Genomic DNA, 228,324 nt, shown 5'->3' with positions numbered 1-228,324 from the left:
GATCCCTCGAAGATGACGAGGTGGATAGGTCCGGGGTGGAAGCGTGGCGACACGTGCAGCTGACGGATACTAATCGATCGAGGACTTAACCTCAAGCATGAAAAGGCTTCGGAAGAAATCACGCGTTCAATGTCTGTTCTATCCGGTTTTGAGCGAACAAGCTCAAGGTCCAGTGATGATGGCGAAGAGGTCACACCCGTTCCCATCCCGAACACGGAAGTTAAGCTCTTCAGCGCCGATGGTAGTCGGGGGCTTCCCCCTGCAAGAGTAGGACATCGCTGGGCACAAGGCCGTCTCCAACCGGAGACGGTTTTTTTGTGTTTGTCTTATTCAATCAGGCTGCCGTCTTCGTTTGAATTGTCATCGATCTTGTCTTTCAGGCACAATAGAAGCAATGAAGAGAGGTGTTCACCTTGAAGATACTGGTCGTGGATGATGACAATAAAATCCGTTCCCTCGTGAAGATTCAGCTCGAGGGGGCCGGATATGAAGTGATCCAGGCATCAGAGGCCATGGAGGCACTTGCTCTCCTGGAAGAAGAAAACCCGGCCCTGGCCATTGTGGATGTCATGATGCCGGGGATGGATGGTTTTGCACTGACCGAAGAACTCAAGTCGTTCAGGGACATGCCGGTCCTGCTCCTGACGGCCAAAGGGGCGCTGGAAGATAAGGAACGGGGGTTCCGGGCGGGTTCCGATGATTATGTCGTCAAGCCGTTTGAACCGAAAGAGCTCTTGTTCCGCGTGGCCGCCATCCTGAGGCGGTATGGGAAGGAGGCGGGCTCGGTCATTTCGGTCGGGCCGCTTCAGATTGACAAAGGAAGCTATGAGGTCCATTGCGGGAAGCGAACGCTCCTGTTGCCGCTCAAAGAGTTTGAGCTTCTTGTGATTCTTGCCTCCCGTCCGAATGTCGTGTTTGAGCGTGAACTGCTGCTGGCACGCGTGTGGGGGCTGGAATATGAAGGGGATGACCGGACGTTGTCCGTCCATATCAAGAGGATCCGGGACAGGCTGGAGACACTGACGGATCAAGTGCGGATCGTGACGGTCCGCGGTGTCGGGTACAAGCTGGAGGAGATCAGTTGAAGTCACTGTACGGAAAATTCGTCTTCTCTTCCTTCCTTGTCCTTGTGGCCGGAATTCTGCTGTCCTATCTTGTGGTGAACACAATCTACCACCGGGACATGAAGGTGGACAATGATGAAAAGCACGTTCACATTGCCGAAGAAATGGTCTCCTTCATTGAGTCGACGGATGGACTCGACCTGGAACGGTATCTCCGGACACAGGCGGAAGCGGGATATATCTTATATGTATCCGATCAGGAAGACCGCGGTTCATTCTATGGAGGACCATTCAAGGAAAACTCACTGCCGGAAGGGACGGTCCGGTCGGTACTGGACGGACACGTTTATCATGGCATGCGCGACCTGCCGGCGGAGACGTTTTGGGCCGGGTACTTTGCCAACGACGTCGCCAACACGGTCGGCGTCCCATTCACTTACCATGACCGTCCTTATGCGCTGTTTATCCGTCCGGACATCGGACTTTTATTTAACGAATTGCATTGGTTGACGGCCATCATGTTCATCTTGATTGCAGCCATCGGCTTCATCGCTGTCCTCTATACCGCGAAGAAGCTGATCCGGCCGCTGACCGAGCTCACTGAAGCGACCAACCAGGTGGCCCAGGAGCGTTTCTCTTTCTTTCCGGATATCCGGAGGAATGATGAGATCGGACAGCTTTCAGACAGCTTCAGGAGGATGGTCCGGAAGCTTGAAGAGAACGACCGTGCCAGAAAGGCGTTCATCAGTGATGTATCGCATGATCTTCAGTCGCCGTTGCTGAACATCAAGGGCTATGCGGAGCTGCTCGGGAATCCGGAACTGCCGGAGGGGCAGAGGAGGGAGTATTCGGAGATTGTCCGTGACGAGGCGGTCAGGCTGTCGGATCTGGCCCGTCAGCTGCTCCTCCTGACATCGATTGACCAGATTACCGATCTGGCGGAATTCGAACCGCTCGACATCGCGGCCCAGCTTCGGGAAGTGATCCGGAAATACCGGTGGGCGTTCGAGGCAAAAGAGATTTACGTTTCGCTGGAACTTGATGAGGCGGTATATCCGGGAGACCGGGAGCTTCTGGAGAAAGTATGGGAAAACCTGTTGTCCAATGCGGTCAAATATACGCCGGACGGCGGGGAGGTCTCTGTGAGGCTCCGCACGGCTGCTGAGGCGCTCACCGTAACGGTGGAGGACAACGGGCCGGGTGTCGGGCCGGAAGACGCTCAACGGGTATTCGACAGGTTTTATAGGACTGATGAAGCCCGGACACGGGAAGGCGGTACAGGACTCGGCCTGTCGATCGTCAAGGAAGTGGTCATGCTGCACGGAGGGTCCGTAAAGGTGGATCAGGGCCAATCCGGCGGCGCCCGCTTCACCGTCTCGCTTCCCTGTCGCCATAACCAACCTGCAAAACGATGAAAGCCGGTGCGCGGTGCACCGGCTTTTTTGTGCTTTCCGGCAGGCAGGCCATGCTGTGGCCGTTTTGTCACGCAGAGTTCATCTTCCGTTCAACTTGGCCCTTTACGATAAGGTTAAACAACCAAACGGAGGGATCCTCATGCAAGATAAATGGAGTTTGCGCTTGATGCGCACAGCAGCTCTTTTCGGCCTTCTCGGCACAATCCTCGGGTCGCATATGGCCGGTTCCGGTTCGTATGCATTCCGCCCGGTACACGCTCATATTCTGCTTGTCGGGTGGCTGTCAATGTTCGCCTGGGGTGTTTTCTACAAATTGTATGCCGTTCGGTCCGCAAGGCTCGTTGCGATTCAGGGCTGGACCGGGATCATCGGGGCCATCGGTCTGACTGCCGGCATGTGGCTGCAGTTCCTTCAACCATTCAATGTGAATGAAACGTTCTCTCTGATTTTCTACATCGTCGGAGGCACCATCCTGCTTGTCAGCTTCGCCCTCTTTGCCATCGTCACGTTCATGACAGAGAAGAAGGCATCCCGAGGATGACAGGGAAACGCCGTTATGTCATCACACTGCTGATCTGGATCGTTGCAGCAGCCATTCTGTCCCTTGCCGCCCCCGGTTCCAAAGAGTTCGTGAAGCCAAATCAGAACTCAGGCATGCCTTCGGATGAACCTTCGATCGTGGCTGCCGGAAAAGTGAAAGAGTACTTCCCGGAAGGCGGCGGACTGCCGGCCATGGGCGTCATCCATGACGAAAAGGGGCTGTCAGACGAAGAAATCTCCAAGTTTGCCGAAGCCGTCGGCGCCATCGAAAATGTCCCGGAATTCAAAGACTTGAACGTATTGCCTGCGGAAGCGCTGATCGGGCAGAAAGATGCCTTCCTGTCCGAAGACGGCACGACATTCTTCGTCCCGGTCACGCTTCCTGAAAAAATGGAAGGCCACGATCTCGTGGTCTTGATGGACGACCTGAAAGAGAAGGTGAAATCAGGAGCGCCTGAAGGGCTGGAGATCAACTGGACGGGACCCGCCGGGATCGCGGCCGACGCAACCGAGTTGTTCTCCCGTGCCGACGTCGTGCTGCTTTTGTCCACGGTCGGCCTGATCCTCCTGCTGCTTCTCGTCATCTACCGTTCGCCGCTGCTCGCGTTCATTCCGCTCATCGGTGCCGGCATCGTATATGCCGTCGTCGACCGGCTGATCGGGATCGGGGCGAATGCAGGACTTTTCGCCACGGAAAGTCAGGCGCTCTCGATCATGATGATCCTGCTGTTTGCGGTGATCACCGACTACTCGCTCCTAATTTTCTCCCGCTTCCGCGAGGAACTGAAAGTGTATGAACATCCGGCTGAAGCAATGAAAGAAGCCATGAGGCATGTGAAAGAGCCGATCTTCTTCAGCGGAAGCACGATCTTCCTATCGGTGCTCACCTTGTTCGCTGCACTCTATGAACCTTATCGCAACTTTGCACCGGTATTCGCAATTGCGGTCCTCGTCATGCTGACTGCAGGTCTGACACTCCTGCCTTCTCTGTTCACAATCGCCGGAAGAAAGGCATTCTGGCCATCCATTCCCAACAAGGAAGAAAAGGCGAAGGCGGGCAGGCGGACAATCTGGTCCCGCATCGCGCAGGCTGTGGCGAAACGGCCTGCGGTCTTCCTGACAGTCGTCATGGCACTGCTCGTCCTGTCCGCCCTGAACGTGATGAACTACCGCGAATCATTCGACCTGGTGAAGTCGTTTCCGGATGATTTGTCGTCACGGCAGGGGTACGAGCAGCTCGCCGCCGGGTTTGGCGAAGGCGAGCTCGCACCCGGCACGGTCCTGGTCAGGTCAGACAATGACATCGACCCGGAGGCTGCGGTTCGCCTGTCCGGCCTGATCGGGGAGCTTCCGGGCATCGAACGGGCCGGCTTTCAGGGACAACCGGTGTCCGAAGACGGCCATGCCGCCCGCATCACCGTCACATTCAAAGGCAACCCATACGATCAGACAGCCCTTCAAGCGGCCAAGGAGCTCCGGGACAAAGGCGGTTCGCTCGCAGGGGAAGCAGGAATCCGGGCAACCGAATTTCATCTTGCAGGTGAGAGTGCACTCAATGCAGACTTGAAGGAGATCAATGACCGCGACACGGTCGTTGTCATGATATCGGTCGCCCTGCTGATTGCGATCATGCTCGGAGTTCAGACCCGTTCCATCATTGCGCCCGTCTACCTGATCGGAACCCTGATCCTGTCCTATGCAGCAACGCTCGGCCTGTCGGTGTTCCTGTTCGATAAACTGATCGGGCAGGATGCCCTCAGTTACCGGATTCCCCTCTATACATTCGTCTTCCTGGTGGCGCTCGGCGTAGACTATTCGATCATGCTGATTGCCCGCATCCGGGAGGAAAAGCGCAACCATGATCTGCATGATGCGGTCCGGTTCGGAATCGAGCGTACAGGCGGCGTCATCAGTTCCGCAGGCCTCATCCTGGCAGCCACTTTCCTCGTGCTGGCCACGATGCCGGTCAATGAATTGAAGCTGTTCGGCATGATGATGGCGCTCGGCATCATGATTGACACGTTCATCGTCCGTCCGCTGCTCATCCCGGCGATCATCCTGCTGCTCGGAAAGAAAAGCGGGATATGAGAAGGAAATTTAAAAAGGATGCCCGTAAATGCGGGCATCCTTTTTCACATTATTCGACGGTGATCTCTTTTGTCGGCATCGTGTGCTGCTGGCGTGCAGTGACATGTGAGGTCACTTTGTAGGTGCCGGGTTCGAACGCGTGGTTGATGGAGTAGGACTCTTCACCGTCAAACTCCGCTTCGATCATTTCACTTTCTCCTTTTTCATCTTTAATCTCAAATTCCACTTCATCCGCGTCATCGACCACTTGATCGTTCATCGTCACTTTCGCCCGGACAAGAACGTCTTCACCGGCGGCAGCCGTTTCAGGGAGCTCGAGCTGAACTTCCAGCGGATGGACGCCTTCCGTGGTGCCGCTTTGTGCATCCTTCGGCGAATCACCGTCTCCACAGGCTGCGAGTACACCGGCCAAAACGATTGAAAGGAAAATCAACGACCACTTTTTCATCAGTTTCCACTCTCCTTATCTGCAAATCATCCTGTTAACATCAAAACACACAATCAGCCTGACAGATGTGACGGTCTCTGGGCGATCCCGACATTTTTGTGAATGCCCATCACGCAGGCCTTCTCCGATGTTCCGCCCAGGCCGGGAGCAGCATCCCGGTCAGGACCACGATGATCCCGGCCAGCTGCAGAGCATGGAAAGGCTCGTGCAAAAGGAGGACCGAGACGGTGACGGCGACCGGGAGCTCTGTGGCACTCAGAATCGATGCCAGGCCCGACCCGACCTTCGGGATGGCAACGGAGAAAAGGGTGACCGGAACGATGATGCCGAATGTCCCGAGCAGGAGTCCATATTTCCAGAGACCCTCAGAAATTTGGCCGTTCCAAAGGATTTCAGGGGACTGGAAAACACAAACGACCAGCATGGCCGTGAGGGAAGTGATGAGCAGACGGGTTGTCGTGTCCATCCCGGGCACCGCTTTGCGGTTTGCAAACACAAACAGCGCAAACGACAGTGCCGCCCCGAGCCCCCATGCCCACCCTTGCCATGGTATTCCGGACAGGTCCGTTCCGATCAGTCCCGCAGCCAAGATGGTTCCGACGAACAGCAGGAGCAGCGAATACAGCTCCACCTTCTTCGGGAGACGTCTGGAGGCGATGCAGTCGATCAGCATGCCGATCCACGTGAACTGGAACAGCAGGACCACGGCAAGAGAAGCGGGCAGGTAGATGAGCGAGCGTCCATAGATGATACCGGTCAAACCGGTGAAGATGCCGGCGGGGATCAGACTCGTCCATCCGGTGAATGAGCGTCTCTTTCTCCAGGTCACGGCAAATAAAAGTATGGCAAGAAGAAAGCCGGTCATGTACTGGGCGGTCACCGCCTCCGAAGCGCTGAACCCGGCGTTCATTGCAAGCTTGATATTGGTCGACAAGATTCCGTAGCAGGCGGATGCAAATGCGACCATTGCGAGATAAATCCATTTGGGCATGTCATGCTCCTCCGTTCCAAGGGATAGTATAGCATGTCACGCCAGGATCGGCGGTTGCTGCAAAAAGAGGAAACCAAACGTCTTCCCGTAACGTAAAAGAACCATAAAGGAAAACGGAGGGACAACATGCAGATCGAAGAAATGTTTGCACAGGTGCCTTGGGGGCTGATCTGGCCGATTCTTCTCATCGAACTCATCCTGAAAATCGTGGCGTTCGTGGACCTGTCGAAAAGAAGGGCAACGAACGGCCCGGTCATTCTCTGGGTATTCATCATCCTGTTGATCAATACAATCGGACCCATTTTGTATTTCACCGTCGGGAGGCGAAATGAATGACCGTGCTTGAAGTCAGCAATCTGACAAAGCGGTTTGACGGGGTGGCGGCAGTGGAGGATATATCCTTCTCGCTCACCGAACACACGGCGACTGCGCTCATCGGGCCGAACGGTTCAGGAAAAACGACGACGATGTCGATGCTTGCCGGCCTGCTCAGGCCTACCTCGGGGAAGGTCCGCTTCGAAGGGACGGGCGGCGATCCGAGGGCGACGATCGGCTTTCTCCCTCAGTATCCGAGCTTTTTCCCTTGGATGACGGCCATCGAATATTTGGAGATGGCCGCCGGGCTGAGCGGCATGCCGCAACGGGATCTGCGGGCGGAATGCGAGAAGACATTGGGATTCGTCGGGCTCGCAAGCTCGGTCCGAAAGCGGATCGGAGGATTTTCCGGAGGCATGAAACAACGCCTCGGACTGGCGCAGGCCATTATTCACGGCCCTTCGCTCTTGCTTTTGGATGAACCGGTTTCCGCGCTGGATCCCGCGGGACGCCGGGAAGTGATGGATATGCTCAAAGAACTCGGGGAAACGACGACCATCCTGTACTCGACCCATATTTTGAACGATGCGGAAGAGATGACCGACCAGCTGCTGTTCCTCCGTAAAGGAAAACTGATCGAACACGGGGCACTCGAAGATGTCCGCCGGAAGTACGGCGGGAACGGCTTCCGGATCCGTTTCACAGATGAGGGGTCTGCCCTCCGGTTTGCAGAAGGATGCCCATGGACAGCGCAACGTGAGGATTCGGACGTCCGTATTCCGGCGGAAGCGGCTTCCATGGAGGCCATTCTTCAGTTTGCAGCCGGCCACGCGGGGGGAATCCGATCAATCGGGAAAGACACGGTCCGGCTTGAAGAAATCTTCCTGAAAGTGGTGGGGCAACCATGAGGCAGTTTTGGATTTTCGCGAGGAAAGAGTGGAAGGAGCAGCTGAGGGGATTCAAAATCATTTGGGTGCCGCTCGTTTTCATCTTCTTCGGGGCGCTTGAACCGCTGACTTATCACTTCATGCCCCAAATTCTGGACAGCGTCGGAAACTTGCCGGAAGGGGCGGAGTTCCAACTGCCAGACATGACCGGCACCGATGTCATCATGTCTCTGACAGGGCAATATCAGATGATCGGGACACTTGTCCTGGTCCTTGCGTTCATGGCGACGATGTCGGGAGAGCGGAAAAGCGGAACCGGCACGCTGCTCTATGTGCGGCCCATTTCCTATGCGTCCTATTTTTCCTCTAAGTGGTTCACCGCGGCCATCCTCGGCATCGTCTCGGTCTGGCTTGGTTACGGCATGTCGATGACTTACATCGTCCAGTTGTATGATGTTTATCCCGGAGCGGGGGAACTGATCAAGTTCCTGCTGTCCTACGGCGTGTGGGTCTTGTTTGTCATCACGCTTGCGGTGGCGGCCAGTGCCGTGCTTCCGACAGGCGGAGCGGCGGGTGCGGCGCTCGGGGTGCTGTTCATCGGACAGATCGTGGATGGCATGATCGGGGAATACTGGACCTGGACACCGTGGAGGCTGCCGGAATACAGCCTGCTTTACCTCAATGCGGGACCTGAATCCGGTGAATTTTGGGGTGCGCTTGCCGTGACGGTGCTTCTGATCGTTCTGCTGGCTGTTATCGGCACGGCGATGGCAGGACGGAACTCCTCCAGAGCGAAAGTGTGAAGACGGCACAGGCGGTGCAACAGCAGCTTTCTATGGCAGGGACTTAGCATGATCCCGTCATTTCCCGGGAAATAACGAGTCTGTCCGACAAGGTTCGCAGTGATTCCGATCGGGTATAGGCAGAAGAAATGATTCCGGCAAGAGCCAAAGCCCCAAAAAGGAGTGCCTGTATGTTCAAGCGGACGTTATATTGTTCTAATTGCAACCGGGAAATCCGAGACGGTGAAGAGATTTTTGCAAAGATGAAAGCGCCAAAACATATAATCATGGTGGAAATCAAAGCATATCTTAAAAAAGAGAGTGAGATTTTCTGTACAGATTGCATCAGTAAAATGATTTGATCGTTCCCGCGGTTTGTAGGTCATAAATGCAAAAAAAAGAGGGCAGCATAGGCTGCCCGGACTGCAGACAAAAAGAGGATTTCCCTCCAGGTCTGCAGTTTTTTGTTGTCTGACGAACAATTTCTCCGTTTATTTCTCTTCCTCGTTGTCCATCTCTTCCTGGTTGTTCATGTACTCGGCAGCGGGAAACTTCTGCTCGGTAGAGGAGTCATGCTTTGTCATGCGCGGACGCTCCTCTTCAAGCTGTTCCTGTTTCCGGTCCTCAATCGGGATGGCATCCACCGTCTGCATGTCTTCATGCATGTCATAGATGCTCTCTCCTTTTTGTCCTTTCATGTTTTCCGGATCGTCCTTTTTATCGGGGTTTACATTCAACTCGTTGTCCATGCCCCACTGCTCTTCCACTTTCTTCTTATCTCGTTCAACCATTTTATGGCACCTCTTTTCTTTGTTTGGCAGGGAAAGGCGTCTCCCAAGGGCGCTTTCCGCAAGTTTCTACCTTTAATATTGCCGTGTCGGAGGGAGTTCAAACCCCTGGTCAAGGCTGGTTTAAATCGCTCTATGTAATATTTGTAATAGTTTCATTGAACGCAATCCGGGTACATAAAAAAGTAGTTGCATCGCACTCACGAAAACAAAATTGGAGGGACAAAAATGGACAACAAAAAGTACATCGGCACATTCAGCACAGAAGCAGAAGTTCTCAGCCGGATCGACGAACTGAAGGCCCAGGGCTATAAAGAAGATGACCTTTATGTTGTGACAAACAATGCGGACAAGGTATCCATGCTCAGGGGCCGCACGGATGTGGAACTGCAGGGAGTCCATGAAAATCAGGGCTGGCTCGACAAGTTCATGAACTTCCTCGGCGGTGAAGAGCCGGTAAACAAAGCATTCACAGATATGGGCTTCACGGATGAGGAAGCGGCCAGATATTATGATGATGCGAGAAACGGCGGCATCCTGCTGTTTGCAGACCGTGATTACGGCAAGAGCTTCATGGACAACACCGCCGTCGGAACGGACAGGGTTGCCGGAGATGTCGATCACTATGATTCTGCGGCAGTGAACCAGGACGGGATGACCGTTGACGCACCTCCGCTCGGCGAAGGGCGCGGCGAATCGGTCGGCACCGGTCAGTATAAAGAAAGCGACGCGGCGACATTCCGGGACAACAATTATATGACCGGAACGGACCGGAACGACAATCTGAACAGCGATCTCCTCCACAATCACGACAACCTGTCGGACGAACAGCGCCTCCGGCTGCACGAAGAGAAGCTGAACGTTGATAAAGAACGCGTCCAATCCGGTGAAGTGGACATCGATAAGCACGTCGTCACGGATGAGCAGACGGTCGAAGTTCCGGTCAGCCGTGAAGAAGTGACGATCGAGCGACGTCCGGTCAATGACGAAATGGCGGACGGTGAAGTATTTGATGACGGCGAAAGCATCCATATTCCGGTCACCGAGGAACGTGTGGAAGTGACGAAGCGTCCGGTTGTCAGCGAAGAGATCGTGGTTAAGAAAGAAGAGGTTCAGGACACAGAAACGGTCAGCGAAACGGTCAGACGCGAAGAAGTGGACATCAGCGGAACAGATGATGAAGCGGGCTATGACAGCCGGCTCGGCCGTGCAGGAGGGGAAGCGGACCACCTGCATGATGCTGCCGCCGATTTCGATGACACGGAAGACCTGGAACTCCGCAATCGGGATCTCAATAACCGCGACCTCGACAACCGTGACCGGCTGTAACCAATCGATTATGCAATGACGCAGACCCATTTCCAAAGAGGAGGAATCGTAATGAGTGCACATGATAACGGAATGTCCGACAAGATGAAAAGCGCAGTAAACAAAGTCAAGGGTGAAGCAAAGGACCAGTGGGGCAACGCCACAGGCGATACTTCCAAGCAGGCAGAAGGGAAATTTGACAAGGCCAAAGGGGAAGTCCAAGAGCGGGTAGGCGATTTCAAGGACCACACGTCCGACAAGTAACTCCACTGGGAGCCAACTTGAACCATTGACCGGGGGAAGTGAATCTTCCCCCGGTCTTTTATTTGAAAAAAGGGTCTGAAGACCTATGAAAAATACGAAAAATGTTACGAAAAACAGTAGATAGAATTTTCTGAAAGCTATATAATAGAATTAAAAACGAAAGGGTGGAGAAGGTGATGAAACTAAAAAAGGGAAGGTTTGCAAAGTGGGAAGGAAGGGAATATGAACTGGCGTCCTACCAGCGGATGTATTATCTGGCCACGGAAGACCCCGATGCACAAAAAAATGGGTTCCGGCCACAGGGAGGGAAATCCGGAAAGTACATCCGGGAGGTGTCCCTGAAGGAATTGGAAAACGCATATGAGATTGTTCCATATGCAATTTATGAAAGCCACCGGTTCTTCCTTGAAGGCTTGACACCGGAGGGAAAGGCCGTCCTCATCACGAATGATCCGTTCGTCCAGAAAAAACTGCCCCTCAAACCGTATGGGCGACACGAATTCATTATGGAAATCCCGTGTGAGAACGTCCATATTGCAGAAGACCGGGTGCCGATTCTCGGATTCGGTGAGGAAGGAAGGTGAGCATGTGCCAAAAAATACTGATAAAAAAGTATGTTATCATTGTAACGAGGGTTCGCTTAAGGTGAACCCTTTTTGGATACGCGGATTAAAAGAGACATGAGAGAAGGCGGGGAAATTACATGCTTGTTTTTGAAAACGTTTCAAAAGTCTATCCGGGCGGTAAGCGCGCCGTCGATCATCTGGATCTGGAAATCGGAGAAGGAGAATTCATCTGTTTCATCGGACCGAGCGGATGCGGCAAGACGACGACGATGAAGATGATCAACCGGCTCGTCAAACCGACGGACGGCAAGATTTTATTGAACGGAAAGAACATCCTTGAACAAAATGTGGTGGAGCTGAGGCGGTCGATCGGCTACGTCATCCAGCAGATCGGCCTGTTCCCGCACATGACGATCCGGGACAACATTGCCCTCGTGCCGAGGCTGAAAGGCGTGCCGGCGGAAGAGCGAAACAAGCGGGCGGAGGAACTGCTCGAACTCGTCAACATGCCGAAAGAGTTTCTCGACAGATTTCCGCACGAGCTCAGCGGCGGTCAGCAACAGCGGATCGGCGTGCTGCGGGCACTTGCTTCAAATCCGCCCCTTATCCTGATGGACGAGCCGTTCGGGGCGCTTGACCCGATCACGCGCGATTCCCTCCAGGCGGAGTTCAAAAACCTCCAGCAGTCGCTCGGCAAGACCATCATCTTTGTCACGCACGACATGGATGAAGCGATCAAGCTTGCTGACCGGATCGTCATCATGAGGGCCGGACAAATCGTACAGGTCGGCTCGCCGGACGAAATCCTCCGGAACCCTGCGGACGACTTCGTGCGTGACTTCATCGGGAAGGACCGGCTGGCCGAAGCACAGCAGCACTTCCAGACGGTCGGCCAGATCATGAATCCGGATCCGGTATCGATCGGCCTCGGGGCCACGCTGTCCGAGGCGGTCCGGACCATGCGCAGACGCCGGGTCGACTCGCTGCTCGTCACGGATGACGCCGGAATCCTCCGGGGCAAGGTGACGATCGAGCAAATCGACCGCAACCGGGATCTGGATGCGGCCGTTGCCGACCTCATGGAGCGGGATATCCAAACGGTGCGGGCCGACACGCTACTCCGAGATGCGACGCGAAACATTCTCGTCCGCGGATCGAAATACGTGCCGGTCGTCGACGCGCGCAAGCGCCTGATCGGCATCATCACCCGGACGAACCTGGTGGATGTCCTGTATGACTCCATCTGGGGAGAAGAAGACGACGAAGAACAGGATGCAGTTGTCAATGAGGCGGCAGCCGCTCCTCAAACCGGGGAGGGGTCCTGATGGATGCCATCCGGTCATTTTTCTCCGAGTACGGAGGCCTGCTGCTGGAAAAGACGTGGGAGCACCTGTACATATCATTTGCAGCCCTGTTGCTCGGCGTGCTCGTGGCCGTGCCGCTCGGCATCCTGCTCGTCCGGATACCGAAGGTTGCGGGCTTCATCATGAGCATCGTCTCGATTGTCCAGACGTTCCCGAGTTTGGCGATTCTGGCGTTCTTCATCCCGCTGCTCGGCATCGGGAAAGTTCCGGCGATCGCCGCCCTGTTCCTGTATTCAATGCTGCCCATCCTGAGGAATACATATATCGGCGTGAAAAATGTGAACCGGAACCTGCTCGAGGCGGCGAGGGGAATGGGCATGACTTCGTTCCAGCGGACGGTCCGCGTCGAACTTCCGCTGGCCGTGCCGGTCATCATGGCGGGGATCCGGATGTCGGCCGTCTACCTGATCGGCTGGGCCACCCTCGCTTCCTTCATCGGCGGCGGCGGGCTCGGCGATTTCATCTTCGACGGGCTCAACCTCTTCCGGACGGATTTGGTGATCGGCGGTGCACTGCCGGTCACGCTTCTCGCCATCCTGCTCGACTGGGTGCTCGGACGCGTGGAATATCACGCCACTCCGAAGGGGATCCGGGGTCAGGGAGGTGCCGCATGATGAACCATTCCAGACAAACCCGCAATCGCCTGCTGCGCCCTCTATTATTCCTCATGATCGCCTCGGTTCTGCTTCTTCCGGGCTGCTCGCTTCCGGGACTCGGCGGGGGATCGGACGACACGATCAAGATCTCCACGCTGACCCACACGGAAACACAGGTGCTCGGCCATATGCTCCGTCATCTCATCGAGCATGAGACCGACCTGAAAGTCGAAATGATCGAGAACCTCGGTACGTCCATCATCCAGCACCAGGCCCTCACGAGCGGCCAGGTCGACATTACGGCCGCCCGCTATACCGGCACGGACATGGCATCGATCCTCGATACCGAGCCGATGAAGGATCCGGATGAGGCGATGGCGTTCGTGCAGAAGGAATTCGATGAACGCTTCGACCAGATCTGGTACGATTCGTACGGATTCCAGAACACGTACGCGTTCACCGTCACCGACGACCTGGCAAAGGAAAAAGGGCTAGAGACGGTTTCCGATCTCGGCAAGGTCGCGGACGAGCTGACGCTCGGCGTCGACAACAACTGGCTCAACCGCCAGGGGGACGGATATCCGGGCTTCGTCGAAACGTACGGATTCGAATTCGGGGAGGCGCTCCCGATGTCCATCGGGCTCGTCTACCAGGCGGTCAAGAGCGGAAAAATGGATGTCGTCCTCGCCTACAGCACGGACGGCCGCCTGAAGGCATTCAATCTCAAGACGCTGCAAGACGACAAGAGCTTCTTCCCGCCTTATGAGACGTCACCCGTGACGAGAAAAGACGTCATCAAAAAGCATCCGGAGCTCGACGGGCTGCTGAAGCGGCTCGCCGGCAAGATTGATGCGGATACGATGACGCGGCTGAACTATGAGGCGGACGTCAACAAGCGGGAACCGTCCATTGTGGCAAAAGAATTCTTGGAAGAACACAACTATTTCAGGGAGGAGTGAGCTGATGAACATGTTGCAGGAACTTTTGACGTATTATCAACAGAACGGTTCGTATGTCATGGAACAGTTTGTCCGCCATTTCCTCATGTCGGCATACGGTGTCCTGTTCGCCGCCATCGTCGGCATCCCGGTCGGCATCCTCATCGCGCGCTATGGACGGCTGAGCGGCTGGGTGCTGACGGCGGCGAACCTGATCCAGACCATTCCGGCGCTCGCGATGCTCGCGGTGCTCATGCTCGTGATGGGTCTCGGGGCCAACACCGTCGTCATGGGCCTGTTCCTTTATTCGCTGCTTCCGATCATCCGGAACACGTACACCGGCCTGAAGAGCGTTGATCTGCCGATCCTGGAAGCGGGCCGCGCCATGGGGATGACGAGGGCCCAGCGGCTGTTCATGGTGGAACTGCCGCTTTCGCTGTCCGTGATCATGGCCGGGTTGCGCACGGCGCTCATCATCGCCATCGGTGTCGCCACGATCGGTGCATTTATCGGGGGAGGGGGCCTTGGATCGATCATCATCCGGGGCACGAACATCACCGACGGGGGAGCGATCATTCTCGCCGGTGCCATTCCGACCGCATTGATGGCCGTTATTGCGGACATCCTGCTCGGCTGGGTTGAACGGGCCCTTTCCCCTGCGAACAAAAAGCGGGGCATCCCCGCAGCGGGCGAAACGACCGAAATTATCTGATCCCGTGAATGAACGGACTGATCCCCTTTGCCCGGACAGGCAGAGGGGATGTTTGTTTCCATTGAGGTAAAATGAACGAAAGAGAAAGGGGGGAGCCGGTGTGAAGAAGCTGCTCGTTCTATTGGCGATCGGGTTGGCTATTTCTGCATTCGTGTATTGGGACAACGGCCGTCTGACGGTATCCCGCTATACCGTCGCGGACGACCGGCTTCCGGAGGCATTCGACGGGCTCCGGATCGTCCAGCTGTCGGATGTCCACGACGCCGTATTCGGCCACGGCCAGGCCGATCTGGTCGAAGCGGTCAGGAAGGAGAGGCCGGATTATATCTTCATCACCGGAGATTTTGTGGACAGCAACCGGTATGACCTGGAACAGAGCATGGCGATGATCCCGGGGCTTACCGGGATCACGGACGTGTTCTACGTGACCGGCAATCACGAAGTGGCGACGAACGAAGTGGAAGCCATCACGGATGCGCTTTCCGGAGCGGGCGTACACGTCCTTCGAAACGAAGCCAAGGTGGTCGGCCGGGATGAAGGCAGGCTGGCCGTTGCGGGGATCGATGACCCGCTCATGGGCGTGGGGGAGGACGGGGAGGATTCCTATACGGAAGAAGCCCTCGCCGAAGCCGTTTCCGCGGTTCCCGGCGGGATGTATACCCTGCTGCTCGCCCACCGGCCGGAACAGTTTTCATCCTACGCCGGAGCGGGCATGCCGCTCGTCTTTTCAGGCCATGCGCACGGTGGCCAGGTGAGGCTGCCTTTCATCGGCGGCCTCGTCGCACCGGGCCAGGGCTGGTTCCCGGCGCTGACATCGGGCATCCACGAACGCCATGGCAGCCGGCTGGTCATCAGCCGGGGGCTCGGCAACAGCATCGTCCCGGTCCGGGTATTCAACCCGCCGGAAATCGTCACGGTCACGTTGCGGAAAGGGAAATGACCGTCACTTGCCGGCATTCACGAGTTCGATGAGCCGGTCGTCTCCTTTTCGGGGATTGCCCCGTCCGTCCGTATTGTTCGTGATGAAAAATACGGATGCTCCATCGGCATAAACATCGCGGATGCGCCCGTAGCCCCCGATCGAGCGGACGAGCTTTCCCGTGGCAGGGTCAAATACGAGGAGGGCCTCTCCGCGGAGGGCCCCGGCATAGAGCGCCCCGTCATGGTAGGCCAGCCCTGACGGCGCCCATGTCTCGTCCGGTCCGGAAGTCGCTATCGGTGTTTCGTACCCTTCCCGCTGCTCCGTCCCCTCGATGAGCGGCCAGCCGTAGTTGCGGCCCTCCACAATCCGGTTCAGCTCATCATGGGCATTCTGTCCGTGCTCGATTGCATACATCGTGCCGTCGTCCGACCAGGCGAGTCCCTGCGGGTTCCGGTGGCCAAGCGAGTGGATCCGGAACGTTCCGCCCGGCTCCATCCGGACAATCTTGCCGTTGGGCGAATCAGGATCCTGTGCAGTGTCCGGTGCCATCCGGTCCCCGATCGTGGCGAACAAAACACCTTCAGGCGAAAAGGCGAGCCGGCCTCCGTGATGCACGCGGCCGGAAGGGATCCGGTCGAGGTGGATCTCTGTTTCGGTCCATGCCTCATTATCCCTGCGGAGCGTGACGATCCGGCTGGCCGGACCGGACGCATCGTCGTACGTGTAAAAAGCGAATGCTTCCCCCGATTCGGGGAAATCCGTTTTCAGCACAAAGCCCATGAGGCCCGCTTCGGCTGCCCCGGACAGCGGAGCGGAGAGATTCACGGCCATCCGGCGGACTTCTCCCGCCGTGATTTCAGCAATCGTCCCTGCCCGTTCGGATACATAGAATGTGTCCCCGTGGCGGGCGATCGACCAGGGGGCCTGAAGGTCTGCGGCCAGGACGCGGATCTGCTCCCCGTCGTTGAGATCGGCACTTGCATCGACGGCGGGACCGTCCCGGGTCCCGGAGGAGTCCGGCTGTGCCGGGACGGTTTCCCGGCCGGCACTGTCCGGTTTTCCGGAGCAGGCGGCAAGGAAGAGCACAAGGACAGCAGCGGCGGCAAAGGATAGTCTCATGGGGGATCGTTCCTTTCTTCGTCTGTTTGCCGCCATTATACCCGAAGACCGGACGGTCAAATAGCCGATTTTTCCATGTTATAATGGACGGACCAAGAGATGGGAAGTGGATGGATGATGGAAAAGATTGAGGACAGGCCCTATACACTGAGGGATGCGGCCTTTTGGAGAATCATCGGCGCACTCGGCTTTGCTTCCCTGTTCGTCTTCTCGGCGATGTACACGACCCAGCCGCTCCTTCCCGTTTTCACAGAGGAATTCGGAATCGGCGTATCTGCGTCGAGTCTGTCGGTTTCGATGACCACGCTCGGACTCATCATCGGCCTGCTCGTCATCAGCTTCCTGTCCGACCGGCGCGGCCGGACCCTGTATATCAAGAGCTCCGTCGTGCTGGCTGTCATCCCGTTTTTCATCATGCCGTTCGTTCCTTCGTTCGGCCTGCTCGTCCTGCTCCGGTTCCTCCAGGGGATGGCCCTTGCCGGCGTCCCAGCCGCCGCGCTCGCCTTCATCAGCGAGGAGGTCGACCGGCGCAGCGCCAGTTTTGCCACCGCGCTCTATATCTCGACGAATGCGCTCGGCGGGATGACGGGCCGATTCATCACCGGGTGGGTGACCGAACATTACTCCTGGCAGACCGCCTTCATCGGCCTTGGGATTGCCGGGGCGGTCATCGCCGCCGCCGTGCTTTTCCTGCTTCCTGCGTCCAGGCGGTTCGTCCCGGCTTCGGGGACGGTGAAGGAGGACATGCAGGCATTCCTGTTCCACCTGCGGAATCCGCTCCTTCTTCTCCTGTTCGGACTCGGCGTCGTCCTCCAGCTCAGCTTCACCGGCGTCTGGACATTCCTGCCGTTCCATCTCGGCGGCGCTCCGTTCAACCTGTCGCTTGAAGCGATCTCCTATACATATCTGGCCTACGGAATCGGGGTCATCGGCTCTCCGCTCGCAGGCTGGCTCGCCGGAAGGTTCGGCCTGAGGCCCGTGCGGATCGCCGGGATCCTCATCATGTCCGCGGGCATCCTCATGACTCTCGGCGGTACGACCCCGGCGGTCGTGGCCGGCCTGTGCGTCGTATGCCTCGGCTTCTTCACCGCCCACTCGCTCACGAGCGCCACCGTCGCCCGGGATGCCCGGCATCATAAGGGCAGCGCTTCGAGCCTTTATCTGGTCTCCTACTACATCGGGGTCGCGTCCGGCAGCACACTCCTCTCGCCCCTCTGGTCAATCGGCGGCTGGACGCTGCTCATCGTCTTTGCGGCAGCCGTCCCGGTCATTTATCTGATCTTCTCGCTCGCGGCCAGGAAGAAAATCCGGGCGGGTATGAATGGATAGCAAGAGGCATTGACGGGCGGGTATGAATGGATAGCAAGAGGCATTGACGGGCGGGTATGAATGGATAGCAAGAGGCATTGAATAGATAGAATGTGACTCTGAATTGATAGAATGAGACTGTGAACAGACAGAAAGAAGTCGTGCTTCGTCGTTGAAAGCGGCCATGACTCGGTAAAAAGAAAACCATGCAAGCCGGATATCCGGTTTGCATGGCTTTTTTGCGTTATTTAAACAGTTCCGGGACGGTCGTGAGGTCGATGCCCCAGATGGCGGGCAGCAGGAACCAGATGGAGAGCGTGACAAGCACAATGCCGATCAGGTTCAGGGCGAATCCGGCTTTGGCCATGTCCGGTATCCGGAGGTAACCCGAACCGAAGACGACGGCGTTCGGCGGGGTGGCGACCGGCAGCATGAATGCGCAGGATGCGGCCACGCCGGCAGCGACCATGAGGGCGAACGGGTGCACGTCGAGCGCGATGGCGAGTGCCCCCATGATCGGGTACATCATCGCGGCGGTCGCCGTATTTGATGTAATCTCCGTCAGGAAGATGACGAGAGTCGCCACGATGAGGATGACGAGGATGACCGGTACGCCGCGCAGCGAAGTGAGCTGGCCGCCGATCCACTCGGACAGCCCGGAGCTGACGAAGCCGGCTGCGATGGCGAGGCCGCCGCCGAACAGCAGGAGGATGCCCCATGGAAGCTTCACCGCCGTCTCCCAGTCAAGAAGGCGGTCGCCTTTTATGTTGACAGCCGGGATGACGAACAGAAGGACTGCAAAAAACATCGCGATGACACCGTCACTGATCCCCGGCAGGAAATTCTGGAGGACAAACGAACGGGAAATCCAAGAAAGTGCAGCAAGGATGAATACCGCGAATACGAGTTTTTCCTCGGTGGATGCACGTCCAAGCCGTTCTTTTTCCTGGCGCACGAGATGCCGGCCGCCGGGCAGCTCCGTCACTTTCGTCGGGAATGCAATTTTTACGAGATAAATCCAGATGAGCAGGATGAAGATCCAAGCGAACGGCGTGCCGTACAGCATCCACTTTCCGAAGGAGATTTCGATGCCGTACATCTTTTCCATGGCCGCGGCGAGTGCCGTGTTCGGCGGGGTCCCGATCAGCGTCGCGATGCCGCCGACTGAAGCCGAATATGCAATCCCGAGCATCAGCGCCTTGCCGAATCCGAAGTTCTCCTTGTCCACCTCATGGGGCCCGCCCTTCAGGGCATCAGCCACCTGATAAGTGATGGCAAGTCCGATCGGCACCATCATCATGGCGGTCGCCGTGTTGGAGATCCACATGGACAAGAATCCGGTTGCGACCATGAATCCGAGGATGATTTTATTCATGTTCGTGCCGATCGCCGAGATGATGGTCAGGGCGATGCGCCGGTGCAGATTCCATTTTTCCATTGCGAGGGCGATCATGAATCCGCCCATGAACAGAAAGATGTTCTCATCGCCGTAGGCAGATGCGGTCGCTTTGACATCAAGGCCGCCGGCCAGCGGGAACAGCACGAGCGGCAGGAGGGAAGTGACCGGAATCGGCACAGCCTCCGTGATCCACCAGGCTGCAATCCAGACGGTGGATGCGAGGATGGCCCGCCCCTCGCCGGACAGACCTTCCGGGTGATAAAAGAGCATCAGCAGGAGAAACAGGAGCGGCCCTCCGATCAGCCCGATCAGCTGGGGTGTCGTATAACTCCGTTTGTTCCGATTGTTGTCCGGATCTTTGTCCGTGTATCCGAACGGGGCCCCCGAGCCGTCGGAATTCAGCTTAACTTGATTGGGCCGCAGGAAGAACGTGAACATCCGCTTGGCCTCATCGTGCCAGTCCCACATGCGGGCCCAGACATTTTGTACCATACCGAAAAACCCCCTTCTTTAACTGTTCTATCTTAACATTCAGTATACATAAAGGATCGTTCCAATTGGCAGAAATGCGACAAATACGGACAATATAGGGCTTCCTGATCAGTGGAAATACACCAAATCTATGGTTCATAAGTCTTGTTTCTTTCATTTAGTAGAATCGCACGGTTTGATGATCGGATGCATCGGGAATTGAAATGTGAGGAATATGGACGCGGAGCTTGCATTTCCGGTATGAAACGAAGGGAAGAATGGGCATGCTCCCCGTAGATTTCATATTCACAATACCTAAACTGCAAGGGAGGAAGACGGATGGCGGACGAGAAGAAAGACGTTTCCAGGCGCGACTTCCTGAAAACTGCCGGGGTGGCCACCGGAACTTTGGTGGGCGGCGGTGTGATCGGCGGTCTCATCGGCTATAACATGAAAGGCGGCGGGACCAAAACAGCCGGGGATTCGGCAAGCCGCAGCGGTGGCCGTAAGGACGAAGGGGCCGGATCACCGAACGGCCGGATGTTCTTTACAAATGATCACGATTTCAGTGTGTTGTCCGAAGCGACGGAGCGCATCTTCCCGAAAGATGACCTTGGGCCGGGGGCAAAGGATCTCGGTGTTCCTTATTTCATCGACCATCAGCTGGCCGGCGCCTACGGCAACAATGAAAAAGAGTACATGCAAGGCCCATTCCTCGCCGGACAGGCCACGCAGGGCTACCAGAGCCGGCTCAGAAGGAAAGAAATCTTCGTACAGGGCATCCGCAAGATGGACGACGAGGCGAAAAAACGCTTTGACAAATCCTTCTTGGATATTGAGGGAGACCAGATGGATGAAGTCATCACCGCATTCCAGAAAGACGAGGTCGAGATGGAAGGGGTGGCAGCCGGGTTCTTCTTCCGCCTGCTCAGATCTGCGACCCTTGAAGGGGCTTACTCCGACCCGATGTACGGCGGAAACCGCGGGATGGAAGGCTGGAAGATGAAAGGGTTCCCGGGCCATCAGATGTCGTACGCAGACAAGGTCGACAGCAAGGAATTCCAGAAGATCTCGCCGGAATCACTGGGCGGGCAACATTAAGGAGGGTGCGGCTGAATGGCAAAAACATTGGAGAAAGTCGACGTCGTGACTGTCGGCGTCGGCTGGACCGGCGGGATCATCGCCGCAGAATGCGCGAAAGCGGGACTTAAAGTGGTCGGCATCGAGCGGGGCCGGGAACGCGGCACCGCCGACTATCAGCGCGTCCATGACGAGTACCGGTATGCGGTACGATACGAACTGATGCAGGACCTGTCCAAGGAGACGGTCACGTTCCGCAACAAGCGGGACCAGCAGGCACTGCCGATGCGGACAATGGGTTCGTTCCTCCTCGGTGAAGGGCTCGGCGGGTCCGGCACCCACTGGAACGGACATACGTGGCGCTTCCTGCCGTATGACTTCGAGATCAAGTCGATGACAGACAAGAAATACGGAAAAGACAAGCTCGGGCCTGAATACCTACTGCGGGACTGGGGCGTTACATATGACGAGCTTGAGCCATACTACGACAAACTGGAATATTTGATGGGCATTTCCGGAGACGGGAAGAACCCGTTCCAGGGCAAGCGCTCCCGGGAGTATCCGACGGGGCCGATGAAGAAAACACCGATATTGGAACGGTACGAGAAAGCGACGAAAGATCTCGGTTACAATCCGTTCATGATGCCGTCCGCCAACTTGTCCGAAGCTTACACGAATCCGGACGGCAAGACGATCAACGCCTGCCAGTACTGCGGCTTCTGCGAACGGTTCGGATGTGAGTACGGAGCCAAGACGTCCCCGGAAATCACGGTCATCCCGACCGCCAAGGAAACGGGGAACTATGACATCAAGTTCCATTCCAATGTCGTGGAAGTGCTCCATGAAGGCGGCAAGGCGACCGGTGTCCGCTACATCAACTGGCTGTCCGGGGAAGAATACATCCAGCCTGCGGAAGTCGTGGTCCTGACGAGCTATGTCATGAACAATGCAAAGCTGCTCATGGTTTCGGGCATCGGGGAAATGTATGATCCCGATACCGGAAAAGGAACCCTCGGGAAAAACTACTGCTATCAGATCCTTCCGGGTGCGACCGGGTTCTTCGATGAACAATTCAATACGTTCATGGGCGCTGGATCGCTTGGCATGACGATCGACGACTTCAACGGAGACAACTTCGATCACTCGGATCTGGACTTCATCCACGGCGGCAGCCTGTCGATCACACAGACCGGCAGCCGTCCGATCGAAACGAATCCGGTCCCTCCGGACACACCGGCCTGGGGTGCGGAATTCAAGAAAGCGTCCATCGAGAACTATACCCGCTCGCTCAGCATCGGTGCACAGGGCTCCTCGATGCCGCATCGGGACAATTATCTGACGCTCGACAAGAAGTACAAAGATGCATATGGCGTGCCGCTCCTTCAGCTCACGTATAACTTCACCGACCAGGACCGGGCAATGCATAAGTACATCACCGAAAGAGCCGTCGAGATCATGGACAAGATGGGCGCCAAGCAGACAGTCGGCAGAAATCCGCTTACCGATTATGACATCGTCCCTTACCAGACGACCCACAACACCGGCGGCACGATCCTGGGTACGGATCCTTCGGACAGTGTCGTCAACAAGTGGCACCAGCACTGGGATGCAGAAAACCTGTTTGTGGTGGGTGCGGGGAACTTCTCTCATAATGGCGGCTACAACCCGACCGGAACCGTCGGCGCATTCGCCTACCGCTGCGCAGAAGGCATCATCAAGTACAGCAAAGAAGGCGGCTCACTCGTCTAAAGAAAAGCGGAGGGCGGCCGTCCAGGGGCGACAGGCATAAGGAAGGACGCAGAGTGAAGCCTGCCTCACGGCGCGGCGTGACTTATGACCCCGAGCCCCTGCCGCCCGCAGCCGGACAAAGAAAAGCGGAGCGGGCCGTTTTCGGGCTCCGCCAAATTTCATCCAAAAGGAGGCAATTCCCATGGGAGGCATTGCAAGCATCGGAGTACCGGGACTGATCATCATCCTGGTCATCGTCCTCATTCTCTTCGGGCCGAGAAAGTTGCCGGAAGTCGGTTCGGCCGTCGGAAAGACGCTTTCAGAATTCAAGAGATCAGCCAAAGACATCATGGATGACGATGAGGACAAAGTCCGTAAAGAGGAACTGGGCGAAAAGAAATAAGACTGCTCGCCGGCGGGCCGGCCGGAACGCCAATCGGCAGCCGGCCGGCCTTTTGCCGGCAGATTTGATGGATAGACAGGATGTGATTGGATGGACCCGTACGGCAATGATTACAAAACTGTCCTGAGTCCGCTTGACAAGAAGAAAGCGGAGGCGGCGAAATCCGCGTCCGAAACGGCTGGAGAGCGTGCCGGGAAAGAGGCCGAAGCGGCAGCGACAGCGGAAGTTCTTGCAGAAAATGCGCAGGATCATCGTGCAGGTGGCCCGCCTCCACCGGAAGATCCGCCTCCTGGCCAAAATGGGGCGGACGGAGAAGAGCCGGGCCTGCACGAAACCTATGTGACCCACCTCAATGATTTGAGAAAAGCGCTCATCAAGGCGGTCGTGGTCTTTCTGGGGTTCTTCATCGGGGTCTTCTCGACCATCAACCTATGGTTCCCCTATGTGACGAAAGGCCACCAGCTGGTCATTCTCGGACCGCTCGAAGTGGTGAAATTCTACATGACGATGTCCGGAGCGATTGCCATCGGATTATCGCTTCCGTTCCTCTGCCACTTCATCTGGCAGTTCGTGAAACCCGGCCTCAACGAGAATGAGGCGAAGTTCATCGGATTGTATTCGCCGGTGATGCTCGTCCTGTTCATTGCGGGCGTGGCGTTCGGCTACTTCGTCATCCACCCGCTCAGCTACGGTTTCCTCCTGGGGCTGGGTGCAGCCAACTTTGACGTGATGGTGTCCGCACAGGAATACATGCGGTTCCTGCTCATGACCACGATGCCGATCGGTCTTCTGTTCGAGCTGCCGATCGTAGCCCTGTTCCTCGGGTCGATCGGTCTGCTGACGTCCGATTCGATGAAGAACGTGCGAAAATGGTCGTATGTTTCGATCGCGATCATTTCCGCACTCATCACACCGCCCGACTTCATCAGCCAGCTTCTCGTCTTGATCCCGATGGCTGTGCTTTATGAAGCGAGCATCTGGCTTGTGAAGAAAGCGGAAAGAAAACAGGCAAGCGCCGTCGCACAATGATGGCGTCAATATATTATTCAGAAACGGCGGACTGCACAACGATGCTCTCCGCCGTTCGTTTCTGTTCGGCTGAGAGCATCAGAAAACCCCGAAGGAGGCACGCCTCCTTCGGGGTTTTGAATACCCGGATCAGTCAAAAATGCTTGTGAGCAATCCGCCTTTTTTGCCGGATTGATTGCTTTTGCCATTGTCCATCTGCGACTGGCGTTTGGGGGTGTTGCCCTGTGTGCCGGAGAAGTTGTCGAACTGCTTCTTCAGCTTGTCTCTGGAGTCTTTGTTCCTCATCAGATAGGCGGCGCCGAGCCCGACCGCTGCGAGCATCGCTTTGTTTCGGTTCATATCAACGTCCTCCTTTGATTTTGCATCTGTCCTCTGTATTCCCGGCTTCCAATGGACATAAACAGAGATGAAAAAAAGTCCATATTAAGACAAGTACAAAATATCAGACACAAATAGTTTGCATTCTAATAACATTCATAGTAGGATGAAGGACGCTGATATATTGTATATGTCGAAATCAGTCAAAAAAGGCTGAATATTCTACCGTTATCGGTAAGTTTTGAAAGAGAGGATCCTGGTAATCATGCAGGAGAAGTTACCCTTTTCTAGTTACTTGGTCATTGGTGTCATGCTGTTTGCCCTGTTCTTCGGTGCGGGCAATCTTATTTTTCCGGCGCAGCTCGGACAGCTGGCGGGAGACCAGCTTTGGCCGGCGCTCATCGGATTTCTTATCACGGGTGTCGGGCTGCCGTTCCTGAGCGTCCTGGCCATCGGATATTCCGGAAGCCGGAACCTCCAGGAACTGGCGAGCCGGATCCATCCGCTGTACGGACTTCTGTTCTCGGCGGTTCTTTATCTGACAATCGGCCCGTTCTTTGCCGCTCCGCGGACCGGTGCCGTGGCCTATGAAATCGGAATCATCCCGTTTGTCGGCCAGGATGCGGGTGCCCTCCCTCTGCTCCTGTTCACATTCGTATTCTTCGGCGTAACGCTCTGGCTTTCGCTCAATCCGGCAAAGATTGTGGACCGGGTGGGGAAATTTCTGGCTCCGGGGATCGTGGTCCTTCTGCTGATCCTGATCGGCTTCTCCGTGTTCAACCCGCTGGGCGGCATCGGAGAAGTGCAGGCGCCTTATGCAAACGGCTCGTTCGTCAAAGGATTCACGGAAGGTTACAACACCATGGACGCGATTGCCGCGCTCGTGTTCGCCATCATCGTGATCAGCGCAGTGAAAGGGATGGGCGTGACGTCGAGAAAAGGAATACTCAACGCCACATTCAAGTCCGGCCTGACCGCCATCGTGCTCCTCGGCGTGCTGTACATCGGAATCGCGTGGATCGGCGCAACAAGCGTGGAGAAGTTCGGACTGTTTAAAACGGGCGGTCCTGTGCTGAGCTCCGCCGCGGAGCATTACTTCGGCCCGTTCGGTACGATCCTGATGGCAGTGGTCATTACATTGGCATGCCTGACGACGGCGATCGGCCTCATGACGGCATGCGGCGAGTATTTCAGCCTGATCGTCCCGAAAATCGGCTACAAGGCATGGGTGACGATATTCACGGTCTTTTCATTCGTCGTTGCCAACTTCGGGCTTTCCAAGATCATCACTTATTCCATACCGGTCCTGATGTTCTTGTATCCGCTCGCCATCTCGCTGCTGCTTCTGACGTTCTCCTCCCGTCTGTTCCATCACTCACGGCTCGTATATGTTGCGGCAACCGCTGTGGCATTCGTGATCGGGCTCATCGATGGACTGAAGTCCCTTGCCGCTTCTCTTGAAACGGAATTTGGCTGGCTGAACCCGGTCATTCACCTGTTTGAAGAGTACCTGCCGCTTTATAGCGACGGTCTGGGATGGGTGGTTCCCGTCGTCGCCGTGATGCTCATCACGGGCATCATTTCCCGGCTCCTCGGGCTCTCGTCCGAACCGGCAAGCGTGGAAGCCTGAAGGGCCCCCATTGCAAATTGAACACGAAAAAGCCGGCGGAATGATGATTCCGTCGGCTTTTTCATGATGATTTTGCATTCCGGATCGCTTTCAGTTCGTCGATGGCCGATAGCCAGTTGGTCTTCATGATGTCGGCGGCTTTTTCTCCGTTTCCCGCTTTCATCGCCTCGATGATGGCCTCATGCTCCTGGACCGACTGTTCCCTGAGCACGATCGCATCATGGAAGAACTGCCGGCGGACATGTGCCTGAAGATTGTTCACGACCGACTGGATATAAGAGTTTCCGGCCGTGTCCACGATGATCTGGTGAAACTCCTCATCAATCCGGAGCGCCGTCTCGTCGTTGCCGGAGCGGACGGCCTCTGCAAAGCCTTCATTCGCCTCGGTCAGGAGATCGGCCGTTTCTTCGTCGAGCTTGGGCGTCGCGATTTCCGCTGACAGTGCCTGCAGGGCCGCAAGCGGCGGCAGCAGGTCATTGATGGCCTCGGGATCCACTTCGGTTACTTGGGTGGCTTTCCCGGGGTACATTTTGACGAACCCCTGGGTTTCCAGAAGCTGCAGGGATTCCCGGACGGGGGTCCGGCTGACGCCGAGGGCCTGGGCGATCTCCAGGTCGTTCAGTTTTTCTCCCGGCTGCAGCGTCCCGTCAATGATCCAGTGCTGCAGTTGGTTGAATGCAGCTTCCTTGGCGGTCAGCCGCACCGGTCTTGAATGATCCGAAGGAATCGGCATATCTTTTCTCCCCCCTGTCCCAGAAGAAATTGGGTCTCATGCACTGATTATACTTCAAATCCGACCCAAATGGTATGCAATATATTGCTTTGCTTGATTCAGTCGTGTTTATTCTGCCGGTTCCGGGGCCGGGTCGACCCACTTGGTTGCCCATGACTCAAGCTCCTGCAGCACAGGAAGCAGGGCCATTCCCTTTTCAGTCAGGCTATATTGGATGCGCACGGGGGAATCGCCGGAGACCGTCCGGCTGACGATGCCGTCCGTCTCAAGTTCCTTAAGACGTTCGGATAACAGACGGTTGCTGATCCCGATGGTTTCCGTGACCTCACAGAACCGGCTAGGCCCGTCGAGAAGGGAATAAATGATCAGTGCATTCCAGCGGCGGCTGAGCAGGGAGACCGCCTGTTCAAATCGGGGGCACAATTCCGTTCGATTCATGAAAATCACTCCTTGCGCACAGTTTAACACAGTCAAATCGTCAAAAGGTAGCAACTCGGTTACTTGACGTAACTTCATGTGACCGGTAAAGTGGTTACTAAACGTAACTATTAAATGCATAAAAGGAGGAGACGACATGTCTCAGTTTCATAAGCAGCCGGCGACCCATGTCGGGGCAGTCGAATTGAATGTTCTCGATCTGGCGGAAATGACCGGATTCTACACGGAAGTGATCGGCCTGCGGATCCTAGAAGAGCAGGGCCAGAGGGTGGAACTGACCGCGGACGGCCGGACGCCGCTCCTCGTGCTGAACGAGCGCGAAGGACTCCATCCAAAGCTTCCCCGCCGTGCCGGACTTTATCATTTTGCTCTCCTGCTGCCTTCCAGGGAAGACCTGGGGGCCGCCATCCGTCATCTCAGCGTGCATGGAATCGGACTCGGGGCCGCCGATCATCTCGTGAGCGAGGCGATTTATCTCAATGATCCGGAAGGAAACGGCATCGAGATCTACCGTGACCTGCCCCCGGAAGGCTGGATCTGGGAAGGGCCGGAGGTGCGGATGGCGACCGATCCGCTCGATGCGCAGGCAATCCTTGCGGCCGCGGATGCACAGGGCGTCAAATGGGCCGGTATACCGGAACAGACACTGATGGGCCATATTCACCTGCATGTCTCGGATCTGGAGGCGGCGCGGCAGTTTTACGGGGAAGGCCTCGGGTTTGAAGTGGTCAGCCGGTATCCCCAGGCCCTCTTCATGTCCACCGCCGGATACCATCACCATATCGGCCTGAATACTTGGAACGGAGCCGGTGCTCCGCCCCAAGGAAGCGACAGTGCGGGGCTTGCCGAGTTTTCGGTCGTCTATCCCGATGAAACATCCAAGCAGGAAGCCGCGGGCCGGCTTCGCGCCCTCGGTTTTGAGCCGGCGGAGCGTGAAGGGCGGATATCGGTCACAGACCCGTCCGGAAACCGCCTCTCCCTTGTGTGAACTTCTCTTTTTCTTTGAAACCATGGGTGCCCGCATCCGTATGAACAGTTATACTTGATGAAGATCAACTTGAACTGAAGCGGAAGGGGCGCCTATGACAAAGAAACTATGGTTCCAGGCGGGGGTCGGCATTCTGCTCGCCCTGCTCATTGTGCATTTCTTTATTGATATCAAAGGGATCTTCTCTCCGATCCTCATTATCCTGAAGACGATCTTCCTGCCGCTGCTCGTCGGCGGAGTGCTGTTCTACCTGACAGAGCCCGTCCAGCGGCTGCTGGAGAAATACCGGTTCCCGAGATGGGCGAGCATCCTCAGCTGTCTCATCCTGATCGTCGGGGTCTTTTGGGCCCTGTATGCGATGGTCGGTCCGATGATCAACAAGCAGGTGAACGCGTTCACCGACAACCTGCCGGAAATTACGGACAAAGTCGAGGAGTCGGTGAATTACGTGCTCGACCGCCGGGATGAATGGCCGGACTTCATCGAGAATGGCATCCAGTCCGCGAGGGACCGGGTGAATGAGATCGCGCTCGGTCTCGGAGGCGGGCTCGTCTCGTTCCTGACCGGGTTTTTCCAGACCATCTTCATGCTCGTACTCGCTCCGTTCTTCCTCGTCTATATGCTGAAGGACCACGAGCACTTCATACCATTCGTGTCGAAGTTCTTTTCAGGTGACAAGAAGACGTTCGTCGTCAAGACATTGCAGGACGTCAACCGCACGCTCAAGACGTATATCCAGGGTCAGATGTTTGTCAGCCTCTGCGTGGGGATCATGCTGCTCATCGGATATCTGATCATCGGACTGGAGTATGCGCTCATCCTCGCCATTTTCGGACTGTTCATGAACCTCGTTCCGTTCATCGGTCCGTGGGTGTCGGTCGTGCCGGCGCTCCTCATCGCGCTCATCCAGGATCCGAAGCTGCTCATCGGCGTCGGCATCGTCATGCTCCTCGCCCAGCAGATCGAGAGCAACCTGATCACACCGAACGTGATGGGCAAATCGCTCGACATCCACCCGCTCACGGTCATCACGGTGATCCTCGCTGCGGGCAATATTGCCGGGTTCGTCGGCATCCTGCTCGCCGTTCCGGCGTACGCGGTCGGCAAAGTGATCATCGGCAACCTGTACGAGCACCGCCGCCAGATCCGGCGGGCCGCCACGAGCGACGTGGCAAGCGAATAGACAAAGGGAAAACCGCAGACCCGTTCTGCGGTTTTCTTTCGTCTTCATTCGAAATAAAGCCTGCGGTGAAGCTTGCATCCCGGGTTGAAGGACGCCCCGCATCCCGGGCAGGAAGAATCCCCTTCAAGGTAACCGCGGACCGTCATCCGGCGGCCGCAGCTCCCGCAGAGGACCGCCTCCTCGCCGAACCGGTCCGACGGCCACACCGCATGATGGCCGCAGCCGGACTCCTCATGGCAGGCATGGCACGGAAACCATCTTCCGCAGCAGCAGAACCGGATGGCGATCCGGTCTTTTTCCCCGTGATAATGCACGCAGCGGGTCTCCCCGTCAATGACCGGCCCCTCAACTTCCACGCCATGGATCTGCATCTTCCGGCACTCCTTTCATATCCCGGGTTGACTCGGTTTCCTTCAGTATATATGATTTAATGTGTTAACTAAATATTATTTTATGTTTACTCTAAGGGGAATCGAAATATGGGAAATGAACGATTGAAGATGATGATTCTCGCAGCTCTGTTTGCTGCACTGATGGGGGTGGGGGCCCAGATCATCATTCCGGTGCCGCCGATTCCGTTCACCGCCCAGACACTGGTCCTGCCGCTCATGGCCATTATTCTCGGGAAACGGTACGGGACGCTTTCAGCCGCTTTGTACGTGGCGCTCGGCGCGGTCGGCATCCCGGTGTTCGCCGGCATGAAGGCGGGCCTCGGCATCATTCTCGGGCCGACGGGCGGGTTCATCCTCAGCTACATCCCGGCCGTATTCCTGATCGGGCTGATTTTTGAGAAGGGCGGCCGGCACACGGCTGCGGGAATCGCGGCTACCGTGACGGGTGCCCTGTTCATCCTGTTTGCCGGAACGGTCTGGTATAAATGGATGGGCAACCTGTCTTGGGCCGGCGCATTCACCGGCGCGATGATCCCGTTTATTGTCCCGGACATCCTGAAGGCGGTGTTCGCCGCGGTCTTGGGCGTGCTTATCCGGAAGCGGCTCGAATCAGCCCGGCTGCTGCATGCGGCATTGCGGTGATCATAGATACTCAAGGTCCCTCCCGTGCGGAGGGCTTTTTGTTATCGCGAACCTTTTCCGATTCAGGGGAAGGTCCGGCGGACCGGGTTTGGTAGAATGAAATCAACACATCAGAGAGAAGGGAATTCATCATGAAAAAGTGGATGATGCTCGTGTTGGTCGCCCTGCTTGCAGGCTGCGGTGCCACCGGGAAAACGGAAAATGAAAATGCAGCAAATAAGGAAGAGACGGCTGCGGCGGAAAAAGGGGAAGCGGCAGGCGGGGAAAAACAAAGTGCGGAAGGCGGAGCGGTAGAAGTCGACAAAGGACTGTTCAATGTGGAAGTGACGGTGCCGCCTTCGTTCTTTGAAGGCGAAGACGTCGGCGAGGCGGTTGAGCAGGTGAAGGCAGAAGGGAAAGCCGACGCAGTGAAAAATGCGGACGGCTCCGTGACGTTTAAAATGTCGAAGGCCCAGCACAAGGAAATGATGGCCGAGCTGCTGGAGGGTGTGGAACAGCTGACGGACGAGATGAAAGGCGACGGCTACCCGTCAATCCGGGATATCACCCATGACAAAAGATACACAAAGTTTGAGGTAACGGTCGACCGTGAGCAATTTGAAAACTCCTTTGACGGATTTGCGCTGCTCGGCGTCGGCTTTGCCGGCATGTATGTCCAGCTGTTCGACGGCGTGAATGCGGATGATCTCCGGACAACGGTCATCCTGAAGGACGAAGCGACGGGCGAGCAGTTTGATGAAATGCTTTTTCCGGATGTGCTGGATGAGATGGAATCGGAAACAGAAGGAGAATGAACACCGGAAACCGGCGGGGACGGAAGCTCCCGCCGGTTTTTTGTGCCTAATGCCTGCTGCTTTTGTCCATACTGACCGTCAAACCGGCTGTTCCGCAGAAGGAGGAGGGAAAATCCGTGACGGAATTTCCGCATATTACGACGAATATTTGGGACGTATTCCTGGCCGTTCCGCTCGTGCTGATCGGTACGCAGCTTCTCAAATACGCATTCCGTATCCCGCCGGCGGTTGTCCCGACGGTTGCCGTGGCCCTCGGGCTGCTGATTTCGGTGTTCATCAGCCATCCGAAAGACCTTCCGGCCGGTCTGTTCATGGGAACGCTCTACGGGGCGGCAGCCGTTTCGTTTTACGTATCGACCAAGCTGTCGATCCGCGCATATCGGGAAAGGTAGTGTGATTCCCTGAAAATCGGGAAAGAAGGAAAAGAGTGATTAAACGGGAGGGAATCGATATGGAGGACCATGGCAACATGGAGAGAAGTTCGTCCACTGAGCGCCTGCAGCCAATCACATCGGTGAACAGCGGCGACGGCATTCCGATGGGCGGGGACCTGTACAGCTTCACGATCCAGATCGTCAACGTCATCTTTTACGGAAAGCCGGGCCACGGCAATGAATGGGTGCTGATCGACGCGGGCATGCCGAAATCCGGAGACAAAATCATCGAGGAAGCGGAACGGCGGTTCGGTGAAAACAACCCGCCTCAGTCCATCATCCTGACGCACGCGCATTTTGACCATATTGGCGGCCTGATCGATGTGCTTGAAAAGTGGGACGTCCCGGTTTATGCCCATCTCCTTGAAATTCCGTACATCACCGGAAAGCGGGACTACCCGGATCCGGACATGACGGTGGAGGGCGGCATGATCGCCAAGATGTCCAAGCTGTTCCCGACCGAAGCGATCGACATCGGGGAACGGGCGCATGAGCTGCCGGCTGACGGAACGGTTCCCGGCATGCCGGGCTGGCGCTGGCTTCATACACCGGGGCACTCCGAGGGACATGTGTCGCTGTTCCGGGAATCGGACGGCGCCCTCATCGCCGGGGACGCGTTCGTCACGGTCAAGCAGGACGCCATGTACAAAGTGATGACCCAGGAACTCGAAGTCAGCGGCCCGCCGGTTTACCTGACACCGGACTGGGAATCGGCGGAGCAATCGGTGAAGGCACTCGCCATGCTGCAGCCGAAAGTTGCGCTCACCGGGCACGGCATCCCGGTGAGCGGGGAATATCTCCAGGAGCATCTGGGCCGTCTGGCCGCCAACTTCCGGGAACTGGCCATACCCGATCATGGAAAGTATGTTGACGGCAGCGACTCATAAGAGAACGGCCGGAATCCTGATTCAGGGTTCCGGTTTTTGCGTGGGTTCATGGGTTCAAAAGGCAGGGGGGTTGACGGATGGATACCCCGGGTGGTAAATTGGATATACCCAATGGGGTATAAAGACCGTGAAGGAGGAAGGAATCAATGTTTTTTCAATCATTTTTTGATGAGCATCTGGCACAATACGCTTATCTCGTAGGCTGTCAGCGCACCGGAGAAGCCATCGTGATCGACCCGCCACGGCACTCGGAGGCCATCATCTCCAAGGCGCAGAAGGAAGGGCTGAAGATTACGGCTGCCGCGGAAACCCATATCCATGCAGACTTCACATCGGGCGCACGCCAGCTGGCCCATGACCTTGGGGCAACCTTGTACCTGTCGGATGAGGGCGGCGACGATTGGCGCTACACGTACACCGATGCAGTCGATGCCGTCTTGCTGAAAGACGGAGACACATTCTCGATCGGGAATATTGAATTCGCTGTTCTCCATACACCGGGACATACCCCGGAAAGTATTTCGTACATCCTGACCGACAAGGGCGGGGGAGCCAATGAACCGATGGGGATCTTTACGGGTGACTTTGTGTTTGTCGGTGACGTGGGCCGGCCCGATCTTCTGGAGAAAGCGGCGGGAATCGCGGATACGGCAGAGCAGGGGGCCCGCCAGATGTTCCGTTCCGTAAAATCGTTCAAGGCATTGCCGGACCATCTGATCGTCTGGCCGGGCCATGGAGCCGGATCGGCATGCGGAAAATCGCTCGGTGCGGTGCCGCTTTCAACAGTCGGCTATGAAAAGCAGATGAACTGGGCAATGAAGGAAGATGACGAGGAAGCATTCGTCCGCCGTCTGCTCGACGGCCAGCCCGAAGCACCGTCCTATTTCGCCATGATGAAGAAAGTGAACAAGGAAGGCCCGGAACTTCTCGGCGGGGGTCCCGTTCCGCTGTTGGAAAGCCCGGAACGGTTCAACGAGCTCAGGGCGGATGAACAGACCGTTGTGCTGGATACCCGTCCTGCGCAAATAGCGGAAAAAGCCCTGGTCAAAGGCTCAATCAACATTCCATTCAATAAATCATTCACGAACTGGGCCGGGTGGCTGATCCGCTATGACGAACCACTTGTCCTGATTGCAGAAGAGGGCAAAGAAGATTCGGTCCGGAAAGCGCTGGAGTCGATTCATCTGGACCATATCAAAGCTTTTGTCCGGCCGGAGACTGCCCTTTCCGGAAGTGAAACAGACACATACGTCGCTCTTTCGCCCGATGATTTTGTTAGAGAAGGAAAAGAAGACGGCGTGTATGTCCTGGACGTCCGGAACGACTCGGAATGGGCTTCCGGCCGCATGCCCGGGGCCGCCCATCATTTCCTCGGACATCTCCGGACGGAACAACTGCCCGTAGACCGCAGACTGTTGGTCCATTGCCAGAGCGGAGCCCGTTCCGCTATTGCGGCGAGCATCCTGAAAGCGCGCGGGTTCAGTGATGTGGAACATCTGGCCGGCGGTTTCAATGCGTATGAACGTGCCGGCCATGCTATAGTGAAGTAAAACGGGGCCGGGTTTCCGGTCCGAAAAGGAGCGGGAACGATGGACTACGATCAAAAAGTGAAAAACCGCATGCGGCGCATCGAGGGCCAGGTCAAGGGCGTGCTGCAGATGATGGAAGAAGAGCGGGATTGCCGGGACGTGGTCATGCAGCTCCGGGCGGTCAAGAGCGCGCTTGACCGGACGATCGGTGTCGTCGTCAGCACCAATCTCGAGGCATGCGTACGGGAAAGCATCGAATCGGGCGAAGACACGAGCGCTCATGTCCAGGAAGCGATCGAGCTGCTCGTCAAATCGAATTAATCGGAAGGAAGCGGAGAAAATGGAATGGATCATCATCGCGGCCATTGTCCTGTTCTTCGCCTGGCGGCTCATGCCGGCGAAGGGCATCCGGACAGTGGACGCGGACGGATTGAAGGAGATGCTCGGAGACAAGGACAAGCAGTTCATTGACGTCCGGACCCCTGCTGAATACAAGGGCCGGCATATCAAGGAGTTCAAAAATATCCCGTTGAACACGCTGCAGGCGAAACAGGCTTCACTCGACAAGTCGAAAGAGGCGGTCGTCATCTGCCAGAGCGGGATGAGAAGCGCGCAGGCCGCACGCCTGCTGAAAAAAGCGGGATTTGATCGAGTGACGAACGTCCGGGGCGGCATGGGAGCCTGGAACGGATGAGCGGGTCCGAACTGACCCTGCCATTCATTCTCACCCTTTTCGCCATCGGCTTCGCGGGGTCGTTCATTTCGGGGATGGTCGGAATCGGCGGCTCGATCATCAAATATCCGATGCTGCTGTACATCCCGCCGATGCTCGGCTTTGCCGCGTTCACGGCCCATGAAGTGGCGGGGATCAGCGCGGTCCAGGTGATCTTTGCGACGATCGGCGGAGTCTGGGCTTACCGGGGAAGCGGTTATCTGAACAAGAAACTCATCGCCGCGATGGGACTTGCCGTCCTTGCCGGCAGTTTTGCCGGAGGGTTCGGCTCCTCCGGGATGAGCGAGCTGACCGTGAATGTCGTTTACGGAGTCCTGGCCGCGACTGCGGCCGTCATGATGTTCATCCCGAAAAAGGAAGTTCCGGATGCCCGGGAAGAGGATGTTCATTTTTCCGTCCCGCTGGCCGCCGTGCTTGCGTTCATCGTCGGCGTCGGGGCCGGGATTGTCGGAGCGGCAGGCTCGTTCCTGCTCGTCCCGATCATGCTGACGGTCCTCAATATTCCGACCCGCATGACGATTGCCACCTCACTCGCGGTCACGCTCATTTCTTCAATCGGCTCAACGGCAGGCAAGGTGTTCACGGGCCAGGTGCTTCTCTGGCCTTCGGTGATCATGATCGTGGCAAGCCTCATCGCGGCTCCCCTCGGCGCCAAGGCCGGACAGAAGATGAACACGAAGATATTGAAATGGCTGCTCGCCGTCCTGATTGCCGCCACGGCCGTTAATATTTGGCGCGATCTGTTTGTTCAGTTGTTCTGAGAGGAAGCTATATTTTTTTGGATGAATAAATACCCCTGCCCGTAAAGTGGGGATTAAGATTGAAATCGGAGGAATACCAACAATGAAAGTAGCCATCATCGCTGCAAACGGCGGTTTGTTTGACGCCTACAAAGTATTCAACATCGCGACGGCAGCCGCAGCAACAGACGGAGAAGTGGAGATCTTCTTCACTTTTGAAGGACTCAACCTCATCCACCGGCAGGGCATGAACGCCCTGCCGATGCCTGAAGGAAAAGAGCATTTTGCAGAAGGGTTCCAGAAAGCGAATGTGCCTTCCATCGGCGAACTGGTGGCCATGTCGCAGGAATTGGGCGTGAAGTTCATCGCATGCCAGATGACGATGGACGTCATGGGCCTCCAGAAAGAAGACTTTGTCGACGGAACGGAGGTCGGCGGTGCCGTCACCTTCCTCGGAAGCGCGAAGGATGCCGACATGACTCTGACATTCTGATATACAGCATGCCAAGGTTAAAATGGATTCAGCAGACGATCTGGAGGGAATAGATTTCATGTATAATGTGACGAGGACATTGGACGCTAAAGGGCTATCGTGCCCGATGCCGGTCGTCCGGACGAAAAAAGCGATGGAGGATCTGGCGCCGGGAGAGGTGCTGGAAGTGATCGTGACCGACCGCGGGTCCATCGCAGATCTTCCGATGTGGGCAAAAACAACGGGACAGGAATATTTGGAACTCATTGAGGAGAACGGAGTCCTCACACACTACATCAAAAAAGGGTCCGCCCCTGAAAAAGGAGAGACAACAGAAATGAAGACCATCACGAATGAAGAATACTTGGAAGTGGCCGGGCAAGACGGAGTCACGCTGATCGACGTACGCGAACCGGATGAGTTCGAAGCCGGACACGCACCGGGTGCCGTCAATATCCCGCTCGGCCAGATCGATGACCGCCTGGCGGAGATTCCCGAAACGGGCGATGTCTATGTGATCTGCCGTTCGGGCGGCCGGGCCGGCCGGGCATATGAGGCGCTGGAAGCAGCGGGCCGGGACAATGTCACCCGTGTCGCGCCGGGCATGGGCGACTGGGACGGACCGGTCGAATAAAAAGTGCAACAACGGGGCTGTCCTTTGATCAGGACAGCCCCGTTTCAGTGTTTACTTTTTCAGCGGGCAATACCCGCACTGCATGAGTCCCGGCACGTCCTTGGAATGGCAGCAGGTCGTCCGGACGGTCGTATTCAGGAGAGCGGACGGCTGCTGTCCGCGGAGGTAGCGGGCGAAGAGCGATTCCTTGGCAAGGCCATCCCATGTCCGGTCATCCTTCAGGAGATCAAGCACCGCCTGTGTTTCCTCCCGTTGGTAAGGATCGGACAGCAGGACATGGAAATGATAAAGCAGGAAGCCGAACATATTCTCCCAGTGAGTGAGCGACGAGGCCGAGGAAACCGTGCGCAGCGCGTCGGCCACGTCTTTGACGAATCTGCTCAGTATTTGCCGGACGGCTTCCGGCCGCTCCGCTTCGTCGACCGGCCGGAAAGCGCCGCCTGCAAGGAACTGGCTCACGGTCAGGTTGCCGTACTCCTCGACGGCACCGAACCGGAACGCCTCATCCGGCCCTTCCCACACTTCTTCATAGACGATCAGCATGTACAGCTGCATCGCCGTGAACATGCCGAGCCTGCGGGTGAAGAAGGAAGCCGCAATCGTCCGGTTTTCCGTCCGGCTGACGGCCTGCACGAGATCAAGTGCCGCCGCCGGCTCCTTTTTCAGCGATTCCAGTGTGAAAAGCGGATGGGCAGGCGCGCCGGTGTAGATGCTATAGCTATTCAGTTGCCGCTTCATATCAGGGGTCAGGTTCATCATGAGGCTATTATAGCGCATGCCCGTTATGCACCGGAAGGAACGCTGTGATATGTTAAGAGTAATACCGGATGATCGGAGTGTCGGACTGTGGAACGGTTAGCTGTGATGACCGCCGGAATGACCCATAGCGGCAAGACAACGTTTGCCAACAGGCTCGCAGAAGTGCTTCCTGGCTCGGTTGTCATCGATCAGGACATTCAGGCGCGATTTTTGAATACACATTACCCGATGCTGCTGCCGGAGCAGGGACCGAATGAGATCAAGCATGCCCTGACCCAATGCATCGTTGAGCATGCAGTGGACAAGACAAGCCTCCATCTGATTCTCTCGAACTCCAACCTCGGAACGGAGTCGCGGAGGAGATGGCTCGCTTATTACAAGGACCAAGGATTTGTGACCGTCCTCGTTTCCTTTGATCTCGAAGAGGACAGGCTGCGCCGGCGGATCCGTGAAAGCACAAGAAGCACGGATATTTTCCGGGTCAGTCTGTCGTACGACGGACTGCTGGACCGTCAGATGAAGAACTTTCCTGGAGTTCAGCCGGAGCCGGACGAAGCAGACCATGTCCTGACTATAAAAAGTGAAGAAGATGTTCAGCGTGTGATCAACCGCATTTTGGAGATCACAGACGGAAAGGGGAGACGCATATGAAGATCCTGGTGGACGCGGACGGCTGTCCGGTCGTAAACGAGACGATCCGCACGGCAGGCCGGCACGGTGTTCCGGTTCTCCTGCTTTGCGACACGGCGCATGAAATGTTCCGCGAAGGGGCGGAGACGATCATTGTGTCCAAAGGGGCCGATTCGGTCGACTTTTCGCTCGTGAACCGGGTCGGCAAGGGCGACATCGTCGTCACCCAGGACTACGGTCTGGCCGCAATGGTGCTCGCCAAAGGCGGACGGCCGATCGACCAGAACGGCCGACTTTATACGGATGACAATATTGAATCACTGCTCGGCAGCCGGTACATTTCCCGGAAGGTCCGGGAAGCAGGGGGCCGCATGAAAGGGCCGAAAAAGCGCAAGGCCGAAGCGAACGAGCGGTTTGAACGGAATCTGGAAGCGCTCATCACCGGGCGCAGGGAAAGGGAAGAGTTGTAATGCCATTTGTCTGGTTCATCCTTGCCGCTGCGGTGACGGTATTCGCCGCGATCAAGCTGTCGAATTATGCCGATGTGCTCAGTACGAAGACCGCGATGGGCGGACTGCTTGTCGGGACGCTCCTGCTTGCGGGCGCCACGTCCCTGCCTGAAGTGACGACGAGCGTTTCGGCCGTCCTGATCGGCAACCCGGACATCGCCATCGGGAACGTCGTCGGCTCGAATATGTTCAACCTGTTCATCTTCGCCTGCTTCGACCTGTTCTACCGCAGGCAGCACCTGTTCGAGAAAGCCGGGCGGAACCACCTGTACACGGCAGGGACGGGCCTCGTCCTCATGGCGGTCACGTATGTGTCGCTCTCGTTCCGGCCCGACTGGTCGCTGCTCGGCGTCGGCGTGGATTCCATTGTGCTCGTGGCGATCTACGCGATCGGCATGGTGATCGTCGGCCGGGTGTCCCGAAGGGTGCCGGAAGAACCGTCCGTCCCGGCAGCCGAACTGGCCGGGGACGTTTCCGGAGGGAATGAAGACGTGACCGTCAAGCGAGCAGTCATCGGATTCGCATTGGCGGCTGTCCTGATCATGGGTGCAGGGACGGTGCTGTCCATCATGGGCGACAAGATCGCCGTCATCACCGGGCTCGGCTCGAGCTTCGTCGGAAGCTTCCTGATCGCGGCGACGACGTCCCTCCCTGAAGCCGTCTCAGTCTACATTGCGCTCAAGATCCGGAACGTCAACCTGGCGCTCGGCGGGATTCTAGGCTCGAACATGTTCAACATGCTCATCATCTTCCTGGCCGACCTGTTCTACCGCGGCGGGCCCGTCCTGTCCGCAGGGGACCCGTCCCACCGCATCACGGCGCTCGTCGTCATGGCCCTGTCCGCCGTGATCCTGTTCGCCCTCGCACGCCGCCGGACGAAATCCGGCCTGTCGTATGTTGTCCCGTCCCTGCTCATCATCGCCGGCTACCTGGTCGCGTCCTACCTCATGTTCCAGGGATGAATGCCCGCAAGCCCGTCTCCCGTCCGGAGACGGGTTTTTTTGGCGGCGGGAGGGGCGGGTGGTTTGAAATAAAGAGTGGAGTTATGAAATAAGAGGCCGTGTTATGAAATAAGGAGCGTCGATATGAAATAAGGAACGGCGATATGAAATAAGGAACGGCGATATGAAATAAGGAGCGTCGATATGAAATAAGGAGCGTCGATATGAAATAAGGAACGGCGATATGAAGTAAGGAGCGGCGTTATGAAATAAGGAGCAGCGATATGAAATAAGGAGCGCCGATATGAAATAAGAGCCGCCGTTATAAAATAAGGAACCGCGATATGAAATAAGGTTCCACACCACGAAGTAAAGCCCCGCAAAATAAAGCCAAATCAAATAAACACTCAGCACACCGCGCCTACACGCAACACCGGGCGGGCTCATATCCTGAGCAAGAAGGGGTGAAGGCGCATGGCACCGATAAACAATCCGGTTGAAGTGGAAAGACAAGAATGGAAAAAGCGGCAGATGAAAGAACGGCTGAAGCAGCTCCTCACCGTCTCCTCCCCGATCTTCATGCTGCTCTTATGGGAGGTTCTGTCACGGACTGCGCTGATCGATCCGCGTTTCTTCCCGCCGCCGACCGCGATCATCACGACGTTCTGGGAACTGCTGGCGAGCGGTGAACTCATTCATCATATCGGCGTGTCGCTGTACCGGATCTTCGCAGGCTTCCTGCTCGGGGTCATCCCGGGCATCGTAATCGGCCTGCTCATGGGGCTTTATTCCCCGATCCGGCATTTCGTGCAGCCGATTGTCATGGCGCTCATGCCGATTCCGACACTGGCGCTTCTGCCGATCATCATCATCCTGTTCGGGATCGGGGATCTGTCGAAGGTGGTCACGATTGCGGGCAGCGTGTTCTTCCCGGTCGTGATTAACACCGCGGCGGGCGTGCTGAACATCGAGCCGATCCATATGGATGTGGCGAAGAACTACGGGGCGGATTCAAAGGACTACTTCTTGAAAATTGCTTTCCCGGGCGCATTGCCGGTCATGCTCGAGGGCATCCAGATGGGCCAGGCGATTGCCCTGCTCACCATCGTGGCTGCCGAGATGATGGGCTCCGTTTCGGGGATCGGGTTCCTGATCTGGACATCCTACAAAGCGTTCCTGCTGCAGAAGATGTACGTCGGGCTCATATTGATTTCATTCTTCGGGTATTTGTTCTCGCTGCTGCTGCGGGGGCTGCAGCGGAAGATTCTGAGATGGAGGTGAAGCCGTGGGGGAAGATGTGAAAATCCGGATCCGCAATCTCACGAAGGTGTTTTACAAGAAAGGCGAAAGCATCACGGCGCTCGACGGAGTGTCGCTCGACATTCTCGACGGGGAATTCGTCTGCATCGTCGGGCCGAGCGGGTGCGGGAAGACGACGCTGCTCCGCATCCTCGCCGAACTCGAGCATCCGAGCGCCGGCGAGTTCTCGATCAAGGCGGGGAAGGAGGACCGGCCGCTCCAGTCGATGGTGTTCCAGGAGCGGGGAGTCATCCCATGGCTCACCGTCCGCGACAACGTGGCGTTCGGTCTTCAGATGCGGAAGCTTCCGAAGAAGGTTGTCAAGGAACGGACCGATTACTATCTCAATAAAACCGGCCTTATGGCGTTCGCCGACCGGTATCCGAAAGAGCTGTCCGGAGGAATGAAGCAGCGCGTTTCGATTGCCCGGGCGTTTGCGAATGATCCCGAGATCCTGCTCATGGATGAACCGTTCGCCGCGCTCGATGAGCAGAACAAGTTCATCCTCCAGGAGGAGCTGCTGCAGATCTGGACCGAGACGAAAAAGACGGTGCTCTTCATCACGCACAGCATCGACGAGGCCCTTCTGCTGTCTGACCGGATCCTGCTCATGAGTGCGCAGCCGGGCCGGATTGCGGACGAGATCCGGGTAGGGACACCGCGGCCCCGCACGATGGAGGCGATCCGGGCCGATCCGGATGTGGCGGAGCAGTTCGTCCGGGTGCTGAAGCACCTGCAGGAGGAAGTCCAGCGGTCCCGGCAATAGTGCGTCCGTTCAATGACAGAAGGGGGATTTAAGTGAGGAAAGGGATTTGGAAGTACGCGTTCGTATTATTCGCCGCCATGCTCCTCATTCTCGGGGGCTGCGGGAAAAAGGAGCCGGCTGCACCCGCGAAGCCGACGGAAAAGCCGGCGGAGGAAGCGCCGTCCGGGGATCTCGCACCGCTCGATGAGCGCGTCACCGTCATGATTGCCGAGGACGGGGCGGCTTCCGGTGCCGGGTTTTATATTGCCAAGGAAAAAGGATATTTTGAGGACTACAACATCGATGTGAAATTCGCCCAGTTTGCGAACAGCGATGAGATGCTCCCGGCCCTCGCGGCGGGCGAGGTCGACATCGCGGGCGGCGTGTCCACGGCATCGTTTTTCAATGCGATCGCGCAGGGGATCGACGTCCGGATCATCGCCGACAAAGGCCACAACGTGCCGGGCAAGTCGTACTTCACGTTCGTCACGCCCGTGGACAGCGACATCAAGGACTACGCCGACATGAAGGGCAAGAAGATCGCCGTCTCGTCCCGCAACTCGATCGACAGCTACATCTTCGACATGATGCTCGAGCATGCGGGCCTCACCGAAGAAGATGTGGAGTTTGTGCTGATCGCCGACTTTGGCAGCATGCTCGGGGCGATTGACAGCGGATCGGTCGACGCCGCGCTGAACATCGAGCCGCTCATCACGCAGGGCGTCGAGAACGGCATGCACCAGCGGTTCCTCGATGCGACGGACTATGCGCCGGAATCCCAGATCGCCATGGTGCTCGGCTCTCCGCAGTTCATGACCCAGGAGAAGGAGATTTCGCTCCGCTTCATGCTTGCCTACCTGAAAGGGCTTCGTGACTACAACGATGCATTCTTCAAGGATGAGGGCAAGGACGAAGTGATCGACATCATGGTGAAGCACACGGCGCTGAAAGACCCGGGTCTTTGGGAGAAAGTGAACGTGACCGGCCTGAATCCGGACGGCAAGATGTTCGTCGACGACATCCAGAAACAGTTTGAACACTACAAGGCCGCCGGTGCGATTTCCGGTGACATTGACTTTGAGACGGCGATCGACACCTCCATCGCCGAAGAGGCCCTGAAGATTCTCGGACCGTACGATCCCGATTGAACAACCGGTTCATAATCTGAGTTTTCTTGAGCCGGTCCGGAAGATAGGGTATAATGGCATAAGAAAGATGGACTACGAAAAAGGACCGGATGCGCGAACATCCGGCCCGGCAGCCTGTGCCCGGACGGGACGTCAGGCGATAATATGCAGCGATTGGCCGTCCCATCCTTGGCCGAGGTGGGGACGGTCATTCTTTTTTGGAAATGACGACAATGAGCGTCACGACAAGCGTCAGAAACCCGACGATCGAGCCGGCCAATGAGATGGCAAGCCCTGCCGCTTCAGCAATTGTCATAGCATCACCCCCTTCCGGAGGATCTGCCCGTCCCGCACATGGCTGCCCTCTTATTATACCATAAATGCGAACGCTTGTTCTTTATTTAAGGATCAATCTGACTATTTTATAAGTGAAAACACCGCCCGCCCGCATTCATCGGTGGGCGGTGTTGCGTGGCCGACGGAAATCCAAGTGTGCAGGTGGCAAAAACCGGGAACAGGAAAGATAGTATGAAAGGGAGGGGAGGAATCCCGGATGAAGAGGCAAATTGCTTTTCCGATGATCGTGGCCGGTTCGCTCGTGCTCGCCGCATGCGGAAGCGGGGAGGCGGACAAAGAAACGGAAGCGGGTGCCGGCGCCGCCCAGGCGGATGAAGGGAATGCCGCTGGTAAAGGCGAACAACCGGCCGGGGACGCGGCGGGCGGCGGCGGGTCCGGTGAGGCCGTCAGCGCGGAAGCTGCCGATATCACCGGCCAAGAAGAGATGCAGCAGAAAATGGACGAGATCACCTACAGTGAATTCGAACTGGAAGTCGAATATGCCGAAGGCCAGGAGTACGAAGCGGAGATCGAACGCAAAAGCGACAACACGGTCAAGGCAAAAATCGAAGACTCCCTCGACGGTATGGAAAAGAAGGGCCTCGAGGCCTTCAACGAACTGTATCCGCTCGTTGAGCAAATGTCGATCACGTCAGGCACGCCAAAGGAAGAAGCCATCCGTGAAGTGCTCTCGGTTTTCAGCCTGCCCGACGACTATACGAAATTTGACCTGGAGCTGCGATTCAAGGATGACAGCACAGAGTTCGTGATTTCGGACCAAAAGTAAAAACAGGGGACATCCGCACGGCAGCGCCGGAGCGGATGTTTTCTGGTAAAGTGGAAATAAGATGATGCGAAAAAGAGTCTGAGAGGGGGACAGGGCATGACGTGGAAAGGGGCAGCGGCAGTTTGTGTGAACGGGGACGGACAGTTGCTGATGGTGCTCCAGGGAACGCCGGAGGAAGAGAAGAAGTGGGCGGTGCCGTGCGGAGGGTTGGAAAAAGGGGAGTCGTTCGAGGCGTGCTGTCTGAGAGAACTGAATGAAGAGACGGGCTTCGAAGGATCGGTTGTCCGTCCTTTATTCCACAAAAAGAATGAGGAAGTGGACGTCCGGTATTACGAAGTGATGCTGACGGGCGGCTGCATGACCATTGATGACCCCGACGGGCTGATCCATGAAGTTGCCTGGAAAGGTGCAGACGAGATGGCCGGTCTCATCCTCTCGTTTCCGGAAGACCGGGATCTCTTGGACTCGATCCTTTCCCTGATAAGCCGTCAACCCATATAAAAGGTCCGCCCTTGTCAGGGGCGGACCTTTTTTCTTCGATTCCATATCTCGTATACCAAGTAGACAAGGGCGATCACGTGCAGGAGGAGCATCGCGGAATAATAGGGGCTCCGGCTGCCCTCAAGCACATAGTCCGTGTAGCGTGCTGTATTAATCAACAGAACGACAAACAAGAGAATGGCGAGTTTCCGGTTCACGTTCATCACATCCTCTCTGCAGCGGCACCCTTCACGCGTCCACTGCCGCTTTCCGCTTCGCGAGCATCGTCTGGAAGCTGTGGAGCGACATGCCGGTGATGATGACGGCGATGCCGCCGAGTGCGACAGGGCCCGGGAGCGGGAGGGACAGGAGGATCATTTCGCCGGCGAGGGCGAAGACGATCTCGAGTGACTGGGTCGCTTCGACGGCGGCGAGCCGGCCCTGGTCATGGCGTGCCAGGTCGGTCGCCATGAAGAACAGCGTCGTCGCGATGACGCCGGACGAGACGGCGACGATGAATGACTGGACGACCTGGGTCCAGGACGGCCAGCCGACCGTGGCGACGGCGACCGCTGCCAGGACGATCCAGAACGGAAGCGAGGCGAGTGTCATGGCGAGCACACGCTGAAACGTGTCCAGCCGGCCGCCGAGCGCCTCCATCATTTTCCGGTTGCCGAGCGGGTAGGCGAACGCCGCCACGACGATCGGCAAGATTCCGAGAAGGATCGTCTTTCCGCCGACCGTTCCGGCATGCGGCAGCTGGATCAGCACGACGCCGAGCAGGATGATCAGCGAGATGCCGAGCGAAACGAGCGGAATCTGATGGCGCACCGTGCGTTCGACTCCACCCGTCTTCACGGCAAACGTGAACAGCGGGGCGAGCAGGACGCCGGCCACGATCGTCAGCTGCCAAGTGCCCGCGACGAGCCAGCCCGGACTGAACGCCGCCGCAAACGTCAGTGGCGCATAGAACAGCACGAAGGCGAAGAAGCTCCAGACGAGGAACGGGCCGGGGATGCGCTTCATTTCCGAAATCGAACCTTTCAGCCCCCGCCGTAGGGCGACGATGAGGAGCAGGAACGGCACCATGAAGAGAAATCGGAGCGACGCACTCCACATCCAGCTGCCGCCGTCCAGTTCCATCGACCGGTTCAGGACGAACGTCACGGCGAAGAACAGGGAGGCGAGGACGCCGAGTGCGATCTCTTTCATGGGAAAAGCCCTCCTTTACGCGCGTTCTTCGTACAGCTTCACCATTTCGATGATGACGTTTGTCGCCTTTTCCATGTCGTCGGCGGAGATGAACTCATACTTGCCGTGGTAGTTGTCGCCGCCCGTGAAGATGTTCGGCGTCGGCATGCCCATGTAGGACAGCTGGGAGCCGTCCGTCCCGCCGCGGACCGGGATGATGTTCGGTTGGATGCCGAGCTTGCCGAACGCATCGGACGCGATATCGACGATCTGCATGACCGGCTCGATCTTCTCGGCCATGTTGTAATACTGGTCGTTCAGGTCGAGTTCGACGGTGCCTTCGCCGTATTTCCCGTTCAGCTTGAGGGCCGTGTCTTCCAGCTTCTTTTTCTTCGCTTCGAACTTCTCGCGGTCATGGTCACGGATGATGTAGGACAGGGTCGTCTTCTCGACCGTGCCGTCCACGTACATGAGATGGATGAACCCTTCGTAGTCGTCCGTCTTCTGCGGAATTTCGTCTTGCGGCATCGCCGCCTGGAATTCATGCGCGATGAGGATGGCGTTTACCATCTTGTCTTTTGCGGAGCCCGGGTGGATGTTCGTCCCGTGGAAGGTTACCTTCGCTGCGGCCGCGTTGAAGCTTTCATACTGGAGTTCGCCGAGCGGGCCGCCGTCCATCGTGTAGGCGTATTCCGCGCCGAATGCCTCGACGTCGAACTTGTGCGGGCCGCGGCCGATTTCCTCATCCGGCGTGAAGGCGACGCGCAGCTTGCCGTGCTGGATCTCCGGATGCTCGATCAAATATTCCATCGCCGTCATGATTTCTGCGATGCCCGCCTTGTTGTCGGCGCCGAGGAGTGTGGTCCCGTCGGTCGTGACGAGCGTGTGGCCGACATAGTTTTTCAGCTGCGGGAACACGGACTCTTCCATCACGGTCTGTTCATTGAGCCGGATATCACCGCCTTCGTATGAGTCGATCCGCTGCGGATTCACGTTTTTGCCCGTGTAGTCGGTCGCCGTGTCCACGTGCGCGAGGAAGCCGATCACCGGAACCTCCTTGTCCGTGTTTGCCGGCAGCGTCCCGAACAGGTAGCCGTTATCATCGAGCGTGATGTCGGTCAGGCCGATTTCGTTCATTTCCTTTTCAAGGACGTGCAGGAGGTCCCATTGTCCATCGGTGGAAGGAGTCGTCGTGCTTTCTTCGTTGGACTGGGTATCGATTTTCGCATAGCGCACGAGGCGCTCGATCAGCTTCTCTTTCATTTCGGTTGTCCCCCTTGATGTTTTGGATAAATTCCGAATAGTACCATTCTAACAGAAGGGCGGAAGGGTGGGAATGGCGCGGAGCGCTCCGTGTAGACGAAACCCGCGGCTCATGTGAGGCGCGGGTCCGTTTTCTGACCGGGGGAAAATCCGATGCTGGAGGCGATCAAAAACTGGGCCGCATAATACGGGACCATGACGAACGCATCCCGGCCGGGGATCGGCACCGTGAACCGGTCGATCGCCAGGATGGAATCGGACAGGATGAACAGAAGGGCACCGGCGATTGCATACGGATTCGCCGTCCGGACGGCGGTCCAGCCCATCATCAGGATGACGATCATGTAGGCGATGACGGCCGCGCCGAGCAGGTTTCCGTCCAATAACAGAGGCAGGGCGACCACCGCAGCCATCACGATGCCGAAAACCAGCAGTGCCGCACCGGCTGACCAGGGCATCGGCCGGACGGACGCCTTCCGGAAAGCCGTGATGTAAAACAGATGGCCGATGAGGAAGGTCACGAGACCGGCGATGAACCAGTAGATGACGCCGTCGGCAACCGCGCAGATGAACAGTCCGGCCATGACAATCGGCTTGTAGCTGGCGGACATCCCGCGTGGGCGCAGTGCCGCATACCCGATGATCAGCACCATCGGGATCAGCTTCATGAAAATCTTCAGCCCGACCGGTTCGGGAGGAATGAAAAAGATATACACGACCCCGAATGCGGCAATGACTGCGGGGAGCAGAAAACGCATGGACAGAACCTCCTTGTGGACCTTATTCGGGTTTGTTTGCCAAGAGTCCTTCCGGAGTGCGGAGAAGTATCCGGTGTGCCCGGGTGCGTTCATTCAGCTCCCGTCACCGTCTTCAAAAAAGCGGCGACGGCTGTGCGTTCCGCCATGAGCGGGGCGTGGAGAAGGGAGAAGGTCCGCTTCTGGGCAGGCAGTCCGGGGTCGAGCCGGACCAAATGGCCGGCAGAGAGACCGTCTCGCGCGGCATGGACCGAGATGGCGGCGATGCCGAGGCCGGCTTTCACCGCCTGGAGGACGCCGCCGTTGGACCGGATGACGAGCCGCTTCGGCGACACGTGGCCGATGGACCGCAGGAGGTGATCGCTGTGCTCGCGCGTGCCGGATCCTTCCTCCCGGGTGATCCAGCGGGCATTCTGGAGGTCTTCCGGAGTAACGGTCTTCCGGGCGGCGAGCGGATGGCCGGCGCCGGCAATGATGATCAGCTCATCCTCCATGAACGGGACGGCAATCAGGCTGTCCTGCCGGATGGTGCCTTCGATGCAGCCGATGTCACAGCGAAATTCATGGACCATCGACTCGACCTCCACCGTGTTGGCGATCGTGATGTCGAGCTCGAGTTTCGGATGTGCCCGGAGCAACGGGGCGAGGAGGCGAGGGAGCACGTATTCGCCGATCGTGTTGCTCGCGGCGACCGACAGCGTGCCGGTCAGCTCGCCGCTCTGGCGGATCATGTCTTCCTTTGTTTCCTCGGCGAGCGTGATGAGCTGCTTTGCCCGGTCGTACAGAAGCCGTCCGGCCGGCGTGATGCGGAACTGCTTTTTCGTCCGGATGATGAGCTCCGTTCCGAATTCCTCTTCAAGCTGCTTGATGTGCAGGCTGACGGTCGGCTGGGCGAGGTTGAGCGATTCCCCTGCTTTCGTGAAATTCTTCAGTTCGACGACGGCGGCGTATGTATGAAGCTGTTCGAGCAGCATGGCCGGTCCCTCTTTCATCAGTTTTTATGATTGATTTTATCATGAAACTTCATTTTACTGATGGATCAATCCTTCCTATAATAAAACCATAAGTTCAGGAAGGGGTCTTATTCATGAAAAGCAAAGGGTTCTGGACGGGGATCGGCCTGACGCTGATCTTGGCGGTCATCGCCAAGCTGGCCGCCGGCCTTCCGTATATATCGCTGATCGGCCCGCTCGTCTTTGCCATCCTGCTCGGAATGCTGTGGAACACATTCCTGCCGGTCAAAGCCGGGTGGGAGCCGGGGACGACGTTCGCGTCGAAAAAACTGCTGCGGGCGGGGATCATCCTGCTCGGGATGCGCCTGAACCTGGCGGACATCGCGGCCGCCGGTTGGCCGGCATTCAGCCTCGCCGCCATCTCGGTCATCGTCGGGATTGCCGCCGTCTATGCGGCTGCAAAGGTCATGAAGTCCGACCCGGAAATCGGCTTCCTCACCGCGTGCGGCACGGGGATCTGCGGGGCCGCCGCCATCGTGGCGGTCTCATCCCAGAAGAAATCAAAACCCGAAGAGACGGCAGTCAGCGTCGCGATCATCGCCATCATGGGGACGGTGTTCACATTCGCCTATGCACTGCTGCACCCGGTGCTCGGCCTCGGCGAAAAGGCGTACGGCATGTTCGCCGGCGGCACGCTGCATGAAATTGCCCACGTCGTCGCGGCCGGTGACGCGGCGGGTGCCGTGTCACTCGACTATGCGCTCGTCGTGAAGCTCACGCGGGTCGTCCTGCTCGTCTTCGTCGCTTCGGCGGTCGGCTTCTGGGCCGCCCGGAAAGAACAGGCCGAAGGGGGCGCGAAGCTTAGCTGGAAGACGCTTCCGATTCCGTGGTTCATCTTCGGCTTCCTCGCCGTGAGTGCGCTCTACTCAACGGGAATCGTGCCGGAAGCAGTCGCCGCCAAACTCGTCGACCTCGCCTATCTGCTCATGGCGATGGCGATGGCCGGACTCGGACTCGGCGTGTCCTTCAGCGCCTTCCGCAAAGCCGGCATGAAGCCGTTCGTTGCCTGCCTCATCGGTTCGGTTGTCCTGGCAGTCGTCGTGTATGTCTACGTCGTTCTCGTTGCATGAAATGAATAAACCCTGCGGCCTTATGAGCTGCAGGGTTCTTTGCTGTGCCGGGCGGTCCCGCCGGAAGAACGGCTGAAGGGATCATCCATTGCAGACCATCAGGACGTTTCCATCCGGGTCCTGGATATTGAAATACGCGAACTCGCCAAACCGCTCGATCTCTCTTACCACCGGTATGCCTTTTCCGGTGATGAACCGGTGAGCTTCGTCAATGTCCCGGACATAGAAATTGAACAGCACATGACCGGAAGGCTTCAGTTCAAAGCCCGGATCAAACGTATGATCATCCAGGGTCAGGCCGGTCTCCGAAGTGACCGGGATATTATAGACAGGAGATTCGATCGCCTCTTCCGGAAAGGGAATCCCGAGCAGGTCGCTGTACCATCTGGCCGATTGCTTCAGATTGCTGACATGGATGAACACATTGTTGATCTTGCAGGCAATGGGTGAAGAGATGGAATTCATGTTGGTTCCCCCTGTAAGTTAAGATACCCATTGTTTCGGCATAGAAGAGAAAAAATCCTTGTGCATGGAGACCACGATAAAAGTCCATCAAGAGTCATCGGTGCCGTTCCAAGGAAGGCCGCTGAAAAGCTGTAAGTTAAGAAAGACGCCCTGCAGGTTAAGAAGGAGAGGCTGTAAGTTAAGAAGGATGCCCTGTAGGTTAAGAATGACCGATTGTAGGTTAAGAAAGGGCCGTCCGGAAAGTACTGAAACGCCCCGCGAGACATTCAATATCATCTTGTTGAATGGGGGGAACGAATCGGAGGTGGGGATTCACTGGCGAGAGGTAGGGATTCGAACACGATTGGTAGGGGTTCGCGGGTGAAAGGTAGGGATTCAAACACAAATGGTAGGGATTCAGAAGGGAAAGGTAGGATTCGCACGCACTTGGCAGCGACTCGCTGTCGCCGCTCTCGTTCCGCCAAAATGTTTTTAAGGGGACTCTCCGCATGCACGGCCAGGCAAACTTACGCAATAAAAAACAGCGCAGCACCGACGGATGGTCGGCGTGCGCTGTTTTTCTCTATCATTCCGTGACGGTATAATGCTTGTGCGAGACGACGGTCATCTCGGAGGCCGCGCCGATCCGCCGGGCGTCGGCTTTGGACAGCTTCACGATGACCGAGTTCTCGAGGATTTTGACGATCGTGCCAAAAACCTCATGATTGTTCCGGACGAACGAAATCAGCTCGCCCGTACTCCGGGCCGCGACAAATGCCGACGGTTCCTTCTGTTTAGCAGGAAAAGCCACTCTCATTCACCCCTTTGCAAAATAAAAAAGCCCGGGTCTTCATCCCTGGGCGTGTATGGAACGGCGAAGGTGCCGCTCCTCCGGACAGTTTGTCCGTCTCCATTATAGCACACTTTGATAATATTCGCTCATCGCGGTGCCAAGGAAATAGTTTCCGTCAAGTTGGACAGAGTGTCCAAAGGTTCGATCTAAAGGATAGACAGTTAGTCAGAAGAAATGAACCGGTTGTAAGAATAGTATGAAATCATGTCCTAGGGGAGTTGAACACGTTATCCGGACCCGGCGAAAGGTTGGGCGGTCTGTCCGTTTCCGAGGGCCTGCAAGTCTTGTATAATGGTAGAATATTCGGAATCAACTTACCGTCCGGAAATGGAAAGGAGCACAGAACATGACGAAGAAAGAAACGACCGACTGGCGGTACAAGGTCGCGAACCGGGAAGCGCTGATCGGCCTGGCGCTCGCGCTGGCCAATTTTATCTGGTGGTTCGGTTTCGCTTACGGGATGGGCTCGCGTCCCGTCGAGGAGTACAAATACATAATGGGCCTGCCCGACTGGTTTTTCATCAGCTGCGTGCTCGGGTTCCTGCTGATCACGGCGGCGGTCATCATCGTGGTCAAACTGTTCTTTGTGGAAGTGCCGTTTGAGGATGAGGAGGAGATGCAATGAACTGGGAAGTCATTATTCCGCTGATCGTGTTCCTCGTCATCATCTTCTTCATCGGCATCTGGTCCAGCCGCAAGGGGGCACAGGTCGAAGAGGGCGGATTCCTGAAGGACTATTTTCTCGGCGGACGGGAGCTCGGCGGCTTCGTGCTCGCGATGACGATGGTCGCCACGTACGGCAGTGCGTCCAGCTTCCTCGGAGGGCCGGGGACGGCGTACACGATGGGCTTCGGATGGGTGCTGCTCGCGATGACGCAGGTCGTGACGGGTTATTTCGTCCTCATGATCCTCGGGAAAAAGTTCGCGATCATGGCCCGCAAATACGATGCGCTCACGCTCGTCGATTTCCTGAAGGCCCGCTATAACAGCGCACCGGTCGTCATCCTGTCGGCCGCTGCGATCATCATCTTCCTGTTTTCCGCGATGGCGGCCCAGTGGATCGGCGGGGCACGCCTCGTCGAATCCCTCACCGGGATGAGCTACAACACGGCGCTGTTCATCTTTGCGGTTTCGGTCCTCGTGTATGTCACGATCGGCGGGTTCCGCGCGGTTGCAGTCACCGATGCCGTGCAGGGCGGCGTCATGGTCGTCGGGACGCTCGTCCTGCTCGTCGGCGTCATCGTGGCGGGCGGCGGCGTGCCGAACATCATGGGAGACCTGATCAATGAAAACCCGAATCTCGTCACACCGTTCGGCCCGGACGGCGGGCTGTCCAAGGCGTACGTGTCGTCCTTCTGGATCCTCGTCGGGGTCGGGGTCGTCGGGCTCCCGCAGATCGCGGTCCGTTCGATGTCATACAAAAACTCCCGCTCGATGCACCGCGCGCTCATCATCGGCACGGTCGTCACGGGGATCATCATGCTGAACATGCACCTGATCGGCGTGTTCGCACGGCCGATCCTGCCGGGCATCGACGTCGGCGACAAAGTCATTCCGCTCATCTCGATGGAAGTGCTGCCGGCTTGGCTTGCGGGCATCGTGCTCGCCGCTCCGATGGCCGCCATCATGTCGACGGTCGACTCGCTGCTCATCCTCGTCTCGTCGACCGTCGTGAAGGACGTCTATCTGAACTACATCAAGCCCGACGCGTCGATCAAGGCGATCAAGCGGGCGAGCTTCGGCGTCACGGCCGTGCTCGGCGTCATCGTCTACATCCTGGCGCTCAACCCGCCGGATCTGCTCATCTTCCTCAACCTGTTCGCATTCGGCGGACTCGAGGCGGCGTTCATCTGGCCGATCGTCCTCGGACTCTACTGGCGGCATGCCAACAAATTCGGTGCGATCGCCTCAATGGTCGTCGGGATCGGCAGCTATATCGCGATTCATTACTATAACGAAGCGAACGGCAACCTGTTCGGCGTGCATACGGTGACCGTGCCGGTCGTGCTGTCGCTCATCGCGTTTATTGTGTTCAGCCTGCTCATGAAGCAGAAAGCGTACGACTTTGAAGGAATCGGGAAAGGGGAGGTTGCATGAAGACGGACACACACAGCAAGTCGTATTTGAGGGACCGCGAGGCGGTCATCCGGCTCACACAGGAACTCGTCCGCATCGAGAGTGTCTACCGCGGGGAAGGCGTCCCCGGCGGCAATGAAGAAAAAGTCGCGCATTACGTGGCGGACAGGCTCCGCTCATACGGCATCGAGACGCATGTCGAAGAAGTCGTGCCGGGCCGGCCGAATGTGATCGGCATCGTCGACTCCGGCAAGCCGGGTCCCGTGCTCCTGTTTGAGGGGCATACGGATGTCGTCACGGAAGGGAACCGCGAAGCGTGGACCCATGATCCGTTCGGCGCGGAGATCATCGGCGGGCGCATGTACGGCCGGGGCACGAACGACACGAAGGGCAATCTGTCGTGCATGATCACGGCGGTTCATTCATTGCTCCAGGACGGGGAAGACTTCCGCGGCAAGATCATCCTGTGCATCCCGTGCGATGAGGAAGGCCTCATGATCGGCATCAAGGACTTTATCAAGAAAGGCTGGGCGGACGGCGTCGACGGGGCGATCATCTGCGAGCCGGAGGAGAACAACGTCTGCATCGCCCAGCGCGGCGCGATGCGTATCCAGGTGGATGTGTACGGCAAAATGGCGCACGGCGCGATCTCCTGGAGCGGCATCAACCCGAACTGGCGGATGGCCCGGCTCATCGTGGAACTGGAAAAGCTTGAGAAGGAAGAACAGGAACGGCTCGGCGAAGACCCGTACCTGAAATGGCCGTCGATCACGCCGACGATCCTGCAGGCGCCCGTCAAGGGGGACGCCCAGATCAACGTCATCCCGGACCACTGCCGGATGACGCTCGACATCCGGACCGTGCCGGCGCAGGACCACGGGGAGCTGCGGGGGAAAATCGACCGCATCATCGAAAAGCTGAAGGCGGACGATCCTGATTTTAACTGTGAACTCACGCTGCTCGATGACCGCCCGGCGACTGCGACGGACAAAGACGAACCCGTCGTACAGGCGATTTGCGAAGCCGTCCGGCATGTGACGGGGAAAGAGCCGATCTACAACGGCGTGCCCGGTGCGACGGACGGGACGTTCCTCCATGTGCACGGCGTCCCGATCGTCACGATCGGGGCCGGCGACCGGGACATCCCGCATCAGATCGACGAGTACGTCGATATCGAGGAACTCGCGGAGACGACCGCGATCTACCGGGACACGGCGCTCCGCTTCCTGAACGGGGAGGTCAGGAAAGATGGCTGACTACAAAATCGCGGTGATCGCGGGCGACGGCATCGGGCCCGAAGTGATGGAAGAGGCGCTCCGTGTGCTGAAGGCCGCAGAGGAATCAGAAGGATTTTCGCTGGAGATCGAGGAATTCCCTTGGAACTCGGAGTACTGGCTGGAGCACGGGCGGATGATGCCGGAAGACGGGCTGGAGCAGCTGCGTTCGTTCGATGCGATTCTGTTCGGGGCGATCGGGGATGCCCGCGTGCCGGATGACATCACGATCTGGGAGCTCATCATGCCGATCCGCAAGGGGTTCCATCAGTACGTGAACTTCCGGCCGGTCAAGTCGCTGCCGGGCATCCAGACGCCGCTCGCCAACGGGGACGGCATCGACTTCGTCATCTTCCGGGAGAACGCGGAAGGCGAATACTCCGACAGCGGCGGCCGGCTGTACGCCGGTCAGGAAGGCGAGATGGCCGTCCAGAACACGATCATGACACGCGCCGGCATCGAGCGCATCACAAGAGCCGCCTGCCGGTATGCAAAAGAGAACGGACGGAAGAAAATCACGAGTGCGACCAAGTCGAACGCCGTGATCCATGCCAATAAACTATGGGACGAGCATGTGCAGCGGATCACAGGCGAAGAGTTCGGCGATCTGGAATTCGAACAATACTATGTTGATGCGCTTGCCGCTTACTTCGTCCAGCGGCCGCAGTCGTTCGAAGTGGTCCTCGCCTCGAACCTGTTCGGCGACATCCTGTCGGACCTCGGCTCCGGCCTCGTCGGCGGGCTCGGCCTGTCGCCGTCCGGCAACATCAACCCCGAAAAGGACTACCCGTCGATGTTCGAGCCCGTCCACGGATCGGCGCCGGACATCGCGGGACAGGGCATCGCCAATCCGATTGCCCAAATATGGTCGGCGGCGCTCATGCTCGAGCACCTCGGCGAAAAGCGGGCCGCCGTCCGGATGGTGACCGCGATCGAGGAAGTGCTCGCGGAAGGCGAAGTCAGGACCCGCGACATTGGCGGGGAAGCGACGACCGGGGAGATGGGAGAAGCGATTCTCCATGCGTTCCAATCAAACTGAAAGGGTGAGCGAGATGAAGATGGCAGACAAAACGGTGATCGTCACAGGCGCAGGAGGCGGCATGGGCAAGGCGATTGTCCGGAAATTGCTCGGGGAAGGCGCGACGGTCGCCGGGATTGACCTGAAGGATGAAGCGATGGCGGAGCTGAAGCATGAACGCTTCCTGCCGTTTGCGGCCAGCATCCTGGACGAGAAGGTGATCGAGCGGGTCTTCAGCGAGATGCATGAGAAAACCGGCCGCATCGACGGCCTCGTCAACGCGGCCGGCATTGCCCAGTCCGCGACGCCGATCGATGACGTCTCGCTTGACGATTGGCACCGGCTCATCGACATTAATGCGACGAGCCTGTTCATCACCGCCAAGCAGGCGGCCCGCTACATGAAGCCTGCGGGCAAAGGCTCGATCATCACGATCGCATCGGTGTCAGCCACCCGTCCGCGTCCCGGCCTCCAGTCGTACATCGCGTCCAAAGGGGCGGCCGAAAGCTTCACCCGGGCACTGGCGATCGAGCTTGCGGAATCCGGGGTGCGGGCGAACACGATCCACCCGGGACCGGCGGATACCGGCATGCTGAGCCAGTTCACCGCTAAGGGGGCCGATTCCGAACAGGCCCGGAAAGAGATCTTCGAAAGCAGCGTGCCGCTCGGCCGGCTCATCCAGCCGGAAGACATCGCGGGCGGTGTCCTGTATCTGCTGTCGGATGACGCATCCATGGTGACCGGCACCACGCTGCATATTGACGGCGGCCGCGGACTCTAAAAGGGAGGACAAACGAATGGCGAAGTATGTGGAACTCGGCTATCCGATCTATGAGGGCATGCCCGTCTACCCGGGCCTTCCCGAAGTGAAGCTCGAAGGCCGGGAGCGGAAGGAAAAGGGAGACCATTGGAACGGAACCGTCCTGAGCATTTATTTGCACGCCGGCACCCATGTCGACGCGCCGTGGCACCATATGCCGAACGGCAAAGGAATCGACGAAGTGCCGATCGAGGACTTCATTTACAGCCATCCGCTTCTCATCGACTGTCCGAAGGACCCGAACGGCTTCATCGAAGTCGAGGACCTGGAGAAGTACGGCGAGGAGCTGCATGAAGCGGACATCCTGTTCCTCAACACCGGCTACTGGAAACACCGGGGAACGGACTTTGTAACGTATTCCAACGACTTCCCGGCACTCTCACCGAAAGCCGCGGCCTGGATCCGGACGAAGCTTCCAAACTGCAAGGCAGTCGCGATCGACACGCTGAGCATCGAAAACATCGGGGAAGGCATCAAAGACGGATTCTCCGTCCATCACGCCTTCCTCGACCACGAAAAATACAGCGAGCCGACGATGCTCATTTATGAAGACATCAACATGGAACCGATCATCGGCAAAAAGCTGAAATCGGCATTCGCAACCCCGCTCCGCATCAAGGGGCATGATGCCTCGGTCGTGAACATGGTGGTGGAGATCGGGGAGGACTGAGGACGAAGCGCCCCGCTCATGCGGGGTGCTTTTTTCGTAGGAGCAGATGGACCAATGTAGATGGACCAATAAGGATTAAAAGACAGCGAAGGGAGACGGGCATATATGAAACGAATCAACATGCTGATTGGCGGCCGTTGGGTCGGAGGAGAGGAAGACGAATGGCTTCCGGTGCATGATCCGTCCGACGGCACGCAGATCGCCGAAATCGTGAACGGGACCGACGCCCATGTGGATGAAGCAGTACGTGCGGCGGAGGCAGCGTTTGAAAGCGCAGAATGGCGCGCGTGGAAGCCGCATGAGCGGGGGAACCTGCTCATTGATCTGGCGCGCCATATCCGGGAGAACGCCGAATACTTCGCGGAGCTCGAATGCCGTGACGTCGGCAAGCCGCTGTCCCAGGCACGGGCAGATGCGGAAGCGGCAGCCCGTTATTTCGAGTTTTACGGCGGTGCGGCGGACAAGGTCATGGGCGACACGATCCCGATCGAGGACGGCCTCCTGAACGCCACGGTGCTCGAGCCGGCCGGCGTCACGGCCCATATCGTCCCGTGGAACTATCCGCTCCAGATTATTGCACGCAGTGTCGGAGCGGCCATTGCGACCGGCAATTCGGTCGTCGTGAAGAGTGCGGAAGACACGCCGATGACCGCCCACGCGCTGACGGAATGGTTCGCGGACAGCGGACTGCCGGCGGGGATCTTCAACCATGTGACGGGACTCGGTTCCGGAGCGGGCGCGGCGCTTTCCGCCCATCCGAACATCAACCACGTCACCTTCACCGGTTCCGTCCCGACCGGCATTGCCGTCATGCAGGCCGCTGCGAAAAACGTCGTGCCGGTCACACTCGAACTCGGCGGCAAGTCCCCGAACATCGTCTTTGCGGATGCGGATGAAGAGAAGGCGCTCGACGGTGTGGTCCGGGCCATCATCCAGAACGCCGGCCAGACATGCTCCGCCGGATCCCGGCTCCTCGTGGAAGAGCGCTATAAAGAGGAATTCCTCGGGAAGTTGAAAGAACGCTTTGACGCACTGGAAGTCGGACGCGGCATGGACGACAAAGACATCGGCCCGATCCTCAACAAGCGCCAGTTCGACGGCATCATGCGGCGGATCGACGAAGCGAAGAAGCAAGGCAAACTCATCGCCGGCGGAGAAGAAGTGAAAGTCGCCGGTGCGGACGGCGGCCACTACATCGCCCCGACGATCATCGACGGACTCGACCACAGCTGTGACGTTGCCCAGGAAGAAATCTTCGGTCCGGTGCTCTCGGTCTTTACATTCCGGACTCCGCAGGAAGCCATCGACCTAGCCAATTCGACCGACTACGGCCTCGTCGCCGGCGTCTGGACGAAAGACATCGACGTCGCCCACACCCTCGCCGCCCGCATCAAAGCCGGCCAGGTCTTCATCAACAACTACGGCGCCGGCGGCGGCATCCAGATGCCGTTTGGCGGATACAAGAAGAGCGGGATCGGGAGAGAGAAAGGGTTCATTGCACTTAGGAACTATGTGCAGGTGAAGAATATTGCGGTGAAGTTTGGGGTTGATAGGGTGAACTGGACATAAACCAATAATCTATTGATAAACGATATATTACCCAAAAAGGATCCGATCTCGGATCTTTTTTAGGTAGATTTAATCATTTTAAACTTCAACTTTTAACATCGTTTTTTTGTTTTTTAGAAGAAGGTTTGAGAAATAATCAAAGCATCAAAGTTTTTATCGAAGAGAAATCCCTTTTATAGTGTGCGAATATTAAAAAATTTTAGATTTATTATGTGATATAGGTCGAAGCAGTCTTGCAAAAGCACATACAGAGTGATGAGTCGCTACTCGTTACAAGAAGCAACAAAGCAGTATTGAAGTATGCCTTGATATTGGGTAGGCTAATGACATAGCTATTTCTGATGCAATACATATATTTTAAAGTAATATTTTGGGGTGAATAAATGATAAAGATAAAAAACCCATACAGCCGCCATAGATTAAGTTTGAAAGAAAAAATCAACAGTAAGTTTACTGATTTTATCGTCCCCTATATTAATAAGGTTCCTTTGGACGATAATTGGAAGAGAAAGTCAAAGTATATTCCTAAAGTATTAGAATCAGCAAGAATTAGTGTGAAAGGTTGGGAAAGAGAAAAAAACAGTACATCAGAGATCCCCGAGGACATAGATTTGGAATTACTATCGGTTTATGTAGCTGAATATATTCCGATTGAGAACGTGGATCAGCTAAACAAAGGACTAAAAAAACTTGTAAGAAAATATCCCTTACGCTTTCAACCTTCGCGAATTGAGTCGATAGATGAGTTTTGTAATGCGGTTAAAAAGAGTATACATGGAGGACGCTGGAGTAACTTTGGCTATATAGACTTGACCAAAGAAGAGAAGATTTCTGATTTTGTAAAAGACATACATATCCAAGGAACACATTTGTCTTCTTCCTCGATTGTTTTACAATTTGTTTTGAACCCTTCCGATAAGTTTATTTCTGAGTATAAAAAGTTAATCGAGAGAGATATAAAAGAGGGGCATTCTTTTAATCTTAGTTGGAAAAACTTATTCAAATTTTGGGGGGGAAGCAGTTTATCATACGATATAGTGAAAAATCAAATGGTGGAGGATTTAATTATCGAGCTAAAATGGAGGTCAATGAAAGAAATCAGTAAATTCTTCCCTCTCTATTTTACAAATAATAGACTTATTCCTCCGAGTATTGAAGTCTACAATTTGAATCAATCCTTTTGTAATATCAAAGATGTTAAGAATGGAAAAAGAAGCTCATTCTGGGATTCAATTGGAATGGGAAAGATTTTTAGTGATATTTCTGAAGATGGTTATTGGCAACTCTTTGCCGAAGGAAGGAAACCTTACCTTATTGACAATTCGGTAAAAATAACTTGTAACTCAGCATTACAGCATAAACCTTATTACCATTCACAAAAGCGTCAAATTATAGTTGCGTTGAAAGAATTTGCGGATTTGTTACTTCCGATCATGGTGATGAGAGAATATGCGATATATACCAGTACAAAAATAGCAATACAACAAAATGAAACTTTTTCATCAATCAAAAAAGAAAGACCCAAATATCAAAAGTTAATAAATATACGTTATGAATTAGAAAGAAACTTACAAATCCTAAAGAGATTCAAAAATGAGATTGATGAGAACTACTTTATTGAAGTTAAGTCTCAAATAAAAAGCCTAATTGGTTTTAAACCCTCGTTCCCTAGGTTTAAAAATGGTATTAGTACAACTGAAAGACTTGTAGATAACACTAATTATATAGTTAATAAAACATATGACTACTCCCAACACTTTGCAAAAATGATAGATGATACTGTTCAATTGCTTGAAATTAAAACAAATAACTCCCTACGAAGTAGATCTTTTTGGCTTTCGATCATTACTGTTATTTTGTCAATAGCAGCAACCATATTTGCGGGATTGTCATTGTTTTATCAGTTAAACAATGACAATCAGAGAAAAATAATTAATATTTTTGGACCAATTACAGACCTTTTTCAATACTTCTACAGATGAGGCAGAGAGGGGACAATCTGTAAAAATCCCTTGCGAGATTGTAGTAATATACTTTCTTGTATGGCCAAGTTATACATCCATAATACGGTGAATGGGAGTATTTAATTGACGTATAAATTATAGGCCGTAACACAATGGTAAACCCTGCATTATCAACAGATTAGGGAGTATGGGTGTTTATTAGAACACTAGTAAAAATTTGATTCTTTCTTAGTAAAAATAAAAAGAAAAATTCAATAAGCTGATTCACTTGGATATAGAAAATCTCAGACGAGAACTATCAACAGAATGAGGACACTCCAAATCCGGACATTTAAAAAATTCCGGTTTGGGTTTTTTTTGGTCCGGTTCTCTACGTTATACTAAACGGGTGCTGCAAGAACTGGGTTTAGGTGTTTCGGACAGCGCGTTTCAGTAATTTACAAAGCAGTTTGAGGAGAATTTCAGAATGAAAAAGAAAATCAACTACGTAATCTTACTTTTAACCCTCACCCTAATGGCTGGTTGTACAGAGGTTGAAGATGCAGCCATTGCAGATGAAACAAAATCACAGACAGAAACTAATGTTAGTACCAATGCAAACAGTAATACTGACCAAAAACAAGTTGAAGAGACAGATCCGAAAGAAGCCTCTGCAGATACCAATAAAGACGAAGAAGTTGCTGTTACGGCTGCCGAAGAAGCGCCAGCGGAAGAAATACCAGATAAAACAAATGAGGAACAGTTCTCGGGATACAAACGGATTGAAGTGGATGGCGGTGATTTGTCTGGACATCGTGAGCCTAAAGTCGCCGTCGACATTGGATTTGGAGATCGCGAGTATTGGGCGTTTACGAACGAACACGGGCAGCTAGTGCGGGTGATTGCCGACGAAATTATTCTGCAGGATGACAGATACAGACGGTAATGGCCAGGTCACCATTAAAGAAGCAAAAGCAGCTGGTTTCAGCATGCCGATAACGAGTGACCATTGGTTATACGCTTATATGCGGGATAATGACGGAGACGGAATGGTTGGAGAGTAAGCCCTCGAAGATTGAGCAAAACCTGGATTAACGATTTCTCCCCTCTGCACCGTCCATTTGGCTGCGGGGGGATTTTTCTCTTATTCTGCCAGCGGGCATAACTCGGAGATGAAAAGGGTACTGGCCGACGAGATCAAGAATGGTGACCGGGATTTTGCCATTTCGCATAATTACCCTGGATGCAACCCATTTTAAAGTTATAATTAACTAAGTCATAAACAAAAAGGACGGATGGGTATGAAATATAATAAATCAATTATGCTCAAGCTGATCAATGAACATCGGGAGTTGCATGATGAATTAAAAAGGCTGAAAGCTGAAATGGGTTTGGAGAAAAACTTTGCAGTCAAGGCAATGTATCATTCATTTGTTGCAGAGGACGGTCAATACATGAAAGAATACCAAGAATTAGACAGATCACGTTAAATCGTAGCACTAGAAAAACCGCACTTGGACTAGTTATGGTGAACCTTGTCATAAGTTAGTGATGGTTTACTCTAGGTGTTTTATAGAAATTAGATATATTAAACACTCAATTATATTAGTTAATATTAAGAAAATAACGTGATTAATTGGGAGTAGATGAAGAAATGAGTAGAAGCATAAGTGCTAATGTTGAAAGAAGAATATATGCCGAATCTATGGGGAGATGTATGAACCCAGAATGTAAAGTTGAATTATTCAAAGAGAATGGAGACATAATGGAAAAGGCTCATATTATTCCCTATTATGATACCAAAGACAACTCATTTGAAAATTTAATAATTTTATGTCCAAACTGTCATACAAATTTCGATAAAAATAATGCATTCAATATAGATGAAGTTAATGAATGGAAGGTAAGGCGTAAGGCTGAGTTCGATAGTTTTTTCAGCGAAAAGTTTAATTCATTTGAAGAATTGAGGGAATCAGTAGTGCCCTTGTTGTTGGATAATAAGTATATCTTCGAAAACTACTATCTTGAAGACACAAGAGATTTGTGGGATATTTTTGAAGGGAAGATTTTGTCGAATAATAGAATGTTGAAAATTATTTTGGTCAAGAACTTTAATTTGATTCAAAGCAATTCAAGTGATGACTTTTCGAATCAGGCAGTGGTAAAAAAGTTTATACTTCACATTGACGAGTTCGAAGCTACACGAGTCAATAAAGAAAAAACAAGGCGTGTACTATTTCCAAAAGAAATAAACTCTTTATTCGGAATAGAACCTTTAGAAGGGCGTTTTCTTCCATCTGTGGAGTCTGTGGAGAGTCTTATAGAGGTATTTGAAAATAATAAACAATTAGAAGATATTGTTTTAGGTGTTGATCATCCATATATACAAGTTAAAAAAAATGGTGTTTCTGAAAGGATTTATCTTAATGATACTCCTAGGTTAAGACAAATTTATAATGATAACAATTGCTTTAGAAAAGTCAATGTTCGATTTGAAAGCTTAAATTACGCTTTAAAAGTTATAAAGTCGAGAGGATTAAAATTTGATTTTGAGGACTTCAATAATTTAAAAGAAGTCAATGTAAATGGAGTGAAGATAGTTTTTGTTTATGAATATTGCTTAAGCAAAGTTAAACTATCACAGTTAACTCCTAAAGAAAAATGTGTAATTTTAAACTTGCATAATTGGAATGGTGAGAGTTGTATTTCAACAGAAGCGTACGAGTTAGCAAGAGAAATGAAAGTTAAGTTACTGACCATGGACAGATTTTATGGATATATTAACAGTATTAAATAGCAAAGATATTATTGTCAAAAAAATCACACACCATATAGAACTGTTTAACACGTTTAAAAAAGTGTACTTGTTTGGTTCAATAGTTAGTAAGAAAAGAAATCCAAATGATGTAGACTTATTATTAATATACGAAGAGTTTTCTAGTGAGCTTTTAAAAGATTTGGATATGATAAGAACTGTTTTTAATCAATTATATGGATTGTCATTTGATTTAAATGTGCTAAGTGAAGCCGAAGAAAAAGAATCAAATTTTCTAGGTAGATTAAACTCAAATTATTTAAGGATAAAATAGATTTTTAGTTGGTATACAGTTACTGGTGGTGATTAACTACCAATACTCGTAAATTTAAAACCGCACTTAGCAACACCATGGTGAACCGTCCTATTAATAAAGGCAAGTTTTGGAAGGGTATAAAAAGCCAGATAAGACATTTAATAAATCTTGCCTGGCTTACTTACCTATTTTGTATTAATGGATTACATAGAAAAACTACCGAAAGTGCCCCAATTCTCCTGTTTGGAAAATTGGGGATAAGCGGATGTAAAGCTGACGATGATATTCGCTTGATCGAGGTTAGGGTATTTGTTGAATAGAAATCTGTCACCATATCGAATAGCTTTTAGTGCAAGGGGTAACTCACGTCTAAACACTTCATTCCGTTTTGCGGATACATGTTGATCGAATTCTCCCTGGCCTATATATACGTATACGCAGAAAAGGTAGCAGTCCCCATTCATCAGCCACTCACCTAAAACTTCATCTCTCATCTTCGTATTCACTCGGTCCCAAGCATACTCGGTTCCAATCGTCAAAAAAAGATCCCCGGTCTCATCTGAGTGAGTCAGTGTGTAACGTCTTGGAATGACAGGCTGCATGGGAGTCATGCCGTCCCGATATTGAACAAACAGCTTTTCTGGGTTGAATTGTTCAAGCATTCAACTCCATTCGTTTTTTATCAATATGCAGATGCAGACCTAGGTAGTAACGAAGTTAGGGGAAATAAAAAACAGGCCCCATACAGGGCCTGTTTTAGAGACGATTTTGGATTAAGCTTTTTGAACGTTGGCAGCTTGAGCGCCACGTGGACCTTGCTCAACGTCGAATGTTACGTGCTGACCTTCGTCCAACGATTTGAAACCGTCGCTTTGGATTGCGGAGAAGTGTACGAATACGTCGTCTCCACCTTCACGTTCGATAAAGCCAAAACCTTTTTCTGCGTTGAACCATTTAACTGTACCTTGTTCCATTTTTGTTGCCTCCCAGTGCGTTGTGCACATTATATTACTATTGTTGCTCAAAGTATTAGCAAGATGAAAAGTGGATATTCATACGATCCTTTACACCGAACAAAAATAATTACTTTTATCATAGCAGGTGAAGGGAAATATTGCAAGCTAAATTAAAATTTACACCCTAAAGGTGCATCTTCACACCATTTATTCGGCTTTCATTAATCGTCGAGCTGTTGAAGTAAAGGCCGTTGATTTGATTGTCCCTTGTCAGAAGGCCTTCCTTCTCAAAGCTGAGCTTCTTGTGTAGAGCGATGGCGAGGGTATTGTCTTCGCGGGCGCCAGGGTGATCGTAGGAATCTCCATAAATCCCTTGTGCCTCATTTGTCTATCACCATCAAAAAGCTCCCCTGCAAACTGGCTAGGGGAGCTTCTTCTTTATTCACTTATCACTCCGGCGACCGCTGCACGCCCACCGGCGTCTTTCCATATCCGACGGCAGCTTTCTTCCGGTAGAACAGGAAGTAAATGCCCACGACACCGATCGCGACGATGCTTGTCAGGATGACCTGGATGCGGGTCGACGGGATGAAGAACATGGCGAGGTAGATGCCGGCGACGACGGCGATCGTGGCGTAGGTCAGGTACGGGAAGAGCCACATCTTCACCGCGAGTTGTTTGTTTTCGGCTTCCAGCCGGCGGCGCATCCTCAGCTGGGAGACGCAGATGATCAGGTAGACGAGCAGCGCCACTGCGCCGGATGAGTTGATCAGGAACAGGAACACTTTATCCGGCGAGATGAAGTCCAGGATGACGGCGAAGTAGGCGAAGACGGTGCTGAACAGGATGGCCCGTGCCGGGACGCCGTTTTTGCTGAGCTTCAGGAAGGCTTTCGGTGCGTCGCCTTTTTGCGCCATGCCGAACAGCATGCGCGAGTTGGCGTAGAGCGCCGAGTTCAGGCAGCTGAGGACCGCCGTCAGGACGACGAAGTTCATGATCTGTGCGGCAGCCGGGATGCCGATGTGGTCGAGCACGGCGACGAACGGGCTGACGAGGATGTTCGCCGAGTTCCACGGCAGGAGCGTGACGACGATCGCGATCGATCCGATGTAGAAGATCAGGATGCGCCAGACGACGCTGTTGGTCGCGGTGCGTACGGCCTTGACCGGGTTTTCCGATTCGCCCGCTGCGATGGCGACGATTTCCGTGCCCATGAACGAGAAGATGACGACGGTGATGCCGAGCATGATGGCGCCGAATCCGGACGGCATGAAGCCGCCTTCTCCGATCAGGTTCACCGTGCCCGGGGCCGATACGCCCGGATACCAGCCGAACAGGACGGCGACGCCGAGTACGAGGAACAGGGTGATCGCGACCACTTTGATCAGCGAGAACCAGTATTCGAATTCACCGAACGACTTGACCGAGAACAGATTCGTCGCGGTGAGGGCGACCGTCAGGATGAGGCTCATGAGCCAGATCGGGAAGTCAGGGAGCCAGTACTGGATGATGGCCGCACCCGCGAGCGCTTCGATCGCGATGACGACGACCCAGAAGAACCAGTACAGCCAGCCGATGGCGAATCCGGCCCACGGGCCGATCGCTTCACTGGCGTATGTGGAGAACGAGCCGCTCGTCGGGTTCGCAGCCGACATTTCGCCGAGCATCCGCATGACGAGGACGACGATGAGGCCGGCAAATGCATAGGACAGGATGGCTCCCGGACCGGCGGAGTTGATGACGGCCCCGCTTCCGATGAAGAGGCCGGCCCCGATCACCCCGGCGATGGAGATCATCGCGATATGGCGGGTTTTGAGGTCCCGCTTCATGCCCGTGTCGCTTAATTCGGGACCCGGGACTTGCTGTTCTGTTTGCTGAGGCATTCAGATTCCCCTCCCAGCGCTTGGTAAGCGCTTTCTTTTTATTCGAAGAAATGAAACTATTCTTGTCTATCATAAAGATTCACGCGGCGGGAAGGAATGGACAGGACGTCAAACGTTGCGCCCGATTCCCGGACGGAATGTAAAAATGGAAATTCCGTCTCGGTTTATCAATTAGTGTACATCCACCGGCCGGGCTGTACAACCTGGCCATGGAATCAAAAAACCCGGTTCCAGACTCTGAGGTCGGAAACCGGGTTCTTTGAATGGATGAATTTATTTGAACAGGTTGATCGTCGTGATGATGATCGGGGCGCCGAACACATCGATCAGGAATGCGCCGACGATCGGAACGATGAGAAATGCCTGGCGGGAAGGGCCGAATTTGCCGACTACCGCGGACATGTTCGCCATCGCGTTCGGTGTTGCGCCGAGTCCGTGGCCGAGGAAGCCCGAGACCATGACGGCTGCGTCATAGTTCCGGCCCATGAGGCGGAACAGGACGAATACGGCGAACAGGACGATGAAGATCACCTGCACGAGCACGATGCCGAACAGCGGCAGGGCAAGTCCCGCCACTTCCCAGAGCTTGATGCTCATAAGCGCCATCGACAGGAAGATGGACAGCGACACGTCGCCGATCAGGTTGATTTCTTTCATATTGATCGTGCCCGGCAGGAACCGGTCCATCAGGTTCCGGACGATGAGTGCGACGAACATCGCACCGATGTAGGCCGGGAGGACGAATCCGGTCAGGTTGGTGAACAGATCGCCGAGATACGTGCCGGCTGCCATGGACAGGGTGATCAGGGCGACCTGGATCATGAACGACCGCTCGCTCACCGGGCGCTCGTCCTTCTCGACATACTGGGCCATTTCATCGGAAGACGGCTTCAGGTCGTGCTTGGTGATCAAATACTTGGCCACCGGGCCGCCGGTGAGGCTGCCGAAGATGAGGCCGAGCGTCGCCGCTGCGAGCCCGATGGTGACGGCCGAGTCGATGCCGAGTGCTTCAACGGTCTGGCCGTATGCCGCCGCGCCGCCGTGGCCGCCTTCCATCGATACGGCCCCGGCCATGACGCCGAGGAGGGGATGGATCCCGAACAGTTTCGAGAGCGAGACACCGATCACGTTCTGGACGAGCGCGAGAAAGCCGCAGACGAGCCAGTAGATCACGAGGAGCTTCCCGCCCAGCTTGATGAGCTTGAAGCTGGCGCCGAGTCCGACCGTCGTGAAGAACGCGATCATGAAGAGGCTTTGCAGGGAGGTGTCGAGCGAAACCTCGACAACGCCGGTTTCTTTGAGTATAAGTGCGACAATCGCAAAGAGCAGTCCGCCGACAACAGGTGCAGGGATGCAGAACCGATTGAGGATCCCGATCCGGTTGACCATTGCCGTTCCGATGAGGAACAGGGCGACGGACAGGAACAGTGTGGTGATCTGGTTGATTTCTATCATAAGTGTCCGCCTTTCTTGAAGGCCATAATGGCTTCATTCATCATATATGCCGCAAGTTTTGCGGTCCGGTTGTCTTCATCGAGTTCCGGATTCGTTTCGCAGAGGCTGAAACTGCCGGTTTTCGGATGAGCGCAAATCATTTTGACGAGTGACTTCACCGTTTTCGGATCGAGCCCGAAGACGGACGGGGCACTGACGCCCGGTGCATCGGCCGCCTGGAGGACGTCCATGCAGAGGGTCAGGAGCACAACGTCGCAGCCGGCCATGAATTGATCGAGCGGCCGGCGGCATGCTTCGGGAGTCGTCTCTTCCTCGAGCATGTAGGTGACACCGAGCTCGTCCGCCCTTGTAAACAGTTCGGTCGTATTGCCGTATTCCTGGATGCCGCAGACGAAGTACCGGGCGTTCGGGTCACTGTCCAGGATCTGCTTGAACATCGTGCCCGAGGAAGGCTGATCGCTGTATTCTCTCAGGTCAAAGTGTGCATCAATATTCACAAGGCCGATCACGGCGTCGGGGCCGGCTTGCTTCCGGACGCCGAGGTAATGGCCGTACAGGGTCTCGTGTCCTCCGCCGGCGATCACACAGCGGGAGCCGGCACTTAGAAGATCCGACACGCGGTCTCCGAGTTCCTGCTGGGCGTCTTCCAGCGCGGTGCCTTCACAGGCGACCGTGCCCATGTCGAACAGGTCGGTTGTGTCGGCCCGCCAAGGCAGTCCGGCCAGTTGTCTGCGGATTTCAGCCGGGCCTTTTCGGGCGCCGGTCCGGCCCTTGTTCCTTCTCACGCCTTCATCGCATTCGAATCCGATCAGCGTGATTGGAGCCGCTTTCATGGATGTTAATTGTTCAACGGTTGAGGGACGGATGACCTGATGATAACGGAAGCTCTCCGGATTCGTATTGCTGTCGATCCGACCGGACCATAGACTGAAATCGCTTTCTTTAAACAAGACAACCATCCTTCCGCGTAAATCGATATTTTTAGTATAAAGCCGGAGACTTATAATTCCCAATACCGATTTATCATAATACAATAGCTTCAGGCTATAAGTAGGAGGAAACCTGATGGATTTAAGGCAGATGGAGTACTTTGTCACCGTCGTCCAGCACCGGAACTTCTCCAAGGCGGCCGCGGCCCTGCATATTTCACAGCCGTCCCTGAGCAAGGCGATCCGAAATATGGAAGCAGAGCTCGGCACCCGGCTTCTCGAGCGCACCACCCGGGATTTCCGTCTGACCGACGCGGGGACGCTGCTGTTCAACCGTGCCCTTCCGGTTCTCCGGCAGATGGACGTCATCATGAAGGAGATGGGCGAAAGCATCAGCGGCAGCCGTACGGAGATCCTCGTCGGCGTCATCGAATCCGCGCATAAATGGTTCACCGAGGTGATGGCGGCGCATAAGGAAGTCTATCCGCACAATACGTTTACTGTGGTGGACACGCTCTATGACAAGACGGTCATGGAGGCGCTTCTTCAATATGATGTCCATGCGGTCGTCACCAATCAGGAGATCAAAAACGACCAGATCGAAGCGATCCCGCTCTATGAAGAGTCGTTCCTGGCGGTGTACCTGCAAGGACATGAGATCGGCCGGCTGGAGACGGTGCGGCTGGAGGACATCTGCCGGTTCCCGCTCGTCCTCGGAATGCCGTCGTTCAAGACGCGGCAGCAGATCATGGATGCATTCAAGGATGCGGGGCAAACGCCGAAGGTGGAATATCAGATCGAGCGGTTCGAAATGGTGAAGAAAGTCGTGGAAAACGGACTCGGTGTCGCGCTCCTGCCGGAGAAGTACGTGTCCGGCAACCTTCCGGAAGAGCTGGCGGGCCGGAAAGTGGACGACCCCCGGCTGACGCGGACCGTTTATTTCTGCTTTGTCAAAGCGCGGTATTTTCCGGCACCGGTCAAAAGCTTTTTCGAACGGATCGTGGACAAGTTTGAATGAGGATAAAGAAAAGGCGCCTTCCGGCGGTTCTGCCGGAGGACGCCTTTTTATTGTATTACTTCATTCTTACTCACTCATCGCAAGCGGTTCTGCGGTCCCGCGTGCCAGCATCCGGTGCGCCTGCACGGCGACTTCCAGTGCAATGCGGTTGCCGGGTTCCATGAAGTTGGAGCCGAGCAGCGCTTCGAGCTTCTCCAGCCGATGGTAGAGCGTCTGGCGCACGATGAACAGCCGTTCCGCGGCCTCTTTTTTGACACCGCCGCATTCCAGATAGACGACCAGCGTCTCGAGCAGCGCGCTGTCGTTGCGCCGGTCATGTTCGATGAGACGGCCAAGGTAATCGTCCACGTACCGCTCAAGTTCGCCGCTCCGCTTCAGCAACAGCAGCAGCCGGTGGATGCCGAGCTTCTCGAAGAACGGGGAGGCGGCGACCCCCTGGCTCCGGAGGGAGATCACGTCTTCCGCTTCGCCGAACGCCTGCTTGACGTCGGGGATTTCCTGATACACCTTGCTGATGCCGAACAGGCAGTCGGGGAACTGGTTTTCCGGGATGTCGCCGATCTCCCGGATGACCTGTCCGAACCGGTTTTCGGCATTTTTCTGTTCTTCCCCGGAGATGAAGAATGCCAGGACGGCCATCTCGTTTTTCCCCGACGTGATCGACGGGAAAAAGCCGTTTCGCTGGAACAGGCTCCGGATGACCATCGCCCGCTGGACGAGCTCTTCCTCAAGAAGATCTTCGGAGTCAAACACGGAATCGGGGTTGAACCGGATGGCCATCACCCGGTAGTACATATTCCGGCCCTGCGCGGGCAGGACGGACTGGACGGTTTCCGGATCGGTCCCGCGGCCCGTGATGAGGCTCCGGACGACTTTGTCCTCGAGGTTCTGCTTGCGCTCTTCGACGGTCCGGTTCCGCAGCAGGATCTGGGAGATGGAAAGGCCCGCGCGGTCAAGGATGAGGAAGTAGAAGTCGTCATGGACCGGTTCCTCGATCGACATGCAGAGGCGGCCCCACACCTGGCCGAGCCCCCGGACGGGGACGGTCGCGAACAGCCCGTTTTCCGTCTCGAGGTAGCGGACGGTGTCGGTCAGGGTGCTGTCCTGCACGAGCTGCTGGCGGATGGCGGCTTCCGTCTCTTTGACATGCGACGGATAAAAGTAGTGGGCGGGCCGGTCCGTGACGAACAGGACGTCGCGCCGGAAATACTGGTGCACTTCCTGCAGGATCTTCAGGATGCCGTTTGACGTGAGCGACAGTTCGATGAAGCGCCCGGACAGCCGGTCGAGTTCGGAGATCATCTGATGGTGCCGGTTGATGATCGCCGTATGGAGATCCTGCGTGATGTCGACGAAGCGGATCACTTCTTCGAAGACAATGACCGGGAAGTCGAGTTCGTCGGCAAGCGCGATCACTTCCGGGGCGATCTTATTTTTGGGTTCCGGCAGTTCGATGCAGAGTGCGGAGACGCCGAGTTCATTCAGCTTCCGGATGTAGGCGATCTGCGTCCCGACGTCCAGGGTCATGCTGATGCCGGTCGTCAGGATGAGCTCGCCGCCGTTGATGAGCGACTCGAAGTCACGGACCTCCAGAATGTGCGACCAGCGCACGAGCCGGCCGGTGCCGCCTTTTCCCGCCACCAGTTTCGCTTTCTGGAACGAATCCCGGGCCAGCACATCCCGGACCGTCAGTTCGATCTCTTTCATGTTCGGATTCTCCCCTTCGTCCAATGGATTCATCGGATCATTTGACACAATGTAAAATGACAAACATTCTGAGAGTTTGTAAAGTTGATTATGAAGTGAACGGGAATCCCCGTCAAGACGGTCATTTACAGCTGAAGGAGGAATTTTAAGTGGAAACAACAACGGTAAAAGCGAAAACGCTTTCAAATTTCATCGGTGGACAATGGGTCAAGTCGGCAACGGATCGCTATGAAGACGTGCCGAACCCGGCAACAGGCGAAATCATGGCGCAAGTGCCGGTTTCGACGAGGGAAGATCTCGACCAGGCGGTCTCCGTTGCGAAAGACGCATTCAAGAAGTGGAAGAAGACACCGGTGCCCCAGCGTGCACGGATCATGTTCAAGTACCAGCAGCTCCTCGTCGATCATTGGGATGAGCTCGCGAAGCTGATCACGGTCGAGAACGGCAAGAGCCTCACCGAAGCGCACGGCGAAGTGCTCCGCGGCATCGAGTGCGTCGAGTTCGCGGCAGGCGCGCCTTCCCTCATGATGGGCCAGCAGCTTCCGGACATCGCCACGAACATCGAGTCGGGCATGTACCGCTACCCGATCGGGGTCATCGGCGGCATCACGCCGTTCAACTTCCCGATGATGGTGCCGGCATGGATGTTCCCGCTCGCCATCGTGGCAGGGAACACGTTCGTCATGAAGCCTTCGGAGCGGACGCCGCTTCTCGCCAACCGGCTCGCGGAACTTCTGAAGGAAGCGGGTCTTCCGGACGGGGTCTTCAACATCGTCCACGGTGCCCATGATGTCGTGAACGGCCTGCTCGAGCATCCGGACGTCCCGGCGATCTCGTTCGTCGGCTCGCAGCCGGTCGCCGAGTATGTGTACAAGACAGGCACGTCGCACGGCAAGCGGGTGCAGGCGCTGGCCGGCGCGAAGAACCACTCGATCGTCATGCCGGATGCGGACCTCGACAACGCGGTGAAGAACATCACCGGAGCGGCATTCGGTTCCGCCGGCGAGCGCTGCATGGCCGCTGCGGTCGTCGTCGCGGTCGGTGATGTCGCGGATGAGCTCGTCGACCGCCTGAAGCAGGCGGCCGACGACATCACGATCGGCAACGGCCTCGAGGAAGGCATCTTCCTCGGCCCGGTCATCCGCCCGGCACACAAGGACCGCACGATCGGCTACATCGAGAGCGGCGTCGAAGAAGGCGCGAAGCTCGTCCGAGACGGCCGCGAAGACGAATCCGGCTCCGAAGGCGGCTACTTCGTCGGACCGACGATCTTTGATGAAGTCACGCAGGAAATGAAGATCTGGAAAGACGAGATCTTCGCACCGGTCCTCTCGATCGTACGGGTGGAGACGCTCACGGAAGCGATCGAGTTCGCCAACGCGTCTGACTTTGCGAACGGGGCCTGCCTGTACACGGACAGCGCATCCGCAATCCGCGAATTCCGCGACGACATCGACGCCGGCATGCTCGGCGTGAACCTCGGCGTCCCGGCCCCGATGGCCTTCTTCCCGTTCTCGGGCTACAAGAAGTCCTTCTACGGCGACCTCCATGCCAACGGGAAAGACGGCATCGAGTTCTATACACGCAAGAAAATGCTCACGCAACGGCATTGATCAGAAAAGCGGAGGACGGCTGAACAGGGGCGACAGGCATAAGGAAGGACGCAGAGTGAAGCCTGCTTCACGCCGCGGCGTGACTTATGACCCCGAGCCCCTGCCGCCCGGAGCTGGACAGGAAAAGCGGGAGGCGGCTGAACAGGGGCCAGTAGACCGATTCGGCACCTGAGCCGACCAATTCGGCCGCTGAGCAGACCGATACCACGCTCGAGTAGACCGACTCGGCCTCCGGGCAGACCGATTCATCGCTTTAATAGACCGAATCGCTTCTCTAAGAGACCGATTCCGCATGTCGCGGCCCGTGCCTCCGCGCCGCATTGATTCACATTCCACCCATCTGAAAGGGGATAGCAGGATGACCACCGTAAAACAGGAACAGCTGTCGCTCGTCGAGAAGGACCGCCAGAACGTCTGGCACCACATTTCTCCGTATGTTGAAAAGTCGCCGCCGATGATCTGGGCGAAGGGCGAGGGGGCTTGGGTGACGGACCATGAGGGGAACCGTTACCTCGACGGCATGTCCGGCCTCTGGTGCGTGAACGTCGGCTACGGCCGCGAGGAGCTCGCGAAAGCGGCTTACGACCAGATGAAGGAACTGTGCTACGTGCCGATGACGCAGGGCCACGAGCCGGCGATCGAGCTCGCAGCCAAGCTCAATGAATGGCTTGATGACGATTACCAGATCTTCTATTCCAACTCCGGTTCCGATGCGAACGAAGTCGCGTTCAAGATCGCCCGCCAGTACCACCAGCAGAACGGCGAGGCGTCCCGCTACAAGTTCATCAGCCGGTACCGGGCGTACCACGGCGGTTCGATGGGTGCACTGGCGGCCACGGGCCAGGCGCTCCGGAAGTACAAATACGAGCCGCTTTCCCCGGGCTTCCTCCACACGGCGCCGCCGGACAATTACCGCCGTCCGAAAGGCATGAGCGTGGAAGACTACAACATCATGTGTGCCGAAGAGATCGAGCAGAAGATCATCTGGGAGCAGAAAGAGACGATTGCGGGCGTCATCATGGAGCCGCTCATCACGGGCGGGGGCATCCTCATCCCGGATCCGGTCTACGTCCAGAAGGTCCAGGAGATCTGCAACAAGCACGGCGTCCTGCTCATCATCGATGAAGTCATCTGCGGATTCGGCCGCACGGGCCGGAAGTTCGGCCACCAGAACTTCGGCATCAAGCCGGACATCGTCACGATGGCGAAGGGGCTCACGAGTGCCTACCTGCCGCTGTCGGTGACGGCGGTGCGCAAGGACATCTATGAGAAGTTCAAGGACAGCGCGGAAAACAGCCACTTCCGCCACGTGAACACATTCGGCGGCAACCCGGCGGCCTGTGCCGTTGCACTGAAAAACCTGGAGATCATCGAGCGCGAGGGGCTTGTCGAGCGGGCGGACCGCCACGGCGAGCGTCTCCGCAAGGAACTTGCACACCTCGCGGACCATCCGTATGTCGGCGATGTCCGCGGCATCGGCTTCCTGCTCGGGATCGAAATGGTCGAGGACAAGGAGACCCGTGAACCGGCTGCGGCCGCACGCGTCGGGAAGATCATCGCCGACTGCAAGGCGAACGGCCTCATCGTCGGGAAAAACGGGGATACGGTTGCCGGCTACAACAATATTGTCACGCTGTCGCCGCCACTTGCCTGCACGGACGAGGATGTCGACTTCATCATCTCGGTCATGAAAAAGGTATTCGAGGAAAATAAATAATAAAAACAGGGAGGCGGTGTGCCTCCCTTTCCGATGGAGGAAACGGTCATGAAAATTGGAGTGCCAAAGGAAGTCAAGAATAACGAAAACCGCGTCGCCATGACGCCCGCCGGCGTCGCCACGCTCGTCGGGGCGGGGCACGAGGTCATCATCGAGAAGGGGGCCGGCCTCGGCTCGGGCTTCCGGGATGAGGAATATGCGGGCGAAGGAGCGAAGATCGCCGAAACGGCCGCCGGCGCATGGGCCGCTGACATGGTCATGAAAGTGAAGGAGCCGCTGCCGGAAGAATACGGTCATTTCCGCGACGGGCTCATCCTGTTCACCTACCTGCACCTCGCTGCGGAACCGAGCCTCACGGAAGCGCTCATCGAGAAGAACGTGACGGCGATCGCCTATGAAACCGTCCAGCTGCCGAACCGAACGCTGCCGCTCCTCTCGCCGATGAGCGAAGTCGCGGGCCGCATGGCGACGCAGATCGGCGCCCAGTTCCTCCAGCGCACGAACGGCGGCAAGGGGATCCTCCTCGCCGGCGTCCCGGGCGTCAGCCGGGGCAAGGTCGCCGTCATCGGCGGCGGCATGGCCGGAGCGAACGCTGCGCGTGTTGCTGTCGGCATGGGGGCGCAGGTGACGGTCATCGACCTGAGCCCGGAACGTCTCCGCCAGCTCGACGACCAGTACGGGAACGACATCCAGACACTCATGTCCAACCCGTTCAACATCGCGGAGGCGGTGAAGGACGCGGACCTCGTCATCGGCGCGGTCCTCATCCCGGGCGCGAAGGCGCCGAAGCTCGTCACCGAAGAGATGGTGAAGTCGATGCAGCCGGGCTCCGTGCTCGTCGACATTGCGATCGACCAGGGCGGCATCTTCGAGACAAGCGACCGGATCACAACGCACGACGACCCGACGTACGAAAAGCACGGCGTCGTCCACTACGCGGTCGCCAACATGCCGGGCGCCGTTCCGCGCACGTCCACGATGGCGCTCACGAACGTGACGGTGCCGTACGCACTCCAGATCGCCAACAAAGGCTGGAAACAGGCCGCACTCGACAACGAACCGCTCCGCAAGGGCTTCAACACCCACGCGGGCCGCGTCACCTACAAATCCGTCGCCGACGACCTCGGCTACGAGTACGCGGATCTTCTCGACCTGCTTGAGCCGGTCGCACATTAAATGAACGGCAAACAGGCGCCTTCCGATGATGAGTCGGAAAGCGCCTGTTTTTGTGGTGTTATATTTATTTTGGCCCGTGGGTCTTTCCCGTTACGTCTAGTTTCTTGACCGCCAGCATCGATTGATCCTGAATGATGCCCGTATCGACAAAACCGAATGATGCGTATAAGTTCCTGGCTGTGGTATTGCTTGTTTGATAGAAGAGGGATGCATAATCTGCTTCCCCGTCCGGCATCGTTTCCATGTGCCTCAACATTTTTTTGAAGGCCAACTTGCCATATCCTTTTCCCTGGAAATTGTTTCCGATCATCATGTGCCAGATGAAATAGCTCTTCTTCCCGTAAAACACTTCGTTTTCAAATGACTCGTGATCCATCGTGTCATAGATATACATCATAAATCCAACTGGAATTTCATCGGCATAAATTGCAAGGGGCGTCGCCGGTATCCCGTCGGCATTCAACATGTGGGCGTCAGCAAAGCTCCTGAGGTTGGTCGTCTGGATAAAGTCTTCCTGGTCCTCGGCAACTTCAAGTGCGACGATTTCATCTATGTTTTCCCCGTTTATTTTCCGTAGTTCAATCATGTTTTTCTCCTAAAGAAGGCACGCAGATTAAGAGATGCCTTTTTGATATGTGTACGAGTGAGCCGTTAATGGACCGTCACTCAGCCGCCCGTTTCCTCCCGAACACCGCCGACACCCGCTTTTCCTCGCCGGTCCGGAGCCGTCTGAAATTCTCGAGGTGCTTCCAGACGGCCATGACGAACAGGCCGGCTGCGATGAGATCCGGCCCGAAGCCGGGGGCAAAGACGACCGCGGTCAGGATGAAGGTCACGTACAGCATGAGGACGCCGAACACGATGAAGTCGGTCACGAGCGAGAAGACGATGAGCAAGGCCAGTCCGGCCAGTCCGATTTTCCAGTCGAATCCGAGCAGGACGCCGATGATCGTCGCCGTGCCTTTTCCGCCGTTGAACTTCATGTGGAACGGGAAGTTGTGTCCGAGGACGACCGCAGCCGCCATGACGAACACGAGCAGGGCACCGGCTTCGTCTCCGAGCGCTGCCTGTGCCGCGAGTCCCTTTGCGAGCAGGACGGCGAGGACGCCCTTGCCGATATCGATCGCGGCGACGAGGGCGCCGTATTTCTTTCCGAGCACGATCGCGGCGTTGGAGGCGCCGGCATTTTTCACACCGGTCTCCTTCAGATTTACGCCCGACAGCCGGCCCGCGACCGTCGAGCCGTGCACACAGCCGATCAGGTAGCCGGCCGCGGCGATCAGGATAAGCCAGAGGCCCATATTTCTTCCTCCTTATAGACGATCAGCTGCATTGCATGATCATCTTCGTCCGGTCAAACCGTTCTGCTTCCAGGTCTTCTTTCTTGATGGAGAAGTATAGGATCCCCATGTCGCCCCACATGGCGTCGAGGTCATCGTCGCTGTCCATCTGGAACAGGAGCACGTAGTCGTCCGCGGCCTTTTCTGCTTCGTCCCAGTCCTCGACCCCGTCGCAGTAGTGGGCGGTCTCCATGAACACCGGATTCTGGACGGCAAACGGGAAGCCGAGCATCTGGTGTTTCGGCTCGCCGTTCTCGAGCAGCTCGAAAATCCCTTCGGCATCGTCGTCGTCGATGTCGAGATCGATCAATTCATCGGCGTCAATCGATTCCGCCGCCTCAAACGACGCGGCGTATTCCGGCAGCATCCGGTCTTCCGGGACTTCGGCACGCTCCAGTTCTGCCGGGTCCCCCTCATAGAACATCACCCGCCAGCCGTTACGGTCTTCTTCATCGCCGCCCCACGGCTGTTCTTCGATATCGTAATAAAAAGACAGGATCCCCCGCGCGGGAAACGGATGCGCAATGCCCGCAATCTCCAGATCGGACAGATTAATCTGGGCCAGAAGCGTCAGCGGCCGTCCGTCTGAACCCGGGATGTCCGTACCCGGCGGCAGGTCGGGTGCGCCGCCGAATTTCGATGCACCCGGCGCGAGGGGGCCCGCGGCATCTTCTTTCTGGATTGAAATGCACCGGGCACTCAGTTTCCGGATTAATTCTGTGTATTGTTCAAGCCCTTGTCCGGCCAGTTTGTCGACCAAATTTACCACGATGATGCCCTCCTAAATTGGTTTAATCATTTAAACGGATGGACGGTCAAATAGTTTCAACCGATTCTGAAAAAATACACTTGACTTCAGGAGAAAGACAGGGCTATACTGATTCCCAAGATGGAAAATTGAATGAATTCACTCTTATCAAGAGCGGCGGAGGGACTAGGCCCTGCGAAGCCCGGCAACCGGCAGGTGTATCCTGCAAAGGTGCTAATTCCTACAGTTCCGGAGACGGACTGGCAGATAAGGGGAGGGATACAGCACACTGTATCGGCCCTCTTCCTTTTATGCGAAGAGGGTTTTTCTATTTTATTCGAAAAACCTCCTCCCCGGTCACCGCAAAAAATCCATCGAGTTCCGGCCTTTGGCGGCTACCCGCCGGGCACAACAAATTCAGGAGGTTTTTACCCATGACCAATCAAACCTACAAACCGGAGACCCTTCTCGTCCACGGAGGCCAGCAGCCGGATCCGGCGACCGGCGCCATCGCCGTCCCCGTCTACCGCACGACTGCCTATGCCTTCCGCGACACCGAGCATGCGCAGAACCTGTTCGCGCTGAAGGAACCCGGCAATATTTATTCCCGTATCATGAACCCGACGGTGGACGCGTTTGAGAAGCGCGTGGCGGAACTCGAGGGCGGTACCGCGGCCGTCGCGCTTTCGTCGGGCATGGCGGCGATCGCATTCTCGATCCTCAACGTCGCGCAGGCCGGAGATGAAATCGTCGCGGCTGCCAATCTGTACGGTGGCACGTACAACTTGTTCGCGGTGACGCTCCCGCGGTACGGCATCAATGTCAAGTTTGTGGATTCCACCGATCCTGAGAATTTCCGAACGGCAATCACGGACAAGACGAAGGCGCTCTTCGGCGAAATCATCGGAAACCCGAGCCTGAATGTGCTCGATGTGGAAGCGGTCGCGAATATCGCCCATGAAAACGGCGTGCCGCTCATTATCGATTCCACATTCGCCTCTCCGTACGGGTCGAACCCGATCGAGTTCGGCGCAGACGTTGTCGTCCATTCGGCAACGAAATGGATCGGCGGCCATGGCACGGCAATCGGCGGCATCGCAGTCGACGCAGGCAAATTCGACTGGACGCAGGGACGTTTCCCTGGTTACACCGAGCCGGATGAGACCTATCACGGCCTCCGCTACGGCATCGACACGCCGGATGCCGCATTCGCGACCCGCCTCCGCGTGCAGCTGCTCCGCGATTTCGGACCATGCCTCAGCCCGGACAATGCGTTCATCTTCCTGCAGGGACTCGAAACGCTCCACCTGAGAATCCAGCGCCACAACGAAAACGCGGAAAAAGTGGCGAAGTGGCTGAGCGACCACCCGTCCGTCGAGTGGGTCCAGTACAACGGGCTGGAAGAGCACCCGTCGTACGAGCTGTCGAAGAAATACCTGAAGAACGGGGCCGGCTCGGTCGTCGTCTTCGGCATCAAAGGCGGACGCGAAGCAGGCCGCAAGCTGATCGACGGCGTGAAGCTGTTCTCCCACGTCGCGAACGTCGGCGACGCCCGCTCGCTCATCATCCACCCGGCTTCGACGACGCACCAGCAGCTGTCCGCCGAAGACCTCGAGAAAACCGGCACGAGCGAAGAACTCGTCCGCCTCTCGATCGGCCTCGAAAATGCGGAAGACATCATCGCCGATCTGAAGCAGGCGATCGAATCCGCCGCACCGGTCAACGCCTGAGTGTCGGTGGGTGAGTGAGGAGAGTTTGGGCTCGAGTGAGGCAAGTTGGAGCCCGAGTGAGGAGAGTTGGGGCTCGAGTGAGGCAAGTTGAGGCCTGAGTGAGGAGAGTTGACCCGAGTGGCCCCAGTTTCGCTCTGAGAGGTCGAAGTTTGGCTCTGAGTGGCCCCAGTTTCGCTCTGAGAGGTCGAAGTTTGGCTCTGAGTGGCCCCAGTTTCGCTCTGAGTGGTCGAAATTTGGCTCTGAGTGGTCCCGGTTTGGCTCTGGGTGGTCCCAGTTTCACTCCGTGCGACCGAAGTTTCACATCGGAAGTGAATGCGTCCCACTCCAACACGCTCTCTAAATGCAAAACAATCTGAAAGGTTTCCGCCCGGGGGTTTTATTTCCGGGCGGAACTTGTTAAGCTGAAAGGAATTGGAGGTGATCGCCATGGCGACAGTGAAAGCGGCCATCCTTGGTTTCGGGACGGTCGGCCAGGGCATTTATCGGATAGTGAATGAACGGAAGGAACAGCTTGCCGCGCGCACCGGTGCACCGATCGAAATTGCGGCGATCCTCGTCCGCAACTTAGAGAGGCCGCGCCCCGATACGCCCGGTGTTCTCGTGACCGACCGGTTCGAAGACATCCTCGCAATTCCGGATCTGGACGTCGTCTTCGAGGCGATCGTGGGGGAAGAGCCGGCCGGGACTTATCTGGAGCAGGCGATCGCGGCAGGCTGCCATGTCGTCACGGCGAACAAAGTGATGTATGCGAAGGCGGGGGCTTCCCTGGAAGCCTTCGCCCGCGAATCCGGCACGGGTGTCGGCTATGAGGCGACGGTGGCCGGCGGCGTCCCGGTCATCAAGACGATCCAGAACCTCAACCTGGCCAATTCAATCACGGGCATCCAGGGGATCCTCAACGGCACGTCCAACTTCATCCTGACGAAGATGAGGAAGGAAGAGTGCTCCTTCGCCGACGCACTGAAGGAAGCACAGGAGCTTGGCTATGCGGAAGCAGATCCGACGAATGATGTATCCGGATTCGATGCGTTCTGCAAGCTCATGATCCTGAGCGGTTTGGCGTTCGGCGAGCAGCCGGACTGGGAGCACGTGCCGATGGACGGCATCGACAAGCTCACGCTCGATGAAGTGATCGACGCCGACCGCCAGGGGCTCCGCTACCGGCACATCGCGGACGTGCGCCGGGGCGAAGACGGGGAGATCCTTGCCTCCGTCGGCCCGGTCCTCATCGGTCCGGACCATCCGCTTTACGGCGTAGACGGCGTCGACAACGCGGTCGCCATCGAAACCGCCTACGCCGGCACGCTCACCGTCACCGGGCCGGGTGCCGGCATGTATCCGACCGCGAGCGTCATGGTCGAAGACGCGGCGGTGCTGCTCAAACAGCCCTTTCGCAAACTCGTGACCGATTAATAGTAAAAGCGATGCCTCCCTGCCCTGGGAGGCATCGCTTTTTGGTTGCCGAAAGATGAGTGTGAAGCAATCGGCTCTGAGTGCTAAGCAAAGGTCCGTGAGTGTTAAGCAATCGGCTCTGAGTGCTAAGCAAAGGTCCGTGAGTGTTAAGCAATCGGCTCTGAGTGTTAAGCAAAGGTCTGTGAGTGTGAAGCAACCGGCACCGAATGTGTCAAGCAACCTCAAATCCGTCCATGCCCCGAACCTGCCCACTCACAGGCTCCACCCGCTCACTCCGGGAACAGATCGGACGACAGGTACCGTTCGCCGGTGTCCGGGGCGAGGCACAGCACCCGGGCGCCCTTCGGCAGCGTCTTCGCGACTTCGATTGCAAAGTGGGCGCTGGCAGCGGCGGAGGCGCCGACGAAGATGCCTTCTTTGGCCGCGAGCGCGCGGGCCATCCGCTGGGCGTCCGCGTCATCGATCAGAAGGATTTCATCGAAGATCCCGCGATTCAGGATCGGGGGGATGAAGCCGGGGCCGGTGCCCGGGATTTTGTGGGGTCCGGGTTCCCCGCCGGACAGGACGGGCGAGCCTTTCGGTTCCACGACGTAAATCTTGAGTTCCGGAATCCGCTTTTTCAATTCCTCGCCGGTGCCGGTGACGGTTCCGCCCGTCCCGGCGGTGAGGACGAACGCATCGAGCTTTCCGTCGAAGGCGTCCAGGATCTCAATGGCGGTCGTGCCCCGGTGGGCGTCGGCGTTGGCCGGATTTTCAAACTGCATCGGGATGAAGGAGCCCGGAATGTCCGCGGCCAGCCGTCCGGCTTCGTCGATGGCGCCCTGCATCCGCTGTGCGGCGGGGGTCAGGCGGACTTCCGCGCCGTACGCCCGAAGGATTTTCACCCGCTCCTCGGTCGCATTGTCCGGCATCGTCATGATGCACCGGTAGCCTTTTGCCGCGCATACCATCGCCAGGCCGATGCCCGTGTTCCCGGAGGTCGGCTCGATGACCGTGCTCTCTCCGGGGATGAGTTTTCCTTCCTGTTCCGCCCGCTCGATCATGTTGAGGGCAGCGCGGTCCTTCACGCTGCCGCCCGGGTTGAACGACTCCAGCTTGATGAATACATCGGCGCCGTCCGGATCCGGCAGCCGGTTGAGCTTCACGATCGGCGTATGGCCGATCAAATCCAATATAGAAGAGGCGATTTTCATGGCACTCCCTGCCTTTCCCGCATACATTAAGTTCAATTCCTATTAAACCAGTATAAATAATCAACGACCTGTAGGCAAACAATGTTGACTATTGCAAAATCCGGCTTGACTTCTTCAGAATCCGGGGTATGATTAGCATTAAAACTTAGTATTCTTATAGGGTATGTCAGACAACGATTAAAGGAAGTGCAATCATGTTCCTTTCTATAGAAAATGTAGAAAAAAGCTTCGGGAAGGACGGGCGGCGGGAGCTCGTCCTCCAGGACATCAATCTACGGGTGGAAGAAGGGGAGTTCGTATCGCTTCTCGGCCCGTCCGGATGCGGGAAGTCGACGCTGCTTTCCATCGTCGCCGGTCTCGGCAATCCGGATTCGGGCCGGCTGCAGCTGGGCGGCCGGGACATCCGAAAACCGGGCAAGGAGCGGGGGATGGTCTTCCAGGAAGCCGCCCTGTTCCCGTGGCTGAACGTCGAGGAAAACGTCATGTTCCCGCTGAAGGGCTCCATGTCCCGTGACCGCATGCGAGAAACGGCCCGGCACCACCTCCGGCTCGTGCAGCTGAGCCAGTACGGCGGCCATCATCCGCATGAGCTGTCCGGCGGCATGCAACAGCGCGTGTCGATCGCCCGTGCACTCGCGATGGATCCGGCAGTGCTTCTCATGGATGAGCCGTTCGGGGCGCTCGACGAACAGACGAGGATGCGGCTTCAGGATGTGCTCGAGGGAATCTGGATCGAGACGAAAAAGACGATCCTGTTCGTCACGCACAGCATCCAGGAGGCTGTGCGCCTGTCCGACCGCGTCATCGTCATGGGCACCCACCCGGGCAGGATCCTCCAGGACATCCCGATCCGGCTCGGACGGCCGCGCAATCTTCATGCCGGCGAGATGGCGGAATACGAAGCGCATATTCTGGGCCTGCTCAAGACGGAAAACGACAAAGTGGAAGAAGAGGAGATGCGCCATGCGGCTTCTCACTAAGCGCCTCGTCTTTTACGTCGCCCTGTTCGCGGTCTGGGAACTGGCCATCCGGCTGTTCGGCATCTCGCCCGTCATCATGCCGGCACCGACGGATGTGTTCAGGGCGCTCGGCGAGATGATCGGCGACGGCACGATTGCCCGGGACCTCGGGGCGAGCTTCATGCGGCTCGCCGTCGGGCTCGTCATCGCGCTATTAATCGGTCTTGCGCTCGGCATTCTGCTGGCCAAGTCGAAAACCGCGGATGATACGCTCGGATCGCTCATCCTGGCGCTCCAGAGCATTCCGAGCATCGTCTGGCTGCCGCTCGCCATCATGTGGTTCGGGCTGAACGAGAAGTCCGTCATCTTCATCATCGTCCTCGGCTCCGCCATCGTCATGACGATCAATGTGCGCACGGGCATACAGAACGTTTCACCGATTTACATCAAAGCCGCCCGGACGATGGGTTCTTCGGGTCCGGATCTGTTTTTCCGGGTGCTCTTGCCCGCTTCGGTCCCGTATTTCGTCACCGGCATCCGGCTTGCCTGGGCGTTCGGCTGGCGGGCGCTCATGGCCGGCGAATTGCTGAGCACCGGCCCGGGTCTCGGCTATACACTCAAGTACGCCTCGGATTTCGGACGCATGGACATGGTGCTCGCCATCATGATCGTCATCGGGATCATCGGCGTGACGGTTGACCTGCTGCTGTTCCAGCGGTTTGAACAAAGGGTCCGCGTGAAGTGGGGACTTGAAGCGGCCCACTGATCGGTCCCGGCATTTGAAGCCCGGTATATGAATAGGAGGAATGAACGATGAGAAAATGGTGGTTGGCCGCCGTGCTGCTCGGAATCACAGGGGTGCTCGGAGCTTGCGGAGGCAATGGAAATGCGGATGGCGGGGCGAAAGAGAAGATGGTCATCGGCTACTTCCCGAACATCGACCATGCCCCGGCAATGGTCGCCAGGGAAAACGGCTATTATGAGAAGTCGCTCGGCAAGGATGTCGACATCGAATACATCACCTTCCCGGACGGCGGGACCTTCATGGCGGCACTGAAAGCCGGCGAGATCGACGCGGGCCTCGTCGGTCCGGGCCCTGTCCTCAACAACTTCTCGAACGGGGCGGACGTGAAGATCCTTGCCGGCGCTTCTTCCGGCGGCACGGTCGTCGTCGCCAGCAAAAAGAGCGGCATTGATTCCGTTGAGGAAATGGCCGGCAAGACGTTCATCACGCCGGGAATCGGCTGCACGCACGACGTCCAGTTTGAAACGTATCTTCAGCAGCTCGGGAACGACAAGCTGGCTTCTTCCCGGATCGGCGGAACGCTCAACCATGTGACCGGCAACCCGGCATCGTACCAGGCGATGTTTGAATCCGGCAAGGTCGACCTCGCAGCCGTTCCGGAACCGTGGGGCTCGATCCTCGTCGAGAACGGTGCCAAAGTGATCATCAGCTCGGATGAGATCGCCTACGGGGACACACTCCCGAACACCGTGCTCGTCGCCAACAGCAAGCTCATCAAAGAAAAACCCGAGCTTGCGGCCAAACTGACCGACGCGCACAAGCAATCCGTCGACTTCATCAACGACAACCCCGATAAAGCGCAGAAGATCGCCATCGGGGCCATCAAAGACTTGACCAACCAGGAAATGGACGCCGGCATCGTCGGAAAGGCGATGGACCGCATCACCTATACGACAGACGTCAATGAAGCCGTCCTCAAGGAATTCGGCACGTCTTCCTTCGAGCTGGAATTCCTGAAGGAAAATCCGTCCTTCGACGGGCTCGTCGCCGACGGGGAATAAACAAAAAACGATGCCGCCCTCAACAGGGAAGCATCGTTTTTATTTGCCGAAAAGGCGCATGTTAGAAATGTGCAGCCGGAACCTATGTTAAAAATAATCCGGTGCTCATTCCTCGATCAGCCGTCTGAAATCAATCCGCTTGTTCAGGGCGTGCATCACCGGGATGCCGATCGCCATGACGATGAATTCGCTGATGGCGAGGCTTGGCCAGCCGATCCAGAACGGCAGGCCTATGGCGAGTTTCAGTTCAATTGCAATGATGAACATCGTAAAGGTGAAGATGAGCGTGTTGGCGATCATGCGCTGGATCGATCCTTTGATGAACTTGCACGCGACGATCGTGGCCGTCAGTGAAATGATCGAATGGGCAACCCCAAACGTCAGGTCAAACCAGCCGAGGGTCGACAGCAGCAGATTCGAAATGAACACGCCGAGCACGATGCCGACGATGTACTTCTTATTGAAGACGACGAGATGGTTGAACATCTCGGAAACGCGAAATTGAACGTTCGTGAAGCCGAACGGCGCGATGAGCGCGGTGACGGCGAGATACAGTGCGGCAATGACGGCGTTGATGGCCATCGTCCTGACTTTCATATATGGACCTCTCCCTAGTTTTGATTTCGCGGGATGGTTACGAACCGCGCGGGCAAAAAGCCCGAAAATCAATATTATTACAGGTTACCCCACGGGTCAACAGGGTAAGATGTGGTAGAAAACGGACTTTCTATGTTAAGGTTCAACATTTCTTAACAAATTATCACTTATCACGGTTGTCCCTCCAAGTTCAATCAACTACGATGGGAGGTAGTGAAGGACATCTTAGATGAAAGGAGACAGCCCATTGCTTCCTGTGGAAAGACAGCAACAGATTTTAACATGGCTCGATGAGGAAGGGACCCTGAAGGTGTCCGAGTTGAGCAGGCGGCTCGGCGTATCGGAAATGACCATCTATCGGGACATCCAGCCGCTCGCCGAACAGGGCAAGCTGGACCGGACATCCAAAGGACTTGCCAGGGCCAGCCGGCCGGCTCAATATCCCGGACAGTGCGTGTACTGCGGAAAGGGAACGAACACCCGGTTCGCCGTCCAGCTCATCCGGACGGACAATGGCGTCGAGCATGCGTGCTGCGCGCACTGCGCTCTCCTCCGCTATGGCGACATCCGGGGCGAGGTTGCCCAGGTGATCTGCCGGGACTACCTCACCGACACGACGATGGGCGGGCGGATGGCCTCGTTCCTCATCGGCGCCGATGTCCGGCTGAGCTGCTGCGAGCCCCAAGTGCTTTCGTTTTGCTCAAGGAGCGACGCGGAGCGGTTCCGGTCGGGTTTCGGCGGAACGGTGTACTCGTTCGAAGAGGCGATTCCGGCGATCCGGATTCAAATGGACGGAACCGGCTGCCATGGATAATATGGGACAAATAACACAAATTAATCTTATCAATGGATCGGAGGCAGGGATTTTATGAAAAAGTGGATACTCGCATTGGTGCTGGCATTGATCGCCCCGTCGGCTGCCATGGCGCATTCGAACCTTGAAAGTTCCGACCCCGAGGACGGCTCGACGGTGACGGAGCCGGTTAAAGCCTTGTCGCTGGAATTCAGCGCGGGCATCGAAGGGAAAAGCACGATGACCTTGAACGGACCGGACGGCGAGGTCGACATCCGGGACATCAAGGTGAACAGGAACGTCATGACGGGAACGCTCGCGGAGCCCCTTCCCGACGGTGACTGGACGGTCGCTTACAGCGTCATCAGCGAAGATGGCCATCCGATTGACGGAGAGGTGAAATTCACCACATCCGATCAAGGCGGGAAGACTCCGGATGAAGAAGCCGATGAGACACAGAAGGTGGAGCCGCACAGTGAAGCGGATCCGATGAACAATGAAGACGGAGACAAGGCAGTGGAACAGGCGGAGCAGGAGGGCAACACGGATTCCCTGCAGGAGAACAATGCGGACACCGACACAAAAGCTGAAAAGGGCAGCAACAGCATGCTGACGGTCGGCCTGATCGTCGCGGCGATCGTCCTGCTTGCCATCATCGTCATGGCCTTCCGCAGAAAGAAATGACCGCATTTACCGCTCTTTCGGATTTTCTGCTTTATATCGTGATGGCGCTTGTTGCCGGAAGCGTGGCGCTCCGGTTCGCACCCGGACACAAAGGCCGGGAGGCGGCCCTCCCGCCGGCCGTGTCGTCGCTCCTCTGCATCGCCGTCCCGATTTTAGCAGCTGCGCCCGTCGTCCAGCTGGCCTTCCTCCTTTCACCGGAGGGCCAGCGGATGCGGGCTTTTGTCGATATTGCCAAAGGGTTCCGTGCCGGACACAGCTTCCTGTTCGTAGCGGCAGCGGCCATTCTTCTCCTAATGGCCATCCGCTTTGGGGCAAGCCGGTGGATTCAGGCCGCATTGATGATCGCTGCATTTTCGGCCGTCGCATACGGCAGCCATTCGGCGACAATCCACGAGACTGCCGGGTTCATCGCCCATGCGGTGCACCTGACCCTGCTTTCCGCATGGGCAGGCATCGTGCTGCTCATCGCCTGGCGTCCAGGAACCGTCCCGGACTGGCGAGGGTTCCTCAAGTGGTTCACGCCGCTCGCCGGCTCGTTCATGGCGATCATCATCGGTACGGGCATCTTCCTGATGCTGCTCGTCATGAATGCCGATGAATACGCCGCATCCTGGATTTTGCCGTATGGCCAGATGCTCCTGCTCAAGCACCTCGGGATTGTCCCTTTGCTCGCGGCTGCAGGGATCAATGCCTTCCTCGCCAACAAAGACCATCCGCCGGCAGGCTGGCTCAGACTGGAGAGCCTCATGCTTCTGCTCGTTCTTCTGTTCACTTCATTCATGAGCAAGATGGCACCGCCCCATGATTTGGATAAAACGTTCGCTGCCGAGGGCCAGGCCCCGCTCACGAAGTGGATGACCGGTCCTGTGGATAGTCCGCTTCAGGCACACTTTACACTGCAGGCCGACGGGATTGCCGCACTGTTCATGGCCGTCCTGTTTCTGATCCTGATCCCTTTGGCGGAGCGGCGCTCATTGCCCGGCTGGACAGGCGTCGCCGCGGGAATCGGCTTCATCGCAGCAGCTTATCTGGGACTGATGATGACCATTTCCTTCTGAATCCGGATTTTCCGGTTTCGATTGGGAGCTTTGGGGTAACTTTACAAGTAATGAACGCGCCGTGTAAGCGGGAACCGGTTTCCCGGACGCCCGTGTTTGATTCCGTATTCCCGGCCCCGGTGATTTTCCGGGGTTTTTCTTTTGCCGGCGGGGAAATTCTGAAAAGAATGACGAGAGGAGAAGGCGTATGAGGATGAACGTTACCCAGAAACTGATCAAGTCGCACCTGCTTTCCGGAGAAATGGTATCCGGGCGTGAAATCGGATTGAAAATTGACCAGACCCTCACCCAGGACGCGACGGGGACGATGGTGATGCTGGAGCTTGAGGCGATGGGAATCGAACGTGCCCAGACCGAGGCATCGGCCCAGTATGTGGACCACAACGTGATTCAGGTCGACAACAAAAATGCGGATGACCACTTGTTCCTTCAGAGTGCGACCCGGAGGTTCGGCCTGTATTACAGCCGCCCGGGGAACGGCGTCAGCCACCCGGTCCACATGCAGCGGCTCGCCGTGCCGGGCAAGACCCTTCTCGGCTCGGACAGCCATACTTGTGCGAACGGGTGCATGGGGATGCTGGCCATGGGGGCGGGCGGAATCGATGTCGCCATGGCGATCGCGGGCGAGCCGATCTATATCAAGATGCCGCAAGTATGGGGCGTGAAGCTGACCGGAGAGCTTCCGGAATGGGTGAGCGCAAAGGACGTCATCCTGGAAATGCTCCGCCGGCACGACGTAAAAGGCGGTGTCGGCAAGATCATCGAGTACTATGGTCCGGGACTGGAGAACTTGAGTGCGATGGACCGCCACGTCATTGCCAATATGGGCGCTGAGCTCGGTGCCACGACGACGGTTTTCCCGTCGGACGGGGAAATCCGCCACTTCCTGAAAACTCAGGGCCGGGAAGGGGACTGGGTGGAGCTGCTGGCGGATGAAGGAGCGGAATATGACCTTCATGAGGAGATCAACCTTTCGGAACTTGAGCCGCTGATCGCCCTCCCGTCGAGCCCGGGCAATGTCGTCACGGTCCGTGAAGTGGCGGACGAGCCGATTTACCAGTCGTATATCGGATCCTCGGCCAACCCGGGATACCGCGACTTTGCGGTCGCTTCCAAGATTGTCGAAGGCAATCGGGTGCCCGACAACGTCTCGTTCGACATCAACCCGACTTCCCGGCAGCTCCTGACCGACCTTGTGAAGGAAGGCCACATCGCCAACCTCCTGACCGCGGGCGGCCGGCTCCATCAGGCCGGCTGCAACGGCTGCATCGGCATGGGGCAGGCGCCGGCGACCCATGAGAACAGCCTCCGGACAACCCCGCGGAACTTCCCGGGACGGTCCGGGACGCTGGAAGACAAAGTGTTCCTCTGCAGCCCGGAAACAGCCGCGGCTTCGGCGCTCGCCGGAAAGATCACGGACCCGCGCACGCTCAATATGCCGTACCCGCGCGTCCACGACCCCGAGGAGCCGACGGTCGATGTCAAGCTCCTGGATGAGCCGATCCCGCTCGAGGAGGCCCGGAAAGTCGAATTGCACAAAGGGCCGAACATCGCCTCGATCCCGGATATGGATCCGCTTCACGACCGGCTTGAAGTGCCGGTGCTCCTGAAGATGAAAGACAACATCTCGACGGATGAAATCCTGGCGGGCGGCGCACGGGTGCTGCCTTACCGGAGCAATCTGCCGGAGATCAGTAAGTTCGCATTCGAAATCGTCGACCCGACGTATTATAAACGGGCGATGGAGCAGCGCGGTGCAGGCGGGCACGCCGTCGTGGCAGGGTACAACTACGGGCAGGGGTCGAGCCGGGAGCACGCGGCGCTCGCGCCGAGATACCTCGGGCTCCGCGTGGCGCTGGCAAAGGACTTCGCGCGGATCCACTGGCAGAACCTCGTCAACTTCGGCATTCTTCCGGTGACGTTCATGAATCCGGAGGACTATGACGCCCTGGAACAGGGGGACATCCTCGTCCTCGAGAACCTGAAAGAGAAAATCCGGAACGGCAATGAATTCATGATCTCCGTGAAAAACAGCAACCGCCGGATTCCGGTCCAGCATGCTCTGTCACCTCGTCAGATCGAAATCATGATCGAGGGGGGACTGATCAACTGGGTGAAGAAAAACAACGAAAACGCGGGCAATGCGGACGTCGGGGAAAAGGTTGTCTGCTCCGCATGCCATGGCACGGGCAAGCAGTCCGACGAAGAAGGCTGGCAATATGCCTGCACGGTGTGCAACGGAACGGGCTACGTCACACCGGGTGATACAACCGCCCGGGTCGCCGACGTGGATGCCACGAAACGCATTCTGGACTGACAAAGAACCCCCGCCTGCTTCCTTCAAGGGAAGCGGACGGGGGTTTGCTCTGTTTATTTTCTGGCGGCACGGCTTTCGATCAGTTGTTTTTCATCCTTCAGCGCCTTCAGGAGCGAGACGGTCATGAGGATCATGACGAATGAAAACGGCAGTGCCGCGATGATGATCGTGTTCTGGATCGCCTGGAGTCCGCCGACGTAAAGCAGCAGGATGGCGATCGCCGACTGGGAAATCCCCCAGATCAGCTTGACGTTGTTCGGCGGCGTCAGAGACCCGTGCGTGGACTGCATGCCGAGCACGAATGTCGCTGAGTCTGCCGATGTGATGAAGAAAGAGGCGATGAGCAGGATGGCGATGACCGACAGAATGATGGAAAACGGCAGCGCGTCGAACATATTGAACAGGACGAGCTCCGTGGCCAGTCCGCTCAGATCGGTGCCGGAGTCCTGGACAAAGGCGGCCGTCGTGCCGAATGCCGCAAACCAGAACGAGCCGAACACGGTCGGGATCACGATGACGCCGAGCAGGAATTCCCGGATGGTCCGTCCGCGGGAAACCCGGGCGATGAACATGCCGACGAACGGCGCCCAGGAGATCCACCAAGCCCAATAGAAGATGGTCCAGCCGTCGACGAATCCGCGGTTGTCGCTCTCAAGCGGAGCAGTGCGGAAGCTCATCTGGAGAATGTTCTGCAGGTACATGCCGAACGTCTCGGTGAACAGGTTCAGGATGAGCAGGGTCGGACCGATGACGAGGACGGCGATCAGGAGCACGACCGCCAGCACCATGTTTGTATTCGACAGATATTTGATCCCCCTGCTCAGGCCCGACCAGGCCGACATGATGAACAGGACTGTCACAACTGCGATGATGATCGCCTGAGACATGAATCCGATGTCCAAGCCAAACAGGTGATTCAGCCCTCCGTTAATCTGGACAGCACCGAAACCGAGCGAGGTGGCGACACCGAATGCGGTGGCGAAGACGGCCAGCACGTCGATGAGCACACCGAGCGGGCCGTTCATCCGGTCACCGAAAATCGGCTTCAGTGTTGCAGAGATTAACCCCGGCTCCCCTTTGCGGAATTGGAAGAACGCAAGTGCAAGCGCGGTGATGCCGTACAAGGCCCAAATCGGAGCTCCCCAGTGAAGGTAAGAGTAGGTGAGGCCTTCCTTCAGTGCTGCGCCCGTGCCGGGTTCTGCCGTAGGCGGGTCGATGACGTAATGGGACAGGGGTTCCGAGGCACCGTAGAACACAAGCCCGATCCCCATTCCGGCCGAAAACAGCATTGCGATCCAGGTCGCGGTGGAAAAGTCGGGACGGTCGGTATCCTTGCCGAGCCGGATTTTGCCGTAAGGGCTCAATGCGATGATCAGGGCAAGGACGAGGAAGACGGCAAACAGGAGCAGATAATACCAGCCGAACGTCGTGGAGACGAATGATTTCAGGTTATTCGTGACCGTTTCAAAATGTTTCGGCGAGATGACTCCGAATGCGACGGTGAGTGCAATCAGCGCCACGGTGATATAAAACACATTGGATACCTTTTTCATGATTCCCCCTATATCGAAGAAATGTCTTCGTAGTATACAGTGTTACACCATATCAAAGATTATAATCGTGCGCAAATGGGCTTCCGGAGATTTTTCCGGCCATTGTTCGGGCAGGGAGTCCTTGAAGTGAAGCAGGCTCTGAAGTTTCCCGGTCTGCCTCCCTTAAATTGTGATATAGTCAAGTGAAGAAGTTGAAATTTTCCGGTAGGGGTGTCGAGGAATGAATGTATTGCCGTTCATCATGGTGCTGCTTGGCGCCATTCTTTGGGGAACGACCGGAACCGCGCAGACGTATTTGCCGGAAAGCGTCCATCCGATGACGGTCGGAACGTTCCGCCTGGCGGGCGGAGGCCTGATCCTCCTGATTGCCGCCCTGTCGATGCGGCAGGTGAGCTTCCGCGACTGGGCCTGGGGGCCGACAATCGTCGCGGCGGTGGCGATGGCGGCATTCCAGCCGTTTTTCTTCGGCTCGGTCCGTCTCACGGGCGTCGCGCTCGGGACGGTGACGGGAATCGGCAGTGCCCCGGTGTTCGCGGGCCTGCTCGACTGGGTCCTCCTGAAGCGGCGTCCGTCGAAAAAGTGGGTCGCGGCGACGGTGCTGGCGATCACCGGATGCGCACTGCTGCTCCTGACGGGGGATGACGTGTCGGTCAATCCGGCGGGCATCGCGCTCGCCCTCGGAGCCGGCCTCACATTCGCGATTTATTCGATGACGAGCAAGACGGTGCTCGAGTTTTCCGAGCCGTCTGCCGCCGTCGGGGTGATTTTCACGATCAGCTCCATCCTGCTGGCCCCGGTGCTATTCATCTTTCCGCTGGAAGGAGTGGCGACCCGCGAAGGGGCGTCGGTCATCCTGTATATCGCGGTCGCCGCCACGGCCGTCGCGTATTTCCTTTATTCCTCCGGTCTGAAGGCGCTCCCGGCTTCGACAGCCGTCACGCTTGCGCTCGCAGAACCCCTGACGGCCGCCGTGCTCGGTGTGCTCATCGTCGGGGAGCGGCTCGGATTTTTCGCCTGGACGGGCGTCGGGCTCATCCTCGCCGGACTGATCGTCCTGGCTGTCGGGGGAAAGGTCAAGTCGAAAGAGGAAAAGCAGATCGAGCGGCTGAGGAACGGAATCGAACGGACAAAAGAACTGGACCGGGACATCAGACCATGAGAAAACGGACGGCCCGAAACCTGCGGCCGTCCGTTTTTTTGACTGGGCTTGTCCAAGTTCCGATTTCCGCATCAACCGCTGTCCGGATCGTCCGCTCTCCGCCATTTTTCGTGGCTCAGACCGTTCTTCTTCTCATCGGATCCGCCGCTCCGGTTCCGCTTTTTTGCGGCGTCATTCTGGCCGATCACGCCGAGGTCGTCGAGGCTGAGGTCATATCCGTAGCCGTACTCCTCGCGGTCCTTCGTGCTTCCGGGTTTGTTCTGCTTATTGTTCTTTTGGTTCAACTCCATCACCTCTCCTTTAGTATGCTCCGTTCTCCCAATTCCTTTCTTAAGAATTTCTTCACTTTTTCTCTGCTTTTTTCTTCATTTCCGGACGGTACAATAAAACTAGCGAAAGGGGCGGTATGCGATGGAACGGCTGACGGTTCTGGTCGTCGACGATGACCGGGAGATCCGCGAAGGGATCGAGATTTATTTAAGAAACGAAGGCTACCGGGTGCTGAAGGCATCGGACGGGCGGGAAGCGCTCGATCTGCTGGAGCAAGAGGAGGTCCATCTGATCGTCCTCGACATCATGATGCCGAACATGGACGGGATCCAGGCGACGTTCCGCATCCGTGACTCCCGCAACATTCCGATCATCATGCTGAGCGCGAAGTCCGAAGAGACGGATAAAATCCACGGCCTGTCGGTCGGAGCCGACGACTATGTGACGAAGCCGTTCCACCCGTTGGAGCTGATGGCACGAGTGAAGTCCCAGCTCCGCCGCTACGTGACGCTTGGTACGATCGGAGGAGGCGAAGGCAGCAGCATCGTCCGGGTCGGCGGCCTCGAACTCGATCCCGACTCGAAAAGCCTGACCGTCGACGGAGAGCCGGTGAAGCTGACGCCGATCGAATACCGGATCACCGAACTGCTCATGCAAAATGCCGGACGTGTATTCTCGATCAATGAAATCTATGAACGGGTGTGGAAGGAAGAAGCCTACAACGCCGACAACATCGTCGCCGTCCACATCCGGAAAATCCGCGAGAAAATCGAGGCGGACCCCAAAAGCCCAAGGTACTTGAAGGTGGTGTGGGGCATTGGCTACAAAATCGAAAAGTGACCGTCTGTGGATGATCCTGTCCATTGTGGCAATAGCGGCCGCCGCGGCGAGCCTGCTCTACTGCTCGGGGTTCATCGCCGATTTCCTTGACCGCCGGGGGGCGGGAGAGGCGATCGCGCAGCTCCGGCAAATGATGAAAGGAAGTGCCCTCTGATGAAAAAGGGGAAATGGACACAGGTGATCTGGGTGCTGCTGGCCGCATTCAGCCTGTTCTCCCTCGCGATGCTCATTGACGCGGGGCCGAGGATCATCGGTAAAAGCTATGAAAACACAGAGGAATTCAAATCAGACACACGGTTCTTCATGGATAACATCGGCCCGTATGTACTGAACCCGTTGGATCCCGAAAAAGCGAAGAAGGAAATCCGGGTCTCGCCGGACGAAATCGAAGCGCATCGTTATGAGTATGGTGATCTGGACGAACAGATCGAATCGATCCGGATGCAGTACGAAGACAGGATCGCCAAGACGGAGGACAAAGACGAGAAGGCCGCTCTGGCAGAAGAACGCGAACGCAAGATGGACGACATCCGCAAGAACTTCTCCGATGACGAGCATGTCGCGAAAAAAATCCAGGTTGAAAAGTCCAAGGCGATCGACCAGTACATGTACCGGCTGGCGGACAACAAGATTTCCTTCAATGAGACGACCCGTGCATTCGCCTACGAACTGACCGACACGGCGACCGGGGAGACATTCAAAAGAGGGAACATACAGGAGAGCACTGCCTATCAATGGGACTTCAATGAAGAGAACGGTTATCTGGAGGCGGCCAGCATTGCGCCGGACGTGGATTACAGCGAAGAAGTCCGGCAGATGGTCCCCAATGAAACGAAGACATACGAAGGCATTGTCATGCTTCCGGCTTCGGCAATGAAGGCCGGCGCTACGGGCAGAACGGACGGTTACTCGGATTTGGCGTCCGGCTATTTCACCTTCAAGGCCGAACAGACCGTCTACACCCTCCTCTGGATCGCCGGGCTCATCGGCTTCGTCCTGATGCTGACGGTTTTCAAGTTCAGGCCGGATGCGTGGGCCTGGCCGGCGCTTTCGGCCCGGGTGGATCGACTTCCGGTTGACGTTGCGGTCGTCATCGCCGGAGTCACGGCGTTTGTCGGGGTTGGCTGCCTGGATGTGGTGAAGTACCGCTTTGTCACAACGGTCGGCCAGCCGGGGAACTATTACTGGCTGCCCGAGACACTGTTTTTGATCGGCTTGTATGTGCTGGCCCTTGCAGGCGTGGTCTATATGGCCGTATATCTGTATCGGCGGTTCAAAGAGCCCGGCAGGTTCATCCGTGACCTGGACGGCGCCTATGTCCGCAAAGTGGCGGAAGATGCACAGAAATTCTTCCTCAACCGGAAGATCGGCACGCAGATGCTCTTCCTGCTCTCGGTCATTTTCCTGGCGGGTGTCGGGTTCGGCGGGGTTCTGGTCATGCCGCATCTGATCGCAGTCTGGCTTCCGCTGTTCATTTTTGTCGCCCTTCCGGTGCTGCTGTTCATGATCCGCCGGACCGGCTACTTGAACCGGATCATCGACTCGGCGAGCCGGCTGGCGTCCGGACAGTATGCCGAAGAAGTGCCGGTAAGGGGGCGCTCCCCGTTTGCCCGGCACGCCGCAGACCTGAATAAGCTGCGCGAAGGCGTCGAACTGTCGATGTCCGAACAGGCAAGGAGCGAGCGGCTGAAGACGGAGCTCATCACGAATGTGAGCCATGACCTCCGGACACCGCTCACCTCGATCATCACCTATACGGATCTTCTCAAAAACCCTGAACTGTCACAGGAGGAGCGGGCCGAGTATGTCGGCGTGCTCGACCGGAAGTCGCAGCGGCTCAAAACACTCATCGACGATCTGTTCGACGTCTCGAAAATGGCGACGGGCAACGTGGAGCTGGTCCGGCGCCGCCTGGACCTCGTCGAGCTCGTTCGCCAGGCGATCGCCGAGCACAATGAAGAGATCCAGGCGTCCGGTCTTGAATTCCGGACGAACCTTGCAGAAGGGCCGCTGACCGCGTCTGTGGACGGGCAGAAATGGTGGCGCGTGATCGACAACCTGCTCATGAACACGCTGAAATACTCGATGCCGGGCACCCGTGTCTATATCTCGCTCGATGCGGTTCCCGGACCGACACCGGTCTCGCCGCCGGACATCCGCTTCAGCATCAAGAACGTTTCCCGCTATGAACTCGGCGACAATGCCGATGAACTGTTTGAACGCTTCAAACGGGGCGATGCCTCCCGTCACACCGACGGTTCCGGCCTCGGCCTCGCCATCGCCCAGTCGATCGTCGACCTGCACGGCGGCCAGATGGCCATCGACCTCGACGGCGACCTGTTCAAAGTGACCGTGACCGTGCCGGGTTTGTGAAACAGCGAGAAGAAAAGGAACTCCCGCCCTTGAGGGGCGGGAGTTCCTTTTTGATTTGGGATGTTGAGTGGATCATTTCAGCAGCGCCGGCAGCTGTTCGGGCAGTTCCCATAGATAAATGAGGCCCATAAAGACAACCCACACGAGCAGCGGAATGAGCAGGGCGGTCAGCATCTCGTACCAACGATGAGTCTTCCTCCAGCTCCGGATGAGCCGGTCCGCCATAAATCCGAGCAGGCCGGCTGCCGCCCCGTACCAGAAAAGGGGAAGGCCGAACACCAGATGAAGCGCACCGGACAGCCAGGGTTCTGCGGTCCTCTTGCCGATCCGTACCGCAAGCTTGCCGGCGATATGGTCGGCGGCGAGCGAAGCCGGTACTCCGTAGATCAGGATGACGGGGAAGCTGTACATGAGATAAATGGGGATGCTTGATGTCATATGCCACAGATAGTCGGCCGCGGATCGGATTGTTTCATCGAACATATTGGGGACGAACAGTCCCAGGAGGACTGCGAAGACCGTTCCGGCGAGCGAGGCGGCGATGATTTTCCGTCTGAATTCCATTTCCCAGGCGGTCATTCCGCCGCCTCGACCGTCAGTCCGTCCCGTTCACTGAACTTCGCATTGACCCACGTCACGTTTTCCGGGATTTTTTCCATTTTTGTCGTCCGGACATCTTTGCCCGACTTGTCTTTGCTGTAGGCAATGGCGAATGCGGTCGTGCCGCTCCATTCGGCGGGCGTCATATCGAACAGGATGATTTCCCCCTTCTTGAACGGGCTGCCGTCGGCATTCATGACGGACATGCAGGGAACCCGTTCGCCTTCCTTATACTGGATGAGTTGGACATTCCGGATGTCTGGGTCTGATGTGAATTCAACCGAGAGACCGGATCCATGTTCTTCCGCTGTCTGTCCATTTGCCCCGCAGCCCGCCAGAAGCAGCAGTCCGGCCAGCAGGAGCATCCCCCATTTTTTCATCGTTTTCCCCTCCATGGTTTTATTGATAAATCAGGATGGCCCCGATGATCAGCACCGCCAGATCGGCCGACATGTGGATGATCCACGAAGGCAGGATCGTCCCGTTCCGTCCGTTCGCCAGCTGGAAGATTACGCCGCCCGCTGCAAGCCCGGCGACCGCGGCCGCCAAAATCGGCAGGCTGAACCATGGCAGGAAGATGGCGATGTGGTAAACCGCAAACAGTATCGGGGGGACGGCCAGCCCGAGGCGCGGATGTTCCTTGAATTGTGCCGGCAGGACCCCGCGGAAGAAGAACTCTTCCAGGAGGGAGTTGCCGAACAGGATATACATGGCGACGAACGGATAAATCACCCCGGTCACGCCGGCCCGCCCGGCGAGGTCCGAAACGAGTGCCTCTGTGTCAATGAACGGCCGGAGGAGAAAGAACGCCCCGAACACGGCGGCCATGACGCCTACTCCGATGGCCAGTGACATCCGGATCCTCTTCGGATCGGTATCCCGGAACTTCATGAACAGCCGGACTTCCCGCCGGAAGATGAGGAGCGGCAGGATGAGGAACAGAATGAATTTCGCGAGCGTTTTCCAGATGTATGATACGCCGAGCCACTGCTCTACCCACAGCAGCACCGCAATGCCGGCTATGGCCAAGATCAATCCGCGCCTCATGCCGCCACCCCCTTTCCCGATAAGACGAAAAGTCCGGGCGGGGGTTGCCGCGGAAATTCGTGCATGTGCAGGGCGGTCCGGTTACCCGGCCGCTTGCCCGGGTATCTTTAAAGTGAAACAGATTCCGGGAAAGAAGGATTGCCATGTTCAAAAAGCGCTGGCTGGATATTCCGGTCGGATACCGGCGGCTGATTTTTCTGCTGGCCGCCATCCTCATCCTGATAAGCACCGCGGTGATCGGGTTCATGTTTTTGGAAGACCTGAGCTTTTTTGATTCGCTCTGGATGACAATCATTTCCGTCATGACGATCGGCTACGGAGATATGTATCCCGTGACGGAAGACGGGAGGCGGTTCGCCCTTTTCCTTGTGCCGCTCGGTGCGGGGATCGTGACGTATGGTCTTGGAACGGCGGCTTCTTATCTGATTGAAAAACAGCTTTCGCAGAAAGTGTGGGAAAAGCAAATGGACAATGAAATCGAAAAGCTCCAGGACCATATCATCATCTGCGGGTTCGGCCGGGTCGGCAAGCATGTCTATCACCAGCTCCGCGACCAGGAGAAAGAGGTGAAGATCCTGTGTGTCCATGATGATGAAGAGGAACTGCTCCAATTCGTCGACAAGGGGACCCTCCGGCTGATCGGTGACCCGACCGACCATGAGGTTCTGGAGAAAGCCAGGATCAATAAAGCGAAAGGGCTGATCGCGGCCGTCGACAACGATGCCGACAATGTGTTCATTACCCTGACCGCAAAAGGCATCAACGAAGACCTGAAGGTCGCCGCGCGTGTCGAGAAGGAAGGGTCGGAAGAAGTGCTGCTCCGCGCCGGTGCCTCGCGGGTCATCAACCCGTCGAGCCTCGGCGGGCGGGAACTCGCGATGTCGGTGCTGAAGCCGGCCGGGACCGACTATATCAACAATCTCATGCGGGCGGACAAGAAGGACTTTGTCGTGGGCGAATCCACGCTTGAATCGGGCTCCCCGCTGCTCGGGAAGTCCCTTGAAGACTCCCATCTCCGCCGGGATTACGGATTCACCCTGCTCGCGATCATGCGGGGGGAAGAAGTGATCAGCAATCCGGATCTCGACGTGTGCTTTGAAGAGGGAGACACGCTGCTCGTCGTCGGCGATGACGACTGCATCCGTGACCTGAACGAACGCGTCGGCGGCAGGACGCCGGAAATGGAGGAGCAGAAGATCAATCAGAATCCGGAATGGGGAAGCTGATTCCCCCGGAGCAGGCATGCAGGCCGGCAGATTGAAAACAGGATCGCCAAACGGCCCTAAAATGTTTATCGCTCTCCAGTAGCAGGAATAGTCAGAGCAAGGTAGATTACTATACTGCGAAAATGGGAGGGTGTCGGACATGATCGATGAATGGAATTACAACCGGTATCTCGATTGGATACCGGAGTTGCTTTTGGGACTCGTCGTCCTGATTGTCGGTTACATCATTGCAAAGATTTTGGAAAGCGTCGTCGATAAGGGCCTCCGCAAGGGACGCCTCGATGAACGCGTCAACATGACGAAGGACAAAACAAAGTGGACGCCGACCCGGATCATTTCGAAGGTCGTCTTCTGGGGCATTCTGCTTCTCGCCTTCATGATCTTCTTCAACATGGTGAACATGGGGCCGGTCGCCCAGCCGTTCGCCGAGATCTTCGCCGGATTCTCCGGACTCGTGAAGGGCGTCATCAAGGCCGGGCTCATCCTGCTCGTCGCCTGGATCATCGCAACACTCGCGAAGAAGGGCATCCAGATGCTCGGCGGCAAGGTGAACTTCAACAGGATGCTTTCCCGGACCGGTCAGGAACCGGCGGATGTGAACAAAGCGAAATGGGTGGACACGGCGGCGAATGTCGTCTTCTACCTCATCCTGCTCCTGTTCATCCCGGCGATGCTGGATGCACTCAACCTGCACGGCATCAGCGGACCGTTCGAAGGCATGCTGCAGGCATTCCTCGCATTCATTCCGAACCTCGTCGGGGCGGTGCTCATCTTCGCGGTCGGGTACCTTGTCGCGAAGATCGTCCGTGACATCCTGACGAAGTTCCTCGAAGCGGCAGGGCTGAACAGACTTGCCCAGCGCATGCACATCTCGGACTACGTAAAAGGGACAAGCCTGGCGAAGGCCATCGGGACGATCGTCTTCATCCTGATCATGATCCCGGTCACCATTTCCGCACTCGAGACGCTGAACATCCGCGGCATCTCGGAGCCGGCGATCGCGATGCTCAATGACATTCTTGCGATGATTCCGAACATTGCGGTTGCCGTCCTGCTCATCCTGGCCGGCGTGTTCCTGGCCAAATGGCTCAAAGGAGTCGTCGTATCGCTCCTGGACAACCTCGGTCTGAATTCGCTTGCCGGCAAGATGGGCATGAAGGACTCCGGCTCGTCGTCACTGTCGATCTCGAACATTATCGGAACGATCGTCCAGATCATCGTCATCCTCATGTTCGTGGCGGAAGCCCTCCAGATCGTGAACCTTGCGTTCATGACCGGCCTCGCGACAGCGATCTTCGCTTATCTGCCGATGGTCATCGCCGCAGTCGTCATCCTTGCAGTCGGCTTCTGGCTTGCGAATCTCGCGGAGCGCTTCGTCGGCAGCATCCTGAAGAATGCTTCGGGTGAGCCGCATGTCCTGCGATTCGTCGCAAAATATGCGATCCTCGCATTTGCATTCTTCATGGCGATCAGCCAGCTCGGCATCGCCCCGATGATCATCAACACCGCGTTCCTGCTCATCCTCGGCGGTCTGGCGCTTGCATTCGGCCTGGCCTTCGGACTCGGCGGACGTGAACACGCATCCCGCTACCTGTCCAAGATGGAGACGGACCTCCAGCAGACGGAAGTGTCTAAAACGGACTGGAAACAGGAAAAGCAGCAGATGAAGCAGGAATCGGAATCTGCCAAGCAACAGGCCAAGCAAGGCATGGAACAGTCAAAGTACGAAGCACGCAGAACGAGGGAAGATATCGGGCAAGAGGCGAAGCGTAGCGCTGAACGCGGAAGGGACAATGCCACGGGTATGGCCGGCGGCAACCCGGCAGATACTGGTATCACGGGCGGCACGGAGACGGGCCGGTATGATTCCGGCATTGGCGATGCCAACTTCACCCGTCCGCTCGACCAAGGGGAAGGAGAAGACAACCATGACCGATAAACGAGACGGTTATTCAAATAAGCACGAAGACTATCCGAATAAACGCGACTACGATCCGCAGCGCGGAGACCGCAACGAAGGGGAACTCCCGCTTGCAGATCCTTCCGACTCCGACCACTCGCACACATTTCGGGAGTACTCGAACGACCGGACCGGAAAAGGCGATAAGTCTGCTTTCGGAGAAACGGAAAAAAAGATACTCGAAGAGGAAGATGAACAGGCCCAAGGGCCGGAGAAATCATCCGACAAGGGCTACAACGCCCACTCTCCGAGCGAAGAGTTTCCGGGGAAACCCGAATAAGACGAAAAGCCGCAGTCCCTCGAAAGGGGCTGCGGTTTTTTCTTATAGATGTGAGGGATTTGCAGAAAGAACCCTATTCACCGGGCCACGCGCAGTTTCGTTGCAAAATGCCGCCCGGGTCCGCCACAATGAAGGGGAACCGATCAGACAGGAGGAGATTTGAAGTGGCAACAATCGAACAGATGAAATTCGCCCGCGGCTACACACTCGGCCAGCTGAAGAAGCTGGAAGGGGCGGACTGGGACAAGATGCCGGCAGGCTTCAACAACAACGTCCGCTGGAATGCCGGACATATCTTTGTTTCGCTTGAAGGCTTCACGAAAGCGATCGATCCGGATTACGAGATCCAAAACCCGGACTGGACGCCGCTCTTCAACACCGGGACAAGCCCGTCGGACTGGAACGGCCATGTCCCTTCGGCCGAGGAGATTCTCGGAGCGCTGAAGTCCCAGACTGACCGGATCGCAGAAACGCTCGAAGGGAAGCTCGACAGCCGGCTCGCCAACCCGATGAACCTCGGCGGCCATGAGATGAACACCGGTGACGCCGTGCTTCAGTTCACCGTATGGCATGAAGGCGTCCACGCCGGACTCCTCAATGCCTTCGCCCACAGTTTGGATCAATAAAGAAAAGGCTGCCCGCGGGCAGCCTTTTCATATGTAGTCGTAGTTGTTGCAGCCCTTTGAATCCACTTGCCCGCTTTAGCGCTCACTCGCCGTCCGTCCCTGCTCACCCACCGGCAAAATGAATCCGCTCCGGCACCCGATGCGCCTGCTTACTCTCCGCCGTCTTTCCGGCGCTTGGACCAGGCCATGATCAGTGCGCCGGTGATTCCGAGAATGGCGATGATGAAGACCATTTTCCAACGGAAGGCAAGGGCGGGGAACACGAGGTTCATGAGAATGATGACCACGATGAGGAAGACTGCCGCAAGCGGGACGAGTCCGCTGTTTTGCTTCATGCGAGAACACCTGCTTTCCATCGATCTGGGCGGGGCCCGGCGCCCCGGCCGCTGTGCGGCGGCGGACCGGCATCATCCGGCCACATCCGCCCGCATCCCTTCTTATTCTACCAGTCCGTTCTGATAAGCATAGACCGCGGCCTGGGTCCGGTCGTCCACATCGAGCTTGGAGAGGATGTTGGATACGTGGGTCTTGACGGTCTTCAGTGCGATGAACAGGTCGTCGGCGATATCCTGGTTCGTCTTGCCCTTGGCGATCAGGAGCAGGATCTCCCGCTCGCGGACGGTCAGGTCATCATGAAGCGCGCGTTCGCCGCCGCGCATGCGCTGCATCATCTTCGTCGTCACCTCGGGCTCGAGCACGGTCCGGCCGCCGAGGGTTTCCCGGATGGCATCGGCGATCCGCTGGGCCTTCGACGTCTTGAGGATATAGCTCACCGCACCGGCTTCAAGCGCCGGATACACTTTGTCGTCGTCCAGAAAGCTCGTGACGACCATGATCCTCGCTTCCGGCCAATCCCGGATAATGGCGGCCGTGGCCTCGGCGCCGTTCATCTCGGGCATGACCATGTCCATCAGGATGATGTCGGGCCGGAGCCTGAGCGCAAGCTCCACTGCCTCGCGCCCGTTTGCCGCCTCCCCGACAACCTCCATGTCCGGCTGCAGCTGCAAAAACGCCGACACCCCGATCCGCACCATTTCATGATCATCTGCCAGCATCACCCGGATCATCTCGATCCCTCCGTTTCTTCGCGTTCTAGATTAAGAAGTGCCGTGCCTTCCACGCCGCCGGACGGTCTTTCCGTCTCACCGGACTCCGCCCCGTCTTCTTCAAGGTGAGGGGAAGCGGGGACTTTCACTTCGATGATCGTCCCCTGTGACGGCACGGAGACGACTTTGCACGTGCCGCCGATTTCCACTGCACGCTCGCGGACATTCCGCAGGCCGTAGGAGCCGGCCCTACCGTCGCCTTCCCGGAAGCCGACGCCGTTGTCCTGCACGCGGAAGATCGCAATGCCGTCTCGTTCGACGAACAGGACATCGAGCTCGGTCGCTTTTGCGTGGCGCAGGGCATTGGACAGCGTCTCCTGGGCGATCCGGAACAGGTGATCCTCGGCGCCTTTCGAAAGCGGGACGTCTTCGATGCGGCCGCGGATGGCGAAATGGACTTTTTCGTCGAGTTCCCGGAGCAGTTCCCGAAGGCCGTCCGCCAGTGTCTTGTCATTGAGTGCCGCCGGACGCAGGTGAAGGAGAAGGGCCCTCATCTCGACCTGCGCCTGCTGGACGGTCTTCTCCACCTGTTCAAGCACTTTGGACGGGCTGCCTTTCTCCTGGCGTTCTTTCTCCGCCATTGCCGACAGAAGCATCGAAGCGGCAAACAGCTGCTGGGAGACAGAGTCATGCAGTTCGCGCGCGAGGCGCTGGCGTTCCTGGACAAGCCGTTCCTGGACGAGTTCCTCCTGGGTTTCCGCTCGTTCATCGGAAATCTGCTTGAGCCGTTCGCGCTGGGTGCCGAGCAGCCTCTCGACATCAGCCAGCACGCGCTCCGTCTGGTTCGGAAGCGGCGCGGCCTCGCCGGTTTGTGCATCGCGGCCGCCCGTCAGCAGGGCAAGCCGCCGCTCGACGGTCTTCCCGACCGAGCGGACGAGCAGCGTTGACCAGGCGGACAGGCACCATCCGAGCGCCACGGCGACCGCCAGGATCCAGACCGCTGGCGGCATGCCGTATCGTACTTCTTTGATAAGCGGCATCCACGTGTCTTCTTGGGGAAAGCCGAGCAGCAGGAACAAAATCCCGCCGGCGATGAGCAGGAAGAGGAAGGACAGGAGAAAGCCGCGTGTGATGAATGATTTCATTTCCGAGACACCTCCACGTCCCCGAACCAGGTGGCGATTGTGATGATGAGTTCCGCCGCCGGACGTTCCTCCTGGCCGTAGCCGTCCTTCATATGAAGCTGCTCGTTCACGAGCCGGCTACGGTGCCGGTTGAACAAGCGTGAATCACCGAGCAGGGTCGTATAGTGCACGCGCACCGGAATCTCGTACGGAACGTCGATCCGGATTTTCCCGATGCCCTGGCGGACGGAGATGAACGATGTGCCCTTCGGCAGGACGGTCTCCGTCACGTCGACATGAAGATCCCCGAACAGCCCCTGGATGTGGATATCCTCCCATTCATATGCCGTAAACGGCGTCGACTGAACGGAAAACAGGCGGTTGCGGATGATGCCGTTCGGCGTTTCCGGCCGGTACTCCCGGAGCGGCCGGGTGATTTCTTCGGACGGCATGCCCTTCCACATCTGATAGAAAATATAGGCGAGGATGCCGAACACGAACAACCGCAGCGTCCAGAGGGACAGCAGCGCAATCACGAGGAAAAACACCCCGGTCCAGAGAAGCCACTTATGCCGCTTCCGGAGACCGTAATAAATGAAACCTGCACCGAGGAGCGCGAAAACGATGCTCCCGTTATGTGAAAACGCCGCCTCTGCAAACACGAGCAGCAGGAAGCCGATGAGGATGAGTCTGAGCTGATCAGTCGTGAGCCGGTTCATCGGCGTCTCCTCCTTTCGGGGTGGTGGATGGGCAAAAACAATCAATCTCATTCATAAAAGAAAGGAAGGCGGGTCGCCGCCCCCTTCCTTCAGTGTACAAAATCCTGCAGCGGATGTCGCCGTCAAACGGATTCCTTTTCGCATTCCTCGATGATGGTGAGTGCATCGAGCCGGCGTTCCATCGTCGAGCGGTCGGCCTCTGCCTGCGGCTTCGGTCCGCCGAGGTTCTCGATGTATTCACGCATTTCGCCATAGGATGCGACCGGACCGCTGTCCTCCCGTCCGATGACCGCATCCATGCGGCGGTGGGCGCGTGTCGCGTTTTCCTTGCCCATGAGCTGCAGCTGGCGGACCTTCATGTCTTTCACTTTATGCTTCATCTCCTCGAACTTCCGCTCAAGGGCGATCAATTCATTTTCCGTCTCAAGGATCGAGCCTTCGAGCTCGGAGACGCGGGTTCCGTACGCCCGCACTTCGTCACGGGCAAATTCGGCCAGGTCTTCCTCGCCCGCCTTTTCTGCAAGCTCGAGCTGGTCCCGGCGCTTTTCAAGCATGGCGGCCGCTTCCGTGCGTTCCTTCTCCAGCTCCGCCTTCAGCTTCGCCTGACGGTCGAGCAGGCGGCCGGTCGAGTCGGTCTGCTTCTCCGCCGCGCGGATGTATTCATTGAGCATGGTGATCGGGTTGTGCTGTTCTTTTTTGTCGAGCAGGTCGTGCAGGTCGGCCTGCACGGAGTATTTGATCCGGTTCCAGAGTGTGTTCATTGTAGGTTCCTCCTTTGTTGGGTGGGCCGGTGCACGTATCGGTGTGTCCCGGCCGGTCAAAATCATTTCGTCAGTTTGCTCCATTCGCGTTCGAAGTTGTCGAACGGGTCATCCGAAGTGCCGGGGATGGCGGCTTCGCGGTTGTTCCACTTATGGTACACATACCAGAGGGCGGCGACGGCGAGCAGGCCGACGAATGCCGGGATGTTGCCGATTGCGGTCAGTGCGCCGATGATGCCCACTGCGGCCCAGCAGAACCGGCCGAATCCGGACGCGGTGCGGTGATAGAAGTGCCACCCCGCATACATGATGGCGGCTGAGATGACGAGTCCGATGATGGCCCCGAGGTTCGCCAGCACCGTGATGCCGGCGACGATTCCGATTGTGACGAGCAGAAATTTCTTCATTTGTTTCTGCCTCCTTTCGTTGTAACCCTAGTATAGGACGGCACCCGTTCTTTTCGAACAGCCGGCAAGCCGATTTTCCACTAGGTCCAGAGGCTGATTTCCGCCGGGGCCGGAGACCGGAGCGGCCGGGGATTTCATCAATCCGGGCCGAATGTTAAGCAACGCTTTCCGAGTGTTAAGCAAACCGTCCCGAGTGTTAAGCAAAGGGAGCCGGGTGTTAAGCAGTCCGGGCAATCGGACCTATTTTCGCTTTAAAACAGGATGGCGTTGGCAACGCTTTCATGCTAGGATATTTAATAGAATAATCATTTAATTAAGATAAAAGGGGGAGTCGGGATGCGGGAAACGGTCATCGTGGAAGGGGTGCGGACGGCGGTCGGACGGCGCAAGGGGGCGCTGTCCGGCATGCGGCCGGACGAGCTTGCGGCAGTCGTCCTTGACGGACTGGTCGAGCGTGCGGGCATCGGAAAAGAACAGGTGGAGGACGTCATCCTCGGCTGCGTGACGCAGTCGGGCGAGCAGGGCGGCAACATTGCCCGGACCGCGGCGCTGATCGCCGGGTTCCCGGTCGAGGTGCCGGGCGTGACGATCGACCGCCAGTGCGGCTCAAGCCAGCAGGCGGTGCATTTCGCGACACAGGCCATTGCATCGGGGGACATGGACATTGTCATCGCGGGGGGCGTCGAAAGCATGACGCGCGAGCCGATGTTCTCAAATATCGGCGAGAAAAAGCCGAGCAAGAAACTCACGGCTCAACATGAAATCATCAACCAGGGACTGTCCGCCGAGCGGATCGCGGAGAAATGGGGATTCACCCGCGCCGACCTCGACAACTATAGTGCGCAAAGCCACGAGCGTGCATTTTCGGCAATCCGGGAAGGCCGTTTCGGGGGCGAGATCCTCCCCGTCGAAGTCACCGGGGAAGACGGAGCGGTTAAGGTGTTCGACCGGGACGAAGGTCCGCGGGAAGGGTCGACCCCGGAAGTGCTCGGCGGGCTCAAGACAGTCTTCAAAGAAGACGGCGTCATCACGGCGGGCAACGCGAGCCAGATGAGCGACGGGGCGTCGGCCGTCCTGATCATGTCCCGCGAGAAGGCGGATGAGCTGGGACTGAAGCCGAAAGCCCGGATTGTCGCTCGTTCCGTCGTCGGCTCAGATCCGACGCTCATGCTGACGGGGCCGATCGCCGCGACGCACAAAGTGCTTGAGAAGGCCGGGCTCACAATCGACGACATGGACACATACGAAGTGAATGAAGCGTTCGCCCCCGTCCCGCTTGCCTGGCTGGCGGAAACCGGTGCGGATCCGGAAAAGCTCAATGTGGACGGCGGTGCGATTGCGCTCGGCCACCCGCTCGGCGCAACCGGCACGAAGCTTCTCGTCACGCTCATGAACCGCCTCGAACGGACCGGCGGCCGGTACGGGCTGCTCGCGATCTGTGAAGGGATGGGCATGGCCAACGCGACGATCATCGAGCGCCTCTGAACCGGAGAGGTGCTCGATGGAGGAAACCGAATGAACGTTCATTCAAAAAAGATTTGAACAGGGGGAATGGTTCGTGGACATGAACAGAGTGAAGGCCATCATCACCGGAGGTGCTTCGGGACTCGGTGAAGCTACAGCCCGGCACATTGCCGCATCCGGCGGGAAGGTCGCCATTTTTGACCTGAATGAAGAAAAAGGGGCCGTGCTCGCCGAAGAACTCGGCGGGGAGGCCGTGTCATTCCATAAAACGGATGTCTCCAGCGGGGAAGACATGCAGAAAAACGTGGCCGCCGCGAAGGAAGCGATGGGCGGCCTGAACATCGTGGTCAACTGCGCGGGCATCGGCACGCCGGGCAAGCTCCTCGGCCGCAAGGGGCCGCACGCACTCGAGACGTTCGAACGGGTCATCCAAGTTAACCTGATCGGAACGTTCAACGTCATCCGCCTCGCCGCGGAGGCCATGACCGACAACGAACCGGGCGAGGACGGGGAGCGCGGCGTCATCATCAACACCGCATCCGTCGCGGCATTCGAAGGCCAGATCGGCCAGGTTGCCTACAGTGCGTCCAAAGGCGGCGTCGCCGCAATGACACTCCCGATCGCCCGCGAACTGGCGGCCTACGGCATCCGCGTCATGACGATCGCCCCGGGACTCATCAACACGCCGATGTTCGACGGACTGCCGGATGCCGCCCGCGAATCGCTCGAACAGATGGTGCCGTTCCCGCAGCGCCTCGGCCATCCGGAAGAATACGCCCGGCTCGTCGAAGCCATCGTGACGAACCGCATGCTCAACGGCGAAGTCATCCGCCTCGACGGCGGCATCCGGATGCAACCGAGATAACCGGCCGGGAAGGATGAGCCCAGTGCCCCCGACAACGGGGTGGAGACTCGCTGCATCCGTGGTAAAACTCGCGGCGCTTGAGGGGGAACTCACCGCCCCCGGGGGAAAACACTCGCTACTTAGAGGAAAACTCACGGCATCAGGGGGGAAAACCCGGCGTTCAGGGAAACTCACGGCACCCGGGGGAAAACTCGGTGCTCAAGGAAAACTCTCGGCACCTGAGGGAAACTGCCACTCAAGGGGAAACTCACGATCCTCTAGGAAAACTCACGGCACTAAGAGGAAAACTGATGATGCCGGAGGGAAAACTCGTCACTCAAGGAAACTCGGACGCTCTTAGTAAAACTCACGTCACCCAAGGTAAAGCTCGCGCCACTCAGAGGAAAACTCACGGCATCCGGGGGAAAACCCGGCACTCAAGGAAAACTCGGACGCTCTTAGTAAAACTCAAGGCACCCAAGGTAAAACTCGTGCCACTCAGAGGAAAACTCGTGTCATCCGGGGGAAACCCGGCGTTCAGGGAAACACGGACCTCTTAGTAAAACTCAAGGCACCCAAGGTAAAACTCGTGCCACTCACAGGAAAACTGGCGGCATCCGGGGGAAAACTCGTGCTTAAGGAAAACTCGGACGCTCTTAGTAAAACTCACGTCACCCAAGGTAAAGCTCGCGCCACTCACAGGAAAACTCGCGACATCCGGGGGGAAACCCGGCACTCAAGGAAACTCGGACGCTCTTAGTAAAACTCACGATACCTAAGGGAAAACTCACGTCCCCCATGGTAAAACTCGTACCACTCACAGGAAAACTCACGCCACACATGGTAAAACTCACAACACTCGGAAGAAATCTCTCACCACTCATAGGAAAGGGGGAGCGACACCATGCCACGCTATCACTGGGAAAATGACGAACACGACTTGTTCCGCGAGTCGCTCCGGAAATTCCTCCGGAAGGAAGCAGAACCTCATTTTGAACAATGGGAGAGGGAACGCCTCGTCCCAAAATCATTTTGGAAACGGCTCGGGGAGCTTGGATTCCTTTGTCCGCAAGTCGACGAGTCGTACGGCGGGCTCGGCCTTGATTTCAGCTACGGAGTGATCATCGGGGAGGAGATGGAGCGCATCGGCGCGGGCTTAACCGGCGTCGGGCTACACAATGATATCGTCGTGCCGTACATCGAGTCGTACGGCTCAGACAGCCAAAAGCAAAAATTCCTGCCCGGCTGCGTCGCGGGCGACCGGATCACGGCGATCGCGATGACCGAGCCGGGGACGGGATCGGACCTGGCGAACATCCGGACGACCGCCATCCGGGACGGCGACCATTACATTGTGAACGGCCAGAAGACGTTCATCACGAACGGCATCAACGGCAACCTTGTGCTCGTCGCCGTGAAGACCGACCCGGACGCCCAGCCGAAGCACCGCGGGGTCAGCCTCCTTCTCATCGAGGAAGGGACGCCCGGCTTCACAAAGGGAAGGAAGCTCGACAAAGTCGGCATGCACTCGCAGGACACGGCGGAATTGTATTTCGAAGACTGCCGCGTTCCGGCGGAGAACCTGCTCGGGGAGGAAGGCAAAGGATTCCAATATATGATGGAAAAACTCCAGCAGGAGCGGCTTGTCGTCGCACTCGCCGCACAGACCGCCGTGGAGGACATGCTGCAGCTCACCGTCGACTATGTGAAATCCCGCGAAGCGTTCGGCCGCCCGGTCGCCTCGTTCCAGAACACCCAGTTCAAGCTCGCAGAGATTGCGACCGAAGCCGAACTCGGCAAGGCCTTCCTCGAATCACTCATCGCGGATCATCTGGCCGGCAAAGACATCGTCACGAAAGTATCGATGGCTAAATACTGGATCACCGAAAACGCCCGGCGTGTCGCCGCCGACTGCATGCAGCTCCACGGAGGCTACGGCTACATGGAGGAATACAAAATCGCCAGGCGCTACCGCGACATCCCGGTCATGTCCATCTACGCGGGCACGAACGAGATCATGAAAACGATCATCGCCAAAAACATGGGCCTCTCTGGAGGGAAAGGCCATTGAAGGAAATCAGCGATGCCCATCCCGCATCCGTGGCGGCAACGTCCGACGGTCGTACGGGTCTCGTGAATCCCGGTATGCCCGAAGGACGGTTTCTTGACGGCATCCGGGTGATCGATCTGACGTATTATCTTCCGGGTCCCCATGCTGCCTGGCGGCTCACCGAAATGGGGGCCGACACGGTCAAAGTCGAGCCGCCCGGCGGGGAACCGAGCCGGAAACTCGGCGGCGGGGTCGTCCATGAAGCGAACAACGGCGGGAAGAAGATCGTGGAACTGAATCTAAAAGCAGCGGAAGGGTGTGCCGCCCTGCAGGATCTCGTCCGGGAGGCCGATGTCCTCATCGAGTCATTCCGTCCGGGCACGCTCGAGCGGCTCGGCTTCGGTGAGGCCGAATTGGCCCGGCTGAACCCGGGGCTCATCTATTGTTCGATGACCGGCTACGGCCAGGCCGGACCCTTCGCCCGTGCCGGCAGCCACGACCTGAATTATCTTGCGCTTTCCGGCGTCCTGTCACAGCTGGCCGATGAAAACGGCAGGCCGGTCCATCCGCTCAATACGATCGCCGACTATGCAGGCGGGCTCTCCGTGTCCGAAGGCGTCTGCGCCGCACTCGTCCGGAAAATGCAGACCGGCCGGGGCGCACGGCTCGATGTGTCGATCACCGATGTCCTCGCCGGCTGGCAGGGCGTCCACCTCGCCTACCGGGCGGCCGGCCTGTCGGATCGCGGCATCCCCGGCATCGACGGCAGCCTGGCGAGATACTCGATCTATGAAACTTCAGACGGCCGGCATGTTGTGCTGGCCGCGCTTGAAGAGAAATTCTGGCATGCGTTCTGCGATTATGCCGGACACCCCGAATGGAAAGGAGGCGATGAACGGTGCGGCGGCCCGGTCCACATGGAAGTTGCCGATCACTTCCGGAGCCGTCCGCATGAACACTGGCTCAACGTCTCGCTTGAGACCGATTTCTGCCTCACGCCCGTCCTGAGACCCGGCGAGCTGGACAACCACCCCCACTGGCGGGGTAGGACGCCGCTTGCTTAACCCCCGGGCGGGATTGCTTCCCACCAGAGCTTAGCACTCAGGCATGATTGCTTCACACTCAGGCAGGTTTGCTTAACACCCGGTCACAGTCTCTTAACACTCAGGTAACCTTGCTTCAAACTCACCGTTTTCCGGCTTTCCCCGTCGTTCATTCCACCAATAAAGGAGATGGAACCCTATGATGGACACACCGCTGCTTTTGAACATGTTCGTGGACCGCGCGGAGCGGTTTTTCCCGGACAAGGAAATCGTCTCGAAGACCCGGACGAAGACGCACCGGATCCCGTACCGCGAATTTGCAAAGCGCAGCCGAAAGCTCGCCGATCTGCTGACGAAGCTCGGCATGGAGCGGGGGACGAAAGTCGGGACGTTCGCCTGGAACACGCACCGCCACCTCGAAGCGTATTTCGGCGTGCCGTGCGCCGGTGCCATCCTGCACATGGTCAACATCCGCCTGTCGCCCGAGCATATCGCCTATGTCATCAATCATGCGGAAGATGAAATCCTGCTCGTCGATGACGACCTGTTCCCGCTGATCGAGAAGCTCGCACCGCAGCTGACGACGGTCAAGCACATCGTCGTGATGGCGGATTCGACCGACATCCCGGACACGCAGCTCACAAACGTCCACTCCTATGAAGCACTCATGGCGGAGGCGTCCGATGGGTTCAAGTTCCCCGAGGATCTCGATGAAAATACACCGGCCGGCATGTGCTATACGAGTGCCACGACGGGCAATCCGAAAGGTGTCGTCTATACCCACCGGGGGCTCGTGCTCCACAGCTACGCACTCGGTCTTGCCGACGGGATGGGCCTGTGCGAGCGGGACACCGCCCTGTCCGTCGTGCCGATGTTCCATGCAAACGCGTGGGGGCTGCCGTTTGCGGGCGTCTTCTTCGGCACGAAGCAGGTGCTCCCGGGTCCGGGCGGATTCAATCCCGAAGTGCTTCTCGACCTGATCGAAGAAGAGAAGGTCACCCTCACCGCCGGCGTGCCGACCATCTGGCTTGCCGTGGCAAAGGCGCTCGAGAAAAAACCGCGCGATCTCAGCTCGCTCCGCGCAATCGTCTGCGGCGGTTCCGCTTCGCCCAAAGGACTCATCCGCAAGTTCGAAGAGACATACGGGGTGCCGTTCATCGTCGGCTATGGCATGACCGAGACGACGCCGCTCGTCAGCCTGTCGAATTACACGTCCGAGACCGCCGGCAAATCGATGGACGAGAAGATCGATGCCCGTGCGACGCAGGGCATGACGATTCCAGGCATCGACACGCGTGTGGTCAACGAGAACGGCGAAGTGCCATGGGACGGGCAGACGATGGGCGAGCTCACCGTCCGCGGTCCGTGGATCGCGGATGAATACTACCGGGATGAGCGCACGGCGGACGCCTTCCGCGACGGCTGGCTCTATACGGGGGATATTGCCGTCATGACGCCGGAAGGCTATATCAAGATCACCGACCGGACAAAGGACCTGATCAAATCCGGCGGGGAATGGATCTCCTCGGTCGATCTCGAAAACGCCCTCATGACCCATCCGGACGTGTTCGAAGCAGCCGTCATCGCCGTCCCGCACGAAAAATGGCAGGAGCGGCCGCTCGCCTGCGTCGTCCTTAAAGAGGATGTCGCCCGCACCGACGACAAGAAGCAGGAACTGCTCGACTATCTGGATGGCCAATTCGCCAAATGGTGGATCCCGGACGAAGTCGCCTTCCTCGATGAAATCCCGAAAACGTCCGTCGGCAAATTCCTCAAGGCGAAGCTGCGCGATCAGATGGGCCAGACCGTCTGATCATCGGCGAACAAGCGAACCGGAGCTTCATACATGTTCGGCGCCCCGAATATTGAACACCCGGCAGAACTGCCGGCACCGGGGAGAAACTCGGAACATATTGCACCGGCAGGAACCCCAGTCATCCCGGACCAAGCTTTGGCCGCCCATCACCAAAACTCCGTCACCCGTTCAAAAAAAAGCCGGAGGGGAACAGGTTCAGCCTGCTCTCCTCCGGCTTTTCTTTATTCCTTCAGTCCGTCATGGATGTTCCGGATGTTGTATTCCAGGAAGTCGGTGTAGGTCCCGCCCTCGGATCCCGGCTTGCCGAGTTCGTCCGAGTACAGTTCGTGTGCAATCGGCACGCCGGTTTCGTTGGAGACCGTTTCCATCGGCCGGCGGTCGACGTTCGATTCGACGAACAGCGACGGCACGTCCCGCTCGCGGATGAAGTCCACGAGGGCCTTGATCTGCGCCGGCGATCCGTTTTCTTCGGTGTCGATGGCCCAGATGTACCCTTCCTCAAGTCCGTATGTTTTCGCCATGTACTGATAGGCCCGTTCGCCCGTCACGAGAATTCGGCGTTCCTGCGGAATTTCAGAAATCTTGGTTTTGTAATCCCGGTCGATGTCGCGGAGCTTGCCGAGCAGTTCTTCTGCATTTTTCTCATATTCCTCCTTGTGGTCCGGGTCGGCCTTCACGAACGCTTCGCGGGTATTCTCCACCATCTTCATGCCGACGGTCGGGTCCAGGAAGGCATGCGGATTGATTTCACCTTTATGGCCTTTTTTGTCCGAAAGGTACAGCGGCTCGACGCCTTTCATCAGTTCGAACACCTTTGATTCGTCGGTGCCCGTCGTATCGAGCAGGCGGAAGAACCAGCCTTCCTCACCGCCCTCCAGGTTCAGCCCGTTGTAGAAGATCACATCCGCGTCCGACGTCTTCTTCACATCCTCGGGCAACGGTTCGTATTCATGAGGCGCGGTCCCGATCGGCACCATGCTGTGGACCGACACGCGATCGCCGCCGACTTCGTTGGCGATGTCGTATAGGATCGAGAATGTTGCCACGACATGCAGTTTGTCTTTGTCGCGGTTCCCCGGCTCCTGGCCGGATGTGTGTTCGTTCTCTTTGCTGCTGCAGGCGCCGAGTGTGAATACAGCGGCGAGCAAAAGAACGAGCGCTCCCCGGGTTTTATTCTTCATTTGAAATAAACCCCTTTCATCTCAATAAGTATTATTTACAGCGGGAGGACGAAGCGGACGACGCACTCTCCTGCCGAACCGCACGCTTCCAACCGGAATCAAGCTTCATTCAGTTTCCGTTGCGTACCGCCTTCCGGTTACTCGAAGTACGCATGCTCCGCCACAGCAGCCCCTGCTTCGGCGAGAAAAACAGGGCGAGCAGGAACATGGCGGTCGCGGCGAGTACGATGACTGCACCCGATGACAGGTTGTAGTTGAAGCTGACATAGAGCCCGGTCACTGCCGACAGCGCTCCGAAAAGGGCGGACAGGCCGATCATGGCCGGGAGCCGGTCGGTAAGCAGATAGGCGGTCGATGCCGGAGTAATGAGCATCGCCACGACGAGGATGATGCCGACTGTCCGGAGTGAGGCGACCGTTACCAGCGTGAGCAGCACCATGACTGCATAGTGGAAGAGCCGGTTCGGCAACCCGAACGTGGCAGCAAGCGTCGGGTCGAATGTCGTGACGAGCAGTTCCTTATAAAACACGATGACCGTGAGCAGCACAATGGTCCCGATCGCAAGAGTCGTCCACATGTCGGCGGACCGAACGGCGAGTACATTCCCGAACAAAATGCTCGTCAGGTCGACGCTGCTCGCCGCCTTCGCCATGAGGATGATTCCGAGTGCGAAAAACGCGGAGAAGATGATCCCGATCGCCGAGTCATTCTTTATGCGGCTTTTCTCGCTGACAAAGCCGATCCCGACTGATGTGAGGACGCCGGCAACGACCGCACCATAAAAGTAGTTGACGCCGATCATGTAGGAAATTGCGACACCCGGCAGGACGGCGTGTGAGATGGCATCCCCCATGAGCGACATGCCGCGCAGCACGATAAAGCAGCCGATGACCCCGCAGATGATTCCAACCATCATCGATGTGAACATCGCCTTTTGCAGGAATGCGTAGTTGAGGAGATCTGTCATAAATCCGCTCATTGGTTGACACCTTCTCCGGCGACGGGTCCTCCGAATGCGCCGTATGCCTGCCCGAGGGGCCCCGGGCGGAGAACTTCAACGGCAGGTCCGCATGCAACAACCCGTCCGTTCAGGAGCAACAGATCGTCAAAATAGGCAGTCCCCTTCGACAGGTCGTGGTGTACGACGAAGATGCTCTTGCCCGCATCCCGCAATTCCTTCAGCAGTCCGATGATGACATCCTCGCTCGATGCATCGACGCCGACGAACGGTTCATCCAGGAACAGAAACTCCGCATGCTGGAGCAGTGCCCGCGCAAGGAATACCCGTTGCTGCTGACCGCCGGACAGTTGTCCGATCTGCCGGTCCGCAAAATCTTCCATGCCGACCTTCACCAGGCATTTGTCGGCTTCTTCCTTTTCGGTCTTTCCCGGCCGGCGGATAAGGCCGAGCGCCGGATAGGACCCGAGCAGCACGGTGTCCCTTACATTGATGGGGAAATCCCAGTCGACCGAGCTTCTTTGAGGAACGTACGCCATCCGCTTTCTCATCTCTCTGAGCGTTTTCCCGTTAAATCGGATCGTGCCGCAATCTGCGTTCAGCAGCCCGAGGACCGCCTTCATGAATGTGGACTTCCCTGCGCCGTTCGGCCCGATGATGCCGGTCAGCCGGCCGGGGGGTGCCGAGAGGCTGATGCCCCGGAGCACTTCTTTGCCGTCATAGGAAACATGCAAGTTTTTCACTTCAAGCGCAAACGCCATGTCATCACCCTTTTTCCGCTTAGTATATGTAGAGCATCCAATAAGTTTCCCTTGCGCAACTTTTTCCTTATTCTATCCCCTCTGATCCGGAAAGTAAACTGTTCCGATGAGCGGAATGAACCCGGCGCTTTAAAAGCACCAGGGCCGCAACAGCCGCCGTGCTACAATTCATGTACAAGAAAGGGAGGGGTCTTCATGCCGGCAGACATAACGGGGAACGATGTCATCTCGCGGACGCTTACGGTGTACAACGACGGGTTTGCACTTGTCAGGGAAGAACGGAAGCTGCCTTCGTTCCCGGCGGACGGGGTTCTGCGCTATCTTGATGTGCCGGAGCGGATCGAGACGGAGTCGATCGTCATCGAGGGGGTCGGGATCCGCGAGCTGAACTACGAATACGACCTCGTGGACAAGAATAAATTACTGGAGAAGTACATCGGCCTTGAACTGTCGGTGGCCGACCGGAAAAGCGGGGAAATCCGCCGGTTCAGGCTCTTGGGCGCACAGAACGGCCTGGTCATGGAAAACGCGGAAACGGGTGAGATCGTCCTCGATCCGGAGGGCGAGATCCGGCTTCCCGGGCTTCCTGGCGGGCTCATCCTGCGTCCGGCACTCGTCTTGCATGCATTCCCGGCGGAAGGCAGCGGGGGCAGTGTGCGGGTGAGCTACCTGACCGGGGGCCTGTCGTGGGAAACCGACTATGTGATTTCCCTTCCTGCGGAAACAGGAGGCGGAGAGGATTTCAGGCTCACGGGATGGATGACGCTGAACAATGATTCGGGCATGGCGTTCGATGATGCGAAGCTGCGCATGGTTGCGGGAACCGTCAACCGGGCCGATCGCCTCGAGGCCCGGCACATGCTGTACAAGGCATCACCGGCCGGGATGATGCGGAACATGAATCATTTGCGGACTACCATCTATATACGGTGCCGTTCAATGTGACCGTGAAAGACCGGCAGCAAAAGCAGATTAAACTCATCGAGACCGAAGGGGCCAGAGGGAAGATCGTCTACGAGGCGGGCTATCACAAGCAGAAGCCGGATGTGTTCCTCGAGTTTCGGAACAGTGCGGAAAACGGACTAGGTTTCCCATTGCCCCAAGGACGGGTGAAGCTATACCGGCAGGCGGCGGACCGCTCCCCGGAGTTCATCGGCGAGGACAGGATCAGCCATACCGCAAAAGACGGGAAGGTCCGTCTCCATACGGGGCAGGCGTTTGACATCACGGTCGATTCGGGGTTGGCTGATTCTTCGAAGACCGGCCGGTATGAGGTCGAATCCTACGTCTATGAAATCCGGAATGCCAAAGAAACCGATGCGGAGATCCTCATCCGCCATTCGGTGCATGATCGTCACTGGGAACTCGTCGACTCCAATTTTCCGGCTGAGCGCCGGTTCGATGAAGTGCTGATCCCGGCAAAGGCCAAGGCGGGGGAGAAGACCGTCGTCCAGTTTACGATCCGGTTTGACCGTTCGGAGACGGCGCCACAGGAGGACGGCCGCTGAGCCGGCAAAAGAGAGCGGACGGATGGCCAATGTGAACGAACCCCCGAACTTTTCCTTCGTCCGCACGTCTATTAAACCGGGCAGGTACGGGCCGCATTGGGGATTTTCCTGATTTGGAACAGAAAGAGCATGGTTTTTCTTCCATAAACGCCGTTTGCACCCGGCCTTTGCTTCTAGTAAACTGTGGTAAGAAAATCGGAGGAACCGGATGGAAAACTGGATTATTCAGTTCATGTCGGAGTATGGCTATGTCGGCGTGTTCCTGCTCATCCTGGCGGAGAATGTGTTTCCGCCGATCCCGTCGGAGGTCATCTTGACGTTCGGCGGTTTCATGGCGGCGGCCGGGCCGCTTACGAAGCCGATGGTGATCGGCGCGGCGACGCTTGGGTCGGTGGCCGGCGCGCTCGTCCTGTACGGGATCGGCCGGGTGTTCGACGCCGACAGGATCGGCCGGGTCGTCGATCGCTGGGGCGGTGTGCTGAGACTGTCACGCGGGGACATCGGGAAGGCGGACGCGTGGTTTGACCGGCACGGTCCGTGGACGGTGTTTTTCTGCCGGCTCGTGCCGCTCATCCGGAGTCTCATTTCGCTGCCGGCCGGCATGTCACGGATGTCCCTAAGTGTGTTCATCGTACTGACAACCGCCGGCAGCCTGCTCTGGAACACGGTCCTCGTGTCACTCGGAGCGGCCGTCGGAGAAAACTGGCATGAAATCGTCGGCTACATGGACATGTATTCAACGGTCGCCTACGTCGTCCTTGGAATACTCGCTGTCGCCGTCATCCTCTGGTACTTAAACTTCCGAAGAAAGCGAGCTTAACGCAATATGGACTTATTTGAACTTTTGAAAGCCCTCATTCTCGGCTTCGTCGAGGGGATGACCGAGTTTGCACCGGTTTCATCGACCGGGCACATGATCATCGTCGACGACATGTGGCTGAGGACCGAGGAGTTCCTCGGCAAGTATTCGGCCAACACATTCAAGATTGTCGTCCAGCTTGGATCAATTCTGGCGGTCGTCGTCGTATTCTGGAAGCGCCTGTTCAGCCTGATCGGCCTTTATCAGGGGGATGTCACGGAGGGCAAGATGAGCGAGCGGTTCAATCTTCTCCATGTCATCATCGGCATGCTGCCGGCCGTTGTCATCGGTTTCGCCTTCAAGGACTTCATCGACGACCACCTGTTCGGCGTGGAGACCGTCATCTGGGCGCTTGTCGCCGGTGCCATCCTCATGATTGCGGCCGACAAGTTCGGTCCGAAGAGACCGCGTGTCACGTCTCTGGACCAGATCACTTACCGCCAGGCACTTGCCATCGGGCTTGTCCAGTGCCTGTCGCTCTGGCCGGGCTTCTCGCGCTCCGGCGCCACGATCTCGGGCGGTGTCCTGTTCGGCCTCAACCATAAAACAGCTGCCGACTTCACGTTCATCATGGCCGTCCCGATCATGGCGGGCGCGAGCCTCGTCTCGGTCATGAAGAACTTCGACGAAATGACTGCAGCCCACCTGCCGTTCTACATCGTCGGTTTCGTGAGTGCCTTCATTTTCGCACTGATTTCGATCAAGTTCTTCCTGAAGCTGATCGACCGGATCAAACTCACCCCGTTCGCCATCTACCGTCTTGTTTTGGCGGCCGTGCTGGCATGGATCGTGTTCTGATCGCCGAAAGACCCCGCCGCGAGCGGGGTCTTTTTCATGGACTGCCAATCACAAAAATCTCAGAACCATACATTCCGACCTACGAAACACTTCCCGGCTTGAACCGATAGAACCACATTCGAAAAGCGGATATGCGACTAAGTGGCTGAATATTCTATCAACTATTGTCCGTTCTCACGCTGCCTGTTAATCTATCAGTGAAAGTCCAATCAAATTGAAGGGGTGTGGGGGTATGAAGAAGTGGGCAGGCAGAGTGGGGGCGCTCGCATTATGTGCGGGTCTTTTGGTGCCGGCGGTGCCGGGGGAAGCATTGGCAAAAGAGGAGTCGCACCATGAGTTCCCGATTTCGGGCTTTACGGACTATGCGGAAATGACGAAGAAGCTCAGACAGATTGCCTCCAGCAGCAAGGGTCTTGTAGCGCTTGACGTGGTGGGGCAGTCCAACAAGGGCCGGGATATTTATACGGTCCGCGTCGGCTCAGGGGACAAGGTGATCCTGATCCAGAGCGAAATCCACGGAAACGAGAAGACCGGCACGGAGGCCATCCTGAACATCCTCAAGACCGTATCCGGGAACTCTCCGTATGCCCGCGCCCTCCGGGAAGAAGTGACATTCGTGTTCATGCCGATGATGAATCCGGATGCATCCGAAGGGGACAAGCGGCGCAACACGATGACCTGGGCGGAAGTGGTGGAGGACTTCCCTCAGCTTTCAGGGGCGCGGCCTTCCTGGAATTACATGGACCGCGGCATCCAGCAGCAATACGATTACGGGAAAAATCCCGGCTTTGACGTGAACCGCGACTTCAACCCGGATCTCAACTATGTGCCGAGACCGCAGGACTTCCCGGGCAACTCTGCATCCCCTGGCTGGTTCATCACACCGGAGGCCCAGACTTCGCGGGATGTGTACAAGTCGCTCACCGAAGAATTCGGCAAAGTGGAAGTGTTCATCGACCTCCATCACCAGGGACTCTACTATGTGGAAGGGACATCGGATCAGGTCACTCTGTCGCTATCCGGCAATTTCGTGCCGCATCCTTCCACTCCTGAAGGCGCCAAGTATGCGCAGTACGCGGACAAATACAATTATGACTTCTCACGACAGCTGAATGTGGCCGCTTATGATGCTCTGCAGTCGGTGGGCAATTCGGTCTTCAACAATATCACGCTGTATTCGCAGGGGCTGGACCTCCCGGGCACGGCGCTCGGAAGCTATGCACTCAACGGCAGCGGAACAGTCCTCTTTGAAGTGACGGGCCAGACCCAGTCATTCGGGCAGAAGAAGAAAGGCCAGCTCGTCAAAGCGGTCGAGCGTGGGCTCACCGGAATCATTGACGCGGTCGCGGACGGCTCGGTCCACCAGCTGGATCCCGAGGCATACGAAGACATTCCGCTCACTGCCTACCAGCCGGCGGACTGAAATTTTTAAGGTACTGTCCGGAACGAGTTGAGAAGCTTTCGGTCACTCGGGGGTCAAACTTCGACCAGACGAAGGGAAACTTCGGTCACTCGGGCCAACTTCGACCACCCGAAGCGAAACTTCGGCCACTCACGGTAAGGCCGGTCGGCCGGTCCCCATTTAAGGAGATGGCCCGCAGCGCTTTGCTTTTACGCACTCACGCCAATCATTGTATTGACACAGCTTGGTACCCGGTTCGGAAAGCGGACCGGGTCCTTGCTTTTTTCTTGTCCGGATGGAAGGGCTTTTTGCAGCGGCTGCTTCAATTGCCGGAGGAAAGTCCCCGTCCGGGACCGCCGGCCACTGCCGAAAGGCCCGCTGTCCGGGTCCTGCTTTTCGGTCGTCCGGCATATGGAAGCGCTTCCTTTGAACCGATACGATAGACTCATCAGATGAGAGGGGGATGAAAGATGAAAAAGACGATGATGACGATGGCAATTGCGGGCGCATTGACGCTCGGGGCGACGCAGTTGGTCCCGCTTCAGGCAGAGGCGGTCGGGAATGGTCCGAACTACGGGGGAAATGAGACGATCAACACATCGATCCTGAGCACTTACAGCGAGATGGCTTCCTACCTGCAGAAGCAGGCCGCCAAGCAGAAGGATATGGAACTCGAAGTGATCGGCCAGTCCGTAAAGGGGCGCGACCTGTACCTGGTGAAATATATGAAAAATCCGGAGAACCCGACGATCCTTTTCCTCACCCAGCAGCACGGCAACGAGCAGCTGACGACGGAAGGCGCACTTGAGTTCATCAAGCATCTCGGCACGGGCAAGATGAAGGGCGTGACGGACAACGTCAATATCCTCATCGTGCCGATGCTGAATCCGGACGGGGCGATGGGGGATGTCGACTTCCCTCTGGATGATTATGTCGCTTCGGGAGACCGGCATCTCACCCGGTACAATGCGCTCGGCGTCGACCTCAACCGGGATCATGTGTCCAAGATCCAGCCGGAAACCCGTGCACTGCATGAACGGGTCATGTCCGCCTATGACATCGACTATATGATCGACCTCCATCATCAGGGGACAGACCGGGTGATCAACGGGGATGAACTCGTGTCCGGCTCGATCCTTTATCCGACGACGCCGAATGTCGATCCGTCCGTGCTGGAAGGGTCGAAGCAGCTCGGGGCGGTCGTCTATGACACGCTCAGCAAAAAAGGCTGGGGCCATCTCGGCAAGTATCCGGGAGGATCGGCAGAGACGATCAGCCGGAACGGAATCGCGGTGGAGTATGGCATTTCCACGCTCCTCTTTGAAATGCGGGGGATGTCGGACCATGAATACGATTCATACGTGCTCGGCCAGAAGAGCAACGGCTATCTGATCAAGCAGACGATCGAGACGCTGGATTCCACGGTCCGTGCGATCGCAGACGGGTCCATCCGTTCGAAGGATGTGTCCTTCTGGGACGAGCTCCCGACCCAGACCAGCCGCCAGTCAGAAGAATGAGTCAAGAAAAGGAAGCTCCCGCCGCTGAGGCAGGAGCTTCCTTTTCAGGTTGAATCACTGCCATTTTCGTCAACCCGTCCCAGCTTTGCCCTCTTCCAAACATTCGGCCCTTTCTCTAGATTGCCACTTCATCAAAACGCCTTCATTTCGGTCTGACGGTCCGATATACTACTCGGAGTGCCTATGACCAGGCACTTAGAAGACTGAATTTTAACTGTCATCTAAGAAAGGAGAAAACATGGAAGCGACCAAGAAAAAAGGGTTTTTCCAAAAATTCCTCGATTCGATCGAGACCGTCGGGAACAAGCTCCCGCATCCGGTGACGCTGTTTGCCGGCCTCGCACTTCTCGTGCTGATCCTTTCGGCGATCGTTTCGTCATTCGGCATCTCGGTAGAGCATCCGGGCAAGCCGGGAGAAATGATCGAAGTGAAAAACCTTCTGAACAAAGAAGGGATCCATTACATATTCACGAGCATGACCAGCAACTTCATCGGCTTCGCGCCGCTCGGAGTCGTGCTTCTGACGATGCTCGGCATCGGAGTGGCAGAAGGCTCCGGCCTCATCTCCGCAGTGCTCCGCGGGTTCGTCATGTCGGTGCCGAAGCGGCTCATCACGCTCGGCCTCGTGTTCGCGGGCGTCATGTCGTCCGTCGCATCCGATGCAGGCTACGTGGTGCTGCCGCCGCTCGGTGCGGTGATTTTCGCCGCACTCGGCCGTCATCCGCTTGCGGGTCTTGCAGCGGCATTCGCCGGGGTTTCCGGAGGATTCAGCGCGAACCTGCTCTTGTCGGGAACGGATGCGCTCCTCGGTGAGCTGACGATTCTCGGTGCCGAGATCATCGACCCGGCCTACGCGGGCGGCATGAACATCGCGATGAACTATTACTTCATCGCCATCTCCGTCTTCGTCCTGACGTTCGCCGGCGCCTGGGTGACCGAGAAGATCATCGAGCCGCGGCTCGGTGAATACAAGGGCGAGTTCCGCGAAAGCATGGACAAGCTGTCGCCGGTCGAGAAGAAAGGCATCGTCTGGGCGCTCGTTTCGGCTTTGGTCGCACTCGGCCTCATGCTGCTCCTCGTCCTGATCCCGGGTGCACCGCTCCGGGGCGACGAAGGCGACATGCCGATCATCCGCTCGCCGTTCATGAGCTCGCTCGTCCCGATTATCGCCATCCTGTTCTTCATCCCCGGCCTCGTGTACGGGAAAGTGACGAAGGTGATCCGGGATGACAAAGACGTCGCGGAAATGATGGGCAAGACGATGGCGTCGATGGGCATGTTCATCGTGCTCAGCTTCACTGCGGCACAGTTTGTCGCGTACTTCGCCGAATCGGGCATGGGCCTCGTCCTCGGCGTGTATGGTGCGGAGTTCCTGCAGAGCATCAAGCTCACGGGCATCCCGCTCGTCCTGCTGTTCATCCTGATCGCGGCATTCATCAACCTGTTCATCGGAAGCGCCTCCGCCAAATGGGCGATGATGGCCCCGATCTTCGTTCCGATCATGATGCAGCTCGGCTATTCGCCGGAGCTCACGCAGATGGCGTACCGCGTCGCCGATTCTTCGACGAACATCATCTCGCCGCTCATGACCTACTTTGCGATCATCATCGCCTTCGCACAGAAGTATGACAAGAAAATGGGCATCGGTACACTCGTTTCGACGATGTTCCCGTACTCCATGGTCTTCCTCATTGTCTGGAGCGCAGTCCTCATCGTCTGGATGCTTCTCGGACTCCCGCTCGGTCCGGACGCGCCGATTTATTACAACGCAAATTAAGCAGTAATGGAAAAACCCCGCGACGGCGGGGTTTTTTTGTTCTCTTTTTAGCCGGCGCCCAGTTTCACTGCGATCCGGGTGCCGGCCTCCTTCAGTTTCTCCACCAGGAACTGCAACCGGTCATCCGACAGATCATAGCTGATGAAACCGATGGAAACGGCACCGATCAGCGAGCCGAGGCCGTCCTTGACCGCCACCGCAACGGATGAAGTCCCCTGCGTCCGCTCGCCGTGGCTTTCGGCATATCCCGCATCGCGGACCCCGCCGAGCATCTCCATCCATTCCGGAAGGGTTTCCTCCGGAACGAGTTGTCCGAGGATCTTCCTGGATTCGGCGTCCGGCATCGCGGCAAGCATGACTTTGTTTGCCGCGCCGATATGCATCGGGATGCGGAGCCCGAGTTTGTCATTGATGCGGATCGGGTTGTGTTCGCTGTCAATCCGCTCCATGACGACGGCCTCGGTGCCGGAAGGACGGCTCAGATAAATGCTTTCGTTCACTTCCCGGGCGAGCCGCTCGAGTTCAGGCCGGATTTTTGATATGTAATCGATCGAATCATAGATTCTCAGCCCGTATTCCATCCAAAGCGGACCGAGCCGGTAAAGTTTCGTTGTTTCATCCTGTTCGGCGAGCCGGACGTCGGTCATCGACTTGAGCATCCGGTGCATCGTGCTCAGCGGGAGCCCGCTCCGCTGAGCCAGTTCAGAAATGGACAATCCTCCGTTTTCATTGTCAGCGAGCAGTGCGGCGACGCTCATTGCCCGTTCCAGTGCCTGCATGGTTTCATTCCTCCATATGACGCCGGTTTTCCTGCCAGACAGGAAAATCAGCGCAACATTTCCAATATCTATTTCTCACTCAACGGAAATTTCAAAATACATTGACAGTATAGCATGAAATCCGTATATTGAGTGTATCAACTTTCCATTCAATGAAACAAGTTTCCGTTCAACGGAAAAAGGGGGAGCAACGATGCATTTTCTATCATCCATGTACGGCCCGTTGGAGCGGGTCGTCGTAAAACGGCCGGAACAGGCATTCAGGAGTCAGCCTTACCTGGACGATCAATGGCGGACATTCAATTATGTAAGCGCTCCGGATTTCGAAGAGGCGATCCGGGAGTATGAAGAGTTCCTGGGAATTTTGGAAGCCCATGTCCCGGAAATCGATTTTCTGCCAGAAGCCGAAGAGGCGGGCCTCGATTCGCTGTATGCGCACGATCCGGTCAAGTTCACGCCGGAGGGTGCCATCATCCTGAAGTCCGGAAAGGCGCTTCGTCAGCCGGAAGCCCGGATTTACAAGGAGTACCTCGAAGGAAAAGGAATCCCGGTCATCGGAGAATTGACCGGGGACGCGGTTTCCGACGGCGGGGATATCGTCTGGCTGGATGACCGGACGATTGCCGTTGGCCGGGGATACCGGACGAATGACGAGGCGATCCGGCAGCTGCGCCGGATCACCGAACCGTATGTGGATGAATTCATCGAAGTCCAGCTCCCGCATGATCGCGGAGAAGCCGAATGCCTGCATCTCATGTCGTTTCTGAGTCTTGTTGACCGGGATCTTGCGGTTGTCCATTCTCCGCTGATGCCCGTGTTCCTCCGCCAGCGATTGCTCGAACGCGGCGTCCGCCTCATCGAGGTGCCGGCTGATGAGTACGATCGTCTCGGCTGCAATGTCCTGGCGCTCGCACCGCGTCATGTCGTGCTCCCTTCCGGCAATCCGGTCACGAAGGCCGCACTGGAAGAGGCCGGGGCGACGGTCCATGAATACAAAGGGGACGAAATCACATTCAAAGGGACGGGCGGTCCGACATGCCTGACATGCCCGGTCGTGAGAGGGAGATGACTGTGCCCTTCATTGAACAACGGAATGCCGGCAGAGATGACACAGCCAACGGAAAGGGAGGCCTGCATATGGGACGAAAGTGGAAAACGCCTGAAGCTCGGCGGGCCCTGCTCTGCGAACTGGTGAGCTGGGACAGCCGGACGCTGACCGAAGGGGAGCGGCTGTTTGCGCATCGGCTTGAGATGAAGCTGAGGGAGATGGACTATTTCCGTGTGAACCCCGGTCATGTCGGGCTTCACGACGCCGGTCTCGGCCGGCAGACGGTCACGGCACTGTACAAGCATCCGGATGCAGTGGACACAATCGTGCTCATCAGCCATTTCGACACTGTCCAGACCGAGGAATACGGCGTGCTGCAGGCGCTGTCCACCTTGCCGGAAGAACTGACTGCGAAGCTCCACGACGTGAAAGATACCCTCCATGCCCAGGCGCGCAAGGATCTGGAGTCCGGCGAGTATTTGTTCGGACGCGGAACGATGGACATGAAGGCGGGACTCGCGGCACATCTGGCGCTCGTCGAGCAGGCAGCCGATGAAGCCTGGCCGGTGAATCTGCTTCTCCTGACCGTCCCGGACGAAGAAGTGAACTCGGCGGGGATGCGGGTGGCGGTCGATGTGCTGCTCGAACTGGCCAACACGCACGGGCTGGATTACAGCCTGTTCCTGAATGGAGAGCCGTCGTTCACACAGGAGCCGGGGGATGAGAAGGAATACATTTACTCGGGCACAATCGGAAAAATCATGCCGGCCGCGGTCTTCTATGGGAAGGAAACCCATGTCGGTGAGCCGCTCCAGGGACTGACGGCCAATTACATGGCGTCATACCTGACGCAGGAAATGGAATTCAGCAGCCTGTTCGAAGAAACCGGGCACGGCGAGACAACGCCGCTTCCGGTCTCCCTTTATCAGCGTGACCTGAAAGATGCCTACTCGACCCAGACGCCTTACCGGGCGGCCGCGCTGTACAATGTGTTCCTGTTCAAGAACACCGCATCCGACGTGATGGAGAAATTCGAGCTTGCCGCACACCGTGCGGCGGAACGGTGCAACACCGCCTACCGAAAGCTTTGTGAGGAACAGGATGTCGGGGGAGTTGGCGATGTCCGGGTATTCCGCTACGAACAGGTTGTCGCCCATGCCGAAGACAAATTCGGGGCTGATGCAGTGCGGAAACTCAAGGAAGAGGCAATTGCGGGCGCAGGCACCGACGAGCGGGCCCAGAGCTTTGCCGTTGCGGACCGGCTCATGATCGAATGCCAGGAACTGTCCCCGGCGGTCATCCTGTTGTATGCGCCGCCTTATTATCCGGCGGTCAATTCCACAGATGAGCCGCTCATCCGAGAAGCGGTCGGGCTCATGGAACAGACGGCCAAATCCCTCGGCACCGAACTCGGTCAGATCCACTATTTCAATGGAATCTGTGACCTGAGCTACGTGAACTACCGGGACGAAGGTACAGGCTGGATGACCTACGAACGCAATACGCCGGTCTGGGGAGACACCTACATGATTCCGTTTGAAGGCATGCGCAAACTCCGTGCACCGGTGCTCAACATCGGCCCGCTCGGCCGGGATGCCCACCAGCGGACCGAGCGCCTGCACATCGACAGCGCGTTCCGGAGACTGCCGATCATGCTCGAAACGCTTATCCAGGAACTGTTCATCAAGAAAACGGCCGGTCATCCGGCCGGCTGAATCCATCAATCTCACCATCCAACCCGAAAGGAAGATCACCATGTCCCAATTCAAAAATGTCATCGTCAAAGCACCTGCAGAAAGCTATGTGACCGGCCTCACCACTTCGGATCTCGGAAAACCGGATTTTGAAAAAGTCGTGGAGCAGCACAAGGCCTATGTGGAAGCGCTGAAAAGCTGCGGCGTCCAGGCAACGGAACTGCCTGCCGACGAACAGTATCCGGACTCCGTATTCGTGGAGGACCCGGCCGTCCTCACGCCGGAATTTGCCGTGATTGCCAACCCGGGCGCAGAAAGCCGCAACGGCGAGAAGGAAGCGATCGAGCAGGCGCTCCGCCCGTTCTACGAGAAGTTCTATCACATCGAGTCGCCGGGCTATCTGGACGGCGGGGATGTCCTTCAGGCGGACAACCGTTTTTATATCGGTCTTTCAGAGCGGACGAACGAAGAAGGCGCCCGGCAGCTGAAGGAGATCCTGGAGCACGAAGGCTACACGGCGGAGATCCTGCCGCTCGAGAAGTTCTTCCACCTCAAGACGGGCATCGCCTATCTCGGAGACAACAAATTGGTCGTCGCCGGCGAATTCATCGGCCATCCGGCATTTGAAGACTACGAACAGATCGTCATCAGTGACGAAGACGAATACTCGGCCAATTGCATCCGGGTGAATGATTTCGTCATCATCCCGGCCGGTTACCCGGAAACCAAGCGCAAAATCGAAGAAGCCGGCTTCCGCACAATTGAACTCGACATGAGTGAAGTGCAAAAGCAGGACGGCGGCCTCAGCTGCCTGTCCCTCCGCTTCTGAACGCTGCGGCCCGCCAAAGGTGAATAAAACAGGGAGGAACCGTCGCCGATCATCCGGCGAAGGGCCTCCCGTTTATGATAGAGACTGAAAATTTCCACTCATGCCCTTTGTTGTAAGCGGATACACATCGATATGAAACGTCGGCGGACGGGGAGTTGGGGGCCGGACCGCCGGCAAGGGGGAATCGAAAATGAACGGTAAACCGAATGCAGAACAGTCCGCCCTTCAGCCTGTCGAGCTGAACCGCTCCATGAAAAGCCGGCACCTGCTCATGCTGTCGCTCGGCGGGGTCATCGGGACGGGCTTGTTCCTGAATGCAGGCTATACGATCAATCAGGCCGGTCCGGGCGGGGCTATTCTCGGCTATCTGGTCGGCGGGTTCATCTTGTACATGGTCATGACCTGCCTCGGGGAACTGGCGACCTACATGCCCGTGACCGGGTCGTTCCAGACCTATGCGACAAAGTTCATCAATCCGTCCACCGGCTTTTCGCTCGGCTGGATGTATTTCGTCGGATCGGCCGCAACAGCCGGCGTGGAATTCACGGCCGCCGGCATCCTGATGCAGCATTGGTTCCCGGACGTGCCGGTATGGATCTGGTGTGCAGTATTCATGGTCCTGCTGTTTTCGCTGAACGCCCTCTCGACCCGGGGGTTCGCCGAAGCGGAGTTCTGGTTTGCGGGCATCAAAGTCCTGGCGGTCATTGCCTTCCTCATCATCGGGTTCCTGGCCATCACCGGCATCGTCCCGCTGGCGGACCGGCCGGTGCCGGGGCTCGGCAATCTTGCGCCGAAGGGGTTGTTCCCGGCGGGAATCGCCATCATCTTCGTGACGATGATGAACGTCATCTTCTCCTATCAAGGCTCTGAACTCGTCGGAGTGGCGGCGGGGGAGACGGAGGAACCCGAAAAGAATATTCCGCGGGCCATCCGCACGATTCTTGTCCGGATTGTCCTGTTCTATATTTCGTCGATCATCGTCCTGTCGGCCATTTTCCCGAGTTCTGAACTCGGGCTGATGGAAAGCCCGTTCGTCACGCTGATGGAACTGGCAGGCGTACCGTATGCCGCGACAATCATGAACATCATCATCCTGACGGCCATCCTGTCCGTCGGCAACTCCTGTCTTTACGCATCCACCCGGCTGCTCTGGTCGATGGCCGGGGAGGGCATGGCACCGCGGGTGTTCCGGAATCTGACAAAACGGAAAGTCCCGCTGAATGCCCTGCTGTTCACGATGGTCTTCTCGCTCCTGTCCCTGTTGACGAGCTTCATGGAAGCGGATGCCGTCTTCGTCCTGCTCATGTCGGTCGCGGGCATTTCGGTCACGATCTCCTGGATGGGCATCGCGATGAGCCAGTTCATGTTCCGCCGGAAATACGTCCGGGACGGGGGACGGGTGGAAGACCTGAAATTCCGGGTTCCGTTTTATCCGGTGCTGCCGCTGTTCTGCGTCGGGTTCTGCCTGCTCATCCTCGGTTTCCTGTTCATGGATCCGACCCAGCGTCCCGGGCTGCTGTACGGCGTCGGCTTCTTCATCGCCTGCATGGTCTTTTACAAGATGAAAGAAATCCGCAGCCGGAAAGTCCCGGCCGCGCAGACCGGCGGGGCGGACTGACGCCCGGCGTCCTCTGCTGAACCGAAGCCCGGTATCATCGGAAATTTGATGTCCAGCCACGGCAAACCAATCAGACAGGAGTGCACCCCCCATGACCAAGACCATTGAACGACCCGCCGGCGTCAAGCCTTCCGGCCCCGGAGAGGGAAAGCCAAAAAAATCATTGAACCCGTTTGTGCTCATGTTCGTCATCATCGCCATCATGGCGATCCTTACCTATATCGTCCCTGCCGGCCAGTATGACCGGGTGGAAGTGGACGGCCGCAGTGTCGTCGATCCCGGGTCATTCCATTGGGTGGACCAGCAGCCGATCGGCTTCCTGGAGATGTTCAACAGTGTCCACCACGGATTCGTGGAAGGTGCCGCGATCATTCTGTTCGTATTCCTTTTCGGCGGTGCGCTCGGCATCATGCAGAGCACGGGCGCCATCGACGCGCTGATCAAGGTGACGGCCGCCCGGTTCGCTTCCCGTGAGTATGTGCTCGTCCCGATCCTGACGCTCATGTTCGCCCTCCTCGGTGCCCTGATCGGCTCCGCCGAGGACCAGCTCGTCTACATCGCCATCATCGCCCCGATGCTTCTCGCGCTGAAGCTGGACACGCTGACGGGCTATGCATCGGTCGCGCTCGGCATGATGTCCGTCGGGTTTGTATCCGGGATCACCAACCCGTTCAACATCGGGGTCGCCCAGTCGATCGCCGAACTGCCGGTCTACTCGGGCATGGGTCTCCGCATCGCACTGTTTGCCGTGTTTTATTTGATGGTGGTCGGTTACATTTTCCTTCATATGAAGCGGATCAAGAAAGATCCGTCCCGTATGGAATTCGGGAAATTCAATCCTGCCGAGGTGCCGGAAATCGATAAAAACTATAAAGCCTCGCGCAGACATAAGCTGGCGATGGCCGTTCTCGGCCTGACATTCATCGGGCTTGTCTACGGCGTCATCGCCCAAGGATGGTACATCAGCGAAATTGCCGGCATCTTCCTTCTCGGGGGCATCGTCATGGGGATCATCTGCCGGGTTTCCCCGGGGAACATGGCGGACGGCTTCATCGACGGTGCCAAGGAAATGACGTCTGGGGCGCTGATCATCGGGGTGGCCACGACCATTCTGGTCATTGCACGCGAAGGCGCTTTGCTCGATACGATCCTGCATGCGGCAGCCGGCCTTCTCGGTACGTTACCGGCCAGCATCAACGCCGTCGGCATGTTCATCACCCAGCTGTTCATCAACTTCCTCGTCCCGTCCGGAAGCGGACAGGCGGCGCTCACGATGCCGATCATGGCTCCGCTTGCGGACCTGCTCGGCGTCACGCGCCAGACGGCCGTCCTCGCCTTCCAGCTCGGCGACGGCCTGTCCAACATCGTTATTCCGACGAGCGGCGTCACGCTTGCCGGCCTTGCCATGATGGGCATCCCGTTCTCCCGCTGGGTGAAGTGGGTGTTCCCGCTGTTCCTTGCCCAGGTGGCGGTCGGCGCCATCTTCGTCATCATCGCCCAGGCCATCGGCTACGGGCCGTTCTGATCAACCCAAAAGGAGTCGGTGTCATTGATTCAGACTGAAATGAAACCCTTGGCGGAGCGCATCACGGAGTGGCGCAGGCATCTTCATCGCCACCCGGAGCTTTCCCATCAGGAACATGAAACGTCCAAGTATATCGAAGAAGTATTGCGTGGTTTCGGAGGCGGGCTTGAAATTTCCAGACCGACCGACACGAGCGTGCTGGCTGTCCTGAAAGGTGAAAAACCGTCGGCAGCCGCCGGACCGGTCATCGCCTTCCGGGCGGACATCGACGCCCTCCCGATCCAGGAAGAAGCGGATATTGACTTCCGATCTGAAAATCCGGGTGTGATGCACGCCTGCGGACATGACTGCCACCCGGCGATGCTCCTCGGGGCCGTCAGCGAACTGGCCGGCCGGCGGAGCGAGTTTGCAGGGGAGATCCGATTCATCTTCCAGCACGCGGAAGAAGTCTCTCCGGGCGGTGCCGAGCAGCTTGTCGGGCGCGGGGTGATCGAAGGGGTCGAGCAGATCTATGCCCTGCATATCCAGCCCGAGTATCCGGCCGGCGTGTTCGCCGTCCGGGAAGGTTCCCTGACAAGCGCAGCCGACGACTTCGTGGTCTGCATCATCGGAAGCGGCGGCCACGCCTCCACGCCCCAGCTTTGCGTGGATCCGCTCGTGATCGGATCGGAAATCGTCATGAGTGCCCAGCAGATCGTCTCGCGGAAGCTCCCGCCGCTTCAGGTGCCGGTCCTCACGGTCGCGACGTTCCACTGCGGGGAGGCCAACAACGTCATTGCCTCCAGTGCGGAACTCACCGGGACGATCCGCTCCCATGATCCCGCCGTCCGCGTAAAGGCGAGAGAGCTGTTTGAGCAGGTCATCCGGGGCATCACCGACGCACACGGAGCCTCGTATGAACTCGAATGGGAACTCGGCTGCCCGGGCGTCATCAACGCGTCCGGTCCGGTGGCGGTCTCACGGGATGCCGCGCGGGAAGTGTACGGGAAGGACGGGGTGATCGAAGCTTCAGAGCCATCCTTCGGCACCGAAGACTTCGCGTTCTATTCGGAAGCGGTGCCGGCCTCGATGCAGTTCATAGGCGTCCACAACGATGCGTTCGGAAAAGCCTACCCGCTCCACCACGGCAAGATGAAGGTCGACGAATCCGCACTCCCGCTCGGCGCCGCCTACTACATCCGCGTCGCGGAAAAAGTGTTCGGGATGTGAAGGTGGGGGAAGACCTCCGGGGATATCGGTTGCTTAACATTTGCGAGGGTTTGCTTAACATTCAGTGGCGGTTGCTTAACATTCACAAGGGTTTGCTTAACATTCGGCCGCCGTTGCTTAACATTCATGAAAATACCCAGTTTATGGCGCCTCCAGCCGCTTTCCGGAGGCGTCATTTTTCAGTTTTGGCATCGTAAAGTGCCTCAAATTTTAAAGTCGGGAAATTGACTGTTCACTCCCTTCTTTCCGTGATAGGGTACGGGGTGAAAGGGGGAGAGCGGAAACATGTCGATTGCCGTTCTTCATGAGTCTGCCTATGACCGGGCTCTTCACCGGCTGGCCGGTAAACACCGCAGGGTGGAGGAGATTGAACGCAAAAAACGGGTGATCGGTGCCGGGATTGCAGGGGAGGAGCGGGTGCTGAGCTATCTGGGGACGCTCGACATCAAGTGGCCGGTCCTCTGGGACGTCAACCTTGAGATTTCTCCGGGGCATTGGGTACAGATTGACGTTCTGGTCTTGCTGCCTGCGTATGCAATCATCTACGAAGCGAAAAACATTGCCGGCCGCCTCCGTTTTGAGTCCAACCCTGCGGGGCTGTACAAGTACGATGAGCATGGACAGCTGACGGACCGCTATGACTGCCCGATGCTGCAGCTTCAGGACGAGATGGCGAACCTGCGGATTTGGCTTTACCAGAAAAATATCCCGTACAGCGTGGACGGGGCGGTGGTGATGACGGGAAGCGGCATCATTGAAAAACCACCTGCAAGGGGGAAGCTGTTCAGCCTGCGCGAATTGCGGGCTGACATTTTGGGACGGACGGGTAGCGGGGGACGGACGATCGGGGAACTTTGGGAACTGGCGGACCTGCTCGTCAGGGAAAACATTCCGTTCATCCCGTTTCCCCTCTTCCCGAGGCTCGGCATCGGGGAAAATGAAGTGTACTGGGGCCCGGTTTGCGAAGCGGGAACGTGCAAAGGCCGGCTGGACCGGCCAACCCGCCGGAAGTGGAGATGCAGTCAATGCGGCTGGAAGACGCCCGATCCGTATACAAGAACACTGGAAGACTGGTTTCTCCTCAAATGCCGAACCATCACGAATGCCCAGGTCCGCGAACTGTTCGGCATCGGCAGCACCAGCGCCTCCCGCCTGCTGAGCGGATACAATCTGAAAAAAGGCGGAAGCGGACGGAGCACTTACTATTACTGGGACTACATGAAGCCGTTGATGAGGGGATGAAGGCGCAGCCTGAGACAGTTCTGGCATGAATGTTAAGCAATGGCCGCCGAATGTTAAGAAAGGACGCCCGAACGTTAAGAAGGAGCCTCCGAATGTTAAGAAAGGCTGCCCAAACGTTAAGAAAGCTTTCGGCCGGCAGCCGAAAGCTTCTTTTTCATGCTGTTGGAGGGTTCGCTGGAGCGAATCCAAACGCTCGCCATCAAATCTCCACCACGCTGCCCGGTTCCGCCAGTTCGGTGCTGCCGCCGAATGCGTCCATGGCGGCGGCGCGGATCACCTGGACGTCGCCGTCCTGCGGAAGGTGGGTCAGCAGCAAGCGCTTCGCATCCGCGAGCCGCGCCAGTTCGCCCGCCTCGCTGCCGGCCATGTGCCCCGGCGACTTTCCTTTGTACTCTTCATACAGGTTCGCCTCGCTCACCAGAAGATCGGCACCGGACGCAAACTCCGCCAGCCCCTCAAAGAACTCCGTGTCCGCCGTGAAGACGACCGCCTTGCCGTCCGCCTCAAACCGTGCGGCCAGGCAATACACCGGGTGCACGGTCTCCGCGAAGGTCACCGAAAACGGGCCGATTTCATACCGCTCGCCCGGCGCGATCACCCGTCCCGCGGTGACCTCCTTGTAGCTCAGCCCGGCGAAGCCCTCCGCGTCCCGATCATGACCATAGATGTCCAGCTTCCGCACGGGTTTTCCCGTATAGTACGAAATCAGGTGATGGTACTGCAGGCTCCCGATATCCGCCACATGATCCGCGTGATAATGGCTCACCACGAGCGCATCGATCTCATCGAGCGTGATGTACCGCTGCACCTGCGACAGTACCCCGCTCCCGCAGTCGAACAGCACCTTGAACCCGTCATGCTCGATCAGAAACGACGACGTCGCAGACTCCGCCTTCGGATAACCGCCCCAGATCCCCACCGGAATGACCTTCACAACTACCACTCCCTCTCATTGATATTCTCAGTCTACCACCGAACGCTCCAATCTACGCAGCCCGATCGGCTCAGCCGACCCGCGGCCCGTCTTCCCTGACATACCCGCCCGGGCCGGGCGATACGCCCTCGGGGTGACCGTAAGGAAGCAGGCTATAGTAGAATAGGAGGCACGAGGAGGTTCGGGAGAATGGCTGAACGGATTTTGATTGTGGAAGATGAAGAGAATATTGCCCGGGTGCTGCAGCTCGAGCTGGAATTTGAAGGGTATGAGGCCGGCGTCGCGCATGCGGGGGATGAGGGGCTCATCCGTTTCCGCGAAGGCGGCTGGGACCTCGTGCTGCTGGATCTCATGCTGCCGGGGCTGTCCGGGCTCGATGTGCTGAGGCGCATCCGGGCGACGGATCCGGCGGCGCCCGTCATTTTGCTGACGGCGAAGAACGACGTGGAGGACAAGGTGGCGGGGCTCGATCTCGGGGCGAACGACTATGTGACGAAGCCGTTTGAAATTGAGGAACTGCTTGCCCGGATCCGCGCGGTGCTGAGGACGGCGAAGACGCTGAACGGGAACGGCGGGGCGTCCGGGAGCGGACAGCCCGACCATATCCATTCGTTCGGCGGAGTGACGCTTGATGAGCATACGAGGGAAGTGACGCGAGACGGGCGGGAAATCGAGCTGACGCCGCGTGAATATGATCTGCTGCTGCATTTCCTGAAGCACCCGAATCAGGTGTTCGAGCGGTCGCAGCTCCTCGATGCAGTCTGGGGCTTTGACTATTACGGCGACACGAATGTCGTCGACGTATATGTCCGCTACGTGCGCAAGAAGATCGGCGACGGGCTCATCCATACGGTGCGCGGCGTCGGCTACGTCATGAAGGAAAGCGCGAAATGAAGCTGAAGACGCGGATCCACGTGTTCACGACGCTTCTCATGTTCATCATCCTCGCGGCGGTGAGCATCGGTGTGTATTTTCTGTTTGCGGATATGATGTATGACCGGCAGGCGGAACAGCTGCGTGCACGGGGGGAGGAGCTGACGGTAAGTCTGAACGAGCTCACTCCACTCGATGACCGGCAGCAAGTCGTCCGCGCATATACCCCGCCGACGGGAGCCATTTTGGTGGCCGATGATAAGGGGAAGAATTTGATTTTAGCCGATACGGACAAGCGCGTCCGCGGATTCAAGCCGGAAACAGATCCTGACAAGCCCTACACGCTCACGAAAGTTGACGGCACGACGGCGCTGACCGTGTCGCTTCCATACATAGATCCTGCAGGCGGGGTCGCCACGATCCATGTTACCCAGCTGTCCGGTGATATTGAACACAACCTGTCCCTTCTGCGCTGGATTCTGATCGGGATCCTGTCTGTCGCAATGATTGCGGTGTTCGCTTCCAGCGTCGCACTCGGCCGGATTGTCACGCTGCCGATCGACCGGCTCACCCGGACGATGCGGGCGAACCGCGAAGACGGGACCTATGAAAAAATCGAAGGGCAGAACGGGCGGGACGAACTGTACGAGATGACGCTCGCCTACAACGACATGATGGACAGGCTCGGCCGGAACTATGAAAAACAGGAGCGGTTCGTGTCGGATGCCTCCCATGAATTGAAAACGCCGATCACCGTCATCGAGAGCTATGCACGTCTCCTGAAGCGCCGCGGATTCGACGACCGGGCGGTGGCGGATGAGGCGGTGGGAGCCATTTTAAGCGAAGCGGTGCGCATGAAGATGCTCACCCAGCAGCTCCTGGATCTGGCGCGCTCCGACAAGGCCGACTCATACAAATTTGAGAGGGCCGATGTCCGGGTCCTTGCCGAGGAAGCCGTCCGGCCGATGCGCCAGACGTACAACCGGGAATTCTCCATCGAAGGCCCCGACCATGCAATTGCCGAAACGGACCCGGAGAAACTGAAACAGATCCTGTTCATTTTATTGGACAATGCGCGCAAATATAGCGACGGTCCGGTGAAGGTGACGATCGAAGACAGCGGCGGGCCGCAGCTCATCGTCTCTGTCGCTGACCACGGATCCGGCATCCCGGAAGAAGCCCGGCCCCACCTGTTCGACCGGTTTTACCGGGTCGGGAGCGACCGGAACCGCAAAACCGGCGGCACCGGCCTTGGCCTGGCACTGGCGAAGGAAATATCCAAAGGGCTTGGAGCGGAGCTCACTGCCGAAAGCGTCATCGGTGTCGGCAGTGTGTTCCGGATCGGACTGCCGAAGGAGCAAGGTGGTGGAAACTGAGGGGGCGGCGGGCCGGCAGGTTTGGCAGCTTGCTTAACACTCGGGACGGCTTGCTTAACACTCGCGAGGAGTTGCTTAACACTCACGGTCCGTTGCTTAACACTCGCCCCAAAAATCAGGGTTCTCAGCAATTTTTAATCTAGCCCCTGTATGATGGACGGTAATGAAGGAGGAGACGGCATGACGAAACCGAAATGGTTGCTGCCGGCGGCGTTCACAGCGGCGGCCGTCATCATCGCCATCGTGGCTGTCCTGGCATTCCGTAACGGCGGGGAAGCACTCGCGGCAGAAGACATTGAGAAAAAGCTCAAAGACATGTATGGCGCGGAAGTGACGGATATCCGGGATGACGGCAACGTCTACCGGGTGACCTTGGAGCGCCGTGACGGTGAATTTCTGGCCGTTGTCGACTCTGACGGCGGGGCCGTCATTTCGCTCGAAAAGACCGCAAGCCCTGAACTGATCCCGGAAAAGGAGATCAAAGAAAAGCTCACTGAGCGCTATAGCGCCGAGCCGACGGGACTCGCCCTGAAAGATGGAATGTATTATGCGAAAGTGGAGAAGGATACGCACTTCACGGACGTCCAGGTTGATGCGTTGACCGGCGAGATCAAAGAAAAAGTCACCGAAAAAACGCCTGCCGGACAGGAGGAGACGCCCGAGGACCGAACGGTCGCCGGAAAACCGGCAGCAAACAACGGAACCGGAGCCGGGCAGGGCGAAAATAATAACGGGAACCGGAACACCGCCGGCCGGGGGGACAATCAAGACAGCCCGCCGCCGGCCAGGACCGTCCGGATCACCGAAAACGAAGCCGCCGCAATCGCACTGAAAGAAGTGAGCGGGGAACTGGATGACGTGGACTATGAGGAATCCGACGACGGCGGCTATTATATTGTCGAAATCGAAGCAGGAGACATGGACGCCGAAGTCCAGATCCATGCGATTACCCGAAAAGTGATGTCCGTCGTGTGGGATGATTGATAAAAGGGATGCAAAAAACGTCCCTTTTAACCAGGGGGAAGCAAACATGAATGTAGAATTGACAAGGTTCCGGGTGAAGCCCGGCAAATCGGAGACCGTCGACGAATGGCTCCGGTTCCTGAATGAGCATATGGACGATGTGCTCGTCACGCTTGAAGGGGAAAAAATGTGGGTCGAGACCATCTTCCGAGAGGAATTGAACGGCGATGAGTATTTGTACTGGTATGCGGTCCAGGGAGAAGGCGGCATCGATGTGGAAGAGTCCGAGCATTGGATCGACAAGAAACATCTCGAGTATTGGGATGCCTGCATCGACCCGGATTTCCGTCCGGTCGACCTCAAGACGGAAGTCGTGATGATCCCGGAGCGGGTCCGAAACGCGATGAAATGAGGCACGGGTTCGCACAAAAGGCTTGCGCCAACCTGCTTCTCACCAAATTCTAATCTTCCCCTCACCGGGGTCTCATCTTGGCGGGATATAGTAAAATCAACATCATTCAGGAGGAGATCAAATGAGGAAGAGATGGATCGTTGCACCGGTTGCTGCAGGCGCGCTCGCCATCGGAGGCGTGGCATTCGCGGCGAACAATGCGGAGCCGGGCGAATTGGCTCCCGTTCAGACTGTGCAGTCGAAGGTGATGGGCAAGACGGCCGGCTGGATTTCCGCAGATGAAGCCAAGGACATTGCCGTCGGCGCAGCCGGCGGAGGGGATGTGCGTGAACTGGAACTGGACCGCGGCGACCGGATGTATGAGCTTGAACTTCTCACCGATCAGGGCGAAGCCGAGGTCGATATTGATGCCGCCACGGGCGAAGTGCTGAAGCTCGAGCGGGAAGATCGGAATGACGACGGCGACCGGCATGAGCGGGACGATGATGAATTCAATGAAGATGAACCCGCTGCCGGACTGATCACGCGGGACGAAGCAATGAACATCGCCATTGAAAAAGCCGGCGGGAACGCAAAGGTGATTGAAGTGGAACTGGATCGCGACGACCGCCATCCCGTCTACGAACTCGAACTCCATGACGGCACGTTCGAATATGAACTCGATATCGATGCCGAGACCGGCAATATCGTTGATTTTGAAAAGGAAGAACTCGACTGATCCGGTTCCGGCACAAAGAAGTCGTTTTGATTGCCAGCCGAACGGATGTCATAGCCGGAAAAGCAGCCTCCATGCGGGGGCTGCTTTTTTGTGCTCTTTCAACCGAATAGTTCCCATCACTGAATCAATCCTACCACTCAACAGTGGGACGGAACGGTTCACCTTTTCCATTTTATCGTTTCATAAAGAAATGCCATTTTCCGTCCGATGTAGAAAGTTTCTTGCAACTTATATAGAATAATAGGTCAAACAGTCAATGACAGTCAGGGGGCGGCATAGGGGATGGAGACCAACAGGGCGTACCTTCAAAGGAGATTGTCCGAACTGGAACAGTACTTCTTGGAGAAGATCAGGAACGGCGAGCTCAAGCCGGCAGGCACTTTGGAAGAGACTCAGTGGATTGTTTTTCTGTCAATCGGCAATCCCACTATCCGGGCAAAAGTCGTTAAAGCGGCATCGTCAGATTTCCGGCAAGCTTTTGATCGGGTATCCGGCAAGGCAGAACAGCTTGTAACGAAGAACAATTTGATGCCTGATTGGATCAAGGTGGATGTCGTGAGCGAGAAACGGGCTATGCCTTTCTCGGAGCTGGATCTGTTGATTAAGAAAACGAGGAAAAACTATTTCCGTCATGGGATATCCTTTGACGGGGAATTCCGGACGGCATTCTTGGAACAAGAGATCAATGGCAATGCAATGATCAAAGCGGCACCCAAACAACCGCTGGCACTGGATGATCAAAATATTAACCGTTACCTGAGCTATCGGGACAGCCGGGCGGCCATTTTCTCAACACACGCACTGCGGGACAGTGAGGTATGGATCTTCCGGACAATGGCGGCTTTTGCGGAGAGGGAAACCGGACAAATCCGGCCTCTTTACAACGGTGACCGAACGAACGGCATACGCCTGGCAACCGATAAACGCGAAGAAATCCGGCATCTGATCGAAGGCTCGACCGGTTTTCTAACCCGGAATGTCAAACAGGATGGTCAGTTTGAGTATGGTTATTTTGCTGCTTTCGCCAAGCGGATCGGAACTTACAATATTCTTCGCCATGCAAGTTCACTGTACGCCATGCTTGAGGGATATGAGGTGACGGGGAAGAAAGAGACGATGGAAGCCGTTGAGCGGGGGCTTGAATACCTGATCCGGGAAGCGCTTGTTTACAAAAATGAAGGCACCGAAAAAACGGCATTTATCGTAGACTACGCGAACGGCAGTGAGATAAAACTGGGTTCAAATGCAACCGCCATCCTGGCCTTATCGAAATATATGGATGTAACAGGGAGCAAGCGATACATAACCGAAGCCCGGGCACTCGCCAAAGGGATCATCAAGATGAAAACGGTCAGCGGGGGATTTGTTCATGTGCTGAGCTATCCTTCACTTGAGATCAAGGAACTGCACCGGATCATCTATTATGAGGGGGAAGCGGTATTCGCTCTCCTGCGCCTTTACGCAATTGACAGGCAGCCGGAATGGCTGCAGGAAGCGAAAGCTTCATTCGATTATTTTATTAGGAACCGCTATTGGACCCATCATGATCACTGGCTCAGTTATGCGGTCAACGAACTGACCCTATACGAACCGGAACCCACTTACTTCGAATTTGGTTTGAAAAATTGCCAGGACAAACTCGGTTTCATTTACCACCGGGAGACGACTTACCCGACATTCCTTGAACTGACGATGGCCGCCTACAAGATGATCAAGACCATGCAACGGCAAGGACAGCACGGGCTGCTTGATACCTTCAATGTGAAGGACCTCGAAGATACCATCGAACGGAGGGCTGAATATCAGCGGGTTGGGTACTTTTATCCCGAGCTGGCCATGTACATGAAACAGCCCGGACTGGTTCTTGACGGGTTTTTCATCCGCCATCATTCGTTCCGGGTAAGAATTGATGACGTAGAGCACTATTTATCGGGTTATTGTCAATACTATCATGATCGTTTACCGGATTTACCCATTGGTTATGAACCGGAAATGATAAAAATCTAAAGGGTCATATTGGAAAACAGGCAGCCGTACAGTCCGTTTGGAGACTGGCCGGGCTGCCTGTTTGGTTTAACCGAAAATTTTCACGAATAAAAGAAAGACATTCGATAGGATGATGACAATGAGCAGGCCCAAGACCAGAATTTCGAATATCCGGTTTTTGGGCGGGTGCTCTTCTGCCTGGGATTCCTCGTCTTCCATCTCCTGCAACCGAACCAGTTCCTCCTCGATGTTTTGATTCCTTGCATCGAGTTCCTGCTCCGTGTAATCCGAAGGTTCTTTCAATGTTTCCCCCGTTCCTTTCTTTCCGGCACATTAGCTCCGTGCAGATGTATTTTATCCCAATAGGTCGCCTAGCAGATGAGCGAGCTCGCCTTCCGTCCGGGCACCGGTGATGGTACACAGCTTGCCTGATGAGTAGGCAACACAGGAAAGACGAAGTCTTCCGGTGACCAGTCCGCGAACTTCATTGGGGGATTCAATAGGCAGAAGCGGCATCAGCGAAGCGCGGTTGCTCAAGTGTTTCCCGATCTGCGCGAGATCGTCAAGACCGAAACCCTGAACCTCTTTCTTGCGGTATCGGCCGGTCAGGTTTAATGCCGCTGAGGTGCCGAGTCCAAGCCGGTCCGCGATTTTCGTGACGGCCTGCATGGCCAGCCTCCGATTGCCGAACAGCCTGTTGGCCACTTCAAAAACGAGGCTCGGATGCGGAGAGAAAGTCAGTTCCTCCACCATTTCTGTGAATGAAAACAAATTCCCCGTTCTCAGCTCTCTTCCGGTTCTCGAGACAGCCGGGTTCGTCGGCCATGCCTGAAGCTCCACGGCATCCGGCCAGTCCGCTCTTTTGCTTTGGGCAGCTTCCCACAGAAGAAGCGGTGCCAATCCCTCTATTGAACGTGAATCCGCATTGCCGGACGTCAGGAGAGGTTTTTTCCTATTGATTAATTCATAGACCCGGGCACCCCAATGAGGCTGGAGCACTTCGCTCAATTGGACGGCGGTAGGCTGGAACAGGAGAGATTTTGATTTTCGGGCCTCCGAAGAAAACAGCTCCCCGGTCTTAGAAAAGTCGGATCCCGTTACAGAGCCCTTGAGCAGTACGAGTGAATCGTCCGTACAGTATAAGGGAAGATGGGCGGCAAGATCCTGAGCGTGATTGAACCAGCCTCCAATTTTTCCTTCCGGCAATTGTTTGATGGCATTGCGCATAAGCGGCCCGTGTCCAAACACGAAATCAGCCCCTGAATCGAGGATGACCGGAAGCAGCTTCTCGTGCAGTGATTCGGCCTGCTTGCCAAGATCCGCCACCTGCCCAAGCACGAGCAGGCCGCGGCCTCTATAAAAGGGACGCTTTGCCTTGAATGCCTGTATGGCATTGATCATGGACGGAATGGCTGCATTGTGGGAGTCGTCGATGACTTCTATCTGCCTGTTGTCCGGAGTTATAAGTGTTTTGCGTTCCATTACTTTTGGAAGAGAAGAGAACGACTTGAGTTTTGGCAGCAAAGGAGCCGGATCTTCCCCCATTTCCATCAGGCAAAGAAGGACGCCCAGCGTATTTTGGACCGTTCCCTCTCCGGAGAGCGAAAGAGTGAATTCGTATGTTTCTCCTTTGTGGGAGAACGCCACATGGGTGCCGTCTTTGGCATGCGTGATGCAAGTGGCATGTAAGTCTGCTGTCTGATCATGAAGACTGTACGTCCGGATCCGCCGTGTCCGCTGCCCGGCACGTTTTTTAAGAATCTGGAATTCTTCTGTTGGAATATCGGCATTGATGATGGCCAGCCCGTCTTTTGTCAGACCATCAAAAATTCTGGCTTTGAATGTTGCCACAGTGGTCGTTGAGTGCAGGGTGGACAGATGGGCTTCCCCGACAGAAGTGACGATACATATATCGGGGCGGACGAGTTCCGCAAGATTGCCGCGGTTATTCAATGCATTCAATGAGATTTCCAGAATTCCGACTGACGGATCCGAGGCAAGTTTAGCGCAATAAAGCGGAACTCCGGTCCGTGTATTATGATTTCCCCTTGTGGCAATGAACGAGCGGCTATCACCCAGCAGGTGCTCAAAGAGCAGACGGGTCGTGCTTTTTCCGACAGAACCGGTGATTCCGATGACTGGATGGTTCATCTTCCGTCTTGCTTCCCGGGCGAGGGAAAGGAGTGCTTCAAAACTGTCCTGGACGATGATCTGCGCGATGCTGCCAAGAAGCTCGGGTATTGGTTTTTCCGTGATGATCAGGCCGATTGGCCCAAGGTGCTTTAAAATGGCCTCATTTCCGCTTGTCCAGTTGGTTTCTTTGAGTGTCACCTGATTCCAGCGATTACGGGAGATGGAGATGAACGCGGTTTTCATTGCTGTTTCGGCCGTATTTGGGAGATTTGAGACAACATATTCGAAGTTTGAGATGATTTCAGGTTCTTGGTCAGGCAGGTATGTCGATTTGGAGTCCAGCAATTTCTCTATCTCGTTTATTGTGAAACCGCTCATCAGGTCATCTCCATTGTAGTGTTTTTATATTTTTTCGGGAGTATCGGACTACGGATTTTCGTTCTTATGGCCCAAAGTCATTGATTCAAGATTTCTTAAAATACTATTCGAAACTGTGATTGGGCAATCTTAATCATTTTTAATTATTCGGGTAAATATCAGAAAAGTTTATGATAATGTTAAAAACATATAAGCATCATTGTTTACTTTGTAAAATCATTACATAGCCGAAGGGTTTTCGGGAAATCTTTACACAGTAAAAAGTTATCACAATACTAACATAGGTGAGAAAAACGCAAGGGGAAACTCACCAAAGGGGGATATCATGAAAAAATTCGACTACAAGAAAAGGATGAGCCAGCTAAGCAACCGCAAAATGCAGCAGATCAAAAAGACCATCACCACTTCTGCCATAGCCTCGGCCCTGATATTGAATTCTGTCCCTACTGCATTTGCACAACGATCGGTTGAGCAACAAAGCACGTGGGCGGTGGCCGATGCGGCAGAGGTGGCCAAAAGCCTCGCCGAAGTAAAGCTGCTCACGGATGTGTCCATCAGTGCGGATTTAAGTGATCTGGGGGAAATGTATAATCTGAGTCTTGGCATGACCGGTACAGGGTTGGCGGATGCGGAACTGTTGACGCCTGACCGTGTGGCCGTTTTCTATGCTCCTGAGCTTGCCGGCAAGATGGAAGCCCGAGGGCCGGCATCAGTTCAGGTGGAGATTTTGCCGATTCATCTTCGGGAAGATTTGCCGGCATTGTATGAAGCGGTCGGTGGATTAACCGGTACGCTGACGGGCCTGTTGGGTGAGCTCACAGGTTCGTTGGATGAGATCTTGAACAAGAATCCATTATTGAAACCATTCGTGTCCATTCAGGGATTGACTGAAGTGAACACCGCCATTGATAACTTGAATAACCTGGATCAGGCACTGGCTGATCTGACTGCGTATACCGATGATGTAGAGGTCATCGTCAATCCCGATGGTTCTGTCGTAATCAATTTCTCGGATGGGCTTGGGAACCATCTGGAGACCGCAATCAGCGATGTTGTGACCGGTCTGGTGAACGATCTGCTCGCTGCAGTCGGCGAATTGAGGATAGAGGTACTACCGGGTGTAAGGGATATCCCGATCGTCGGACCTGTGCTCGATGGAGTTGTAAATGACTTGATCCTGAACGGGATTGTCGGAAACCTGTTGAGCGGATTGACAGGCAGCCTTCAACCCGCAGTTTCAGGGGTCACTGAGGCGCTGACCGGGGTGGCTAATGAACTGGCCGGCGTGCAGGTGATCGGACGGACTGCGATCAATGCAGACCTGGCCGTCGACAAGCCGGCTGGGGTAAGCGGGGAAACAGAGGTTTACGGAGGAGGTGTATCCACCTCGGCGATCGATCTCCAACTTCTGGGCAGTCTCGACAGCAGTGCAACAGTAGCCGTTGACGAAGAAGACGATACTGATGCGGATGCGGATGCTGACGCCGATGCGGATGCGGACGCGGACGCCGATGCCGACGCCGATGCGGACGCGGATGCTGACGCGGACGCTGATGCTGACGCTGATGCCGATGCGGATGCGGATGCGGATGCTGACGCGGACGCGGATGCGGATGCGGACGCGGACGCGGATGCGGATGCGGACGCTGATGCGGATGCGGACGCTGATGCGGATGCCGACGCCGACGCGGATGCGGACGCCGATGCGGACGCCGACGCGGACGCTGATGCGGATGCGGATGCGGATGCCGACGCCGATGCGGATGCGGATGCGGATGCGGATGCGGATGCGGATGCCGACGCTGATGCGGATGCGGACGCGGATGCGGATGCGGACGCCGATGCGGATGCGGATGCGGATGCGGACGCCGATGCGGATGCGGATGCGGACGCCGACGCTGATGCGGATGCGGATGCGGACGCCGATGCGGATGCGGATGCGGACGCCGATGCCGACGCTGACGCGGATGCGGATGCGGATGCTGACGCCGACGCGGATGCGGATGCCGACGCAGATGCGGATGCTGACGCCGACGCCGATGCGGATGCCGACGCCGATGCCGACGCGGACGCGGATGCGGATGCTGACGCTGATGCCGACGCGGACGCTGATGCCGATGCGGATGCCGACGCTGATGCGGACGCCGATGCGGATGCGGATGCTGACGCGGACGCTGATGCCGACGCGGATGCGGATGCGGATGCGGACGCCGATGCGGATGCGGATGCAGACGCAGACGCCGATGCAGACGCTGATGCTGACGCTGACGCAGACGCTGATGCTGACGCCGATGCTGACGCTGATGCCGACGCGGACGCTGATGCCGATGCGGATGCAGACGCTGATGCAGACGCCGATGCGGATGCCGATGCTGACTCTGACTCCGATGTGGATCTGGAGGCGCCTCCGCTTTCGGATGTGGAGATTGATGGTGATTATGTTTATGGGTATACCGTATCCGGAAAAACTGAAGCGAATGCCACGATTTACTTAAGGGATAAGAATGGAAAACAAATTGCACAAGGGAAGTCCGATTCAAATGGCCACTTCGAATTCTCCCTGACGAGCGACCAGGTCAATGAACGTCAAGTGCTTCATGTTACGGCTGTTGACCGGGCCGGCAATATCAGCGATCCGGAAAAAGTAACCGTACCGTTTACAGAACTGGAAGCACCAAAAGCCGGTAACATCTTTGAACACGAAACCGTGATTGTAGGAGAAGCGATTGTCGGAGCGGAGGTATATGCATATGTGGACGGACGGGTTGTCGGGAAAGCAGTAGGCGTAGCGGGGAATCTCCGCAATGCATCTCTGATGACCGTGCAGAACAATGGCATATTCAGAATGGAACTCGACTGGCCTCTCCCGGCGGGTACCCAAATAACGTTCGTTCAAGTATTCAAGGACAAAGTCAGTGAACGAAATGAAATTAATGTACTGCCGTCTGACTCCGATGATGCAATCGTGGATGCTCCGACCCTCAATGATATTTACAGTGATGATTTGGTGATCACCGGTACGGGTAAGCCGGGATATCGGGTGATTGTCCGGGTCGGACAAGAAGAGATCGGTTCAGCGGAAGTCGATGAAAATGGAAAATATGCCATCCACTTAAGCTCCCCTCTGGAAGCAGGTTCTGTTGTGGAGGCCTTCCAACTGGATGTGGACGGAAATCAGAGTACTGCAATCCGGACCATTGTTAAGCTCGCAGGCCAAGTACCTGGCGGGAATGGAAATGGAGACGGCACAGGAAACGTTTCCGGAGGAGGAGGCAACTCTTCGGGATCAGGAGGAAACCCGTCAACTCATCCGGGCACATCGGAAAAGCCGTGGTCGAATGGAGGCGGTTCGGCGGGACAAGTCCTTCCTAAAACTGCAGGCATGACGGCTCCAATCGGGTTTGCGGGTGGCGGATTGATGCTGGCCGGCCTTGTCGGGCGCCTTCTTGGCCGCAAAAGGAAGAAGGATGAGAAAAACTAAAGGATGTCGGTTATGAGGATGATTGGAAATGTGCTCTTGACAGCAGGAGCCATCGCATTACTCATATCCGGTTGGATGTATGTAGACCAGCGGCAATCTCAGAAGCACACTCTTGCAGAAGTGAAGGAGATCCTCGAACCGGAGGGTGCCGCGTCTTCGATGTCATCGCCGGATGGTCCCTCTGAAACAGACGATCTTTCTTACGCTGCAAAAGAAGGAGAAGCCATTGGTTTGCTCAAAGTCCCGAAATTGGGCAAAGAGCTTCCGATAGTGGAAGGCACGGATCCTTCGGCTCTATCCAAAGGGGTCGGTCATTTAAAAGATTCTGTGCTTCCGGGCGATTCAGAGCAGATTTTGCTCTCCGGGCATCGGGATACGGTATTCACTCGATTTTCCAAGCTGGAGATTGGTGACGTCTTTATGGTAGAAATGCCGTATGGCACGTTCGAGTATGTAATACGGGAGACTGAGATTGTGGATGCACAGGATACGACCGTCATCCGGAGCATGGGTGAGGAAGTACTCGTGGTCACCACTTGCTATCCGTTTCATGCGCTGGCCACGGCAAAAGAGCGCTTTGTCTTCTACGCGTACCCGGTCCAAAAGTAAACAGAAGGAAGGCCGCCATCATACGAGTGATGGCGGCCTTCCTTGTTGATGCATTCGACTATACGGAGAAAAGCCTAAGCAAGGATCGGCAAATGGATTTCCACTTCTTCCTCGCCTTGCGCCTTCGGATGGTAGGTTTCCACGATGCAGCGGTTCAGATCCCGCTCCATCCCCTGATCTCCCAGCCACTGCAGCAGTTGATGGTGAAGAGAATCCAGCCGGCTGAGGGGCCCTCGGATGGATGCATAGGGCTGGCTGAACTCCATATATTCCATTCCGGCAGGCGGGTCGGCAACCGCCTCGTTTACAATCAGGCCGACGTAAAAACTCCCTGTCAGATGCCCCTCATCGATCTTCGGTTCAAACAGGGCGATTTCCACACCCGAATGTTGCGGGATTTCGTCTGCCCGCGCCATAAATTGCCGGGCGGCATCAGGTACAACGGTTCCAAAGGTTGAATAAGAGCCGCTGCCTTTCATGGCGACCAGCCGAAATCGTTTAGTGGCCGTCCTGCACGCCATTTCCATTCCCCCTCTTCCTCGTCGGTTTCCGGTGTCATTCTCCGTATATGAGCGGAACTCCTTCAATTCGGACACAAAAAGGGCCCTCGGCTAAATGCCGTGGGCCAAATACCTGCATTCTCTAAAAGGGGGAAATAGAGAAGTGGGGTTGCTGTTATGTTACCCGCCTGTCAGAAGTTTAATCATTTTCCTGAGAATTTTTTTATCCGGTCAGTTAAAATGAGTGGAAAAGGAGGCGGCCGATGTGGTGATGACAGTATTTTTGGTGGAAGATGACCCTTCGATCTTCCGGTCCCTGGAGGAAAAGCTGGGTCAGTGGCAACTCCGGGTGGAGGGGCCTGCCGACTTCCATGATGTGATGGGCTCATTCAGCGAAATGCAGCCGCATCTCGTCATTCTCGACATCGGCCTGCCGGCGTTTGACGGGTTCCATTGGTGCCGTGAAATCCGGGCCGCATCCAATGTCCCGATCATCTTCCTGTCATCGCGCGACCATCCGATGGATCAGGTGATGGCGATGAACATGGGTGCGGACGATTTTATCCAGAAGCCGTTCAACGCGGATGTGCTGCTCGCCAAAATCCAGGCGATCCTCCGCCGGACGTACTCTTACGGGGAGGAAAAGCCGGATGTCGTGGAATGGAACGGGTCGGTCCTTGACTTGAAGCGCGGAATCATCCGGTCCGGCGGAACAGAAGTCGATCTCACGAAAAATGAATTTTTCATTCTCACGGTTCTGGTTGAGTCCAGGAACGAAATCGTCTCGCGCGATGAACTGATCCGGAAGCTTTGGGATGATGAGCGGTTTGTAAACGACAACACCCTGACGGTGAACATCAATCGGCTCCGCAGCAAACTCGGTGAAATCGGCCTCGGCGACGCCATCGTGACCAAGAAGGGCATGGGCTATATGGCGACCGCGGAATGACCGGACAGGCAGAGCGACGCACTCGGCGCCGTGATGACTCACTCACGATGAAATGCGACTCACCCGCTCCACAAGGCGACGCGTTCAGAAACACAGCATGAATCGGCCGGCATTCCAAAACAGCGGCCCTGCACCTATCCCCGAAGGAGGGAACCCCTTGTTCATCCCCTATATCCGATCCCGCATTCCCTGGATCCTTTTCTATCTGGCCGCACTATTCTTGGCTGACCTTCTGATCTATCTGGACAGTGGCCTTCCGGTCGATTTCAGTGCAGCCGTTTATTTCAATGTTTTGCTCCTGGCCGCGCTTGTCTTATTCATCGTCTGGCGTTTCAGGCGGGAAACGAAATTCCTGAGTGAGATCCGGTCACTTGAAGGGGAGCCGCTCTCGGACTGGGAGGCGCTGCTTCCGGTCCGGCCCGTCGGCCTGGACTGCGTCACGATGGAACTTCTTCAGGAAGTGTCACGTACCCACCGGAAAGAAAAGGCCGCCCTGCAGGAAGACCAGACGATGGAAGCGGATTACACGGCGGCGTGGGTGCACGAAGTGAAGGCGCCGCTCACGGCGATGAAGCTCATCCTCGACGAGCACCGGGGACAGCCGGCCATGCGTAGACTCTCCGCGGAGTGGCTGCGTCTCCACCTGCTCATCGACCGCCAGCTGTACATTTCCCGCCTGCCGACGATCGCCTCGGACTTCATCCCCGAGACGGCGGATATCCAATCACTCATCGCGCCTGAAGTGAGGGATCTTGCCGCCTGGTGCATGGAAAAGGATGTCGCGGTCGAGCTGGAGGGCGAAGATGTACCCGTCCGGTCCGACGTCAAATGGGCACGCTTCGTCATCCGGCAAGTCCTCACGAATGCAGTGAAATACAGCCCGGCCGGCGGAACGATCCGGATTTGGACCGGACATGACGAATCCGGTCATCCGAACATCCGGATCGAAGATGAGGGGCCGGGCATCCCGGCACATGATCTCTTCCGCATCTTCGAGAAAGGATTCACGGGCGGCACAGGCCGGATTCATAACGCTGCAACGGGGCTCGGACTGTATCTTGCGGACACCGTCGGCGCTCGGCTCGGGATGGGGCTGTGCGCGGTTTCCGAAGAGGGGAGCGGAACTGCGGTGACGGTGGTGTTTCCGAGGGAAAATGAGTTTGACCGGATGATGGAAATCAATTGACGGGGCTGTCTTTTGACGGCCTCTTTTTTTATGGGTGCCAAGGTCTTTCAGCCTGCGACTTCTTGCCTGTCTGTTGCGCATAAGTAGTTATTCCGTAGTATTTACACTATTCGGACAAGGGAGTTACGATGGAAAGAACGGAGGGGAAGGGTTTGGATAGTTGGTTAATAATGATTACTAACTAACTGTTTAAGAACAACCCATTCGAAAACAAGCAACGAAAGGAGATAGAAGATTGAAGAGGCTATGGTATGGAATGTTGTCCGTCCTTCTGGTCACGTCGCTTATGCCGGGTGCGACCGCAGCGAATGAGCAGGCGAAACCTGACACGGACCTGTGGAGTGCCGTGAAACCGCTCGAGACCACTGTTACGTTCCTGAATACGGGCGCACACCCGGATGATGAGCGGAGCGACTTTCTCGCTTATCTTTCAAGAGGGCTGGGGGTCAAGACTGCAAGTTTGATCGCCAACAGAGGCGAGGGCGGCCAGAATGCAATCGGCAACGAACTCGGCAACGGCCTTGGAATCATCCGTTCCAATGAAATGGTCGAAGCGGCCAAGGTCAACGGAGTGAAGGCCTATCATCTGAGCGAGACGACTTCTGATCCGATCTATGACTTCGGCTTCTCGAAATCGCCTGACGAGACTCTCGAGAAATGGGGCGAAGACGTCACGTACTCCCGGCTGATCCGTTTCATCCGCACCTATCAGCCGGATATTGTCATGCCGTCGTTCCTCAATGTGGACAGCCAGCATGGCCACCACCGGGCGATGAATGTTCTCTCTGTCAGGGCGTTTGAAGATGCGGCGGATCCGTCTGTCTTCCCCGAGCAATTAAAGGACGGCCTGGAACCATGGCAGATCAAAAAGCTCTATCTCCCGGTTGGAAAAGGGGATGCAACGACTTCCATCGAGATCGGTGACTATGATCCGATTTATGAGATGAGCTACCCGCAGTTGGGCGAGGCGTCCCGCTATTTGCATAAAAGCCAGGGGATGGGCCGGGAGATTCCGGTTGAGCCCCGGCAGACGCATCTCCAGCTCGTCGCTTCTGCAGAAGACGACGATTCGGACGACTTGTTTGCAGGGATTCCCTATGACTTCAACGAGTGGGCAGACGCGGTCAAAGACAAGAAGCTGAGCGGCAAACTGGCGGACCTGCAGAAAAGCCTGGATGGAATTGTGAACGCGTATCCGGACCGTGCGGCCATTTTGCCAAAATCCCAGAAAGCGCTGGATGAAGCCCGGAAACTGGCCAAGCATGTGGAAAAGTCGAAACTGGACGGAGCGGTGAAGCATGACCTGCTGCACAAGCTCCAATTGAAAGAGGAACAGCTTGGTGAGGTGAGCCTCCTATCTTCGGATCTCCAGACCGACATTGACATCGGCTCCTACGTTCTTACAAAGGGTGAAGAGACAGAAGTGACGGTCCGGGTGACCAATACCGGCAAGCAAAAAGTGCATCATGTGGAAGCAACCCTGCTCAGCCCCGACGACTGGAGGCACGAAGGTCCGGCCGGACTGAAACATCTGAACCCCGGCGAATCAAAAACGGCCACATTCAAAGTGTCCGTGCCGGAGGATGCCGGCTATTTCGAGCCTTATGCAGAGCCTGCGCTCCAAGTGAAGCTGTCGTTCAAGGAAAACGGGGTGGAGACCTCAAACGTTCTGGACCTTGACAACACGGTGAGCGTGCTGCCGGAACTGAGCGTTACACCGGATCCGGTCAATATTACGGTGAATACTGCAGAGGCCCAAAATGAAATCCCGGTTAAAGTGAAAGTGAAAAATTACAAAGACGGTGCAGCAAAGGCAACCGTTTCCCTGAAGCTTCCGGACGGTTGGACGAGCGTACCTGAATCTGCCGGGGCAAATTTCGCCAAGCGGTTTGATGAGGAGACAGTCGGCTTTAAACTGATCCCGCCGGAAACGGTGCAGGAAGGGGAATTCAATGTCGGCGCGGTTGCCGAAATGGACGGTGAAACATTCAATACGACCGTCCAGGAGATCAAGTATGAACATATCAACGATTCGTACGATCTGTATCCGTCATTGATCAACGGCGTGGCCTTTGAGCTGCTCAAGCCGGAGGGTCTGAAGGTCGGGTACATCGACAGCGGCTTTGATCAGATGGCCGATTCGTTCATCAATGCAGGATTCGATATTACGAAACTGACTCCGGAAGATCTGGCGAACGGTGATCTTTCCCGGTACGACACGATCGTCACGGGCATCCGGGCAACCTTGGGCAGGGAAGATCTGCTTCAGAACAACGAGCGGATCAAGGAATACGTCCGAAACGGCGGACACTTTGTCATGCAATACGTAACGGCCGCGGACCCGTGGGATGCGGATCTGACCCCGCCTTACCGGCTCAAGATCGGAACGCCGTCCATCGAATGGCGCGTGACGGACGAACATTCGGAAGTGACCATGACGAAGCCGGATCATCCGCTGTTCAACTATCCGAACAAGATCGGTGCCGGCGACTGGGATAACTGGGTTCAGGAGCGGGGGCTCTACTTCCCGATGGAATGGGACGACCGCTACGAGACATTTGTCTCCATGGCCGATCCGGGTGAAGACCCGTTCACCGGAGGGATCCTGATGGCAGATTACGGTGAGGGGACCTACCTCTATACCAATCTGGTCTTTTACCGCCAGGTCGGTGCGCAGGTACCGGGCGGCTACAGGATTTTTGCCAACCTGATGAGCTACGGGGCATACAAGTAAACCGTGCCATTCAAGAGGACTGTCCATTTAGTCGGACAGTCCTTTTCAATCCATGGAAGATTGAGAAATTTCGGTGAAATCCTTTACATTTTTTCTCTCGTACTCTACAATGGCGTAAAGAAGTTAGTAAGTTAAGTTAACAAACGAACAGAAAAGGAGAAGCGAAGCAGCGGATGAGGCTGATCCTTCGGAACCGGCAGTTATTGAACAAGGTCTGCGGATTGACCGGCAGGAGTAAGGGGCAGTGCCATGCAAAATTTCAATGAAGAGACGAACAAAAACCGGAATTCGCGCCAGGTGCTTCAATACGTGCAGAATTCGGAACCGACAACCAGGACGGAGATTGCCAGGAAACTTTCGCTCAGCAAGCCGACAGTTTCGACGATCGTTGCAGAACTGGTCGAGGAAGGCTGGATCATCGAAACCGGGAGCGGGGAATCATCGGCAAGCGGGGGCCGGAAGCCGGTCAATCTGATGTTCAATCCTAAGAAAGCCTACTGTATCGGCGTCGATATCGGCGGAACAAAAGTGGCCGTCGGGATCACCGACCTGAGAGGGAAGCTGGAGAGCTACCGCACATTCCCTGCACAGGAGCACCAGGACGACAGCCTGTTCAAGATGATCAAGCACATGGTTGATGAGATGCAGGAAGAACTGTCCATCAGCGACAGCCAAATCTTTGGGGTCGGCGCCGGCGTCCCGGGAGTCACGGACATGGAGACCGGCATCGTCGAAGAAGCCCCTGCTTTGGGGTGGAAAGAGTTCCCGATCAAAGAGAAGCTCCAGAATGTCTTTCCGTTCCCCGTATACGTGGACAATGATGTCAACATCGGGGCCCTCGGGGAACATTGGAGAGGGCTCGGCCGGAACAAGCGGAATCTGATCTTCATCGCTGTCGGGACCGGAGTCGGCAGCGGGATCATCCTGAACGGGCAGCTGTTCCGCGGAAGCCACTACAGTGCCGGGGAAATCGGTTATATGGTCACGGACCGTTCCTTGGCGAAAAGTTATGAACCCGCCTATGCAGGCTATGGGTTTTTGGAGAGTGTGTCTGGGGGGACCTCCATCGGCACCGCACTTTCCGGCAGGCTGGGGCGCCGGGTCTCTGCAGAGGAGGCTTTTGAGCTGTACCGTGCCGGGAACCCGGAGGCATTGGAGAAATTGGGTCCGGCACTGGAACACCTGGGCATCGCCATCGCAAACTATGTATCCATCCTGGATCCCGAGCTGATCATTTTGGGAGGTGGTCTGTCGCAATCATTCGATGTCATCCATCCGGTCGTCTCAGGCATCGTGAGGCAATATGCACCGAAAGAATGCGAGATCGTCAAGACGGCGTCCGGCAAAGAAGCCGGTGTGATCGGCGCAGTTGCGCTGTTGTTGAAGGAACATGAGGGGCTGTACAACATTTAAGGGAGAGGGGTAGTTCACGTGGGGAAAATGTTCAAGAAAAGCTGGTTGCTGCTCGTTGCCGCATTGTTCGCTTTGATGCTGTCGGGCTGCATGGCGGATTCCGGCGGAGACGGCAAGTCGGAATCCGGAGAAGGGGACGGCAAGTCCGGCACGGGCGACAGCAGCGGGGAGGACAAACCGGCAGCAGAAGACCTCGAAGACAAGGTGGTCATCTATTCTCCGCACGGAAGCGACATTCTGGGGGATTTCAAGCAACGGTTTGAGGAAGAATACGGGATTAAAATGGAGTTCCTGGACATGGGGTCCCAGGAAATCCTTGACCGGATCCGCTCCGAGAAAAACAACACCCAGGCAGATGTATGGTGGGGAGCGCCTCAGGTGAACTTCGATCAAGCGAAAGACGAGGGCCTTCTGGCCGAGTATAAACCGTCCTACGCTGATTCACTGGATGAGATGTACTACGACGAGGACTGGATGTGGAGCGGTACATCGATGACACCGGAAGTCATCATGTACAACAACAAAGAGATCTCTGAAGATGAAGCTCCGACAGACTGGGATGACCTGGTCGATCCGAAATGGAAAGATGAGCTGATCATCCGCTATCCGCTTGCTTCCGGAACGATGCGGACGATTTATTCTGCCATGATCTACCGGACTTACAAAGACACGGAAGACACGGAAGAGGGCTATGAGTGGCTCAAAAAGCTGGATGCCAATACGAAGGAATACTCGGCCAACCCTGAACTGATGTACAACCAGCTCGCAAAGGGTGTCGGAACGCTGACGGTCTGGAACATGCCGGACACCGTCATGCTGGCTGAAGAAAAAGGCTATCCGTTCGGCTACGTCCTGCCGGAAAGCGGCACGCCGGTCCTGACCGAGGGGATTGCGATCGTCAAGGACGCACCGCATCCGAAAGCCGCAGAAGCATTCTATGAGTTTGTCAACACGACGGAAGCGGCCAAGCTCCTTGCCGAGAAATATTACCGGATTCCGACGCGCGATGACGTGGAAGGACTTCCGGAGTGGATCACGGAAGCCGAAGACAAGATCAAGCCGATGGATATCGACTGGGCGCTGTTCCAGGAGAAGTCGGACGAGTGGATGGATTACTGGGATAACCATATCAAGAGCTCGGATAAGGAAAAGGGAGAGTAACCTGCAGTCTGCATGGCACTCTGTATAAGGATCAGCCACTGACAACGGACTATCGCAGGCGAGGGAGTGCCGGCGGTAGTCCTCTGTTTTTAAAGGAAAGGGTGTGAATCAAATGTCTATTGTCCATTTATCGGCGATCACCAAGCAGTTCGGAAAAGTCACCGCGGTAGAAGGTCTGGACCTGTTGATCAAGGAAGGCGAGTTCTTTACGTTTCTCGGGCCGAGCGGCTGCGGAAAGACGACGACATTGAGGATGGTCGCAGGTTTTTACTATCCGACAAAAGGGGTCGTCAAGTTCAATGACCGGGACATGACGACGGTGCCGCCTGAAAAACGGAATACCGGAATGGTGTTCCAGAACTACGCGCTGTTCCCGCATATGACCGTCTTTGAGAATGTTGCGTTCGGCCTGAAAGTCCGCAAACTGAACAAGGCCGAGACGAAAACACGCGTGACCGACGTTCTGAAAAAGGTCAGGCTCGATCAATACGCCGACCGGCAAGTGAGCCAGCTGTCCGGCGGCCAGCAGCAGCGTGTGGCGCTGGCGCGGGCGATCGTCATCGAACCGGACATCCTCCTCCTCGACGAACCGCTCAGCAATCTTGACGCCCGGCTGCGGGATGAAATGAGGGCAGAGATCCTGCGGCTTCAGAAGGAGTATAAGATCACGACGATCTACGTCACCCACGATCAGGTGGAAGCACTGACGATGAGCGACCGGATTGCCGTTTTTAACTTCGGGCGATGCCAGCAGGTCGGCACGCCGACCGAAATCTACAACGAACCGGTCAATGATTTTGTCGCCGAATTCATCGGTGAAACGAACCTGCTTCCGGTGACTGAAGTGCAGGGCGGAGGGGAGAAAAGGACCTACCGATCGGAAGCGCTCGGCCGGGAGGTCACGGTGAACGATACGCCTCTCAATATTGCCCGCTACGGAGAAGTGGATGAGCTGCGCATGTCGATCCGCCCGGAGGCCGTGGAGGTTTCCGTTAATCAGTTTTCCGGTCCGAATGTTTATCCGGGAACGGTGAAAAATGTCCAGTTCACAGGAGCGGCCGTACATACTTATGTGGAAATGAATGAAGGCCTGACACTCGTCGGCACAGCGCTGAACCAGGGCCCGAGCACGTATTTAAGAGAAGGTGCGGACGTGTTTGTCCGTTTGCCGGAAGATCAGATCCGCATCGTGCCGAAAGCGGGGGTGTGATCATGATCAAACATGTTCCAGCGATCATGTCCAGCCGGCACCGCCTGCCGGGTACTTGGAACCGGGTCGGGAAAGGCGGGATGCAGCATGCTGAACGCTGATAAAAGGAGAACGTTGCTCCTTCTGATCCCGGTCATCCTCGTCCTGGTCGGCTATGTCCTGTATCCGACACTCCGGACAGCGTATGAAAGTTTCCTGCACAACGGAGCTTTCTCCCTGCAGAACTATGAGGACTTCTTCGGAACGAAAGCCAGGGCAAACCTGCAGGCGCTCTGGAATTCTGTCTGGATCTCCTTGCTGTCCGTCCTGTTCAGCGCGCTGATCGGCATTCCGCTGGCCTACATCTTCAACCGCTATGAATTCCCGGGCCGGCGATTCTTCTCCAACATCGCCATCATGCCGATCGTGCTGCCGTCGCTCGTCGGCGTCATGGCATTCATGTTCCTCTACGGGGAAGCGGGCCTCATCCCGAATGCCATCAAAGACCTTCTTCATCTGTCGGACGTGCCGTTCAAGATCGGGGGAATTTCCGGCATCCTGATCGTGCATGCCTATACAATGTATCCCTATTTCTATATGACTGCGTCGTCGGCACTCGGCAATCTGGATCCGTCGCTCGAGGAAGCAGCATCCAATCTCGGCGCGAACCGGTTCAAAGTGTTCTGGCAAGTGACGTTCCCGCTGCTGACACCGGGTATTGTGGCTGCTTCGCTCCTCGTCTTCATGGTATCGATGGCCAGCTTCAGTGCACCGTTCCTGCTGGCGGGCGGATTCAGGGTGCTCAGCCTTCAGATCTATTTCTCGAAAATCAACGGGGATCTGGAGATGGCGGCCACACAGTCCGTCATTCTGTCCATCGTCTCCATCTCGTTCCTGCTGTTCATGCGCTGGTATCAGAGCAGGAAGGATTACCGGATGGCTTCAAAGGGGATCGGTGCCCACCGCAGTGAAGTGAGCAACCCGGTCCTGAAGTGGACGATGGTCACCATCGGGATCCTCGCGATGATCGTCCTTCTGCTGCCGCACGCGACGCTGCTGCTTCTGTCGCTTGTGCCGGAAGGGACCTGGACCTGGCAGACGTACCCGACGGCCTTCAATTTTGAGAACTATACGATGCTGTTCGATACCCCTTATATATGGGAGCCGGTCCGAAACAGCCTGATCATGGCATTTCTCGCTTGTCTGGGCGTGTTCGTCTTCGGGATTTTCACATCCTATGCACTCGTCAAGCGGAACTTCATCGGCAAAAACCTGCTCGATATCCTTGTCATGATCCCTTGGGCGCTTCCGGCTACCGTCGTGGGGATGAACCTGATCCTCGCCTTCAACTCGCCGAGTCCGTTCTCGTTCGGGAAAATCCTTGTGGGGACGTTCTGGATCCTGCCGCTCGCCTATTTCGTCCGTTTCCTGCCGCTGGTCGTCCGTTCGACAAACGCGGTATTGGAACAGCTGGACGATTCCATTGAGGAGGCTGCACAGAATCTGGGCGCCAAGTGGTTCTATACATTCAGGAAAATCGTGATTCCAATCATCCTGCCCGGCGTGCTGAGCGGAACATTGCTCGCATTTGTCCAGGCGGTCGGGGAGTTTCCGACATCGGTCCTGCTCTATACGATCGGCAACCGGCCGATCTCCATCGAAATCATGAACCAGCTGCGCATGTTCAATGTCGGACAGGCGGCCGCCTATGGCATGATCCAGGTGGGACTGATCGCAATTGTCATGTTCATCTCCAGCCGGTTCCTCGGCGTCAAGGCCGAAAAGTCGCTGGGCTGACGGGTTCGACCAACATCCATTAAAAGAGGTGCTATGTAGTGACTGCGTGGAGGAAAGAGTTCATCTTATCGGACGGGGAATCGTTCCCCGGAAAAACTTACGCGGATATGCTGTTGAGGCCTGTGTTTGATGAGCAGCGGGAGTATTTGTTTGATGCCATGTTTGAAGTCCATGCAGCCCATACGAAAATGCTGGCGGAGCAAAAAATACTGAGTCAGGTGGAAGCGGAAAAGATTCTCGGCGCTGTCCGCAAAGTCGAACAGATGGACCGCAACGCGCTGACTTATTCGGCTGACTACGAAGATCTCTTTTTCCTCGTCGAATCAAAGATCGGTGAACTGATCGGCGATGAGCTTGCGGGGAAGATGCATATCGCGAAGAGCCGCAATGATATGGGAGAGGCAATGTACCGGATCGTTCTCAGGCAGTATCTGGAGGAGACGATCGAGAATGCCGAGAATCTTGCAAAGGCCATCCTGGCACAGGCGGAAGAGCATGTGGACACAGTGATGCCGGCGCATACTCACACCCAGCCGGCCCAGCCTACAACGTTCGGCCATTATCTGGTCGCGATCTATGACAACATCAGCCGGGACATCGAACGGCTGAGGGTTGCCCGGCGGACGGTGAACCGTTCGCCGATGGGGGCGGCGGCGATTACCACGACCGGTTTTCCGATCAGCCGGGAGCGGATGGTTGAATTGCTCGGTTTTGACGGCCTGATCGAGAACTCATATGATGCCATCGCCACAGGCGACTACCTGATTGAAGCGGCACAGAGCCTGATCAGCCTCATGACGAACATGGGACGCTGGATCCAGGAATTTCTTCGCATGGCGTCCAAGGAAGTCGGCCTCCTGCGCGTTTCGGATGCCTACGTCCAGATTTCGAGCATCATGCCGCAGAAGAGGAACCCGGTATCCATGGAACATTCACGGGCATTGGCCTCAAGCGCCGCTTCAGAGGGGCTTGCGGTCATCCATATGATCCACAACACGCCGTACGGTGACATCAACGACACGGAAGACGATCTTCAGCCGCATCTGTATCAGGGCTTTGAAAAGGCGAACCGGGTACTGAGGCTCATGACAGCCGTCGTCCTGACGTTCGAGTTTGACAAAGCCCTCGCCTGCCAGCAGGCGAGGGAGAACATGATCACGATCACCGAGTTGGCGGATGTCCTGGCCCGGGACTACGGCGTGTCATTCCGGCGGGCACACCACAAGGCAAGCGTCATCGCCCGCGAGGCCGGAAAGCTCGGAAAAGAACTGTACGAGATCCCGCTACAGACGATCAACGGCTGGCTCGGTGATGTGGCCTTGAAGGAAGAAGACTGGAACGCGATCATTGATCCGGTCGCCTTCGTCAAGCGACGGAAGATTACCGGCGGCCCGAACCCCGACATCGTGCGGGATATGATCACCAGAAGGAAAAACTGATGAAAAGCGGTGCCGCGGCACCGCTTTTGTTTTGAGCAGAACCGGCCGGGACGCCATTGACGGTGGGTTTGGGCGGGTATATAATTTATGATTGTATATTCTGGCAGGGCGATCGGATCCATGCCCGTATAACGGGGGTGCCGACCGGCCTTTTCTTTATCACTTCATAAGAAGGAGTCCTTCATCCGATGAAATCTCTATATACCCGGCTGTTCGGCCGATACTGGAATGCCTACACGGCGCTCATCGCAGCGGGCGTGCTCAGCGCACTCTATTTCGGGCTGACCGGCACGGTGTGGGCGGTGACGGGTGAGTTCACCCGTCTCGGCGGCCACATTCTGAACTTCTTCGGGTTCGACACAACCGGCTGGGCGTATTTTGACCTCGTCCATCTCAAGGGCTCTTCATTTGAGCGGTCGGACGGCTGGATCGTCTGGGGCATGTTCATCGGCGCACTCATCACGGTGCTGCTCTCGAACAGCTTCAAGATCCGTGTGCCGAAGCAGAAAAGACGGCTCGTCCAGGGGCTGATCGGCGGAATCATCGCAGGCTTCGGTGCCCGTCTCGCTATGGGCTGCAACCTCGCTGCCTTCTTCACCGGCGTGCCTCAGTTTTCCTTCCATTCGTGGATCTTCATCGTGGCGACCGGGTTCGGAACGTACCTCGGAGCGCAGATCGCCAAAACCAAATGGTGGAAAGGCAAGCCGGCCCTTACAAAAGGCTCGGCCGTCTCAAAAACGAGGGAAAAGCGGGTCATCCAGCCTTATGTCGGCGGCGTTGTCGCGATCGCCTACAGTGCCCTCATCATTTATTTCTTTGCGACCGGAAAGCCGCTGCTCGGCACAGCCGCCATCTTCGGCGCTTTGTTCGGCATTCTGATCGAACGCGGGCAGATCTGTTTCACATCCGCTTTCCGTGACCTGTGGCTGACCGGACGCAGCCTGATGGGCAAGGCGATCATCGCCGCAATGGCCGTGAGCTCGGTGTTCACAATCATTGTCATCGCCATCTATGGAATGGAGCCGATCACCCAGGTCACCTCGCCGGGCACATTCGTCGGCGGCTTCCTGTTCGGCCTCGGCATCGTGCTGGCGAGCAGCTGTGAAACCGGAATGATGTACCGGCTGATGGAAGGACAGGTACTTTACCTCGTCGTCTTCGCCGGCAACCTCATCGGCGTCACGCTCCTTGCCTACGCCTGGGATCACCTCGGCGTGTACAATCTGCTTGTCGCAAGCGGTACGAAGATCAATCTCGTGACGGCAATCGGTCCGGTCTGGGCAATCATCGCCACCTTGACGATGCTCGCAGCCTGCTGGGTCTTTGTCGACTACTGGGCGAAAAATAAACGCTACCGGATGACGGTGAAGAGGGAGGAAAAGAAACTTGTCAGCTGACTTCACACTTGACCTGCGCGGTGAATCCTGCCCGTACCCGGTCATCTACACACTCGATGCACTCAAAGACATGAACCCCGGACAATTGCTGCAGGTCATCACCGACTGCCCCGGCTCGTTCCGCAACGTGCCGGAGGAAGTCGTCAACCACGGCTACAAACTTGTGAAAGAACCTGAGAAGAACGGCCAGGAATATTTGTTTTATATTGAAGCCTGAAGTTGGGGAGACGCTTTGTGCGTCTCTTTTTTGTTGGACGAAATGAGGGGGACCGGGGTCGATAGGGATGACGGACACGCGGCATCGCCGCCTGGAGGCCTGCGTTTATCCACATGTGGATAAGGGTAAGGCGGACCCGATTCATCCACAAAACGGCGGGATTCATCCACAATCGGGGATGAATCGGCAGAAATGCGGGAGGTCGGAGACTCACTGTCTAAATCGGCCATCCGATTCCGGGATTGGCCGATTGTGTATCAAAACTTACGAAAATGTCACTTTGCCCGGCGCATTTGTCACCTCAATCAAACGACTGCCGCCGGAGGTCCGCGGTATGATAAGGACAATAAAGCGGGCGGGCCGGAATGGGATTACCCGCCGACCGGGAGGAAATCAATCATGCAGCAAAACCAATTGATTCTGGAAGCACAAGGAGTCCGGAAGTCGTTGGGTACCAAGCAGAACGCCCAGGAAGTTCTGAAGGGAATTGACCTGCGGGTCCGGAAAGGCGAATTTGTCGGGATCATGGGTCCGTCCGGGGCGGGAAAGACGACGCTTCTCAACGTTCTCGCGACCATCGACCGGCCGACGACCGGAGCCATCCGGATTGACGGGCAGGAAACGTCCGGGATGAAAGATGTCCAGCTGTCCACATTCCGACGTGACAAGCTCGGCTTCATTTTCCAGGACTACAATTTGCTCGATACGCTTACGGTGAAAGAAAATATCCTGCTGCCTGCATCGCTTGGCGGACTTTCCAAGAAAGCGGCGGAGGCCCAGTTCCGGGACATCGCCGGCATCCTGGGCATCGCCGATCATGCAGGCAAGTATCCGCACGAGATTTCGGGCGGGCAGAAACAGCGGACGTCTGCCGCACGGGCGCTGGTCAACGAACCGTCGATGGTGTTCGCCGATGAGCCGACCGGGGCACTTGACTCGAAGTCCGCCGCCTCTCTCCTAGGGACGCTGGAAAACATCAACAAGGCACGGGGTGTCACGATCATGATGGTCACCCATGATCCTGTCGCCTCCAGCTACTGCAGCCGTGTCGTGTTCCTGAAGGACGGCGCCGTCTATTCGGAACTGTACCGGGGGGACAAGACGCGCCAGGCGTTCTTCCAGGAGATCCTGAACGTGCAGGCCGTTCTCGGGGGTGACCGCGTTGACGCTCGTTGACCTTGTCTTCCGTTCCATGCGGAAGAACATCAAGCATTACTATCTTTACTTCTTTGCGCTTATTTTCGGCGTCACCCTCTTCTTCATCTTTTCGACGTTGCAGTTTGACGGAGCGGTAGCGGAAGAAACGGATCTGTCGGCCAAGATGGCCGCCGGGTTCAAGGCAGCGACTATTCTTCTGTCCGCGATTCTACTCGTTTTTGTCACGTATGCGAATGATCTGTTCCTGACGCGCAGAAGCCGGGAAATCGGGATGTATCAGCTCGTCGGCCTCTCCAAACGTGCGGTGTCCCGCATGCTTATCATCGAGAATTTCATTTTGGGCGCCGGTGCATTCGTCATCGGCATCGGGGCAGGGCTTCTCGTTTCGCGCTTGTTCCTCCTGCTGCTCATGAAGCTGGTCGGATATGAAGGGACCGTCAATCTGTCATTCAGCGAAGCGGCATTTGGACAGACAGCCATCCTGTTCGCCGTGGTCATCTTGGTTACATCGGCCAGGATGTTCATCAAAGTGCGCCGGTCCAAACTCATTGATCTGTTCAATGAAGAAAAGAAAGATGAGCACCCGAGGGCGCCAAAACCGGCAAGCTCGGCAATCCTTGGCATCCTCGGTGTCGCAATGATCATCTTTGGCTACTGGTTTGCCAATTCAGAGTACATGCTGAATGCTTTCCTCATGCTGAACATGCTTCTCGTATTGGCACTTGTCATCGCCGGCACATATCTCGTATTCCGGGTGACGATCGGGTGGATGCTGGCAATGATCCGCCGGAAAGAAAACGGCCACCTCGGACTGGCCGGCGCCCTTTCGATCGCCCCGCTCATGCACCGGATGAGGGCAAACGCGAAGTCACTGACGGTCATCACCATTCTTTCCGCGATGACACTGGCCATGGCAGGTTTCGCCTACTCGCTCTACTACTCGACCGGGCAAGAAGTCCGCGTCGCTTCGCCGCATGACTTTATGTTCGAGGAAAGCAGCGGCGCCGACGGTCCCGCGCCGGAAGAATCGGCACGTGTGTTTGCTGATTCACTGGACAAAGCAGGAATCTCTTACAAAGAACAGCCGCTCACTTATATCCAGGCCGTCGGTTCATTCAGTGGAAAGCATCTTCCGCAGATTATTGACTTTGAAGGCAAAACCTTCGACGTGCTGATTTTTGACCCCCGGCAGCTGAAGGCGGCAGGAATGGACTATGAAGAGCCGGCGGACGGGGTGGCCGTGCTCCATGACTCCGGAATTTCCTGGCTGATGACGGATCAGGCATTCCCGTTCTCGGCAACGGTCCAAGCGGGAGAGGAGAAGACCCGGCTTCAGGTGAAGTCGATGGGAGACCGGCAGCTGGCAAACGGCTATACAAGGACACTCACAAGCCTGGTCGTCGACGGTGACACATACGACGGTCTGAAAGCCGCTGTGTCCGAAGAAGACCTTCAAACGGTCGTTGCCTTCAATCTCGAAGACAAAAAAGACCTTGCGGAAGCATCCCGTTTGTTTGAAAAACTGAGCCCGGGCAACCCGCGTCTGAACTACTATGTGTCTTACCAGGATGCCTTGTCCTTCAGCGGCATCACGATCTTCATCACCGGATTCCTCGGACTGGCGTTCCTCGTCTCGACCGGAAGCATCCTGTATTTCAAACAGATGAGCGAAGCGGAACAAGAAAAGAGAAGCTATACGACGCTCCGTCAGCTCGGATTCCAGACAAGCGAGATCATGAAAGGAATCCGGCGCAAGCAGGCATTCGTTTTCGGTATCCCATTGGTGATGGGGATTGCCCATTCGATATTCGCCATCAAATCCGTGTCGATCTTCTTCATGGCAACCGATATCAAAATTCCTGTGGCGATCGCCATGGGGGCTTATACACTCATCTACCTGGTGTTTGCCGTGCTCACGGTCGGCTATTATCGGAAGACAGTGAACGACGCGCTTTGACACCAATCGCCCTTTCATTTCTGGAAAGGGCGGCTTTTTGTTCATTTCCCGGGAAATAACTCGAATGATGTTTCATGTGGAACGTTTGTTCCGGAAAGGTTCTGGTTGCCTTTAGGCAATGATTTGATACAATGAGGGCAACCTCATATTTGAATGTCCTCTAGGGTTCCGCGGCGGCAAGTCCGCCGGGCTGGTCCGAGAGAGGACTCACGGCGACCCGTTGTCGCCGTGCCACGGAAGGATAAAAGCCTGGGAGATGCTGTTGGATCAGCATGCTCCCGGGCTTTTAATTTTGCCTGAGGGCCTTCCGGGGGAATTTGGGGCAATCTGAAATAGGAGGATACAGCATAATGAAGGATTGGTGGAAAATCGTCATTGCGGCAGTTTTTGAAGTCGGCTGGGTGATCGGCCTGAAACATGCGGACAGCATGCTCGAGTGGCTCGGCACGGCGGTGGCCGTGTATGTGAGTTTTTATTTGCTGATCATCGCAGGACGTACGCTCCCGGTGGGGACGGCTTATGCAGTATTCGTAGGGCTCGGGTCTGCCGGGACCGTAATTGCGGAGATCGTCTTGTTCGACGAGCCGATCAATCCGGCAAAACTCATTTTGATCGGTGTTTTGCTTGCAGGTGTTGCCGGATTGAAACTTGTGACGGACCAAGGAGGGGAAGAAGAATGGAATGGCTCTCACTGATTGCCGCCGGTTTGTTTGAAACATCGGGTGTCATGGCCATGAACCGTCTCAACAGAGACCGGAATGCCAAATCGCTGCTTCTGCTCCTCGGAGCTTTCGGGGCAAGCTTCCTGGCCCTGGCCTATGCGATGGATTCCATCCCGATGTCCACCGCCTATGCAATCTGGACCGGAATCGGCGCATCGGGCGGGGCGCTTGTCGGCATGTGGCTGTACGGGGAATCTAAAGACTGGCGGCGGGTGCTGTTTATCGTGATGATCCTCGGGGCTGCAGTCGGACTCAAATTGGTCGGGTAAAGTGCAGGAGAGCACGCCGGCTTTGTTTTTGGTATAGTGGAAGGCGTGGTCTGACAAGGTTCGCCAAATCTCATAGTCTTTTGTCCTATTCAGGTTTGGGATACAATATGTTAGGCTATATGAGCAGTGACAACACAATATGTAGTAATACGATGGATCGGTACCGATCGCGGTTTAATAGGGAATCCGGAATGAGCCGGAGCTGTCCCCGCAACTGTGAACGCGGACGACCGCCGGGATTGCCACTGTGGTGAAAACCATGGGAAGGCCGGCGGAAGGATGATGCGCAGCCAGTAGACCTGCCGGCCGTCGTGCAGCGACACTTTCTTCGGGGATTGAGGAGTGGAAGCGAACGGGTGCCGACCCTTTCATTTCTTTTTTCATTCCATTATTCCAGGCCCCGGTCATTCCATTTATCATCGCAGTGGGCAGGAGCCCCGCCGAAGACTTGTTCTTTGGCGGGCTTCTGCTTTTTTGTTGTACTTGCTGGAAGAAAATCGACCCGCTCGGACCTGGATACGACGGGCTGGATCCAAACGATGTCCATTGCTTCATACATAAAAAGGAGGAATCATCATCATGGTCACAAAACCGGCTGATCATCTTGCCATCATTCATGCGCTCGAACAGGAATTCACACAGGAGAAAATGATGCCGCTCCGGCAGGCGGCAGAACAATATGTGAATCGGCGCGGCGAAGCGGATGAGGGGCTCGCCCAGCACCTGATCCGGGAATCGCTTGCGCGTGTCGACGAGGCCGAGACGTACTGGACGGGAGTGGCGGCAAGGCTGCTGCTCGATGAATTGTACGGCCGTCAGCAGGCGCTGCGCGGCACGCCTGATGTGTACGGCGATTTCACCGGACATGTGCGACGGCTTGTCGAGGCGGGCCTTTATGCATCCTGGCTTCCTGATTTCTACTCCGGAAAGGATCTCGCTGAAATCGGGCAGCTCATCGACCCGTCCCGGGACCGGCTGTTTTCCTATACGGGGCTCAAAACGCTCACCGACCGGTACGTGGCGACCGACTTCAGCAAGCGGCAGGTCGAGCTGCCGCAGGAGCGATGGCTCGTCATCGCCATGACGCTCATGCGGGGCGAAACGGAAGACCGGATCGGCAAGATCAAAGAAGCCTACTGGGCGCTCTCGAACCTGTACATGACCGTTGCCACACCCACGCTTGCGAATGCGGGGAAACCGCACGGCCAGCTGTCGAGCTGCTTCATCGACACAGTTGATGATTCGCTTCAGGGGATCTATGACTCCAACACCGACATTGCGAACCTCTCCAAATATGGCGGCGGAATCGGTGTCTATATGGGCAAGGTGCGGGCCCGCGGAGCGGCCATCCGCGGATTCCGGGGAGCCTCATCCGGCGTGCTTCCGTGGATCAAGCAGCTGAACAACACCGCCGTCTCCGTCGATCAGCTCGGACAACGACAGGGAGCGGTCGCGGTGTACCTGGATGTCTGGCACAAGGACATCCTGACGTTCCTGGACCTTAAGCTGAACAACGGTGATGAGCGGCTGCGCGCCCATGACATCTTCACCGGTGTCTGCCTGCCGGATCTGTTCATGGAACAGGTGGAGGCACGCGGCGATTGGCACTTGTTCGACCCGCATGAAGTCCGTTCGGTGATGGGCTGGTCGCTTGAGGATTTCTATGACGAGAAGCGCGGGGACGGATCGTTCCGGGAACGGTACTTCAAGTGCGCGGCGCACCCCGGCATTTCTTCCGAAAAAGTCCCGGCCATCGATATCATGAAGCGGATCATGCGCAGCCAGCTGGAGACCGGCGTGCCATTCATGTTCTACCGGGATGAGGTGAACCGGATGAACCCGAACAAGCATGAAGGGATGATCTATTCGTCGAACCTGTGCTCCGAGATTGCGCAGAATATGAGCGCGACGGGCGCCTCTCAGGAGACGCTGGAAGACGGCATGATAGTAAGCCGCCGGACGCCGGGTGATTTCGTCGTGTGCAACCTGTCATCGATCAACCTCGGCAAGGCGGTGCCGGCAGGTGTGCTGGAGCGGCTCATCCGGATCCAGGTCCGCATGCTCGACAACGTCATCGATCTGAACCAGATCCCCGTGCTGCAGGCACAGGTGACGAATGCCCGGTATCGCGGCATCGGCCTTGGCACGTTCGGATGGCATCATCTCCTTGCTCAGGAAGGGGTTCAGTGGGAGTCGGACGAGGCGGTCGAACGGGCCGATGAATTGTATGAAACGATTGCATTCCATACGATCCGTGCCTCGATGGAGCTCGCCCGTGAGAAGGGGGCTTATCCGCTATGCGGCGGATCGGACTGGCAGACGGGAGCCTATTTCGAACAACGGGACTATGAGAGCGGCCGCTGGGCGGAGCTGCGCGAGTCGGTCGCGGAGCACGGCGTCCGCAACGGCTATATGATGGCCGTCGCACCGAACTCGTCCACGTCGGTGATCGCGGGATCCACCGCTTCGATCGATCCGGTCTTCAAGCCGTTCTACCACGAGGAAAAGAAAGACTTCAAGCTGCCGGTCGTCGCACCTGATCTCGATCACCGCACATACGACATCTATCGCCGCTCGGCCTATATCGTCGACCAGCGCTGGAGCGTCCGTCAAAACGCCGCCCGCCAGCGTCACATCGACCAGTCGATCTCATTCAATCTGTATGTCCCGAATACGATCCGGGCAAGCGTCCTGCTGGATCTGCACCTCCAGGCATGGAAGTCCGGCCTGAAGTCGACGTATTATACGCGGTCCACCGCAAGCGACGTGGACGAGTGCGAATGGTGCCAGTCGTAATTTGGGGGCAAAGCGGTCTGTAGGTTAGCAAGACGGTCTGTGGGTTAATCAGACCAGGCTGTCTGTTATGTAAGCGAACTTGTAGGTCAAGCAAACTCGGGAGGTGATCCGTACATGAATAAAGTGCTCATCGCCTATGCGACCTATAGCGGCAATACGAAAGAAGCGGCGGAGCTCCTGGCGCACAAGCTGGGATCTGCGGGATGCCCTGCGGAACTGCACCGGATCGGTACGGTGCCGGTGCCGGACCTGTCGGGATTTGATGCGCTCGTCGTCGGCTCATTCACCTGGGCGGAAGGCAGCGTCCCGGAGGAAGTGAAGGATTTCATCCTGGATGTCGGCTACAAGCCGCCCCGGGTGTTCGTGTTCGGGACCGGCGATACCCAGTTCGGCGGTGACGGGCTGTTTTGCCGGGCTGCGGTGAAGCTCGCCCGCTTCTACGAATCTACGCTGCCCCCGCTCAAGATCGAACAGAGCCCGCGCGGCGGTCAGGAAACGCTCGTCCAGGAGTGGGCAGCGGAAGTTGCGGGCGCGATGAGAAAGGCGCCCGTCAGAAGAAGGGTCCCGCAAGATCAGGCGGATCGGCCACAAACCGGACGGCATTTCTGCACGGGGCAGCCGCAATCAACCGGCGTGCCTGCATCAAAAACATAAAGGAGCCTTGTCATCATGAATACAACCACGAATACGCTTCTGACACGCGTGAAGGTCCTTGACCCGTTGAACCCGAACCGGGCGACGGCGATCTTCGGCGGAGAAGCGAGCGGAATCCTGAATTGGAATGACCTGAAATATCCTCATTTTTATAAGCTTCGGCAACGGATCCGGTCGCTGTTCTGGACGGCGAATGAAGTCGACATGACTCAGGATGTCAAGCAGTTCCCGCGCCTGGAACCCGGCGAGCAGGAGGCGTTCCTGAAGATTATCGGGCTGCTTGCGACATTGGACGGTCCGCAGACGGACGTGGCGGCGAAGCTGTCGGCATATGTGACGGATCCATCGGTCAAGTCCCTGTTCGCGACGATTGCCGACCAGGAAAGCGAGCACAATCACAGCTATGCGTACGTGCTGAGCTCGGTAACGACGTTCGACAACCAGGTGAAGTCGTTTGAAATGGGGCGCCGGGATGCGGTTCTCCTGAAGCGGAACGAACGGATTGCCCAGGTCTACAACGACTTTGCGGAAAATCCGACGGTCGTGCACGCGCTGAAGGCGATGGTGTACACGACCTTGCTCGAAGGACTCTTCTTCTACTCCGGATTTGCGTTTTTCTACAATCTGGCCCGCAACGGGAAGATGGTCGGGACATCTACAATGATCAGCTACATCAACCGGGATGAACTGGAGCATGGCAGGGCGATGAGCGATGTATTCCGTGCGGCAATGGGCGAAAACCCGGAGCTCAACACGGCGGAATTCACCGAATGGATCTACGATGCCTACCGCCATTCGGTCGAGCAGGAAACCGAGTGGAGCCGTTACGTGCTCGAAGGCATCGACGGGATCGACCCGGACGAAATGGAAGGCTACATTAAATACAGGGCGAATAAAATGCTTCGGATGCTCGGCCTGAGCGAACTTTACGAAGAGCATACCGACAACCCAATGAAGTGGATCCGGGCCTATGTCGACTCGTTCGACAACACGAAAACGGATTTCTTTGAAGGGACGTCCAGACAATACACGAAGACGAGCGACCTCAATGGATTTGACGACTTGTAAATAAAAAAGAACGCCGTTCCCGAATGCTTGGGGATGGCGTTCTTTTTGTCGGGATCTTACCGTTCACACGCCCAGCCGTCTTTGTCCCTGTCCATCTTGGGCTGATAGGCGGCATGGCTGGACGGAACACCGTTCGGGTAAACGGCAGTCAGCTCCGTACAGTTGGCGAAGTTTTCTCCGCCTCCGCCTGAGGCGACGGTTTGCTTGGAAGAAGCGGATGATGCGGATTGGCCAGAGCCTGAAGAAGCGGTTTGCTTGGAGCCTGCGGAGGAGGCTTTGCCGGAACTTGAAGCAGCCTGGCCGGAGCCCGAAGAAGCGGCGGTCTTTGCAGTCTGCTTGGAAGATGCACTCGCCACCTGGCCTTCAAGCTGTGTGACCTTGCTTTCAAGGCTGGTTTTCTCTTTTTCCAGGTCGGCAATCTTCTGTTCCATCTCTTTTTTCCCGGTTTTGTAAGTCTGCTCGGTTTCCTTGAGTTCCGCCTCTTTTTTCTCGACCTCGGCAGATTCTGTTTCCAGCTCATCCACGCGGGCCGTGAGGGTTTCGATCTCTTTTGAAGCGGCTTCCCCTTCTTCGCTCAAGGCGTTGACCTCGCCCTTCAGTTTCACGTTTTCGGCTTCGAGGACGGAATTGGATTCCATCGCTTCTTCCAAATCGGCTTTCGCACCGGACTGCCAGGACAGGCCGAAGACGAATGCCAGGAAACCGCCGATCAATAGTGGATAGAACTTCTTCTTGGATAATTTTCGAGCCGGGTTGTTCAGTTTCATGATTCCGAATACCGCGAGATAAATCAGGGCTCCTGCAATGGCCAGGAATCCGACGACTGAGATGAATAGCATGTGATTTCCTCGTTTCTTAGATTGGAATGGATGGGGGAGGCATCAGGAACTGATAAAATATTCCTGGTTTTATGTAATATTTTAGCATGTCTTCCTGAGATGTAAACCCTTTTTGGAAAGTGGATGAAAAAAAGGGCAGACAGCCATCTGGTCCGACAAGAGAAGCGAATTAATTAAAATTTGGGTTTGCTCCTAAACTCCTACATAAAAAATGAAAAATCGACCTTCATTCATAGACAAATGTGAAGAAATATTTGTTATAATTGCGTCAATGAATCTATTGTTCAAAGGAGAGAAGAGCATGGCGGAAACCGCGTACGAAGAGAAAGAAACGAAACCACAAAAAACATTTGAGCAAAGGCTCCGGGCAGTCAAAGAAGTGACGGAGAAAAAACGGAAAAAAGGTGCTGTGGCGAGAGAGCTCGGCGTCCATCCGAATACGCTCAAAAACTGGATCGATGCGTTTGAGTCCGAGGGCGAGGAAGGACTCATTCCGAAAAAACGCGGCCGCCAGCCGAAATCTCCGTCCGTCGATCCGAACCGCCGCATGAGGGAACTGGAACGGGAAGTGCGCCGTCTCCGGGAGGAAAATGAAATCCTCCAGAAATTCCTCGGCAAGGTCAGGATCAAGAAAACCGAGCGCTTTGACGCCATCACCGAGATGAAGGAAGAGCACAAGGTCCGCCGCCTCTGCATGACGCTCGACGTGTCCGAGAGCGGCTACTACAACTACGTGAACCGTCCGGACAACAAACTGTCCGAACGCGACAAGGAAGACATCCTCGTCATCCGGCGCCTTATGGAAACGGAAAGCGTCGATGATCCGGACTGGATCCTCCTTGAAATGCGCAAAGAAGGCCACCGCATCAACCGCCGCCGTCTCCTCCGGCTGCTCGATCAGATGGATCTGGTCGATGCAGCAGGATATGAGCCGGAACATGATACGGATTCCGAAGAAGCAGAAGAAGAAGTACTGCTCGAGCCGGTCGCTGCAGAATAAGAAAATGAATGAGCCGCCGGGCATCAAAGTCCGGCGGCTTTTCACGAACTGACGGGATTCCGGAAGGGGGATGGGGGACAAGATGAAGAAAACGGTGTTCATCACACGAAAGCTTCCCGACGAGGCAGTTGCCCCGCTGCGGGAGAAGTTCAATGTGGAAATGTGGGACAGCGAAGACGAGCCGGTGCCCCGTACGGTGCTGCTCGAAAAAGCAGAAGAGGCCCATGCACTCTGGACGGTGATTTCCGAAGAAGTCGACCGGGAACTGCTCGGCCGTGCAAAGAATCTGGAAATCGTCGCGCAAATGGCGGTCGGCTACAATAATATCGACGTGGCCACTGCGAAAGAACAGGGTGTGATGGTGACAAATACACCGGGGGTCCTCACCGAAACGACCGCAGACCTCGCGTTCACCCTCATGCTGGCCGCGGCGCGGCGGACCGGCCAGGCGGAAAGGGCTTTGCGTGCGGGCGAGTGGAAATCGTGGACACCGATGGGCTTCACCGGTCAGGATGTGTTTGGCGCCACGCTCGGCATCATCGGCATGGGCCGCATCGGCGAAGGCGTCGCCCGCCGTGCCCGCGGCTTTGAGATGGACGTGCTGTATCACAACCGCACACGGAAAATCGAAGCCGAATCCATGTACGGATTTCAACATGCGGAACTGGATGATCTGCTGCAAATGGCCGATTTTATCATCGTGCTGGCTCCGCTCACGGACGAAACCCGCGGGCTGATCGGCAAGCGTGAGCTCGGCCTCATGAAAAAGACCGCCGTGCTGGTGAACGCGGCCCGCGGCGGAATCGTTGACGAACAAGCCCTGTACGACGCACTCCGGCATGGACAGATCTGGGCTGCGGGACTCGATGTTTTCGAAGATGAACCGATTGGCCTCGAGCATCCCCTTCTTGAATTGCCGAACGTTACCGCGCTTCCTCACATTGGCAGTGCAAGCATCCGGACGAGGCTCGCCATGATGAAATTGAATGCCGACGCGATCAAGGATGCCCTTGAGGGGCGCGAACCGGCAAACCGGGTGGTGTGACCGATGAAAGGGAAGATAATCATGGCCGCCGGATTGATCTACGTGATCGGTGCCCTTGCAGGCCCGCGCCGTGTGACCGGCGCCCTCGGAACGCGTGATAGGAGAGAACAGATTAAATGAGACTCAACACGAACCAGAAATTCATCCTTGCCGGAGGGCTCATCCTGCTGATCGCCGCGCTGTCGATCGTCTTGCTGACTTACTTCAACACGAAGGAAATCAAAGCCCTGATCGACGGATGCGAGCAAAACGGCGGCACCTACGACCTTTCGATCACCAAGCCCCTCACGAGCGGGTATGAATTCGAGTGCAAGAAATAATGGAAAAGCCTTGTCCCCGGGGACGAGGCTTTTTTCGAGTTGATCTCTTGAGTGCCGGAAGTTCTGGTGCGATTGCCGACGGGAACCTTTGGACATCCAGTGCGAAACTGCCGGCATCCGGGGAATCCGGTCACCAAAAACCACCGCTTCCATGTTTATCCCACCCCCGGCGACAGGGTATACTGAAGGCACCAAATTAAAAGGCGGAGATATGGATGAAGCGGTGCATACCTTATTTGATGTTCCATGGCCGGGCTGCGGAGGCGGCTGTGTTCTACCAGGATTTGTTTGGTCTTGAGATCATAGAGAAGAAACGGTACGGAGATGCGGATTTTCAGACGCCGGAAGGGGCGGAGGATTATCTGATCCATTGCTATCTGAAGGGTTCGTGTCTGGAGCTCATGCTGGCGGATTCGACCGAGCCCGAGCCGGAGTTCCCGATCCGGAGTGTTTCGTTCATGATGGATTGCGAGTCGGAGGAGGAGATCCACCGCCTGTACAACGGCCTGCTTGAAGACGGGCGGCGTCTGATGGAGCTGCAGGAGACATTCTGGGGGGCGACCTACGCGAAGGTGGAGGACCGGTTCGGGTTCACATGGGACCTGAATTACGAATCTGCCGGCAAAGCGGACACCCCCGGCCAATAAATTCAAACAAGCTTCCGGGATGCAGTCATCGCTTTGCAGTTCCGGAAGCTTTTTTGATTTTGAAACATAAAGTTCACCTGGAGTTCAACTTCGTCCGGTAAAATGGATCATCCACTAATGGGTCCAGGACAAAACCCAACGGGAGGTGCAATCGTGGCAGACGCAAAAAAACATTCAAAAATGAATCTCGGCTTCGTTGTGCTCCTGATCGGCGTGTTCATGGCGGCGCTCGACAACGGGATCATCAGCGCGGCCCTCACAACGATCAATTCGTCGTTCAACGTGTCCGCGACACACGGTACATGGGGCATCACGCTTTACACGCTCGGCCTCGCCATCGCCACTCCGATCGCAGGAAAGCTTTCCGACCGGTACGGCCGGAAAAAACTGTTCCTCATTGAAGTGACGATCTTCACGCTCGGCTCGCTCGGCGTTGCGCTCAGCCCGAACTTTGCATTCTTCCTTGCTGCCCGGCTTCTGCAAGCGCTCGGCGGCGGAGGGATCTTCATTATTGCGAGTTCCTACGTCATCAGCACATATGCGAAGGAAAAGCAGGGGAGCATGCTCGGCCTCATCGGCGGCATGAACGGGATGGCTTCGGTCATCGGTCCGAATATCGGGTCATTCCTCATCGACCTGACGGGCAGCTGGCACTGGCTGTTCCTCATCAATGTGCCGATCGGTGTCCTCCTCGTCATCTTTGGAATCACCTCGCTCCAGGAATCGAAAGTGCCGGTCCTGTCGAAGATCGACTTCCTCGGCATCCTGCTGCTGTCGTTCTCAATCCTGAGCATCATGTTCGCGGTCAACAATCTCGGCCAGGGAAGCTTCCTGGATTGGAGTGTCCTCGGTCTTCTCCTGCTCGGCGTCGCCATTTTTGCAGCGCTCATTTTTGCGGAAAAACTCGGAGAGGAGAAAAACGTCGATCCGATCCTGCCGGTCAGCCTGCTGCGCAAGACGACTTATTCGGTCACAATGATCATGGCGCTCTTGTCCGGCACATTCATCGGCGCGATCATTTTCATCCCGTCGTTTGCTGAGCAGATCCTTGGCATCCCGGCCGAAAAATCAGGCTACTGGATGACCCCGCTTGCTCTTGCATCCGGAATCGGCGCGGGCGGCGGGGGCTACTTTGTCGACAAACAGGGCCCGGTCCGCACGCTCATCATGTCGGGCGTGATCTCCATCATCGGTTTCGGCGGTCTGGGCTTCTTCACCGACACGAAGGTGATGTTCATCATCTTCTCGGTCATCGCCGGCATCGGGTTCGGATTCGTCCTCGGCGCTCCGCTCACCGTGCTCACGTCAAATGCGGCGGGTGAGCAAAAAGGTTCTGCGCTCGGCACCTTGAGCGTCGCCCGCCAGATCGGGCTCACGATCTCGCCGACCGTCTTTGGCGCGATGATCCAGCGCGGTTTCAGCCAGCTCGGTGACCTCATTCCCGAAAAACTGAAAGAACACGGCGTCGACCCGGGCACCATGCCGCCCGGCTCCATGGACAGCATCCAGGGCGCCGGCTACAGCAACATCCAGGAAAGCATCTCGAATATTCCGTCGCCCGATGTCCAGGCGGCTCTCCGCGAAGCCTTCAGCGAAGCGGCCCACCGGGCATACGATCCGATCTATCTGACCACCGCGGTGATGGCCGTGCTGCTCATCGTGCTGGTGGTGATCTTCGCGAAGAAGTTCCGTGCAGACGCGGCCGAGGATGCAGCTCATCAGGCCGAATGATGGATCAGGAAGTCCCCCCGGGGGCTTCTTTTTTTGTTGGCCCGGCTTCAGAATGAAGTGGGGCTGCCGAACCCAAAGAAGCGTTCGCCGGGGCGAACGCTTCCTACACGGCTTCAATCCATCCGTCTCTTCTTATAGACGACGACAGTCACAGCGACTGCGGCCACGGCCCAGACGGTCAACACAAGCAGGTGGCTGCCGACTTCCGAGCCGTTTTCCAGTCCGCTCCAGACCGCCGCTAGCTGTTCGCTCGGAAGGTAGTCGATGACTGCGACGATCGTTTCGTTGGAAATCATCTCTTTGAATATGCCGGCCATGCCGAAGACGACCATGACGGGCGTGCCGAGGATGCTCGTTTCCATGACGGTCCTCGACAGAAGGCCGAGCAGCGTGCCGATCGCCAGGAATGTGACCAGCCCGAGCAGGATGCTGACGGCAAACAGCGGCAGGGACGGAACCTTGAAGTCGGCGAGGAAAATCGATCCGATGATGATGACCAGCGTGGACACGCCGCTGAGCAGGCTTTTGCCGACGAGGATCTCCATCGTGCTTGCCGGCGACAGAAGAAGTCCGCGCAAGGTGTTTTTCTCCTTCTCTTCGGCGACCATGGCGGCCTGGACGAAGGCACCGGCAATTACGAGGGCGAATGTGATCGGCATGGCAGCGAGCGAAGTGCTGCCTTCACCCATCCGGCCGATCCAGGCTGCAAAAACCAGGGGCAGGGCAAGGGTGATCAGCACGTATCCGTTGCGTTGCATGTCTTTCCAGTCTTTCAAAAAGATTGCGTTCACACGTTTCATTGAAAATGTCATCATGCCAGTTTCCTCCCTGTCATCTGTACGAATAGATCGCCGAGCGTCGGCTCGTTCGAGTGGATGGTCAGCAATTCGCCGCTTTCCATAAACCGGGCAATTGCCGCGGCACCGTCTGCATCCGGCTCGACGGTCACGGTCCGCCGGTCTTTCAATAAGACCGAAATTGTCGGGCGCCCCTGCAGCATCCGCAAGTTTTGCGGCGTGTCGAACAGCCGGATTTCCCCGTCGTCAAGGAACGCCACGCGGTCACAGAGCGACTCGGCCTCTTCCATATCATGCGTTGTGAGGAAGATTGTCGTCCCGGCACGGTTCAGTTCCTTCAGCCCTTCGTGGATGTCCCGGGTGTTCGCCGGATCCAGTGCGGACGTCGGTTCGTCCAGGAACAGCAGGTCGGGTTTGTGCAGGATCGCCCGGGCAAGGGTGACCCGCTGCTTCATTCCCTTGGACAGCTTCTGGACGGGCTTCTTTTCCTCGCCGGTCAGATTCACCATTTCCAGTGCGTCCACGATCCGCTTCCGTTCCGTTCCGTAAAGGTCTGCATACAGTCCAAGGTTGTCGGCGACCGTCAGCCGGTCGTACAGCCCGCTGTTGTCGGTCAGGATCCCGATGCGTTTCATCTCCGCCGGATCCTTCAATGAATGAACCGGTTTGCCGAACACCCGGACGTCCCCGGCAGTCGGTGCAAGCTGCGCGGTGAGGATCTTGATCGTCGTCGTCTTGCCCGATCCGCTCGGTCCGAGGAAGCCGATCGTCTCTCCTTTTCGCACGCTGAAATCCACATCTTTTAAAGCCAATTTGTTTCCGAATGATTTGACGAGGTTGTGCACTTCAATGATGTTCTCCATGTTTCCGCCCCTTTTCTCCCGTGTCGTTTGCTTGACTCTAATTTACCGCGCTTCTTCCGGGAATGCAGTAATATCAAGGCGAAAGGAGCGAATGGAGGGGTGAATGGAGCATAGGGAGGCTGAATGGAGCACGAATTTGGCCGAACGGAACGCCTCAGATCCCGAGAAATGCCTTCAGTTCCGCATACTTTCCTTTGGAGAGGGGAACGGAGCTTTTATTTGGGTCTTCAAGAATGAGGCTATAGCTGTTCCGGGTCCAGGTGATCACTTCACGGACACGCTGGAGGTTTACGAGGTACGATCGGTGACAGCGGAAAAACCCGAACGGCACGAGCCGCTTTTCCAGATCGCCGAGTGTGATCGCACAAGGGAACATCTCCCCGTTCACATGCAGCATCGACACCCCGTCCGTGCTCTCGACGAACACAATTTCCGTCGGATCAAATAAAATCAGCTTATCGTTCACTTTGGCCGGCACCTTGTCGAACCGGATCTGGAAGGAGGAAGGTTCGGCCGCTGCATCCGGGGTATCCGCTGCATCCGGGGCGGGGGCCGGCGGCACTTCTTCCACAGTTGCCTCAATGGCCGGTTCCCCATTGCCTCCGGCTTCAGCCGGCTGTGCTCCGCCGGTCGCCTCCTCTGCCGCGAGTTCGATCGGCTTCAGTCCGTCGCGGTTCAGCCGGTAGACGGTCGGGCTCATCGCCAGCGCGTTTTCCAGGTTGCTTGTCGTCAGCAGCACAGCCCCGCCCGCAGCCGTGAATTCCTCAAGCACCCGCTGGAGGATGATCCGGCTCTCGATATCAAGGTTCTGCTCCGGTTCCTCGAGCAGCAGCAGCGCGGGGCCGTGCACAATGGTCCGTGCAAGCTGCAGCCGTCTCTTTTCCGAATGGGTGAGCTTTCGGATACGCGTGCGCGCCTTGTCGGCGAGCCCGACTTTCGCAAGCAGCCCGTCCGGCGACACCCCCTGCCCGTACAGACTGCGGAATAGCAGAAGATATTCCGTCGGCGTCAGCCGCTCATACAGCGAATCATCGAGCAGAAATACGCCGATCCGTCCGGCCAGATCACGCGCCCGGCCCGCCGCCGGCTCACCGGAAAATCGGACTTCGCCGTGCAGGACCGGCTCCGCGCCCGCCGCCATCCCGATGAGCTGCCGTCCGGTCTCATGATCGCACTGAACCGCCGTGATCTTGCCCGCCGCTACCGCAAGATCAAACCGCGGAAACACAATCGCATTCCCCGCCGATTTCTCCACCTGCCTAAACTCTAGCACCGCCATGTTGCCATCCCCCTGTTGTCGTCTGAATTCTTTCTATCAGTTTAATGAAAGAAGGGGAGGGCGGCAATAGGCATGGGCTGGGAGGAAATCCGGTCGGTGGGATAAAGTCACATGGGCTCCAACGATTGCTATAATGGGCATAGCAACCACTTTATGAGCAGGTGAGCATATGTCAGCGATTGAAATTTTATTTTGGCCGTTCGAACAGAAAACCATCAATCAGATCAATAATAATGAAAGCTTCCTGAACTACCCCGTAATTTATATATTGAATGGAAAAAAGGAAGCGTACATCGGGGAAACGGTTTACTTTAAAAACCGGATGAAGGCTCATTTGAAATCCAGGAGAAATATTGATCAGATCAACTTGATCAAACACAAGAAGTTCAACCGGTCGGCTACGTTTCACCTGGAGACCAAGCTGATCAATTACTTTCTGGGCGATGAAAAGTATACATTGCAGAACAAGAGTAAAACAGCGAGTGATTTCACACACAATTACTACAATAAGTCCCTTTATGATCAGAAAATCTTCGCTGAACTCTGGAAGAAGTTATATGACGAACAATTGGTCAATAATCAGCTCCACGAAATCGAAAATAAGGATATTTTCAAGCTGTCTCCTTTCAAGGAGTTGACCCTTGAGCAGCTGGATCTAAAAGAACGGGTCCTTGAATTCTGCGCGACGCAACTGCAGACCGAGCCTGGCCAATACGGCAGTTTACTGGTCGTGGAGGGAGAGGCGGGTGTAGGGAAAAGTGTTGTATTGAGTTCGATCTTCAACACAGTCCAGGAAAATGCTTCGGAACAGTCGTCCGTTTTTAACGGCACGCGAAATTATCTTGTTGTGAACCACGAAGAAATGTTCAAAACATACAAGGGAATTGCCAAGCAGGTGAAGCACCTAAAAGTGAAAGATTTTGCGAAGCCTACGCCCTTGATCAATCAGCTGCAGAAAGAAGACGAGAGAGCGGATATTATCTTTGTGGATGAGGCCCATCTGCTTCTTACAAAGCAAGATGCCTATAATAATTTCTACGGCCACAATCAATTAGAGGAACTGTTGAAATTAGCGAGAGTGGTCGTGATGATCTATGATCAGGACCAAGTGTTGAAATTAAAAAGCTTATGGAATGCGGAGTCGCTGGAAAAGTTGAAAAGGCTGAGTACATACCATGAAGAATACCAGTTGACGAATCAATTTCGCATGCAGGCGAATGACGACGTGATCAACTGGATCAATGATTTTAAACAAAAGAAAGTAGGTCCTTTGCCCAAAGATGAGGGCTATGAACTAAGGATCTTTGAAACGCTGGAAGAAATGCACGGGGAAATCATAAAGAAAAACAACGATTATGGATTAAGCCGGGTCGTTTCAACGTTTGACTTTCTTCATAAGAAAGACGGAAAAACCTACTATGTCCGCGAATCCAACGGCGACTATCGGATGCCGTGGAATACGACCAGCACCCGGTACACGTGGGCGGAAAAAGCCGATACGGTCAATGAAGCCGGATCGATCTATACCATCCAGGGATTTGATCTGAATTACGTGGGAGTCGTCCTGGGGCCTTCCGTCCAATATGACCCGGCAAAAGATGAGATTGTCATTGATACTAGCAAGTACATGGATATCGGCGCGTATACCGGTACAGAGGGAATTGAGGATGTGATTCAGGCCAAAGAAAGGATCGTACTGAATTCGCTCAATGTATTGATGAAGCGGGGGATCAGGGGCCTGTTCATCTATGCAGTGGACCAAGCGCTGAGAAAGAAATTGCTGGATGATCAGGCGAAATTGGAGGGCTGCTGAGAAAACAAGGGAGGGCGGCTATAGGCGGGGGACGAACCCTTTATGTGAATCAGTTAAATCCATCCGGCATTCCTGCTTAATCACTCGGGGAGCACAGAAATCACCGGCAGTGGAGAGGCAGTCGCTTGAATGAACAGGCAACCTTTTCTGCATCGGGCGGGTCTGACTGTAAAAAAAACGGGGGGGCAGCCCATGGGGATTTCAGAAGTGCTCATCACGGCACTAGTGTACGGCGTGCTGTTTTTGTATGTATATCGCTTCCGGTTCGGCCGTCTTGCCGCAATTGTGCTTTATGTCCTGGTTGGAGTAGCCACAGTCGAGATATTCCAGTCCGAGCAATGGCATGTCAACGCCCACAGTGGCCTGCCGCCGGTCAGCTACCGGACCGAAATGATTCTCACACTCACCGGGATCACCGCTTATACTGTTTTCCTTCTTTGGATGGGGCGAAAAATGATGGACAGGAAACAGAAATCCGAAAAACACGTCGATATTCGATAAAGTGATAAAAAGCAGGGCAAGGCACAGATTGTGCGCATCTGCTTTTATGTAGAAGTGAAAATATAGGCGTCGGCGAACGCACTTTGCGGTTAATAAACCGCTTTAATGGAAAGCAGGTAAAGGAGAAGAGAAAATACGAAAATGATTCCGGTGACAATGAGATGGCGCTTGCGCTGCATCACGATGACGGCAATATATTCCCGGATCATGGCATTCAGCCAGTAGTAGAAGGCCGTTTTCGAGCCGATTCCCTGGCTTTTTAAACCTGCCATTCTTGCGTACAAGCCGGCCCTGAACAGATGAAAATTGTTGGTGGCAAAAATACTGTTGTACTTGCCTTCTTTCAAAGAATCCATGATTTCTTTTGAGTAAAGCATGTTCTGCAACGTATTGACTGAACGGGTCTCTGTCAATGTGTGTTCAATCGGGATACCCTGGCCAACGGCATACTTCTGCATGGCTTCTGCTTCGGGGAGTTTTTCGTCCGCCCCCTGCCCGCCTGAGAAGATGAGGGTCGGCGGGAAAGCGGCAGCTGTCTGATTCCGGTAAAAATCAATCCCCTTATCGATCCGGCTGGCAAGGAGGGGCGGAACTTTATCATTGATCAAGCCGCTTCCGAGCACGATGATAAAGTCTTGGTTGTACGTTGGCCTGTTGAGCTGATACAGAAAATAAGTAGATAAAAAATTGGACAAGTGCAGGAAAAGATAAATCATGATCAGGTCGACGCTTGAAAAGATCGGCGCAAAGTACTCGGGCAAGAAACGACTCGGATTTATGATTCGGACGACCATCATTACAAGAAGAGCGATGGCCAAGATGAATGTGAGACTGTTGGCCAGGCGCCGGCTCTCCTTTTTCATCATGATCCGGCCATTTAAAAATAGCCCGATGGCCAAAGCGAATAATCCAAACACCGAGATGCCTAGAATAAATATACCAATCGGAATAACGGCGACGATCCTCAGGATCATGATGTCTGAGCTGAATCCTAAATACCCGCAGAAGAATAGAATGGAACAAATTGGAAGGTTGAATAGGAAGCCGTTTATCATCCGGCCGGGTTCGGTCAGATAAAATGCCAGGAAAACCAAAAATAAAATCACAGGGATGGCTCCGATGATCACCATTTTGCACCTCGATATTCCATAATAACGGATAGTGGTACCAGTTTATCATTCCAATTACCCCTTTGAGAACACGGTAATTCATCGGACGTGCCCGTCTTTCATACCTTATAGGCGGGGGTGTATGAATTGCCGAGAGTGAAATACCGGGATGCCGATGTGGACTTGATGGCCCGGATGATGCGGGCGGAGGCAGAAGGGGAAGGGAAGCAGGGGATGTTGTACGTCGGAAATGTCATCGTCAACCGGGCGGTCGCGGATTGTCTGGACTTTAACGATGTGCGGACGATCGAAGATGTCATTTTTCAGGTGCAGGGCAATAACTATGCATTTGAAGCGGTTCAGAAAGGAAATATGTTTTACCAGCGGGCACGTGAAACTGAACGGCGGCTGGCCAGGCAGAACCTGGACTATTGGCGTGTCCAGCCGGCCAAATACGCGCTCTGGTACTTTAATCCGTATGCACCTTGCCCGCCGACCTGGTACGACCAGCCGTTTACGGGTCAGTTCAAAAATCACTGTTTCTATGAGCCGGCTGCCGGCACCTGTGCGAGTGTTTATAGCTAGGTGTCAGAACACGCCCGGACAGTGGGCATACTCATCCGGGCTCGCTGAATACCATGAACCGAATATGACTCTGTTCACCGGATGCCCGACCGCGGGAATCCGGTTTTTTTATCGCTTCTTTATGATATACTATTCGGAAAAGTGATATTTCGAGTAAGGAAATATCAAAGGGGGAATGGGCATGACGAACAATCAGACCATGACGGAGGAAGAGTTGCTGCTGGAATACCTTACGGTGAATTCAGCGTATGAACCGCAGGCAATCCCGGAAACGGAACGGTTCACATTCATTTCGAAGATTACGGGAATCCCGCAAGTGTGGACGCTCGGCGAAAACGGGGAGCCGGCTCCGTTTGCCGAGATGCCGGACCGGGTGCTCAGTGTTTTCCATTCGCCCGATGGACAGCGGACGGTGATTGGGATGGATCATCACGGGAACGAGAAGCAGCAATTGTATATTCTCGACAACAATCCGAACCGGACGCTCGAGGAAGCAGGGGAGGAGCTGGACGGCCCGGTCCGCGGCAGCCGAGAACTTCCCGAGCCGATGAAGCTCGTCCACTCGCCGGAGCATTTCCATTACTGCGGGGGATGGTCGCCCGACGGCACCCGGCTCGTCTACTCGAGCAACCGACGGCACCCCGGCCATTTCGATGTGTACACAGTCAACGCCGACACGGGTGAAACGGAGACAATCTACGAATCGGATGCGAATTGCATTCCGCTCAGCTGGATCGACGATGGGACGGTGCTCGTCTCCCTGAAGGAAACGAACATCGACAGCGCGGTCCTGGCCGTTGATGCCAAGTCCAAGGGGACGACCCGGCTCGGCCCGCTGGACACGCCGGCGCGCTATCATTCGCCGGCCATCATTCCGGGGGCAGGACGGGGCTATCTCCTCACCGATGCCGGCGAAGACACTCAGTACATCGCTTCCTTCTCGGTCGGGAAACCGGAAAAAATGGACAAGCTGCTTCACTGGGAGGACTGGGACATCGAGGAGATTGCCCTGTCGCCGGACGGCCGGCTGCTTGCATTCACGCTCAATGAAGGCGGCATCTCCCGGCTCGGCTTTTATTCACCGGAAACCGGGGCGCATGAACTCGCCGACGGCCTGCCGGGCGGCGTCATCGGAGGGCTCTCGTGGCTGACCGGCGCACGGCTCCTCTTCACCCAAAAATCACCGACCCAGCCGGGAGACATCTGGGAGTACCGGCCGATGGAAAGAACGGCGGTACGGCACACGCGCCTCGGCCGGTCAGACGCCGCCGGCCCGCTTTGGGCGGAGCCGGAGCTGCATGCATTCCGCTCGTTCGACGGCCTGGAAGTCCCATATTTCTTCTATGACCAGTCGGCCGAGGCGGGCCGTCCTGCGGTGATCTGGGTACACGGCGGGCCGGAGGGACAGTCGAAGGCCGAGTACAATCCGGTCGTGCAGTACCTCGTCCACCGCGGATTCGCGGTCGCGGTGCCGAACATCCGCGGCAGCCTCGGCTACGGACGCCGCTATCTGAAACTCGATGATGCGGACAAGCGGCTCGATGCGGTCGCGGATCTGGCGGAGCTAGCGGGGGATCTGGCCGCATCGCACGGCGTGGATGCGGCGAAAATCGGGATCATCGGACGCAGCTACGGCGGATTCATGGTCCTGTCGGCGCTCACCCATTACCCGGAAAAGTGGGCGGCGGGCGTCGACGTCGTCGGCATGTCGAACTTGCGGACGTTCCTGGAGAACACAGGCGAGTGGCGGCGGTACTTGAGGGAAGCGGAATACGGTTCACTCGCCGAGCATTCGGAGTTCTTCGACCGGACCGCGCCGATGAACCTGACCGACCGGATCGAGGCGCCGCTGCTCGTGTTCCATGGCCGCAACGATACGCGGGTGCCGGTGAGCGAAGCCGAGCAACTCGTCGCGGATCTGGAATCCCGGGGGCGTGAAGTGGAACTCGTGATTTTTGAAAATGAAGGCCACCAGACGGAGCGGATTGAAAACCATATTCTGATGCATACGAAGACAGTGGAGTTTTTCGGGAAGCAATTGAGGGGGGACCAATGATGGAGCAGTTGTTGAAGGACGGGAAAGTGCGGGCCGCGCTCACGTTCATCGAGCAGGACAATGACGCAACGACGGAAGAGCAGATCGAGCTTACGGAAATTGAGGCGCCGACGTTCGCAGAAGCGGAAAAAGGCCGTGCGTACCGGGCCAAACTGGAAGCACTCGGCCTCGAGCAGGTCGAGACGGATGCGGCCGGCAATGTGTTCGGTTTGAGGAGGGGGAAGGGGAATGGCCCGACGCTCGTCCTCTGTGCGCATCTCGATACCGTCTTCCCGGCCGGGACCGACGTGAAGGCAAAATGGAAAGACGGAAAAGTATACGCTCCCGGCATTTCCGACGACGGCCGCGGACTCGCCTCCGTGCTTGCGATCCTCCGCGCGCTGGAGGCGGCCGGCATTGAAACGGAAGGCGACCTGCTCATCGGGGCGACCGTGGGCGAAGAAGGCCTCGGCGACCTGAACGGCGTGAAGCATCTGTTCGCGGAGCGACAGGACGACATCGACGGCTTCATCTCGGTCGAGCCGGGCTCGCCGGACCGGATCACCTATCTTGCGACCGGTTCGAAACGGTATTCGGTGACCTACCGGGGCCCCGGCGGCCACTCGTTCGGCGACTATGGCACCCCGAGCCCGATCCATGCGCTCGGCCGGGCGATCGCAGACATGGCTTCGATCCGGACGCCGGAAAAACCGAAAACGACCTACAATGTCGGCATCGTCGGCGGGGGGACGTCCGTCAATACGATCGCTGAACGGGCGGAAATGGTCCTGGACCTGCGTTCGAACTCCGAAAAGGAACTCGCCCGGCTGGAGCGCGAAGCCCTGCGCATCATCCATCAGGCGGCAGAGGAAGAGAATCGGTTCCGCGGCCGGACCGACGCCATCACGGTTGAACTGAAGCAAGTCGGGGACCGGCCTGCGGGCAGCCAGGATCCGGACAGCCCAATCGTCCGGGCGGCATCCGAAGCCGTCCGCGCCCTCGGCCTCGAACCGACGCTCGAAGCCGCATCAAGCACCGACTCGAACGTGCCGATTCATCTCGGCATCCCGGCCGTGACACTTGGCGGAGGCGGCGACTTCGGCGGGTGCCATACACTGGGCGAATGGTTCGATCCGAAAGATGCGTTTGCCGGCGTGCAGAAAATCTTGCTGACGGTCCTGGCACTTGTCGGCGTTGCGGGTGTCTCGGAACCGGTGCTCGAAGTGCGGGAGAAGGTCGCCCGCTGAGACCGGTGTGGGCGGTTCCGGAAAATGAGTGAGCTCAAAATCCGGACGGGTGCGTTGCATTCGTTTTCAGGTTTGTCATCCATAAAAATGCTTCCGGAGATCAGTCGCCGGAAGCATTTTTTCATTTCTCACCGATCCAATCCCGGACTGCCGATCGACAGGGCAAAGGCGACCGCAAACAAGATGAGCAGCGCTCCGTGCCACCGTGTTTCCCGCCGCACCCCGAGCCGCTTGCATGCAACATAATCCACCAATGTGATGATCATGCCGAAGATGGAAACGACGAAGAGGCCGACATACACATACATCAGGTTGAATCCGCCCTGTGTCATGACGAACGCCAAGAGAAGACAGGATAAGGTGACTGCCATGATCCAGCGCATCCGCGTAAAAAAGTGACGGACCGACGGTTGCCGGTAGTGCACCCGGTCCACAAAGAACCGGACGATCGTAAAGCCGCCCGCAATGAGTCCAAACACCGTCAGGATGAAAAAGAAGATGTCCATTCGCCGTTCCTCCCCAGCACAATCCGTTTCTCTCATCATACTTCAAAAAGAGAGCACCGGCTGCCCGCCGGGCTCTCTTATCTGCCGGATTCACCTTTTGGACGCCCGGTAACCGGCCGCCTGGGCTTCCGATTCGGAGCAGAACATGACTTCCGCGTTCGTGCGGTCGTAATATTGTCCACCCGGCATGTGGTAGATGCGGCTGCTGGCATTGCCTTTGATATTGCAGGCTCCGGCTGCCGGCTTCTGCGGTTTCTGCGCGGGCTTCGGTGCCGGTTTTGGTTTGCTTTCGGCCGGGGGTGCCGACCCCTGCTGCCCGCCGTCCACAACGGCTGCATCAAATCCGCGGTCCGTTGCATAGTTTTCAACCGACCAGATTCCGATGGCCTTTTGCTGGGCCTCTTTCTGCAACGCATCATAGCGGTCCACGTATTTGGTGTTCGGCGCGTACACGTAGGCTACCCGGGCGAGACCGTTCTTAAGAAGTTCCTCTTGGACGGAGACGCCGTCGACATACACATACGCTAGCAGTCGGTTGTACTTATCGCGGTCCGACACGTCGAACTCAAGCTCAATCGACCCGCTCTGGACCAGCTTTGTCGTGAATTCCTTCGCCTCCGGACCGAACGGCTGCACGCCGAGGCGCGGGTGGTTCGTCTCCGGCGTGTCCACGAGCAGGAAGCGGACGGATTCTGTCCGTCCGTCGATGTTTACCTTGATCGTGTCCCCGTCGATCGGGTTTGCAAGCGTGACCGGCACACGGCTGGACGCCGTCTTCGGCCGGGCCGCTTCCTTCTTTGGGGAAGATTCGGTTTTGGCCGGAGGCAGAGTTGCTGCGACCGTTGTTCCTTCGTTTTCTGATGGATCGTTCCCGACTGCCGCGGCCTCGTCTTTTGGAGTTTCTTTGCCGGCGATTTCCTCCGTTGCCGACTCGGACGTCACTTCTTCATCAGAAGCGACCTGATCGGGCGCCGGGTTGGCAAAGACCAAGGCAATCAGGGCGACCAGAAAAGCCCCCGCCACTTTGGAATGCCGCTTGATTGACGGCTTGGTCCGGAAGGCCAGTTGTAGAAGAAAATCAGAAAAGCTGCCGATCAGCCCGGCAAGCGCGGCTGCGAATAAACTAAAGTACAGCCGGTCAGACAGCAAACCTTCAGAACTGAGGAGCATCGCAGCGAACAGCGCCACCCACAGACCGATGGCCAACCGTGCCCCGAGCAGCACTTTAGGGGCGTCATGCTCCATTTTCAGGGCCAGCCGGACGACCAAAATGATGGCTCCGGCTGCCAAAACAGCGGTCGCCAGGAAAAATAAAGCGGCAAACAAGATAGACATCCAGGAATCTCCTTCTCGAATAAAATAACCGAGAATGATTTTCTCACGGAATTGGATAACCGTCCATATAATTATTGTCAGAATGAGTAAAAGGAAAGGAACTTCCAACGGTGGAAGTTCCTTTTTGAGGCTATGTAGATGCGGCACTACCGGGCACTCGGACCCCGGCCGGAGATGCGCGTCATTCCATTTTTCACTTCCCGTCGGAAGTGCCCATTCGCGCGGGACAAGGCGGTGCCGCGGCCTTGTAGTGGAGATAGTATACACATATGGAGTTGAAGATATACATGGAATTTAAAAGATCTATAGGAAAGTTCGAGTGAGGAGAGTTGGGGCTCGAGTGAGGCAAGTTTGGCTTTGAGTGAGGAGAGTTGGGGCCCGAGTGAGGAGAGTTTGGCTTTGAGTGAGGAGAGTTACCATGTATGCCGCCTAAACTGAACTGCTCTTCTGTGGAGAACTTCCTTTTGCCTGCTCCTCGGCCGCGCAAAATCCAATTTTGGCAACGGAAAAGGCTTCATTTTTCAACTTTCAAGAGTTGTGTTTTTTCTTGATCTTTTTATGCTATGGTGTCGCTGAGGGGGTGGGGGCATGGGGGAGAGAAGGTATCCGCTCGAATTGCGGAAGCTGGAGGCAACACTCGGCAGGATGTGGCCGAATGATCCGAGGAGAGAGGAAATCGAAGCGAAAAAGTATCGGGCGGAAGCCGGGTACAAAGGCGAAGTCATGGTCGACCGGCACTTGCGGGGACTCCGTCTGCCCGGATCCTGGTCCATCCTCCGGGACATCCGCCTGCAGATCCACCGCGACTATATCGCTCAGTTCGATACACTCCTCGTATCCGACCGCGGAATCTGGATTATTGAATCAAAAATGATCCGCGGCCGACTCCAGTGGCACGAGAACCCCCGGCGGCTAGAGCGGATTGATGAAGATGGAACCGTCCTGTCGATGAGTTGTCCCATCACCCAGCTGGACAATCAAAAAAGCGCCCTCACCGGCTGGCTGAGCGAGCGGGGAATTCATATGACCGTCTCCGGAGCGGTCGTCTTCACCCTGCAAAATGTATGGAGCGGCCTGCCGGGCGACGCGCCGCTCATTTCGGTGAAGGAGATACAGAGCTACCTGACACGGGAAGTCGGCCTGGCACAACGAATCGCCGGAAATGTGTCTCCGGAACAAGTGGCGCAAACCATCCTGGCCAATCAAATCAGGCTGGATTCGACACCTGCCGCAGAACTGTTTAATTTGCGGCCGGAGGGGCTCAAAGCCGGCCTTCTCTGCGAGTCATGCTTCGGCAAATTGACGAGGATCACCCAGCGTACTTTCGTTTGTGGCTCCTGCAATGAGCCGGTCGGCGGAAATCCATATGAGCGTGCGCTGCTTGACTATGTATTGGTGTTCAAGTCCACTTTCACCAATCGGGAGTTTTGTGAGTTTGCGGAGATTTCTTCGCCTGCCACCGGACAAAGGCAACTGGATCAGTATCATTTTCACATCACAGGAAACACAAATCGGCTCCGGTATCGATTTATCCCTGAAATCCATCTGGACGGGACCGGCAAGCAGCTGAGGAAAAGGTAACAAAGATGAAGGCTGGAAACTAGTTTTGAATGAGTGAGGAGAGTTGAAGCCCGAATGAGGAGAGTTTAGAACATCCCAGGCATATTCACCGGGCGGCATGAGTACAATGTCAACCGATCGGTCATTTTGCACCCATTCACATACCCGACCATCCCCATCGAAAAAATATTTTCAAAACCGTCTTGACTTTCCGCAGACTCCCCGGTAAAGTTAGACTCAATTCTTCGGAACGCTCAAAATTAAATACATATTCATCATTTTCTTATCAAGAGAGATCGAGGGACAGGCCCTATGACATCTCGGCAGCGGACTCCACAGAGAGTACTGTGCCAAATCCTGCAGATGCAACTGCATCTGGAAGATAAGAAAAGGATGGCCGTACAGGCCTTCTTTTTCTTGTCGTGTTCAAGAAAAAGAAGGCTTTTTCATTTTCCAAGGAGGTACACCCATTGATTGAATTCAAGCAAGTGTCCAAGACATTCAAAATCGGCCCGCGCGAGGTCCACGCGGTGAAAGATGTGACCCTCACCGTTGAGCAGGGCGACATATTCGGGATCATCGGGTTCAGCGGCGCGGGGAAGAGCACGCTGCTGCGGCTCGTCAATCTGCTGGAGCGCCCGACATCCGGACGGATCGAAATCGGGGGGACGGACGTCACGTCGCTCAGTGCAAAGGAACTCCGCAGGCAGCGCCAGAACATCGGAATGATCTTCCAGAACTTCAACTTGTTCAACTCCCGGACGGTCGCGGGGAACATCGCGTACCCGCTGAAGCTCGCCGGCACTCCGAAGACGGAAATCAGCCGGCGGGTCACAGAACTTCTGCAATTTGTCGGGCTCGCCGACAAGGCGGCCAACTATCCGGATCAGCTGTCGGGCGGGCAGAAGCAGCGCGTCGGCATCGCCCGGGCGCTTGCGAGCAACCCGGACATCCTCATCTGCGACGAGGCGACGTCGGCCCTCGACCCCGACACGACATCCGATATCCTCCGGCTGCTCAAGAAAGTGAACCGGGAGTTCGGAATCACAATCCTCCTCATCACACACGAGATGGAAGTGATCCAGTCGATCTGCACGAAAGTCGCGGTCATGGAGGACGGCGAAGTGATTGAAACGGGCGGTGTGTTCGACGTCTTCACCGACCCTCAGCACGGCACGACCGAGCGGTTTATCCGCTCCGTCCAGCAGGATCTTCCGTCACCCGGAATCCTCAAAGAGTGGCGCGATGCGGGCGGCGGCAAGCTGTACCGGCTTCTGTTCAAAGGGCCGATCGCGAACGAACCGGTTCTGTCCCGGGTGACGGCCAAACACGGCGTCACATTCAACATCGTATACGGCTCGGTCCGGGAACTCCAAGAGCGGCTGTTCGGCAACCTGATCGTCTCATTCGCCGGCGACCCGGTGGCCACCGCGGCCGCCATCGACGAAATTGCAACGCTCACAGACATCGAGGAGGTGATTGAAATTGAACGTTGACTGGACTACATTCTGGCCGCGGATTGTCGAAGCGACCGGAGAAACACTCATCATGGTCATTGCGACACTCATTTTCGGTTCGATCCTCGGGGTTGTCATGGGCCTGCTGCTGTTCGTCACCCGGCAGAACAATATCCTGGAAAATAAGATCGTCTTCAATCTGCTGAATCTCATCATCAACATTGTCCGACCGGTGCCGTTCATCATCTTCCTCGTCGCGATTTCCCAGCTTACCCGCCTGGTTGTCGGCACGACGATCGGCACGGCGGCCGCAATCTTCCCGATGACGATTATCGCGAGCTTCACAATCGCCCGCGTCGTCGAGAACAACCTCGTCTCCATCGACCCCGGCGTCATCGAGGCGGCACAGGCGATGGGGGCGAGCCCGCTCCGGATCATCTTCACTGTCCTGATCCCCGAAGCGCTCGGACCGCTCGTCCTCGGGCTCACCTTCGTCTCTGTCACGCTCATCGACTTTTCGGCGGTTGCCGGAACCGTCGGCGGGGGCGGCCTCGGACATGTGGCGATGACATACGGATACCAGCGGTTCGACGGCAGCGTCATGATCGTCACCGTGCTGATCCTCATCGTCCTCGTGCAGGTTGCCCAGTGGATCGGCAACACGCTGTCGCGCAAGATCATGCGGCGCTGAGGCAGCAGATAAACGACCGGGTAAACCCCCGGCTCTCATTGGAATAAAACCGACTAACCAAATAAAGTCACTAACCATAAGGGAGAGAAATCCATTGAAGAAAATCTGGCTACTCGCACTCGCTCTGGTCATCGCGCTTGCTCTTGCGGCATGCGGGAATGCGAACGCAGACGGTGAAGGCAAACCCGTCGAAGTGAAGATCGGCGTCAACGGGGCGGATGGCGCCCAGTGGCCGATCCTGAAGGAGAAAGCGGCGAAGGAAGGCATCGAAATCAAACTCGTGGAATTCGCTGATTACACGCTCCCGAACAATGCACTGGCACAAGGGGAAATCGACCTGAACGCGTTCCAGACGATCGCGTTCCTCGCCCAGTACGGCAATGAAAGCGGCAATGACCTCGTGCCGATCGGATCCACGCAGTTTGCGCCCATGGGGCTGTATTCCGATAAGATCCAAGACATCGCCGAACTGAAAAAAGGCGACAAGATCGCCATACCGGATGATGCGGTCAGCCAGGCGCGGGCCCTCCGGCTGCTGGAAAGTGCCGGCCTCCTGACCCTTTCGGATGACTTCGGACTGTTCGATGATCCGTCCAAGATCACGGAAAACAAGCTCGGTCTCGACATCATCCCGATGACGCCTCAGCAAACACCGCGTGCCCTGCCGGACGTTGCGGCTTCTGTCATCAACAATGGCATCGCCGGACAGGCCGGGCTTTCCCCTTCCGAAGACCCGATCTTCCGGGAAGACGAGTTCGATGCGAGCGTACGGCCGTATGTCAATTGCATCGCGGTCCGCGGTAAAGACAAGGACAATGAAACGTTCAAGCGCATCGCGGAGCTTTATCAGACCGAAGAGATTGCCCAGGCGATCAAAGAAGATACGAGCAACGGGTCGGTCCTCGTCAAGCTCACGAAAGAAGAACTGGACGGGACATTCAACGACCTGAAGGAATAAAAATCAACTAGACAAAGATACGGGGCGCAAGCGCCCCGCCCAAGGAGAGAAACGATATGAAGAAAATCTGGCTACTTGCTCTCGCGCTCATCACCGCACTCGCTCTTGCGGCCTGCGGGAATGCGAATGCAGACAGTGAAGGAAAAACGGTCAAGGTGAAAATCGGGGTCAACGGGGCGGACGGCGCCCAGTGGCCGATCCTGAAGGAAAAAGCGGCGAAGGAAGGCATCGAGATCAAACTCGTTGAATTTGCCGACTACACGCTTCCGAACAACGCCCTTGCACAAGGAGACATTGACCTGAATGCGTTCCAGACGATTGCGTTTTTCTCCCAATATGTAAAGGAAAGCGGCAATGACCTCGTTCCGCTCGGTTCCACCGTGTTTGCGCCGATGGGCATTTACTCCGAGAAGATCAAAGACATCTCCGAACTGAAGAAGGGGGACAAAGTCGCCATTCCGGACGATCCGTCGAACCAGGCGCGTGCACTCGTCCTCCTTGAAAGCGCGGGACTCATCACGCTTTCAGACGACTTCGGACTGTTTGATGATCCGACCAAGATCAAAGAAAACCCGCTCGGACTCGAAATCATCCCGATGACGGCACAGCAGACGCCGCGAGTCCTTCCGGATGTCGCCGTCTCCGTCATCAACAACGGCGTTGCCGGGCAAGCCGGGTTCTCCCCTGCGGAAGACTCGATCTTCAAAGAAGACGAAACCGATGAACGCATCCTGCCGTATGCCAACATCATCGCAGTCAGCGCCAAAGATCAAGACAACGAAACGTATCAGCGCATCATCGAGCTTTACCAGGAAGACGACATTGCCGAAGCGATCGATGAAGACACGAACGGCGGCTCGGTCCTCATCCAGCTCAGCGAAGAGCAGCTTGAAAAGACTTTCGAAGACCTGAAGAAATAAAACAAACCCATTCAATTCAAACCAAACGGAGGGATCCCCAATGACTGTAGTCCAAGATGCAAAGACGAGGATTTTGGAATCCATTGAAGCGAACCGTGATCGTTACGTTGAAGTGAGTCATGATATCCACGCCCGTCCGGAAATCGGGAACGAGGAGCGGTACGCTAGCGCCCGTCTCGCGGAACTTCTTCGAGATGCAGGGTTTGAAGTGGAAACCGGTGTCGCCGGTCATGAAACCTCGTTCCATGCGGTGAAGGACAGCGGGGAAGAGGGGCCGACGATCTCGTATCTTGCGGAATATGACGCACTTCCGGGGATCGGCCACGCATGCGGGCACAATATCATCGGAACGACGAGCGTCGCTGCGGCGATTGCACTGGCAGAAGGGATCCGTGAAACCGGCGGCCGTGTCGTCGTGCTCGGCACGCCGGCCGAGGAAGGCGGGCCGAACGGCAGCGCAAAGGGAAGCTTTGTGCGCCACGGATATCTGGAAGGGGTCGATATCGCGCTCATGATTCATCCGGGGGCAAGAACCGCGCCGACGGGCGAGTCGCTCGCCGTCGAGCCGCTGGACTTCCACTTTTATGGGCGCCCGGCCCACGCATCGGGTGCCCCGGAGCAGGGCATCAACGCACTGGACGGGGTCATCGGTCTGTTCAACGGCATCAATGCGCTCCGACAGCAGCTGCCGTCGGATGTCCGGATCCATGGCATCATCACGCATGGAGGCGACGCCCCGAACATCATCCCGGAATTTGCCTCCGCCCGGTTCTTCATCCGTGCGGAAACGTGGGCACGGACCGAGGAAACAGCGAAGAAGGTCCGTGCGATTGCGGAAGGCGCAGCACTGGCAACCGGTGCAACCGTCAAAATCGAGCGCTTCCAGAATGAAGTGCGGGATTTCGTCCTGAATCCGGTCCTCGATGAAGTGATCATCGGGGAACTCGAGGCGGTGGGCGAGACGGTCGTCCGTGAGAAGCGGAAAGGCAAAGGTTCGACCGACGCCGGCAATATCAGCTACGCCGTCCCGACCGCCCATCCGAACATCAAAATCGGTCCCGATGATCTGATCGGCCATACCGTGGAGTTCCGCGAAGCCGCCAAATCACCGGCAGGCGACGAAGCACTCATCCGCGGTGCCAAAGCGCTGGCTGCGACAGGGCACCGCCTGCTCACCGATGCACCGCTCCTGCACAATGTGCGGAAGGAATTCGAGGAAGCGCTGAAGCGCAAGGAAGAACAATAAGATGAAAATAAGCCTCCGGCATCCGCCGGAGGCTTTCTTCTATAAGAAGGTAAATGGCGCTGGACGCCCGAAGTCATCAAGCGACGCAACCAATGCGACGCCGCACAACAGTAAATCCACTCATCCCCGTATTTACCCCCGCCGTCCCATCTCTCCCGAAATCCGTTCAGCCGCTTCGACCACTTTTTCGATGAACCGGTCCACCTGATCATCCGTCACCTGGCTTTCGATCGCTTCGACGCTGATGGCTGCCAGCACTCTTCCTTCAAAGTCGAATACCGGGGCTGCCACGGCCAGGGTGCCGGGCGTTTTTTCTCCGCGGCTGATGGCGAAGTCTTTTCTTCTGATCAACCGGAGCTGGCTCTCCAGCTCAGTCCGTTCCGCTGTGTCCTTCACCCGGCGGTCCAGCAGCCTGGCTGCCGTTTCACGCGGCATGTTTGCCAGCATCACTTTGTTTGCCGCACCGATGTGCATCGGGATGCGCTCCCCGATGGCGTCGATGATGCGCACGCTCCGCGGGGAGTCGATCCGGTCGACGATGATCGAGACGTCATCGTTCGGCGTGTTCAGATAAACCGTCTCCCGCACATCTGCCGCGAGTTCTTCCATCACCGGCCGTGCCACGACCCGCACGTCGAGTTTTTCATATTTCCGCAATCCGACTTCCACCCATTTAAAGCCGAGTTCATATTGTTTCGTCTGCACATCCTGGGAGACGAGGCTGTGCGCCTCCAGCGACTGCAGGAGCCGGTAAACGGTACTGATCGGCAGCTCCGTCGCATCGGCGATCTCGGCGGCGAGCCACTTCGGCCTTTCGGGATCGGACGCCATGGCGTCGATGATCCCCATTGCCCGGTCGATTGATTGGATCATGCCGTTCGCCTCCTGTCTTTCCTTTCATTGTACCAAAAATCCCGCAATTGCCAGAGTCATTTTCAGAACTCTCCAAAGAAAAGAAACCGATTGACAACCTTTGTTCCGGCGAATAGAATAAAAGAAAGATTTCGCATTACAGAATTTATTCCACGATGCGGAATAAATTTTTAACTCAAATTGTAAACGCTTTCCGTTAGTTGGCAAATCGCACAGAGGGGTTGGATAGGGTTATGGATGGATTCACGAAAGCAGTTGCAGGATTGACGGACTTCATCTGGGGTGTCCCGCTGATGGTCCTCCTGATCGGAGGGGGGCTCTTCCTGACGGCACGGTTGGGATTCTTCCAGTTCCGGTATTTCCCGCACATCGTTAAACAGACATTCGGCAAGATCTTCTCAAAATCCGAAGGCGACGGGACGCTCACACCGTTCCAGGCGACCACGAGTGCGCTCGCGTCCACGATGGGCGCTGCGAACATTGTCGGGGTGCCGGTCGCCATTGCACTCGGCGGACCGGGAGCCATCTTCTGGATGTGGCTCGTTGCATTGATCGGCATGGGCACCAAGTATTCAGAAGTCGTGCTCGGCATCCACTACCGGGAGAAAAACAAAGAAGGCGAATACGTCGGCGGCCCGATGTATTACATCAAGAAGGGCCTCGGATGGAAGAAAGTCGCGACATTCGTGGCATTCGCCCTCATGATTGAAATCGTCGCAAGTACGATGGTCCAGTCGAACTCCATCGCGACCTCGATGAGCGGCTCGTTCGGCCTTCCGCCGGTTGCAACGGGAATCTGCGTTGCCCTGCTCGTCATCCTGATCACATACGGCGGCATCAAGACCATCGGGAAAGTGACCGAAAAGCTCATTCCGTTCATGGTGGTCATCTATCTCCTGGCGGCCCTCACGGTGCTCGTCTATAACTTCAAGGAATTGCCGCAGGCGTTCATGATGATCTTTGAATATGCATTCCGTCCGATGTCCGCTGCCGGCGGATTTGCCGGTGCAGGCGTCGCGGCCGCCATCCGATGGGGGCTCGCACGCGGACTTTATTCCAACGAAGCCGGGATGGGGACTGCACCGATCGCACACTCCGCCGCGATGAACAACCATCCGGCGAAACAAGGATTCTGGGGTGTGTTCGAAGTCATCGTCGATACACTCGTCGTGTGCACAATCACAGCGATGGTCATCCTGACGTCCGGTGTCTGGCAGACAACATCGCCGGATGAAGCCTCGAACATGGTGACCCAGGCATTCATCCCGGTGTTCGGCTCGTCCATCGCTGGGACGATCGTCTCCGCGACCTTGTTCCTGTTCGTCATCACGACGGTCGTCGTCATCATCTTCTACGGGGAGAAACAGGCCGAATTCCTGTTCGGCACCGGCTTCTCGAAAGTGATGCGCTTTGTTTATATCGCGGCCATCCTTGTCGGGGCAATCGGCGGACTCCAGTTCATCTGGCAGTTCCTGGACCTGCTGCTTGCGGCAGTCGTCATCCCGAACGTCATTGCCGTCCTGTTCCTGAGCGGCAAAGTCAAAGAAATCACGAAAGACTATTTCACCAACCTGTATCCGGTTGAAAAGAAAAAAGCAGCCAAAGGAGGCAACCGTCATGTACGAACAACTGAAAGCGATGGAAATGCAGGAGCAGATTGAACTGATCACCCGCCATCTTGTCGGACTCAACAGCATCAACGGAACGCTCGGTGAGGTGCGGATCGTCCAGGAAATCCACCAGATCCTTTCGTCCTTCCCTTATTTCCGGGAACACCCTGCAAATCTCTGGCTCCAGAAGATCGAAGGCGATCCGATCGGACGGCAGAACGTGTTCGCACTCGTTGAAGGGGCCCACAAGTCGCCGCAGACGGTGCTTTACCATTCGCATATCGACACGGTTGCCGTCGAAGACTTTGGCCCGCTGAAAGAGCATGCGTTCAACCCGGACGCAATGGAAGAATTCTTCCGCGGATATGAGGCTGATCCCGAGCTCCAGGCAGAAGCGCAGTCCGGCGACTGGATGTTTGGACGCGGTTCCGTCGATATGAAAAGCGGCGCTGCCGTTCATATTGCGAACATCCTTCACTTCTCCGAGCATCCGGAAGAACTCTCCGGAAACGTGCTGCTGCTGTGCAACGGGGATGAGGAAAGCGAACATCGCGGCATGGTCGGCGCGCTCGGCGAGCTGAACCGCCTGCAGCACGAAATGGGCATCCACTTCGTCACCGCGATCAACACCGATTTCATCACGCCGCTCTACGACGGCGATCCGAATCGATACATCTATACCGGCGCAGCCGGCAAAATCCTCCCGAGCTTCCACATCTACGGCCGGGAAGTCCACGTCGGAGACACCCTGTCCGGCATCGATCCGAACTTCATCGCGGCGAAACTGACGGAACGTCTCCATAACCGCTACGAGCTTGCCGAACAGATCGAAGGAGAAATGGTGCTGCCGCCGACGGTGCTCAAACAGCGTGACACGAAAGAACTGTACACGGTTCAGACCGCCATCTCTAGCCACCTGTATTTCAACTGCTTCGTCTACGAAGAAACACCCGAGCAGATTCTCGAGAAATTCGTCCGCGAAGCGAAGGCGGCGGCGCTGGAAACCGAGCTCTATATGAAGGAACAGTTCGAACAGTTCATCCGCGTCACCGGCCTCCCGACACGCAATCTGAGCTGGGAAATCGACGTCACGACCTACGAAGACTACATCAACTACCTGACCGCACGCGGCGTCAATGTCCGCGGCGTCATCGACGGCGTCCTCACTTCCGAGCGCAGCGGAGACCTGCGCGACCTCAGCTTCGATATCGTCTCCGCCCTGCAGGCCGCGGATCCGGAGAAAAAAGCACGCATCATCCTGTTCTTCGCTCCGCCGTTCCTTCCGCACAACTATCTGAAAGAGGAAGACGGCCGTGATGCACACATCCAGGAGACGATCGCCCGCGTGCTCGACGAAGTCGGCACCGCGACCGGTGAGCGATTCGAACTGAAGAAATTCTTCCCGTACCTGGCCGACGGCAGCTTCCTGTCCCTGCACGAAACGGAAGAGCAGCTCGAACCGCTCACCCGCAACCTGCCCGAGTGGAACACGATCTACGGCATCCCGTTCGGCACGATCAAGAAGCTGAACATCCCGAGCGTCAACATGGGCGTCTACGGCAAAGACGGCCACAAATGGACCGAACGCGTCTACAAGCCGTATTCGTTCGGCGTCCTGCCGGACTTGATCCGGAAGGCGACGGTGAGCCTGCTTGAACACAGCACAGAGAAGAAAGTCCTCGAGATTGTATAAATAAAAAAGCTGTTCCCTCCATCCGGCGGGAACAGCTTTTTTCTTATTTGGAAGTTTCGACGGACTGGCCAAGATTCACCTGATTCAAGAAATCCTCCATCCGGTCCATTGCCGCAATCAGGTTATTCATTGAGGTGGCATAGGAAATCCGGATAAATCCTTCTCCGAAACCGGTGAACGAGCTGCCCGGTACGACCGCAACATGCTGCTGTTCCAGCAACTGTTCGGCAAACTCGAATGAGGAAAGACCCGTGCTCCGGATCGAGGGGAACAGATAAAACGCCCCGGAAGGCAGTTTGACGTCAAGCCCCATTTCCAGGAGACGGCCGTGAACAAAATCCCGCCTTTTTGTATATTCGAGGTTCATCATGGCCGGAACGGTCCGGCAATGGTCCAACGCCTCAATGGCCGCATGCTGGCTTGGCAGCGAAACGCAGATGGAGTTGGACAGATGGACCTTCAGGATATGTTCGATCAAGTATTCAGGCCCGAGTAAAAATCCGACTCTCCATCCGGTCATGGAATGCGATTTGGACAGTCCGTGGGCAAGTATGAGCTTCTCGCGGATCTGCGGATACGATGCAAAAGATGTATGGGGGACTCCGTAGGTATTCTGGCTGTAAATCTCATCCGAGATGATGAAGACATCGTGCCGGGCGAGGACCGCCACGATTTCATCCATCAGCTCCTTTTCGAGTGTCACCCCTGTAGGGTTGGATGGATAATTCAGCAACACTGCCTTTGTCCGGCCGGTGATCAACGATTCCAGTGCTGCCGGATCGGGGAGGAAGCCGGTGCGGGACGTATCCAGATAGACAGGCTTGGCGCCAGCGAGATGAATCACCGGCTCATATCCGGAATAGATGGGGGCAGGGAGGATCACTTCATCGCCTTCCCTTAAAATCGCCCTGAACGTTGAATCAATGGCTTCGCTTGCTCCGGTGGTGATCAGCACTTCAGATGCCGGATTGTAGTAAAAACCGTATTCGTCCCGGAAGAAGGAAGATACGCTCTCACGAAGTTCCTGGAGCCCGGCATTATGAGAGTAGCCGGTTTTATTTTCTCTGATCGCCGCAATGGCGGCTTCCTTGATCGGTTCGGGTGTCGGGAAATCAGGTTCACCCAGCGTCAGGTTGATGCCATCGGAAAGAACCGCGACCTTGTTGGCGAACACACGGGTTCCGGGGACACTGATTTCAACCGCCTTCTCATTCAACAGGCTTTTCACAGCAAACACTTCCTTCGATTCAATCTGTATACTGTATACATCATAAGTTAAATGATCGAACGTGTAAAATGAATTTTAAGACTAGAATCACTTATTTAAATAAAAGTTCAAAATCGAATTGACAACCAATTAGGCATAAAGTAATCTTGAAGTACACCATGTATACGGTATACAGGGGGACATGAGAGAAAGCGGTTTCTTCAAACGAGGGGGAGGAAGATTGATGAGAATCACCAAACTACATGCAGGACTGGCGGCAGTCTGCCTTTCAGCGGCAATGCTGGTTGCAGGGTGCGGAGACTCGGATAAAGCCGAGGCGGAGGGGGAGCAGGTGAAGCTTCAGCTCGGGCATGCGATGTCCGAGGGGACGCCCGCTGCGGACCTGATCGAGGAAATGGCCAAAAACGTGGAGGAGCAAACGGACGGCCGGGTGAAGTTTGACGTATTCCCGAATAGCCAGCTCGGCTCGGAAACAGAAATGCTGGAGCAAGTTCAGATGGGTACGATGGAGTCTGCGGCCATCATGGTCGGAACGATGCAATCACTTGATATGAAAATGGCAATCGAAGACCTTCCTTATATGTGGAAAGACATCGACCATGCAAGGGCCGCGTATGACGGCGAGTTCGGTGAGTATCTCGCGGGGGTGATGGAGGAGCAGGATCTCAAGCAGATCGGCTACCTGGAATGGGGCTACCGCCATATCACGAACAACAAAAAGCCGATTGTGAAGCCGGAAGACATGAAGGGGCTGAAAATCCGTGTCGCCGAGTCCAGCCTGCGGATTGATGCGTTCGAGCAATTGGGGGCACTTCCGACTTCCATGGCATTCAGCGAAGTATACGGCGCTCTCCAGCAGGGCGTGCTGGACGCACAGGAGAATCCGCTCGCAAATATTGTGGCGCCGAAGTTCGATGAGGTCCAGGATTACCTTTCTCTTACGGGGCACTTCTACAACACGGTCATGTTGGTCGTCAACAACGGGGCGTGGGACAAGATCTCCCTTGAAGATCAGGAAATCGTGCTGAAAGAAGCAGAGCGGATTTCGAAGGAAGTCCGTGAAAAGAATGATGAAATGCAGGAAGAGTATCTGAAGACTCTTGAAGAAAGAGGAATGGAAATCAACGACGATGTTGACACGAGTGCATTCCGTGACGCGATGCTGCCTGTCTATGATAAGTGGGAAGAAAAGCATTTCGGTCAAGAACTGATGGATATCTATAGAGAAGCTTCCGGCTGGTAATGAATTGTTTTCTCTTCCTGTTATATCGATCAACAGGGAGAGAAAACTTTTTTCTGGGTTCGAATTTCTATTTAATTTATGAGGAGACGGGGGAGTAGTTTTGGACAGAGTAACGAATGCGGTCGCCAAGGTGCTGTCTTACTTGTGCATAATCGCGATCACCGGACTGGCTGCCATTGTGCTGGTCCAGGTAGGTTCAAGATTCTTTAAAGTTTCACTTCCTGCAACCGAGGAGCTATCAAGATTATTGATCGTCTGGCTGACCTTCCTTGGCGCGAGCCTGGCAATCCACGAGAAAATGCACCTGGGGGTCCGCTACTTCGTCAGCCTGGCGAGCGAGAAATATCAGAAGATCATCGATACATTCATTTACATACTGACACTGGTCTTGCTCCTGATTCTCACGGTTTATGGTTTTAAGCTGACGATGTCTGCGATGACGACCATGTCTCCGACGATTAAGATGCCGATGGCGATCTTCTATCTGGCGATCCCACTCAGCTCTGTGTTTTCCATTTATTTTGTCTTGGTGAACATCATTAAACCGGACCCTATGAAGCAAGGGGAGGCGAGCCTGTGATCATCGGGATATTAGTCGCATTCTTTGTCCTTCTGTTCCTCGGAATGCCGATCGCATTCACGATCGGGCTCGTCTCGATCGGTGCATTGGTAATCGGCGGAGTTTCAATCGAAGTGGTGGTTCAGCGAATGTTTGCGGGCGTCAACAGCTTCTCCTACCTGGCGATTCCTCTGTTTATCCTTGCCGGGAACATCATGGGGGAAGGCGGGCTGACCAAACGGCTGATGGCATTGGCTGACGCGATCGTAGGTCGTTTTTCGGGCGGCCTGGGCATGACAGCGGTCGTGACGAGCGCCTTCTTCGGCACGGTATCCGGGTCGACCGTTGCCACCACCTATGCGGTCGGATCTGTCATCGTGCCCCGGATGAAAGAGCAGCGGTACAGCAACTCATTCATCGCCAGCATCATCGGGCCCGCAGGGGTTCTGGGGCTGATCATTCCGCCGAGCATCACGATGGTCATCTTGGGGATCACGGCGAACATTTCCATCGGGGACCTGTTCATCGCCGGTTTCCTTCCCGGCATCCTCCTGACGATCGCTTTGTGCGTCTATGTTTCGTACATGTCCAAGAAAAAAGGCTTTGGCGTGGTGGAAAAGGCGCACGTGACCGGGAAGGAATTCTGGTCGATCTTCAAATCTGCCCTGTTCCCGCTGCTTTCTCCCGTGTTCATCCTGGGCGGGATATTCAGCGGGTTGGTGACTGCAACCGAAGCGGCCATCATCGCGGTCGTTTATGGATTTATCCTTTCGATGTTCTACGGTGAACTCTCGATGAGGCAGTTCCGGGACATCATGGCGAACACGGCAGTCACTTCTGCCATCATCCTGATTATCATTTCGTTTGCAAACGTATTTACATACGTACTGACTGCCAACCGGATCCCGGCAGCCATCTCTGACTTCTTCCTTCAGTTTGCGTCGACGCCGCTCCAATTCCTGTTGATGGTTTCCCTGATTCTGCTGATCCTCGGCACATTGACGGAAGTCACGTCGTTGATCATTTTGCTCAGCCCGATTTTCATGCCGATCGCGATGCAATACGGCATCGATCCGGTCCACTTCGGGATGGTGCTCATCATGAACTTTGCGCTGGCCAACATCACTCCGCCGGTCGGCCTTTCCTTGATCGCCGGCTGTAACGTAACGGATAAGAACATGGGGATCGAGAACACGTTCCCTTATGTGCTGCAAGTCATCGGCATCGTCGCGGTTGTTGTGCTCATCATCATTTTTGTGCCGCAAATCTCGACAGTGCTTCCGAATCTGTTTGGTTAAGGGGGATGGAGCATGATTAAACAGGCAGCAGAAACAATCAGGATCGATCACTCGCACGGGGGAGAGGGAAGCATTGACCTCTCCAGGATCGTGGTGCCGGAAGATCGGCTGGAAGGAATCAAGCTATTTGCACGTGTGACCGTTCACCCTCGTTCAACGATCGCCTACCATATTCATCGTGAGGAGTCCGAAGTTTATTATCTCCTTGAAGGAAAAGGGATTTTCATTGATAATGGCGGTAAGAGAATCCCTGTCACGGCCGGAGATTTTTGCATGATCCAGAAAGGTCAGGGCCATGGCATCGAAAACCCGCACGATGAAAAGATCGAGATGTTGGCGATAGTCTTTTAAAGCATCATGAAACGAGGCGGTATAAATGAAAGTGATCAAGCCAAGCGAGACATTGGCGGAACAAGCGTATGCATTGTTGAAACGGGACATCATCAATGGTGAACTGAAAGAAAATCAGCCGCTTCCGGAAGAGACGATTTCAAAAGAATTGGGAATCAGCCGGACACCGTTGAGAGATGCCCTGAGCCGCCTGGCCTTGGAAGGGCTGATCATCCAGAAGAAAGGCCGGCCGGCGATCGTGGCCGGTTTCACGAGAGAAAAGTCACTGGAATACATGGAAATCCGGAGCGTCCTGGAGATTCACAGCATCACGAAAATCATGGACCGTGTGGACGCGGAGTTCATCGATGCATTAAGAGAAAACTTGGCCGGACAGCGATCGGCAATCGAAAAGAACAACTTTCAAGAGTTCATCGAGCTGGACCGGGAATTTCACATTCTGCTGGCATCCAAAAACTCCAACGAAGAATTGAAAGACATGGTGGAGCGGATGAACACGGGCGTGAACCGGGCATTCCTCATCCTGTCCAGCACGGTGCCGCAAAGTGCCCGGAGCGCTTATGCGGAGCACGTCGAGATCATCGAAGCCCTTGAGCAAAAAGACGCCGCGCTGGCCAAGGAAAAGACCATCATTCACCTGAACAATGTAGAAAAACGCTTTCTGAAGTACTACTCCAACATTTCGCAATGAACAAGCATAAAGCAGACGGAGGCACCATATGGTGTTCCTGTCTGCTTTTTTTAATGCTTTGGTCCTGTCCCGGGTCCATCGGCCTGATGCACCTATTGTGATTCTTCCATCTCCTTCACTTTCTCCATCCACTCATCGTAACCTTTGCCGTTGAGATGGATTCCGTCCACCGTATAGGCCGAATCCATTTTCCCCTGCCCGTGTGTGAACAGGCGGTCGAGATTCATATAACGGGCGTCGTTGTCGCGGGCAATCTTTTTCACAATCTTGTTGTACTGGATGACTTTCTGATTATCAATGGGCCGGTCCGAGATCTCTGTGTTCACGGGCAGGATGGACAGAAGCGTCACCTGTGTTTTCCCCGGGTCGAACGCGCTGACGATCTTCCGCATGTTCTTCTCGTACTTCTCCGGCTTCACGTCCTGCATGATGTCATTCGTACCGATCATGATGTACGCCTGTTTCGGGGTACGTGCCGCCACTTCACCAATCCGTTTCAGCACACCCTCCGACGTATCATCCCGGATGCCCCGGTTGATCACCGTCTCTCCCGGAAAATACTCCGCAAACTCACCGTGATCGGTCAGGCTGTCCCCGATGAACGCCCGGTCCACCGGCTCATCCGGCAGCGCCTTGAAGATGGATACTTTATTGATGTAATACGGATTCTCTTGGTCCGGTGATGTGAGTTCCTCCCACTGTGCCTTCACCTCCCGTACGCCTCCATGGCGGGAAAGATAGAAACCGCCAATCCCCAAAAGTAATACATTCACCAAAACCGATACGGCCAACACGGTCTTTAACTTTTTCACCGTAAACCAACTCCTGCTGTCTATTAAAAGGATAGTTGAACTGTACCCGATAAGAGAACAAGACAATCAGGAAGAATCCGGATAAGAGTACCGGGTGAATTGAAAGTCCTGTATTTATATTTACTATTTTTAAAAATAAATAGCTTATATAGGTCATATATCCTCTATCACTCACATATATATAGGTATGCATGGTCAGAATCGGGCATTCCGTTCCGTCTGATGCATAGATTTGATCATAGGAGAGGAGGAAGACCTATGCCGAAGCTGAAGGGGCTTTCGGCGTTGCTTTGTGTGCTGTTGATCGTGCAGCTGGCCGTTCCGCTGCTCGCCGGACCCGCAGATGCGTCCGGCGGAACAGGCGATGCCGGTAGGGTAAGCATTGGAAAACTGGGGCAGACCCCCGACTCCTTGACGTGGCGCGTGACGATCAATGCTTCCGGCACTGAGCACGAGGGCCTGCAGACGGCTCTCACACTCGGACCGGGACTTTCGCATGGAACGCTCAGCGGAGAAGGGGACAGCCAAGTCACGAAGACCCCGGATGGATGGAAACTGCAGACTCCGCCCGGCAGTACGTCCGTTACACTGGACCTCAAAGCAGCCATCGCGGATCCGGCTCAGGAGATATTGAAATTGCAGGCGGCCGTCACGTTTCCCGACGGAGTATTCAAGTCAGTCCAAGAAGCCGCCGCGCTGAAGCCGGAGGTCCAGAAAGAGGAGCCGCCTGCCGTGAAGACGGAAGAAGACGCTAAGGCGGAAGACTCACCGGAAGCACCGTCCACTCCGCCGAAAGAGACGTCTCCTCCGGAGAAACAGCCGGAGAACGGCGGCTCGAAAGAACCCCCGCCGGCGACGGAGTCCGGTAAACCGGACGGTCCGTCATCGCCATCGGCACCAAAAGATGAAACCGATAAAGGTTCATCTCCTGCCGTAACACCGTCGGCGCCGGGCGGGTCAGATCCGCAGCCTGGATCGTCAGGAACAAACCCTGCTCTTCCAGAAGGCAGCGGATCGCCGTCTGTTGAAAAGCCGGAACGGCCGCCGCTGGTTGACTCGCCTCCTCCTTTGGAACCAATCACGCCGATTGAGAAGCCGGTCCGACCGGTGGCTGATTCGGAGCTTAATATGGTTGAACCGGGCGGAGCAACAGGTCCGCTGGCAGAGACTGCGGCCACTCCCCAGGATTACGAGCCGGATGCAGATGCCATCATCGTGCCGACCACGATCGAAGGGGTATCGACGAACACCCACACGAGGCCGTTTCTGATATGGGTGAACGACGGGATTGTCCATGTGGCGGTGAAGTCGACGCACGGACTGGAATACATGGACCTTAACGGAGTGCGAAACATCGGAGCGAATCTGCATCCGGTGATGACGGCGATCAGTGTGCAAGGGAACAAGTATAATCCGGATGCCGATCTGAAAGGCAACACGAAAGACTCCCGCTGGACGGTGTTCAAGTTCAATGCATCGGCACTTTCCCTTGAAGATGATGTGCACATCCCATTCTTCATCAAAGGAATCGGCGGCGGCCATGATGTCGGAGACAAACTCGTGCTGACCATTCCGCATCAAGACATCACCGCCAATAAAGTGTGGGCCGGCGGAACGGAACGGCCGGCGGTCAAACTGCAGCTCAAGGCACAGGCGGCAGGGGAAGCCGTAAGAATTCTCGGCACCGGGACGGTCACCGGCAAGGAAACGCCTGCCTGGACCTATACGTGGGCAAAGGTCCCACAAAACAACCCGTACGGCAAGGCGTATGTGTTCTCGGCCGATGAAGAAACGGTTCCGCCCAACTACAAGAAGACGATCTCCGGCCTGACGGTTACAAACACGTACAATCCGGAACAGCGCGCGATCCGGGTCGAAAAGAGATGGATCGGTCCGGCTGCAGAATCGGTGACGATCAAGCTGCTCGCAGACGGGAAGAATACCGGCAAGGCAATCGTCCTGAACGAAGCAAACGGATGGACCGGTTCGTTTGAAGTGAACCGATTCGACGATAAATCCGGAAACCCGATCGTCTACAACGTCGAGGAGCTATCGATTCCGGGCTACCGCTCGGCCAAAACCGGTTCGATGGACAGCGGATTCATCTTCACGAATACGAACACATCCAAGACAGAAGTGAAGGTCGCAAAAGAGTGGGTCGGTCCAAAGGCGGGCCCCGTCACGGTGAGCCTGAAAGCGGACGGTCAGCCAACCGGGCAGACGCTCACCTTGAATGAATCCAGCGAATGGAAGGGCATATTCACGGACCTTCCGAAGCACGATCCGGAAACCGGTCAGCCCATCCGGTATTCAATAGAAGAAACGGAAATCCCGACCGGATATGAAGCGACTTATTCCACTGGAGACGACGGGGTGCTCATCGTCACGAACACGGCGCAGGCAGGGTCGATCACTGTGCTGAAGGTGGACGAAAGCGACAACCCGCTTCCGGGTGCAGTTTTTGAACTGCATGATTCGGAAGGCCGCGTTCTCCATACGGACACGACCGGCGATGACGGGAAGATCGTCTTTGCGGACTTGTTGCTCGGTGACTACACAATCGTCGAAACGAAGGCACCGGCCGGCTACCGGCTGTCCACGGAGCCGATCGAGATCATCCTGAAAGCTGATTCGCGGAACATCTTGCAGAAGGTCGTGAATTCAAAACTAGGCTGGGAGCTGCCGGATACCGGCGGGCTCGGCACTGGACTGTTCTACGGTGGGGGCGCGCTCCTGATGGCGGCCGGGCTTCTGCTGTTCAGAAGAAGGGAAAAGTGAGAGGAGAATGAAAATGGCTGTGGCCAAGAAGAAAACATGGAAATTACTATTTGCATTTGCGCTGATTGCGGCGCTGTTCATGCCCCAGATGGCGCTGGCGTACGAAAAGGCCGGTGATCCTGAAAACCCGAAACTGACGATCTATAAGTATGAGCAGGAAAAAGGCACTGCACCGGGTGAAGAAGGGACCGGGCTTCCGGGGCAGAAGGCGGATGGAACTCCAGTCGCCGGAGTTGAATACACGCTGAAACAGACGCACTCCTATAACCCGGAAACTGACAAATGGACACCGGTTACAGAAGGGGCGCCGATCGTCAAAACGACGGATGCCAACGGAATTGCGGTCTTCTCCAAGGAGGACGGCCTGCAACTTGGACGCTATGAGGTCGCCGAAACGGACGGTCCCGGCCATATCCTCTTGAATACGGAGCCATTCTACGTGGATGTACCGATGACGAACAAAGAAGGCACAACGCTCAACTATGATGTTCATGTGTACCCGAAAAATGAAACGATCCGGTCGGATGTCGAGCTGACGAAGATCGCGGAAGACGAAAAGCCGCTCGCGGGTGTGACGTTCAAACTTTACAACGCGGATGGTACTGCGGCAATAGACAGAGAAGGAAATGAAATTCCGGCGATGACGACCGGAGATCTTGGCAAGATCAACGTTTCGGGTCTTGCTGCAGGCAAGTACTACTTCCAAGAAAAAAATGTACCTGAAGGATACGCCCTCAACAACACGAAAATCGAATTCGAGGTCAAAAAGACGGGCGAAAAAGGCCAAGACATCGTAGTGGCGTGGACGTACAAAGATGGTTTCGTGAATGACAATGGAACCGTGACGAACTATTTCAACCCGGAGATCATCAAAGACGCTGAAGGTGAATCCAATCTGATCGTAGACCGTGACAAACTGTTTGAATACAATCTGACGATCAAAGCTCCGAAGGACATCAACAAATACAAATCGATTGCCGTGACAGACAACTTGGACAGCCGCCTCGAGTACGGCGGCAGCTGGGACGTCGCCGGCACGGGGAAGGACAATATCGAATTCACTCAAGACGGTCAACTGCTCAAGTGGACGGTCAAAGATCCATCAAAACTGACACCTGGCCAAGACATCAAAATCACTTTCTCCGCAAAGATCAAGCCGGATGCCGAACTTAAAGAAGGAGAAACCGGCATCCCGAACACGGCAGACCTGGAGTTCAACAACGACCGAGGTTGGGAAAAGGTAGAAAAACCTAAAGACCCTCCGGTAGTCGTACCGACGAACGGCGGACTGAAAGTGATCAAAGTCGACGCTTCCAATAACAAATTCAAACTGAAAGGGGCCGAATTCAAGCTTACGGATCTGGACGGAAACCCAATTGATACTTCCCGTATGGGCAATGTCGTCAAGGTGAATGATGTCGTTCACAACGGTCTGCTTGAAAATCTGGCAACTCCTAAGGACGGCACGATTGTCATCACCGGCCTCACGCCGGGCACGTATCAGCTACATGAGACGAAGGCGCCGACCTACAAGGACCGGGAAGGCAATACAAAGTCATACCGCCTCCTCACGAAGCCGATCGAAGTGACCGTCGCCAATAACGAGACAGCCACATATGAAGTAGAAAACTCCAAATCCGGCTGGGTACTGCCGACAACCGGCGGGCTCGGGACCGTCCTCTTCACATCGGGCGGCCTTGCCCTCATGGTGATGGCAGCGGGAATGTATGTCCGCCGCCGCAAAACGGATTCCGACATGGTCTGATGAACTGGATGGGGGAGCAGCTGCTCCCCCTTTTTACATAAAACCCTTGAGACAGGACGGGAAGCGCTGTGAAGAAATATGTATTCCTCCTCATCTTTATCGCCGGGCTGGCCATCTTTTCCTACCCGTTGATCAGCAATTTCTTCTCGACGAAAGTTCATCAGTCGGTCATCCACGACTACGATGAAGCGGTCCGAAGCATGGACACCGTGAAGATCCGGGAGGAAAAAGAAAAAGCCGAGCGCTACAACGAGAGCCTGGCCGGGGTGCCTGTCGGCTTCACCGATCCGTTCTCCGAAGGAGGCGGTCCGGAGGAAAACCAAGATTATTATGACGCGCTCAACATCGGTCCGGCCATCGGAACTGTTGACATCCCGAAAATCGGAGTCGAACTTCCGATCTACCACGGAACGAGCGAGGAAGTACTGTCGCAGGGCGCCGGCCACCTGGAGAAGTCTTCCCTCCCGACCGGCAAACCGGGCACGCACGCCGTCCTGACCGCCCACCGGGGCCTTCCGTCCGCGAAGATGTTCCGGAATCTCAATGAACTGTCCCTCGGGGACCAGTTTCTCGTGAAGGTCCTCGATGACACGATGGCCTACGAAGTGGACCGGATTGAGGTCGTCCTGCCCGACGAAACCGAATGGCTGCAGATGAGCGAAGGGGAAGACCTCGTCACGCTGCTCACATGCGACCCGTACATGATCAACACCCATCGTCTGCTCGTCACCGGCAAACGCGTTCCCTATGAGCCGGAAACGCTTGAAACGAGTGCTGGTCCGGGGAAAGAAGTCCCGACAGACCGCCGTTACGTCTGGGCCGCGATGGCTGTCGCTATCGCCACAGCGGCGGCATTGATCCTGTATCTCAGACGGAAGAAAAGGATGGCTGCCCGTGATGAAGCATAAATGGATCCTTCTCATGTTTCTCGTTGGTCTCCTTGTCATGATCTATCCCCATGTCGCGCAGCTGGTCAATAGCCAGCTCCAGCGCAACCAAGTCGAAGAGTTCCGGACCGCGCTTGACGACATGCCGGCGGATGAGGTGCAGCGTCTGATTGAACGCGCCCGTCAATACAATGAAGAAATCGCGGTAGATACTGCCGGCCTCCGTGACCCGTGGGGTGATCAGGAAGAACTGGTGACCGCTTATCGTGACCTTGGATTTGGCGACGAAGAAATGTTCGGAGCCCTGGAGATACCCAAATTGAACTTGCGGACTCCGATCTATCTTGGCTCATCCGAAGCGGTATTAAGCAAAGGGGTCGGCCAGGTTGAAGGCAGCTCGCTGCCGCTCGGCGGCCTCAACACCCATACCGTCCTTGCCGGCCACCGCGGCATGCCCACGATCCCGATGTTCCGGGATCTCGACCGGCTGAAATCCGGTGACGTGTTCTATATCCACACGATGAATGAAACACTGGAATACCGCGTCATCCTCCAGGAAGTCATCTACCCGGACGAGACCGATTCCCTGGAAATTCAGGAAGGCCGCGACCTCGCCACGCTGCTGACCTGCCACCCATACCGGTATAACTATCAGCGGCTATTGGTGCACGGAGAGCGGGTGGAGAAGTGAATGGGGAAACGGTGAGTGCGTCGCAATTAAGCTTGAGTAAGTCTCTTGATCTATAAGCATTTACTTATGCTGCTTCTGGTATCGCGGTCAAATAGTTTAAGCGCTACGATGTAAAAAGATGATTCCGGAATGCTGTCGGAATCATCTTGTGGGTCACTTTTAAGTTGACTAGTACTTTACTTAAGATCGATGGTTACAGCATGATCTTCTGAATAATCCATGTCATCCCATGAGAAAATATGAAGGAGCATCTCTATGTTGTCTTCAAGAGATGGCAGGTCGCCCTCGTAATTTTCAATTGTCAAAACAGCGTCAGCACGTTTTCCTCCTGATACTTCTTGGCTCATTGACAGCATCGAATCATCAATCATTTTACCATCGGCGGAAACTTCGTTTGCTTGGAATTCAAGGGTGTCTTCGCGTTTGTTTTCGACTTCGAACGTGACGACAAACTTCTCTTCGTCCCATTCCTTGTCGATGATATGCTCCGCTTTACGGAGAGTCGCTTTGATATTTTCATTATCGGCAATTACCTCATTGTACTCTTTCGAGAAGGTGTCATCGCCTTTAGCCTCTTCCTTGGAATCATTTTTGGCACCTGCCGCATCACCACTTTCCTCAGCCTGTTGTGCCTGACCGTCTTTATCCGTAGAAGCATCTGAATCTCCGGATCCACAGGCAGCCAATGTGATTGTTGCACATCCCAAAATTAGAGCCATTAACCACTTATTCATGAATTGTCCTCCCTTAATAAAGTGCTATAGTTCTATATTACTATAGTTTCTAATTCGCTATATATAGTCATTGTTATAAAAGTAATTATCTAAATAAAATGAAAAGAGGGACTACGCACAAAGCCATTAATAAATGGCTTTGTGCGTAGTCCCTCCCAGACTGTAGACAAAGTGAGTATATTACTCCGTTGTCTGCAGTTTTTTTCTTTTCCATAAAATCCTCCGGATTTCCGCTGCGGGCCCTCGCTTACCGCGGGCGTTGCCTTAGCCTCCTCGAGCTTCGCTCTGTGGGGTCTTCGGCTAACGCTTTTCCCGCAGGTGTCTCGGGCCCTCCGCTTCAATCCGCCATATGGCTTATTGAGGCAAACCGTACCTGTTTATATAATCGAATTAACAGACTACAAAACGGGTGATGAATATGCTGTCGAAATCGAATGGAACCAATCGCGATCAACTGGAAATGATCTCACTTGATGAAATGGTCCCGGAGGACCATCTGGTCAGGAAACTCGAGAAGGCCATCGACTTTTCGTTCATTTATGATCTTGTAGAGGATCTGTATTCGGACCGTGGCCGTCCCAGCATCGATCCGGTTGTTCTCATCAAACTGCCATTTCTCCAATACACCTTTGGCATCCGTTCTATGCGTCGGACCATCGAAGAGGTCCATACGAACTTGGCTTACCGATGGTTCCTTGGCTTCGGATTCTATGATAAGGTGCCTCATTTTTCGACTTTCGGCAAGAACTACGAACGACGTTTCAAGGACACGGATCTATTTGAACAGATATTCTACCGGATTCTAAAACAGGTTGCAGACCGTGGGCTGCTCCGGGCGGAGCACGTGTTTATCGACTCTACCCATGTCAAGGCCAGCGCCAACAAACTGAAGTTCACGAAGAAAGTGGTCCGCAAGGAAACACGCGCCTACCAGTCCTTGCTGGAAGAAGAGATCAACGCGGATCGTGAGGAGAACGGAAAGAAACCGTTCCCTCCGGACAAGTGGGACCGTGAAGAGGAGAAGGAAATCAAGGAAAGCACAACCGATTCTGAAAGCGGTTATTACGTAAAAGACGAGCGGGAAAAGAAATTCGCCTATTCCTGTCACGCAGCCACTGACCGGAACGGCTTCTTCCTCGCTTCCATCGTGACACCCGGTAATGTTCATGACAGCCATATTTTCGAACCATTGCTGAATGTTGTTAAAGAGAAAGTCGGAAAACCGCTTGCCGTTGCTGCAGACGCTGGATACAAAACACCTCATATCGCCAAGGTCATGATCGATGATGGAATCCGCCCTTGCCTGCCTTACACTAGGCCGCGCGGTAAAAAAGGATATCTGAGAAAGAGCGAGTTCCATTACGATTCCGAAAGGAATGTCTATATCTGTCCAAATGGACAGGAACTCCGGTATTCGACCACCAATAAGCACGGCTACCGGGAATATAAGTCGAACGGAGCCAAGTGTGCAGGTTGTCCACTACTTGCTCAGTGCACTCAAAGCCAGAATCATGTAAAAGTCATCACCCGTCATATCTGGCAGGACTACCTCGATCATGCAGAGGCCATTCGGCTCACCCCGGAGAACAAAGAAATCTATGCAAGGCGGAAAGAGACCGTAGAGCGCGGTTTCGGAGATGCCAAGGAGAAGTGTGGCATGCGATGGACAACCCTTCGCGGGAAGGAAAAAATGTCCATGCAGGCGATGCTTACTTTTGCTGCCTTAAATCTGAAAAGATTGGCCTGCTGGACCTGGGAGTCACCGGAACCGGCCTGACGGCCGGTCATTCCAAGGGGGGGATGGGAAAAAACATGCGAAATATCCACGAAAATGACAAAACGGACCCAAAAAGATTTCTTTTGGGTCCGTTTTGTCTACAGTCTGAGAGGGACTACGCACAAAGCCATTAATAAATGGCTTTGTGCGTAGTCCCTCCATTTTTCGGAAGGCCGTATTACAAATCCTTAAAAGCTATTTAAACTTCAGCCACCAGTCCTCGTTTCCGTTCAATGGCATCGGCAATCATGAGCAGGTCTTTCTCCGTCAGGAAGTTGCCGACGAGGAACACATCTTCTGTGGGGTAATCCGGCAGGTCGGTATCCGTGATGATGAGGTCGATATCCGATGTGAAATGAAAGGGTTGGGGCAGATCGGAGACGGCTTGGATGCGAAAACTTGCTTTCCCTCCAAAGTGATCTGTCAAGATACTTTTTACATATCGGCTGAAGACGAACGATCGGGAGAAAATCAGCAGGACATTCACTTTTTCACGCTGTATCAATTCATGTGCGAGCAAGATGGTCAGGGAGGCGATACAAGTGCGATGGAACGGAAAGCCGCCAAGTGCTGACCAATTGTTGCATAACATCTCAAGTTGATCGTAAAGTTTCTTGTTCTTCTCGATAAAGATTCTCAGGACCGAATCCTGATGCATGTATTGGAGTTCGGGCACGATGCTCCGAAGCTTGGCGATCTGAAAGATGCTGAATATGTGGAAGATCATCAGGTCGTCGGTCCGGTTCATGAAATTCAGCTGGGCAGAAAGAACATCCAGAAATCCGGCAAATTCATTGTAATCCCTATGCTGTTTTAAAGCTTCTGCCGTGTGCCATCCATTGGCCGACGTCAATTCGAATTCAGTCATCATCAAGGCCAGAAAAACATAGATTCGCTCTTTTTCCGGAAGTGGCTCTCCATGCAATTCTTCAAGCAAGCCAAAGAAGCCGTCCAGTTCTTTAAAGAACGGGTATTGCCGAACCCGGTCACCGAAAGAAAATGGCAACTCGTCGGCATGAAATCCTGCTTCCACCCTTGCCCGGCTGATTTCATAAAAATGAAGGAATGCATTCAACCCGTAATTCGTGAGCCGGACACCATGGTGTTCCGTCAGATAATTGTTCAAGAGACATCCATCCGTACGGTTGCCCTTCGTGTACAAGCTGGGAATTCCATTTTTCTTCATGCTGAGATCATAAGCCAAAAGCCGTTTGTACCCTTCGCTGCCCTTCAGTGAAAACGGCCGGCGCCGGATCTCCAAATGGAACGGGCGTACGTGGTCTTCGGCCAGAGAAACGAGAGACAGCACGGAATTCGGGTTCATGAACAATCTTTCGCTCAGCTGCTGCAGCGTATAGGCGCTGCCGTTCAGGAGCAGGTGCAGAATATCTGAGAGCCGGTTATGTTCCTCGATAATAAACGTGCTGGAAATGGTCTCATCGGGAGGCAATTCAAGCCGAAGACCGACCCCGCGTCTTGAATGGATCGTCCAGTGATGGGGCAGCACGCTTCGGATCGCCGTCAATTCATTTTGAATGGTTTTATAGGAGCATCCGTTCCTTTGTCCGAGCTCAGTCTGTGTAAGCCAACCGGTTGCCTCTTCGAGATCGCACAGAATGTCATATTGTCTCTTGGGAATAGGAACTTTATCAACCAATCCATCCACCCCTCGCAGCGTTTTTTGTCTATGAACAGATTTGTGTCAAACATAGCCCATCCCCGAGGGTAAGTAAAGACTTTCTGCCGGCAGCCTCTATTAAAGGGCCGCTTTTCCTTTGCAATGGAAAAAATGAAAAGTGTACCGCATATGCATATTTGCTATAGTCAATAGAAGCTGAATTGGGGACAAATGCCCAAATTCGTCGAAAATGCGATGAAAGAGACCTAATAGAGAACGGGCTTACGAACCAATAAAGTGATTTGTGAGAACAGTTTTATAGGTTGAATTATCTGTTTTTCGAAAAGGAGCAGGATTTTTGTAGAATCCTGTCGACCAATTGAAGGGGGAATGGAAGAAGTGCGCAAGAAGTTCAATCTGTTCGCGCTGGCACTGCTGGTCATGGGCCACACATTATTTGGTCCTATCCTGCCGGCCTTTGCTGAAACCGGGGAGGTGCCGGAGACGGTATCCGTCCAGGAAGTTGGCGGGATTGAGGCAGAGGGCCAAGAAGAACCGGCCATCGCCTTGCCGGAGACACCGAAGGAAGAACCGGCCTTAGACGAAGATAAGCCGGCTGATCCGGTGAACCAACCGGAAGACGATCCATCAACAAAGCCGGAAACAAAACCGGCACCGGGCCAGACGGAAGACAAGCCTTCCGGCAGTGAGGCGGTAGAGGAAAAGCCGGCAACCGACAACCCGGAGGCACAAGAGGCAGTTGAAGAGAAGACAATAGAAAAGGACTCTGATGAAGAAACCGATGAAAAGGGGACTGAAAAGAGAGCGGCCTATGATCTGGTCATGCCGGAGTCGGTGATCAAAGAGATCTTGGTCACAATAAACGGTGCGGAAGTCGAAGATGCCGCGGACGTGAGAAATGGTGACAACGTCCGGCTTGAGTTCAAGCTGGAACTGGGAGCCGGACATAACTATGGACCGGGCACTACGCTCACTTACAAGCTGCCGGAAGTATTCCGCGGGGCCACTTTCTCCGAAGGCAACAAATTCGGTGAGCTTGGAACGATGTCCATGGACGGCCAGAACCTGATCATTACGTTCAATGATGCAATCCGCGATGAACTGGGACAAGGAACGGCGATTGAACCGGGTTCCTTCTTCTTCATCACAGCTTCAATCTCTTCAACGGGGGACAATTGGGAAGAAGTCATCGTCCTTCCTGGCGAAAAAACGATCACATTGAATTTCCAACCGGTCGGCGGTACGTTCATTGAAAAATCGGGCACGCCAGATAACGGAGGAAAGAACAGCAAGGAAATCGACTGGACGGTCAATGTGAACACGAACCTTGGTGAATCCTCCGAAACACTCAGCTTCACCGATACCCTGACAGCGGACCATGAAATCATCCCCGATTCCGTCCATGTACAGGAACTGATCGTACGTCCGGACGGCAGCATTTCGGATGGACCGGCCGTGAATGTCAGGCCGACCTTTACGCAAGACGGCATGTCATTCAACCTGCCGAACTCCCCGAAAAAAGCCTACAAGATCAATTACAAGACCGTGATCACCGATGCGGGGGATGAGGAGTCGAAGAACTTCGGGAACACCGCAAACGTCAACGGCAAACCTGCAACGAAATCGGTCAGCGTCAACTTCGGCAAGCCACTCGCCAAATCCGGAGCGATCCAGGGCGACCTGTCAACCGAATGGACGATCCATTACAATTTCAACAACCGGCTCATCTCCAAAGAAAATGCCAAGCTGACGGACAGCTGGACAGTAAGCGGCGGCAGTGGAGACGGGAATCACTCCTACGTGGATGGCAGCTTTGTTGTCTACGAAGAGGACGGGAAAAAAGTCCCGTCTTCTGCCTACTCATTCGCACTGGACGGGAACGGGCAGGGCTTCACTCTCCGGTTCCATGACGATGTCAATACTCCGCGGGTGATCAAGTACAAGACGGAACCGAAGGATCACCAGATCACGAGTGACGTGACCGTCAAAAATACGGTCAAACGGGAAGACAACAATAAATCCGCCGATGCCTCTGTCACCTATTTCCGGGGAACTTATTTGCTCGATAAATGGCATGGCAAATTGAACTATGAAGACAAAACGATCAGCTGGATCATCCGGGCAAATACCGCAGGGTATACGTTGCCGGCCGGAACCATTTTTGACGATGTGTTCATCGATGGCCTGCTCGAGTTGGATCAAGACAGTCTGCACGTCACTGTCGACGGCCGGCCATTCAGCGGCTACACATTGGAAGGCGTCAGCAAATCCGGTTTTAAGCTCATTCTGACGGAAGCGATCGACAAAGAGATTGTCATCCAGTACACAACGAAATACGATATCCGCGATATCGGCAAGAATAACCGTGAGTACCGGAACGAAATCACCATTAAAAACGGCGGGATGAAAGAAGATCCGAAAGCCGGTCACACGGTTAAAGTGAACGACAACCAGAAAAACAACGGCTACAAAAAAGGTCATTACAACTATGAAACGAAAACCTTCCACTGGGAGGTTGTACTGAACTATAACCTGAACGAACTGAACAACGCCGTGTTCCAGGATATCCTTCCGGAAACCCAGGAACTGAAAGGGCCTGTCCTCATCCAAGAAGTGCAAGTGCAACCGGACGGCGGGCTGAAAGAGGTCGGTACAGCCCAGCCGGTCAACAATGAAGCAGGCAACGACGAGATCAGTCTATCGTTCGGGAAGCTCGACAAAGCATACAAGATCACCTATACGACCGTCGACAAAGACGGAGTGTTCCCAGAAACGAATGGGGATGTCACCATCAAGAACAAAGCGACCCTGTCGAGTGACGCAGGACCGAACGCCGAATGGAGCGCGTCGGTCAAAGTGAAACACACCGACAAAGTGATCAAGAAATTCGGCGAAGGAGTCCGTCCGACTGAGCGGATCAAGTGGAACTTCGAATTGAACTACAGTCAGTCGGAACTCCACGACGTCCTCATCACCGACACGGTCGGCAAAGATGACAACGGCAGTCCGGACCAGCTTTATCTGGAAGATTCATTCAAGGTCTATCAAGTGAAGATGACCGGCACGACTGCTGACGGCGGTCCAAAGATGTCAAAAGAACCCGTCGATGAGGGTCTGTATACGCTGAATATCGACCCGAAAAAAGGTACATTCACGCTTGCTTTCAAACAGCCGATCAAAGAAGCCTACTATGTCGAATATGAGACGATTTTCCTTGCCCCGTCCGGTTCAGACGTGAGCAATGAAATCAAGGTCTCCTACAACAGCACAGAGGGATCTGAAGGCAGCGACTCCACCTTGATCAAAAACTATCAATACGGCAGCGCAGGCAACACCGTGAAAGTGCCGTTCAAGGTGATCAAGACGGACAAAGACACAAAAGAACCGATCGAAGGCGTCGTTTTCACGCTTTACAACAAAAATAACCTGGAACGTGCGCTTATTTCGGGCAGCACCGACGAGAATGGAATCTGGGACCTCGGTTTCAGCATCACTGAGGGAGAATACGTCCTCAAAGAGATCCAACCGGCCGAAGGCTATGCGATCCCTGCTGATTTCGAATTCAAACTCGACCGGAATGAGAAAGAACGCGACGGCAAGCACGAAGGGTTCCAGCTTGTCAAAGTGACGAACGAAAAGCTCAATCATTCTTTCAAAGTCCAAAAAGTGGATGAAAACGGTCAAGGACTCCCGGGAGCGGTGTTCGCTCTGAAAACAGAGGACGGGCAACCGGTTGAGGGGCATGAGAAACTCGTATCCGGCGAAGGCGGCTGGATCGAAGTGGAAGAGCAACTCACACCGGGCGAATACCAGCTCGTTGAAACGAAAGCGCCAAATGGCTATCTTCTGCTTGAGGAACCAGTGTGGTTCACAATCGACGATCAACAGACATCGATGAAAACACTTGATCCGATCCGCAACGAAGTTGCACCGGGTGCTTCACTTCAAAAACTCCACGAAAACCCGGATGGGACCCTGGATCGGAACCGTCCATTGCAGGGTGCAGAATTCCACCTGTACCAAAAAGACGGGGATGGGTATACCCGTGTGGATGATACCGTCTACGTCACGGATGAAAACGGCGAACTGCATGCGGACAATCTGCAAAACGGCGCTTATCAATTTGTTGAAGTGAAGGCTCCGAAGGGATATGAATTGGATGATACGCCGGTCGGATTCTCGATCCCGGCTGAAGGCAAAAAGCGGGTCGTCCTTGATGTGGGCAACAAAAAACATGTCCCGCTCAAAGTGAACAAAACGGACGTTGACACAAAAGAACCGATTGCCGGCGTCCAATTTGAACTTTATGCGCAAGAGAATCTTAATGATCCGCTCGTTGCCGGTGAGACGGATGAAGCCGGTGTCTGGGAAGTCCGTTCCCTGATTGAAGGCAACTATGTTCTGAAAGAAGTCCGTCCGGCCGACGGCTATGCGGATCACCTTGAAGTCATTGAAATCACGCTTTCAGAAGGATCGGTCAGTGATGACGGCTATCAGGTTGTCAAAGTGACGAACAAAAAGCTCAATCGTACGTTTAAGGTGCAAAAAGTGGATGAAAACGGGCAAGGGCTCCCAGGTGCGGAATTCACTCTCCAAACAGGGGACGGGCAACCTGTTGAGCGGCATGAGAAACTCGTATCCGGCGAAGGCGGCTGGATTGAAGTAAAAGAGCAACTTGCACCAGGCGAATACCAGCTCGTTGAAACGAAAGCGCCAAAAGGCTATCTGCTGCTTGAGGAACCGGTTCGGTTCGCAATCGACGATCAGCAGACGTCCATAAAAATACTTGATCCGATCCACAACGAGGTTGCACCGGGTGCTTCTCTGCGTAAATTCCATGAAAATCCCGATGGGACCCTGGATCGGGAACGTCCATTGCAGGGCGCAGAATTCCACCTGTACAAGAAAGACGGGGAAGGATTTACCCGTGTGGATGACACCGTCTACGTCACAGATGAAAATGGCGAACTTCACGCAGAAGGTCTGCAATACGGTGCTTATCAATTTGTTGAAGTGAAAGCTCCGGCAGGATATGAATTGGATGAAACACCTGTCGGCTTCCTCCTCTCTGCAGAAGACGAGAAGCCGGTCGTCCTTGATGTCGGCAACAAGCGACTCGTTCCGCTCAAAGTGATCAAAACAGACGTTGACACAAATGAACCGATTGCCGGTGTTCAATTTGAACTGTATGCAAAAGAGGACCAAAAAGAGCCGCTTTTCGCCGGTGAGACGGATGAAGACGGTATCTGGGAAATCCGTTCCCTGATTGAAGGCGACTATGTTCTGAAAGAAGTCCGTCCGGCCGACGGCTATGCGGATCATCTTGAAGACATTGCAATCAAGCTTTCGGAAGAATCGGTGAGCGACAACGGCCATCAGGTTGTCAAAGTGACGAACGCAAAGCTCAATCATACGTTTAAAGTGCAAAAAGTGGATGAGAACGGAGAAGGGCTCGCCGGAGCAGAATTCGCTCTCCTCACAGAGGACGGGCAGCCGGTTGCGGGCCATGAACATCTTGTATCCGGCGAAGACGGCTGGATTGAAGTAAAAGAGCAACTTACACCGGGCACATATCAGCTCGTCGAAACGAAAGCGCCAAAAGGCTATCTGCTGCTTCAGGAACCGGTGCGGTTCACAATCGACGATCAGCAGACGTCCATGAAGACGCTTGAGCCGATCAGCAATGAAGTTGCACCGGGTGCTTCACTCCGCAAGTTCCACGAAAACCCGGATGGTTCCCTGGATCAGGAACGTCCATTGCAGGGCGCGGAATTCCACCTGTACCAAAAAGACGGGGAAGGATTTACCCGGTTGGATGACACTGTCTACGTCACAGACGAAAATGGTGAACTGCACGCAGAGGGTCTGCAATACGGCGCTTATCAATTTGTTGAAGTGAAGGCTCCGAAAGGATATGAATTGGATGGAACGCCTGTCGGCTTCCTCCTCTCTGCAGAAGACGAGAAGCCGGTCGTCCTTGATGTCGGCAACAAACGCCTCGTGCCGTTCAAAGTAATCAAAACGGACGCTGACACGAACGAGCCGATTGCAGGTGTTCAATTTGAACTGTATGCTAAAGAGAATCAAAATGAGCCGCTTGCTGCCGGAGAGACGGATGAATCCGGTGTCTGGGAAGTCCGTTCACTGACAGAAGGCGACTATGTTCTGAAAGAAGTCCGTCCGGCTGCCGGCTACGCGGATCATCTTGAGGACATTGAAATCAAGCTTTCGGAAGAATCGGTCGGCGAAGACGGCCATCAAGTTGTCAAAGTGGAAAACAAAAAGCTCGTCCGGCTGTTTGAGGCTCGGAAAGTCGATGAGAGCGGCAATCCTCTTGCCGGAGTAGAATTCGAGCTGCGGAATGAGAACGGTGAACCGGTCGAAGGCGTCGAAACACTCGTTTCGGACAACGACGGCTGGGTCCGTGTGAGCCAGCCGCTGGAGCCGGGTCATTATCAGCTCATCGAAACGAAGCCGCTCAAAGGGTATGAGCCGCTGGAAGAACCGATTGAATTCACGATCGATGATCAGCAGACGGAAGTGAAAGACATTGGACCGATCGTCAACACGGTCATTCCGGGAGCATTCCTGGAGAAGTACCATGCGGACGACGAGGGCAATCTCGATCTCAACCGCCCGCTGGAAAATGCTCAATTCCATCTGTACAAGCAAGATGAAGATGGGAATTACCAGCTTGTTAAAAACGAAGACGATCAAGCTGCCGTCTACGTCACCGATGAAAACGGTGAATTCTTCACCGGTCACCTTGATGACGGAAACTATCAGTTCATCGAAAGTCTGGCCCCGTCCGGTTACAGCCTGGACGAAACGCCGATCTTATTCAGCATTCCAGCCCAAGACGGCAAGCCGGTCATTCTCCAGATCGGCAATAAACAACTTCGCGACGAAGGGGGCACCCCGCCTCCAACAACGGATCCTGAAGGGCCGGTAGATCCGGCAAAGCCGGGTACACCGACAGATCCGAACAAACCGAACATCCCGGGGAAACCGGTCAATCCTGATAAACCGGCTGAAAAACCGGTTAAACCGGGCAATGACAATTCCGCAAACGGAGGCAAGCTGCCGCAGACCGGAGAAGAGCAGTTCATGTACCTCTTCGGACTCGGTGCAGTCCTCGCGATTGCAGGCGGATGGCTGCTTATCGGCAGCCGGCGCAAGAGAGCCTGATTGAAGGCAAAGCAAGGCACCGGCCCTGAATGGGTCCGGTGCCTTTGCAAAAGGAAGTGAACGCATGAAGAAACTCATTGGGCTCGTCCTGCTTATTGCCGGCCTTGCCTTCATGGCCTATCCGTTCCTGGAGGAAGGGAAACAGGCAAAAGACACACGCTCCCTGGAACGGGCGCTTGCATTGATCAACAGCGGAGAGCCTGCAGATCCGGCCGACCTTGACAACCTCCCTGTTTCAGAGGAAGCGTTGGAAAATACAATCCGCATTGAAATTCCGTCGATTGGAATAGACCAGCTCGTCCTTCCGGAAACGACCGCGGAGAATCTCAATCTGGCGCTCACCCAGATCAAACCGGATCAGACACCGGGAGAGGGCAACTTTACGATCGCGGGCCACCGCGGCTGGCGGGACGGCCGACACTTCAGCAACCTCTCCAAAGTGAAAAAGGGCGACCGGGTGATCCTTCAGGCAAACGACAAAGAGTATATCTATGAAGTCACCGGTTCGGAGGTCATTCCCCCGACTGCGGTGGATGTATTGAACGACCGTCCGGGAAAGCATGAACTCACCCTCATCACCTGCACCGTCACAGGTGCGGACCGGCTTGCCGTGAAGGGGAAACTGATTGACGAATAAGATGGGAAAAGGACTGCCGTTGCGGCAGTCCTTTTCTGTTATATGAAAAGAATATTTTTGTAAATTATACCCATTTCATTTGTCGCTTTTAAGTGTTGATGTTCAGAAATTGTTCGACTCGGGCTGATATTCTTAGGAGTGGACTCTCATAAAATTGTTTAGCAAGAAATAGTAAATTTCGTCCATTTACTATTCGGGACCATTCTTTATGATTAATATATGGCAACCTGTCCAAAGTGAACGTGGAAGCCTGATCCGGCAGGACATCTGACCGGAGTCGGAGAAGTGATAGATTTAAGAGGAGAAGGACTGCCGCAGGGCGGTCCTTTCTTTCAATGAAACGGGTCGGAGCCAGTATTTGCAGAGTGAAGAGGAGTGAGGGAATCTCATGAACATCATCATCGCCATGGACTCGTTCAAGGGCAGTGTCACCTCGATGGAGGCGGGCGAAGCGGTCGCCTCTGGAATCCGGACAGCCGTTCCCGGCGCCCGGCATACGATCATCCCGCTTGCGGACGGCGGGGAAGGCACCGCCGATGCACTTGTCCGGGCCACCGGCGGCCATCTCATCCGCACCCGGGTGACCGGCCCGCTCGGCGAACCGGTCGATGCGACATACGGGCTGCTGGGAGACGGCGAGACCGCCGCCATCGAAATCGCCGAGACATGCGGCCTGACGCTTGTCCCGGAATCGGAGCGGAACCCGAACAACACGACTACTTACGGCGTCGGCGAACTCATCCTGGACGCGATCGACCGAGGTGCCCAATCGTTCATCATCGGTCTCGGCGGCAGTGCGACGAACGATGCCGGAGTCGGCATGCTCCAGGCACTGGGCTACCGATTCTTGGATGAAACCGGGGAAGAAGTGCCGAGGGGCGGGAAGGCGCTCGGCGCCATCCGCTCGATCGATACGGCCGCTGTCCACCCGTCACTCCGGGGTGTCTTAATCCAAGTTGCCTGCGATGTGAACAACCCGCTTTACGGAGAACAGGGCGCGGCCCATATATACGGACCCCAAAAAGGTGCCGACCAGGAGACGGTGAAGGAGCTGGATGACGGACTGAGGAACTTCGCCCGGGTGGTCCGGGAGCATTTCGGAATCGATGTCCAGGCAATCCAAGGAGCCGGTGCCGCCGGAGGACTCGGTGCGGCCTTCGCCGGCCTGCTCGGAGGGGAACTTCGGAGCGGCATCGACCTGATGCTGGAAGCCGTGGACCTGAACGAACACCTAAAAGGCGCCGATCTTGTCATCACCGGCGAAGGCAAACTCGATGCCCAGTCTTCCATGGGCAAAACCGCCATGGGCGTCGCCGGATTGGCCAAAGAGCTGGGAGTTCCGTGTGTGGCGCTCGCGGGGAGCGTGACGGAGGATGCCGCCGCTCTCAATGAATTGGGTGTGACGGCGTATTATTCGATTATGTGGGAACCTATGAGTCTGAAAGATGCAATGGAATCGGAACGAACTAAACTCAATCTGAGCAGGACAAGTCATCAGGTGATTCGACTGTTCCTCCGCTCAAATTAACAAAGAAGCCGCTCTCGGATTAAAAGAGAGCGGCTTCTTTGTTAATAGTGAAGGTTGTGCTGAATGAAGAAGACTCCGGGAAATGTTGTCGGGAGGAGATGTGTTTTATCTCGATGCGGTCTTTTTTCGGATGGAAGCCTGATGATCCGACATCATCAAAAAATGGATCACCTCTTGGACAACCCGATCTGCGTCACCCCGCTCAAAATCGTCAGGAACGGGGAGAGCAGGCAGAAGAACGCGAACGGTACGTATTCCACCGTGGGGACGCCCAGCACGCCGGCGATGAATACACCGGCGACGCCCCAAGGCACAAGCGGATTGATCACGGTGCCCGTGTCCTCCAGGGCCCTCGATAACGCCTTCTTATTGTAGCCCAGCTTCGTGTATTGTCCTTCAAACGCCTTCCCTGTGATCAGGATGGACAAGTACTGTTCGCCAACGAAGAAGTTCAGGCCGATTGCCGTACAGGCCGTGGCAGAAATCAGGCGGAGGGCACTGGTCAGCCCACTTTCAAGTGCCTGCAGAATCGTTGGAATGATCCCAAGCAAAAACAGCAGCCCGCCCATGCCGAGCGCCAGCAATACCAGCGATATGGAGAACATCATGCTCTCAATTCCGCCGCCGGACAGCACCGAATTCAGCTGCTCCACGTTGCTGTCCATGACAAATCCGGAAAACAAAATGTCGGCCATCTTGGAGAAAGTGAGGGATGGGTCATAAATGAAGGCAATCACGACACTGCTGACAATCCCGGCGGACAAAGTCGGGATCGCGGAGACCTTCAGCATCGCCAGAGCCGCTACAATCACAAACGGGATAAACGCAACCCAGCTAATATGGCTGTAATCCTCCAACGCCTGCAGAAATGTCGAGATTTCTGTTGTGCTTTGTCCTTTTTCCGGTGACAACACAACAAACGCGATGGCTGTGATGATAAACGCCGGAACCGTGGTCCACATCATATTCTTAATGTGTTCAAAAAGGGGGACACCGACGGTTTCGGAAGAGAGGTTGGTCGTTTCTGAAAGAGGGGACATTTTATCTCCCAAAAAGGCTCCTGAAACAATGGCACCGGCCGTTATGGCCAAAGAGGCGTCCAGTGCCGTGGCCATCCCGATAAACGCCACCCCGATTGTCGCGGCCGTAGTGAACGCACTGCCGATCCCGACCCCCACAATGGACGTCACGACAAAGACGGAGAAATAAAGCGGCAGATCCGAGAATAAATGAAAACCATAGAACATGAGGCTCGGGATCGTCCCGCTCGCCATCCAGCTGCTGATCAGCATTCCGATGAAGAAAAAGATATAGACAGCACCCAGACCCGAAGAGGCCCCGTTGATCAAACCCTTCTCAATCTCTTGGTTTGAAAGCCCCTTTAACCGTCCGTAAAGCATCAAGAAAATGATCGAAAAGATGATGGGCAGGTGCGGATTCATCCCGAGCCCGATAATACAAATGCTGATGGATGCAAAGATCACCAGCAAAACCAAAAGTGCTTCCCAAACCGGCAGCTTCAACTTCGTCGACTGCAACATTCGAATTCCCCCTTAAAAAAGCGCACAAAAAAAGCCCTTCTCCACATAGGGACGAAGAGTCTTCGCGGTACCACCCTAATTGACAAGCAACGCTTGCCCTCTCAAAAAATCATCTGCATCATTCAGGCAGGTGTAATTCACTCCGGGTCCGCTCGGATTCTCACCAACCATCCGATCTCTATCTTCTGCAGGAATCCTAAGCTACTGCGTCTGCCAACAGACTTTTACGCTTTATGTTGTGCTAAAGTGTACGGCGGAAACAGGATTTTGTCAACAAGGGAAGCGGAGCCCCATCATAAATAGAGCATCTGCCGGAACGGCCGAAACCTTGCATGTCGGTATCTGTAGTGAAAAAAAGAAGCGCCATCAGGCACTCCTTGATTGAAAAAGCCCATGAAATACGAACTTTAAAAACATAAATGAAAAAAGAGCAGCTCTCATTAGAGGACTGCTCTTAAATGTTCCTGTTCTTGCTGTGATTCTCTTTACTTCACCCGATTCCTCAACACCCCAAGCCCCTCAATCTCAAGCTCCACTTCATCCCCGGGTTTCAGCCATGGCTGAACGTCCGGTCCGGCTTCGAGGATGCAGCCGGTTCCGACTGTGCCGGAGCCGATGATGTCTCCCGGATAGAGCGTGGTCCCTGATGAGGCTCGTTCGATCATTTGGCCGAATGAGTAGTATATGTCTTTAAAGTTTCCTTCGGACAGTTGTTTGCCGTTAATTTTGGCAGTCATTTTCAGGTCGTACCGATCACCATTCCGATGTTCCTCCAGTTCATCTTTTGTGACAATGAACGGTCCGATGGAAGTGGCAGCGTCTTTTCCTTTTGCCGGGCCAAGTCCGACTTGCATTTCCTGCATCTGCAAGTCGCGTGCAGACCAGTCGTTGAAGATGGTGTATCCAAAGATGTATTCATCTGCTTCTTCTGCTCTGATATTGCGGCCTTCTTTACCGATAACCGCGGCGATTTCCAATTCGATATCAAACTTCTCGCAATGCGGCGGAATTTCAACTTCCTGTTCCGGGCCGTGGATCGACTGGTGATTCGAGAAATAAAAGACGGGGATTTCATACCATTGCGGGTGCACGGTCAAACCACTTTGTTTGGATGCATTGAGCAGATGC

The 228,324-nt window shown here is 56.0% G+C and carries 210 protein-coding genes, 2 rRNA genes, 1 pseudogene and 4 riboswitches (1 of these 217 cut by a window edge); of the genes and pseudogenes, 152 read left to right on the top strand and 61 right to left on the bottom strand.

Annotated elements, in window-relative coordinates:
- The 6 genes from B0B07_RS06125 to B0B07_RS06100 form a co-directional block, all read left to right on the top strand.
- Positions 1-93, top strand: a 23S ribosomal RNA gene (locus tag B0B07_RS06125); the annotation flags it as partial.
- Positions 94-168: 75 nt separating this feature from the next.
- Positions 169-284 (top strand): 5S ribosomal RNA (rrf, locus tag B0B07_RS06120).
- Positions 285-413: 129 nt separating this feature from the next.
- The gene (locus B0B07_RS06115; RefSeq protein WP_076757429.1) at positions 414-1,085 is read left to right on the top strand and encodes a response regulator transcription factor; all 672 of its coding nucleotides are present in this window, start codon (positions 414-416) and stop codon (positions 1,083-1,085) included.
- Positions 1,082-2,479, top strand: a complete 1,398-nt coding sequence (locus tag B0B07_RS06110) for a sensor histidine kinase (protein ID WP_076757428.1) — start codon at positions 1,082-1,084, stop codon at positions 2,477-2,479. Before B0B07_RS06115 ends, B0B07_RS06110 begins: the two co-directional genes overlap by 4 nt.
- 139 nt (positions 2,480-2,618) lie before the next feature.
- Positions 2,619-3,020 (top strand): hypothetical protein, encoded by a 402-nt coding sequence (locus B0B07_RS06105; protein WP_076757427.1) that lies wholly within the window; start codon positions 2,619-2,621, stop codon positions 3,018-3,020.
- Positions 3,017-5,107 carry an MMPL family transporter gene (locus B0B07_RS06100; RefSeq protein ID WP_076757426.1) on the top strand — a complete coding sequence of 697 codons (2,091 nt, stop codon included), beginning with the start codon at positions 3,017-3,019 and terminating at the stop codon, positions 5,105-5,107. The genes B0B07_RS06105 and B0B07_RS06100 overlap by 4 nt, the downstream gene beginning before the upstream one ends.
- A gap of 49 nt (positions 5,108-5,156) precedes the next feature.
- Here B0B07_RS06100 and B0B07_RS06095 read toward each other — a convergent pair whose 3' ends face one another.
- Together B0B07_RS06095 and B0B07_RS06090 are read right to left on the bottom strand one after the other, a co-directional pair.
- On the bottom strand, positions 5,157-5,555 hold the full coding sequence (locus B0B07_RS06095; protein ID WP_076757425.1) for a FixH family protein: 399 nt from the start codon (positions 5,553-5,555) through the stop codon (positions 5,157-5,159).
- Between the two features lie 109 nt (positions 5,556-5,664).
- A complete protein-coding gene (locus B0B07_RS06090) occupies positions 5,665-6,546 on the bottom strand; it encodes an EamA family transporter (RefSeq protein WP_076757424.1) in 882 nt (293 codons plus the stop codon).
- Between the two features lie 126 nt (positions 6,547-6,672).
- Here B0B07_RS06090 and B0B07_RS06085 point away from each other — a divergent pair, with 126 nt between their 5' ends.
- The 3 genes from B0B07_RS06085 to B0B07_RS06075 are packed head-to-tail and all read left to right on the top strand — an operon-like array spanning position 6,673 to position 8,551.
- A complete protein-coding gene (locus B0B07_RS06085; RefSeq protein WP_327078169.1) occupies positions 6,673-6,882 on the top strand; it encodes a PLD nuclease N-terminal domain-containing protein in 210 nt (69 codons plus the stop codon).
- Positions 6,879-7,769 (top strand): ABC transporter ATP-binding protein, encoded by an 891-nt coding sequence (locus B0B07_RS06080; protein WP_076757423.1) that lies wholly within the window; start codon positions 6,879-6,881, stop codon positions 7,767-7,769. The genes B0B07_RS06085 and B0B07_RS06080 overlap by 4 nt, the downstream gene beginning before the upstream one ends.
- Entirely contained in the window at positions 7,766-8,551 is a 786-nt protein-coding gene (locus tag B0B07_RS06075) for an ABC transporter permease (protein ID WP_076757422.1), read from the top strand. The genes B0B07_RS06080 and B0B07_RS06075 overlap by 4 nt, the downstream gene beginning before the upstream one ends.
- 470 nt (positions 8,552-9,021) lie before the next feature.
- On the opposite strand, the gene B0B07_RS06070 is transcribed toward B0B07_RS06075, so the two are convergent.
- Positions 9,022-9,321, bottom strand: coding sequence for a hypothetical protein (locus B0B07_RS06070; protein WP_234982254.1), 300 nt, complete (start codon positions 9,319-9,321; stop codon positions 9,022-9,024).
- 225 nt (positions 9,322-9,546) lie between these two features.
- Between B0B07_RS06070 and B0B07_RS06065 the strand changes: the two genes are divergently transcribed.
- From B0B07_RS06065 to B0B07_RS06030, 8 genes are all read left to right on the top strand, one after another.
- Complete coding sequence (locus tag B0B07_RS06065; RefSeq protein ID WP_076757421.1) at positions 9,547-10,647, top strand: YsnF/AvaK domain-containing protein; 1,101 nt, start codon at positions 9,547-9,549, stop codon at positions 10,645-10,647.
- Positions 10,648-10,698: 51 nt separating this feature from the next.
- Positions 10,699-10,890 (top strand): CsbD family protein, encoded by a 192-nt coding sequence (locus tag B0B07_RS06060; RefSeq protein WP_076757420.1) that lies wholly within the window; start codon positions 10,699-10,701, stop codon positions 10,888-10,890.
- A gap of 176 nt (positions 10,891-11,066) precedes the next feature.
- Positions 11,067-11,474 (top strand): hypothetical protein, encoded by a 408-nt coding sequence (locus tag B0B07_RS06055; RefSeq protein ID WP_076757419.1) that lies wholly within the window; start codon positions 11,067-11,069, stop codon positions 11,472-11,474.
- Between the two features lie 119 nt (positions 11,475-11,593).
- Positions 11,594-12,781 (top strand): betaine/proline/choline family ABC transporter ATP-binding protein, encoded by a 1,188-nt coding sequence (locus B0B07_RS06050; protein ID WP_076757418.1) that lies wholly within the window; start codon positions 11,594-11,596, stop codon positions 12,779-12,781.
- The gene (locus tag B0B07_RS06045) at positions 12,781-13,434 is read left to right on the top strand and encodes an ABC transporter permease (RefSeq protein ID WP_076757417.1); all 654 of its coding nucleotides are present in this window, start codon (positions 12,781-12,783) and stop codon (positions 13,432-13,434) included. The genes B0B07_RS06050 and B0B07_RS06045 overlap by 1 nt, the downstream gene beginning before the upstream one ends.
- Positions 13,434-14,375, top strand: coding sequence for an osmoprotectant ABC transporter substrate-binding protein (locus tag B0B07_RS06040; RefSeq protein WP_076757416.1), 942 nt, complete (start codon positions 13,434-13,436; stop codon positions 14,373-14,375). Before B0B07_RS06045 ends, B0B07_RS06040 begins: the two co-directional genes overlap by 1 nt.
- A gap of 4 nt (positions 14,376-14,379) precedes the next feature.
- A complete protein-coding gene (locus B0B07_RS06035) occupies positions 14,380-15,066 on the top strand; it encodes an ABC transporter permease (protein WP_076757415.1) in 687 nt (228 codons plus the stop codon).
- Between the two features lie 100 nt (positions 15,067-15,166).
- On the top strand, positions 15,167-16,006 hold the full coding sequence (locus B0B07_RS06030; RefSeq protein WP_076757414.1) for a metallophosphoesterase: 840 nt from the start codon (positions 15,167-15,169) through the stop codon (positions 16,004-16,006).
- Positions 16,007-16,009: 3 nt separating this feature from the next.
- On the opposite strand, the gene B0B07_RS06025 is transcribed toward B0B07_RS06030, so the two are convergent.
- Positions 16,010-17,107 carry a PQQ-dependent sugar dehydrogenase gene (locus B0B07_RS06025; RefSeq protein WP_076757413.1) on the bottom strand — a complete coding sequence of 366 codons (1,098 nt, stop codon included), beginning with the start codon at positions 17,105-17,107 and terminating at the stop codon, positions 16,010-16,012.
- A gap of 117 nt (positions 17,108-17,224) precedes the next feature.
- Here B0B07_RS06025 and B0B07_RS06020 point away from each other — a divergent pair, with 117 nt between their 5' ends.
- The gene (locus B0B07_RS06020) at positions 17,225-18,436 is read left to right on the top strand and encodes an MFS transporter (RefSeq protein ID WP_076757541.1); all 1,212 of its coding nucleotides are present in this window, start codon (positions 17,225-17,227) and stop codon (positions 18,434-18,436) included.
- A gap of 223 nt (positions 18,437-18,659) precedes the next feature.
- On the opposite strand, the gene B0B07_RS06015 is transcribed toward B0B07_RS06020, so the two are convergent.
- Positions 18,660-20,306, bottom strand: coding sequence for an SLC13 family permease (locus B0B07_RS06015; protein ID WP_076757412.1), 1,647 nt, complete (start codon positions 20,304-20,306; stop codon positions 18,660-18,662).
- A 318-nt stretch (positions 20,307-20,624) separates the two neighbouring features.
- On the opposite strand from B0B07_RS06015, the gene B0B07_RS06010 reads away from it, so the two are divergent.
- The 4 genes from B0B07_RS06010 (at position 20,625) to tatC (ending at position 24,525) form a co-directional block, all read left to right on the top strand.
- Positions 20,625-21,386: a gluconate 2-dehydrogenase subunit 3 family protein gene (locus tag B0B07_RS06010; protein WP_076757411.1), complete on the top strand. Its 762-nt coding sequence runs from the start codon at positions 20,625-20,627 to the stop codon at positions 21,384-21,386.
- Positions 21,387-21,401: 15 nt separating this feature from the next.
- Positions 21,402-23,114, top strand: coding sequence for a GMC family oxidoreductase (locus tag B0B07_RS06005; RefSeq protein ID WP_076757410.1), 1,713 nt, complete (start codon positions 21,402-21,404; stop codon positions 23,112-23,114).
- 181 nt (positions 23,115-23,295) lie between these two features.
- The gene (tatA, locus tag B0B07_RS06000) at positions 23,296-23,496 is read left to right on the top strand and encodes a twin-arginine translocase TatA/TatE family subunit (protein WP_076757409.1); all 201 of its coding nucleotides are present in this window, start codon (positions 23,296-23,298) and stop codon (positions 23,494-23,496) included.
- 90 nt (positions 23,497-23,586) lie between these two features.
- Positions 23,587-24,525: a twin-arginine translocase subunit TatC gene (gene tatC, locus B0B07_RS05995; protein WP_076757408.1), complete on the top strand. Its 939-nt coding sequence runs from the start codon at positions 23,587-23,589 to the stop codon at positions 24,523-24,525.
- A 129-nt stretch (positions 24,526-24,654) separates the two neighbouring features.
- On the opposite strand, the gene B0B07_RS05990 is transcribed toward tatC, so the two are convergent.
- Positions 24,655-24,864, bottom strand: a complete 210-nt coding sequence (locus B0B07_RS05990) for a hypothetical protein (RefSeq protein ID WP_076757407.1) — start codon at positions 24,862-24,864, stop codon at positions 24,655-24,657.
- A 244-nt stretch (positions 24,865-25,108) separates the two neighbouring features.
- Here B0B07_RS05990 and brnQ point away from each other — a divergent pair, with 244 nt between their 5' ends.
- Positions 25,109-26,473 (top strand): branched-chain amino acid transport system II carrier protein, encoded by a 1,365-nt coding sequence (gene brnQ / locus B0B07_RS05985; RefSeq protein ID WP_076757406.1) that lies wholly within the window; start codon positions 25,109-25,111, stop codon positions 26,471-26,473.
- A 61-nt stretch (positions 26,474-26,534) separates the two neighbouring features.
- Here brnQ and B0B07_RS05980 read toward each other — a convergent pair whose 3' ends face one another.
- Both B0B07_RS05980 and B0B07_RS05975 read right to left on the bottom strand, forming a co-directional pair.
- Positions 26,535-27,206 carry a GntR family transcriptional regulator gene (locus B0B07_RS05980; protein WP_076757405.1) on the bottom strand — a complete coding sequence of 224 codons (672 nt, stop codon included), beginning with the start codon at positions 27,204-27,206 and terminating at the stop codon, positions 26,535-26,537.
- A gap of 108 nt (positions 27,207-27,314) precedes the next feature.
- The gene (locus B0B07_RS05975) at positions 27,315-27,644 is read right to left on the bottom strand and encodes a winged helix-turn-helix transcriptional regulator (RefSeq protein WP_076757404.1); all 330 of its coding nucleotides are present in this window, start codon (positions 27,642-27,644) and stop codon (positions 27,315-27,317) included.
- A 136-nt stretch (positions 27,645-27,780) separates the two neighbouring features.
- Here B0B07_RS05975 and B0B07_RS05970 point away from each other — a divergent pair, with 136 nt between their 5' ends.
- The gene (locus tag B0B07_RS05970; protein ID WP_076757403.1) at positions 27,781-28,632 is read left to right on the top strand and encodes a VOC family protein; all 852 of its coding nucleotides are present in this window, start codon (positions 27,781-27,783) and stop codon (positions 28,630-28,632) included.
- Positions 28,633-28,726: 94 nt separating this feature from the next.
- Positions 28,727-29,815, top strand: coding sequence for an AI-2E family transporter (locus tag B0B07_RS05965; protein ID WP_076757402.1), 1,089 nt, complete (start codon positions 28,727-28,729; stop codon positions 29,813-29,815).
- Positions 29,816-29,859: 44 nt separating this feature from the next.
- Here the strand turns inward: B0B07_RS05965 and B0B07_RS05960 are convergent, their stop codons facing one another.
- Positions 29,860-30,186, bottom strand: coding sequence for a CHY zinc finger protein (locus tag B0B07_RS05960; RefSeq protein ID WP_076757401.1), 327 nt, complete (start codon positions 30,184-30,186; stop codon positions 29,860-29,862).
- A gap of 108 nt (positions 30,187-30,294) precedes the next feature.
- Between B0B07_RS05960 and B0B07_RS05955 the strand changes: the two genes are divergently transcribed.
- From B0B07_RS05955 to B0B07_RS05910, 10 genes are all read left to right on the top strand, one after another.
- Positions 30,295-30,849: a biotin transporter BioY gene (locus tag B0B07_RS05955; protein ID WP_076757400.1), complete on the top strand. Its 555-nt coding sequence runs from the start codon at positions 30,295-30,297 to the stop codon at positions 30,847-30,849.
- Between the two features lie 131 nt (positions 30,850-30,980).
- The gene (locus B0B07_RS05950; RefSeq protein ID WP_076757399.1) at positions 30,981-31,643 is read left to right on the top strand and encodes a hypothetical protein; all 663 of its coding nucleotides are present in this window, start codon (positions 30,981-30,983) and stop codon (positions 31,641-31,643) included.
- Positions 31,644-31,759: 116 nt separating this feature from the next.
- Complete coding sequence (locus tag B0B07_RS05945; RefSeq protein ID WP_076757398.1) at positions 31,760-32,035, top strand: hypothetical protein; 276 nt, start codon at positions 31,760-31,762, stop codon at positions 32,033-32,035.
- Between the two features lie 77 nt (positions 32,036-32,112).
- The gene (locus tag B0B07_RS05940; protein ID WP_144264314.1) at positions 32,113-32,964 is read left to right on the top strand and encodes an MBL fold metallo-hydrolase; all 852 of its coding nucleotides are present in this window, start codon (positions 32,113-32,115) and stop codon (positions 32,962-32,964) included.
- Between the two features lie 146 nt (positions 32,965-33,110).
- Positions 33,111-34,514 carry an MBL fold metallo-hydrolase gene (locus B0B07_RS05935; protein ID WP_076757397.1) on the top strand — a complete coding sequence of 468 codons (1,404 nt, stop codon included), beginning with the start codon at positions 33,111-33,113 and terminating at the stop codon, positions 34,512-34,514.
- 39 nt (positions 34,515-34,553) lie between these two features.
- Complete coding sequence (locus tag B0B07_RS05930) at positions 34,554-34,814, top strand: metal-sensitive transcriptional regulator (RefSeq protein ID WP_076757396.1); 261 nt, start codon at positions 34,554-34,556, stop codon at positions 34,812-34,814.
- Between the two features lie 19 nt (positions 34,815-34,833).
- Positions 34,834-35,187 (top strand): rhodanese-like domain-containing protein, encoded by a 354-nt coding sequence (locus B0B07_RS05925; protein ID WP_076757395.1) that lies wholly within the window; start codon positions 34,834-34,836, stop codon positions 35,185-35,187.
- A complete protein-coding gene (locus tag B0B07_RS05920) occupies positions 35,184-35,987 on the top strand; it encodes a sulfite exporter TauE/SafE family protein (protein ID WP_076757394.1) in 804 nt (267 codons plus the stop codon). Before B0B07_RS05925 ends, B0B07_RS05920 begins: the two co-directional genes overlap by 4 nt.
- 82 nt (positions 35,988-36,069) lie before the next feature.
- Positions 36,070-36,459: a DsrE/DsrF/DrsH-like family protein gene (locus B0B07_RS05915; RefSeq protein WP_076757393.1), complete on the top strand. Its 390-nt coding sequence runs from the start codon at positions 36,070-36,072 to the stop codon at positions 36,457-36,459.
- Positions 36,460-36,517: 58 nt separating this feature from the next.
- Positions 36,518-37,072, top strand: a complete 555-nt coding sequence (locus B0B07_RS05910; protein WP_076757392.1) for a sulfurtransferase TusA family protein — start codon at positions 36,518-36,520, stop codon at positions 37,070-37,072.
- A 51-nt stretch (positions 37,073-37,123) separates the two neighbouring features.
- Here B0B07_RS05910 and B0B07_RS05905 read toward each other — a convergent pair whose 3' ends face one another.
- Entirely contained in the window at positions 37,124-37,849 is a 726-nt protein-coding gene (locus B0B07_RS05905; protein ID WP_234982253.1) for a hypothetical protein, read from the bottom strand.
- Positions 37,850-37,918: 69 nt separating this feature from the next.
- Between B0B07_RS05905 and B0B07_RS05900 the strand changes: the two genes are divergently transcribed.
- The 8 genes from B0B07_RS05900 (at position 37,919) to B0B07_RS05865 (ending at position 44,706) form a co-directional block, all read left to right on the top strand.
- Positions 37,919-38,482: an ATP-binding protein gene (locus B0B07_RS05900; protein WP_076757390.1), complete on the top strand. Its 564-nt coding sequence runs from the start codon at positions 37,919-37,921 to the stop codon at positions 38,480-38,482.
- Positions 38,479-38,931 (top strand): YaiI/YqxD family protein, encoded by a 453-nt coding sequence (locus B0B07_RS05895; RefSeq protein WP_076757389.1) that lies wholly within the window; start codon positions 38,479-38,481, stop codon positions 38,929-38,931. Before B0B07_RS05900 ends, B0B07_RS05895 begins: the two co-directional genes overlap by 4 nt.
- Positions 38,931-39,932, top strand: a complete 1,002-nt coding sequence (locus B0B07_RS05890; RefSeq protein WP_076757388.1) for a sodium:calcium antiporter — start codon at positions 38,931-38,933, stop codon at positions 39,930-39,932. The genes B0B07_RS05895 and B0B07_RS05890 overlap by 1 nt, the downstream gene beginning before the upstream one ends.
- Before the next feature lie 453 nt (positions 39,933-40,385).
- Positions 40,386-41,192, top strand: a complete 807-nt coding sequence (locus B0B07_RS05885; protein ID WP_076757387.1) for an ABC transporter permease — start codon at positions 40,386-40,388, stop codon at positions 41,190-41,192.
- Positions 41,193-41,196: 4 nt separating this feature from the next.
- Positions 41,197-41,976, top strand: coding sequence for an ABC transporter ATP-binding protein (locus B0B07_RS05880; protein ID WP_076757386.1), 780 nt, complete (start codon positions 41,197-41,199; stop codon positions 41,974-41,976).
- Between the two features lie 77 nt (positions 41,977-42,053).
- A complete protein-coding gene (locus B0B07_RS05875) occupies positions 42,054-43,103 on the top strand; it encodes an ABC transporter substrate-binding protein (protein ID WP_076757539.1) in 1,050 nt (349 codons plus the stop codon).
- Positions 43,104-43,635: 532 nt separating this feature from the next.
- Positions 43,636-44,205 (top strand): YusW family protein, encoded by a 570-nt coding sequence (locus B0B07_RS05870; protein WP_076757385.1) that lies wholly within the window; start codon positions 43,636-43,638, stop codon positions 44,203-44,205.
- 96 nt (positions 44,206-44,301) lie between these two features.
- Complete coding sequence (locus B0B07_RS05865; protein WP_076757384.1) at positions 44,302-44,706, top strand: NUDIX hydrolase; 405 nt, start codon at positions 44,302-44,304, stop codon at positions 44,704-44,706.
- A 14-nt stretch (positions 44,707-44,720) separates the two neighbouring features.
- Here the strand turns inward: B0B07_RS05865 and B0B07_RS05860 are convergent, their stop codons facing one another.
- From B0B07_RS05860 to B0B07_RS05840, 5 genes are all read right to left on the bottom strand, one after another.
- Entirely contained in the window at positions 44,721-44,903 is a 183-nt protein-coding gene (locus tag B0B07_RS05860) for a hypothetical protein (RefSeq protein ID WP_144264296.1), read from the bottom strand.
- A 31-nt stretch (positions 44,904-44,934) separates the two neighbouring features.
- Positions 44,935-45,897, bottom strand: coding sequence for a DMT family transporter (locus B0B07_RS05855; protein ID WP_076757382.1), 963 nt, complete (start codon positions 45,895-45,897; stop codon positions 44,935-44,937).
- 15 nt (positions 45,898-45,912) lie between these two features.
- Positions 45,913-47,139 (bottom strand): peptidase T, encoded by a 1,227-nt coding sequence (gene pepT, locus B0B07_RS05850; RefSeq protein ID WP_076757381.1) that lies wholly within the window; start codon positions 47,137-47,139, stop codon positions 45,913-45,915.
- 110 nt (positions 47,140-47,249) lie between these two features.
- Positions 47,250-47,897, bottom strand: coding sequence for a lysoplasmalogenase (locus B0B07_RS05845; protein ID WP_076757380.1), 648 nt, complete (start codon positions 47,895-47,897; stop codon positions 47,250-47,252).
- A gap of 89 nt (positions 47,898-47,986) precedes the next feature.
- Positions 47,987-48,868, bottom strand: coding sequence for a LysR family transcriptional regulator (locus tag B0B07_RS05840; protein WP_076757379.1), 882 nt, complete (start codon positions 48,866-48,868; stop codon positions 47,987-47,989).
- A 113-nt stretch (positions 48,869-48,981) separates the two neighbouring features.
- Between B0B07_RS05840 and B0B07_RS05835 the strand changes: the two genes are divergently transcribed.
- Entirely contained in the window at positions 48,982-49,977 is a 996-nt protein-coding gene (locus B0B07_RS05835) for a YeiH family protein (RefSeq protein WP_076757378.1), read from the top strand.
- An 81-nt stretch (positions 49,978-50,058) separates the two neighbouring features.
- Here the strand turns inward: B0B07_RS05835 and B0B07_RS05830 are convergent, their stop codons facing one another.
- Both B0B07_RS05830 and B0B07_RS05825 read right to left on the bottom strand, forming a co-directional pair.
- Positions 50,059-50,442 carry a VOC family protein gene (locus tag B0B07_RS05830; RefSeq protein WP_076757377.1) on the bottom strand — a complete coding sequence of 128 codons (384 nt, stop codon included), beginning with the start codon at positions 50,440-50,442 and terminating at the stop codon, positions 50,059-50,061.
- A 565-nt stretch (positions 50,443-51,007) separates the two neighbouring features.
- Complete coding sequence (locus tag B0B07_RS05825; RefSeq protein ID WP_076757376.1) at positions 51,008-51,238, bottom strand: DUF2187 family protein; 231 nt, start codon at positions 51,236-51,238, stop codon at positions 51,008-51,010.
- A 382-nt stretch (positions 51,239-51,620) separates the two neighbouring features.
- On the opposite strand from B0B07_RS05825, the gene B0B07_RS05820 reads away from it, so the two are divergent.
- The 12 genes and pseudogenes from B0B07_RS05820 (at position 51,621) to B0B07_RS05765 (ending at position 63,733) form a co-directional block, all read left to right on the top strand.
- Positions 51,621-51,899 (top strand): YhdT family protein, encoded by a 279-nt coding sequence (locus B0B07_RS05820; RefSeq protein ID WP_076757375.1) that lies wholly within the window; start codon positions 51,621-51,623, stop codon positions 51,897-51,899.
- Positions 51,896-53,371, top strand: a complete 1,476-nt coding sequence (gene panF / locus B0B07_RS05815; protein WP_076757374.1) for a sodium/pantothenate symporter — start codon at positions 51,896-51,898, stop codon at positions 53,369-53,371. The genes B0B07_RS05820 and panF overlap by 4 nt, the downstream gene beginning before the upstream one ends.
- Entirely contained in the window at positions 53,368-54,606 is a 1,239-nt protein-coding gene (locus B0B07_RS05810) for a M20 family metallopeptidase (RefSeq protein WP_076757373.1), read from the top strand. The genes panF and B0B07_RS05810 overlap by 4 nt, the downstream gene beginning before the upstream one ends.
- Positions 54,599-55,663 carry a tartrate dehydrogenase gene (locus tag B0B07_RS05805; RefSeq protein WP_076757372.1) on the top strand — a complete coding sequence of 355 codons (1,065 nt, stop codon included), beginning with the start codon at positions 54,599-54,601 and terminating at the stop codon, positions 55,661-55,663. Before B0B07_RS05810 ends, B0B07_RS05805 begins: the two co-directional genes overlap by 8 nt.
- A gap of 13 nt (positions 55,664-55,676) precedes the next feature.
- Positions 55,677-56,423 (top strand): SDR family NAD(P)-dependent oxidoreductase, encoded by a 747-nt coding sequence (locus B0B07_RS05800; protein WP_076757371.1) that lies wholly within the window; start codon positions 55,677-55,679, stop codon positions 56,421-56,423.
- 16 nt (positions 56,424-56,439) lie between these two features.
- Positions 56,440-57,132 (top strand): cyclase family protein, encoded by a 693-nt coding sequence (locus B0B07_RS05795; protein WP_076757370.1) that lies wholly within the window; start codon positions 56,440-56,442, stop codon positions 57,130-57,132.
- 105 nt (positions 57,133-57,237) lie between these two features.
- Positions 57,238-58,701 carry an aldehyde dehydrogenase family protein gene (locus tag B0B07_RS05790; RefSeq protein ID WP_076757369.1) on the top strand — a complete coding sequence of 488 codons (1,464 nt, stop codon included), beginning with the start codon at positions 57,238-57,240 and terminating at the stop codon, positions 58,699-58,701.
- 383 nt (positions 58,702-59,084) lie between these two features.
- The gene (locus tag B0B07_RS05785) at positions 59,085-60,683 is read left to right on the top strand and encodes a hypothetical protein (protein WP_076757368.1); all 1,599 of its coding nucleotides are present in this window, start codon (positions 59,085-59,087) and stop codon (positions 60,681-60,683) included.
- 448 nt (positions 60,684-61,131) lie between these two features.
- Positions 61,132-61,708, top strand: a pseudogene (locus B0B07_RS05780) (hypothetical protein).
- A 237-nt stretch (positions 61,709-61,945) separates the two neighbouring features.
- Positions 61,946-62,134, top strand: coding sequence for a hypothetical protein (locus B0B07_RS05775; RefSeq protein WP_076757366.1), 189 nt, complete (start codon positions 61,946-61,948; stop codon positions 62,132-62,134).
- Positions 62,135-62,280: 146 nt separating this feature from the next.
- The gene (locus B0B07_RS05770; protein ID WP_234982252.1) at positions 62,281-63,441 is read left to right on the top strand and encodes an HNH endonuclease signature motif containing protein; all 1,161 of its coding nucleotides are present in this window, start codon (positions 62,281-62,283) and stop codon (positions 63,439-63,441) included.
- The gene (locus B0B07_RS05765; protein WP_076757364.1) at positions 63,416-63,733 is read left to right on the top strand and encodes a DUF6932 family protein; all 318 of its coding nucleotides are present in this window, start codon (positions 63,416-63,418) and stop codon (positions 63,731-63,733) included. The genes B0B07_RS05770 and B0B07_RS05765 overlap by 26 nt, the downstream gene beginning before the upstream one ends.
- A gap of 185 nt (positions 63,734-63,918) precedes the next feature.
- Here B0B07_RS05765 and B0B07_RS05760 read toward each other — a convergent pair whose 3' ends face one another.
- From B0B07_RS05760 to hutG, 5 genes are all read right to left on the bottom strand, one after another.
- Positions 63,919-64,377: a staygreen family protein gene (locus tag B0B07_RS05760; RefSeq protein ID WP_076757363.1), complete on the bottom strand. Its 459-nt coding sequence runs from the start codon at positions 64,375-64,377 to the stop codon at positions 63,919-63,921.
- A 111-nt stretch (positions 64,378-64,488) separates the two neighbouring features.
- Positions 64,489-64,689: a cold-shock protein gene (locus B0B07_RS05755; protein WP_076757362.1), complete on the bottom strand. Its 201-nt coding sequence runs from the start codon at positions 64,687-64,689 to the stop codon at positions 64,489-64,491.
- Positions 64,690-65,120: 431 nt separating this feature from the next.
- Positions 65,121-66,500, bottom strand: a complete 1,380-nt coding sequence (locus tag B0B07_RS05750; RefSeq protein WP_076757538.1) for an amino acid permease — start codon at positions 66,498-66,500, stop codon at positions 65,121-65,123.
- Positions 66,501-66,827: 327 nt separating this feature from the next.
- Positions 66,828-68,009: a sodium/glutamate symporter gene (gene gltS / locus B0B07_RS05745; RefSeq protein WP_076757361.1), complete on the bottom strand. Its 1,182-nt coding sequence runs from the start codon at positions 68,007-68,009 to the stop codon at positions 66,828-66,830.
- Complete coding sequence (gene hutG / locus B0B07_RS05740; RefSeq protein ID WP_234982251.1) at positions 68,006-68,959, bottom strand: formimidoylglutamase; 954 nt, start codon at positions 68,957-68,959, stop codon at positions 68,006-68,008. Before hutG ends, gltS begins: the two co-directional genes overlap by 4 nt.
- 115 nt (positions 68,960-69,074) lie before the next feature.
- On the opposite strand from hutG, the gene B0B07_RS05735 reads away from it, so the two are divergent.
- Positions 69,075-69,956, top strand: coding sequence for a LysR family transcriptional regulator (locus B0B07_RS05735; protein WP_076757359.1), 882 nt, complete (start codon positions 69,075-69,077; stop codon positions 69,954-69,956).
- Between the two features lie 66 nt (positions 69,957-70,022).
- On the opposite strand, the gene B0B07_RS05730 is transcribed toward B0B07_RS05735, so the two are convergent.
- On the bottom strand, positions 70,023-71,663 hold the full coding sequence (locus tag B0B07_RS05730; RefSeq protein ID WP_076757537.1) for a PucR family transcriptional regulator: 1,641 nt from the start codon (positions 71,661-71,663) through the stop codon (positions 70,023-70,025).
- Between the two features lie 149 nt (positions 71,664-71,812).
- Between B0B07_RS05730 and B0B07_RS05725 the strand changes: the two genes are divergently transcribed.
- From B0B07_RS05725 to ald, 3 genes are all read left to right on the top strand, one after another.
- The gene (locus tag B0B07_RS05725) at positions 71,813-73,276 is read left to right on the top strand and encodes a CoA-acylating methylmalonate-semialdehyde dehydrogenase (protein WP_076757358.1); all 1,464 of its coding nucleotides are present in this window, start codon (positions 71,813-71,815) and stop codon (positions 73,274-73,276) included.
- 358 nt (positions 73,277-73,634) lie between these two features.
- The gene (locus B0B07_RS05720) at positions 73,635-74,993 is read left to right on the top strand and encodes an aspartate aminotransferase family protein (RefSeq protein ID WP_076757357.1); all 1,359 of its coding nucleotides are present in this window, start codon (positions 73,635-73,637) and stop codon (positions 74,991-74,993) included.
- 48 nt (positions 74,994-75,041) lie between these two features.
- Complete coding sequence (gene ald, locus B0B07_RS05715; RefSeq protein ID WP_076757536.1) at positions 75,042-76,169, top strand: alanine dehydrogenase; 1,128 nt, start codon at positions 75,042-75,044, stop codon at positions 76,167-76,169.
- Positions 76,170-76,233: 64 nt separating this feature from the next.
- Here the strand turns inward: ald and B0B07_RS05710 are convergent, their stop codons facing one another.
- From B0B07_RS05710 to B0B07_RS05700, 3 genes are all read right to left on the bottom strand, one after another.
- Positions 76,234-76,755 carry a GNAT family N-acetyltransferase gene (locus B0B07_RS05710; protein ID WP_076757356.1) on the bottom strand — a complete coding sequence of 174 codons (522 nt, stop codon included), beginning with the start codon at positions 76,753-76,755 and terminating at the stop codon, positions 76,234-76,236.
- A 76-nt stretch (positions 76,756-76,831) separates the two neighbouring features.
- On the bottom strand, positions 76,832-77,470 hold the full coding sequence (locus tag B0B07_RS05705; protein WP_076757355.1) for a glycerol-3-phosphate acyltransferase: 639 nt from the start codon (positions 77,468-77,470) through the stop codon (positions 76,832-76,834).
- A gap of 22 nt (positions 77,471-77,492) precedes the next feature.
- Positions 77,493-78,278, bottom strand: coding sequence for a YwqG family protein (locus B0B07_RS05700; protein ID WP_076757354.1), 786 nt, complete (start codon positions 78,276-78,278; stop codon positions 77,493-77,495).
- A 141-nt stretch (positions 78,279-78,419) separates the two neighbouring features.
- A riboswitch (SAM riboswitch) is annotated at positions 78,420-78,531 on the top strand.
- A 160-nt stretch (positions 78,532-78,691) separates the two neighbouring features.
- Here B0B07_RS05700 and B0B07_RS05695 point away from each other — a divergent pair.
- Together B0B07_RS05695 and B0B07_RS05690 are read left to right on the top strand one after the other, a co-directional pair.
- A complete protein-coding gene (locus B0B07_RS05695; protein ID WP_076757353.1) occupies positions 78,692-79,987 on the top strand; it encodes an O-acetylhomoserine aminocarboxypropyltransferase/cysteine synthase family protein in 1,296 nt (431 codons plus the stop codon).
- 426 nt (positions 79,988-80,413) lie between these two features.
- Positions 80,414-81,400, top strand: a complete 987-nt coding sequence (locus B0B07_RS05690; RefSeq protein WP_076757352.1) for a homoserine dehydrogenase — start codon at positions 80,414-80,416, stop codon at positions 81,398-81,400.
- Between the two features lie 269 nt (positions 81,401-81,669).
- On the opposite strand, the gene cysK is transcribed toward B0B07_RS05690, so the two are convergent.
- On the bottom strand, positions 81,670-82,593 hold the full coding sequence (gene cysK / locus B0B07_RS05685; RefSeq protein ID WP_076757351.1) for a cysteine synthase A: 924 nt from the start codon (positions 82,591-82,593) through the stop codon (positions 81,670-81,672).
- Between the two features lie 194 nt (positions 82,594-82,787).
- Between cysK and B0B07_RS05680 the strand changes: the two genes are divergently transcribed.
- From B0B07_RS05680 to B0B07_RS05670, 3 genes are read left to right on the top strand one after another with little or no spacing between them, the layout of a single operon-like run.
- Entirely contained in the window at positions 82,788-83,573 is a 786-nt protein-coding gene (locus B0B07_RS05680; RefSeq protein ID WP_076757350.1) for an ABC transporter ATP-binding protein, read from the top strand.
- Complete coding sequence (locus B0B07_RS05675) at positions 83,557-84,318, top strand: ABC transporter permease (RefSeq protein WP_076757349.1); 762 nt, start codon at positions 83,557-83,559, stop codon at positions 84,316-84,318. Before B0B07_RS05680 ends, B0B07_RS05675 begins: the two co-directional genes overlap by 17 nt.
- Positions 84,319-84,365: 47 nt before the next feature.
- Positions 84,366-85,358 carry an ABC transporter substrate-binding protein gene (locus B0B07_RS05670; RefSeq protein WP_076757348.1) on the top strand — a complete coding sequence of 331 codons (993 nt, stop codon included), beginning with the start codon at positions 84,366-84,368 and terminating at the stop codon, positions 85,356-85,358.
- 105 nt (positions 85,359-85,463) lie between these two features.
- Here the strand turns inward: B0B07_RS05670 and B0B07_RS05665 are convergent, their stop codons facing one another.
- Positions 85,464-85,955, bottom strand: a complete 492-nt coding sequence (locus B0B07_RS05665) for a QueT transporter family protein (RefSeq protein ID WP_076757347.1) — start codon at positions 85,953-85,955, stop codon at positions 85,464-85,466.
- A 256-nt stretch (positions 85,956-86,211) separates the two neighbouring features.
- Here B0B07_RS05665 and B0B07_RS05660 point away from each other — a divergent pair, with 256 nt between their 5' ends.
- The 4 genes from B0B07_RS05660 to B0B07_RS05645 all read left to right on the top strand — a co-directional run bounded on the left by B0B07_RS05660 (position 86,212) and on the right by B0B07_RS05645 (position 90,807).
- Entirely contained in the window at positions 86,212-86,769 is a 558-nt protein-coding gene (locus B0B07_RS05660) for a DeoR family transcriptional regulator (RefSeq protein ID WP_234982273.1), read from the top strand.
- Positions 86,770-86,823: 54 nt separating this feature from the next.
- The gene (locus B0B07_RS05655; RefSeq protein ID WP_076757346.1) at positions 86,824-87,432 is read left to right on the top strand and encodes a copper resistance CopC family protein; all 609 of its coding nucleotides are present in this window, start codon (positions 86,824-86,826) and stop codon (positions 87,430-87,432) included.
- Positions 87,429-88,490 carry a CopD family protein gene (locus tag B0B07_RS05650; protein WP_076757345.1) on the top strand — a complete coding sequence of 354 codons (1,062 nt, stop codon included), beginning with the start codon at positions 87,429-87,431 and terminating at the stop codon, positions 88,488-88,490. The genes B0B07_RS05655 and B0B07_RS05650 overlap by 4 nt, the downstream gene beginning before the upstream one ends.
- A gap of 187 nt (positions 88,491-88,677) precedes the next feature.
- On the top strand, positions 88,678-90,807 hold the full coding sequence (locus B0B07_RS05645) for an aconitate hydratase (protein ID WP_234982250.1): 2,130 nt from the start codon (positions 88,678-88,680) through the stop codon (positions 90,805-90,807).
- A 53-nt stretch (positions 90,808-90,860) separates the two neighbouring features.
- On the opposite strand, the gene B0B07_RS05640 is transcribed toward B0B07_RS05645, so the two are convergent.
- Positions 90,861-92,360, bottom strand: a complete 1,500-nt coding sequence (locus B0B07_RS05640; RefSeq protein WP_076757344.1) for a glycine betaine uptake BCCT transporter — start codon at positions 92,358-92,360, stop codon at positions 90,861-90,863.
- Between the two features lie 220 nt (positions 92,361-92,580).
- Here B0B07_RS05640 and B0B07_RS05635 point away from each other — a divergent pair, with 220 nt between their 5' ends.
- Positions 92,581-93,519: an EamA family transporter gene (locus B0B07_RS05635; protein ID WP_076757343.1), complete on the top strand. Its 939-nt coding sequence runs from the start codon at positions 92,581-92,583 to the stop codon at positions 93,517-93,519.
- 71 nt (positions 93,520-93,590) lie between these two features.
- On the opposite strand, the gene B0B07_RS05630 is transcribed toward B0B07_RS05635, so the two are convergent.
- Positions 93,591-93,809 (bottom strand): hypothetical protein, encoded by a 219-nt coding sequence (locus B0B07_RS05630; RefSeq protein ID WP_076757342.1) that lies wholly within the window; start codon positions 93,807-93,809, stop codon positions 93,591-93,593.
- 121 nt (positions 93,810-93,930) lie between these two features.
- On the opposite strand from B0B07_RS05630, the gene B0B07_RS05625 reads away from it, so the two are divergent.
- The 3 genes from B0B07_RS05625 to B0B07_RS05620 are packed head-to-tail and all read left to right on the top strand — an operon-like array spanning position 93,931 to position 97,002.
- Positions 93,931-94,629: a response regulator transcription factor gene (locus B0B07_RS05625; RefSeq protein ID WP_076757341.1), complete on the top strand. Its 699-nt coding sequence runs from the start codon at positions 93,931-93,933 to the stop codon at positions 94,627-94,629.
- The gene (locus B0B07_RS15225) at positions 94,607-94,783 is read left to right on the top strand and encodes a hypothetical protein (protein ID WP_159438423.1); all 177 of its coding nucleotides are present in this window, start codon (positions 94,607-94,609) and stop codon (positions 94,781-94,783) included. The genes B0B07_RS05625 and B0B07_RS15225 overlap by 23 nt, the downstream gene beginning before the upstream one ends.
- Entirely contained in the window at positions 94,783-97,002 is a 2,220-nt protein-coding gene (locus tag B0B07_RS05620) for a sensor histidine kinase (RefSeq protein WP_076757340.1), read from the top strand. The genes B0B07_RS15225 and B0B07_RS05620 overlap by 1 nt, the downstream gene beginning before the upstream one ends.
- Before the next feature lie 72 nt (positions 97,003-97,074).
- Here the strand turns inward: B0B07_RS05620 and B0B07_RS05615 are convergent, their stop codons facing one another.
- Genes B0B07_RS05615 through B0B07_RS05605 form a run of 3 tightly spaced genes read right to left on the bottom strand, consistent with a single transcriptional unit; the run spans position 97,075 to position 98,649 of the window.
- On the bottom strand, positions 97,075-97,581 hold the full coding sequence (locus tag B0B07_RS05615) for a hypothetical protein (protein WP_084186561.1): 507 nt from the start codon (positions 97,579-97,581) through the stop codon (positions 97,075-97,077).
- On the bottom strand, positions 97,578-97,982 hold the full coding sequence (locus B0B07_RS05610; RefSeq protein WP_076757339.1) for a hypothetical protein: 405 nt from the start codon (positions 97,980-97,982) through the stop codon (positions 97,578-97,580). Before B0B07_RS05610 ends, B0B07_RS05615 begins: the two co-directional genes overlap by 4 nt.
- Positions 97,983-98,001: 19 nt before the next feature.
- Complete coding sequence (locus B0B07_RS05605) at positions 98,002-98,649, bottom strand: CPBP family glutamic-type intramembrane protease (protein WP_076757338.1); 648 nt, start codon at positions 98,647-98,649, stop codon at positions 98,002-98,004.
- A gap of 143 nt (positions 98,650-98,792) precedes the next feature.
- On the opposite strand from B0B07_RS05605, the gene B0B07_RS05600 reads away from it, so the two are divergent.
- From B0B07_RS05600 to B0B07_RS05585, 4 genes are all read left to right on the top strand, one after another.
- On the top strand, positions 98,793-99,875 hold the full coding sequence (locus B0B07_RS05600) for a potassium channel family protein (protein WP_076757337.1): 1,083 nt from the start codon (positions 98,793-98,795) through the stop codon (positions 99,873-99,875).
- A 139-nt stretch (positions 99,876-100,014) separates the two neighbouring features.
- The gene (locus tag B0B07_RS05595) at positions 100,015-101,814 is read left to right on the top strand and encodes a mechanosensitive ion channel (RefSeq protein WP_076757336.1); all 1,800 of its coding nucleotides are present in this window, start codon (positions 100,015-100,017) and stop codon (positions 101,812-101,814) included.
- Positions 101,804-102,115: a hypothetical protein gene (locus tag B0B07_RS05590; protein WP_076757335.1), complete on the top strand. Its 312-nt coding sequence runs from the start codon at positions 101,804-101,806 to the stop codon at positions 102,113-102,115. Before B0B07_RS05595 ends, B0B07_RS05590 begins: the two co-directional genes overlap by 11 nt.
- Before the next feature lie 164 nt (positions 102,116-102,279).
- Complete coding sequence (locus tag B0B07_RS05585) at positions 102,280-102,741, top strand: DinB family protein (RefSeq protein WP_076757334.1); 462 nt, start codon at positions 102,280-102,282, stop codon at positions 102,739-102,741.
- Between the two features lie 149 nt (positions 102,742-102,890).
- On the opposite strand, the gene B0B07_RS05580 is transcribed toward B0B07_RS05585, so the two are convergent.
- The 6 genes from B0B07_RS05580 to B0B07_RS05555 all read right to left on the bottom strand — a co-directional run bounded on the left by B0B07_RS05580 (position 102,891) and on the right by B0B07_RS05555 (position 106,798).
- The gene (locus tag B0B07_RS05580) at positions 102,891-103,076 is read right to left on the bottom strand and encodes a hypothetical protein (RefSeq protein WP_076757333.1); all 186 of its coding nucleotides are present in this window, start codon (positions 103,074-103,076) and stop codon (positions 102,891-102,893) included.
- Positions 103,077-103,178: 102 nt separating this feature from the next.
- Positions 103,179-103,808, bottom strand: coding sequence for a response regulator (locus B0B07_RS05575; protein ID WP_076757332.1), 630 nt, complete (start codon positions 103,806-103,808; stop codon positions 103,179-103,181).
- Positions 103,805-104,932: a sensor histidine kinase gene (locus B0B07_RS05570; protein ID WP_076757331.1), complete on the bottom strand. Its 1,128-nt coding sequence runs from the start codon at positions 104,930-104,932 to the stop codon at positions 103,805-103,807. The genes B0B07_RS05575 and B0B07_RS05570 overlap by 4 nt, the downstream gene beginning before the upstream one ends.
- Positions 104,929-105,630, bottom strand: coding sequence for a cell wall-active antibiotics response protein LiaF (liaF, locus tag B0B07_RS05565; protein WP_076757330.1), 702 nt, complete (start codon positions 105,628-105,630; stop codon positions 104,929-104,931). Before liaF ends, B0B07_RS05570 begins: the two co-directional genes overlap by 4 nt.
- Positions 105,631-105,752: 122 nt before the next feature.
- Positions 105,753-106,391, bottom strand: coding sequence for a PspA/IM30 family protein (locus B0B07_RS05560; protein ID WP_076757329.1), 639 nt, complete (start codon positions 106,389-106,391; stop codon positions 105,753-105,755).
- A gap of 62 nt (positions 106,392-106,453) precedes the next feature.
- The gene (locus tag B0B07_RS05555) at positions 106,454-106,798 is read right to left on the bottom strand and encodes a lmo0954 family membrane protein (RefSeq protein WP_076757328.1); all 345 of its coding nucleotides are present in this window, start codon (positions 106,796-106,798) and stop codon (positions 106,454-106,456) included.
- A 336-nt stretch (positions 106,799-107,134) separates the two neighbouring features.
- Here B0B07_RS05555 and B0B07_RS05550 point away from each other — a divergent pair, with 336 nt between their 5' ends.
- From B0B07_RS05550 to B0B07_RS05525, 5 genes are all read left to right on the top strand, one after another.
- On the top strand, positions 107,135-108,283 hold the full coding sequence (locus B0B07_RS05550) for a thiolase family protein (RefSeq protein WP_076757327.1): 1,149 nt from the start codon (positions 107,135-107,137) through the stop codon (positions 108,281-108,283).
- Positions 108,284-108,356: 73 nt separating this feature from the next.
- Positions 108,357-109,127 (top strand): 3-hydroxyacyl-CoA dehydrogenase, encoded by a 771-nt coding sequence (locus tag B0B07_RS05545; protein WP_076757326.1) that lies wholly within the window; start codon positions 108,357-108,359, stop codon positions 109,125-109,127.
- A gap of 883 nt (positions 109,128-110,010) precedes the next feature.
- Positions 110,011-111,177, top strand: coding sequence for an acyl-CoA dehydrogenase family protein (locus B0B07_RS05535; RefSeq protein WP_076757324.1), 1,167 nt, complete (start codon positions 110,011-110,013; stop codon positions 111,175-111,177).
- On the top strand, positions 111,174-112,220 hold the full coding sequence (locus B0B07_RS05530) for a CaiB/BaiF CoA transferase family protein (RefSeq protein ID WP_234982249.1): 1,047 nt from the start codon (positions 111,174-111,176) through the stop codon (positions 112,218-112,220). The genes B0B07_RS05535 and B0B07_RS05530 overlap by 4 nt, the downstream gene beginning before the upstream one ends.
- Positions 112,221-112,398: 178 nt before the next feature.
- A complete protein-coding gene (locus B0B07_RS05525) occupies positions 112,399-114,012 on the top strand; it encodes a long-chain fatty acid--CoA ligase (RefSeq protein ID WP_076757323.1) in 1,614 nt (537 codons plus the stop codon).
- 224 nt (positions 114,013-114,236) lie between these two features.
- On the opposite strand, the gene B0B07_RS05520 is transcribed toward B0B07_RS05525, so the two are convergent.
- The 3 genes from B0B07_RS05520 to B0B07_RS05510 form a co-directional block, all read right to left on the bottom strand.
- A complete protein-coding gene (locus B0B07_RS05520; protein WP_076757322.1) occupies positions 114,237-115,196 on the bottom strand; it encodes a metal ABC transporter substrate-binding protein in 960 nt (319 codons plus the stop codon).
- Between the two features lie 109 nt (positions 115,197-115,305).
- Positions 115,306-116,175: a metal ABC transporter permease gene (locus tag B0B07_RS05515; RefSeq protein ID WP_076757321.1), complete on the bottom strand. Its 870-nt coding sequence runs from the start codon at positions 116,173-116,175 to the stop codon at positions 115,306-115,308.
- Positions 116,172-116,915, bottom strand: a complete 744-nt coding sequence (locus tag B0B07_RS05510) for a metal ABC transporter ATP-binding protein (RefSeq protein WP_076757320.1) — start codon at positions 116,913-116,915, stop codon at positions 116,172-116,174. The genes B0B07_RS05515 and B0B07_RS05510 overlap by 4 nt, the downstream gene beginning before the upstream one ends.
- Before the next feature lie 195 nt (positions 116,916-117,110).
- Between B0B07_RS05510 and B0B07_RS05505 the strand changes: the two genes are divergently transcribed.
- The 7 genes from B0B07_RS05505 (at position 117,111) to B0B07_RS05475 (ending at position 124,776) form a co-directional block, all read left to right on the top strand.
- On the top strand, positions 117,111-117,860 hold the full coding sequence (locus B0B07_RS05505) for a DUF4139 domain-containing protein (protein ID WP_076757319.1): 750 nt from the start codon (positions 117,111-117,113) through the stop codon (positions 117,858-117,860).
- Positions 117,857-118,423 (top strand): hypothetical protein, encoded by a 567-nt coding sequence (locus B0B07_RS05500; protein WP_076757318.1) that lies wholly within the window; start codon positions 117,857-117,859, stop codon positions 118,421-118,423. Before B0B07_RS05505 ends, B0B07_RS05500 begins: the two co-directional genes overlap by 4 nt.
- 208 nt (positions 118,424-118,631) lie before the next feature.
- Positions 118,632-119,243, top strand: coding sequence for a DedA family protein (locus tag B0B07_RS05495; RefSeq protein ID WP_076757317.1), 612 nt, complete (start codon positions 118,632-118,634; stop codon positions 119,241-119,243).
- Between the two features lie 6 nt (positions 119,244-119,249).
- Complete coding sequence (locus B0B07_RS05490) at positions 119,250-120,080, top strand: undecaprenyl-diphosphate phosphatase (RefSeq protein WP_076757316.1); 831 nt, start codon at positions 119,250-119,252, stop codon at positions 120,078-120,080.
- 232 nt (positions 120,081-120,312) lie between these two features.
- The gene (locus B0B07_RS05485; protein ID WP_076757315.1) at positions 120,313-121,503 is read left to right on the top strand and encodes a M14 family zinc carboxypeptidase; all 1,191 of its coding nucleotides are present in this window, start codon (positions 120,313-120,315) and stop codon (positions 121,501-121,503) included.
- Between the two features lie 449 nt (positions 121,504-121,952).
- On the top strand, positions 121,953-122,999 hold the full coding sequence (locus B0B07_RS05480; protein ID WP_076757314.1) for a M14 family zinc carboxypeptidase: 1,047 nt from the start codon (positions 121,953-121,955) through the stop codon (positions 122,997-122,999).
- 238 nt (positions 123,000-123,237) lie between these two features.
- Positions 123,238-124,776 (top strand): AbgT family transporter, encoded by a 1,539-nt coding sequence (locus B0B07_RS05475; RefSeq protein ID WP_076757313.1) that lies wholly within the window; start codon positions 123,238-123,240, stop codon positions 124,774-124,776.
- Between the two features lie 47 nt (positions 124,777-124,823).
- Here B0B07_RS05475 and B0B07_RS05470 read toward each other — a convergent pair whose 3' ends face one another.
- The gene (locus tag B0B07_RS05470) at positions 124,824-125,555 is read right to left on the bottom strand and encodes an IclR family transcriptional regulator (protein ID WP_076757312.1); all 732 of its coding nucleotides are present in this window, start codon (positions 125,553-125,555) and stop codon (positions 124,824-124,826) included.
- A 193-nt stretch (positions 125,556-125,748) separates the two neighbouring features.
- Here B0B07_RS05470 and B0B07_RS05465 point away from each other — a divergent pair, with 193 nt between their 5' ends.
- From B0B07_RS05465 to B0B07_RS05435, 7 genes are all read left to right on the top strand, one after another.
- The gene (locus B0B07_RS05465) at positions 125,749-126,624 is read left to right on the top strand and encodes a dimethylarginine dimethylaminohydrolase family protein (protein WP_076757311.1); all 876 of its coding nucleotides are present in this window, start codon (positions 125,749-125,751) and stop codon (positions 126,622-126,624) included.
- A gap of 68 nt (positions 126,625-126,692) precedes the next feature.
- On the top strand, positions 126,693-128,318 hold the full coding sequence (locus tag B0B07_RS05460) for a M20/M25/M40 family metallo-hydrolase (RefSeq protein WP_076757532.1): 1,626 nt from the start codon (positions 126,693-126,695) through the stop codon (positions 128,316-128,318).
- Between the two features lie 40 nt (positions 128,319-128,358).
- Entirely contained in the window at positions 128,359-129,126 is a 768-nt protein-coding gene (locus B0B07_RS05455) for a dimethylarginine dimethylaminohydrolase family protein (RefSeq protein ID WP_076757310.1), read from the top strand.
- 190 nt (positions 129,127-129,316) lie between these two features.
- Entirely contained in the window at positions 129,317-130,744 is a 1,428-nt protein-coding gene (locus B0B07_RS05450; RefSeq protein ID WP_076757309.1) for an amino acid permease, read from the top strand.
- A gap of 91 nt (positions 130,745-130,835) precedes the next feature.
- Positions 130,836-132,269, top strand: a complete 1,434-nt coding sequence (locus B0B07_RS05445; RefSeq protein WP_084186559.1) for a YfcC family protein — start codon at positions 130,836-130,838, stop codon at positions 132,267-132,269.
- A gap of 24 nt (positions 132,270-132,293) precedes the next feature.
- Complete coding sequence (locus B0B07_RS05440) at positions 132,294-133,478, top strand: M20 metallopeptidase family protein (protein ID WP_234982248.1); 1,185 nt, start codon at positions 132,294-132,296, stop codon at positions 133,476-133,478.
- A gap of 285 nt (positions 133,479-133,763) precedes the next feature.
- Complete coding sequence (locus B0B07_RS05435) at positions 133,764-134,720, top strand: nuclease-related domain-containing protein (RefSeq protein ID WP_076757308.1); 957 nt, start codon at positions 133,764-133,766, stop codon at positions 134,718-134,720.
- 199 nt (positions 134,721-134,919) lie between these two features.
- Here the strand turns inward: B0B07_RS05435 and B0B07_RS05430 are convergent, their stop codons facing one another.
- Positions 134,920-135,654, bottom strand: coding sequence for an MBL fold metallo-hydrolase (locus tag B0B07_RS05430; RefSeq protein WP_076757307.1), 735 nt, complete (start codon positions 135,652-135,654; stop codon positions 134,920-134,922).
- 189 nt (positions 135,655-135,843) lie between these two features.
- Here B0B07_RS05430 and B0B07_RS05425 point away from each other — a divergent pair, with 189 nt between their 5' ends.
- The 6 genes from B0B07_RS05425 (at position 135,844) to B0B07_RS05400 (ending at position 142,003) form a co-directional block, all read left to right on the top strand.
- Positions 135,844-136,548 carry a response regulator transcription factor gene (locus B0B07_RS05425; RefSeq protein ID WP_076757306.1) on the top strand — a complete coding sequence of 235 codons (705 nt, stop codon included), beginning with the start codon at positions 135,844-135,846 and terminating at the stop codon, positions 136,546-136,548.
- Positions 136,545-137,903 (top strand): sensor histidine kinase, encoded by a 1,359-nt coding sequence (locus B0B07_RS05420; RefSeq protein WP_076757305.1) that lies wholly within the window; start codon positions 136,545-136,547, stop codon positions 137,901-137,903. The genes B0B07_RS05425 and B0B07_RS05420 overlap by 4 nt, the downstream gene beginning before the upstream one ends.
- Positions 137,904-138,083: 180 nt before the next feature.
- The gene (locus B0B07_RS05415) at positions 138,084-138,887 is read left to right on the top strand and encodes a PepSY domain-containing protein (RefSeq protein WP_076757304.1); all 804 of its coding nucleotides are present in this window, start codon (positions 138,084-138,086) and stop codon (positions 138,885-138,887) included.
- A gap of 46 nt (positions 138,888-138,933) precedes the next feature.
- Positions 138,934-139,278, top strand: a complete 345-nt coding sequence (locus B0B07_RS05410) for a DUF6176 family protein (protein ID WP_076757303.1) — start codon at positions 138,934-138,936, stop codon at positions 139,276-139,278.
- 121 nt (positions 139,279-139,399) lie between these two features.
- Positions 139,400-139,996, top strand: coding sequence for a PepSY domain-containing protein (locus B0B07_RS05405; protein WP_076757302.1), 597 nt, complete (start codon positions 139,400-139,402; stop codon positions 139,994-139,996).
- Between the two features lie 282 nt (positions 139,997-140,278).
- Entirely contained in the window at positions 140,279-142,003 is a 1,725-nt protein-coding gene (locus tag B0B07_RS05400) for a glycoside hydrolase family protein (protein ID WP_076757301.1), read from the top strand.
- A 66-nt stretch (positions 142,004-142,069) separates the two neighbouring features.
- Here B0B07_RS05400 and B0B07_RS05395 read toward each other — a convergent pair whose 3' ends face one another.
- The gene (locus B0B07_RS05395; protein WP_076757300.1) at positions 142,070-142,285 is read right to left on the bottom strand and encodes a hypothetical protein; all 216 of its coding nucleotides are present in this window, start codon (positions 142,283-142,285) and stop codon (positions 142,070-142,072) included.
- 51 nt (positions 142,286-142,336) lie between these two features.
- Positions 142,337-144,493: a UDP-N-acetylmuramoyl-tripeptide--D-alanyl-D-alanine ligase gene (locus tag B0B07_RS05390; RefSeq protein ID WP_076757299.1), complete on the bottom strand. Its 2,157-nt coding sequence runs from the start codon at positions 144,491-144,493 to the stop codon at positions 142,337-142,339.
- Positions 144,494-144,818: 325 nt separating this feature from the next.
- Here B0B07_RS05390 and B0B07_RS15120 point away from each other — a divergent pair, with 325 nt between their 5' ends.
- The gene (locus tag B0B07_RS15120) at positions 144,819-147,974 is read left to right on the top strand and encodes an adhesive domain-containing protein (RefSeq protein ID WP_159438422.1); all 3,156 of its coding nucleotides are present in this window, start codon (positions 144,819-144,821) and stop codon (positions 147,972-147,974) included.
- A gap of 12 nt (positions 147,975-147,986) precedes the next feature.
- Positions 147,987-148,583, top strand: a complete 597-nt coding sequence (locus B0B07_RS05380; RefSeq protein WP_076757298.1) for a class D sortase — start codon at positions 147,987-147,989, stop codon at positions 148,581-148,583.
- Positions 148,584-148,657: 74 nt separating this feature from the next.
- Here the strand turns inward: B0B07_RS05380 and B0B07_RS05375 are convergent, their stop codons facing one another.
- A complete protein-coding gene (locus tag B0B07_RS05375; protein ID WP_076757529.1) occupies positions 148,658-149,104 on the bottom strand; it encodes a hypothetical protein in 447 nt (148 codons plus the stop codon).
- A 250-nt stretch (positions 149,105-149,354) separates the two neighbouring features.
- On the opposite strand from B0B07_RS05375, the gene B0B07_RS05370 reads away from it, so the two are divergent.
- The 17 genes from B0B07_RS05370 to B0B07_RS05290 all read left to right on the top strand — a co-directional run bounded on the left by B0B07_RS05370 (position 149,355) and on the right by B0B07_RS05290 (position 171,189).
- Positions 149,355-150,032, top strand: coding sequence for a response regulator transcription factor (locus tag B0B07_RS05370; protein ID WP_076757528.1), 678 nt, complete (start codon positions 149,355-149,357; stop codon positions 150,030-150,032).
- Between the two features lie 157 nt (positions 150,033-150,189).
- A complete protein-coding gene (locus B0B07_RS05365; RefSeq protein WP_076757297.1) occupies positions 150,190-151,218 on the top strand; it encodes a sensor histidine kinase in 1,029 nt (342 codons plus the stop codon).
- Between the two features lie 256 nt (positions 151,219-151,474).
- Entirely contained in the window at positions 151,475-153,952 is a 2,478-nt protein-coding gene (locus B0B07_RS05360; protein ID WP_076757296.1) for an NEW3 domain-containing protein, read from the top strand.
- Positions 153,953-154,201: 249 nt separating this feature from the next.
- A complete protein-coding gene (locus B0B07_RS05355; protein WP_076757295.1) occupies positions 154,202-155,365 on the top strand; it encodes an ROK family transcriptional regulator in 1,164 nt (387 codons plus the stop codon).
- Positions 155,366-155,392: 27 nt separating this feature from the next.
- Entirely contained in the window at positions 155,393-156,526 is a 1,134-nt protein-coding gene (locus B0B07_RS05350; protein WP_076757527.1) for an extracellular solute-binding protein, read from the top strand.
- 112 nt (positions 156,527-156,638) lie between these two features.
- Positions 156,639-157,736, top strand: a complete 1,098-nt coding sequence (locus tag B0B07_RS05345; protein WP_076757294.1) for an ABC transporter ATP-binding protein — start codon at positions 156,639-156,641, stop codon at positions 157,734-157,736.
- An 87-nt stretch (positions 157,737-157,823) separates the two neighbouring features.
- On the top strand, positions 157,824-159,512 hold the full coding sequence (locus tag B0B07_RS05340; RefSeq protein ID WP_076757293.1) for an ABC transporter permease: 1,689 nt from the start codon (positions 157,824-157,826) through the stop codon (positions 159,510-159,512).
- A 38-nt stretch (positions 159,513-159,550) separates the two neighbouring features.
- Complete coding sequence (gene argH, locus B0B07_RS05335; RefSeq protein ID WP_076757292.1) at positions 159,551-160,951, top strand: argininosuccinate lyase; 1,401 nt, start codon at positions 159,551-159,553, stop codon at positions 160,949-160,951.
- A 188-nt stretch (positions 160,952-161,139) separates the two neighbouring features.
- Complete coding sequence (gene yedE, locus B0B07_RS05330) at positions 161,140-162,348, top strand: selenium metabolism membrane protein YedE/FdhT (RefSeq protein WP_076757291.1); 1,209 nt, start codon at positions 161,140-161,142, stop codon at positions 162,346-162,348.
- Positions 162,338-162,565: a sulfurtransferase-like selenium metabolism protein YedF gene (gene yedF / locus B0B07_RS05325; protein WP_076757290.1), complete on the top strand. Its 228-nt coding sequence runs from the start codon at positions 162,338-162,340 to the stop codon at positions 162,563-162,565. The genes yedE and yedF overlap by 11 nt, the downstream gene beginning before the upstream one ends.
- A 399-nt stretch (positions 162,566-162,964) precedes the next feature.
- Entirely contained in the window at positions 162,965-163,741 is a 777-nt protein-coding gene (locus B0B07_RS05320; RefSeq protein WP_076757289.1) for an ABC transporter ATP-binding protein, read from the top strand.
- Positions 163,728-165,680: an ABC transporter permease gene (locus B0B07_RS05315; RefSeq protein ID WP_076757288.1), complete on the top strand. Its 1,953-nt coding sequence runs from the start codon at positions 163,728-163,730 to the stop codon at positions 165,678-165,680. Before B0B07_RS05320 ends, B0B07_RS05315 begins: the two co-directional genes overlap by 14 nt.
- A 149-nt stretch (positions 165,681-165,829) precedes the next feature.
- A riboswitch (guanidine-I (ykkC/yxkD leader) is annotated at positions 165,830-165,938 on the top strand.
- Between the two features lie 92 nt (positions 165,939-166,030).
- Entirely contained in the window at positions 166,031-166,375 is a 345-nt protein-coding gene (locus B0B07_RS05310; RefSeq protein WP_076757287.1) for a DMT family transporter, read from the top strand.
- Positions 166,357-166,671 (top strand): DMT family transporter, encoded by a 315-nt coding sequence (locus B0B07_RS05305; protein ID WP_076757286.1) that lies wholly within the window; start codon positions 166,357-166,359, stop codon positions 166,669-166,671. The genes B0B07_RS05310 and B0B07_RS05305 overlap by 19 nt, the downstream gene beginning before the upstream one ends.
- 140 nt (positions 166,672-166,811) lie before the next feature.
- Positions 166,812-166,992, top strand: a riboswitch (cobalamin riboswitch).
- A 258-nt stretch (positions 166,993-167,250) separates the two neighbouring features.
- On the top strand, positions 167,251-169,467 hold the full coding sequence (locus B0B07_RS05300; RefSeq protein WP_076757285.1) for a ribonucleoside-diphosphate reductase subunit alpha: 2,217 nt from the start codon (positions 167,251-167,253) through the stop codon (positions 169,465-169,467).
- Between the two features lie 114 nt (positions 169,468-169,581).
- The gene (locus B0B07_RS05295) at positions 169,582-170,121 is read left to right on the top strand and encodes a flavodoxin (RefSeq protein ID WP_084186555.1); all 540 of its coding nucleotides are present in this window, start codon (positions 169,582-169,584) and stop codon (positions 170,119-170,121) included.
- A gap of 15 nt (positions 170,122-170,136) precedes the next feature.
- Positions 170,137-171,189 carry a ribonucleotide-diphosphate reductase subunit beta gene (locus tag B0B07_RS05290; protein WP_076757284.1) on the top strand — a complete coding sequence of 351 codons (1,053 nt, stop codon included), beginning with the start codon at positions 170,137-170,139 and terminating at the stop codon, positions 171,187-171,189.
- 56 nt (positions 171,190-171,245) lie between these two features.
- Here B0B07_RS05290 and B0B07_RS15545 read toward each other — a convergent pair whose 3' ends face one another.
- Complete coding sequence (locus B0B07_RS15545; protein ID WP_076757283.1) at positions 171,246-172,028, bottom strand: excalibur calcium-binding domain-containing protein; 783 nt, start codon at positions 172,026-172,028, stop codon at positions 171,246-171,248.
- 301 nt (positions 172,029-172,329) lie between these two features.
- Between B0B07_RS15545 and B0B07_RS05280 the strand changes: the two genes are divergently transcribed.
- The 5 genes from B0B07_RS05280 (at position 172,330) to B0B07_RS05260 (ending at position 176,771) form a co-directional block, all read left to right on the top strand.
- A complete protein-coding gene (locus B0B07_RS05280; RefSeq protein ID WP_076757282.1) occupies positions 172,330-173,028 on the top strand; it encodes a transposase in 699 nt (232 codons plus the stop codon).
- 82 nt (positions 173,029-173,110) lie between these two features.
- The gene (locus B0B07_RS05275; RefSeq protein ID WP_076757526.1) at positions 173,111-174,073 is read left to right on the top strand and encodes a 2-hydroxyacid dehydrogenase; all 963 of its coding nucleotides are present in this window, start codon (positions 173,111-173,113) and stop codon (positions 174,071-174,073) included.
- Positions 174,074-174,189: 116 nt separating this feature from the next.
- On the top strand, positions 174,190-174,393 hold the full coding sequence (locus B0B07_RS05270; RefSeq protein WP_076757281.1) for a hypothetical protein: 204 nt from the start codon (positions 174,190-174,192) through the stop codon (positions 174,391-174,393).
- 215 nt (positions 174,394-174,608) lie between these two features.
- Positions 174,609-175,040 (top strand): VOC family protein, encoded by a 432-nt coding sequence (locus B0B07_RS05265; RefSeq protein ID WP_076757280.1) that lies wholly within the window; start codon positions 174,609-174,611, stop codon positions 175,038-175,040.
- Positions 175,041-175,220: 180 nt separating this feature from the next.
- A complete protein-coding gene (locus B0B07_RS05260; RefSeq protein ID WP_076757525.1) occupies positions 175,221-176,771 on the top strand; it encodes an MFS transporter in 1,551 nt (516 codons plus the stop codon).
- A gap of 113 nt (positions 176,772-176,884) precedes the next feature.
- Here B0B07_RS05260 and B0B07_RS05255 read toward each other — a convergent pair whose 3' ends face one another.
- From B0B07_RS05255 to B0B07_RS05245, 3 genes are all read right to left on the bottom strand, one after another.
- Positions 176,885-177,586, bottom strand: a complete 702-nt coding sequence (locus B0B07_RS05255) for an ABC transporter permease (protein ID WP_327078166.1) — start codon at positions 177,584-177,586, stop codon at positions 176,885-176,887.
- Positions 177,583-178,431 carry an ABC transporter ATP-binding protein gene (locus B0B07_RS05250; protein ID WP_076757279.1) on the bottom strand — a complete coding sequence of 283 codons (849 nt, stop codon included), beginning with the start codon at positions 178,429-178,431 and terminating at the stop codon, positions 177,583-177,585. Before B0B07_RS05250 ends, B0B07_RS05255 begins: the two co-directional genes overlap by 4 nt.
- 154 nt (positions 178,432-178,585) lie before the next feature.
- Positions 178,586-179,710 carry a LytTR family transcriptional regulator DNA-binding domain-containing protein gene (locus B0B07_RS05245; RefSeq protein WP_076757278.1) on the bottom strand — a complete coding sequence of 375 codons (1,125 nt, stop codon included), beginning with the start codon at positions 179,708-179,710 and terminating at the stop codon, positions 178,586-178,588.
- A 169-nt stretch (positions 179,711-179,879) separates the two neighbouring features.
- On the opposite strand from B0B07_RS05245, the gene B0B07_RS05240 reads away from it, so the two are divergent.
- Positions 179,880-181,523 (top strand): DUF2075 domain-containing protein, encoded by a 1,644-nt coding sequence (locus B0B07_RS05240; protein ID WP_076757277.1) that lies wholly within the window; start codon positions 179,880-179,882, stop codon positions 181,521-181,523.
- A gap of 192 nt (positions 181,524-181,715) precedes the next feature.
- Entirely contained in the window at positions 181,716-182,024 is a 309-nt protein-coding gene (locus tag B0B07_RS05235) for a hypothetical protein (RefSeq protein ID WP_144264295.1), read from the top strand.
- Between the two features lie 89 nt (positions 182,025-182,113).
- Here the strand turns inward: B0B07_RS05235 and B0B07_RS05230 are convergent, their stop codons facing one another.
- Positions 182,114-183,151 carry a YdcF family protein gene (locus B0B07_RS05230; protein WP_144264312.1) on the bottom strand — a complete coding sequence of 346 codons (1,038 nt, stop codon included), beginning with the start codon at positions 183,149-183,151 and terminating at the stop codon, positions 182,114-182,116.
- A gap of 129 nt (positions 183,152-183,280) precedes the next feature.
- Here B0B07_RS05230 and B0B07_RS05225 point away from each other — a divergent pair, with 129 nt between their 5' ends.
- The 3 genes from B0B07_RS05225 to B0B07_RS05215 all read left to right on the top strand — a co-directional run bounded on the left by B0B07_RS05225 (position 183,281) and on the right by B0B07_RS05215 (position 187,000).
- On the top strand, positions 183,281-183,718 hold the full coding sequence (locus B0B07_RS05225) for a cell wall hydrolase (protein ID WP_076757274.1): 438 nt from the start codon (positions 183,281-183,283) through the stop codon (positions 183,716-183,718).
- 181 nt (positions 183,719-183,899) lie between these two features.
- Complete coding sequence (locus B0B07_RS05220) at positions 183,900-185,774, top strand: prolyl oligopeptidase family serine peptidase (protein ID WP_200805778.1); 1,875 nt, start codon at positions 183,900-183,902, stop codon at positions 185,772-185,774.
- Entirely contained in the window at positions 185,774-187,000 is a 1,227-nt protein-coding gene (locus B0B07_RS05215) for a M20/M25/M40 family metallo-hydrolase (RefSeq protein WP_327078165.1), read from the top strand. Before B0B07_RS05220 ends, B0B07_RS05215 begins: the two co-directional genes overlap by 1 nt.
- Before the next feature lie 128 nt (positions 187,001-187,128).
- Here the strand turns inward: B0B07_RS05215 and B0B07_RS05210 are convergent, their stop codons facing one another.
- Positions 187,129-187,506: a hypothetical protein gene (locus B0B07_RS05210; protein ID WP_076757272.1), complete on the bottom strand. Its 378-nt coding sequence runs from the start codon at positions 187,504-187,506 to the stop codon at positions 187,129-187,131.
- 90 nt (positions 187,507-187,596) lie between these two features.
- Positions 187,597-188,841 (bottom strand): thermonuclease family protein, encoded by a 1,245-nt coding sequence (locus tag B0B07_RS05205; protein WP_234982247.1) that lies wholly within the window; start codon positions 188,839-188,841, stop codon positions 187,597-187,599.
- Positions 188,842-189,429: 588 nt separating this feature from the next.
- Between B0B07_RS05205 and B0B07_RS05200 the strand changes: the two genes are divergently transcribed.
- The 6 genes from B0B07_RS05200 (at position 189,430) to B0B07_RS05175 (ending at position 195,673) form a co-directional block, all read left to right on the top strand.
- Positions 189,430-190,422 carry a nuclease-related domain-containing protein gene (locus tag B0B07_RS05200; protein ID WP_076757271.1) on the top strand — a complete coding sequence of 331 codons (993 nt, stop codon included), beginning with the start codon at positions 189,430-189,432 and terminating at the stop codon, positions 190,420-190,422.
- Positions 190,423-190,681: 259 nt separating this feature from the next.
- Positions 190,682-190,790, top strand: a riboswitch (SAM riboswitch).
- Positions 190,791-190,871: 81 nt separating this feature from the next.
- Positions 190,872-191,897, top strand: coding sequence for a methionine ABC transporter ATP-binding protein (locus B0B07_RS05195; protein WP_076757270.1), 1,026 nt, complete (start codon positions 190,872-190,874; stop codon positions 191,895-191,897).
- A complete protein-coding gene (locus tag B0B07_RS05190) occupies positions 191,887-192,549 on the top strand; it encodes a methionine ABC transporter permease (RefSeq protein ID WP_076757269.1) in 663 nt (220 codons plus the stop codon). Before B0B07_RS05195 ends, B0B07_RS05190 begins: the two co-directional genes overlap by 11 nt.
- A 94-nt stretch (positions 192,550-192,643) precedes the next feature.
- Positions 192,644-193,507, top strand: a complete 864-nt coding sequence (locus B0B07_RS05185) for a MetQ/NlpA family ABC transporter substrate-binding protein (RefSeq protein WP_076757268.1) — start codon at positions 192,644-192,646, stop codon at positions 193,505-193,507.
- Positions 193,508-193,563: 56 nt separating this feature from the next.
- Positions 193,564-194,427: a MetQ/NlpA family ABC transporter substrate-binding protein gene (locus B0B07_RS05180; protein WP_076757267.1), complete on the top strand. Its 864-nt coding sequence runs from the start codon at positions 193,564-193,566 to the stop codon at positions 194,425-194,427.
- Between the two features lie 40 nt (positions 194,428-194,467).
- Complete coding sequence (locus tag B0B07_RS05175) at positions 194,468-195,673, top strand: M20 family metallopeptidase (protein ID WP_076757266.1); 1,206 nt, start codon at positions 194,468-194,470, stop codon at positions 195,671-195,673.
- 132 nt (positions 195,674-195,805) lie between these two features.
- Here the strand turns inward: B0B07_RS05175 and B0B07_RS05170 are convergent, their stop codons facing one another.
- Positions 195,806-196,546 (bottom strand): IclR family transcriptional regulator, encoded by a 741-nt coding sequence (locus B0B07_RS05170; RefSeq protein WP_076757265.1) that lies wholly within the window; start codon positions 196,544-196,546, stop codon positions 195,806-195,808.
- Between the two features lie 233 nt (positions 196,547-196,779).
- Here B0B07_RS05170 and B0B07_RS05165 point away from each other — a divergent pair, with 233 nt between their 5' ends.
- Together B0B07_RS05165 and B0B07_RS05160 are read left to right on the top strand one after the other, a co-directional pair.
- Entirely contained in the window at positions 196,780-198,207 is a 1,428-nt protein-coding gene (locus B0B07_RS05165; RefSeq protein WP_076757264.1) for an alanine/glycine:cation symporter family protein, read from the top strand.
- Entirely contained in the window at positions 198,164-199,849 is a 1,686-nt protein-coding gene (locus B0B07_RS05160; RefSeq protein ID WP_076757263.1) for a M20/M25/M40 family metallo-hydrolase, read from the top strand. Before B0B07_RS05165 ends, B0B07_RS05160 begins: the two co-directional genes overlap by 44 nt.
- 43 nt (positions 199,850-199,892) lie before the next feature.
- Here the strand turns inward: B0B07_RS05160 and B0B07_RS05155 are convergent, their stop codons facing one another.
- Positions 199,893-201,077: an aminotransferase class I/II-fold pyridoxal phosphate-dependent enzyme gene (locus tag B0B07_RS05155; RefSeq protein ID WP_076757262.1), complete on the bottom strand. Its 1,185-nt coding sequence runs from the start codon at positions 201,075-201,077 to the stop codon at positions 199,893-199,895.
- Between the two features lie 223 nt (positions 201,078-201,300).
- On the opposite strand from B0B07_RS05155, the gene B0B07_RS05150 reads away from it, so the two are divergent.
- From B0B07_RS05150 to B0B07_RS05130, 5 genes are all read left to right on the top strand, one after another.
- Positions 201,301-202,320, top strand: coding sequence for a TRAP transporter substrate-binding protein (locus B0B07_RS05150; RefSeq protein ID WP_076757261.1), 1,020 nt, complete (start codon positions 201,301-201,303; stop codon positions 202,318-202,320).
- 100 nt (positions 202,321-202,420) lie between these two features.
- Positions 202,421-202,900, top strand: coding sequence for a TRAP transporter small permease (locus B0B07_RS05145; protein WP_076757260.1), 480 nt, complete (start codon positions 202,421-202,423; stop codon positions 202,898-202,900).
- Positions 202,897-204,177, top strand: coding sequence for a TRAP transporter large permease (locus B0B07_RS05140; protein ID WP_076757259.1), 1,281 nt, complete (start codon positions 202,897-202,899; stop codon positions 204,175-204,177). The genes B0B07_RS05145 and B0B07_RS05140 overlap by 4 nt, the downstream gene beginning before the upstream one ends.
- Positions 204,178-204,189: 12 nt before the next feature.
- Positions 204,190-204,528, top strand: coding sequence for a cupin domain-containing protein (locus B0B07_RS05135; protein WP_076757258.1), 339 nt, complete (start codon positions 204,190-204,192; stop codon positions 204,526-204,528).
- A gap of 25 nt (positions 204,529-204,553) precedes the next feature.
- Positions 204,554-205,219: a GntR family transcriptional regulator gene (locus B0B07_RS05130; protein WP_076757257.1), complete on the top strand. Its 666-nt coding sequence runs from the start codon at positions 204,554-204,556 to the stop codon at positions 205,217-205,219.
- A gap of 92 nt (positions 205,220-205,311) precedes the next feature.
- Here B0B07_RS05130 and B0B07_RS05125 read toward each other — a convergent pair whose 3' ends face one another.
- Entirely contained in the window at positions 205,312-205,929 is a 618-nt protein-coding gene (locus B0B07_RS05125) for a GDSL-type esterase/lipase family protein (RefSeq protein ID WP_234982246.1), read from the bottom strand.
- 360 nt (positions 205,930-206,289) lie between these two features.
- On the opposite strand from B0B07_RS05125, the gene B0B07_RS05120 reads away from it, so the two are divergent.
- The 4 genes from B0B07_RS05120 (at position 206,290) to B0B07_RS05105 (ending at position 212,152) form a co-directional block, all read left to right on the top strand.
- On the top strand, positions 206,290-208,809 hold the full coding sequence (locus B0B07_RS05120; RefSeq protein ID WP_076757255.1) for a Cna B-type domain-containing protein: 2,520 nt from the start codon (positions 206,290-206,292) through the stop codon (positions 208,807-208,809).
- Between the two features lie 13 nt (positions 208,810-208,822).
- Complete coding sequence (locus B0B07_RS05115; RefSeq protein ID WP_159438421.1) at positions 208,823-210,574, top strand: SpaA isopeptide-forming pilin-related protein; 1,752 nt, start codon at positions 208,823-208,825, stop codon at positions 210,572-210,574.
- 68 nt (positions 210,575-210,642) lie between these two features.
- Positions 210,643-211,482: a class C sortase gene (locus B0B07_RS05110; protein ID WP_076757254.1), complete on the top strand. Its 840-nt coding sequence runs from the start codon at positions 210,643-210,645 to the stop codon at positions 211,480-211,482.
- Positions 211,472-212,152 (top strand): class C sortase, encoded by a 681-nt coding sequence (locus B0B07_RS05105; protein ID WP_076757253.1) that lies wholly within the window; start codon positions 211,472-211,474, stop codon positions 212,150-212,152. Before B0B07_RS05110 ends, B0B07_RS05105 begins: the two co-directional genes overlap by 11 nt.
- A gap of 176 nt (positions 212,153-212,328) precedes the next feature.
- Here B0B07_RS05105 and B0B07_RS05100 read toward each other — a convergent pair whose 3' ends face one another.
- Positions 212,329-212,886 (bottom strand): hypothetical protein, encoded by a 558-nt coding sequence (locus B0B07_RS05100; RefSeq protein WP_076757252.1) that lies wholly within the window; start codon positions 212,884-212,886, stop codon positions 212,329-212,331.
- A 418-nt stretch (positions 212,887-213,304) separates the two neighbouring features.
- Between B0B07_RS05100 and B0B07_RS05095 the strand changes: the two genes are divergently transcribed.
- Entirely contained in the window at positions 213,305-214,663 is a 1,359-nt protein-coding gene (locus B0B07_RS05095; protein ID WP_076757251.1) for an IS1182 family transposase, read from the top strand.
- A gap of 199 nt (positions 214,664-214,862) precedes the next feature.
- Here the strand turns inward: B0B07_RS05095 and B0B07_RS05090 are convergent, their stop codons facing one another.
- Positions 214,863-216,320 carry an AcpB/EbpR/MafR family transcriptional regulator gene (locus tag B0B07_RS05090; RefSeq protein WP_144264294.1) on the bottom strand — a complete coding sequence of 486 codons (1,458 nt, stop codon included), beginning with the start codon at positions 216,318-216,320 and terminating at the stop codon, positions 214,863-214,865.
- 351 nt (positions 216,321-216,671) lie between these two features.
- On the opposite strand from B0B07_RS05090, the gene B0B07_RS15540 reads away from it, so the two are divergent.
- From B0B07_RS15540 to B0B07_RS05070, 3 genes are all read left to right on the top strand, one after another.
- The gene (locus tag B0B07_RS15540) at positions 216,672-223,490 is read left to right on the top strand and encodes a SpaA isopeptide-forming pilin-related protein (protein ID WP_076757248.1); all 6,819 of its coding nucleotides are present in this window, start codon (positions 216,672-216,674) and stop codon (positions 223,488-223,490) included.
- A 64-nt stretch (positions 223,491-223,554) separates the two neighbouring features.
- The gene (locus tag B0B07_RS05075; RefSeq protein ID WP_076757247.1) at positions 223,555-224,127 is read left to right on the top strand and encodes a class D sortase; all 573 of its coding nucleotides are present in this window, start codon (positions 223,555-223,557) and stop codon (positions 224,125-224,127) included.
- A gap of 388 nt (positions 224,128-224,515) precedes the next feature.
- Positions 224,516-225,655, top strand: a complete 1,140-nt coding sequence (locus B0B07_RS05070; RefSeq protein WP_076757246.1) for a glycerate kinase family protein — start codon at positions 224,516-224,518, stop codon at positions 225,653-225,655.
- Positions 225,656-225,822: 167 nt separating this feature from the next.
- Here B0B07_RS05070 and nhaC read toward each other — a convergent pair whose 3' ends face one another.
- Positions 225,823-227,196, bottom strand: a complete 1,374-nt coding sequence (gene nhaC, locus B0B07_RS05065) for a Na+/H+ antiporter NhaC (RefSeq protein ID WP_076757245.1) — start codon at positions 227,194-227,196, stop codon at positions 225,823-225,825.
- A 485-nt stretch (positions 227,197-227,681) separates the two neighbouring features.
- Positions 227,682-228,324, bottom strand: the 3' portion of a protein-coding gene (locus B0B07_RS05060) for a fumarylacetoacetate hydrolase family protein (protein WP_076757244.1). It continues 260 nt past the right edge of the window; the window shows 643 of its 903 coding nt (coding positions 261-903); the start codon falls outside the window, past its right edge; the stop codon is at positions 227,682-227,684.

Source organism: Edaphobacillus lindanitolerans (assembly GCF_900156305.1).
In the GTDB taxonomy this organism is placed as follows: Bacteria; Bacillota; Bacilli; order Bacillales_A; family Planococcaceae; genus Bhargavaea; species Bhargavaea lindanitolerans.
This window is presented reverse-complemented; position numbering and strand designations above follow the sequence as displayed.

Excerpts from the sequence above, each read along its gene's own strand:
- B0B07_RS06090 (WP_076757424.1), bottom strand. The coding sequence starts at position 6,546 with ATGCCCAAATGGATTTATCTCGCAATGGTCGCATTTGCATCCGCCTGC.
- B0B07_RS05445 (WP_084186559.1), top strand. The coding sequence starts at position 130,836 with ATGACCAAGACCATTGAACGACCCGCCGGCGTCAAGCCTTCCGGCCCC.
- B0B07_RS05345 (WP_076757294.1), top strand. The coding sequence starts at position 156,639 with ATGTCTATTGTCCATTTATCGGCGATCACCAAGCAGTTCGGAAAAGTC.
- B0B07_RS05865 (WP_076757384.1), top strand. The coding sequence starts at position 44,302 with ATGACGTGGAAAGGGGCAGCGGCAGTTTGTGTGAACGGGGACGGACAG.
- B0B07_RS05240 (WP_076757277.1), top strand. The coding sequence starts at position 179,880 with ATGTCAGCGATTGAAATTTTATTTTGGCCGTTCGAACAGAAAACCATC.
- B0B07_RS05300 (WP_076757285.1), top strand. The coding sequence starts at position 167,251 with ATGGTCACAAAACCGGCTGATCATCTTGCCATCATTCATGCGCTCGAA.
- B0B07_RS05415 (WP_076757304.1), top strand. The coding sequence starts at position 138,084 with ATGACGAAACCGAAATGGTTGCTGCCGGCGGCGTTCACAGCGGCGGCC.
- B0B07_RS05650 (WP_076757345.1), top strand. The coding sequence starts at position 87,429 with ATGACCGCATTTACCGCTCTTTCGGATTTTCTGCTTTATATCGTGATG.
- pepT (WP_076757381.1), bottom strand. The coding sequence starts at position 47,139 with ATGAAAGAGAAGCTGATCGAGCGCCTCGTGCGCTATGCGAAAATCGAT.
- B0B07_RS05260 (WP_076757525.1), top strand. The coding sequence starts at position 175,221 with ATGAATCTCGGCTTCGTTGTGCTCCTGATCGGCGTGTTCATGGCGGCG.
- B0B07_RS05495 (WP_076757317.1), top strand. The coding sequence starts at position 118,632 with ATGGAAAACTGGATTATTCAGTTCATGTCGGAGTATGGCTATGTCGGC.
- B0B07_RS06080 (WP_076757423.1), top strand. The coding sequence starts at position 6,879 with ATGACCGTGCTTGAAGTCAGCAATCTGACAAAGCGGTTTGACGGGGTG.
- B0B07_RS05625 (WP_076757341.1), top strand. The coding sequence starts at position 93,931 with ATGGAACGGCTGACGGTTCTGGTCGTCGACGATGACCGGGAGATCCGC.
- B0B07_RS05360 (WP_076757296.1), top strand. The coding sequence starts at position 151,475 with ATGTTGTCCGTCCTTCTGGTCACGTCGCTTATGCCGGGTGCGACCGCA.
- B0B07_RS05215 (WP_327078165.1), top strand. The coding sequence starts at position 185,774 with ATGGAGCAGTTGTTGAAGGACGGGAAAGTGCGGGCCGCGCTCACGTTC.
- B0B07_RS05105 (WP_076757253.1), top strand. The coding sequence starts at position 211,472 with ATGAAGCATAAATGGATCCTTCTCATGTTTCTCGTTGGTCTCCTTGTC.
- B0B07_RS05470 (WP_076757312.1), bottom strand. The coding sequence starts at position 125,555 with ATGCAGGCACTGGAACGGGCAATGAGCGTCGCCGCACTGCTCGCTGAC.
- B0B07_RS15120 (WP_159438422.1), top strand. The coding sequence starts at position 144,819 with ATGAAAAAATTCGACTACAAGAAAAGGATGAGCCAGCTAAGCAACCGC.
- B0B07_RS05790 (WP_076757369.1), top strand. The coding sequence starts at position 57,238 with ATGAAACGAATCAACATGCTGATTGGCGGCCGTTGGGTCGGAGGAGAG.
- B0B07_RS05665 (WP_076757347.1), bottom strand. The coding sequence starts at position 85,955 with ATGAAAGTCAGGACGATGGCCATCAACGCCGTCATTGCCGCACTGTAT.
- B0B07_RS06065 (WP_076757421.1), top strand. The coding sequence starts at position 9,547 with ATGGACAACAAAAAGTACATCGGCACATTCAGCACAGAAGCAGAAGTT.
- B0B07_RS05750 (WP_076757538.1), bottom strand. The coding sequence starts at position 66,500 with ATGAAGCGGGACCTCAAAACCCGCCATATCGCGATGATCTCCATCGCC.
- B0B07_RS05675 (WP_076757349.1), top strand. The coding sequence starts at position 83,557 with ATGCGGCTTCTCACTAAGCGCCTCGTCTTTTACGTCGCCCTGTTCGCG.
- B0B07_RS05275 (WP_076757526.1), top strand. The coding sequence starts at position 173,111 with ATGAAGAAAACGGTGTTCATCACACGAAAGCTTCCCGACGAGGCAGTT.
- B0B07_RS06050 (WP_076757418.1), top strand. The coding sequence starts at position 11,594 with ATGCTTGTTTTTGAAAACGTTTCAAAAGTCTATCCGGGCGGTAAGCGC.
- B0B07_RS05990 (WP_076757407.1), bottom strand. The coding sequence starts at position 24,864 with ATGAACCGAAACAAAGCGATGCTCGCAGCGGTCGGGCTCGGCGCCGCC.
- B0B07_RS06025 (WP_076757413.1), bottom strand. The coding sequence starts at position 17,107 with ATGAGACTATCCTTTGCCGCCGCTGCTGTCCTTGTGCTCTTCCTTGCC.
- B0B07_RS05435 (WP_076757308.1), top strand. The coding sequence starts at position 133,764 with ATGTCGATTGCCGTTCTTCATGAGTCTGCCTATGACCGGGCTCTTCAC.
- B0B07_RS05960 (WP_076757401.1), bottom strand. The coding sequence starts at position 30,186 with ATGCAGATCCATGGCGTGGAAGTTGAGGGGCCGGTCATTGACGGGGAG.
- B0B07_RS05070 (WP_076757246.1), top strand. The coding sequence starts at position 224,516 with ATGAACATCATCATCGCCATGGACTCGTTCAAGGGCAGTGTCACCTCG.
- B0B07_RS05595 (WP_076757336.1), top strand. The coding sequence starts at position 100,015 with ATGATCGATGAATGGAATTACAACCGGTATCTCGATTGGATACCGGAG.
- B0B07_RS05950 (WP_076757399.1), top strand. The coding sequence starts at position 30,981 with ATGAAAAAGTGGATGATGCTCGTGTTGGTCGCCCTGCTTGCAGGCTGC.
- B0B07_RS06005 (WP_076757410.1), top strand. The coding sequence starts at position 21,402 with ATGGCAAAAACATTGGAGAAAGTCGACGTCGTGACTGTCGGCGTCGGC.
- B0B07_RS05460 (WP_076757532.1), top strand. The coding sequence starts at position 126,693 with ATGGGACGAAAGTGGAAAACGCCTGAAGCTCGGCGGGCCCTGCTCTGC.
- B0B07_RS05830 (WP_076757377.1), bottom strand. The coding sequence starts at position 50,442 with ATGAATTCCATCTCTTCACCCATTGCCTGCAAGATCAACAATGTGTTC.
- B0B07_RS05525 (WP_076757323.1), top strand. The coding sequence starts at position 112,399 with ATGATGGACACACCGCTGCTTTTGAACATGTTCGTGGACCGCGCGGAG.
- cysK (WP_076757351.1), bottom strand. The coding sequence starts at position 82,593 with ATGAAAATCGCCTCTTCTATATTGGATTTGATCGGCCATACGCCGATC.
- B0B07_RS05970 (WP_076757403.1), top strand. The coding sequence starts at position 27,781 with ATGTCTCAGTTTCATAAGCAGCCGGCGACCCATGTCGGGGCAGTCGAA.
- B0B07_RS05120 (WP_076757255.1), top strand. The coding sequence starts at position 206,290 with ATGCCGAAGCTGAAGGGGCTTTCGGCGTTGCTTTGTGTGCTGTTGATC.
- B0B07_RS06015 (WP_076757412.1), bottom strand. The coding sequence starts at position 20,306 with ATGGTACAAAATGTCTGGGCCCGCATGTGGGACTGGCACGATGAGGCC.
- B0B07_RS05320 (WP_076757289.1), top strand. The coding sequence starts at position 162,965 with ATGCAGCAAAACCAATTGATTCTGGAAGCACAAGGAGTCCGGAAGTCG.
- B0B07_RS05250 (WP_076757279.1), bottom strand. The coding sequence starts at position 178,431 with ATGGAGAACATCATTGAAGTGCACAACCTCGTCAAATCATTCGGAAAC.
- B0B07_RS05535 (WP_076757324.1), top strand. The coding sequence starts at position 110,011 with ATGCCACGCTATCACTGGGAAAATGACGAACACGACTTGTTCCGCGAG.
- B0B07_RS05895 (WP_076757389.1), top strand. The coding sequence starts at position 38,479 with ATGAAGATCCTGGTGGACGCGGACGGCTGTCCGGTCGTAAACGAGACG.
- B0B07_RS05295 (WP_084186555.1), top strand. The coding sequence starts at position 169,582 with ATGAATAAAGTGCTCATCGCCTATGCGACCTATAGCGGCAATACGAAA.
- B0B07_RS05375 (WP_076757529.1), bottom strand. The coding sequence starts at position 149,104 with ATGGCGTGCAGGACGGCCACTAAACGATTTCGGCTGGTCGCCATGAAA.
- B0B07_RS05165 (WP_076757264.1), top strand. The coding sequence starts at position 196,780 with ATGGATGGATTCACGAAAGCAGTTGCAGGATTGACGGACTTCATCTGG.
- B0B07_RS05115 (WP_159438421.1), top strand. The coding sequence starts at position 208,823 with ATGGCTGTGGCCAAGAAGAAAACATGGAAATTACTATTTGCATTTGCG.
- B0B07_RS05410 (WP_076757303.1), top strand. The coding sequence starts at position 138,934 with ATGAATGTAGAATTGACAAGGTTCCGGGTGAAGCCCGGCAAATCGGAG.
- brnQ (WP_076757406.1), top strand. The coding sequence starts at position 25,109 with ATGCAGGAGAAGTTACCCTTTTCTAGTTACTTGGTCATTGGTGTCATG.
- B0B07_RS05095 (WP_076757251.1), top strand. The coding sequence starts at position 213,305 with ATGCTGTCGAAATCGAATGGAACCAATCGCGATCAACTGGAAATGATC.
- B0B07_RS05220 (WP_200805778.1), top strand. The coding sequence starts at position 183,900 with ATGACGAACAATCAGACCATGACGGAGGAAGAGTTGCTGCTGGAATAC.
- B0B07_RS05205 (WP_234982247.1), bottom strand. The coding sequence starts at position 188,841 with ATGTCTATCTTGTTTGCCGCTTTATTTTTCCTGGCGACCGCTGTTTTG.
- B0B07_RS06085 (WP_327078169.1), top strand. The coding sequence starts at position 6,673 with ATGCAGATCGAAGAAATGTTTGCACAGGTGCCTTGGGGGCTGATCTGG.
- B0B07_RS05550 (WP_076757327.1), top strand. The coding sequence starts at position 107,135 with ATGCGGGAAACGGTCATCGTGGAAGGGGTGCGGACGGCGGTCGGACGG.
- B0B07_RS05255 (WP_327078166.1), bottom strand. The coding sequence starts at position 177,586 with ATGATGACATTTTCAATGAAACGTGTGAACGCAATCTTTTTGAAAGAC.
- B0B07_RS05785 (WP_076757368.1), top strand. The coding sequence starts at position 59,085 with ATGATAAAGATAAAAAACCCATACAGCCGCCATAGATTAAGTTTGAAA.
- B0B07_RS05680 (WP_076757350.1), top strand. The coding sequence starts at position 82,788 with ATGTTCCTTTCTATAGAAAATGTAGAAAAAAGCTTCGGGAAGGACGGG.
- B0B07_RS05310 (WP_076757287.1), top strand. The coding sequence starts at position 166,031 with ATGAAGGATTGGTGGAAAATCGTCATTGCGGCAGTTTTTGAAGTCGGC.
- B0B07_RS05875 (WP_076757539.1), top strand. The coding sequence starts at position 42,054 with ATGCTCCTCATTCTCGGGGGCTGCGGGAAAAAGGAGCCGGCTGCACCC.
- B0B07_RS05475 (WP_076757313.1), top strand. The coding sequence starts at position 123,238 with ATGGAAGCGACCAAGAAAAAAGGGTTTTTCCAAAAATTCCTCGATTCG.
- B0B07_RS05520 (WP_076757322.1), bottom strand. The coding sequence starts at position 115,196 with ATGAAGAATAAAACCCGGGGAGCGCTCGTTCTTTTGCTCGCCGCTGTA.
- B0B07_RS05505 (WP_076757319.1), top strand. The coding sequence starts at position 117,111 with ATGCCGGCAGACATAACGGGGAACGATGTCATCTCGCGGACGCTTACG.
- B0B07_RS06035 (WP_076757415.1), top strand. The coding sequence starts at position 14,380 with ATGAACATGTTGCAGGAACTTTTGACGTATTATCAACAGAACGGTTCG.
- B0B07_RS05175 (WP_076757266.1), top strand. The coding sequence starts at position 194,468 with ATGACTGTAGTCCAAGATGCAAAGACGAGGATTTTGGAATCCATTGAA.
- B0B07_RS06075 (WP_076757422.1), top strand. The coding sequence starts at position 7,766 with ATGAGGCAGTTTTGGATTTTCGCGAGGAAAGAGTGGAAGGAGCAGCTG.
- yedE (WP_076757291.1), top strand. The coding sequence starts at position 161,140 with ATGAAATCTCTATATACCCGGCTGTTCGGCCGATACTGGAATGCCTAC.
- B0B07_RS05720 (WP_076757357.1), top strand. The coding sequence starts at position 73,635 with ATGACCACCGTAAAACAGGAACAGCTGTCGCTCGTCGAGAAGGACCGC.
- B0B07_RS05655 (WP_076757346.1), top strand. The coding sequence starts at position 86,824 with ATGAAAAAGTGGATACTCGCATTGGTGCTGGCATTGATCGCCCCGTCG.
- B0B07_RS05930 (WP_076757396.1), top strand. The coding sequence starts at position 34,554 with ATGGACTACGATCAAAAAGTGAAAAACCGCATGCGGCGCATCGAGGGC.
- ald (WP_076757536.1), top strand. The coding sequence starts at position 75,042 with ATGAAAATTGGAGTGCCAAAGGAAGTCAAGAATAACGAAAACCGCGTC.
- B0B07_RS05730 (WP_076757537.1), bottom strand. The coding sequence starts at position 71,663 with ATGAAAGAGATCGAACTGACGGTCCGGGATGTGCTGGCCCGGGATTCG.
- B0B07_RS05915 (WP_076757393.1), top strand. The coding sequence starts at position 36,070 with ATGAAAGTAGCCATCATCGCTGCAAACGGCGGTTTGTTTGACGCCTAC.
- B0B07_RS05515 (WP_076757321.1), bottom strand. The coding sequence starts at position 116,175 with ATGAGCGGATTTATGACAGATCTCCTCAACTACGCATTCCTGCAAAAG.
- tatA (WP_076757409.1), top strand. The coding sequence starts at position 23,296 with ATGGGAGGCATTGCAAGCATCGGAGTACCGGGACTGATCATCATCCTG.
- B0B07_RS06060 (WP_076757420.1), top strand. The coding sequence starts at position 10,699 with ATGAGTGCACATGATAACGGAATGTCCGACAAGATGAAAAGCGCAGTA.
- B0B07_RS05870 (WP_076757385.1), top strand. The coding sequence starts at position 43,636 with ATGAAGAGGCAAATTGCTTTTCCGATGATCGTGGCCGGTTCGCTCGTG.
- B0B07_RS05575 (WP_076757332.1), bottom strand. The coding sequence starts at position 103,808 with ATGATCCGGGTGATGCTGGCAGATGATCATGAAATGGTGCGGATCGGG.
- B0B07_RS05570 (WP_076757331.1), bottom strand. The coding sequence starts at position 104,932 with ATGAAATCATTCATCACACGCGGCTTTCTCCTGTCCTTCCTCTTCCTG.
- B0B07_RS05820 (WP_076757375.1), top strand. The coding sequence starts at position 51,621 with ATGACGAAGAAAGAAACGACCGACTGGCGGTACAAGGTCGCGAACCGG.
- B0B07_RS05290 (WP_076757284.1), top strand. The coding sequence starts at position 170,137 with ATGAATACAACCACGAATACGCTTCTGACACGCGTGAAGGTCCTTGAC.
- B0B07_RS05690 (WP_076757352.1), top strand. The coding sequence starts at position 80,414 with ATGGCGACAGTGAAAGCGGCCATCCTTGGTTTCGGGACGGTCGGCCAG.
- B0B07_RS05235 (WP_144264295.1), top strand. The coding sequence starts at position 181,716 with ATGGGGATTTCAGAAGTGCTCATCACGGCACTAGTGTACGGCGTGCTG.
- B0B07_RS05405 (WP_076757302.1), top strand. The coding sequence starts at position 139,400 with ATGAGGAAGAGATGGATCGTTGCACCGGTTGCTGCAGGCGCGCTCGCC.
- B0B07_RS05610 (WP_076757339.1), bottom strand. The coding sequence starts at position 97,982 with ATGAAAAAATGGGGGATGCTCCTGCTGGCCGGACTGCTGCTTCTGGCG.
- tatC (WP_076757408.1), top strand. The coding sequence starts at position 23,587 with ATGGACCCGTACGGCAATGATTACAAAACTGTCCTGAGTCCGCTTGAC.
- B0B07_RS05280 (WP_076757282.1), top strand. The coding sequence starts at position 172,330 with ATGGCGGAAACCGCGTACGAAGAGAAAGAAACGAAACCACAAAAAACA.
- B0B07_RS05695 (WP_076757353.1), top strand. The coding sequence starts at position 78,692 with ATGACCAATCAAACCTACAAACCGGAGACCCTTCTCGTCCACGGAGGC.
- B0B07_RS05805 (WP_076757372.1), top strand. The coding sequence starts at position 54,599 with ATGGCTGACTACAAAATCGCGGTGATCGCGGGCGACGGCATCGGGCCC.
- B0B07_RS05200 (WP_076757271.1), top strand. The coding sequence starts at position 189,430 with ATGGGGGAGAGAAGGTATCCGCTCGAATTGCGGAAGCTGGAGGCAACA.
- B0B07_RS05825 (WP_076757376.1), bottom strand. The coding sequence starts at position 51,238 with ATGAGAGTGGCTTTTCCTGCTAAACAGAAGGAACCGTCGGCATTTGTC.
- B0B07_RS05920 (WP_076757394.1), top strand. The coding sequence starts at position 35,184 with ATGAGCGGGTCCGAACTGACCCTGCCATTCATTCTCACCCTTTTCGCC.
- B0B07_RS05980 (WP_076757405.1), bottom strand. The coding sequence starts at position 27,206 with ATGCCGATTCCTTCGGATCATTCAAGACCGGTGCGGCTGACCGCCAAG.
- panF (WP_076757374.1), top strand. The coding sequence starts at position 51,896 with ATGAACTGGGAAGTCATTATTCCGCTGATCGTGTTCCTCGTCATCATC.
- B0B07_RS05160 (WP_076757263.1), top strand. The coding sequence starts at position 198,164 with ATGTACGAACAACTGAAAGCGATGGAAATGCAGGAGCAGATTGAACTG.
- B0B07_RS05580 (WP_076757333.1), bottom strand. The coding sequence starts at position 103,076 with ATGAAGCAAAACAGCGGACTCGTCCCGCTTGCGGCAGTCTTCCTCATC.
- B0B07_RS06020 (WP_076757541.1), top strand. The coding sequence starts at position 17,225 with ATGGAAAAGATTGAGGACAGGCCCTATACACTGAGGGATGCGGCCTTT.
- B0B07_RS05810 (WP_076757373.1), top strand. The coding sequence starts at position 53,368 with ATGAAGACGGACACACACAGCAAGTCGTATTTGAGGGACCGCGAGGCG.
- B0B07_RS15540 (WP_076757248.1), top strand. The coding sequence starts at position 216,672 with ATGGAAGAAGTGCGCAAGAAGTTCAATCTGTTCGCGCTGGCACTGCTG.
- B0B07_RS05975 (WP_076757404.1), bottom strand. The coding sequence starts at position 27,644 with ATGAATCGAACGGAATTGTGCCCCCGATTTGAACAGGCGGTCTCCCTG.
- B0B07_RS05590 (WP_076757335.1), top strand. The coding sequence starts at position 101,804 with ATGACCGATAAACGAGACGGTTATTCAAATAAGCACGAAGACTATCCG.
- B0B07_RS06105 (WP_076757427.1), top strand. The coding sequence starts at position 2,619 with ATGCAAGATAAATGGAGTTTGCGCTTGATGCGCACAGCAGCTCTTTTC.
- B0B07_RS05605 (WP_076757338.1), bottom strand. The coding sequence starts at position 98,649 with ATGAGGCGCGGATTGATCTTGGCCATAGCCGGCATTGCGGTGCTGCTG.
- B0B07_RS06100 (WP_076757426.1), top strand. The coding sequence starts at position 3,017 with ATGACAGGGAAACGCCGTTATGTCATCACACTGCTGATCTGGATCGTT.
- B0B07_RS06070 (WP_234982254.1), bottom strand. The coding sequence starts at position 9,321 with ATGGTTGAACGAGATAAGAAGAAAGTGGAAGAGCAGTGGGGCATGGAC.
- B0B07_RS05455 (WP_076757310.1), top strand. The coding sequence starts at position 128,359 with ATGTCCCAATTCAAAAATGTCATCGTCAAAGCACCTGCAGAAAGCTAT.
- B0B07_RS05180 (WP_076757267.1), top strand. The coding sequence starts at position 193,564 with ATGAAGAAAATCTGGCTACTTGCTCTCGCGCTCATCACCGCACTCGCT.
- B0B07_RS05210 (WP_076757272.1), bottom strand. The coding sequence starts at position 187,506 with ATGGACATCTTCTTTTTCATCCTGACGGTGTTTGGACTCATTGCGGGC.
- B0B07_RS05170 (WP_076757265.1), bottom strand. The coding sequence starts at position 196,546 with ATGATCCAATCAATCGACCGGGCAATGGGGATCATCGACGCCATGGCG.
- B0B07_RS05465 (WP_076757311.1), top strand. The coding sequence starts at position 125,749 with ATGCATTTTCTATCATCCATGTACGGCCCGTTGGAGCGGGTCGTCGTA.
- B0B07_RS05670 (WP_076757348.1), top strand. The coding sequence starts at position 84,366 with ATGAGAAAATGGTGGTTGGCCGCCGTGCTGCTCGGAATCACAGGGGTG.
- B0B07_RS05270 (WP_076757281.1), top strand. The coding sequence starts at position 174,190 with ATGAGACTCAACACGAACCAGAAATTCATCCTTGCCGGAGGGCTCATC.
- nhaC (WP_076757245.1), bottom strand. The coding sequence starts at position 227,196 with ATGTTGCAGTCGACGAAGTTGAAGCTGCCGGTTTGGGAAGCACTTTTG.
- B0B07_RS05355 (WP_076757295.1), top strand. The coding sequence starts at position 154,202 with ATGCAAAATTTCAATGAAGAGACGAACAAAAACCGGAATTCGCGCCAG.
- B0B07_RS05735 (WP_076757359.1), top strand. The coding sequence starts at position 69,075 with ATGGATTTAAGGCAGATGGAGTACTTTGTCACCGTCGTCCAGCACCGG.
- B0B07_RS05705 (WP_076757355.1), bottom strand. The coding sequence starts at position 77,470 with ATGGGCCTCTGGCTTATCCTGATCGCCGCGGCCGGCTACCTGATCGGC.
- B0B07_RS05560 (WP_076757329.1), bottom strand. The coding sequence starts at position 106,391 with ATGAACACACTCTGGAACCGGATCAAATACTCCGTGCAGGCCGACCTG.
- B0B07_RS05380 (WP_076757298.1), top strand. The coding sequence starts at position 147,987 with ATGAGGATGATTGGAAATGTGCTCTTGACAGCAGGAGCCATCGCATTA.
- B0B07_RS05510 (WP_076757320.1), bottom strand. The coding sequence starts at position 116,915 with ATGGCGTTTGCGCTTGAAGTGAAAAACTTGCATGTTTCCTATGACGGC.
- B0B07_RS05890 (WP_076757388.1), top strand. The coding sequence starts at position 38,931 with ATGCCATTTGTCTGGTTCATCCTTGCCGCTGCGGTGACGGTATTCGCC.
- B0B07_RS05620 (WP_076757340.1), top strand. The coding sequence starts at position 94,783 with ATGAAAAAGGGGAAATGGACACAGGTGATCTGGGTGCTGCTGGCCGCA.
- B0B07_RS05840 (WP_076757379.1), bottom strand. The coding sequence starts at position 48,868 with ATGCTGCTCGAACAGCTTCATACATACGCCGCCGTCGTCGAACTGAAG.
- B0B07_RS05555 (WP_076757328.1), bottom strand. The coding sequence starts at position 106,798 with ATGAAGAAATTTCTGCTCGTCACAATCGGAATCGTCGCCGGCATCACG.
- B0B07_RS05350 (WP_076757527.1), top strand. The coding sequence starts at position 155,393 with ATGTTCAAGAAAAGCTGGTTGCTGCTCGTTGCCGCATTGTTCGCTTTG.
- liaF (WP_076757330.1), bottom strand. The coding sequence starts at position 105,630 with ATGAACCGGCTCACGACTGATCAGCTCAGACTCATCCTCATCGGCTTC.
- B0B07_RS05965 (WP_076757402.1), top strand. The coding sequence starts at position 28,727 with ATGACAAAGAAACTATGGTTCCAGGCGGGGGTCGGCATTCTGCTCGCC.
- B0B07_RS05630 (WP_076757342.1), bottom strand. The coding sequence starts at position 93,809 with ATGGAGTTGAACCAAAAGAACAATAAGCAGAACAAACCCGGAAGCACG.
- B0B07_RS05640 (WP_076757344.1), bottom strand. The coding sequence starts at position 92,360 with ATGAAAAAGGTATCCAATGTGTTTTATATCACCGTGGCGCTGATTGCA.
- B0B07_RS05775 (WP_076757366.1), top strand. The coding sequence starts at position 61,946 with ATGAAATATAATAAATCAATTATGCTCAAGCTGATCAATGAACATCGG.
- B0B07_RS05340 (WP_076757293.1), top strand. The coding sequence starts at position 157,824 with ATGCTGAACGCTGATAAAAGGAGAACGTTGCTCCTTCTGATCCCGGTC.
- B0B07_RS05955 (WP_076757400.1), top strand. The coding sequence starts at position 30,295 with ATGGGAAATGAACGATTGAAGATGATGATTCTCGCAGCTCTGTTTGCT.
- B0B07_RS05645 (WP_234982250.1), top strand. The coding sequence starts at position 88,678 with ATGAGGATGAACGTTACCCAGAAACTGATCAAGTCGCACCTGCTTTCC.
- B0B07_RS05305 (WP_076757286.1), top strand. The coding sequence starts at position 166,357 with ATGGAATGGCTCTCACTGATTGCCGCCGGTTTGTTTGAAACATCGGGT.
- B0B07_RS05925 (WP_076757395.1), top strand. The coding sequence starts at position 34,834 with ATGGAATGGATCATCATCGCGGCCATTGTCCTGTTCTTCGCCTGGCGG.
- B0B07_RS05245 (WP_076757278.1), bottom strand. The coding sequence starts at position 179,710 with ATGGCGGTGCTAGAGTTTAGGCAGGTGGAGAAATCGGCGGGGAATGCG.
- B0B07_RS05425 (WP_076757306.1), top strand. The coding sequence starts at position 135,844 with ATGGCTGAACGGATTTTGATTGTGGAAGATGAAGAGAATATTGCCCGG.
- B0B07_RS05100 (WP_076757252.1), bottom strand. The coding sequence starts at position 212,886 with ATGAATAAGTGGTTAATGGCTCTAATTTTGGGATGTGCAACAATCACA.
- B0B07_RS05940 (WP_144264314.1), top strand. The coding sequence starts at position 32,113 with ATGGAGAGAAGTTCGTCCACTGAGCGCCTGCAGCCAATCACATCGGTG.
- B0B07_RS05130 (WP_076757257.1), top strand. The coding sequence starts at position 204,554 with ATGAAAGTGATCAAGCCAAGCGAGACATTGGCGGAACAAGCGTATGCA.
- B0B07_RS05905 (WP_234982253.1), bottom strand. The coding sequence starts at position 37,849 with ATGCGCTATAATAGCCTCATGATGAACCTGACCCCTGATATGAAGCGG.
- B0B07_RS05800 (WP_076757371.1), top strand. The coding sequence starts at position 55,677 with ATGAAGATGGCAGACAAAACGGTGATCGTCACAGGCGCAGGAGGCGGC.
- B0B07_RS05075 (WP_076757247.1), top strand. The coding sequence starts at position 223,555 with ATGAAGAAACTCATTGGGCTCGTCCTGCTTATTGCCGGCCTTGCCTTC.
- B0B07_RS05910 (WP_076757392.1), top strand. The coding sequence starts at position 36,518 with ATGTATAATGTGACGAGGACATTGGACGCTAAAGGGCTATCGTGCCCG.
- B0B07_RS05755 (WP_076757362.1), bottom strand. The coding sequence starts at position 64,689 with ATGGAACAAGGTACAGTTAAATGGTTCAACGCAGAAAAAGGTTTTGGC.
- B0B07_RS05765 (WP_076757364.1), top strand. The coding sequence starts at position 63,416 with ATGGATATATTAACAGTATTAAATAGCAAAGATATTATTGTCAAAAAA.
- B0B07_RS05795 (WP_076757370.1), top strand. The coding sequence starts at position 56,440 with ATGGCGAAGTATGTGGAACTCGGCTATCCGATCTATGAGGGCATGCCC.
- B0B07_RS06045 (WP_076757417.1), top strand. The coding sequence starts at position 12,781 with ATGGATGCCATCCGGTCATTTTTCTCCGAGTACGGAGGCCTGCTGCTG.
- B0B07_RS05600 (WP_076757337.1), top strand. The coding sequence starts at position 98,793 with ATGTTCAAAAAGCGCTGGCTGGATATTCCGGTCGGATACCGGCGGCTG.
- B0B07_RS05885 (WP_076757387.1), top strand. The coding sequence starts at position 40,386 with ATGGCACCGATAAACAATCCGGTTGAAGTGGAAAGACAAGAATGGAAA.
- B0B07_RS05135 (WP_076757258.1), top strand. The coding sequence starts at position 204,190 with ATGATTAAACAGGCAGCAGAAACAATCAGGATCGATCACTCGCACGGG.
- B0B07_RS05615 (WP_084186561.1), bottom strand. The coding sequence starts at position 97,581 with ATGACCGCCTGGGAAATGGAATTCAGACGGAAAATCATCGCCGCCTCG.
- B0B07_RS05400 (WP_076757301.1), top strand. The coding sequence starts at position 140,279 with ATGGAGACCAACAGGGCGTACCTTCAAAGGAGATTGTCCGAACTGGAA.
- B0B07_RS06040 (WP_076757416.1), top strand. The coding sequence starts at position 13,434 with ATGAACCATTCCAGACAAACCCGCAATCGCCTGCTGCGCCCTCTATTA.
- B0B07_RS05150 (WP_076757261.1), top strand. The coding sequence starts at position 201,301 with ATGAGAATCACCAAACTACATGCAGGACTGGCGGCAGTCTGCCTTTCA.
- B0B07_RS05265 (WP_076757280.1), top strand. The coding sequence starts at position 174,609 with ATGAAGCGGTGCATACCTTATTTGATGTTCCATGGCCGGGCTGCGGAG.
- B0B07_RS05480 (WP_076757314.1), top strand. The coding sequence starts at position 121,953 with ATGAAAAAGACGATGATGACGATGGCAATTGCGGGCGCATTGACGCTC.
- B0B07_RS05845 (WP_076757380.1), bottom strand. The coding sequence starts at position 47,897 with ATGCGTTTTCTGCTCCCCGCAGTCATTGCCGCATTCGGGGTCGTGTAT.
- B0B07_RS06010 (WP_076757411.1), top strand. The coding sequence starts at position 20,625 with ATGGCGGACGAGAAGAAAGACGTTTCCAGGCGCGACTTCCTGAAAACT.
- B0B07_RS06095 (WP_076757425.1), bottom strand. The coding sequence starts at position 5,555 with ATGAAAAAGTGGTCGTTGATTTTCCTTTCAATCGTTTTGGCCGGTGTA.
- B0B07_RS05390 (WP_076757299.1), bottom strand. The coding sequence starts at position 144,493 with ATGAGCGGTTTCACAATAAACGAGATAGAGAAATTGCTGGACTCCAAA.
- B0B07_RS05490 (WP_076757316.1), top strand. The coding sequence starts at position 119,250 with ATGGACTTATTTGAACTTTTGAAAGCCCTCATTCTCGGCTTCGTCGAG.
- B0B07_RS05710 (WP_076757356.1), bottom strand. The coding sequence starts at position 76,755 with ATGATTGAACTACGGAAAATAAACGGGGAAAACATAGATGAAATCGTC.
- B0B07_RS05420 (WP_076757305.1), top strand. The coding sequence starts at position 136,545 with ATGAAGCTGAAGACGCGGATCCACGTGTTCACGACGCTTCTCATGTTC.
- B0B07_RS05760 (WP_076757363.1), bottom strand. The coding sequence starts at position 64,377 with ATGCTTGAACAATTCAACCCAGAAAAGCTGTTTGTTCAATATCGGGAC.
- B0B07_RS15545 (WP_076757283.1), bottom strand. The coding sequence starts at position 172,028 with ATGCTATTCATCTCAGTCGTCGGATTCCTGGCCATTGCAGGAGCCCTG.
- B0B07_RS05450 (WP_076757309.1), top strand. The coding sequence starts at position 129,317 with ATGAACGGTAAACCGAATGCAGAACAGTCCGCCCTTCAGCCTGTCGAG.
- B0B07_RS05370 (WP_076757528.1), top strand. The coding sequence starts at position 149,355 with ATGACAGTATTTTTGGTGGAAGATGACCCTTCGATCTTCCGGTCCCTG.
- B0B07_RS06055 (WP_076757419.1), top strand. The coding sequence starts at position 11,067 with ATGAAACTAAAAAAGGGAAGGTTTGCAAAGTGGGAAGGAAGGGAATAT.
- B0B07_RS05485 (WP_076757315.1), top strand. The coding sequence starts at position 120,313 with ATGAAGAAGTGGGCAGGCAGAGTGGGGGCGCTCGCATTATGTGCGGGT.
- B0B07_RS05935 (WP_076757397.1), top strand. The coding sequence starts at position 33,111 with ATGTTTTTTCAATCATTTTTTGATGAGCATCTGGCACAATACGCTTAT.
- B0B07_RS05635 (WP_076757343.1), top strand. The coding sequence starts at position 92,581 with ATGAATGTATTGCCGTTCATCATGGTGCTGCTTGGCGCCATTCTTTGG.
- B0B07_RS05835 (WP_076757378.1), top strand. The coding sequence starts at position 48,982 with ATGAAAAGCAAAGGGTTCTGGACGGGGATCGGCCTGACGCTGATCTTG.
- gltS (WP_076757361.1), bottom strand. The coding sequence starts at position 68,009 with ATGATAGAAATCAACCAGATCACCACACTGTTCCTGTCCGTCGCCCTG.
- B0B07_RS05855 (WP_076757382.1), bottom strand. The coding sequence starts at position 45,897 with ATGAAAGAGATCGCACTCGGCGTCCTCGCCTCCCTGTTCTTCGCCGTG.